This window comes from Granulicella arctica (genome assembly GCF_025685605.1).
In the GTDB taxonomy this organism is placed as follows: Bacteria; Acidobacteriota; Terriglobia; order Terriglobales; family Acidobacteriaceae; genus Edaphobacter; species Edaphobacter arcticus.
In genome coordinates, this window is record NZ_JAGTUT010000001.1 from 3,912,833 (window position 1) to 4,143,518 (window position 230,686).

At 58.8% G+C, this 230,686-nt stretch carries 161 protein-coding genes, 2 tRNA genes and 2 pseudogenes (2 of these 165 cut by a window edge); 105 read left to right on the forward strand and 60 right to left on the reverse strand.

Annotated features, from left to right (window positions below):
- Positions 1–1,174, reverse strand: partial view of a RecQ family ATP-dependent DNA helicase gene (locus OHL20_RS16750; RefSeq protein ID WP_263384321.1) — the 5' portion only. Its footprint begins 1,229 nt before the window's first position; the window shows 1,174 of its 2,403 coding nt (coding positions 1–1,174); its start codon is at positions 1,172–1,174; its stop codon lies beyond the left edge, outside the window.
- Between the two features lie 209 nt (positions 1,175–1,383).
- On the opposite strand from OHL20_RS16750, the gene OHL20_RS16755 reads away from it, so the two are divergent.
- Positions 1,384–2,502 (forward strand): VWA domain-containing protein, encoded by a 1,119-nt coding sequence (locus tag OHL20_RS16755; protein WP_263384322.1) that lies wholly within the window; start codon positions 1,384–1,386, stop codon positions 2,500–2,502.
- A gap of 7 nt (positions 2,503–2,509) precedes the next feature.
- On the opposite strand, the gene OHL20_RS16760 is transcribed toward OHL20_RS16755, so the two are convergent.
- From OHL20_RS16760 to OHL20_RS16795, 8 genes are all read right to left on the reverse strand, one after another.
- Positions 2,510–4,087, reverse strand: a complete 1,578-nt coding sequence (locus OHL20_RS16760; protein WP_263384323.1) for a tannase/feruloyl esterase family alpha/beta hydrolase — start codon at positions 4,085–4,087, stop codon at positions 2,510–2,512.
- Positions 4,088–4,509: 422 nt separating this feature from the next.
- Positions 4,510–6,774, reverse strand: a complete 2,265-nt coding sequence (locus tag OHL20_RS16765; RefSeq protein WP_263384324.1) for a xanthine dehydrogenase family protein molybdopterin-binding subunit — start codon at positions 6,772–6,774, stop codon at positions 4,510–4,512.
- On the reverse strand, positions 6,771–7,784 hold the full coding sequence (locus OHL20_RS16770; protein ID WP_263384325.1) for an FAD binding domain-containing protein: 1,014 nt from the start codon (positions 7,782–7,784) through the stop codon (positions 6,771–6,773). The genes OHL20_RS16765 and OHL20_RS16770 overlap by 4 nt, the downstream gene beginning before the upstream one ends.
- The gene (locus OHL20_RS16775; protein ID WP_263384326.1) at positions 7,781–8,473 is read right to left on the reverse strand and encodes a 2Fe-2S iron-sulfur cluster-binding protein; all 693 of its coding nucleotides are present in this window, start codon (positions 8,471–8,473) and stop codon (positions 7,781–7,783) included. Before OHL20_RS16775 ends, OHL20_RS16770 begins: the two co-directional genes overlap by 4 nt.
- Positions 8,474–8,673: 200 nt before the next feature.
- Positions 8,674–9,780, reverse strand: coding sequence for a phosphatidylinositol-specific phospholipase C1-like protein (locus OHL20_RS16780; RefSeq protein WP_263384327.1), 1,107 nt, complete (start codon positions 9,778–9,780; stop codon positions 8,674–8,676).
- Positions 9,781–9,791: 11 nt separating this feature from the next.
- Complete coding sequence (locus tag OHL20_RS16785; RefSeq protein ID WP_263384328.1) at positions 9,792–10,715, reverse strand: metallophosphoesterase family protein; 924 nt, start codon at positions 10,713–10,715, stop codon at positions 9,792–9,794.
- 72 nt (positions 10,716–10,787) lie between these two features.
- Entirely contained in the window at positions 10,788–14,333 is a 3,546-nt protein-coding gene (locus OHL20_RS16790; RefSeq protein WP_263384329.1) for a TonB-dependent receptor, read from the reverse strand.
- Between the two features lie 222 nt (positions 14,334–14,555).
- On the reverse strand, positions 14,556–18,029 hold the full coding sequence (locus tag OHL20_RS16795) for a TonB-dependent receptor (protein WP_263384330.1): 3,474 nt from the start codon (positions 18,027–18,029) through the stop codon (positions 14,556–14,558).
- Between the two features lie 199 nt (positions 18,030–18,228).
- Here OHL20_RS16795 and OHL20_RS16800 point away from each other — a divergent pair, with 199 nt between their 5' ends.
- The 13 genes from OHL20_RS16800 (at position 18,229) to OHL20_RS16860 (ending at position 40,607) form a co-directional block, all read left to right on the forward strand.
- Positions 18,229–19,461: a DUF5009 domain-containing protein gene (locus tag OHL20_RS16800; RefSeq protein WP_263384331.1), complete on the forward strand. Its 1,233-nt coding sequence runs from the start codon at positions 18,229–18,231 to the stop codon at positions 19,459–19,461.
- Between the two features lie 213 nt (positions 19,462–19,674).
- Positions 19,675–20,883, forward strand: coding sequence for an ROK family protein (locus tag OHL20_RS16805; RefSeq protein WP_263384332.1), 1,209 nt, complete (start codon positions 19,675–19,677; stop codon positions 20,881–20,883).
- A gap of 339 nt (positions 20,884–21,222) precedes the next feature.
- Complete coding sequence (locus OHL20_RS16810) at positions 21,223–24,501, forward strand: TonB-dependent receptor (RefSeq protein ID WP_263384333.1); 3,279 nt, start codon at positions 21,223–21,225, stop codon at positions 24,499–24,501.
- A gap of 727 nt (positions 24,502–25,228) precedes the next feature.
- The gene (locus OHL20_RS16815) at positions 25,229–26,230 is read left to right on the forward strand and encodes a hypothetical protein (protein ID WP_263384334.1); all 1,002 of its coding nucleotides are present in this window, start codon (positions 25,229–25,231) and stop codon (positions 26,228–26,230) included.
- 55 nt (positions 26,231–26,285) lie between these two features.
- Entirely contained in the window at positions 26,286–27,716 is a 1,431-nt protein-coding gene (locus OHL20_RS16820; RefSeq protein ID WP_263384335.1) for a hypothetical protein, read from the forward strand.
- Between the two features lie 82 nt (positions 27,717–27,798).
- A complete protein-coding gene (locus tag OHL20_RS16825) occupies positions 27,799–28,257 on the forward strand; it encodes a hypothetical protein (protein WP_263384336.1) in 459 nt (152 codons plus the stop codon).
- 18 nt (positions 28,258–28,275) lie between these two features.
- Positions 28,276–29,766, forward strand: a complete 1,491-nt coding sequence (locus tag OHL20_RS16830) for a hypothetical protein (RefSeq protein ID WP_263384337.1) — start codon at positions 28,276–28,278, stop codon at positions 29,764–29,766.
- 44 nt (positions 29,767–29,810) lie between these two features.
- Positions 29,811–33,194, forward strand: a complete 3,384-nt coding sequence (locus OHL20_RS16835; RefSeq protein WP_263384338.1) for a hypothetical protein — start codon at positions 29,811–29,813, stop codon at positions 33,192–33,194.
- Between the two features lie 391 nt (positions 33,195–33,585).
- Positions 33,586–34,560 (forward strand): hypothetical protein, encoded by a 975-nt coding sequence (locus OHL20_RS16840; RefSeq protein WP_263384339.1) that lies wholly within the window; start codon positions 33,586–33,588, stop codon positions 34,558–34,560.
- A gap of 244 nt (positions 34,561–34,804) precedes the next feature.
- Positions 34,805–37,414, forward strand: coding sequence for an Hsp70 family protein (locus OHL20_RS16845; protein ID WP_263384340.1), 2,610 nt, complete (start codon positions 34,805–34,807; stop codon positions 37,412–37,414).
- On the forward strand, positions 37,404–38,168 hold the full coding sequence (locus OHL20_RS16850) for a hypothetical protein (protein ID WP_263384341.1): 765 nt from the start codon (positions 37,404–37,406) through the stop codon (positions 38,166–38,168). The genes OHL20_RS16845 and OHL20_RS16850 overlap by 11 nt, the downstream gene beginning before the upstream one ends.
- 151 nt (positions 38,169–38,319) lie before the next feature.
- Positions 38,320–39,588, forward strand: coding sequence for a S1C family serine protease (locus OHL20_RS16855; RefSeq protein ID WP_263384342.1), 1,269 nt, complete (start codon positions 38,320–38,322; stop codon positions 39,586–39,588).
- Positions 39,589–39,629: 41 nt separating this feature from the next.
- Positions 39,630–40,607 (forward strand): DUF1036 domain-containing protein, encoded by a 978-nt coding sequence (locus OHL20_RS16860; RefSeq protein WP_263384343.1) that lies wholly within the window; start codon positions 39,630–39,632, stop codon positions 40,605–40,607.
- Between the two features lie 58 nt (positions 40,608–40,665).
- Here OHL20_RS16860 and OHL20_RS16865 read toward each other — a convergent pair whose 3' ends face one another.
- From OHL20_RS16865 to OHL20_RS16895, 7 genes are all read right to left on the reverse strand, one after another.
- Entirely contained in the window at positions 40,666–42,822 is a 2,157-nt protein-coding gene (locus tag OHL20_RS16865; protein WP_263384344.1) for a glycoside hydrolase family 3 C-terminal domain-containing protein, read from the reverse strand.
- 26 nt (positions 42,823–42,848) lie between these two features.
- Positions 42,849–43,724 carry an NAD(P)-dependent oxidoreductase gene (locus OHL20_RS16870; protein WP_263384345.1) on the reverse strand — a complete coding sequence of 292 codons (876 nt, stop codon included), beginning with the start codon at positions 43,722–43,724 and terminating at the stop codon, positions 42,849–42,851.
- Between the two features lie 23 nt (positions 43,725–43,747).
- Positions 43,748–44,767 carry an AraD1 family protein gene (gene araD1, locus OHL20_RS16875; protein ID WP_263384346.1) on the reverse strand — a complete coding sequence of 340 codons (1,020 nt, stop codon included), beginning with the start codon at positions 44,765–44,767 and terminating at the stop codon, positions 43,748–43,750.
- A gap of 90 nt (positions 44,768–44,857) precedes the next feature.
- Entirely contained in the window at positions 44,858–46,030 is a 1,173-nt protein-coding gene (locus tag OHL20_RS16880) for an L-rhamnonate dehydratase (RefSeq protein WP_263384347.1), read from the reverse strand.
- Entirely contained in the window at positions 46,027–47,313 is a 1,287-nt protein-coding gene (locus tag OHL20_RS16885) for an MFS transporter (RefSeq protein ID WP_263384348.1), read from the reverse strand. The genes OHL20_RS16880 and OHL20_RS16885 overlap by 4 nt, the downstream gene beginning before the upstream one ends.
- A gap of 22 nt (positions 47,314–47,335) precedes the next feature.
- A complete protein-coding gene (locus OHL20_RS16890; RefSeq protein WP_263384349.1) occupies positions 47,336–49,078 on the reverse strand; it encodes a GH39 family glycosyl hydrolase in 1,743 nt (580 codons plus the stop codon).
- A gap of 17 nt (positions 49,079–49,095) precedes the next feature.
- Positions 49,096–52,368 (reverse strand): TonB-dependent receptor, encoded by a 3,273-nt coding sequence (locus OHL20_RS16895; RefSeq protein WP_263384350.1) that lies wholly within the window; start codon positions 52,366–52,368, stop codon positions 49,096–49,098.
- Positions 52,369–52,638: 270 nt separating this feature from the next.
- On the opposite strand from OHL20_RS16895, the gene OHL20_RS16900 reads away from it, so the two are divergent.
- Positions 52,639–53,484, forward strand: a complete 846-nt coding sequence (locus OHL20_RS16900) for a FadR/GntR family transcriptional regulator (protein ID WP_263384351.1) — start codon at positions 52,639–52,641, stop codon at positions 53,482–53,484.
- Between the two features lie 59 nt (positions 53,485–53,543).
- On the opposite strand, the gene OHL20_RS16905 is transcribed toward OHL20_RS16900, so the two are convergent.
- Together OHL20_RS16905 and OHL20_RS16910 are read right to left on the reverse strand one after the other, a co-directional pair.
- Positions 53,544–54,503 (reverse strand): alpha/beta fold hydrolase, encoded by a 960-nt coding sequence (locus tag OHL20_RS16905; RefSeq protein WP_263384352.1) that lies wholly within the window; start codon positions 54,501–54,503, stop codon positions 53,544–53,546.
- A gap of 75 nt (positions 54,504–54,578) precedes the next feature.
- The gene (locus OHL20_RS16910; RefSeq protein WP_263384353.1) at positions 54,579–56,015 is read right to left on the reverse strand and encodes a glycoside hydrolase family 125 protein; all 1,437 of its coding nucleotides are present in this window, start codon (positions 56,013–56,015) and stop codon (positions 54,579–54,581) included.
- A 171-nt stretch (positions 56,016–56,186) separates the two neighbouring features.
- Between OHL20_RS16910 and OHL20_RS16915 the strand changes: the two genes are divergently transcribed.
- A complete protein-coding gene (locus OHL20_RS16915; RefSeq protein ID WP_263384354.1) occupies positions 56,187–58,532 on the forward strand; it encodes a GH92 family glycosyl hydrolase in 2,346 nt (781 codons plus the stop codon).
- A 21-nt stretch (positions 58,533–58,553) separates the two neighbouring features.
- Here OHL20_RS16915 and OHL20_RS16920 read toward each other — a convergent pair whose 3' ends face one another.
- Genes OHL20_RS16920 through OHL20_RS16930 form a run of 3 tightly spaced genes read right to left on the reverse strand, consistent with a single transcriptional unit; the run spans position 58,554 to position 62,662 of the window.
- Entirely contained in the window at positions 58,554–59,894 is a 1,341-nt protein-coding gene (locus tag OHL20_RS16920; protein ID WP_263384355.1) for a (Fe-S)-binding protein, read from the reverse strand.
- A gap of 1 nt (position 59,895) precedes the next feature.
- A complete protein-coding gene (locus tag OHL20_RS16925; RefSeq protein ID WP_263384356.1) occupies positions 59,896–61,107 on the reverse strand; it encodes an FAD-binding oxidoreductase in 1,212 nt (403 codons plus the stop codon).
- 7 nt (positions 61,108–61,114) lie between these two features.
- The gene (locus OHL20_RS16930; RefSeq protein ID WP_263384357.1) at positions 61,115–62,662 is read right to left on the reverse strand and encodes an FAD-linked oxidase C-terminal domain-containing protein; all 1,548 of its coding nucleotides are present in this window, start codon (positions 62,660–62,662) and stop codon (positions 61,115–61,117) included.
- 73 nt (positions 62,663–62,735) lie between these two features.
- Between OHL20_RS16930 and OHL20_RS16935 the strand changes: the two genes are divergently transcribed.
- Positions 62,736–64,730 (forward strand): amidohydrolase family protein, encoded by a 1,995-nt coding sequence (locus tag OHL20_RS16935; RefSeq protein WP_263384358.1) that lies wholly within the window; start codon positions 62,736–62,738, stop codon positions 64,728–64,730.
- Positions 64,731–64,971: 241 nt separating this feature from the next.
- Here the strand turns inward: OHL20_RS16935 and OHL20_RS16940 are convergent, their stop codons facing one another.
- The gene (locus OHL20_RS16940) at positions 64,972–67,287 is read right to left on the reverse strand and encodes a Tex family protein (protein WP_263384359.1); all 2,316 of its coding nucleotides are present in this window, start codon (positions 67,285–67,287) and stop codon (positions 64,972–64,974) included.
- 211 nt (positions 67,288–67,498) lie between these two features.
- Here OHL20_RS16940 and OHL20_RS16945 point away from each other — a divergent pair, with 211 nt between their 5' ends.
- The 6 genes from OHL20_RS16945 to OHL20_RS16970 all read left to right on the forward strand — a co-directional run bounded on the left by OHL20_RS16945 (position 67,499) and on the right by OHL20_RS16970 (position 74,306).
- Positions 67,499–68,191: a hypothetical protein gene (locus OHL20_RS16945; RefSeq protein WP_263384360.1), complete on the forward strand. Its 693-nt coding sequence runs from the start codon at positions 67,499–67,501 to the stop codon at positions 68,189–68,191.
- Between the two features lie 252 nt (positions 68,192–68,443).
- Complete coding sequence (locus OHL20_RS16950; RefSeq protein WP_263384361.1) at positions 68,444–69,325, forward strand: ThuA domain-containing protein; 882 nt, start codon at positions 68,444–68,446, stop codon at positions 69,323–69,325.
- 32 nt (positions 69,326–69,357) lie between these two features.
- Positions 69,358–70,530, forward strand: a complete 1,173-nt coding sequence (locus tag OHL20_RS16955; protein WP_263384362.1) for a Gfo/Idh/MocA family protein — start codon at positions 69,358–69,360, stop codon at positions 70,528–70,530.
- 33 nt (positions 70,531–70,563) lie between these two features.
- Positions 70,564–71,523 (forward strand): sugar phosphate isomerase/epimerase family protein, encoded by a 960-nt coding sequence (locus OHL20_RS16960; protein WP_263384363.1) that lies wholly within the window; start codon positions 70,564–70,566, stop codon positions 71,521–71,523.
- A 41-nt stretch (positions 71,524–71,564) separates the two neighbouring features.
- The gene (locus tag OHL20_RS16965) at positions 71,565–72,665 is read left to right on the forward strand and encodes a c-type cytochrome (protein WP_263384364.1); all 1,101 of its coding nucleotides are present in this window, start codon (positions 71,565–71,567) and stop codon (positions 72,663–72,665) included.
- Between the two features lie 42 nt (positions 72,666–72,707).
- On the forward strand, positions 72,708–74,306 hold the full coding sequence (locus tag OHL20_RS16970; protein ID WP_263384365.1) for an acido-empty-quinoprotein group A: 1,599 nt from the start codon (positions 72,708–72,710) through the stop codon (positions 74,304–74,306).
- Positions 74,307–74,366: 60 nt separating this feature from the next.
- Here OHL20_RS16970 and OHL20_RS16975 read toward each other — a convergent pair whose 3' ends face one another.
- The 5 genes from OHL20_RS16975 to OHL20_RS16995 all read right to left on the reverse strand — a co-directional run bounded on the left by OHL20_RS16975 (position 74,367) and on the right by OHL20_RS16995 (position 83,080).
- Entirely contained in the window at positions 74,367–75,620 is a 1,254-nt protein-coding gene (locus OHL20_RS16975) for a nitrate/nitrite transporter (RefSeq protein ID WP_263384366.1), read from the reverse strand.
- A 110-nt stretch (positions 75,621–75,730) separates the two neighbouring features.
- On the reverse strand, positions 75,731–77,896 hold the full coding sequence (locus tag OHL20_RS16980) for a molybdopterin oxidoreductase family protein (protein WP_263384367.1): 2,166 nt from the start codon (positions 77,894–77,896) through the stop codon (positions 75,731–75,733).
- On the reverse strand, positions 77,893–79,497 hold the full coding sequence (locus OHL20_RS16985; protein ID WP_263384368.1) for a DmsC/YnfH family molybdoenzyme membrane anchor subunit: 1,605 nt from the start codon (positions 79,495–79,497) through the stop codon (positions 77,893–77,895). Before OHL20_RS16985 ends, OHL20_RS16980 begins: the two co-directional genes overlap by 4 nt.
- Positions 79,498–79,535: 38 nt before the next feature.
- Positions 79,536–81,293, reverse strand: a complete 1,758-nt coding sequence (locus OHL20_RS16990; protein WP_263384369.1) for a sulfite reductase subunit alpha — start codon at positions 81,291–81,293, stop codon at positions 79,536–79,538.
- On the reverse strand, positions 81,290–83,080 hold the full coding sequence (locus OHL20_RS16995; protein ID WP_263384370.1) for a NirA family protein: 1,791 nt from the start codon (positions 83,078–83,080) through the stop codon (positions 81,290–81,292). Before OHL20_RS16995 ends, OHL20_RS16990 begins: the two co-directional genes overlap by 4 nt.
- Positions 83,081–83,602: 522 nt before the next feature.
- Between OHL20_RS16995 and OHL20_RS17000 the strand changes: the two genes are divergently transcribed.
- Positions 83,603–85,099, forward strand: a complete 1,497-nt coding sequence (locus OHL20_RS17000) for an alginate export family protein (protein WP_263384371.1) — start codon at positions 83,603–83,605, stop codon at positions 85,097–85,099.
- A gap of 176 nt (positions 85,100–85,275) precedes the next feature.
- A complete protein-coding gene (locus tag OHL20_RS17005) occupies positions 85,276–86,958 on the forward strand; it encodes a uroporphyrinogen-III synthase (RefSeq protein ID WP_263384372.1) in 1,683 nt (560 codons plus the stop codon).
- Here OHL20_RS17005 and OHL20_RS17010 read toward each other — a convergent pair.
- The 5 genes from OHL20_RS17010 to OHL20_RS17030 all read right to left on the reverse strand — a co-directional run bounded on the left by OHL20_RS17010 (position 86,955) and on the right by OHL20_RS17030 (position 94,546).
- Positions 86,955–88,838: a S9 family peptidase gene (locus OHL20_RS17010; protein ID WP_263384373.1), complete on the reverse strand. Its 1,884-nt coding sequence runs from the start codon at positions 88,836–88,838 to the stop codon at positions 86,955–86,957. The two genes, OHL20_RS17005 and OHL20_RS17010, sit on opposite strands and share 4 nt — an antisense overlap.
- Positions 88,727–89,224, reverse strand: a complete 498-nt coding sequence (locus OHL20_RS17015) for a carboxypeptidase-like regulatory domain-containing protein (protein ID WP_263384374.1) — start codon at positions 89,222–89,224, stop codon at positions 88,727–88,729. The genes OHL20_RS17010 and OHL20_RS17015 overlap by 112 nt, the downstream gene beginning before the upstream one ends.
- Positions 89,225–89,624: 400 nt before the next feature.
- Positions 89,625–91,808 carry an outer membrane protein assembly factor BamB family protein gene (locus tag OHL20_RS17020; RefSeq protein WP_263384375.1) on the reverse strand — a complete coding sequence of 728 codons (2,184 nt, stop codon included), beginning with the start codon at positions 91,806–91,808 and terminating at the stop codon, positions 89,625–89,627.
- Positions 91,809–91,900: 92 nt separating this feature from the next.
- A complete protein-coding gene (locus OHL20_RS17025) occupies positions 91,901–93,598 on the reverse strand; it encodes an alpha-amylase family protein (protein ID WP_263384376.1) in 1,698 nt (565 codons plus the stop codon).
- Positions 93,599–93,673: 75 nt separating this feature from the next.
- Positions 93,674–94,546: an alpha/beta hydrolase gene (locus OHL20_RS17030; RefSeq protein ID WP_263384377.1), complete on the reverse strand. Its 873-nt coding sequence runs from the start codon at positions 94,544–94,546 to the stop codon at positions 93,674–93,676.
- 58 nt (positions 94,547–94,604) lie between these two features.
- Here OHL20_RS17030 and OHL20_RS17035 point away from each other — a divergent pair, with 58 nt between their 5' ends.
- The 8 genes from OHL20_RS17035 (at position 94,605) to OHL20_RS17070 (ending at position 102,147) form a co-directional block, all read left to right on the forward strand.
- Entirely contained in the window at positions 94,605–95,315 is a 711-nt protein-coding gene (locus OHL20_RS17035; protein WP_263384378.1) for an esterase family protein, read from the forward strand.
- A 43-nt stretch (positions 95,316–95,358) separates the two neighbouring features.
- Positions 95,359–96,390: an ATP-grasp domain-containing protein gene (locus OHL20_RS17040; protein WP_263384379.1), complete on the forward strand. Its 1,032-nt coding sequence runs from the start codon at positions 95,359–95,361 to the stop codon at positions 96,388–96,390.
- A 50-nt stretch (positions 96,391–96,440) separates the two neighbouring features.
- Positions 96,441–97,544, forward strand: coding sequence for a carboxylate-amine ligase (locus OHL20_RS17045; protein ID WP_263384380.1), 1,104 nt, complete (start codon positions 96,441–96,443; stop codon positions 97,542–97,544).
- 73 nt (positions 97,545–97,617) lie between these two features.
- Entirely contained in the window at positions 97,618–98,679 is a 1,062-nt protein-coding gene (locus OHL20_RS17050) for an aminopeptidase (RefSeq protein ID WP_263384381.1), read from the forward strand.
- 26 nt (positions 98,680–98,705) lie between these two features.
- Complete coding sequence (locus OHL20_RS17055; protein WP_263384382.1) at positions 98,706–99,665, forward strand: aldo/keto reductase; 960 nt, start codon at positions 98,706–98,708, stop codon at positions 99,663–99,665.
- A gap of 35 nt (positions 99,666–99,700) precedes the next feature.
- Positions 99,701–100,921: an ATP-grasp domain-containing protein gene (locus OHL20_RS17060; RefSeq protein WP_263384383.1), complete on the forward strand. Its 1,221-nt coding sequence runs from the start codon at positions 99,701–99,703 to the stop codon at positions 100,919–100,921.
- Positions 100,922–101,016: 95 nt separating this feature from the next.
- Positions 101,017–101,367 (forward strand): PilZ domain-containing protein, encoded by a 351-nt coding sequence (locus tag OHL20_RS17065; protein ID WP_263384384.1) that lies wholly within the window; start codon positions 101,017–101,019, stop codon positions 101,365–101,367.
- Positions 101,368–101,370: 3 nt separating this feature from the next.
- Positions 101,371–102,147 carry a response regulator transcription factor gene (locus OHL20_RS17070; protein ID WP_263384385.1) on the forward strand — a complete coding sequence of 259 codons (777 nt, stop codon included), beginning with the start codon at positions 101,371–101,373 and terminating at the stop codon, positions 102,145–102,147.
- A gap of 53 nt (positions 102,148–102,200) precedes the next feature.
- On the opposite strand, the gene OHL20_RS17075 is transcribed toward OHL20_RS17070, so the two are convergent.
- Positions 102,201–102,785 carry a YceI family protein gene (locus tag OHL20_RS17075; protein ID WP_263384386.1) on the reverse strand — a complete coding sequence of 195 codons (585 nt, stop codon included), beginning with the start codon at positions 102,783–102,785 and terminating at the stop codon, positions 102,201–102,203.
- Positions 102,786–103,042: 257 nt separating this feature from the next.
- Between OHL20_RS17075 and OHL20_RS17080 the strand changes: the two genes are divergently transcribed.
- Complete coding sequence (locus OHL20_RS17080; protein ID WP_263384387.1) at positions 103,043–103,807, forward strand: phenylalanine 4-monooxygenase; 765 nt, start codon at positions 103,043–103,045, stop codon at positions 103,805–103,807.
- Between the two features lie 3 nt (positions 103,808–103,810).
- On the opposite strand, the gene cobA is transcribed toward OHL20_RS17080, so the two are convergent.
- From cobA to nagA, 8 genes are all read right to left on the reverse strand, one after another.
- A complete protein-coding gene (cobA, locus tag OHL20_RS17085; protein WP_263384388.1) occupies positions 103,811–104,539 on the reverse strand; it encodes a uroporphyrinogen-III C-methyltransferase in 729 nt (242 codons plus the stop codon).
- Entirely contained in the window at positions 104,536–105,180 is a 645-nt protein-coding gene (locus OHL20_RS17090) for a precorrin-2 dehydrogenase/sirohydrochlorin ferrochelatase family protein (protein WP_263384389.1), read from the reverse strand. The genes cobA and OHL20_RS17090 overlap by 4 nt, the downstream gene beginning before the upstream one ends.
- A gap of 247 nt (positions 105,181–105,427) precedes the next feature.
- Positions 105,428–107,155 carry a precorrin-3B synthase gene (gene cobG / locus OHL20_RS17095; RefSeq protein ID WP_263384390.1) on the reverse strand — a complete coding sequence of 576 codons (1,728 nt, stop codon included), beginning with the start codon at positions 107,153–107,155 and terminating at the stop codon, positions 105,428–105,430.
- 235 nt (positions 107,156–107,390) lie between these two features.
- Entirely contained in the window at positions 107,391–108,704 is a 1,314-nt protein-coding gene (locus OHL20_RS17100; protein ID WP_263384391.1) for a hypothetical protein, read from the reverse strand.
- 368 nt (positions 108,705–109,072) lie between these two features.
- A complete protein-coding gene (gene phoU / locus OHL20_RS17105; RefSeq protein ID WP_263384392.1) occupies positions 109,073–109,747 on the reverse strand; it encodes a phosphate signaling complex protein PhoU in 675 nt (224 codons plus the stop codon).
- A 70-nt stretch (positions 109,748–109,817) separates the two neighbouring features.
- A complete protein-coding gene (locus OHL20_RS17110; RefSeq protein ID WP_317890964.1) occupies positions 109,818–113,954 on the reverse strand; it encodes a sodium:solute symporter family transporter in 4,137 nt (1,378 codons plus the stop codon).
- Positions 113,955–114,116: 162 nt separating this feature from the next.
- On the reverse strand, positions 114,117–115,424 hold the full coding sequence (locus OHL20_RS17115; RefSeq protein WP_263384393.1) for an Hsp70 family protein: 1,308 nt from the start codon (positions 115,422–115,424) through the stop codon (positions 114,117–114,119).
- 7 nt (positions 115,425–115,431) lie between these two features.
- Entirely contained in the window at positions 115,432–116,556 is a 1,125-nt protein-coding gene (nagA, locus tag OHL20_RS17120; RefSeq protein WP_263384394.1) for an N-acetylglucosamine-6-phosphate deacetylase, read from the reverse strand.
- A gap of 164 nt (positions 116,557–116,720) precedes the next feature.
- Here nagA and OHL20_RS17125 point away from each other — a divergent pair, with 164 nt between their 5' ends.
- Positions 116,721–117,548, forward strand: coding sequence for an alpha/beta fold hydrolase (locus OHL20_RS17125; protein WP_263384395.1), 828 nt, complete (start codon positions 116,721–116,723; stop codon positions 117,546–117,548).
- A 585-nt stretch (positions 117,549–118,133) separates the two neighbouring features.
- Here OHL20_RS17125 and OHL20_RS17130 read toward each other — a convergent pair.
- On the reverse strand, positions 118,134–120,200 hold the full coding sequence (locus tag OHL20_RS17130; protein WP_263384396.1) for a beta-N-acetylhexosaminidase: 2,067 nt from the start codon (positions 120,198–120,200) through the stop codon (positions 118,134–118,136).
- A 241-nt stretch (positions 120,201–120,441) separates the two neighbouring features.
- On the opposite strand from OHL20_RS17130, the gene OHL20_RS17135 reads away from it, so the two are divergent.
- Together OHL20_RS17135 and uxaC are read left to right on the forward strand one after the other, a co-directional pair.
- Entirely contained in the window at positions 120,442–122,304 is a 1,863-nt protein-coding gene (locus tag OHL20_RS17135) for a DUF2059 domain-containing protein (RefSeq protein ID WP_263384397.1), read from the forward strand.
- Between the two features lie 124 nt (positions 122,305–122,428).
- Positions 122,429–123,826, forward strand: coding sequence for a glucuronate isomerase (uxaC, locus tag OHL20_RS17140; protein ID WP_263384398.1), 1,398 nt, complete (start codon positions 122,429–122,431; stop codon positions 123,824–123,826).
- On the opposite strand, the gene OHL20_RS17145 is transcribed toward uxaC, so the two are convergent.
- Positions 123,823–124,965 (reverse strand): histidine kinase, encoded by a 1,143-nt coding sequence (locus OHL20_RS17145; RefSeq protein WP_263384399.1) that lies wholly within the window; start codon positions 124,963–124,965, stop codon positions 123,823–123,825. The genes uxaC and OHL20_RS17145 overlap by 4 nt on opposite strands.
- A gap of 33 nt (positions 124,966–124,998) precedes the next feature.
- Here OHL20_RS17145 and OHL20_RS17150 point away from each other — a divergent pair, with 33 nt between their 5' ends.
- A complete protein-coding gene (locus tag OHL20_RS17150) occupies positions 124,999–126,426 on the forward strand; it encodes a sensor histidine kinase (protein ID WP_263384400.1) in 1,428 nt (475 codons plus the stop codon).
- On the opposite strand, the gene OHL20_RS17155 is transcribed toward OHL20_RS17150, so the two are convergent.
- Positions 126,415–129,204, reverse strand: a complete 2,790-nt coding sequence (locus OHL20_RS17155; protein ID WP_263384401.1) for a PIG-L family deacetylase — start codon at positions 129,202–129,204, stop codon at positions 126,415–126,417. The genes OHL20_RS17150 and OHL20_RS17155 overlap by 12 nt on opposite strands.
- On the opposite strand from OHL20_RS17155, the gene OHL20_RS17160 reads away from it, so the two are divergent.
- The 7 genes from OHL20_RS17160 (at position 129,198) to OHL20_RS17190 (ending at position 136,779) form a co-directional block, all read left to right on the forward strand.
- Positions 129,198–130,694, forward strand: a complete 1,497-nt coding sequence (locus OHL20_RS17160) for an APC family permease (protein ID WP_263384402.1) — start codon at positions 129,198–129,200, stop codon at positions 130,692–130,694. The genes OHL20_RS17155 and OHL20_RS17160 overlap by 7 nt on opposite strands.
- Before the next feature lie 65 nt (positions 130,695–130,759).
- A complete protein-coding gene (gene msrP / locus OHL20_RS17165; RefSeq protein ID WP_263384403.1) occupies positions 130,760–131,710 on the forward strand; it encodes a protein-methionine-sulfoxide reductase catalytic subunit MsrP in 951 nt (316 codons plus the stop codon).
- Positions 131,711–131,764: 54 nt separating this feature from the next.
- Positions 131,765–132,475 carry a protein-methionine-sulfoxide reductase heme-binding subunit MsrQ gene (locus OHL20_RS17170; protein WP_263384404.1) on the forward strand — a complete coding sequence of 237 codons (711 nt, stop codon included), beginning with the start codon at positions 131,765–131,767 and terminating at the stop codon, positions 132,473–132,475.
- Between the two features lie 91 nt (positions 132,476–132,566).
- Positions 132,567–134,591: a DUF1800 domain-containing protein gene (locus OHL20_RS17175; RefSeq protein ID WP_263384405.1), complete on the forward strand. Its 2,025-nt coding sequence runs from the start codon at positions 132,567–132,569 to the stop codon at positions 134,589–134,591.
- Between the two features lie 26 nt (positions 134,592–134,617).
- Complete coding sequence (locus OHL20_RS17180; RefSeq protein WP_263384406.1) at positions 134,618–135,325, forward strand: ribonuclease HII; 708 nt, start codon at positions 134,618–134,620, stop codon at positions 135,323–135,325.
- On the forward strand, positions 135,325–136,050 hold the full coding sequence (locus OHL20_RS17185; protein ID WP_263384407.1) for a PIG-L deacetylase family protein: 726 nt from the start codon (positions 135,325–135,327) through the stop codon (positions 136,048–136,050). The genes OHL20_RS17180 and OHL20_RS17185 overlap by 1 nt, the downstream gene beginning before the upstream one ends.
- A gap of 519 nt (positions 136,051–136,569) precedes the next feature.
- The gene (locus OHL20_RS17190) at positions 136,570–136,779 is read left to right on the forward strand and encodes a hypothetical protein (RefSeq protein ID WP_263384408.1); all 210 of its coding nucleotides are present in this window, start codon (positions 136,570–136,572) and stop codon (positions 136,777–136,779) included.
- A 74-nt stretch (positions 136,780–136,853) separates the two neighbouring features.
- Here the strand turns inward: OHL20_RS17190 and OHL20_RS17195 are convergent.
- Together OHL20_RS17195 and OHL20_RS17200 are read right to left on the reverse strand one after the other, a co-directional pair.
- Positions 136,854–136,930, reverse strand: a tRNA-Arg gene (locus OHL20_RS17195).
- 45 nt (positions 136,931–136,975) lie between these two features.
- Complete coding sequence (locus OHL20_RS17200) at positions 136,976–137,251, reverse strand: hypothetical protein (RefSeq protein ID WP_263384409.1); 276 nt, start codon at positions 137,249–137,251, stop codon at positions 136,976–136,978.
- Positions 137,252–137,323: 72 nt separating this feature from the next.
- Between OHL20_RS17200 and OHL20_RS17205 the strand changes: the two genes are divergently transcribed.
- Entirely contained in the window at positions 137,324–137,959 is a 636-nt protein-coding gene (locus tag OHL20_RS17205) for an HAD family hydrolase (RefSeq protein WP_263384410.1), read from the forward strand.
- Positions 137,960–138,027: 68 nt separating this feature from the next.
- Here OHL20_RS17205 and OHL20_RS17210 read toward each other — a convergent pair whose 3' ends face one another.
- Positions 138,028–138,510, reverse strand: coding sequence for a TlpA family protein disulfide reductase (locus OHL20_RS17210; protein WP_263384411.1), 483 nt, complete (start codon positions 138,508–138,510; stop codon positions 138,028–138,030).
- Between the two features lie 31 nt (positions 138,511–138,541).
- Here OHL20_RS17210 and OHL20_RS17215 point away from each other — a divergent pair, with 31 nt between their 5' ends.
- The 5 genes from OHL20_RS17215 (at position 138,542) to truB (ending at position 142,260) form a co-directional block, all read left to right on the forward strand.
- On the forward strand, positions 138,542–139,594 hold the full coding sequence (locus OHL20_RS17215) for a glycosyltransferase (protein WP_263384412.1): 1,053 nt from the start codon (positions 138,542–138,544) through the stop codon (positions 139,592–139,594).
- 43 nt (positions 139,595–139,637) lie between these two features.
- Complete coding sequence (locus OHL20_RS17220; RefSeq protein ID WP_263384413.1) at positions 139,638–140,048, forward strand: 6-pyruvoyl trahydropterin synthase family protein; 411 nt, start codon at positions 139,638–139,640, stop codon at positions 140,046–140,048.
- Positions 140,045–140,482 carry a 6-carboxytetrahydropterin synthase gene (locus tag OHL20_RS17225; RefSeq protein ID WP_263384414.1) on the forward strand — a complete coding sequence of 146 codons (438 nt, stop codon included), beginning with the start codon at positions 140,045–140,047 and terminating at the stop codon, positions 140,480–140,482. The genes OHL20_RS17220 and OHL20_RS17225 overlap by 4 nt, the downstream gene beginning before the upstream one ends.
- A 23-nt stretch (positions 140,483–140,505) precedes the next feature.
- Positions 140,506–141,102, forward strand: a complete 597-nt coding sequence (gene folE / locus OHL20_RS17230) for a GTP cyclohydrolase I FolE (RefSeq protein WP_396272338.1) — start codon at positions 140,506–140,508, stop codon at positions 141,100–141,102.
- A 279-nt stretch (positions 141,103–141,381) separates the two neighbouring features.
- Positions 141,382–142,260 carry a tRNA pseudouridine(55) synthase TruB gene (gene truB / locus OHL20_RS17235; protein ID WP_263384415.1) on the forward strand — a complete coding sequence of 293 codons (879 nt, stop codon included), beginning with the start codon at positions 141,382–141,384 and terminating at the stop codon, positions 142,258–142,260.
- 86 nt (positions 142,261–142,346) lie between these two features.
- On the opposite strand, the gene OHL20_RS17240 is transcribed toward truB, so the two are convergent.
- Positions 142,347–143,057: an arylesterase gene (locus OHL20_RS17240; protein ID WP_263384416.1), complete on the reverse strand. Its 711-nt coding sequence runs from the start codon at positions 143,055–143,057 to the stop codon at positions 142,347–142,349.
- Positions 143,058–143,126: 69 nt separating this feature from the next.
- Between OHL20_RS17240 and OHL20_RS17245 the strand changes: the two genes are divergently transcribed.
- The 9 genes from OHL20_RS17245 to OHL20_RS17285 all read left to right on the forward strand — a co-directional run bounded on the left by OHL20_RS17245 (position 143,127) and on the right by OHL20_RS17285 (position 157,915).
- Positions 143,127–143,849, forward strand: a complete 723-nt coding sequence (locus OHL20_RS17245; protein WP_263385033.1) for an ABC transporter ATP-binding protein — start codon at positions 143,127–143,129, stop codon at positions 143,847–143,849.
- Between the two features lies 1 nt (position 143,850).
- Positions 143,851–146,436, forward strand: a complete 2,586-nt coding sequence (locus tag OHL20_RS17250) for an ABC transporter permease (RefSeq protein WP_263384417.1) — start codon at positions 143,851–143,853, stop codon at positions 146,434–146,436.
- A 170-nt stretch (positions 146,437–146,606) separates the two neighbouring features.
- The gene (locus OHL20_RS17255) at positions 146,607–147,443 is read left to right on the forward strand and encodes a DUF1003 domain-containing protein (protein ID WP_263384418.1); all 837 of its coding nucleotides are present in this window, start codon (positions 146,607–146,609) and stop codon (positions 147,441–147,443) included.
- A gap of 304 nt (positions 147,444–147,747) precedes the next feature.
- On the forward strand, positions 147,748–149,031 hold the full coding sequence (locus OHL20_RS17260) for a TolC family protein (RefSeq protein ID WP_263384419.1): 1,284 nt from the start codon (positions 147,748–147,750) through the stop codon (positions 149,029–149,031).
- 14 nt (positions 149,032–149,045) lie between these two features.
- Complete coding sequence (locus OHL20_RS17265; protein WP_263384420.1) at positions 149,046–150,161, forward strand: efflux RND transporter periplasmic adaptor subunit; 1,116 nt, start codon at positions 149,046–149,048, stop codon at positions 150,159–150,161.
- Positions 150,161–153,346: an efflux RND transporter permease subunit gene (locus OHL20_RS17270; RefSeq protein ID WP_263384421.1), complete on the forward strand. Its 3,186-nt coding sequence runs from the start codon at positions 150,161–150,163 to the stop codon at positions 153,344–153,346. Before OHL20_RS17265 ends, OHL20_RS17270 begins: the two co-directional genes overlap by 1 nt.
- A gap of 127 nt (positions 153,347–153,473) precedes the next feature.
- Positions 153,474–154,643, forward strand: coding sequence for a galactokinase (gene galK, locus OHL20_RS17275; RefSeq protein WP_263384422.1), 1,170 nt, complete (start codon positions 153,474–153,476; stop codon positions 154,641–154,643).
- Positions 154,640–155,695, forward strand: a complete 1,056-nt coding sequence (locus OHL20_RS17280) for a UDP-glucose--hexose-1-phosphate uridylyltransferase (RefSeq protein ID WP_263384423.1) — start codon at positions 154,640–154,642, stop codon at positions 155,693–155,695. The genes galK and OHL20_RS17280 overlap by 4 nt, the downstream gene beginning before the upstream one ends.
- An 87-nt stretch (positions 155,696–155,782) precedes the next feature.
- Positions 155,783–157,915, forward strand: coding sequence for a prolyl oligopeptidase family serine peptidase (locus tag OHL20_RS17285; RefSeq protein ID WP_263384424.1), 2,133 nt, complete (start codon positions 155,783–155,785; stop codon positions 157,913–157,915).
- A gap of 4 nt (positions 157,916–157,919) precedes the next feature.
- Here the strand turns inward: OHL20_RS17285 and OHL20_RS17290 are convergent, their stop codons facing one another.
- On the reverse strand, positions 157,920–159,173 hold the full coding sequence (locus tag OHL20_RS17290) for a Gfo/Idh/MocA family protein (protein ID WP_263384425.1): 1,254 nt from the start codon (positions 159,171–159,173) through the stop codon (positions 157,920–157,922).
- A 106-nt stretch (positions 159,174–159,279) separates the two neighbouring features.
- Positions 159,280–159,783 carry a hypothetical protein gene (locus OHL20_RS17295; RefSeq protein ID WP_263384426.1) on the reverse strand — a complete coding sequence of 168 codons (504 nt, stop codon included), beginning with the start codon at positions 159,781–159,783 and terminating at the stop codon, positions 159,280–159,282.
- A gap of 1,072 nt (positions 159,784–160,855) precedes the next feature.
- On the opposite strand from OHL20_RS17295, the gene OHL20_RS17300 reads away from it, so the two are divergent.
- The 3 genes from OHL20_RS17300 to OHL20_RS17310 all read left to right on the forward strand — a co-directional run bounded on the left by OHL20_RS17300 (position 160,856) and on the right by OHL20_RS17310 (position 162,237).
- Complete coding sequence (locus tag OHL20_RS17300; RefSeq protein ID WP_263384427.1) at positions 160,856–161,269, forward strand: hypothetical protein; 414 nt, start codon at positions 160,856–160,858, stop codon at positions 161,267–161,269.
- A gap of 124 nt (positions 161,270–161,393) precedes the next feature.
- Positions 161,394–161,747, forward strand: coding sequence for an ArsR/SmtB family transcription factor (locus OHL20_RS17305; protein WP_263384428.1), 354 nt, complete (start codon positions 161,394–161,396; stop codon positions 161,745–161,747).
- 13 nt (positions 161,748–161,760) lie between these two features.
- Positions 161,761–162,237 carry an SRPBCC family protein gene (locus OHL20_RS17310; RefSeq protein ID WP_263384429.1) on the forward strand — a complete coding sequence of 159 codons (477 nt, stop codon included), beginning with the start codon at positions 161,761–161,763 and terminating at the stop codon, positions 162,235–162,237.
- A gap of 166 nt (positions 162,238–162,403) precedes the next feature.
- On the opposite strand, the gene OHL20_RS17315 is transcribed toward OHL20_RS17310, so the two are convergent.
- Entirely contained in the window at positions 162,404–163,561 is a 1,158-nt protein-coding gene (locus OHL20_RS17315) for an L-rhamnose/proton symporter RhaT (RefSeq protein WP_263384430.1), read from the reverse strand.
- 114 nt (positions 163,562–163,675) lie between these two features.
- Between OHL20_RS17315 and OHL20_RS17320 the strand changes: the two genes are divergently transcribed.
- The 8 genes from OHL20_RS17320 (at position 163,676) to OHL20_RS17355 (ending at position 175,204) form a co-directional block, all read left to right on the forward strand.
- Positions 163,676–164,407 (forward strand): (Fe-S)-binding protein, encoded by a 732-nt coding sequence (locus OHL20_RS17320; protein WP_263385034.1) that lies wholly within the window; start codon positions 163,676–163,678, stop codon positions 164,405–164,407.
- A 7-nt stretch (positions 164,408–164,414) separates the two neighbouring features.
- Positions 164,415–166,676, forward strand: coding sequence for a hypothetical protein (locus tag OHL20_RS17325; RefSeq protein ID WP_263384431.1), 2,262 nt, complete (start codon positions 164,415–164,417; stop codon positions 166,674–166,676).
- A 34-nt stretch (positions 166,677–166,710) separates the two neighbouring features.
- The gene (locus tag OHL20_RS17330; protein ID WP_263384432.1) at positions 166,711–168,144 is read left to right on the forward strand and encodes a LutB/LldF family L-lactate oxidation iron-sulfur protein; all 1,434 of its coding nucleotides are present in this window, start codon (positions 166,711–166,713) and stop codon (positions 168,142–168,144) included.
- Entirely contained in the window at positions 168,137–168,793 is a 657-nt protein-coding gene (locus OHL20_RS17335; RefSeq protein WP_263384433.1) for a LutC/YkgG family protein, read from the forward strand. The genes OHL20_RS17330 and OHL20_RS17335 overlap by 8 nt, the downstream gene beginning before the upstream one ends.
- A 188-nt stretch (positions 168,794–168,981) precedes the next feature.
- Entirely contained in the window at positions 168,982–170,169 is a 1,188-nt protein-coding gene (locus OHL20_RS17340) for a TIM barrel protein (RefSeq protein ID WP_263384434.1), read from the forward strand.
- Positions 170,170–170,386: 217 nt separating this feature from the next.
- On the forward strand, positions 170,387–171,499 hold the full coding sequence (locus OHL20_RS17345) for a substrate-binding domain-containing protein (protein WP_263384435.1): 1,113 nt from the start codon (positions 170,387–170,389) through the stop codon (positions 171,497–171,499).
- A gap of 97 nt (positions 171,500–171,596) precedes the next feature.
- Complete coding sequence (locus tag OHL20_RS17350) at positions 171,597–173,801, forward strand: bifunctional rhamnulose-1-phosphate aldolase/short-chain dehydrogenase (protein WP_263384436.1); 2,205 nt, start codon at positions 171,597–171,599, stop codon at positions 173,799–173,801.
- On the forward strand, positions 173,798–175,204 hold the full coding sequence (locus OHL20_RS17355; protein WP_263384437.1) for a rhamnulokinase: 1,407 nt from the start codon (positions 173,798–173,800) through the stop codon (positions 175,202–175,204). Before OHL20_RS17350 ends, OHL20_RS17355 begins: the two co-directional genes overlap by 4 nt.
- A gap of 23 nt (positions 175,205–175,227) precedes the next feature.
- Here the strand turns inward: OHL20_RS17355 and OHL20_RS17360 are convergent, their stop codons facing one another.
- Positions 175,228–178,065 carry a UPF0182 family membrane protein gene (locus tag OHL20_RS17360; RefSeq protein ID WP_263384438.1) on the reverse strand — a complete coding sequence of 946 codons (2,838 nt, stop codon included), beginning with the start codon at positions 178,063–178,065 and terminating at the stop codon, positions 175,228–175,230.
- A gap of 89 nt (positions 178,066–178,154) precedes the next feature.
- Between OHL20_RS17360 and OHL20_RS17365 the strand changes: the two genes are divergently transcribed.
- The 4 genes from OHL20_RS17365 to OHL20_RS17380 all read left to right on the forward strand — a co-directional run bounded on the left by OHL20_RS17365 (position 178,155) and on the right by OHL20_RS17380 (position 188,444).
- The gene (locus OHL20_RS17365) at positions 178,155–179,903 is read left to right on the forward strand and encodes a hypothetical protein (protein ID WP_263384439.1); all 1,749 of its coding nucleotides are present in this window, start codon (positions 178,155–178,157) and stop codon (positions 179,901–179,903) included.
- A gap of 180 nt (positions 179,904–180,083) precedes the next feature.
- The gene (locus OHL20_RS17370; RefSeq protein WP_263385035.1) at positions 180,084–182,960 is read left to right on the forward strand and encodes a glycosyl hydrolase; all 2,877 of its coding nucleotides are present in this window, start codon (positions 180,084–180,086) and stop codon (positions 182,958–182,960) included.
- 351 nt (positions 182,961–183,311) lie between these two features.
- Positions 183,312–186,953 carry a TonB-dependent receptor gene (locus tag OHL20_RS17375; protein ID WP_263384440.1) on the forward strand — a complete coding sequence of 1,214 codons (3,642 nt, stop codon included), beginning with the start codon at positions 183,312–183,314 and terminating at the stop codon, positions 186,951–186,953.
- Positions 186,954–186,995: 42 nt separating this feature from the next.
- The gene (locus OHL20_RS17380) at positions 186,996–188,444 is read left to right on the forward strand and encodes a sulfatase-like hydrolase/transferase (protein WP_263384441.1); all 1,449 of its coding nucleotides are present in this window, start codon (positions 186,996–186,998) and stop codon (positions 188,442–188,444) included.
- 22 nt (positions 188,445–188,466) lie between these two features.
- On the opposite strand, the gene OHL20_RS17385 is transcribed toward OHL20_RS17380, so the two are convergent.
- The 3 genes from OHL20_RS17385 to OHL20_RS17395 all read right to left on the reverse strand — a co-directional run bounded on the left by OHL20_RS17385 (position 188,467) and on the right by OHL20_RS17395 (position 192,134).
- Positions 188,467–189,468: a formylglycine-generating enzyme family protein gene (locus OHL20_RS17385; protein WP_263384442.1), complete on the reverse strand. Its 1,002-nt coding sequence runs from the start codon at positions 189,466–189,468 to the stop codon at positions 188,467–188,469.
- A 98-nt stretch (positions 189,469–189,566) separates the two neighbouring features.
- Positions 189,567–191,438, reverse strand: coding sequence for a M61 family metallopeptidase (locus OHL20_RS17390; protein WP_263384443.1), 1,872 nt, complete (start codon positions 191,436–191,438; stop codon positions 189,567–189,569).
- 63 nt (positions 191,439–191,501) lie between these two features.
- On the reverse strand, positions 191,502–192,134 hold the full coding sequence (locus tag OHL20_RS17395; protein WP_263384444.1) for a hypothetical protein: 633 nt from the start codon (positions 192,132–192,134) through the stop codon (positions 191,502–191,504).
- A gap of 448 nt (positions 192,135–192,582) precedes the next feature.
- On the opposite strand from OHL20_RS17395, the gene OHL20_RS17400 reads away from it, so the two are divergent.
- From OHL20_RS17400 to OHL20_RS17415, 4 genes are all read left to right on the forward strand, one after another.
- Positions 192,583–195,762 carry a TonB-dependent receptor gene (locus OHL20_RS17400; protein WP_263384445.1) on the forward strand — a complete coding sequence of 1,060 codons (3,180 nt, stop codon included), beginning with the start codon at positions 192,583–192,585 and terminating at the stop codon, positions 195,760–195,762.
- Positions 195,763–195,804: 42 nt separating this feature from the next.
- Positions 195,805–197,064: a spinster family MFS transporter gene (locus tag OHL20_RS17405; protein WP_263384446.1), complete on the forward strand. Its 1,260-nt coding sequence runs from the start codon at positions 195,805–195,807 to the stop codon at positions 197,062–197,064.
- Positions 197,061–198,233 (forward strand): glycosyltransferase, encoded by a 1,173-nt coding sequence (locus OHL20_RS17410; protein ID WP_263384447.1) that lies wholly within the window; start codon positions 197,061–197,063, stop codon positions 198,231–198,233. Before OHL20_RS17405 ends, OHL20_RS17410 begins: the two co-directional genes overlap by 4 nt.
- Before the next feature lie 150 nt (positions 198,234–198,383).
- Positions 198,384–199,763, forward strand: coding sequence for a metallophosphoesterase family protein (locus OHL20_RS17415; protein WP_263384448.1), 1,380 nt, complete (start codon positions 198,384–198,386; stop codon positions 199,761–199,763).
- A gap of 37 nt (positions 199,764–199,800) precedes the next feature.
- On the opposite strand, the gene ispG is transcribed toward OHL20_RS17415, so the two are convergent.
- A complete protein-coding gene (gene ispG / locus OHL20_RS17420) occupies positions 199,801–201,033 on the reverse strand; it encodes a flavodoxin-dependent (E)-4-hydroxy-3-methylbut-2-enyl-diphosphate synthase (protein WP_263384449.1) in 1,233 nt (410 codons plus the stop codon).
- Positions 201,034–201,107: 74 nt separating this feature from the next.
- On the opposite strand from ispG, the gene OHL20_RS17425 reads away from it, so the two are divergent.
- The 6 genes from OHL20_RS17425 to OHL20_RS17450 all read left to right on the forward strand — a co-directional run bounded on the left by OHL20_RS17425 (position 201,108) and on the right by OHL20_RS17450 (position 209,478).
- A tRNA-Arg gene (locus OHL20_RS17425) sits at positions 201,108–201,184 on the forward strand.
- A gap of 399 nt (positions 201,185–201,583) precedes the next feature.
- Positions 201,584–204,463, forward strand: coding sequence for a glycoside hydrolase family 76 protein (locus OHL20_RS17430; protein WP_263384450.1), 2,880 nt, complete (start codon positions 201,584–201,586; stop codon positions 204,461–204,463).
- Between the two features lie 496 nt (positions 204,464–204,959).
- A complete protein-coding gene (locus OHL20_RS17435; RefSeq protein WP_263384451.1) occupies positions 204,960–205,955 on the forward strand; it encodes a 3-keto-disaccharide hydrolase in 996 nt (331 codons plus the stop codon).
- A gap of 424 nt (positions 205,956–206,379) precedes the next feature.
- Positions 206,380–207,135, forward strand: a complete 756-nt coding sequence (locus OHL20_RS17440; protein WP_263384452.1) for a gluconate 2-dehydrogenase subunit 3 family protein — start codon at positions 206,380–206,382, stop codon at positions 207,133–207,135.
- Between the two features lie 31 nt (positions 207,136–207,166).
- Entirely contained in the window at positions 207,167–208,738 is a 1,572-nt protein-coding gene (locus OHL20_RS17445; RefSeq protein WP_263384453.1) for a GMC oxidoreductase, read from the forward strand.
- Between the two features lie 56 nt (positions 208,739–208,794).
- On the forward strand, positions 208,795–209,478 hold the full coding sequence (locus OHL20_RS17450; protein ID WP_263384454.1) for a cytochrome c3 family protein: 684 nt from the start codon (positions 208,795–208,797) through the stop codon (positions 209,476–209,478).
- Between the two features lie 211 nt (positions 209,479–209,689).
- On the opposite strand, the gene OHL20_RS17455 is transcribed toward OHL20_RS17450, so the two are convergent.
- Positions 209,690–210,424 carry an SDR family NAD(P)-dependent oxidoreductase gene (locus tag OHL20_RS17455; protein WP_263384455.1) on the reverse strand — a complete coding sequence of 245 codons (735 nt, stop codon included), beginning with the start codon at positions 210,422–210,424 and terminating at the stop codon, positions 209,690–209,692.
- Positions 210,425–210,544: 120 nt separating this feature from the next.
- Here OHL20_RS17455 and OHL20_RS17460 point away from each other — a divergent pair, with 120 nt between their 5' ends.
- Entirely contained in the window at positions 210,545–211,540 is a 996-nt protein-coding gene (locus OHL20_RS17460) for an AraC family transcriptional regulator (protein WP_263384456.1), read from the forward strand.
- 242 nt (positions 211,541–211,782) lie between these two features.
- Here OHL20_RS17460 and OHL20_RS17465 read toward each other — a convergent pair whose 3' ends face one another.
- Positions 211,783–212,715 carry an AraC family transcriptional regulator gene (locus OHL20_RS17465; protein WP_263384457.1) on the reverse strand — a complete coding sequence of 311 codons (933 nt, stop codon included), beginning with the start codon at positions 212,713–212,715 and terminating at the stop codon, positions 211,783–211,785.
- A gap of 155 nt (positions 212,716–212,870) precedes the next feature.
- On the opposite strand from OHL20_RS17465, the gene OHL20_RS17470 reads away from it, so the two are divergent.
- From OHL20_RS17470 to OHL20_RS17495, 6 genes are all read left to right on the forward strand, one after another.
- A complete protein-coding gene (locus tag OHL20_RS17470; protein WP_263384458.1) occupies positions 212,871–213,794 on the forward strand; it encodes an SDR family oxidoreductase in 924 nt (307 codons plus the stop codon).
- Positions 213,795–213,969: 175 nt separating this feature from the next.
- Positions 213,970–214,800 (forward strand): SDR family NAD(P)-dependent oxidoreductase, encoded by an 831-nt coding sequence (locus tag OHL20_RS17475; protein ID WP_263384459.1) that lies wholly within the window; start codon positions 213,970–213,972, stop codon positions 214,798–214,800.
- A gap of 100 nt (positions 214,801–214,900) precedes the next feature.
- Positions 214,901–215,521, forward strand: a complete 621-nt coding sequence (locus tag OHL20_RS17480) for an NAD(P)-dependent oxidoreductase (RefSeq protein WP_263384460.1) — start codon at positions 214,901–214,903, stop codon at positions 215,519–215,521.
- A 103-nt stretch (positions 215,522–215,624) separates the two neighbouring features.
- On the forward strand, positions 215,625–215,972 hold the full coding sequence (locus OHL20_RS17485; protein ID WP_263384461.1) for an EthD domain-containing protein: 348 nt from the start codon (positions 215,625–215,627) through the stop codon (positions 215,970–215,972).
- A gap of 803 nt (positions 215,973–216,775) precedes the next feature.
- Positions 216,776–217,459: a hypothetical protein gene (locus OHL20_RS17490; protein ID WP_263384462.1), complete on the forward strand. Its 684-nt coding sequence runs from the start codon at positions 216,776–216,778 to the stop codon at positions 217,457–217,459.
- A gap of 41 nt (positions 217,460–217,500) precedes the next feature.
- Positions 217,501–218,103, forward strand: coding sequence for an RES family NAD+ phosphorylase (locus OHL20_RS17495; RefSeq protein WP_263384463.1), 603 nt, complete (start codon positions 217,501–217,503; stop codon positions 218,101–218,103).
- An 11-nt stretch (positions 218,104–218,114) separates the two neighbouring features.
- Here OHL20_RS17495 and OHL20_RS17500 read toward each other — a convergent pair whose 3' ends face one another.
- Positions 218,115–218,411: a helix-turn-helix domain-containing protein gene (locus tag OHL20_RS17500; RefSeq protein WP_263384464.1), complete on the reverse strand. Its 297-nt coding sequence runs from the start codon at positions 218,409–218,411 to the stop codon at positions 218,115–218,117.
- Positions 218,412–218,883: 472 nt separating this feature from the next.
- Here OHL20_RS17500 and OHL20_RS17505 point away from each other — a divergent pair, with 472 nt between their 5' ends.
- The 12 genes and pseudogenes from OHL20_RS17505 (at position 218,884) to mobF (ending at position 228,837) form a co-directional block, all read left to right on the forward strand.
- Positions 218,884–219,204 carry a hypothetical protein gene (locus OHL20_RS17505; protein ID WP_263385036.1) on the forward strand — a complete coding sequence of 107 codons (321 nt, stop codon included), beginning with the start codon at positions 218,884–218,886 and terminating at the stop codon, positions 219,202–219,204.
- A 15-nt stretch (positions 219,205–219,219) separates the two neighbouring features.
- Positions 219,220–219,483 (forward strand): VirB3 family type IV secretion system protein, encoded by a 264-nt coding sequence (locus OHL20_RS17510; protein WP_263384465.1) that lies wholly within the window; start codon positions 219,220–219,222, stop codon positions 219,481–219,483.
- Positions 219,464–219,700, forward strand: a pseudogene (locus OHL20_RS17515) (VirB4 family type IV secretion system protein); the annotation flags it as partial. The gene OHL20_RS17510 and the pseudogene OHL20_RS17515, both read left to right, overlap by 20 nt.
- Positions 219,694–220,215: pseudogene (locus tag OHL20_RS17520) on the forward strand (TrbI/VirB10 family protein); the annotation flags it as partial. The pseudogenes OHL20_RS17515 and OHL20_RS17520, both read left to right, overlap by 7 nt.
- Before the next feature lie 26 nt (positions 220,216–220,241).
- A complete protein-coding gene (locus OHL20_RS17525; RefSeq protein WP_263384466.1) occupies positions 220,242–220,472 on the forward strand; it encodes a hypothetical protein in 231 nt (76 codons plus the stop codon).
- A 23-nt stretch (positions 220,473–220,495) separates the two neighbouring features.
- Complete coding sequence (locus OHL20_RS17530) at positions 220,496–221,281, forward strand: hypothetical protein (protein WP_263384467.1); 786 nt, start codon at positions 220,496–220,498, stop codon at positions 221,279–221,281.
- A 12-nt stretch (positions 221,282–221,293) separates the two neighbouring features.
- The gene (locus OHL20_RS17535) at positions 221,294–221,542 is read left to right on the forward strand and encodes a hypothetical protein (RefSeq protein WP_263384468.1); all 249 of its coding nucleotides are present in this window, start codon (positions 221,294–221,296) and stop codon (positions 221,540–221,542) included.
- Between the two features lie 17 nt (positions 221,543–221,559).
- The gene (locus OHL20_RS17540) at positions 221,560–222,477 is read left to right on the forward strand and encodes a type IV secretion system protein (protein ID WP_263384469.1); all 918 of its coding nucleotides are present in this window, start codon (positions 221,560–221,562) and stop codon (positions 222,475–222,477) included.
- Positions 222,478–222,639: 162 nt separating this feature from the next.
- Positions 222,640–223,446: a VirB8/TrbF family protein gene (locus tag OHL20_RS17545; RefSeq protein ID WP_263384470.1), complete on the forward strand. Its 807-nt coding sequence runs from the start codon at positions 222,640–222,642 to the stop codon at positions 223,444–223,446.
- Entirely contained in the window at positions 223,443–224,411 is a 969-nt protein-coding gene (locus OHL20_RS17550; RefSeq protein WP_263384471.1) for a CpaF family protein, read from the forward strand. Before OHL20_RS17545 ends, OHL20_RS17550 begins: the two co-directional genes overlap by 4 nt.
- 731 nt (positions 224,412–225,142) lie before the next feature.
- Positions 225,143–227,341 carry a type IV secretion system DNA-binding domain-containing protein gene (locus OHL20_RS17555; RefSeq protein WP_263384472.1) on the forward strand — a complete coding sequence of 733 codons (2,199 nt, stop codon included), beginning with the start codon at positions 225,143–225,145 and terminating at the stop codon, positions 227,339–227,341.
- 5 nt (positions 227,342–227,346) lie between these two features.
- Positions 227,347–228,837, forward strand: coding sequence for a MobF family relaxase (gene mobF / locus OHL20_RS25010; protein WP_317890965.1), 1,491 nt, complete (start codon positions 227,347–227,349; stop codon positions 228,835–228,837).
- Between the two features lie 260 nt (positions 228,838–229,097).
- Here the strand turns inward: mobF and OHL20_RS17570 are convergent, their stop codons facing one another.
- Positions 229,098–229,853, reverse strand: coding sequence for an SDR family NAD(P)-dependent oxidoreductase (locus OHL20_RS17570; protein ID WP_263384473.1), 756 nt, complete (start codon positions 229,851–229,853; stop codon positions 229,098–229,100).
- Positions 229,854–230,292: 439 nt separating this feature from the next.
- On the opposite strand from OHL20_RS17570, the gene OHL20_RS17575 reads away from it, so the two are divergent.
- On the forward strand, positions 230,293–230,686 hold the 5' portion of the coding sequence (locus tag OHL20_RS17575; protein ID WP_263384474.1) for a TetR/AcrR family transcriptional regulator. 209 nt of this gene lie beyond the right edge of the window; only the first 394 of its 603 coding nucleotides appear in the window; the start codon lies at positions 230,293–230,295; its stop codon lies off the right edge, out of view.

Here is a 230,686-nt window from a genome sequence, read left to right on the forward strand (position 1 = left end):
CGGCACCTTGTGCGGCGAGCTTTTCGGCGGCTTTGTCGAAGGTGGCGGCATCCATCTTGAGGCGCTGCCGGAGCATGTCGGGCATGGTGTAGTCGGGGGTGAGGACGGCGGCTACGCGGGCGAGCTCGGTGGCTGCGGGGTAGTCGCGCTCGAGGAAGAAGTCGTGCATCTTGCGGTCGGCGAAGGAATGGAGGAGAACGGTTCTGCTTGGCTGACCATCTCGACCGGCACGCCCGATCTCCTGGTAGTAGGCCTCGACGGAGGCGGGGAGCGCGATGTGGACTACAGTGCGGACGTCGGCCTTGTCGATGCCCATGCCGAAGGCGATCGTGGCTACGACTACTTCGACCTTGCCTGACTGGAAGCCGCTCTGAACGCGCTCGCGGACGCTGGCTTCGAGGCCTGCGTGGTATGCAGCGGCTTTGCCTCCTAGCATCGAGGCCAGCTCTTCGGCGGATTTGCGCGAGGGAGCGTAGACGATGGCGGGGCGGTTTTCCTGCTTTGTGAGCAACTTGGTTACAAACTCGGTGCGGCGCGGTTTCGACATCTCGACGACCTCGATGTGGAGGTTGTCGCGACGGAAGCCGTGGATGAAGAGTTCGGGCACGTCGAGTTGAAGCTGGGCGACGATGTCGCGCTGGACTGCGGGTGTGGCGGTGGCCGTAAGGGCGATGATGGGGGCGGGTCGGAGCATCGGGAGATGTTCGCCGAGGGTGCGGTAGTCGGGGCGGAAATCGTGTCCCCAGGCGGAGATGCAGTGGGCTTCGTCGATGGCAATGAGGGCCGGCTTCTTCTTGGCAAGCATCTGCGGAAAACCAGGGACGCGCATCCGTTCGGGAGCGATGAAGAGGAACTGGAGGGTGCCGTCGAGGTAGTCGCGGCAGGCCTCACGGGCTTGTTCGCGAGAGAGGCCGGAGTGGATGCGGGCGACGCGGAGGCCGAGGGCGGAGAGCTTGGCTGCCTGATCGTCCATGAGGGCGATGAGCGGGGAGATGACGAGCGCGGTGCCTCCGCGGGCGATGGCGGGGAGCTGGTAGCAGAGGGACTTTCCGGCGCCTGTGGGCATGACGAGGAGGACGTCGCGACCGTTGGTGGCGGCGCGGCAGACGGCCTCCTGGTTGGCGCGGAAGGCGGGGAAGCCGAAGGTCTGGTGGAGGAGGGTCTCGAGGGTCATGCCGCTGGTACAGTTTCGCATGTTCTTCGTGTTGGAGGTGAGTGGCGAGATCGGGACAAACGCGGGTTCGCTGCGGGATAGATAGAACTACGACAAGGACAACCGCAGGTCTTTCGACTTCGCTCAGACATGACAGGTCTTGGGGAGTGGAAGAGGAGGAGCGATCTCGCGCAGTTCGGAGCCGTTAGACTTTAGGGATGAAGTTTGTAATGGGTCTGCTGATGCTTGCGGTTTCGGTTGGGGCGATGGGGCAGGATGTGGAGCCGCAGGGGCCTGTGACAACCTTGTCGGTGCGTTCGAACCTGGTGCTGGTGCCGGCCTCGGTGCGAACGAAGAATGGCGAGCCGGTGTTTACGTTGAAGGCGGACGACTTCTTTGTGACCGATGACGGTGTGGAGCAGAAGGTCCGGCTTGAGGAAGATACCGGGGACCAGCCGCTGGCGCTGGTGGTCGTGGTTGAGATTGGGGACACGCCGGAGAGCAAGTTTGCAGCCTATGCGGACCTGGGTACGCTGCTGGATTCGATTGTGGGCGGAGTTCAGCACAAGGTCGCGGTGGTGGGGTTCGATAGCGATGCCGATGTGATCCAGCCCTTTACTGGCGATCTGGATAAGGTGGGGCACGCGTTGCAGACGATGGGGACGGGGGATGGTGGGGCGTCCACGCTTGATGGGTTGGTGATGGCGGTGGACCTGCTGAAGAAACAGCCGCCGACGTATCGCCGGGCGATTCTGCTGATCTCGGAGACGGTGGATCGCGGGAGCAAGGCGAAGCTGGCTACGGCTCTGCGGGCGGTGAGTGATACCAATACGGTGATCTACAGCCTTGGGTACTCAACGACGCGGGCTACGGTGAAGCATGAGGCGGAGCAGATGGGCGGGTCGAGTGAAGCGGGGCCGCCGCATGGGTGCATGGGGAAGTATCCGGATGTGGATCTTGAGGGAAACCCGCTGCCGCCGCGTGCTGATCTGAAGGGTCAGGGGTCTTCTGAGAACAACAAGGCCATCCAGGCGTATGACTGCCTGAGCACGCTGGCTCCGCCGTTACGACTGGCGAAGGCAGCGGTGTTTGCCGCGCTGAATGCGCTGAAGACGAATGTGCCGGAGGCTGCAGCGAAGATCAGCGGCGGCGAGTACTTCAAGGTCGAGGGCGATAAGCGGCTTCAGAAGGATATGGTGGCTATTTCGAATCGGCTGCCAAATCGTTACTTCCTTAGCTTTACCCCTACGGCTTCGCATCCAGGGCTTCATGCCATTGCGGTGCGGCTGCGCGAGGAGCGGGTTGGGGTGAAGGTGGAGGCTCGGAGTAGTTACTGGGAGAACAATTAGCTGATGTTCACTTTGCTTGGCTGCACGTGAAGCTGGCGGCAGTGTTCGGGTCGCCGGTGCCGTTGTACTTTGCGGATTGTGGGTAGGCGCAGAGGGGGCGGGTGAGGGTTGGGGGGCTGGTGCCGGGGGCGGCTTCGTAGTGGGTGGCGATGAGGGTTTCGGGTGGGGTGGAGGTTTGGACCCACTGCTCGAGGGCTAGGCTGATGTCGTGCTGCGGGTCGTCGGGGGTGGCGGAGGGGAACCAGCCGAACTGGCCAAATGAGGTCGCGCCGGGGCCTCCGGCGCAGTGCTGCATGCCAGGCACCATGTAGAGGCGGGTTGAGGCGTTGGCTTCGGGGGTTGCGGCGGTCATCTGGGTGACGTAGTCGATGGTGCCCGTGGCGGGGATCGCTGGGTCGTTCCAGCCGTGATAGAGGATGAGTTTGCCGCCGCGCGTGAAGAACGGTGTGAGGTTGGGGTCGGTGGCGTTGATGGCGGGTGCGCCGAGTTGCTGCGCCTTCTGGTAGGCGGCGTCTACGGTGACGGCTTTGAAGTCCCATGCCGGGTCGCTGTAGACCATGTTTGCGAAGAAGCCCTGGCCGTAGGAGAAGATGCCTGCCTGTCCAAGGGCTTTGCCGGTGATCCAGTCTGTCCAGCCGCCGGGTCCCGTCTCCGCGCCGGGGAGGTAGCCGGGCTCGATGGGCGAGCCATCTGCTGCGTGGGCTCCGGCATAGAGGGCTTGCAGGGTTTTGATCTGGGGACGGGTGAGGCAGGCGTTACCGTTGGCCTTCTTACAGAGGAGTTTGTTCGGGTCGAAGTGGCAGGTGCGGGGGTCGTTGAGGATGCCGTCTTTGAGGCCGTCGTTAGCGTCGCAGGCGTTAAGGACGGCGGCGCTGATGGCGGGGAGTTTCTCGGCGGGAATGTAGCTGGCGGGAGTAAGGGTGAAGGCTTTGGCGGAGGCGAGGGAGTTGGTGAGCAGGGCGGTCCAGTTGTAGGCGGGCGCTCCGGCGATGATGCCGTCGTAGTCGGCGGGGAAGCGCTGGGCTTCCATGAGGGCTTCGCGACCGCCGTCGGAGCAGGCGGCGAAGAAGGTGTGTTTGGCGGGTGTGCCGTAGAAGGATTGCAGGATGGCCTGCGAGGTGACGGTCATCTCGTGGATGGCGCGGTAGCCGAAGTCGATGACCTTCTCGGGATGGTGGAGGGCCCATGTGGCGTCGGTCGCGGAGCCGGTGTGGCCGGTGTCGGTGGCTGCGGTGGCGTAGCCCTGGTTGGCGGCGCGGGCGAGGCCGTTGCGGTCGATGGCTCCGGCGAAGCCTCCGTTGCCCTGACCCCGGAAGAGGCCGTTCCAGGTGAGGGGGAGCCAGATTTCCATCCTGATATCGGAATCGGCGGATGGTGTGAGCTGAGCGGTGACTCGGCAGAAGGGTGGAACGACCTTCGCGGCGGCTGGTATGTCGCCAGGGAGAGCCTGAGCTGGATCGATCGGTTCGGCGGTCAGGATCCTGGTGTTGGGAATGGTGAGGTGCAGGAGATTCGTGCAAGCTTCGGGTTTCTGGGCCTGGGCTGCGGCGGTGAGGATAGCGAAGGCGATAAGAAGCTTGTGCACGGCGAGTCTCCCGGTTGGTCTGTCATGGAGATTATCCGCTATAGCAGACGATTCTCTTCGAGTCGCCGTGTCCTATGGACTTCTTTTCAGTTTGAGTGTGGACTTTAAGTGTCTTGTTTGCTTCTACTTAGGTCCTGAGGTCTAGCTAAAGTACTCAATCGATTGCGGTTATGCGCAAAGTACTCATTCTAAACGGGTAACCATGCGGCATGACAAAGCCCCAGCTTCTGGCCGGGGCTCTATTACGCCTATTACTAGTATATCGGATCAGGTGGAACTAACCGGCCAACTTTTTTGACTTACTTTGAGAGGTAAGTTGCTCTTGTGAGGCAGGTTATGGGTTGCGGTACCAAGGGTGGGCTTGACAGATCTTTCGAAGACCGCGAAGCCTGAGTGACTTCGCGACCCCCTGTGGTTGGAAGTTATGCGTTCATGATCTTGTCTGGAGTGATGGGGAAGTCGCGGACTCGCTTGCCGGTGGCGTGGTAGATGGCGTTTGCTACGGCAGCAGCGGCTCCAGTGATGCCGATCTCGCCTACGCCGCGTGCGCCGAGTGGGCTGAACTTGGCGTCGGGGATGCCGACCACAGTGACGTCGATGGTGCCGATGTCGGCGTTGACGGGGACGTGATATTCGGCGAGGTTTTCGTTGACGGTGCGGCCGTAGATGGGGTCAATATGCGTCTCCTCGTGGAGGGCTGTGCTGATGCCCCAGACGATACCGCCGACCAGTTGATGGGTGCCGGTCTTCTGGTTCATGAGGATGCCGATGTCGTAGCAGGCTACGACGCGGCGGACCTTGACCATGTGGGTGTCCTTATCAACAGCCACTTCGACGAAGACGGCTCCGAAGGACTGCGGGGTATAGGCAGTCTTGTCTTCGACTGCCTCTGCGCTGCCCATGGCTTCTACCGGCTTGCCGCCGTTGCGGGTGAGGATCGCTTGAATGCTTTCGGATTTGTCGGGTGCGGCCTTGGCGAAGAGCTTGCCATCTTTGACATCCATCTCACCAGCGTTGATGCCATGAAGAGGGGACTGCGTATCGGCCTTGGCGAGTTCGCCCAGCTTCAGTTTGGCCTGCATGGCGGCTGCCTGGATGGCAGGACCGATGCTGGCGGCGGATTGTGAACCTCCGGAGACGGGCGCTTTGGGGAGGGTGGAGTCACCTAGTTCGGCGGTAATTTGCTTGGGGTCGAGACCGAGGTAGTGGGCGGCGGTGTCGGCCATGATGGTGTAGGTTCCGGTGCCGAGATCCTGCGAGCCGACGCCTACGTAGCCGCGACCGTCTGGCAGGTACTTGCATATCGCCATGGCCGCGGAACGATTGGCTCCGTACGTGGCGGTGGCCATACCCCAGCCGATTAGATTGTTGCCTTCGGGGGTAGCGGCTACCTGGTTGGGGCGTTTGGACCAGCCGAACTGGTCGGCGGCTTTGGTGTAGGCCTCGCGGAGATGCTTGCTGGTGAAGGGGCGATCTTTGCCGGGGTCACGCTCCGCGTAGTTGGCGAGGCGGAGGTCGAGGGGGTCCATCTTGAGCTTCCACGCCAACTCGTCCAGGGCGCACTCGAGCGCTGCTGTGCCGGTGGCTTCGCCGGGGGCTCGCTGGAAGGTGGCTACGCCGAGGTTAACGTCGACGAGACGATGGCTGGTGACGTTCGACTCGCTGTTGTAGAGGAGACGGGTCTGCATTGCGGATGGCTCGGTGAAGTCCTCCATGACGGAGGTGTGCATGATGACCTTGTGCTCGATGGCGGTAAGTTTACCGTCTGGCATGGCGCCGAGCCTGATCGTCTGGATGGTGGTGGGGCGGGCACCGACGGGTCCGAACATCTGGGTGCGGTCCATCGAGAGCTTGACGGGGCGATTGACCACCTTCGCGGCCATGGCACAGAGGATGACGTGTGACCAGGTGGAGCCTTTGCTGCCGAAGCCTCCGCCGGTGTATGGGCACTGGACGTGGACGTTGTCGAGGGGGATGCCGAGGTTCTTGGCGAGCGCCATCTTGACGCCGGTAATGTATTGCGTGGAGTCGTAGACGTGGAGTTTATCGCCTTCCCAGGAGGCGATGGTGGCGTGGGGCTCCATGGGGTTGTGATTCTGAATAGGCGTGGTGTAGGTGGTGTCGACCTTGACGGCTGCCTTGGCGAGACCGGCTTGCAGGTTGCCACGGGTCTCATCCGCAGGCTCGCGACCGGGCTGCTTGGGGGGGCGAGCTTCCGAGAGACGACCCTTGAAGTCAAGCTTGGCGGGCTGCTGTTTGTAGGTGATCTTGAGGAGGCTGGCGGCGTAGCGGGCGCGGTCGAGGGTCTCGGCGACGACGACGGCGATTGGTTGACCGTTATACCAAACGTCAGGCTCCTGAAGCGTGGTGATGTGGCGGCTGGCGGGTGGGTTGGTCTTGGCCTTTGGAAGCTTCGGTGCGTTGAAGGGGGTCAGGATGGCAAGGACACCGGGGGCTTTGGCGGCTGCGGCCTGATCGATTGCGGTGATGCTGCCGTTGGGGATGGTGCTCTGGACGATCCATGCGTAGGCAGGATTCTTTACGGTGAACTCCGCGGCGTACTTTGCCTTGCCGGTGACCTTGGCGCGGCCATCGTAGCGCTCGGTGAGTTGCTTTGTGTTGGGCTTGGGTTCTTCCTCCTGCAACAACGCTGTGTCGAGGATTTCTTCTATTCCTGGTGTGATCATGCCTGGACTCCTTGCGCGGCGACGGTGAGGGCGCGGATGATGCTCTGTTTGGCTAGCTCGACTTTGAAAGCATTGTGCTCGTAGCCTTTGGCTCCGGTGAGCGCGATATCGGCGACCTTCTTGAAGGCCTCGGGTCCGGGTGTTGCGCCGGTGAGGGACTTTTCGGCTTCGATGGAGCGCCAGGGCTTGTGGGCTACACCGCCGAGAGCAAGACCGGCGGACTTGATGGTGCTGCCATTCATCTCAAGGCCTGCGGCTACGGACACGAGGGCGAAGGCGTAGCTGTTGCGGTCGCGCGCCTTGAGGTAGTGCGAGTTTTTCGCGAACTTTGCAGGGGGTAGCTCGACAGAGAGGATGAGTTCGTCGGGCTTGAGGTTGGTGTCGAGTTGTGGCGTGTTGCCGGGGAGGCGGTGGAAGTCGGCGAAAGGGATGCTCCGCTTGCCTTTTGGACCCTGTACATGGACCGTTGCGCCGAGTGCGGCCATGGCTACGTTCATGTCCGAGGGATTGGTGGCGATGCAGGTCTCGGGGCTGGTTGCGCCGTGGTCGCTCTGGCCGAGGATGGCGTGGATGCGATTGAAACCGTTGATCGCTGCACAGCCGCTGCCCGGCTTGCGCTTATTGCAGGCGGGAAAGGCGACGTCGGTGAAGTAGTAGCAGCGCGTTCGCTGGAGGAGGTTGCCGCCGGTGGTGGCCATGTTGCGGAGTTGCGGGGAGGCTCCGCTGAGAAGGGCTTCGGAGAGCAGGGGGTAGTTGGTCTTGACGAGTTCGTGATTGGCCAGATCGCTGTTGCGAACGAGGGCGCCGATGAGCAGGCCGCCTGTTGGGGTAGCGGCAACCTGGGCAAGGTCGAGATGGGTTATGTCGATGAGCAGGGAAGGGTGCTCGACTTCATCCTTCATGAGGTCGATGAGATTGGTGCCGCCACCGAGGAATTTGGCTCCGGGAGCGGTTACAGCGTGGATGGCTGCGTCGGGCGCGGTGGCGCGCTGATAGGCGAAGGGATTCATGCTTGCACTCCTGCCGCGGCACGGACGGCGGCGACAATGTTGGGGTAGGCTCCGCAGCGGCAGATGTTACCGCTCATGCGCTCGCGAATTTCGTCGTCAGTAAGCGAGGGGTTGCTGGTCTTGCCGGTCTCGAAGCTGACGCGGCTGAGTTCGCCCTTCTTCTGCTCGTCGAGGAGCGCGACGGCGGAGCAGATCTGGCCGGGGGTGCAGTAGCCGCACTGGAAGCCATCGTGCTCGAGGAAGGCAGCCTGGACCGGGTGGAGGGTGTCGTCCTGGGCGAGGCCTTCGATGGTGGTGATCTTTGCTCCGGCGGCAGCGGCGGCGAGGGTGAGGCAGGAGTTGACGCGGCGACCGTCGAGGAGGACGGTGCAGGCTCCGCATTGTCCGTGGTCGCAGCCCTTTTTGCTTCCAGTGAGATCGAGATGCTCGCGGAGGGCGTCGAGGAGGCTGGTGCGGGTGTCGAGCGAGATGGTGTGCGGTGTGCCGTTGATGTCGAGGATGAGGTCGGCCATCTGGGGCGCTACGGTGTGTGGTGTCTCGGCTATTGCAAGCTCAGGAAGGCCAACTGTGGCCGCTGCTGAGAGCACGCCGGCTGCTTGTACAAAGGTGCGTCGGGAGAACGTATCGGACGCGGGTGCTTTTGTTTCTTCGAGTTCGCTTTCGGGTTCAGACAACAGGGGGATGCTCATGCGTATTTCCTCTGTGAAACAGCTTTGCGTTGTGGGAGGGACAGATCACTCTGAGTGAGTAGACGCATGTGCGCTGGCAGGAGATGTACCTCGGTGTAGCGTCAGGGGGTAAGCGTGTGATGGTATGAAATTTCGCGAGCCTGCACGATGAAAAGGCCCCACGAGGGGCCTTTCGATCGCTGCAATTGCTGGAGGCCGAACTAATTCGCAGATTGCTGCTTGAGGATGCAGTCTTGCGGTGCGTTGATGGGGTTGCATCGAGCGACTTCGCTGTTGGGAAGGGCGACCGAGAAATGGCCGGCCCAGCGTGCGGGCTCGTTGGCAGGGTAGTCGGTTGAGAGCATCTGGGCACCGCTGGCCATCATGGCGTCGCGCTGGGTGGTGTCGTTGGTGCGCGCCTGCTTGGTGTCGGCATCCGTGCGAGCGCGGATGAGGTAGCCCTGGCGGACGAGCGCGGTGATGTCTGCTGCGGGGCCTTCGTTGCGTTCGATGAATGCGGCGTCGGGTTGGCCGGGTTGCGCGTTGGTGAACAGGACGCGGCCGCGCAAGGAGGGGTGACCGGCGAGATAGAGCGGACCTACGGCGCGCTGGTCGAGGAGGAAGACGACCTTGCCGCGGGCGCTGTCAAGTGTGGGCCAGGCATGGGCGAGGACGGCTTCGTTGAGCGTTTGATGGCTGCCGCGAACGTTGTCAGGGGTGATGAGTTCCGTGGCTGGGAAGACGGAGCGAATCTCGGCGTCGAGGGCATCGAAGGTGGCGGCGGTGAAGGGCTCGGGGACGGTGAGCTTTGCGTTTTTTGGGGTGCCCTCTTTGGTCTCGACAAGGATGAAGATGGGGATGTGGTCGGGGTGTGCGTGAGACCAGGTGCGGACCTGCTCGAGGCATGCGATGAAGGGCTGGCAGGTGCTGCGGTAGTCGACATCCTGGACGTGCATGACCTTGAGGCCGGGCTTGAGCATGAGGCCGTTCGGGTCGGGATCGGGGTCGGCTGGCAGGTTCATGGCGGCGGCCATGCCAGGGCCGGCGGGGTGTGCGTAGCGGCCACCCTTGGTGTCGGCGAAGATATCAAGCTCAATCTGACGCACGCCTGCGTCAAACTGCACGGGCAGCGGCGGATGCTGGTAGTCGAGGCCAAGGAAGGAATCGGCATACTTCGCCTGCCATACTTTGCTTTCGTTGGGCGAGATGCCCGCGTGGTAGCTGTTGTGGGTGCCGATGACCTGGATCTGATTGAGGCGGAGTACAGCGTCAGGTGCCTGGGCGGAGGCTGCGGTGAGGAGGGCGAGGGTCGCGACGGCGAGGCGCATGGAGTCCTTGTCTAGCTGCGGTACGGCTTGCTGTAGTGAGTGGACCAGTCGACGAGGTCTTCGTTCATGAAGCGATAGGCGCCGGATCGGCGGTTGACCTCGAGGAGCATGTACGCGTTGGGGTCGTAGCGGGTGGCGGCCATGCCAATGTGCTGGGGACCGTATGTGTGGGCGAAGTCGAGCCATTTGTGGACGTGGCCGGAGACGACGAGCTGGATGGTGTCCTTGTGGCGGCGAAGGATTGGCTGAAGGCCGAAGTCGCTGAACTCGGTGGCCTGGGTCATCATCAGGGGGTAGTGAACGAAGACGTAGGTGGGCTTGTGCTGGTTGAGCTGATCTTCGAACCAGTGCAGCTGCTCTTCGCCGAAGGAGCCGAGGCCTGGGTTGAAGTCCTTGGCAGCGTTGTCCTGGGTGCTGCCGAGGAAGTTGTTGAGGTGCACGAACTTGACGTCTTTATAGTCAAACGCATAGTAGGGTTTGGTGTTGAACTTGGCCGCGAAGAGCCGATGGCTCATCTCGCGGGGAACTTTTCTCACATCGTAGTCGTGGTTGCCAAAGCCAATGTGGACAGGGGCTTTGAAGCCGTCCGTGATGACCTTCGCGTTATCCAGCCGGGTGCGATTCTTGAAGTAGAAGTCGTAGTCTGTCGAGGGATAGTTATGGAAGTAGTCGCCGATGAGGAAGACCTGTTCGATCTGCGGGGTGAGGGAGTTGATGAGATCGCGGGCCGAGGTGAGGCGTGGGGTCGTCAGGAGGATGGACTCGTTATCTTCAACGCCGTTCTCACTGCCTTTGACGTAGAAGTCGTCGATGATGTGCGGGTCTGCGATGAGCGCGATGTAGAAGATGTCAGGCGAGTGCTGGGCATGCTGAGCCCAGAGTGAGCGCGTGAGTAAGGATGCGGTGGCGAGCGTGGTGAAGGTGCGGCGGTCCATGGGGCTCCTTGTATGGAGAAAGGACGAGGGCGCCACCCGATGAGCAGCGCCCCTGTTTCTTACGGTTCCAGTTTAGAAGATGATCTTGCCGGCGAACTGGAGGACACGGGCGGGGAAGGTGCTTGCCGCGGTGACAACACCGAAGCTGGTTGAGGTGGGGCTGAAGGTGGTGCTTGCCGGGAGGGCGTAGTTGACCTTGTTGAGGACGTTGAAGGCTTCGGCGCGGAAGTCGAAGTGGATGCCGTCACGATAGATGGCGAACTGTTTGTGGAGGCCGAGGTCGAGCTGGTAGAAGGGGTCGAAGCGGACTGAGTTTCTTCCGGCGCTTCCATACTCCTGGTTCGAGGTAGGGAGAGAGAAAGCGGCGAGATTGAAGGCGTTCAGACCCTGGTTGCCGGCAGTCTTGGTGCGCTGGGACTTGGGCAGAACAGCGTTGTTGGCGATCTGATTGGGGCGCTGGTTAAGGATGGTGGAGCCAGACTGGAAGCTGTTCGGAGAATAGATTACGTTGACGGGCTGGCCGGAGTTGGCATCGTTGATGACGGTGAGTTGCCAGCCGCCGAGGGCCTCTTGAAGAGCAAGAGGAGCCGTTGCGCCGAAGCTGCGGCCTTTGCCGTAGGGGAGATCATAGACGACGGAGAGGGTGTCGTTCAGTGGTTGATTGTAGCCAGAGACGCCGCGCTCGCCGAGAGAGTTCTGGAGGTTGATGCGTGAATTATCGCCGCCGCTGGTATCGAGGTGACCGCTTGCGTTGTCGATGGCTCGTGAGTAGGTGAAGGAGTTGAGGATGTAGAGACCGTGACCGGTGCGGTGCTCAAACTTTGTCTGCAGGCCGTTGTAGGAGAGGAAGCCCTGCGGCAGGGTCTCTTCGATGGTGGTGAAGCTCTGGACGGGTCGACGCTGCGCGAGTGTGAGGCATCCGCTGGTGACGGTCGTGTTGCAGGTTGCGGTGACGGCGTTGGGTACGGACTGGTTGTAGTCGCCGAGGACCTGGAGCTTGACGCCGTGCTCTCCTACATAGGCGATCTCGAGGGTGCTCGAGGGACCTAGCTCACGCTGAACGGTGAGATGGAAGCTCTGGACGTAGCCGGTGGGGAGATTCCTGGGGATGTAGCGCGCCTGGGTGTTGAGGTTGCTTTTCGCGGTGACGTTGGCCGGGCTGGTGAAGCCGGTAGGGTAACCCTGCGAGGAGGTGCGGAAGCAGGGGTTGGGGTTCGCCGGTGAGTAAGGTGCAGAAACCTGGGCGGAGGTGCAGACGGCCTGGAGGGCCTGGCTTCCCGTGACAGCGGGGTCTGCGTTGATAGGAGCCTGCACGATATTGGTGTTGACCACGTTGGGGAGATTGTAGACGAGGAGGTTCTCGCCGCCTTCGCGGTTGAATTGAGCAAAGCCCAGGCCGTAGCCGGCACGGACGACGGTCTTGTTGTCGATGGAGTAGGCGAGACCGACGCGTGGGGCGAAGTCAAGCTTGGGCATGTTGACGAGAGCGCGGTTGTAGAGTGAACCGGGCGACGCCGTAATGAGGGAGTTGGTGGTGGGGTCGAAGTTTGCGAGGAGATTGCTGGACTCCCATTGGGGAGTGACGAGCTCGTAGCGAAGTCCGGCGTTGAGGGTGAGTTTGGACGAGACGCGGATGTCGTCCTGAAAGTAGAAGTAGTGCATGCGCTGGTTGAGATGAGCGATCTGGAGATTATTGAGCTGATAGCTATCCCGTGCTCCGAAGAGGAAGTCGGAGAGGGAGACGGCCTCGCGGGTTCCTGTGTCTGCGCCTGAGAGAGCGGCGGAGGTGTTGACGTTGGTCGTGTTGTTGACGGTAGTGCCGTTGAAGCTGAATCCACCGTTGTAGGTGTCCTGACCGTAGACGGGATTGAAGTCGTTATCGGTCGTATAGATCGCCTGGTACTCATAACCGATCTTGTAGGTGCTTCGGCCGTGAATGTAGGTGAGGTTGAGCTTGGGGTTATAGAGGTAAGGGTTCTGGAACTGAGGGTTCGAACCGAGATTGCCGAACTGTGAGTAGAGATTGACGCTTTGTACATTGAGGCTGCGGACTGCGAGCGGACTTGTGGGAAGGCCGGGGATGCCGGTCTCCAGCGAGGGAAGATTCGCGCCATAGGGGCTCTTGCCGCCGTCGGTGCGGGTGAAGGCAAAGCGGGCGTCCAAAATCATGTTCTGGGTAAAGGTATGGGTGATGCCATCAGCGATCTGCTGATTGAAGATGCTGACGTAGCCGTTGCTGTTTCCACCTGCTGGACCCTGAATGTTGGGCGGCGAGAAGATGTTGCCCTCGTGCTGAGAGTAGCGGACGAAGGCGGTGGTTTTATTGCCGAAGACGCCGTCGACGCGGACGTCGCCCTTGTCGTCCTTGATGGTGTCGGAGGGAAGGGAGGCGTAGTTGTTGGCAAGCGGGCTGCCGGGAACGTTGGGTGCGGGGAGTGCGGCGAGGATGCCCTTCGCAAAGCTGGAGACGGAGGGATCGTTGAAGGGGACGACGCCATTAGCGTAGATCTGGCCGGTGATGGGATTGCGAATGGAGACGCCAGCACCGGAGTCGGCTCCCGAGGCAGCGCGCAGGAAGGTATAGCCGCCATTGCTCTTGGCGAGGGCGCTGGTGCCGTTCTGGTTGGCGGTCGGGACGGTGGCCTGCAGGAGGGCATGAACGATCTGGCGCGTGCCTTCGTAGTCACCGAAGAAGAAAAATTTGTCTTTCTTGATGGGGCCGCCGAGAGTGGCGCCAAACTGATTGCGGATAAGGATGGGCTTCTGTGGTGCGCCGGTGAGGGTGTTGGTCGGCGGGGTGAAGGGTCCGATGGCGTTGAAGACGGTGTTGCGGATGTAGTCGTAGGCCTTACCGTGGAAGGCGTTTGAGCCGGAGCGGATGGAGACGTTGACGACTGCGCCGGCAGATCGGCCGTACTCGGCGGAGTAATTGTCGGTCTGAACCTTGAACTCGGAGATGGCATCAGGGGATGGCGGGATGGCCTGATTGGAGAAGCCCTGGTTTGAGGTGCCATAGGCATTGTTGTCTACGCCGTCGAGGAGAAAGTTGTTGAACTCGGAGCGCTGGCCGTTGACGTTGAAGCTGGCGTCGCGGCTTGAGTCGGAGCCGCTTTCAAGCGCGTTCCGGCGGACGCCGGGGACGAGGGCCGCCAGATCGGCGTAGGCGCGCCCATTGAGTGGAAGGTTCTCGACCTCGCGGGTGCCGATGACCTGACCGCGTTCGGAAGAGTCTGTCTCAAGGATGGCAGCGGCGGAGGAGACGGTGACGACGTCGGTCGTGGAGCCGATTTTGACCGCGACGTCGACGCGCTGATGGGCATTGACCTGGACGGTAAAGGGCTCGGTCTTGCTGGCATCGAAGCCGGAGGCGGTAACCTGGACGTCGTACTGGCCGATCTTGACGTCGGTGAATTGATATGCGCCCTGGTCGTTGGTCTGGACGGTTTTCTGGTCCTTGGTCTGCTCGTTGACGAGAGTGACTTTGGCGTTGGGTACGAAGGCCCCGGAGGCGTCACGGACGTAGCCGAGGACAACGGCGGTTTCAAACTGAGCGTGCAGAAAGAGGGGCGCGGCGCAGATGAGGGCCGCTACAGAAATCTTACAAAGAATGTGTTTCACTGGTTCTCCAAAGGGATTGCCGTTCAGGAATGTGCTGATCGCAATGCAGGCGTTGCGAAACATTGGGGTAAGTCTCCACGGTAGTGCAGGTTTATGTATGCCAGATTGCAGTCAGGTTACAGTTCTGCACTGTGGCGCGAGCGGGGGCGTCCTCTGGAGCGACCAGATGTCCTTCGACCCTGCCTGGAGATTAACGCGGAACTGCTGGAAGGATGCACTGGGTCAGAAGGATATTTTGACGCCTGCCTGCAGAACTCGCGCTCCTCCCACACCGTTTACGTTGCCTACCCCGCTGCCGAGTGTTCCGGTGATCTTGCCGAGATTTGATCCAAGCGTAGAATTCGGCAGACCGAATGCGGGAGTGTTGGTCATGTTGAATGCATCGAAGCGCGCTTCCAGCGCCGACTCGCGAAAGATGGGGAAGCTCTTGAAGAGTGACAGGTTATCCGAGAAGTAGCCCGGGCCACGGAACTGGTTGCGCTGGGTATTCCCGATGGCACACGGGACTGGATTTGCAGCGGAGTAGGCAACGCACGCTGCTGGCGCTGCGAATGAAGAGGGATCGAACCAGGTTGTGTTGGCTGCCCCACTTACGCTGTGGTTTACGCGATACGGATTGACTTGATTGACGGTCTGAGTGGTGCCTGGTGTGGCGCTCGTTGTCGTGATGGTGAAGGGTAGACCGGACAATGCTGAGATGATCGCTGACGTCCTCCAACCGCCTAATACGTAGGAGGAGATTCCGGAATTAAAGTGTTGGTGGCCCCTTCCGGCTGGCAACTCGTAAGTGATGGTCTGCTCGTAGTTCAAGGTTCTGTCGAAGTCCGCAAGGTTATAGTTGCGACGAATGTTGCCGCTGTAAAAGAGCAGATTGCCATCCTGAGCACCAGTCTGATAGTTCTGCGCCTTGCCCCACGTGACAGCAGAAGCGAAGGCGATTCCTTTGGAGAAGCGGCGCTTCAGTTCAATCTGCAACGATTGATAGTTCGTCGAGAAGCCCTGAAAGAACTGGGTGACTGCAGCGGTCTTGCCGAAGGCTATGTTGAGAGGATCGTAGGCAGCACTCTGTCCGTAGACGGTTGGTTGGTTGATGTTCTGTGCGACATCGATCCGCGTGCCGTGGTTGGCAACATAGGCGATCTGGAGGGACATATCGAGTGGAAGAGCCTGCTGTATCGCCGCGTTCCAAGAGGAGACAGACGCGTTTTTAAAGTTGAGGGGAATGTAAAGGTTAGCCAGCCCGATCGTGCCGTTCGCGGCGCTTTCGGTGATCGTTCCGTTCGCTCCGAAGACGGCCGTTGGCGTTGCCGGTATGCCTGTGGAGTAATTGACGACACCTCCGGCGGGGTTTAGAGCAGCTCCGTATGTCGGTGTGTTCGTGTAGAAGGTGCTTGTCTTAATGGGGTAGTTATAGGCATAGGTGTTATCTACAAAAGGAACATAGCTTACGCCAAAACCGGCGCGTACGACTGTCGCATCGGTGACGCGGTAGGAGGCTCCGAGCCGGGGAGCGAAGTTCTTATAATCCGTCTGCATGCCGAGGTTGGACGGGTTGCCGTTCAGGCCGGCTACGACCAACTGATTGTTGGATGGGTTGTAGTTGACGAAGCCGCCTGCCTTGCGCGGTGTTGCGGGCGGATAGAGTTCGTAGCGCAGTCCAATATCGAGGGTCAGCTTGGGGGTGGCCTGCCACTTGTCGGAGGCAAAGAAGAACAGCCATGTCTGACGGTACGCGGGAAAGGTGCTGTTTGTATCCTGACCAACCTGGTTGGGAACGCCGAATAACACGCTGGCAATATCGTTGGCTTGCCCGGTGACCGAGCCATTGAATGCTGTGGCACCTGGGGCTGAGGTCTGGTTTTCGCTGAAGTAGTATTGGCCCGCCGCCGCGTTGTTATTGCCCTGCAGAAGGTCGTCGCGAACGCGGCGGATGTCTGCACCTCCCTTGAGGGTGTGGTTGCCTAGGATCTTGGTCCAATTATTTGCAAAGTCAATATTAGATTCCGCGCGAAGCCAAGGCAGGGATGCCGAATAACCAATGAGAGGGGACGAGAAATTATTGACCGAAAATGCGACCTGCCCGCTGCTGGTGATGACGTTGTTGGTGCCGTTTGGGCCGTTGCCGGGGATACCCAGCGTTCTGGCATCATTGGTTCCGTAGTCTGTCTGTTGCGCCGAGTTGCGCAGGTGAGCGATGCCGACGCGAGCTTCGGTCAACAGGGTAGGCGAGAAGACATGCCCGTAGTTGAAACCTGTGCTGTACGCCGTCGCGATGCCGGTCGCTTCAAATCCTCCGCCAGCCGGTCCGCCGAGGAACGAACCAAACAGAGGTGCCTGATACGTGTCCGTTTTCTGATGGCTAAAGCGTCCGCTCAGATGATCTTTGGCCGTGATCGTGTAGTCCGACTTGATGTCGTAGCTGATGGAATCCTTGCTGAAGGGTGAGTTTTGCGAGAAGTTGTTGGTTGTCTTACCGGCGATGTAGGCAGCAGATGCCAGATTTTGTTTGGGATCTCTTGCTACTGTGTCGAGCGCCTGTAGAACAGTGAGCCCGACCTTGGTGATGCCGGGGTTGGTGAGTGGAATGAGATTGCCGCTGAAGGGAGTACGCCCAGTGCCGCAGGCTGGTGCCGTGCCGCCACTCGTGCAATTGGTTGTGTTTCCGGTGTTGGGATCGTAGACCTGTCCGGAATAACCGCTGAGGTTCAGGTTTCCATTGACTACGTTGTAGAACGGAATGTTGGCGTTGACGGTCGAGGCTTCATGATCGGAGACGCGAAGAAAGTCACCGAAGAAGAACAATTTGTTCTTGAGAACGGGTCCACCAATCGAGCCACCTGTGTAGTTATAGACCAGGCGACCATTGGGGCCGGTGGCAAAGAAGTTACGTGCGTTGACGCCGTTGTTCTCCATGTTCTGGAAGACCGATCCATGGAACGAGTTGGTGCCGGACTTGAGCGTCACGTTGACGACGGTACCGACGGCGCGGCCAAACTCTGCTTCAAAGTTGTTCGTCGTTATGTCAACATTTCCGATAGCAGCGGCCGGCGGGACGAGGATGATGTGGATGCCCGTCCGCTGATCGTCGTCAATACCTTCAATCTGATACAGGTTGACATAAGAAGACTGTCCATTGGCGTTCACGGAAAGGTCGTTGTTGGCGTTGTAGAACTGCGAGTTGTTGAAGACGACCGGTGCCATTCCAGGCACTGTGTTTAGCAGCGATTGGAAGTTGTTACCACTGCTCAGAGGAAGGTCGGCGATCTGTCGCTGCTCTATGGTGGTGGAGATGTCGGCACGATCTGTCTGGAGAAGGGGCGGGGCGGTTGTGACGAGTACTGTCTCGGTGGTGCTGCCCGTGGTGAGGCTTACGTCGAGGCGTGTCGTCGTATTCGTGAGGAGCGTGATATTCTCGCGCGCCTCTTTCTTGAAGCCCGGAGCAACGATGGTGATGGTATAGGTGCCCGGGGGAAGATTCGGCTCGGTAAAATTGCCGCTCTCGTTTGTGACTGAGTTGTGTACCGAGCTTTGGCCTGTAAGTACGATCGTGACGGCAGCATTGGCGACACTCGCTCCCGTGGGGTCGGTTACCGAGCCGACAATGGTACCGCTGACTGCCTGGGCCAGGAGAAAGCCCGTGACGAAAAAGAGAGAGGCCCCTAAGGCAAATTTCAAGTACAAGTGATACAGACGCATGAGACCCTCCGGAACGGCGACGAGTAAAGCTAAGTACATTGAGCAAGAGCAACCTACTCGCATTGAGGTATCCCGGTCAATCGTCAGAATGAGATGAGGCGAGGTTACGTTCAGGGGCTCCTCTCGGAATTCATCACACGTCTTGCTCGGACCATCAACAAGCAGTCTCAATAATCAGAACAGAACGGAAGATGATTTCATGACCAATGGCGAACCGGCGTTGTCGACAGGGATAGCGGGTCAAACGACCAGTACAAGAGTGGCGTCGATCGACGTCTTCCGCGGTCTGACGATGGCGGTCATGATCTTCGTCAATGCGTTGAGCAGTGTGAAGGGCATGCCCTGGTGGACTGAGCACGCGCCCGGGAATGTCGACGTCATGACCTACGTCGACATGGTCTTTCCGTTTTTCCTCTTCATTCTGGGAGTGTCGATGCCCATTGCTGTCACGCAGCGCTTGAAGCGTAATCCCTCTGAGCCGCAGCTTTGGGCTCACATCCTGCTTCGCTCGCTCAGCCTCATCGTTCTCGGTTACGTTATCGCCAATGCGGAGAAGGCAGATATGAGGCTTATGCCACTCAGCGGAGGTCTTTGGGCGTTTCTGGCTCTACTCAGTGCGTCTCTCTACCTCAATGTCTATCCCAAGTCGGAGCGATTTACGAGACTATTCGTTGTGCTGAAGTATGCCGGTCTGATCGGATTAGTTATCCTGCTCGGCCTCTTCCGTCGCTTGTCCCATGGTCATGCAGCGTGGCTGGATCCGTCTTACCCTGAGATCCTCGGCCTTATCGGTTTCTCCTACGTTGCGAGCTCTATCCTTTACGTTCCGACGCGGCGGTGGCCATGGGCCGCTGTTGCATGGTTTACGATCATGATCACCTTCTGTTCGCTTTCAGCCGCTAAGGTTATTGCGTTCCCGGGCAGGCTGCCGCTATACCTGTGGCCGTTCGGCAATGGAGCCATGCCGGCCATCATCATGGCAGGTGTGGTCACATCGTCCATTTTCCTCCAAGCAGCGTCGGAAAAGAAGACACGTCGCGCCATGTTGACCGGCGGCGGCTTTGCTCTTACTCTGCTGCTTCTCGGCTTGCTTCTTACGCCGCTCGGCATCTCAAAGATTCGTGCGACGCCTACATGGTGTCTTTATAGCGCGGGCGCGGCTGTGCTGCTCTTTACCGTCCTCTACTGGCTCTGTGATGTACGGGGAAAGACAGCCTGGGCCGACTTCGTTCGGCCTGCAGGCGCAAACACACTACTTACATATCTGCTCCCTGATCTCTGGTACTTTATCTTTCTTGCTTTGGGCTTTGCCTATTTGGATACGCACCTGAACGCGGGGCTGCCTGGTGTCTTGAAGACAGTCTGCTTCACCGCGCTCATGCTCTGGTTCGCGCGATTACTGACGCGCGCAAAGATTCGGTTACAGATTTAGAGGACCGACTACCTGTAATCTCCTGAATCATTTCGCAACTTGAGGCTATGCGCAACAAGGGCTCATCCAAAGTGCGAGCAATGATGAACGACGGCGTAGCCCCAGTACGGTTTCACTCTAATTTTGTATGATGCAGACACACTACCGCATCGAGTTTTTTGAACCACCTGAACGCTTCAGCAAACAGCTTTATACCGAGGTGGACTAAATAGCATGGCAAGATCATCCATTCCCGTGGGTCGACCATCCGTGCTGCGTCATGCTAATGCCTTGCATGTGCTCAGGCTTCTGCGGGAGTGCCGCGCCTGCTCCCGAGCGGATTTAGTGAGAAGCTCCAGCCTGAGCGCGCCTACCATCACCAATGTAGTGAACGATCTCCTCTCCGCCAATCTTATTGAGCCACTGGGTGGTGGCGAATCGAGCGGCGGCCGTCCACCGGACATGATTCGGTTCAAGGCGGAGCGAGGCTGTGCCCTTGCCATCGATATAACCGCATCATTCATCTCTCTTCTACTGACCGATCTGGATGGGGAAGAGATCATTCTCGATAGCATCTCGCTTCTCGGACGTCGGACGACGCCCGCAGCAATCTGTTCCCTCATCAGCACTAAGGTAAACGCTCTACTCCGCAGAGAGAACAAAAAAACGGGCGACGTGTTGGTAGCTGTCGTTGGCGTACCATCCATCACGAATGTTGATGAAGGGATAGTCCTGTCGATCAGCACACTTGAAAACTGGCGTTCTGTCCCACTCGGAAAGATGTTGACGAAGGCGCTACGGTGTCGGGTAATCATCGAAAACGATACCAACCTTGCAGCTCTTGGTGAGCGCTATAAGGGAGCTGCACAGGGAGAAGAAAACTTCATCCTCATCAGCATCGGTCCGTCTATGGGTTCCGGCATTATTCTCAACGGGGAACTTCATCATGGTTCGCAATGGTCAGCGGGTGAAATAGGGTATCTGCGCCTGCCGAACGTCTCGAAGAGCTATCCCGCGATCCATTCGTTTGGAGAACTTGAGACCCTGGTCAGCGAGCAGGGAATCGTAGAAAGCTGGGAGAGAGCAACTCGTCGAAGGTTATCGCAGAAGACTGTGCGAGCACTCGATGCCGTAGCAATTTTTGAGCTTGCGGCCGGCGGTGACGCGCAAGCAAAGAAGGTCATCCAGGCTCGTGCTGGGATGGTCGCCGATATTATCGTGAACATATCCCTCATCCTGAACCCTGGCCTGATCCTGCTCGGGGGAACACTAGGCAGTCATCCATTGCTGCTGAAGCTTGTGCGTGAGCGACTAAGAGAGAGTGAGTTCGGCATTATGAAAATCGGCCAAAGTGTCCTGGGCAGTTCCGCGACGCTCTGGGGGGGGGTTGCGCTTGCCCTTGAGGTCATCCCATCTGTTCTGCTGCCGAAGCCTGTTCACTGAGTGTTCAAGTTTTATCGGACGCAAGATGGCGTAAGAGGCGGCGTGATGCTGGTAAGTTCTGTACGAAGCCGCTTCGTCGTCAATGGATTTGCCAGGGATCCTACTAAAAACTGAGCTGACATAGAACGTTTACTGAAGCTCTTGCACACTGTTTGCGCGCTTTTTTAACATACCTTTCTCGAGAAATGCGCAACGAGCAGCCCGAGGTGTTCAAAATTCATCTTGTGTTCTTTCGCTTCTGTCTGTATTTTTCTCACTAACAATCTTTCTAAACTTAGCTTAGTAACTTCCGCTTTGAACGAACGCCACTGCGGTCGAAGCGATTGGTATGGAGGCAATATGAGCAAACGTCATCTGTTTCGAGCTTGTCTAGCTGTTCTTTGCCTGAGTCTGTTTGCTACTCTCAACTCGCCACTCTGGGCCCAGACGATTACCGGTGCCGTCACTGGTTCTGTAACCGATGCGACAGGTGCCGTCATACCGGGAGCGTCAGTTGTCGCTACCAATGTGGACACTGGTGTCGCTACCTCCACGCAGAGCAATCAGAGTGGCATATACACCATTCGTTTTCTCCAGATAGGACGCTACCGGGTGAATGTTGCTGCGCCGGGTTTCGGGAAGCAGTCCACCAGTAACTTCGCCCTTGAGGTGGCCCAGGAGGCGCGCATCGACATCAAGCTGTCGATTGAATCCGCCAACCAGACTGTCGAAGTGACCAATACCGCGCCCATTCTCAATAGCGAGAACCCGACGACGGGCGACACCATCACTGCACAGCAAGCAACGGAGCTTCCACTCCAGGCTCGTAACTTTTCTTCGCTGACTACGCTTGTTGCTGGTGCTGTCGCGCCCAATCCCACCGCCCAGAATAACGTTGGTCGCAGCGGCTATAACGGTGGTTTCTTCGTGAATGGCAATCGGGAACAATCGAATAATTACACGTTGGACGGTGCCGACATCAACGAGGCCATCGACAACTACATTGGCTACAGCCCCAATGTCGACGCCATTGGCGAACTCAAGATCATCACGGGCAACGCCACCGCCGAATACGGTAACGCAAACGGTGGCCAGGTTGTTATGGTCACGAAGAGCGGCACGAACGCCCTGCACGGAAATGCCTTCTGGTTCCTCGAGAACACCAACCTGAATGCCAATAGTTGGACCAACAAGCACACTCCAGACCCTGCCGACTTTGGTGCTGTTCCTTCGCTTGACCGCAGCATCTTTGGCGGTACGCTCGGCGGTCCGATCATCCGTGACCGGCTCTTTTTCTTCGTGGACTATCAGGGAGCGCGCCAGCACAACAACACCACTGAGTTCCGCTCGGTTGCTACTGCAGCCATGCGCGCCGGCTTTGCTCCAACGCTAAAGACCACAGTGCAGATCTCCAACCCCGCCGCGGCTTATCTCTTCGCTCATCCGGAACTGTACCCGCTGCCGAATGTGCCGACCACGGATCCTAATGGGATCGTCCGTAACTATCGTGGAAACAATGCTCAGGCAACGAAGAACGATCAAGGCGACTTCAAAATCGACGCTAAGATCACCGCTCGCGATAGTATTTCGGGGCGCTTCTCACTTGGCCGCGAATACGACGGATATAGCAAGGTCACGCTGCCCACGGATATCCCATCGAATAACTCCGATCCCTACACAGGCTTCATTACGAACTGGACGCACGTCTTCTCCTCCAGTGTTGTCAACGAGGCCCGAGCAGGTTGGGGCCGCACGCGCTACACCAATCTCGCAGCTGACGTAGCCGGCCAACTTGGCCTAACAGGTAACCAGAAGCTTGGCATTCCTGGAACACAGGTCGCACCTGGCATATCCACCCTCGATGTCTCCGTGTCGAACGTCGATTCGATCGGTGGTGGTGCAGGCGGATATGCTGGCGTTCAGTCCGACAGCATTGTTAATGCGTTTACCTACGGTGACAACGTGAGTTGGTCGCTTAATCGTCACTCGCTCAAGTTCGGTGCACAGGCGATCCGGTATCAGGCTAACCGTAACTACTCTGGCAACGATGGCGCTCTTGGCTTCTTCAAGTACACGGGGCAGGCGACCGGAGATGCATGGGCGGACTTTCTTGAGAACGATGCATTCAACTTCGGCCAAGGATCCTATGCCGACGAGTGGGGCCAGCGCCAATGGCGCGACGCCGTCTTCTTTCAGGACGACTGGAAGCTAAGCTCTAACCTCACCATCAACCTCGGTATCCGCTGGGAGTGGGATCAGCCTCTTTACGAAGTCAATAACAAAGAGGCGAACATTAATCTGGTCACAGGAGCTATTCAATTCGCAGGGGTGAACGGGAACAGCCGAGGCCTTTACAACAACTTTTGGAACGGCTATATGCCTCGTGTTGGCTTTGCTTACAGTCCTCCTGACTTAGGTGGCCGCTTCGTCGTACGCGGTGGCTACGGCATCACCAACTTCCTTGAAGGTACAGGAGCCAACCTCCGCCTTACCCTCAATCCACCCTTCTTTACAGATTCCTCTGGACAGTCCGACGGCCTGACCTACTACAAAACGCAGAATGGTTTTCCTCGTCCTACGAACACCTCCACCTACTCGGGCAATGTCCGCGCATGGGATCCTCACCTCAAGCCCGCACTCATCCAGCAATTCAACCTCACCACAGAGACCCAGCTTAACAACTCTACGTCGCTCGTCATCGCCTACCTCGGCCAGGCCGGAAATCACCTCGTGGATCCACGCGAAGCAAACCAGAAGCTCTGCCCGACCTGTCCTCTGCCGGTCTCTACGCTCCCAGGCCTGTCTGCCGTCTCGCAAGTTAGCCTTACCGAGTCGGAGTCAATGATGAACTACAACGCCCTCCAGATTACTGGGCGTCATCGTCTCAGCCATGGACTTGAATTTCTCACCAATTACACCTGGAGCAAATCCCTCACCAACAATCTGGGCTACTACGGTGCTGGTGGTGGCGCGGCGGCCTCGCAGAGCGCTTACTGGCAGAACTCCTATAACGGTGGTCAGGATTATGGCCCCGCTTTCTTCGACGCCACCCACATCTTCTCCTTCTCTGGTTACTACGATCTACCTTTTGGTCGCGGCCATACCTTTGGGGCAAACATGAATCGCGCGCTCGACGAAGTTGTAGGCGGATGGAAGCTCGGTGCTGTAGCCAGCCTCCACACTGGTCTTCCTATTACGACGATGTCGACCGAGTTCTACGCTGTTAACCAACGTACCGATCGCGCAAACAACTACCGCAAACTCGTCATTCGCAATCGCACCGTCGACAAGTGGTTCGGCTCCGACCCTTCTGCGACTCCCTGTCTCAATGGTGCAAACGCCAGCGCGAATGACAACGGCACCTGCGCTTATGGAGAAGAGACCAATACGGGACTCGGCACTGCAGCCGTCGGCTCTGAGCGGGCTCCTGGCTACAAGGATCTCGATATGGCGGCCAGCAAGGCCTTTACGATTGTTGGAGAAAAGCAGCTCGCCTTCCGCGCTGACTTCTTCAATATCCTTAACACTGCAAGTCTGGCCCCTCCTAGTAATAACGTTTCCGCCCCTAACTTCGGACAGATTACCAGCACCGTCTCCACCGAGCGTCAGATCCAGTTAGCACTCAAACTGACCTTCTGATTCGAAGGCACGAACTATTTCATTCAGCAGCACAGGAGCTACTACAGCCCCTGTGCTGTCTTTTTTCACTTGAACTTAATTAAACGTGGTGGCCTGATAGTAGCGATGTGAACCTTCGGGATCGATCCCGAATAGAAGTCTCATTGCTGCAAATGTCTGTATCACAGGAAGAGACTATCTACTAAATGTGTGGTGTGTCCGCTGTGACTAGACGCACGGATACGCTGTAAAGGTAGATCAAAAATTGAGCATACCTGTGGTTACCGAGGTATAGGGTCAATTTATTAACCTAAAAATTTATTGACCTTGCATGAGGTTGCCCCTATTATTTGCCAACGATTAATTCAGCTAATTGTTGTGCTTTGGAAGGGGTTCCTTGGGCCCGGCAAATCTCTGTCCTTATGTGGGGTGCACGAGCGCGGTAGCGTACGCTGGCGAAGCGTCTTCGTGTGTCTGTGAGCTTCGTCTTCCCCTTTCGACCTGCCTTGCATGCGGAATGCAAAACCGTCTCGGGGCATTGTTTTGCAGGCGATGCAGGGCGCAATCAAGTCATGGCGAATTGAATCTGCCAGACTTGGATAAGGTTGATCCGCACTTCACAGTGTTACCGGGAGATTTTCGTCGCGGGCCTTTATTCCTGCATAGTTCGTTATATGCCGTTAGTACGGACGGAACACTGCAGGGCATTTCGTTGAGGGACAATGCGGCGGTCCGGACGCTGGGCAGGATGGATCCTGCATCAGCCTTCAATCAGTCCGTGATGGTGAAAGTGCTACCCAAAGGCAGCACGCAGCCGGGTTGGACCTATGTTGGGATTAGTCCGCAAAAGGTGGAGGCAATTTCCCTAGTCACTGGAGAGGGGAAGGTGCTCTACGAAGTGACCGTCGGCGGAGAGATTGCAGTGAACTCAGTGAGTTCCGGGACGCGATTTCGCGGTGTTGCTGCGACTGGACACCTCTTCTTATTTGCGGAACGTGCAGGAGCAGATCAGATATCCCTTGTTGTATGCGGATTTTCAGGGAAGCTTCCCATCGAACGACCGATGACCATCGATGGCACAGTAGTGATGGGGCCGGTGTTGTCGGATGAGTTGGTGGCTCTCTGCAGTCCCCAAGCGGTCGGTATCTACGACCTGAGAAATAAGAAGTCAGTACAGATGCAGCTTCCTTCCAGCTTTGAGCCACTGCTTGTCCGGAAGCAAGGCGGTCTCCATCTTCCGTTGGGTAGCATTCCGTTGAGTGCGGTGCGCGGGGCAGCTGGCCTTGAGGCATGGATTGGGGGCGAAGAGTATGGCATTCCGGGATTTCTAATTGCTGAGGTCGAACTCAAGCGGTGGCGGTTTGAGCGGACGCCCCGAGAGGCTACGGTATCGAACAATCTTGACGGTACGCTCTGCGTTGCTGCAGAAGATGAGATCCGGATACTGGGCACAAAGAAGTGGAAGAGCGACAAGGTGAGTCTACAAGCTGGAATGCCTGCGACGGTCACTGAAGAATTCCTGCTCGCTTTCGAGGAAAGCGGTCGGTTGGGACGCCATCACCTGTCCCTCTCTAAGAGAGGTCGGGGAACCGTTGGCTCGCTTACTTTTGAGGATCCGGAATGCCGGGGTGAGACGATCTGCGGGACCTCTGTTAGTAGCAGCAGCGTGGGCGTAGCGTATCTTTTGCCCGGCATTGATAAAGGATTGAAGGTAGCTCACTGGGATCTCGAACAAACCACTCAGGCGTGACCTACCTAGGCGTTCGCAACTATAAGAATAAGGTTTGGGAGATGTTGACCTAGATATGTCGAATGAGCGGGGACAAAGCGGTGTTGTTATTGTGCTGGGTGGGATCGTACTGCTCATTGCGGGATTGGTCTATGTGTTAACGCACAAGACGCAGGCAGTGCCCCCGATCCCGAATCCGGATCCAGATCCGCCGAAGGCCTCGGACTCAACTACGATCAACTTTTATCTTGACGGATCAGGTTCCATCAAGCACTTTCTCACTACAACGGTTGATGCAGATGGGCACCCATTGAAGAACTACATGAAGGAGTTACTCGATAAGGCGGGAACGACGCTGTCGAATCCTCCGAGTGAGGTGGGATGGAAGGGCAAGGTCAACTTCCTGAAGTTCGGGACCAAGATAGATCCGATTCCTGATAACGATCCGCACACCATGAGTTTGCACCCGGAAGACTTTAATGCTGGAAATACTTCGATAGAGGTTCCTATTCTCGACCAGCGTCAAGGTGAGGAAGTCGAGCGGAACCCAGAGGTGAAAATCATCGTCACCGATCTTTACGAAAACGGCGGACGAATTGAATTTCCAGCCAAGGCTTTGGCCTCCAACTATCTTTCGAGCGAGAAAGATCCCAATGGACGCAACGCTGTCGACATTCTTGCGGTGCGAAATCCTTTTGATGGACAGGTGCAAGATCTGCCGGGGTCGGCGAAGGGAGCAGTTATAAGGAATGCAGCCAATACCATGCCGTTCTATGTCATTGTGGCAGGGCCGACGGCGGATGTGCGCCATGTGATGAGCGTGCTGCTGTCCGGAACCGGGCTGGCGGATGCGAAGAAGAACGATAGCGCTACGGAGTTTCTTTTTACCCGGACGCCGCTACCTCACAGAACTGACGAGATGAAACTTGGCGGATCAGGGCACTTTTCAGGCGGAGACTTCCCAGGCCGCAAGATTCCTCTCATTAGCCTGCAGTCGGGCACGATGGAGATGCGGTGGGACAACTCCGTAAAGCCCTCAGAGGGAGCTGTGAATCTTTATGGCAGACAGGACAATCAGCAGTTGCGAACTACTGTCCTTATGCCGCCAGTTAATACCCCAGGTGGGAGCAGCGACTCTCCTGCGTGGGTTGAACTTCCCGATGGTTCGAACGCGATCGATGACTGCACTCCGGCTGACCTTCTGTGCAAGAGTATCGACCGCTCAAAGCTGCCCAAAGAACCCCGCACATACATCCTGCGGTTTGATCGGGTCGTGAAGGAGCGAACGACCGCTCTTGATCCCGACTCGCCGGACCTGCACAAGTGGAATATTGAAGAAGCAGACGCCGAGGTGATAAGTCATACCCCGCCGAACAAGAATCCTCACTTCGAAAATATGCGTGGCCTGACGCCGGACCTGTCGAAGTTTCTCAACGCACTTGAGGGACAGATGTTTCGTTCGCCGGTTCCGGTGACAAGTTACTACGTTTATCTTCAGGCCAACTAATAAGAGCACTGCAACAACGCGCAACCGAAGGTGCAGTAACTAGTCTAAACGCAAAAAATTCACAGAGGCAGGCAAAGTACGTATGGATAATAAATCGGCAATTCGGGTCGTAGGAATTCTATTGGTCTATGCGGTCTTTGCGCTCGTGGCCAAGGTGCTCGATCCAGGTTGGATTTTGCCGAGAGTTACGAACATCGGCGTCATCATGTTAGTGCTGCAAAGTAACGCACTGATGGTTGTTGCTGTTGCGTTCGTATGCTCGCTCATCTGGTTCATTGCGGGTGAATGGGCTATTCAGGCATGGGCCCCGGTACGGACCTGGTATTTGACCTGGGTTCTTCTCTTCATTGTCGTAGTGGCTGCGGCGATCTACTACGCGTTTCAGGGTCCCGTCATGGGCTCGCTGGAGCGGGTTAACTCTAACGTGCTTGGCTGTTATCTTGCCGTTGGGTTACTACCGTTTTATCTTAGCTCGCTCTTGTTTACATCAACGAATAGAAGGTATGTGATCTGGCCTTCTAGGCACGTCGTGAAGTGGTAATGCGATGAGGAGAATACGGTGAGTTATTTCGTAATTGGTGTGGGTGGCACGGGTGCGAAGTTGATGCAGACGCTGATTCATCTCAGCGCTGCCGGTCTTTTGCCCGAGCCGTCGCGAGCACTGGACGGTCTACTAGTGGATCCTGACGACGCGAACGGTAATGTGGATGAATGCAATCAGCTCGCGATGTCCTACGCGCGTTGCGAGAAGCTGCAGACGGGAGAGAGTTCGGACATCTTCAGTCGCAGCGTCTCGGTCTCTGGGCCATGGACACCTGTGCGGTCGAAGGAAGTGGACACGCTCGATAAAATCTTTCAGACCACGCAGCGCCAGGTGAGCATGCCCAAAGAGGCGGACTTGCTCGAACTGTTCTTCTCGAAGGAAGAGCGCGAGATGGGTATTCAGCAAGGCTTTCGTGGTCGTCCGGCGATTGGTGCGACTGTGCTTGGCAACTCGGTGAATTTTAGTCAAAAGGCCGATATCTGGTTCAAGTTGCTGGAATCGGCGAAGAACGCGGGTACGTTCGCCAGCGGTGTCCCGGTGTTACTAAGCGGGTCAGTATTTGGAGGATCAGGTGCGGCGGGCGTTCCTACTTTGTTGCAACTCATGAAGAAACCATTCTCGGAGAATGTGCATAACGGAAGGCTGGGCCTAATTCTCTTCCTTCCCTACTTCCAGTTCAAGCAGATCCCAGGAGAGAAGGTGCAAGCCGACCCGCACGCCTTTTCATTGGCGACCAAGGAAGCGCTGAAGTACTACGATGAGCGACACTTCCTCAAGCTATCCAAATCGATCTACGTGCTGGGCGAACAGAATCGTGCGGACATGGCGGTTTCGGCAGTGGGATCCGCTGCGCAGCGGAACGAGCCGCATTTTCTTGAGTTGATAGCCGGCCTGGGTGCCATCCGCTTCTTTGCTGGAGAGCAGTTAGCGACCAAGGAACCCGCTGTCGCAATCGCTGGCCGCGCGTCCGAAGCTACGTTGACCTGGGAAGACCTGCCGACGACGGATGGGCTGAAGATGCTGCAACTCGGCAAGCTGCGCCAGATGATTCTTTTCGCGGTCTCCTTCCGATTGAATTTTTATAACGTAATGACGGAAGAACTGAGCGCGCGAAAGACTAACTTTCCGCTTCTACTCCACTTCGTTGTCAACGAACGACTTCCCAAGGAACTCGCGTTGCAGGAACTTGCCTATGTCAACGAGTATGTCGCTCGTTTTCTCACCTGGTTACTTCGTATTTGTATGCCAAGGGGTGGAAGCTGCAAACCGGCGCTCGTGGATGTCAATGTCTTCGCAGAGATTGACGGCAAGACGAATGAGTGGGTCTTGCGGACGAAATTTCACAAGGAGAAAGACCTCCGGGGTCTCTTCTTGAAGTTTCCCGTACGAAACACTCCGGACCTGGGCGGCATATGGAAGAAGGCAAACAACTATAACGTGAGCGATCCAACTGCGAAGGCGACTGGTCGACTTATACGGGCAATCTACGACTGCTGCGAGCTATAACAGCCCTAAACCGGCCCTTACGGATCTTGAGAGGCGATGGAGCGATGCAGGAATATCTGCCGAAGTTGAAGAGTGGCAATGACAACACGGTGAGCTTGCCATCCGAGCCTGGTGTCTGGGATGAGAAGCAAGGCTACAACCGTATGGGTGCACTGGCGAAGGCGATCGATGTTCCGCCTGGAGGGAGTGCGGTTCATTCCGTGCCTGACCCCTGGGCTCGTGTGCTTCTCTTCGCGCGCGCTCTCTACAGCAAAGATCACACGCTGCATCCTCAGGTGCTGGGCGAGTGGCGTGGCTTACTTGGTCTACTTGGCCTCCGCGAACGAATGGGCATGGAGGGTCTTACCGCCTACGAAGTAGACCTCACGTCCTCGGAGAGGCCGGACTTATTTTCGAGTGTTCTGAGTCGTGTTCTGCCAGACGACGGCGACGAGTTGCGGAAGGGAGATTCCTGGTCGCAAGTTTACGTTCTTAAATACAGCATCTCTGGCGCGGAGGGCAGCGGAAACGCATTCGCCATGACCTCACCAACCACCCTGGTAGCCACCGGTGCTTACTATTCAAACGCCATGACAGAGGCTGAAGTTCCCTGGTTTCTGATGGAGCCGAGTTCAGGGCGAAAGATGCTCACCGATCCAACCTATGTGCTCTCTACCGAGGAGAGGCGTGCACTTGCAGAGTGGGTGCTCCTTGTTCGCGCTGCAATCGGCGACACGGAGACGCCAAGCTGCGGAAAGGTTCTAACGGCACTCAAAGAGTTTGCCGACGATCTCGACGCGGGGGCGCGTCTGGTGGATGAAGATAAAGCGCTCTCGCAACGCAGGCTGGGCCTGAACTCTGGTATAGCCAATGTTCTAGAACGCCCGATGAAGCCAGCGGAGACTCACCTTTCCCATCTGGTCATCGAAACTGCTGCTGTAACAAACGGCATCCGTTATGTGCTCATCGAACCGGATATTGCGAAGAGCTTCCGCAAGGACCCGAAAGAAGTGGTCGTGCATCGCGGAATCACACTAGCCACTCAGAAGAGTCGTATCCCAGAAGCGCAGACAGGTGTTAAGGGGGCGCTCGAGCCGAACGTGCTCTGGCTTACGCCTGAATTTTTCTTCCAGAAGTTTCTGATCTACGACGATCCAGGCAGGCCAAGCAGTTCGGCAACAAGTTCGAGTGTCTCTAATCCCTTTCCCGGATGCAGGAAGGTGGTGCCCGTAGGGCCTGCCGATCCACGAAGGATTCTTTTACCTTTGAACGAAGAGATTACCGACCTTTTTACTGCGGATTATCTTGCAGCGAACTTTTCTGTCGAGTGGAAGAACAATAAGGAGACGGTATGTCGCCTGCGTTTGAAGCTGAAGAGCGTCTCCCTTCCTGATGAGAAGGGAAATGCCCGCGAGGAAGAAACGCGTGAGTTCGAGATAAGTAAGACCTATACGGGTCTGCAACTCATCAAGCTTACGACGCTGCCAGCCGTAGGAGTGTGGCCAAACGTCCGTAGTTTACCCGCAGTTGCGGCAAAAGGAAGTCCCTGGCTGCGTTACTATCTTTTCGAGTCGTGGCGTGGAACGACGAAGATAGATGACTTTGTCGTCAGACCGTTGAGGAGCGCCGGGGCAGAACTGCGGAAGAATGAATCGGGCGCGGACATCTTCCAGGTCCATGCTCTGAAGGCGTATCCCGACTTCCTCACCTGCGAGATGGGGCCGCGTGATGTGGACGGCTACGAGGTGCGGCCCAAAGCCCTCATGATCCTGAACGAGCCCGATGTGAAGATGCCGCAGGGCAACCGCCGTGCCGCACTCGGAATCGATTTCGGAACCACCGGAACAAGTATCTATTGGGCGTGGGCGGAGTCCTCCTCAGTCCCGCAGCAGATGGAGTTCAAGGACCGTATGCTGCGTGTGACTGAGTACGACAGCAGCCAATTCGCCAATCTAACCCGAGAGTTGATGTTGCCCGCACAGGACTGGTCCACTGGAAAAATTCTGAGTGTCTACCAGGTCTTCAGCAATCCCGCGCCGGTCGAGGTGCTGGACGGTCATGTCCTGTTCGCGAACGATGCAAGCCCGGGAACATTTATCACCGGGAACCAGAACGGGGTGCGGTCGGACCTGAAGTGGGGCGATGCGCGGCAGAGCGAGGCCGCTGATGGCTTCCTCACCCAACTATGCTTTGAATCCCTCTTGGAACTTGTGCTGGAGGGCGCAGAGTCGGTCGACATCCGTTACTCGTATCCCACCGCATTCTCCGTTGAGGATAAGGCGAGGTTTATTGGTATCTGGTCACGAGTGATCGCACGTGTGCGCAAAGCGGTGGGGATCCATCTCTCAAACAATCAGGAGGAGAAAGAAAATCGCGAGGCCGTTGCTGCTACACGCTTCTTTACCCAGAGCAAATTGGAGCTATCGTTTTCCCGCGGCGCGCTCACAATGGACATCGGCGGTGGCACAACCGACGTCGCGCTCTGGAGCAACGACAAGGAAAACAATGCTTCGTTGATGGCGCATCTTTCGGTGAAGTTTGCCGGCCGCGACATTTTTCTTGAGGCTGTCCGCAACAAGCCCGAGGTGTTAAAGATCCTTGACCCAACCTTGTCGATTAACTTGCCTGACCGCGTCAAGAACCTCGACGCGTACAACGCGCAGCTTGATGCCTTGATATCCTCACGTGGCGATAAGATGCTCGATGGCCTGCCTGGAAATGAGGAAGATCCGGTAGTCAAGGAACTGCTCAGCATCATGACCGCTGGACTCTGCGGCATTGGCTTCTACACTGGATTGCTGACTGGGCGGCTGGCGCAGGTAGGAGTGTATGTCCCGCAGGAGCGCCTTCCGTTATTTGTCGGTGGCAATGGTTCCCGTCTGCTCGAATGGTGTGCCATCAAGTACTTCAAGCCGGAGATGACCTTCTACAAGAAGCTGGCTGCATCCGTTCTTGCGGGCTGCCGTGTAGGAGCACCCGAAGTGACTGCAAAGGTTGAGATCACCCTTAGTCCCAAGCCCAAGGAGGAGGTGGCCTACGGACTTGTAGCGTATGGTCACGGCAGTGAAAACGAACTCCAGATCAGTGAGGACTATACGAATCCGATGGCGGGGGAGAGCTTCGAGATTCGAGGAGCTCCGAATGGTTTATGGAGTGAAACTCCCACGGCCGCCAGCGTTCGTGCCAAGGCAGTGAAGGTCGACCCCACGATGCCAACCTTCAGATTGTTCCTGACGTCGGCAGGGATCAGGGTTTCCAACCGGACGCTTACGCGCGTTGCGGATCGGATTAATGATCAACTGGCCACGATGGGCACAGAAGCCGCCAAATTGCAGGGCGCGGATGCAGACCAGCATGCACTTGACCCCTTGAGAAAGGAGCCGATCTTCATTATGGCCGTGAAGGCTCTGCTGCATCTGCCGATCGGTGAGTGGGAGCGTAATGAGTAGCGGATTCCGAGCAACGTGCCGAACCTGGATTTGCGTCGCTGCTACGATGGCTTGCCTTCTTGGCTGCTCTACGGCGGGAAAGCAGTCATCGGGTGATGGCACAGCGACTCCAGCGCCACGCAGCGAATCGTCGGCTCAATCCGCTCCAGCGCAGGGCACTCCGAAGACAGCGCCAATTGAGCCAGCCACGCCAGTCACACAAGAACAGCCAAACTCTTCCTCGAACCGTACACAAGTGCAACAGGGAGCTCAGGCGGTAGCCCATGGGCCGGCTACCATCACATCAGATGGAACCAATACCCCTCCGGACACGGCCAAAGTCACGGAGCTCGAAAACAAACTTAAGACGGATGAAGGGCAGCTAAATCTCTTATCGCCAGCGCAAAAGAAATTGCTTGAGCAGGGCAGGCCGATTCCTGATGTACCTGCGACTCCTACAGGCCTGCTTCAATATCTCCCGTGGGTGATCCCGATCGCCTCTACTACCCTGTCGCTGCTGGCGATCCTTTATGTCTTCGAGACCAAAAAAAATGTCGATAAAGATTTTCTCAATTCAAAGTGGTTAGTTGACAGTCTGACCCAAAGTCTTAAGGAGGTCGAAGATGACCTGATATCGCGTACCCCCATTGAGGAGACGAAGGACTTCAGAAACGGGGAGGGGCGCGGGGCGGGGAAAGGACGAAGTTCATCCTTTAATGTTCCTCAGGTGATAAGTCACAGCAAGCCCGCAGTTAGTCGCGCAGTAGCGCGCCCGGAAGACGATTCAGCTGCGTTCCGTCCGAAAGGCTACAGCAACGAAGTGGTTAGGAACTCTATCGCCAACCCCGTCGTCCTGCGCGCTGCTGCGCCATCCGAGAGCCCGGAACAAACGAGCGGCGTCTTGGGCGATGATCGGAGTCAGCCTGACGAGCGGCCGACAAGTGTCCTACACGTTGAAGCGGTTGGGCCACAAGTAAGTGTCCGCGAGCCTTTGCCTGATCCACGGAAGTCAACTGGTGAAATTGTCGCTGACTACAACAAGGCGCGCACCATGGGTGACGACGCCGGAGAGTGGTTCAAGAGTAACTATGAGTGGGTCGGGCTCTCCTGCAAGAACTCCAACGAACGACTGCTCGACCCGAACGTAGTCCTCCTGTTCCAGGAAGAATCGCGCGGAAGTTTCTTAGGCATCTCCTGCAAAGGCGAGATGCGCCTGGTGCCAGCGCTCGACAAAGAGCTTGAAGTATCAAGCAGCTTCTTAATGGATGTCTTCGACTATCCACCGCAGATAACCGGGCGGTTGGAACTTCGCAGGGCTGCGACGATCGAGAAGAACGGCGGTCTCTGGGAATTGAAACAAAGTGGGGAGATCGCGCTTGAGCGATGACGCGCGTCTTCTCTTTAGCAGGCCGGATGCTGGCGGGAGGATAGTCGCGGCGGTGTCTCGCGATTCAGAGATAGCTTTTACTGCCAGGACGGCATTCTCCGGTGCCTCGGGCATAGCAGGAGGCAACGGCCATTCTCGGGGGCAACCGGCATCAGATTTAGAGCGGCTGTGCAGCGAGTGTTCTGCATGGAAGTGCCGCGGGGACGACGCATGGTGTGGAAACTGTGGTTCGCCCTGCGCCCAGTTGGCGCTGACGGTCGTACCGCCGGTCATGCAGATCGGGAATGTTGCCCCGCCGGTAAGCATCCTGATACATAACCGCAGCTGCGCAGAGCTTCGCATCGACCGATGGGAGACGCCCAGCTGGATTGTGCTTGGCGACGGTCCTAAAGTGCTTGCGCCGGGTGAGGTATCGAAGTTCGGCGCAAAGGCGAACACGATCTCTCTTCGACAATCGAACACCGGACCTGTTGCGGTACATACCAACGCAGGTGCGGCGATGATGCTCGTCATCGCGATGGAGGAGAGGCCATCGATTGTCTGTGTTCCAGCCGAACTCGAAGTGTGGAGGGTGCCTGACGGGGAGATGCCGGCGATTCCCGTAAAGCTGGCACCCACGGCAGGATTTCTGCGCGTACGTGGTGTTCGTTCCGGTGGCTCTTCCGGTCTGGAGGTGCTGAGCCGTCTTGACGATACGTTCATGGCCTCAGAGGGCGATGGAGTTGCGATCACACTTCGGGCCCTTGTCGATCGCTTCCAACATCAACCGTCGGCGTCGCTGCTTGTAGAGTTCGACGGTCCACACGGCGTTGCTGAAGTAGAGGTATCGGTCAAGGTGGCTGTGCGCAATCCTCCGGAGATTTGCTGGGACGGCGAGCACCATTCACCTGCCGAGGTCTACCAGAGCACGGCACAGCGTCTGGAGTTTGTGCTGGCGAACCGCAGCCCGGGTGGACGGGACGGGGGTGCCAGAAACGGGCGTGTTCAGATCAAGAGCGTCATTCTCGAACCGTTAGAGCAACTCAACATTTCTATCCGTCTGGTGAGCCGTATGCCGCTTACGCTGCGTGGCGGAGAGAGCGGCACCGTCGTCTTTGAGGTCAATCTCAGTGAGGCTCCGGTAAGGTCGAATTCTCCCTTGCAGTTCAGACTGCGTGCCCAGGCCAACGGACCTGCGCTGGACAAACCTGTAAGCGTCTTCGTGCGCGCGCTTCCGCAGTACGACGGCATCTTAGCAATCGATTTCGGATCGAGTAATACGTGCTGTGCCGTTATTGAGACGGGTCGTGAATCGGAACGATTGAAGCTTGACGGCTCCAGCGTTGCATCGCCTACGATTGTGCGTTATCTGGACCTCGCAGGTGCAGAGCCCGAGGTGGAGATCGGGACCCGCGTGCAGGAGCTGGTCAGCAAGGATGAACAGGTTGCTGCGAGCGCAATCGATGGCTTAAAGCAGCGCCTTGGCGATGAGCGGCAGCGCCTTCCGGTGCGTCCATCAAAGTCCACTGATTGGACCACGCGCACGGCGACCCAAGCCGCCTCTGACTATCTTCGCGAGGTGCGCCGGATGGTTGAGTTGAACAAGACGACTGTGTTTGGAGACTTTATCCTGACCCACCCGGCCGTCTGCTCCCTCAGGCAATACCGCAACCTGCACCGCGCCCTTATGTGGGGCTTTGGCGCCGGGGCGCGGGAGGTTCGCTTTCTACAGGAGCCAATCGCCGCCCTCGTTCCGTTCATGGCAAAACAGGCTCGCAACGGCGAGCTCGCGGCTTACACTGTCGCCTCCTTCGACCTTGGCGGGGGAACTACAGACATTGCTGCAGTGCGCGTTGAGTACGTTCCGCTTCCCGGAGGCAGACTGGAGATACGGCCGCAAATCCGCTACAGCCGCGGCATCCGCTTCGGCGGAGAAGATCTTACGAAGTCGCTGGTGAGTGAATTGGAGACACGACTAAACCGTTTGATTTCGCAGAGCGAGCCGTGCGCTGTGCTCGTGCGAGAGGGAACCCAGGGTGCGTCGACCGAAGATGTACTGCTGAACGGCTACAAGCTGCGACAAGCAGCGGACACATTTAAAGTGAGTTTGAGCGATGAAGGCAAGCGAGAAGAACCCGCACGACTGATCATGCGCATGATGGCCCCGGGCGGTCTTGTTGCGAAGGATTTTGACCGAGGGTTCTCCGACCTTAATGCAGCTGGCGACACTGATCTGGAAACACTGTTTCTCGACGATGTGCGACGCAGAGTAAAGGATGCCGCAAAGCTGCTTCACGCGGCTTCGATACGCGCCGGACATCTGGACGTCATCCAGGTCTCCGGCAAGACCGCCTATCTTCCTGTGGTGTTGGAGACGATCGCTCTGGAGTTTCGCGACAGCAAGGTTGTTCGTGCCGACGATCCCAAGGAGTGCGTTGTCACCGGCGCTTGCCTTTCGCGCTCCATGGGCCGCGGGGCCGCGGTCCGGCTTGTGCTGCCAGATGCAGCCAGACGGACAACATCAAGCATCGGCATGTACGACGCGACGACGTCTAAGTTTTCTATTGTGCTTCCCGTCGATGCAGGGATTCCGAACGAGGGTCTGACGGGCGAAGTGCCAAATGGCTGGTTTGGTTTTGAGAGGGTGGTGATCTGGGAAAACCTGGGTATCGATGACGACGAACTCCGCAATGGCGGAAGCGCCCTGCTCAGCAAACTGGGAACCTGGGTTCCCGATCGACCGGAGCCGGGTGCTGACTCGGAAGGCTGGACGCTACGGCTTGTGCTCAGGAATTTTACGCTCAGCGTAATGGCCATCGGACCTGAAGCTGAGATCGTAACGTTTACGCGGCTGGGAGAGGCAGATGAATTTTAAGGAGATCATGACGGCCAACCTATTGTTATTGGTCCCGCCGCTACTCGCGTTCGTGACGCTGGTATTGGCATACATGGTTGTTTCGGAGATGCAGAAGTCGGCGACTCTAATTCTGGATGAGGCCGAGTCGCTCAAAGGAAGGTTGAAAGGCCTTCGCCGGAATGTTGCAAAGCTGCCGTCCCTGCCAATTGCCTCTAACGTCGTTGAAGAGCATGATCCTGTTCCAGACCCGCTCACTCCTGCTGCGCCGGTCGAACTGAGTCCGCTGGAGACTTTGAGAGGCAAAGGTTTCGATTGGCTCAACAGATTTGATGCAGGTTTGCAGACTTGCGCCTCAAGGACCGGCCTTTCGGTGAGCCAACTGACGACGGAGGTTTGGCAGCCGGCTCGCATCGCGGCCTGGCTCAACGAGGCACAAAGCGAGCGTGCCCTCCTCGACGTGAACGCCGAGACAATCAGGCTTGCGGTTGAAATTGTTAAGGTGCTCGTCTCGAAGAGCGATCACGACCTTGATGCTGAGCGCAGTGATGGGCAGCTTCAACGCGCAATCGACTCGCTGGCAAGCTTGGCAGTCGTCAGGATATTTCGTCCCGAGATCGGTGAGCCGGTGGACAAGGTCTTTCATATCAGCCTGGGCGTTGGCGGGCGAGCAGGCGAGCACTCTCGCGGGACTGTTGCGAGCGTTCGTGCCCGCGGTCTGCTTGATGCACGCAATGCAGTCATCGCTCGGGCCGAGATTCGAGAATTCGACTAGCAGCCTAGCTCACTGCAAGACGCAAAGTTTCCTCGCGCTAAGGTTCAAAGGAACGGAGGGCATGGTGAAAATTCCGTATGCATGGTGTGTCCTCACAACGGCGCTTTGCCTGAGTTCTTGTGCGAGGCGGTTCGAGGAGTCAAGTGAGCATTTGTCTCCACAGCAGATTGCGAACCGCGCCAAGCCGGCAACTGTGGAGGTCATCGCTGTCTTCGATACGCATGGCACGGTGCCGCGTGCGGAGTTGAATGTGGACCGCCTCAAACTGGAGCTCGAACATCAGAGAGGGTTCTTCGATAACCAGCATGATCTTGCCGTGAAGGTCTTTGATATTTTGTTGAGCGATCCGGGAAGCTATTTTCGTGAAGGTGAAAAGGTTGAGTTTAATAAAGAGGTCGCCTCCCTAGGCAGTGGCTTCATTGTGACTCCCAATGGCCACGTGCTTACCAATGCACACGTTGTAAAGCCGGATTCGGACGACCTTAAGACAGCGGTCCAGGAGTCGTTACTGGCACTGGTGAAAGGCGATACAGAATCTGTCCAGAAGTCCTTCAGCGAAGTAACCGGCGGACAGATCGACGACGAGCGGCTGGAGCACCTGATTAAGGCGCTCGCTGAGTTCTACGTCAGGAACATGGATCTTGAGAACAAGGAGAAGGTAGGTATTCTCATGCCATCCGAGCCGGGGAACAGCTCCGCGCCGAATGAGCCTGTTCGCTGCGAGATACTTAAGGTAGGTGAGCCGACCCCGGGCAGGGACGTCGCGGTCCTAAAGATCGAGGGGTCTGACCTGCCGACTCTGCCACTCGCACCAGCTGGTGGTGAGGGTATCCAAACTGGATCAGACCTGCTTGTCGATGGTTACCCCGGCGATGTGGCATTGAATACGTCCTATACATTCCGCAGCCGGCTCCAGCCTTCGCTGACTCGAGGACTCGTAAGTGGCACCAAGGAGATGGCCGACGGCTGGCAGGTCATTCAGACCGATGCCTCCGTAAACCATGGCAACAGCGGCGGCCCGGCAATGAACGACTTAGGCGAAGTGGTCGGTCTGGCGACCTTCAAAGAAAAAGACACTCAAGGTATCAACTTCGCGATCTCGATCGATGTGGCTCGCCAGTTTCTTGACTCGCTCAACATCAAGCCGGAGCAGAGCACCTTCAGCCGCGACTATAACCGAGCCTTGATGGAGTACGACCGCCCTGGTCATGGCGATGCTCTCGCGCAGTTTTCAGATCTGCACAATCGCTACGCAGAGGTTGGAACGGTTTCGGAGTTCGTAAGGCAGCTAAGCCGGGAGAACGCCGCGAGCGGCGGCGGCCTCCAGCGCTCTGGAGGGTTTCCAGTAGGGCTGGTGTTGATTGGTGTCGTCATCCTCGCGGGGGTTTTAGTTCTGGTGATCGCCACGGGCCGCCGGTAGCGGGGTGCTCCGCTCAAGCTTAGATATCGAAAGGACGAATTATGCAGGCACGCATCTATCGCTTCGAAATCATCCGCGCCATGGTAAACGGCGTCTACGTGGCTCACGACACAGCCAACGACTCGGGTGTAACACTCTACGAATGGACGCCCGCAACCGCGGACCGCGACGCCGCGAAGCTCCGTCTCTCTGAGATACAGGACCAGGTTCATGGAGAGGTCTTCAGTGCCGATGCCAGCCTCTATCTCAGTGTGGCGTCGCCGGCAGATGCCGAAGATGCGTTGAAGACGCTGCAACTGCATAACCTGTTCGTGGGCATCGAGTCCGGTCGAACATCTTCGCAAGCACCGGAGACGGACCTTGATGGTCCGCCAATCGTTATACCGAAGGTAGCTGTGGCACCACCACCGCTACCTTCGCGTCCTGAGTCGTCAGAGGTCGTTCGGAGCTCGTCGCGAACTATCTGGGTTTCTGTTCTGGTCGTGATTATCTGTTCGATCATCGCCCTTTTGATCGGCGATTCCATCGGAGAAAGCAGCGCCTCTGCAGCGGCCTCGCGCACAAACAGCGAAGCTTCGCGCCAGGCTTCGCAGGAGCTGTCTTCGGCTCAATCTCAGAATGGCGAGCTTAGCGGCAAGCTTTCGACGACGCAGGGAGAGCTCAAGAGGTTTGAAGGTGTTGAGATTCTGCGCATGACAAACAAGACCCCATCAAGCGTACATGTCGCCGTTATGTACAAAGACTGGGCGGGTGTTTGGGTGCTTGCCGGATGGCAGACGATTGCACCAAATGCAACGGCAGTGGTTGCGTCCTCACCAAACGGCATCTTTTACTACTCAGCTTTCAGTGGCGATTCGCTGGTGTGGGAGGGCAAGAATGACTCCGAGGCCTACCACCTCACAAAGAACGGTAACTTCGTTTATTACCCCTTTCTGCAGACACCACAATCGGACTGGGAGCTTACAAAGATGGTCAGGGTAAACGGTGGAGACCTCGACCTCACCGTATCGAAGCTGTGAGTAGTCTCTTGCTTGGCTTCGGCCTAATCCCTGACTGCGGCAGCCTCTCCCCAGCGAGCTACTTCTTTGCAACCTGTAGGTGGGCGCGCAGGCGGATGTCGTCTGAGGAGGCACCTATAAGGAGATCGAAGCTGCCGGGTTCGACGAGTAAGCTTCTTGAGTGAACGTCAAAGTAGGCGAGTTGCGAGATGGGCAGCTTGAACTCTATATGCTTCATCTCCCCGGGCTGTAACGTGACGCGTTGAAAGGCTCGAAGGCTCTTGATGGGTTGGACGACCGCGCTTCGCTGCTGATGGGTGTAGAACTGGGCTACGTCCGCACCGGCTCGCTCGCCGACGTTTTTGAGGTCGAAGGAGACCTGGACCTCTCCTGTTGGCGTTGTGGTAGCGGTGGAGAGTTTGAGGTCGCTGTAGTCGAAGTGAGTGTAGCTGAGGCCGTGACCAAAGGGGTAGAGCGGCACACCTTTGAAGTAGAGGTAGGTGTAGCCCTTGGAGACATCGTACTCATTTTGTGGGGGAACACCGTCGAGGCTGGCGTAAACGGTATAGGGGAGATGGCCGCCGGGATTGTCGTCGCCGAAGAGGGCGCGGGCGACGGCGGTGCCTCCAGCCTCACCGGGGTACCAGGCGTCGAGGATAGCGGGCAGGTGATCCTGGGCCCAGGTGACGGCGAGGGGGCCGGCATTCATCAGCACGAGAACTGTCTTCGGGTTGGCGGCGTAGACGGCTTCGAGGAGCTGCTCCTGCGCGCCGGGGAGGTTGAGGTCGCGGCGGTCGCGCCCTTCGGCTTCGACGTGCAGGTTGGTGCCGAGGAAGAGGATGGCTACGTCGGACTTGCGGGCGAGGTCGGCTGCGCGGGCTATGGCGGCGGGGTCGAGGGCTTCGGTGAAGCCTGCTCCTTTTTCGTAGTCAACCTTGACGGCGGAGCCGAGGAGATCGCGGAGTCCGGCGAGCGGGCCTACCTTGCGGGCGGGGGTGCCGTAGTAGTTGCCGGTCTCGTAGTCGGTGTCGCCTGCGGGACCGATGACGGCGATGGAGTGGATGGCATCGCGTTTGAGAGGTAGGAAGCTGGAGCGGTTGCTGAGGAGAGTGATTGACTCTTCGGCGGTTTTGAGGGCAAGGGCGAGGTGCTCGGGGGAGCGGACGACGTCCATCGAGATCTTGTTGTAGGGGCTATTGGCAGCGGGATCGAAGGCCCCGAGGCGGAAGCCCACGCGGAGGACGCGGGTGAGCGCCTCGTCCACATCAGCGGTGGAGAGCAGGCCGCGCTGGACGGCGAGAGGGATGTTGGTCTGGAACTCGGTGTCGTCGGAGTCGTTGCCAGCCTTGATGGCGAGTGCGGTGGCTTCGACGGGATCTTCGGTGGCGCGCTGGCCGGTCTCGTTCGACCCGGTGCGGCTGCCGCTGAGGAGGGCGACTGCGCCTAGGTCGTCGGTGACGAAGCCGTCGAAGCCCCACTGCTTGCGGAGGGTGTCGGTGAGCAGGAGGTGGTTGATCGCGTCGGGCGTTCCGTTGATGGCGTTGTAAGAGGACATGACTGACTGCGCGTGAGCCTCGGTGATAGCAGCCTTCCAGTGGGGCAGCCAGTACTCCATGAGGTTGCGCTCGTCGACCTCGGCGGAGAGGTGCTGGCGGCCTGTTTCGACATTGTTGACAGCGAAGTGCTTGACGGTGGCGGCGACCTTGAGGTGGTTGATGTCGTCACCCTGCAGGCCCTTGACGTAGGCGACAGCCATGCGTCCGGTGAGGAAGGGATCTTCGCTGAAGACCTCCTGGATGCGGCCCCAGCGCGGGTCGCGGCTAATGTTGATGACGGGCGAGCGGTAGACGAGCCCGTGTTTCGAACGCGGGCCATCCGCCCTGGCGTTGTAGAGCGCGCGCGCCTCATCGGACATGGCGCCAGTGATGGTATGGACAAGGTCAGGATCCCAGGTCGCGCCCATCGCGATGGCGGCAGGGAAGAGCGTGGTGGGCTGCTTAGACCAGACGCCGTGGAGGGTCTGGTTCCAGCCACCCCACATAGGCACGTTGAGGCGCGGGATGCCGGTATTGAGGTGATTGAGCTGCGAGGCTTTCTCCTCGATCGTCATGCGGCCGATGAGGTCGGAGATGCGCTGTTCGATCGGTTTGGAGGGATCGAGGTAGGCCGGAGTGGCTTGTGCAGCGAGGGTTGCGGAGGATGCGAGGAGAGCAAATACGACGAGAACAGATTTCATGGAGAGCTCTTTCGGCGGTGTTCGTCTTAATTCTTGTTGCGGAGAGGCTCGACTACGGAGGACATATCTTTGTCGGCGTAGCCATTGGCCATTGCTGCTTCAAAGAGCGTGTGGGCGTTGGTTGCTGTGGTGAGGTCGACGCCGAGGGCTGCGGCTGCGTCGTGAGCGTATTGAAGATCTTTGGCCATCAGCTTCATGACGAAGTTGACGGTGTAGTCGCGGCTGGTCATGCGGGCGGAGATGCCGCCGAGGAGGGGACTGCCGGGTGCTCCAGCCTTCAAGATGGTGAGAGCTTTCTCGACGTCGAGACCGCTGCGCTCCAGCCACGCAAGACCTTCGGCAAGCGAGGCGACCTGCACGCCGCAGAGGAAGTTGTTGACGAGTTTGATCTTTACGCCGGAGCCTGAGGGACCGAGATGGATGATCTCCTTGCTCATGGATTGGAGGACCGGCGTGGCTTTGGCTAGCGCTTCAGCGGACCCGCCTACGAGGAAGGTGAGTTGAGCAGCCTCGGCCTGGGGGCGGCTGCCGGTGACGGGTGCGTCGAGGAGCGAGAGGCCGCGCGTGGTGGCGGCTTGATCGAGTTCGGCGATCCAGGCGGGGCTTACTGTGCTGGCGTCGATGAGGATTGCGCCGGGTTGCGCGGCGGCGAGTGCGCCATTTTCGCCGAGCCAGGCATCGCGGGAAGCAGCATCGTCGGCAAGCATGGCGATGATGATCTCGGCTTCTGCGGCGGCTTGCGCGGGAGTGTCCGCGACCGTTGCGCCCTGGGCGGCGAAGGGTTCGGCTTTGGATTTGGTGCGGTTATAGATGGTGAGGGGAAAGCCTGCCTTGAGCAGGTTTGCGGCCATGCCGGAGCCCATGGTGCCGAGGCCGAGCAATGCTACTGATTTGGTTGCCATGGTGTACTCCTTTTGCGGCTATGCTAGGCGAGGGAACGAACCTGCACGGTAGCGGTTGACCTTGCTTCTTCGTGGATGGGGTTGCGGAGTGCGCGGCCGAAGCCTTCGAAGCGGACCTCGGCAATGTCGCCCTCCCGGAGGACGATGCCTGAGCCGAAGGAGAGTGCGTCGGCTCCAAAGAAATGGACGTGGACGTTGCCGGGCTGGCGATGGCCTGAGAACTTGAAGTGATGGTGCTCTAGGTTGGCGAGGCTGTGGCACATGTTGGCTTCGCCAGTCGCGATCTTCTTCTGCCAGAGTGTGTTGCCGTCGCGTTCTATTTTTACCTCGCCATGGATATCGTTGAAGTCGGCTCCGATGACGAGTTCGGGACCAAGGCTACAGGCGCGGAGCTTCGATCCGGCGAGGTTGAGGTAGTTGCGCTGCTCGAATTTATGGTCGGAGAACTCGTTGCCCGTGGTGATGCCGATTCGATAGGGTTTGCCGTCATCGGCGATGAGGTAGACGCCGGCGAGCTCGGCCTCTTCGCCGCCATCTTCGGCGTGGAAGGGGATTTCGAGGGCCTCGAAGGGTGCGCGGAGAACAGAGGCGTCGCCCTTGTAGAACCACTCCGGTGCGATGCCTGCTTCGTTGGGAGCTGGACGGCCAGCGTCGAGGCCCCACTGGAACATTCGCATGCTGTCGGTGATGGGGGTGTCTGTCTTCTCAGATTGATCGGCGAGGTGCATGGCCTGTCGTTCGCGGGCGCTGCCGAGATGGGTGAGGCCAGTGCCGGCGACGAGGATGCGCGAAGGTGCGCCGGGAACGTCGATGGGCGAGAGAAGCCGCCAGGGGGAGCGGCCTTCGTAGACTTCGTCGTAGGAGAGCGCTTCGCCGGTGGCCAGGGATTCGGCGAAGGTCGAGAGGGTGAGTGAGGCTCGCAGGCAGTGCTGCGCGAGCTCGTAGATGGAGGTGACGCCGATGAGGCAGAGGAGCTTTGGCTCTGCGACGAGGGCTACGCGGCGGGTGGTGCCGTCGGTGATCTGAACTAGATGTGCGGGCATTGGTTCCTCAAGAGTTGTTCTGCCGGACGGGCTCCCTGCGGGGGAGGCGGTCACTTCGTGACTTGTAATTGCTTCGCGTATGTAAGAGCTTTAGCCGGTCACTTTGAATTGCTTGAGAGATTCTTCGTTGATGGTTAGGCCTAGTCCGGGAACGGTATCGTCCAGATCGATGTAGCCATCGGTTGGGACTGGTTCGCCGTTGAAGATGTACCAGAAGAGCTCGTTGCCGACCTCGACGTCGACCTGCGGGAAGAACTCGGCGATCGGGGAGTTGAGGCTGGCCATCACGACATGATAGTTGTGCATCTGGCCTGCGTGCGGAACGACGGGGACCTGGAAGGATTCAGCGAGCGCAGTGATCTTGCGGGCCTGGCTGATGCCGCCTACGCGGTTGGTGTCGAACTGGATGTAGTCAAGCGCGTTGGCCTCGAGCAGGGCGCGAAAACCAAAGGTGGTGAACTCGTGCTCACCGCCCGCGATCGGGATGCGGCCATAGCGCTTCAATTCCTGGTAGCCGCGCGTGTCGTCCGGGATGACGGGTTCTTCGAGCCAGCGCAGGTGGAAGGGTTCAAGGAGCGGGAGCATGCGTTTGGCGTAGTCGAGCGTCCAGCCCATGTAGGCGTCGACCATGAGGTCCACCCCGTCGCCGATAACCTCCCGCACGGTTCGGACGAGTTCGATGTTCTTCTGCATCCCGGCTGCGCCATCGATGGGTCCCCAGCCAAAGCGGAGCTTCATGGCGGTGTAGCCGGCGCTCTTGTAGTTCTGCGCTTCGACGCGGAGTTCGTCGAGCGGCATGGCGTAGAGGCGGCTGGCGTAGACGGGGATGCGCTCCTTGGTGCGGCCGCCGAGCAGGCGATAGACAGGCTGTTTGGCGTCTTTGCCGAGGATGTCCCAGAGGGCGATGTCGACGGCGGAGATGGCGGTCATCGCGACGCCCTTGCGCCCGAAGGCCATGGTGCGGCGGTACATCTGCTGCCAGAGATATTCGGTGTCCCAAGGGTCTGCGCCGATCAGCGCGGGCTTGAGATAAGTATCGATCAGGAGCTTGGTGACGAGCGGCGAGAGTGCCGCGTTGCCGATGCCGACGAGGCCTGTGTCGGTGAAGATCTCGACGACGACCCAGCCGTGGAAGGCGAAGTTGCCCATTGACGCATCGCCGAAGGTGACGAGATCCATAGGGTTAGTGCAGAAGTGGGGCGGCAGCGGGGTGGTTTTACCCTCCCACTGGACGACGCGCGTGCGCACTTCGGTGATCTTCATGCGGTGCTCTCTATCTCCATGAGGTCATGGGGTCGAAGGGGTTGAATTTTGCCAGCGAAGAGCAGGATGGCGAGAAAACCGATGAGGTGAAAGGTGCCGACCAGGACGAAGAGCGTTCCGTAGCCGAAGCCGTGGCCGAGCAGGTAGCCGGCGACGATGCCGAAGATGGCTCCCCCGATGGCTCCACCGAAGCCGACCAGTCCGGAGACGGTGCCGACAGCGGAAAGTGGGAAGATGTCTGCGGGGACGGTCATGATGAGACCGGACCACGACTGCTGGCAGAAGAAGGCGACGCTAAAGAGAAGAATCGCCCACTGCACCGGTACGAGCGATACGAGCATAACAACGGGCATAAAAACAGCGCTGAGGCCGAGGGCAATCTTGCGAGCCTTGTCGAGCGAGTAGCCCCTGCGGAGGAGTCGGCTCGAAAAGAGACCACCAAGGAGGCTGCCGACTCCTGAGGCGGCGTACGGAATCCAGGCGTAGTAGCTGACGTGCTTGATGTCGAAGCCGCGCGCGTCGTACAGGTATTTGGGCAGCCAGAAGAGAAGGAAATACCACGCAGAGTCACTCATAAACTTCGCAAAGACAAGCGCCTGCACGCTGTGGATGCTGATGATCTCGCGGAAGGTAAGCTGTTGAGCGAGGAGTCGGGCGTCGAGGGTGTTTGAAGAAAGGGTGAGCGAGTTGCTGCGATAGGTCAGCAACCACCAGGCGACCCAGGCCAGGCCTGCCGCACCTGCGGAGACGAAGACGGCGCGCCACCCACTGTGGAGCAGGATGAAGCCAATGAGCGGTGGAGCGAGGACGGAGCCGAGTGCGGTACCGGCGTTGATAAAGCCTACGGCGGTGGAGCGCTGCTCGGGTGGTATCCACTCGGCGACGACGCGGATGGCGGCAGGGAAGGCACCGCCCTCGCCCATGCCGAGCAGGAAGCGGGCGATGAGCAGGAGCATGAAGCCGGAGGCGAAGCCATGCAGCGCACAGGCGACCGACCACCAAAGCATGATGAGCATGAAGCCTCTGCGTGTGCCGAGGCGATCGAGCAGGCGCCCACCGATGGCGTAGAGCGCTGCATAGGCCAGGAGGAACGAGGTCTGAAGGTAGGAGAACTGCTGGTTCGAAATGGGGATGTTGCGCTGGATGGAGGAGATGGCGACGGGCAAGGTTTGCCGGTCGAAGTAGCTGATGGTGATGGCGGCGGTGACGAGCGCGACGGCGTACCAGCCCATGCGCTCGCCGTCGTATCGTTCTGCGGATCGTCCTTGCCTGAACAGGGGCATTAGCCTCTCACCACAATCTCGCTTACCACTTCAAGTGCAGGAGCGAAGTGCCCTGTCGCGGCATGTCGGTCGTGACTTTGACCTGGCCATTGACGACGTCCAGCCAATCTGGAGACGTGAGGAGTTGCAGGTGCCCCGCCGATTGGAGGTCTGCATACTGCTGTGTCGTTGGTTTTTGCGGAGAACCCATGGCCTTCCAAATCGTGTAGGAATTGCTGTGCGTATCGTCGAGACGATAGTGCTCCAGTAGAACGCGATGGACGCCCGAAGGGATGCCGCCGATGGTGATGGTCGTGGGCACAGCTTCCGCTGGCCCATCCACGTCGTGATAGTTCCAGACGAGCACGGCTGCCTCGCGCTCAGCCTTGGTGGCGAAGGCGTCTACATCGGAGGCCTGCCGAACACCGGTGCTAAGGAGCGTGTCGAGCGGGACCTTGCCGGTGCTGGTGGTGCTGACGCGATTGCCGGACATGAGTGCGAACATGCGGAAGACGTTGAGGACGGGTTTGTCGACGCCGTTCGTGGCGAGGGATCGGAAACCTTCAAAGTAGTCTTTATCTTCAAACTCGAAAGACCAGCTCAGCATGGAGATAAGGTTGACGGCATGGCGATCCTGCAGCTCGAAGAGGCCCTTGAAGGCTGCCGCGGTATAAGCGGGATAGAGAGTGCCATTGCGGTAGTTATTCGCGGGGTTGACCTTCGAGGAGCAGGCGGCGCAGCCTTCCGGATCGGCCTCGCTGATGATGATGGGCAGGCTCTTGAATTTGGGGAAGGTGGCGATGAGCTCGAAGCCCTTGTCGGCGTCGGTAAGCTCACGCTTGATGCCCATGGTGACCTTGCCGTCGGCGATGGTGGGAAAGCCTTTGGCGTGGAAGGAGATGAAGTCCATGGGGATTGACTTACCGTTCGCTGCGCTCTTACCGGAGTTTACGTGCTCGAGGAAGTTATGCAGGAAGGTGCGAGCCTTCTCGTTGCCTGGGCTTGTCGTGGCGGGCCCGCCTACTTTTGCTCCGGGGAGCGCCGCACGGACACCGGCAACCGCGTAGTCGTAGAGCTTCCAATAAGCTTCAGGTGTGGTGTGCCAGTAGTCGATGTCGGGTTCGTTCCAGACTTCGAAGTACCACTGCAGGACCTGATCCTTGCCGTAACGTTCGACGAGGTGGGCGGTTACGACGCGGGCGAGTTCGCCCCACTTCGCGTAGTCCTTTGGCGGGTTGTTGGACTTGCCGGAGATGGCGTTCTTGGGATAGTGAACCTGGTAGGGCTCGTGACGATCGGGAAGATCGGCGGCGAGGTCCTTTGGCATGAAGCCAAGCTCGACCATGGGGCGCACACCGGCAGCTTTATAGGCATCGAAGATGCCGTCAAGAATTTTGAAGTCATAGACCGGCGTCCCGTTCACATCTTCGGTGTAGACGTTGGTGGAGCTGAACTTGAGCTCAGCTTTGCCATCGCCCGAAGTGAGCAGGTGATGCACACGAATGTAGACAGGAACCGGGCTCAGGTCATGCAACTCCTTCAGTAGCTCCGTACCGTGACGCATCGTTGTGTAGTTGCCTTCGTCATAGCCAAACCAGCTGTAGATCGGCTTATACGGTCCGACCGTCTTTGCGAGATCGACCTGAATGGCAACTGGCGGCTGGGTCGAAGCCGGTGCGGGCTGGGGCACGACGCCCTGTGCCAGCACCGCGCCCGTGGCGAGCGCCTGCAGAGTCATGCCACTTGCTACGAGCGTTCGCGTCAACCAAACAGAAGCCTGGGTCATCGTGCTGCCTTTCGTGGTTAAAAGTTGTACTTGAGAGCGAACTGGATATCGCGTGACGGAACTGAGGTGCTGGTGACCTGGCCACCGGCGGTTGCGTCAACAGTGGCGTTGGGCGCGTTGAAGCTAGTGGTGTTGGAGATGTTGAAGAACTCGGCGCGGAAGGACATGACGCTCTCGTGGGGAAGGTTGAAGTTCTTGAAGATGGATGCGTCGTACTGACGATACATGTCGGAGCGGAGGCTGTTGGCAAGCACGTTGCCGTAGGTATAAAGCGGCGCGTTGACGTAGCGCGTTTTATCGAACCAGTTGGCGATGGACCGCTGGAAGGTAGGTGAGCCGCCCGCAGGATTGAGGATGGGCCGCTGGCTGCCGACACCAGTGTTAGCGCGGTCGCCAGAGATCACCGGAGTGTACGGTACACCGCTGCGGAGAACGACGATGGTCTGGAGTTGCCAGCCACCAAGAACGCTGTCCACAGCTTTGTTGGTGGTGCCGAGGAATTGACGACCGCGACCGACAGGGAGTTGGTAGCTGCCACTCATGGCGAGGTTCTGCGGAGTGTCGTAGGGCGAAAGCGCGTACTCGTAGCCGGTGTTTCCACCGATTGAGGGCGATTGGTTGAACTGAAAGAACTTCGAATAGGTATAGGCAACAAGTGCGGTGAGCCCGTAGCCGGTGCGGTGCTCAAGCTTGGCTTGCAGCGAGTTGTAGTTGGTCGAAGTATCCTGCGTGTTGTAGGTGATCGTGCCCCACGGCTGATAGGGTCGGCGACCCTGGATAGCACCCGGTCCGGGGGTTGGATCGTTGAAGTCATTGGTGCCATTCAGGTCCACACCGTGATTGCCGACATAGCCAACTTCGAGTACGTCATTATTGGTGAGTTGCTGCTGGACGCCGAGGCTGTAGTGCTCGTTATAGCCAACGTTGAGGTGAGTCTTGCTGGGGACAAGGGTTGGGTTGGCCTGTGCGGAACCGAGTGCTGTGCCGAGGAAGAAGTTAGATAGCGTCCTTGTCGGCACGACGTTTTGAGTCTGGTTGACGGTCTCTGCGAGACGGAAGGGAAGCATGTCCAGGTTCACGCGACCGCTTGAGCCCTCAGGTTCATAAAACATGCCGAAACCACCGCGGATGACCGTCTTTTTCGCGGCAGAGTAGGCAATCCCGAACCGCGGACCGAACTGATGCTTATCCGTATAGGTGATATTGATGGGCAGGCCGGCCTGGCTGCTGGTCTGGATGTACTGTCCAAAAAACTGGAAGGCGGCTGGCGCTGCATACTGCGAGGTCAGGTCGGGCACGGTGCCCGTACCGGAGACGATGATGGGCTTCGCCTGTGTTGGATCGAAGGTGCCGATCTGGCCCTTGTAACCAGCCATCCAGGGCGAATATTCGTAGCGAAGACCGGCGTTGATGGTGAGCCGAGAGCTGAGTCGGATGTCATCCTGAACGAAGAACTGCTTGTAGGTCTGCTGGCCACCAAAGTTGTTCGCCGGGTAAGCGCGTGCGATGGACGATGGATAGCCAAGAAGGAAATCAGCATAGGCATCCCCAGATGCATTGCCGTTGAAGTTGAACTGTCCCGCGTAGGTTTCGCTGTCATAGCCGAGCCACTGATAGTAGCGGATCAGTGTTCCAAACTTGATGGAGTGTTTGCCTTTGAGGATGGTGAAGTTTTCGGTTCCTTCTGCCGCCTTGCGGTCCTGCGACTTGGGACGCTGGTCGAAGGCTGAGCCCTGAAGAGAGGTGTAACCGCTCCAGGCGTAGTCGGGGAACGACCCGCCGGAGCCCGGACGAAGTTGTGGGGTGAAGCCAGCGACGCCGAACTGGCCGTTGAAGTCCGGCCCCTGCAGGAAGGCGCTGAGGCGGACGTGGCTGGGAAGAAAGTGGACCCTGGCCTCATTGACCTTGTTCGCACCAAGGTTGGTGATTACGCCAACAGCAATGTCCTGACCAATCGAGGTGAGCGAGGCGGTGCCGAGGCTTGGGGACGAGTTTGGATCGACTTCGCGGTTGGTGACGTAGATCCATCGGGCGAAGAGGCGATTGCTGGCGTTGATAGTGTGGTCGAGGCGAACGGTGTACTGGTTGAAGTCGATAGCTTGCGAGGGAGCGTAGCTGAAGGTTCCTGTCGTCGTGTTGGGAGCGGGATTGAAGTTCTGGATAGCGAGCGCGGCAGAGGACAACCGACCCGCCGGGATGGTGTTGTTGGCGAACGGTGTGCGCACCACGACACCACCAACGGTCCTGGTGAGGAGCGGGTCGTAGATAGTCTTTGAGCCAAAGTTTCCTGCGCGCTGTGCGTTGCTGGCGACGATGCTGTTGAAGACCTCGCCCTGGCGCAAACGCTGACCTTCGTAGTCGAAGAAGAAGAAGCTCTTATCGCGACCGTTGTACAGATGCGGGATGACGAGTGGGCCGCCGACATCGCCGCCGAATTGGTTCCGCTTCAGAATCTGGCGGGTCAGTGCGAAGAAGTTGCGAGCATCGAGCTTGTCATTCCGAATGAACTCGAAGATGCCACCGTGAAGCTGGTTAGTACCGCTCTTGACGGTCGCGTTGAAGAAGGCACCACCGCGGTTGTATTCGGCGGAGTAGGGACTCTGTTGTACCGAGAACTCCTGCAGCGCGTCGATCGAGGTTTGGATGAAGGTGCCTCCCTGGTGCTGTTCGCTGACATCAACGCCGTCGAGCAGAAAGGAGGTGGCACTACCGCGAATGCCGCTGATCGTGTTGCCGTCGACGACCTCGGGCCTGATGGCAAGCGAGTTTCCCGTTGGCGCGAGCAGTGCGGCACCGGGGGTCAACTCGGCCAGTCGGTAGAAGCCACGGCCGTTCAGCGGCAGACCAGTAAGTTGCTGGTTGGTGATGACCTGGCCCACGGTCGCCGAGTCAGTGGTGAGGAGCGGAGTTGTTGTGGTGACTTCGACGGTGACGTTCGACGAACCGACCGCAAGCTTGAGGTCCTCCCGTACGATCTGGCCAACCTGCACTTCGATCTTCGAGGTGGTGGTGGTCTCGAAGCCGGGTGCCGTCACGCTGAGCGTGTAGATTCCTGCCTGGACCGGTGTAACGACAAAGTTGCCGCTGTTGTCGGTGGTAGCCGTTTGCACAATATTGGTTCCATTGTTCGTGATTTTGACGATGGCTCCGACGATGGTTGAGTCCTGCGGGTCGGCGATGCGGCCCACGAAACGACCCTGTTCGACCTGCGCAGCGGCGGTGCAGGCGATCAGCAGCGTGCCGGCCAATGAGGACATTCCTAGAATCCGAAAGAAGTTTTGGCTCATCATGTGTTTCCTGGTACCCGCTTCCAAAATGACTGGTCTTTCTAAGCGGGTACAAAGGTAGTACCGGTGTGTCGTTCTGTCAAATCGTGGAGTTTGGCTACGTTCAGTGTTCCTATATACAGGTAAATTACGCCATGGGCGATCGAGTCTGATCGCCGGAGCATTGATTGCAATACAGAGTATAGGTACTACCTTTGCACAAAACCCGGGGTGGATTGCTTTGACTTTCACTTACCTTCAACGCACTATGGAAGCATGAATGGGCGGCGCACGATGCATCTCGCAGGATCCTCCGAGCATGTCCTGCATGACAAAGATGATGTGACGCACCTGCTCATCCTCCGTTTCCAACAGATGCTTGCGGACGGCATCCTGACGCCAGGGTGCAAGCTTCCTCCAGAGCGTGAACTGGCAGGCCACTTTAACGTGGCTCGGTCGTCCCTGCGCCAGGCGCTGAAAGTCCTGCAGATCATGGGCGTGATTACACAAAAGGTTGGCGATGGTAGTTATCTCAACCGAGACGCATCCTCGGTGCTGGCAGTCCCGATGGAGTTTCTGTTTCTGCTGGACGATACATCGGTGCAGGAGCTTACCGAGCTTCGCTTACTGATGGAGCCGGCAATCGCGGGCAAGGCTGCGGAGCGCGCAACATCCGCTGACATTGCATTGCTACGAAAATCTATCGCAGACCTCGAAAGCAGCGAGCGGGATCGCGTCAAGCTTGTGGCGTCGGACCTGCTCTTTCATCGCACGATCTTTCAGGCCTCGGGCAATCGTCTGACGACCCGCCTGTTTCAGACGATTCATCGAGCTATGCTGAATATGATCATGGTGACCTCGCAGCTCGTCGACTTAGAGCACACTCTGGCATTCCATAAGCCGATCCTGATTGCGATCGAGCAGCGCGACGCGGAAGAAGCATCCCGGCTAATGGCTGCCCACCTCATCGACGCTAATAACCTGTTGGCGCAGAGTCGCGAGCAGGACAAGTCACGGATTCTACGAGACCACATGGCGGCGAACACGCTTGATCTCAAGAAAAAGCCGAAGACTTCAGTGAAGGCGCTGCACCCACGTGGCGCCCGAAGACGGGCGACTCGCGGAGCCGAGACCACCTGAATCAGGCGCATCCGGCCGCGTGAGCGTCTTCGCTAAGTCCGTGAGGACGTTTCCCAGGCTTATATGCCTGCGGTCTCAAGAAAGTGACGCATGGCAGCGGCGACCTCCTCGACATGGGTCTCAAGCGCGAAGTGACCCGTATCCAGAAACTGGACGGTCGCGTTCGAATTGTCGCGCGTAAACGCCTTGGCACCAGCGGGGATGAAGAACGGATCGTGCTCTCCCCATATGGCGAGTAGCGGCGGTTTGGCGGTGCGAAAGTACTGCTGGAAGGCTGGGTAGAGCTTCACGTTGTTCGCGTAGTCGAGGAAGAGATCGAGCTGAATATCCATATTCCCTGGACGAGCGATCATTGCCGAGTCAAGCGTGTAGCTCTCGGGTCCGATCCTCTCGGGGTGAGGTACGCCTTCGGTGTACTGGTAGCGAATGCCCTCTGGGTTCAATGCCTGGTGAACGACTTCGCGGTGCGCTGCCGTGGGTTCGCGCCAATACTGCTGGATCGGGGCCCACGCATCGCCGAGGCCCTCTTCGTAGGCGTTGCCATTCTGCGAAACGATGGCGGTGACCCGTTCGGGATGGGCCATGGCGAGGCGGAAGCCGGTTGGCGCGCCGTAGTCGAATACATAGAGCGCGTATCGCTGCAGATGCAAGGCTTCGGTGAAGGCAAGCACAGTGCGTGCGAGGGCGTCAAAGGTGTATGTATAGCGTCGATCCGCAGGCACTTCGGTGAAGCCGAAACCGGGGAGGTCGGGCGCAATGACGTGATAGCGATCGGCGAGGCGCGGGATCAACTCGCGGTACTGAAAGGACGATGTTGGAAACCCGTGGAGGAGAAGGACGACCGGTGCACTGGGATCGCCGGCCTCGCGATAGAAGACGGTCACACCGTCGGCCTGAATGCGGTGGATGGCTGTCTGAGGCATAGACCGTCTCTCCGAATGGGATGGTGTAGCAGATGCGGGAGCTACGCCGGCAAGGGTGAGCAACCCACCCTGCGTCAGAAAATTACGACGGTCCATCGTGCGCTCCTCTCCTTGGCGTGCCCGAGGGCAGGCAGGCCAGTGCTTGCTTCAGGGTACGCCAACAGGCTGAATTTATTCATGCAGCAGCTCCGGACGCGTTGCGGCCAGATGGCCGACGAGTTCGCCAAAGAGCGTGTTGGCCCAGGCGAACCACGTTCGCGTAAACCGCTTCGGGTCATCCTTGAAGTAGCTTTCGTGCATGAAGCCGCTGCCTGCGGACGAGGCCTTCAGCATCACCAGGGAGCGGCGGATCTCAGTGTCGGAGGTGCTGGTGAGTGCATAAATGATCTGCGCCATCGGCCAGATCATATCTTTGCCCTCGTGGGGACCACCGATACCTTCGCCAGCAGCGCCGTGGAAGAACCACGGATTCTGCTCACTCCAGACGAAACTTCTAGTCCGTGCGTATAACGCTGCATCGGGGGAACTGGCGATGTATGGAAGACCGAGGAGGCTTGGAACATTGGCGTCGTCCATAAGGAGCTGGCTGCCGAAGCCGTCGACCTCGTAAGCCCAGATGGTCCCTGCCTTTGTGGGAGCGATGGCGTATTGACGGAGGGCTTGTTCGACCTCTGCAGCCAGGGTCTGGGCATCGTTGGCGAGTGCTTCGTCATGCAGGATGGCATGTGCCATCTCAGCGAGGTGTCGGAGCGAGGTGACGGCAAAAAGATTTGCCGGCACGAGGAACGGGAAGATACACGCGTCGTCGGACGGGCGGAAGCCGGAGGCGATTAAACCAACGGGCTTTACGGGATTGCCGTAGCCGACGGACGGAAGCGTCTCGGTCGCGACGTCTGAGACGCGCTGAAAACGGTAAGGACCCTCGCCGTGCTTGCGTTGCTGGACCCGCATGGTTGCAACGATCAGGGTCACGGCCTGCCGCCAGCGCGCGTCGAAGGGCTTCACGTCTCCAGTCTGTTTCCAATAGCCGTGTGCGAGCCGAATGGGGTAGCAGAGCGAATCCAACTCCCACTTGCGCTCGCCTACCCCCTGCTTCATGTCAGTCTTATCCTTGCGGCTTCCTTCGAGGGCGGGTGCGGAGAGATCAGCCATAAAGGCATTGGCGTAGGGATCGATGAGGATGCAGCGGGCCTGGCGGCGGATGACGCCTTCGAGCAGCGCCCGCAGTGCGGGATCTTTCGAGGCGAACGGCAAGTAAGGCCAGACCTGCGCGGAGGAGTCCCGCAGCCACATGGCGGCGATGTCGCCTGTAATCACGGCGGTATCGGGCTTTCCTTCGAAGGTGCCGGGCTCGACTGTCGTGTCGAGCGTGTTCGGATAGCAATTGGCGAAGAGCATAGCGAGTTCAGGATCGGCGACGCGCTTCGACGTTTGCGTGATGAACTCCTCGACCGCTGCGGAATGGAACTTGCGGTCGGCGGCAACTGGCCGCTGCGAGGTCGTCATGTTGCCAGTCTGCTCGGCAAGGGCGAGGCTGGGCCAGAGGGAGCGGGCTGCCAGTCCAAGTGAGACCTGTCCGGCCGATTTCATCAGGGAACGTCGCGTCATTGCGTCATGCATCGTCAGGGTCCTTAATCCGCTCGTCAGGCCGTTTCCGCCCGGAGCTTGCTCAATCTGGTAGAAAGCGTTCAAACTAGGGAGCGTTGCTTATTGCGCTCCCCACTGGTAACGTTTCCAGTCTAAGGGATAGCTACGACCCGATGTATTGGAGCAGGATAAATGCCGATCTCTCGCAGGAATTTTCTCAATGGTGCTGCTGCAGCTTATGCCGCCGTCAGCCTTCCCACTACCGCTCTGGCTGGTGTCGCCAAGACGCTGCCGGGTGACGATCCCCTCCGCTGGGTCGATCCGCGAATTGGCACAGGCGGTCACGGCCACTGTTATCCGGGCGCAAGTGTGCCATTCGGAGCGGTCCAGCTCAGCCCCGATACCTACACGGAGGGATGGGACTGGTGCTCCGGCTACCACGTCTCGGATACATCGATCATGGGTTTCAGCCACACACACCTCAGCGGTACGGGCTGCGGCGACCTTCTAGACTTCCTCGTCATGGCAGGCACCGGTCCCGCGAAGATCGTTCCCGGCACCCGCGAGAACCCTGATGCGGGCTATCGGTCGCGCTTCGATCACAAGGATGAGCTGGTCGAACCTGGCTACTACTCCGTGCTGCTGAAGGATCACGGCATCAAGGCGGAATTGACTGCGACGGAGCGCACAGGCCTCCATCGCTACACCTTTCCAGCGAGCGATGAGGCATATCTCATCCTCGACCTGCAGCATGGCTATGATGGCGGTGGCACACCCAACGTGATGTCCTCTGAACTCGTCAAGGTCTTTGGAGATACGCTCAGCGGCGGTCGTCGCACACGTGCCTGGGGCTCGGGGCGTCACGCCTATTTCACCCTTCAGGTGTCGAAGCAGCCGACGAGCATCGTCTTCTATCAGGACGATAAGGAAGTGCCAGCGCCGACGGGTCCGCTTACCGGCACCAATCTGAAGTGCGTGCTGCACTTCAAGACGAAGGCGAAAGAAGTCATCCTTGTACGGACCGGCATCTCTGGCGTCAGCGCCGAAGCGGCGGGCGCGAACCTCAAGGCCGAGCAGCCAGGTTGGAATTTCGATCAGACGCGCAAGCAGGCTCTCGAGAAGTGGCGTATGCAAATCGGCAAGATCCATGTCACGACGGCAAATGAAGACCACAAGCGAGTCTTCTACACCGCGCTCTACCATCTCTCGCTCGGACCGACGCTGTTTGACGATGCCGACGGCCACTATCGCGGCATGGACGGCGAGATCCACCAGCTTCCAGCAGGGCAGCATAACTACACGACTTTCTCTCTGTGGGATACCTACCGTGCGGCTCACCCGACCTACACCTTGATCGAGCCAGAGCGTGTGCCGCAGTTCGTAAATACCTTGATGCGCATGGCTACTGAAAGTCCGAAGGGGATGGCTGTTTGGCCCTTGCAGGGAACTGAAACGGGCACAATGACCGGCTACCACTCGGCCGCCGTCATCTCTGAAGCGATCAATAAGGGCTTCCCCGGAATCGATACCGAGAAAGCCTACGAGCTCATGATGAAGCGGGCGATGGTGGACAAGTATCGAGGCCTGCCGTACTACCGCTCGATGGGCTACATTCCGGCTGATAAGGAAGACGAGTCCGTCTCGAAGACCTTCGAATACTGCTACGACGATTGGGCCATCGCGCACGTTGCGAAGAAGCTCGGCAAGTCGGACGACGCTGCCATGCTCACCAAGCGCTCGACCAACTATAAGAACTACTTCGATAGCTCGATTGGCTTTATGCGTCCGAAGTTCGCTGATGGCTCATGGGCAGGATCGTCGGAGGGCCACGGTCTCACGGCCTTCAATCCGATCGATATGGGCCATGACGACAAATTCCGCGACTACACGGAATCGAATGCGTGGCAGACGACCTTCGCCGTACAGCACGATCCTGCCGGTCTGATCCAGCTCTTCGGCGGACGTCCGCAGTTTCTTGCAAAGCTCGATGAGTTGTTCACCACTCCCTCGACACTGCCAGCCGATGCACCGCCTGATATTGCCGGTCTGGTCGGCCAGTATGCCCATGGCAATGAGCCCTCACATCACATCGCCTATCTCTATGTCTACGCTGGCGAGCCGCATAAGACACAGGCGCGCGTGCGCAGTCTGATGGAGACGATGTACTCGCCTAATCCGGACGGCATGCAGGGCAATGAAGATGTCGGGCAGATGTCGGCGTGGTTCGTGTTGAGTGCGCTTGGCTTCTATCCGGTCGACGCGGTCAGCGGCAACTACATCATCGGCTCGCCACTCTTCGAGCATGCAAGTGTTGCGCTGGGTGGCGGAAAGACGTTGGAGATCGAAGTTCGCCGCAAGGACCCTGCGCATCAGTACGTTCAATCCTTCGCGCTCAATGGTGCACCGCAGCAGCGCACATGGTTCAATCACAGCGACATCGCGAAGGGTGGCAAGATCGTCCTTGAGATGGGACCTCAGCCGAACCTTACCCTCGGCGCTGATCCTGCAAGCGCACCACCTTCGCTGACTCTCGCCTAACGGGAACTCTCCTGCAGCAAATCATCGCTGCAGGAGAGTAGCCGCTGGAATGTTGCGAATGGAGGCGTCAAGCAGCTCGACCATGTGGAAGGTCGGCATCGTGTTGAGTCCGCGCCGCTGCAGTCCACTCATTAACTGAATCAGGCAGCCGGGATTAGCCGAGATGACTGCCTCGGCTTTGGTCGCCAGCAAGTTCTCAACCTTGCGATCGCCAAGTTCGGTAGCAGCTTCGGGCTGCAGCAGGTTGTAGACTCCGGCGGAGCCACAGCAGATATTGGCGTCCTGCACCTCAACAACTTGCAGGTCTGGAATGCCCGCGAGCAGTTGCCGGGGCTGCTCGAAGATGGCCTGTGCATGACGAAGATGGCAGGCATCGTGATACGCCACCCGCATCGCGAGAGGGTGGCGCGCAGCCTGTGTAGGCAGGTCCGCAAGGATCTCCGAGATGTCGAGGCATTTGCTGCTGAAGGACGCCGCGCGTGCGGACCATGCAGGATCGTCGCGAAGGAGATAGCCATACTCCTTCATGGTGGAGCCGCAGCCCGCGGCGTTGATCACGATCGTGTCGACATTCTCTCTCTCGAAGGTGGCAATCATCGCGCGTGCGAGGTTGCAGGCATCTTCCTCCAGACCGGAGTGAACCATGAGCGCACCACAGCACTGCTGCGCCGAGGGAATGACGATCTCGCAACCCTCTGCCGCAAGCACTCGCGCTGTTGCTTCATTGACGTGCTGAAAGAAGACCTGCTGGACACATCCCGTGAGCATGCCGACGCGTCGACGAGGCTTCGCCGCAGGCTGAACGCTTCGAGGAAGATGCCGAAAGAGAGTCGTCGGCACACGCGGAAGCAGCGCCTCCATGTTGGCTAGCTTGCGCGGAAGCAGCCGCAGAAGACCGCTCGCCCGGACGAGCTTCTGCAGCCCGGTGCGCTGATAGACCAGCATCGGCAGCGCGATAAGTCGAAGTCGGCCAGCGTAAGGAAACGTCGCAAAGAGCAGCTTGCGGAAGAGTCGGTCTGATGGAGTGCGTGGTACATTGCGTTCGATCTGCGCGCGGGTATCTTCGATCAGCTTGTCGTACTGCACGCCAGAGGGACAGGCTGTCATGCAGGCCATGCAACCGAGGCAGTTATCCATATGCTGCCGAAAGCGCTGATCGAGCGGCGCAGTTCCCTGCGTCGATTTCTTCATCATGTAGATGCGGCCGCGCGGCGAGTCCATCTCCTCGCCCCATAGCGCGTAGGTCGGGCAAGCTGGCAGGCAGAACCCACAGTGAACGCAGTCGTCGATAAGCGCGGGCGACGGCGGATGATGCGCGTCGAAGTTCGAAGGTTTAGGCTCGGTGAGCGTTACCAGATTCACGTTAGATCCCACCTAAAAAGCAGCCAGGGTTGAGGGTGCGTTGCGGGTCAAAGCGTTCTTTCAGCCGCTGCATGACAGGAAAGGAATCCGGAAGTGGTCCCCATCGGTCAAGGTTGCTGGATAAAGGCTGGCTGAGAACCGTGAGAGATCCGCCGCTTACTGCAAGTTGTTCCCGCAGGGAGGGAATCTTCTCCGACGCTGAAGCAGGAAGCATCGCCATCATGATGCCGGTGGCTTGGGTGATGGCGCTTCCAGCGAGTCCGCTGATCACTCCGGAGAAGCGAGCGATCTCAGTGGGCAACATCGTCGCTTTGATCGTGAAGGTATCCTGTTGATCGAAGAGCAAGGCTCGGCGTTGCCAGATGTCTGCGGCAGCCGCAACGATACGAAGCTGTTTCTCATGAGCGATCGCTTCGAGCAGCAGTCTATGTTCGTCAAGGGTCTGCGGTAGAGAAGCAAGCTCGATATCCAGATGGAAAATTCCTTCGTGCGTTCGCAACTGGAGCGCATGCAAACTCAGGTGCGAGTCCACCAAATGCAGCATCAACTCTCCCAAAGGTTCCACAGTCTGCGAGGAGACCGTAAAGCTCTCGCGCGCAGTCGGCAGAGAGTGCAGCCGAAAGTTGATCTCCGTAATGAAGCCAAGTGTGCCAAACGCCCCGGTCATTAGCTTATGCAGATCGTATCCAGCGACGTTCTTCACGACCTTGCCGCCAGTTCTTGCAACTGTCCCATCCGCCAGAACGATGGTCATGCCGATAACAAGGTCGCGCAGGCTGCCGTACTTGAGACGCAACGCCCCGGATTCATTCGTCGCAACGATGCCACCGATCGTCGCCTGCTCGGGCCATAGCGGATCGAGCGCAACGAACTGGCCATGTGCAGCGAGTGTCAGTTGCATTGCAGCCCAGGTGCAGCCTGTCTGTACGCTGCACGTCATATCCTGCCACGTATGATCGAGCACCGCGTTCAGCCGCGAGGTGCGAAGCACGATGCCTGAGCGGGGAGCATCCGACCAGGCCGACTTTGTGCCGCTGCCCATCGGATGAACTACGATCCCTTCTGAGTTCGCAAGCCGCAGCACGGCTGCAATCTCCTCAGTGTTCGCAGGCGAGAGGTAGAGCTTGCCATCTCGCTCAAAGGCGTGGTCCAGCCCAACGATCGATGCGAAATCTTCAAGTGGAACCGCCGGTTTTGAGGTCTGTTCGATCATGAGGGAGCTAGAAGTACTGCGCTACTCCCGCTGTCTCGAGTGGGTGCGGATGGTAAGGTCCGGACTTCTCCCCGCACAGCTTTGTGCGCGGGAAGAGCTTGTCTGGGTTTGCAATATTCTGGGGATCGAAGGCCATGCGGACAAGCTGCATCGTCGCAAGGTCGGGCTCGGAGTACATATAGCCCATCGCCTCCTGCTTCTCCTTGCCAACACCATGCTCTCCTGTAATCGATCCGCCGTGATCGACACACAGGTGGAGAATCCGAATGGAGAGGTCGACAGCGACCTCTTCCTGTCCAGGAATGGCTGCGTTGTAGAGCACGATCGGATGCAGGTTGCCGTCGCCCGCATGGAAGACATTCGATACCTGCAGGCCCGTTGCCTCGGCCATCCTGCCGATTGCCTCGAGCACGACGGGCAGCTTGGTCCGCGGGATCACACCATCCTGCACGATGTAGTTCGGCGCGATGCGGCCCGCAGCGGCGAAGGCTGCTTTGCGACCCTTCCACACCAGCATCCGCTCGCGTTCGCTCTGCGCCAGGCGATCTTCCCAGGCACCATTGACCTTGCAGATCGCGCGGATCTGGTCCATCTGGATTGTCACCTCAGTCGCTGAGCCATCGACCTCCACCAGCAGCAGAGCCTCAGCATCGGGATAGTTGGGATGCACAGAAGCTTCCGCGGCGCGGATGGAGAGGCGATCCATGATCTCCATCGCCGCAGGCAGAATCGCCGCGGCGATGATGTCCGACACAGACTGTGCAGCAGCGGAGATGGTGTCGAAGGCGGCGAGGAGCACCTGAACGGTTTCAGGCTTCTTCACAATGCGTAGCGTGATCGCGGTAACGACCCCGAGAGTTCCTTCCGACCCTACGAAGACACCGGCGAGATCGTAGCCGGGCGCGTCGAGCGTCGATCCGCCAAAGTGGGCGAGTTCGCCTGTGGGCATCACGACCTCAAGTCCGAGGACGTGCGTTGTGGTGAAGCCGTACTTCAGGCAGTGCGCTCCGCCGGCGTTTTCGGCTACATTGCCGCCGATCGTGCAGACGGTCTGGGAGGAGGGATCGGGCGCGTAGAAGTACCCTTGTGCAGCGACGCGCTGGGAGACGTGGCTGTTGATCACACCTGGCTCAACCGTCACGCGCTGGTTCGGGATGTCGATGTCGAGGATGCGCGTCATGCGGGCAAAGCCGATCACGATGCCTAAGCCATCCGGCAGCGCACCGCCCGAGAGCCCCGTACCTGCTCCGCGCGCTACAAAGGGAATTGTGTGACGGTCGCAGACGCGGATGACGGCCTGAACCTCGGCGGTCGAACGTGGCAGCACAACGGCTGCGGGGACTGTCCTTAGCGCGGCAAGGCCATCGCACTCATAGGTCTGGAGTTGATTCTGCTCGACGATCAGACCTCCAGGTCCAACGGCTGCGGCGAGTTCGGCGAGGATGGCGGCTGAGAGCATGGAAGCCTTCTGGTCTGGAACGATCAACAAGATACGACTCTGTTTTACGTTCCCTGAGGTGCATTCGTCAAAGGTCTGACCATTGGGTGGCGGCATTCGGCTTCCTGCGCACGCGATGGTAGTCTCCGGGAAGGCTCTGGTTACGAAGTTGAGAGGCGCTAAACCCACGATGACAGCACGCGTTCTACCGTTAGCCTTATCCATGCTCTGCGCTGGAGCGGGAAGCATTTGGGCACAGCAGAAGCCTCTCGTCGTTGAACATGGCATCTACAGCGTTCACCTGCTGCTCCACGCGATTGGGACTGAGGAGTACGCGGTCACCGAGAGCGGTCGTGGCGATCTGACGATGACTGCACAGGTGAACACCGCAGATCGGGGCACGAAGCGCGGAAGCATCACGACACTTCAGATAGACCACACGTTTACGCCGATCAGGCTGGAGCAGCGTAGTGAGCCTGAAGCTGCTGGAACGAGTTCATCGACCGTGATCTCGGGAACTAAGGCAACGATGCAGGAGGGAGCGTTGAGCCGCACAATCCAGCGGCCAGGCGTGGCCTTTGCGGGCTTTGGGACGATGCCTGCTTCGCTCCAGATGATGATGATGCGTTATTGGACGCGGCACGGAAAGCCTGCGCGTCTGTCGATCCTGCGGGCTAGTGCGGATGCGCTTCCGCTTGAGATCAGGATGGTTGGACACGACGTCTTTCAGTCGCGGCACAAGATGGTGCGGCTGACTCGTTACACCGTTGCGAACCTGGTGTTTGGGCGCGAGGTGTTGTGGATGAACGACAGCGGTCGTCTCGCTGCCGTGATGACCTTTGCAGGCGGTTTGCCGCAAGAGCTTGTGCTGGACGAGTACGAGCCTGCGATGGGTGAGCTGGTGCACAGCGGCGTTCGGCAGGAGATGCTCGATCTGGCGGATCTCGGACGGCAAGTTCCGGCTGAGGCGCAGGGAAACTATGCGATTGTCGGCGCTCGGCTGATCGATGGGACGGGAAGTGCGGCGATCGAGAACGCTACAGTCGTGATTCGGGAGGGACGGATTGCGGCTGCTGGACATGTCGAGGTTCCGGCGGGAATGCGGGTGATTCACGCGGAGGGCAAGTCGCTGCTTCCGGGGCTTTGGGAGATGCACACGCATTATTCGGGCGTGGAGTTTGGACCGGCTTTGCTGGCTGCTGGCGTGACGACGGCGCGGGATTGTGGCGGCGAACGAGAGTTCCTGACGCAGGTTCGGCAGAGGATTGATACCGATCATGCGCTCGGGCCGAAGCTGCTGCTCGCTGGTCTGATCGATAGCGGAGGACCGCTTGCGTTCGGGAATGTGGATGTAAATACGCCTGCTGAAGGCGTCGCTGCGGTCGATGCGTATGCAGATGAGCGGTTCGACCAGATCAAGGTCTATACGCAGATCAAGCCGCAGGTGCTGATTGCCATTGACGATGAGGCGCACAAGCGCGGGATGACTGTGACTGGACATGTTCCTGCGGCGATTGACACGTTTGCTGCGATTGCTGAAGGAATGGACCAGATCAATCACCTGCAGTTTGTCTGGCGGGCGATGCTTGCTCCGGGAACGACCGGACCTGTCGATGTGCAGTCCGCGCGGGCGAAGGAGTTGGTGGCGCTGCTGAAGAAGCATGAGATCGTGGTCGATCCGACGGATAGCTGGAGCGAAATGGCTGGACATCCGAAGAACGTGGATGTGGCGAGCTTTGAGCCGGGGATCAATGCGGCTCCATTTACGCTCGCCTCGAAGTATCGCGCTTTGGGAGTTCCTGCTGAGGATGAGGCCAAGTTTCGGGAGCGGATGGCGACGAATGCTTCTGTGATCGAGGCGCTCTATGAAGCTGGTGTTCCGATTGTTGCGGGAACTGATACTGGATTGATCGGTTATGGACTCGATCGTGAGCTGGAGCTTTATGTGCAGGCTGGAATGACACCGATGGCGGCGATTCAGACGGCAACTTTGGGTGCGGCGAAGGCGATGCGGATGGAGAAGGAATCAGGGAGTGTTGAGGTCGGGAAGCGGGCTGATCTGGTGTTGGTTGAGGGCAATCCTTTGACAAATATCAGTGACCTGCGGCGTGTCGTGAGTGTTGTGAAGGATGGGCGACTTTACGATAGCAAGCGGCTGGCGCGGACGGTTGGGTTTTCGCGATAGATGAGGTACCCCTACCCCCCGTACCTGAAGTACCAAAGTCTTCAAAACAGGTGGGTTAGTGGGTACCTGGGTACGTGGTCCCTGCACGCCGTATGGACGGAACACCCCTGATCCGTGCCTCGTTCTGTCAAGTTTCTGCCGGACGAAACAGGCTGAGGTGCAGACTTTGTACGCTCCCACCCTTCCGCGATGGGGCTGCGGAAGGATGGGGCACCCGGGCTTTCGTGGTGAGGGCGAAAGGTTAGGAGACCTTCCAGCGGGAGCCGAGGATGGCTAATTTCTCCTCCATCGTCGGTTGCGAGGCTGCCTGTTTTGGAGCGGCTGAAGGGCGTTGCGGTGGCCGTTGAGGCGGGCCTTGTTGGGTGGGGGTTCTGGGTGTGGGCGGTTTCTGGCCCCCGGCCATCAGGGCCTTCATGGAGAGGGCGATGCGCTTGGTTTTGAAGTCTGCGGTGAGGACTTTTACCTTGACGATCTGACCGGCTTTGACGGCTTCCGAAGGGTCTTTGATATAGCGGTTGGAGAGTTCGCTGATGTGAACTAAACCGTCCTGATGGACGCCGATATCGACGAAGGCTCCGAACTTGGTGACGTTGGTGACGACGCCTTCGAGGATCATGTCCGGTTGCACGTCGGCGAACTCGCGAACCTGCTCGTTGAAGCTGGGCGCAACGAACTGGTCACGCGGGTCGCGACCGGGCTTGCGCAGTTCTTCGAGGATGTCCTTGACCGTAAAGGCTCCGACGGCGAACTGTTTCGTGTCGAGGCCGGTGAGAAGTTGCGGGCTGTCAATCAGGCTGGCGACCGGCGTTTTGAGCGACGTAGCAATCTGCTCGACCACGGCGTAGGACTCGGGGTGGACGGCGGTGCGATCGAGCGGGTTGTCGCCATCGCGGATGCGCAGGAAACCAGCAGCCTGCTCGAAGGTCTTCGCACCAATCCCCGGAACCTTGTTGAGCTGGGAGCGCGAGCGGAACTTTCCGTGCTCGTCCCGGTAGGTGACGATGTTGAGGGCGACGCGCTCAGTGACGCCTGCAACGTAGCGGAGCAGCGTCCACGAGGAGGTATTGAGGTCGACGCCGACGCGGTTGACGCAGCTCTCGATGGTGGTTTCGAGGGACTGCTGGAGCTGACGCTGGTCGACATCATGCTGGTACTGACCGACGCCGATGGACTTCGGGTCAACCTTGACGAGTTCGGAGAGCGGGTCCTGTAGACGGCGGGCAATCGAGATGGCTCCGCGGACGGTGAGGTCGAGGTCGGGAAACTCCTGCCGGGCGATATCCGAGGCGGAGTAGATGCTCGCTCCCGATTCGCTGACGGTGACAGAGAAGATGGTGTCGAGGTGGTGCTCGCGGAGGGTGTCGCGGACGAAGGCATCGGTCTCGCGGGAGGCGGTGCCGTTGCCGATGGCGATCGCGCGGACGTTGTGGGTGGCGATGAGGGCGACGAGGCGTTCGCCTGCTCCCGAGGCGGCGTTCTTCGAGGTGTGGAGATAGAGGACCTCGTGGGCGAGGAACTTGCCGGTCTCGTCCACAACGGCGACCTTGCAGCCGGTGCGCAAGCCGGGATCGATGCCGAGCACCGAGATCGGCCCCGCTGGAGCTGCGAGCAGGAGGTTCTGGAGGTTGTCGCGGAAGACCTGAATGGCGTCGGTGTCGGAGCGCTTCTTTAGTTCGATCCGGATCTCGCCTTGTATGGACGGGTTGAGGAGGCGCTTCCACGAGTCGTCAACGGCTAGTTCGAGCTGTGCTGTCCAGTCGCCTTCGTTGCGGAGGATGCGGGAGCGAAGAAGTCCCGTAGCACGGAGCGGCTCAAGCTCGATGAGGAAGTAGAGGATCGCCTCGGTCTCGCCGCGCCGGACGGCAAGCATGCGGTGCGAGGGAATAGTCTTCACCGGCTCGCGATAGTCGTAGTACATCTTGAACTTGTCCTGCTCATCGACGCCGTCGAGGGTCTTGCGGCTGACGATGATGCCTTCCTCGAACATCAGTTGACGGGTGACCTTGCGGAGGTCGGCGTCCTCGCTGATCATCTCGGCGACGATGTGGCGTGCTCCTTCAAGCGCGTCGTCCACAGAGAGGACCTCGCGCTCGGCGCTAACGAAGGTCGGGGCGAACTCGGCGAGAGACTGCGTAGTGGGCTGCTGGTTCCAGAGGTAGAGCGCGAGGGGCTCGAGGCCCTTGTCGCGGGCGATGGTGGCTTTGGTGCGGCGCTTTGGACGGAAGGGAAGATAAAGGTCTTCCAGTTCGGACTTGTCGAAGGTGGCCTCGATGCGGGCCTTGAGCTCGTCGGTAAGCTTGCCCTGTTCGAGGATGGAGGCGAGGATGGTCTCGCGGCGGGAGACGAGATCGCGGAAGTAGGCAAGTTTCTCTTCAATGTCGCGAATCTGGACCTCGTCCAGGTTGCCGGTCGCCTCCTTGCGGTAACGGGCGATGAAAGGCACAGTTCCGCCCTCGTTGAGCAGTGCGATTACCGCCAGAAGCGAGTGCAAGGGGATGTTGAGCGACTTCGTAATCTGAAGCAGGATTTCGGGGGTAAGGGTCTTGAGGTCAGCCATAGGTGCTGCCTCCATCGTATCGGGGATGGGTTAGGAAAACTGGCCAGTAACAGCACCGTGGTGACCAGGGGGCAGTATTCGGTCAGATTTACTTGCGTTAAAGGCGAAGAGGTCGCAAGATACCCGAGTAGTCCTGGCACGTCTGCTTTGTGCCGTCCGCACGGTTCCCGCCGGGTTGGATATATTGCGAATCACCGGAGGGCCACTGATCTTGCGATTCCTATCCTCAACGCTCCTGCTCGCTGTGGCATTCAGCCCCAGCGCGGCATTCGCCCTACAGGCGGCTGCGGCCAACCCCCAGACCGCGGGTGCACCGGCGACAGCGCCCGTCTCGACCGCTCCACAATCGGATATGCCTTCGGTGATCCTGCAGCCCTCACTGAACGGTATTCTGCAGGCTCTAACGCAGTTGCACACGGAGAAATGGAAGGCGCCACTGCCGGTACGCGACGAGACGGATGGCAATATCCGTTCAGTCCGCCATGATCTCGATACGGTATTGCCCCCGCTGCTCGGCGCTGCGGACGGGGCACACGAATCCGTTTCACAGACGTTGCCGGTGCTCCAGAATATTACGGCGCTCTACGACGTGCTGCTGCGCGTGGCGGGTGTCGCGAAGATGTCGGCTCCGAAGCCTCAGAGTGTATCGCTCGACCAGGCGATGGCAACTCTTGACGATGCGCGGCGCGCGCTCGCGGCACACATCCAGGATTCTGCGTTGGCTGAGGAGAAAAAGGTAAGCGATTTGCAGGCTGCGCTTCGTGCAGTGCCTCCGCCAGTGGTTGCAGCGGCACCGCCTGCGCCTCCTCCGGCACCGCCCGTAGAGAAGAAGCGGGTGCCGAAGAAGAAGCCAAAGCCAGTACCTGCAGCGACTCCCGCTTCCGCTGCTCCTACGACACCGTAGACGTTTGCGGGCACGAAGTACCTCGTGGCAGGGTTGTGTCGAAAAGCCTCTGAAGTATTGCTTTTGGGGCAGGCGATTGCGCGTCCTGAGATTAGCCGCTAGACTTCTTCGGACAAACGTTTGTTACGTTCGTTGAGCTGAAACGTTTTTGTAGTTTCGGTATCGTGCTGACAATCGAGCCTTTTTTGAAGTACCCCGGGGCGAGTGGTCTCGGGGAAAACGTCTTCAGCAACCCAAGTTCGGAGAACTCACGTGCGCGCTTCTCGGATGTTTTCTTTTTCGGTGGTCCTGCTGGTTGCAGGGTCGTTTCTTCATGCACAAGGTGCACCGGCTACGATGCCTCCGCCAGCACCGCACATGAAGCCTACCCACCTGAAGCATGTACTGGTGATCGGACAGACGAAGGGTTTTGAACACGATTCGGTGTCGACGGTGATGGCCTCTATCTACAACATGGGCAAAGAGAGCGGCCTATGGGACACGATGATCCGGACGGATACGGAGTTGCTGACGAAGAAGGACTTCGGGAAGAACAATACCAAGAATCTCAACTACTTCGATGTGCTGATCTTTGCGAGCACGACCGGCGAATTGGACATGGATGCGGCCCAGAAGGCGGATACGATTGCCTTTGTGAAGGAAGACGGCAAGGGATTTGTCGGCATCCACGCGGCGCTCGATACGAACTATAAGTGGCCTGAGTATGGCGACATGATTGGCGGCTACTTCGACCAGCACCCCTGGATGACCTTCAACGCGCCCATTGTGACCGAAGATCCTGACTTTCCGGCTGTCCGCCACTTTCCCAAGGCGTTTGTGAAGTACGACGAGATCTACCAGCCGAAGGACTTTTCGCGTGACAAGGTGAACGTGCTGCTGAGCCTTGATCCGACGAAGCTGGATTACACGAATAATCCCCGGGTTCACCGGATGGACCATGACTTCCCGGTGGCGTGGTCGAAGATGTATGGCAAGGGTCGCGTCTTCTACTCGACACTCGGTCATACTGAAGAGGCGTGGGATGACCCGGATATCAAGAAGATGTACTTCGAAGCGATCAAGTGGGCGCTCGGCATGACGGATGGCAGCACGGCGTCGCATGCTCGTCCTGCGGCATTCGCCAACGCGAAATAGAGTTAGACAGGTATCGGGAGTAAGCAAGGCTGATGAAGAAGATTGGAATGGGTTTGATCGGGCCGGGCTTCGTTGCAGCGCATCACATCGATGCGGTTCGGCGGCTGGGTGATGTCGAGGTGGTGGCGATTGCGGGCTCGTCGCAGGAGTCCGCCGACCGCAAGGCCAGGGAGTATAAGGTTGACCGGGCCTATGGCGATTTTCATGCGCTAATCGCTGATCCGGATATCCAGGTGATCCACAATACGACGCCGAACTACCTGCACCTGCCGGTGACGATGGCGGCGATCGCGGCGGGAAAGCATGTGATCTCGGACAAGCCGCTGGCGATCAATTCGCGGGATGGCCGGACGATGCGCGATGCGGCTGTGGCGGCGAAGATCGGCCATGTCGTGACGTTCAACTATCGTGGGAACCCGCTGGTGCAGCAGGCGCGAGGGATGGTAAGCCGCGGTGAGGCAGGTGGCGTGAGCTTTGTGCACGGCCACTATTTGCAGGACTGGTTGACCGATCCGAATGTCTACTCGTGGCGGTCGGACCCGGCGAAGGGTGGTGTCAGTTCGGCGCTGGGCGACATCGGTTCGCATTGGTGCGATCTCGCGGAGCATATGTCCGGCCAGAGGATCGTGTCGGTGCTGGCGGACCTGACGACGGTGATCCCGGTGCGCTACTCGGCTGGTGCTTCGGCGCAGGCCTTCTCGGGAGACAGTAGCGGCGAGCGAACTGCTGTCGAAGTGCACGCGGAGGATCTTGCCAGTGTGCTGCTTCGCTTCGACGGCGGGGCAAAGGGTTCTTTCTCGGTTGGGCAGGTGTTGCCGGGTCATAAGAACGACCTGCAACTTGAAGTGAACGGAAGAACCTGCTCGCTGAAGTGGAAGCAGGAGGAGCAGAATGAGCTTTGGATCGGTCACCACAACAAGCCGAACGCGATGATGGCGAAGGACCCGTCGCTGGTTTCGCCTGAGGTATTGCGGTATGTTCATCTGCCGGGCGGTCATCAGGAGTCGTGGGCGGACGCGTTTCTGAACGTAATGCGGGATGCGTATGAGTGGATCGGCGACGGTGCCGCTCCGGCGAGCAAGCCTTCGATGCTGCCGACCTTCGACGACGGATACCGTTCGACCTGTATCGTTGAAGCCATGCTGCAAAGCCACGCCGAGGGCGGAGTCTGGAAGAGCGTGGAGTACGTGGCGAGCCAGGCGTAGCATGCCGGTGATACAAAGAGGAATGGAGATCGCATGAGGCTTGGAGTATTTACAGCGCTGCTCGCGCAGATGCCCTTGAAGGACGTTCTCGCGAAGCTGAAGGCGCTAGACATTACGACGGTGGAACTGGGAACGGGGAACTATCCCGGTAACGCACATTGCAAGCTATCGATGCTTGATAACCCGGCTGAGTTGAAGGAGTTCAAGCAGAAGCTCGACGATGCGGGCGTAAGCATCAGTGCGCTGAGCTGTCATGGGAATTCACTGCACCCGGACGCGACGCAGGCCAAGCAGGCGCAAGAGACGAACCAGAAGACGATCCTGTTGGCAGAGAAGCTTGGCGTGTCGGTAGTAGTGGACTTCTCGGGTTGTCCCGGCGATTCGCCCAACGCGAAGGCTCCGAACTGGGTGACGTGCCCGTGGCCGCCAGAGTATCTGGATGTGCTGGCGTGGCAGTGGGACAAGGTGGTGACGCCGTACTGGTTGGAGCGGGGCAAACTGGCCGCTGATCATGGTGTGAAGGTGGCGATCGAGATGCATCCCGGCTTCGTTGTCTACAGCCCGGAGACGATGCTTCGGCTGCGGGCGATTGCGGGTGACTCAGTCGGCTGCAACTATGACCCGAGCCACATGTTCTGGCAGGGAATTGACCCCATCGCGGCAGTTCGAGTTCTTGGCGATGCGATCTTCCATGTCCACGCGAAGGATACGCAGATGTACCCGGCGAACCTGGCTCGTACGGGCGTGCTCGATACAAAGCCTTATACCGATGAGCGCCACCGCGGGTGGATCTTTCGGACCTGTGGCTACGGCCACGGAGCGGAGTGGTGGAAGGAGTTCGTCTCCACGCTGCGCATGTTCGGATACGACGACGTGCTCTCCATAGAGCACGAGGACAGCTTGCTCTCCCCGGAAGAGGGGCTTACCAAGGCTGCACAGTTTCTGAACGACGTTGTGATCAAGGAAGCACCCGCGGCGGCATGGTGGGTGTAGCAAATAGATCGAGCAAGAGAATTTAAGGGTGTGGGTACGCGATGAAAAGACTTCGGATTGCGGTATTTGTAGCAGCGGCGTTTGGGATGGCGACGTACTCCAGCAAGCTGACGCCGATATATGCGGCCTCAAACGGCGAGCAGGCGGGGGCTACGCAGGCTGCGGCGGTTGAGGGTGCGAACTCGGTCGGCGCCAAGGCTTACGCGAGTCATTGCTCCATGTGTCACGGTCAACAGCGTGAGGGGATGGCGCCCATATTCCCTTCGCTCGTCGGTGTGGGCCGCAGGCTTACGGATGAGCAGATCCTCGGGATTGTCCATAATGGCCGCGGCAAGATGCCTGCACAACCGGCGCTCGAGGCCGAAGAGGTCAATGCGATCATTCGCTTTCTGAAAACGGACGATTTGTCCGGCGCCAAGGCGGCAACGAGTAGCGCGAGCGACCTGAAGGCGGTCCACACGGCGGCGCTTACTGGTCCGGGTAATTCAATCTTCCAACAGAACTGCGCTTTCTGTCATGGTCGCGATGCGGGCGGCGGCGAGGCTGGGCCGGACCTGACGCGATCGAAGCTGGTTGCATCGGACGTGAACGGCGACAAGATCTCTGATGTGGTGCGGAACGGCCGCATTGAGAAGAAGATGCCGGCCTTCAAATTCTCCAATGATGAGTTGGCCAGCGTAGTCGAGTACATCCACGCGCAGGCGGACAAGGCCAAGTCGCAGAAGCCGGGCAGCCGCAAGGGTGTCGATGTGTCCGACCTGCAGACGGGCAATGCTGAAGCTGGAAAGAAGTATTTCACCAGCGCAGGCTGTGTGAAGTGCCACTCTGAGACCGGGGACATGGCGGGTGTCGCTACGCGCTTTCAGGGACTGCAACTCGAAGAGCGCATGCTCTATCCGCGTGATGCAAAGAGCACCGTGGCTGTGACGCTACCGTCGGGGGAGAAGGTCTCAGGCACGCTGGCATATCAGGATGAGTTCACGGTTGGCCTGAAGGGCAGCGATGGTGTGTATCACTCGTGGAACGTGAACAACGTGAAGTTTACGGTGGACTCACCTGTGGACGCACACGTTGAGCAGTTTCCGAAGTACACGGACGGCGACATCCACAACCTGATGGCTTATCTGCAGACGCTAAAGTAGCAGCGTAGGCCCTGGACGCAGCTTCTGAAAGGCTCGGATCGAATGATGAAGTTGTTGAGAGATGTACTGCTGTCTACCTTGGGTGCGTCGCTGCTGCTTGCTTCTGTATCGTCTGTGGCCGCGGCGCAGAGTTTGAGTGCGGCGGAGTTGACGAATCCTCCGGCGGATAGCTGGCCCGGATATCACGGCGACTACTCCGGCAAACGGCATAGTCCACTGACGCAGATCAATCCGCAGAATGTCGGCACGCTTGGACTCGCGTGGGCCTTTCAGACGAATCAGTCCAACCAGATCAAGTCAACGCCGATCCTGGTCGATGGGGTGCTGTACTTTACGGTGCCGGACAATATCTGGGCGGTCGATGCGCGGTCGGGACACATGCTTTGGAAGTACACCTATCCGCCGAACGATGGTTTGCATATCGGGCATCGCGGCGTCGGGATGTACAAGGGCTGGCTCTACTTCCTGACACCCGACGGACACCTTGTCTCGCTCAATGCGAAGGACGGGACGGTTCGCTGGAACGTGGTCGTGGCGGATGTGAAGAAGGGCTATTGGACGACGATGGCTCCGCTGGTGGTGAAGGATCACGTGATCGTTGGTGTCTCGGGCGACTTCGACAATCTGACGGGCTATCTTCAGTCGATCGATCCGGAGACCGGGAAGCTGCAGTGGCAGTGGAACTCGACGCCTCCTGTTGGAACGCCGAACAGCACGACCGGCGGCATGACGTGGATGACCGGGACGTATGATCCGTCGCTGAATTTGATCTATTGGGGTACGGGTAATCCGACGCCGGTGCTGCAGGGAAAGAGCAGACCGGGCGATGACCTTTATACGTGCAGCATTGTGGCGCTTGATCCGGACACGGGTAAGCTGACGTGGGCCTTCCAGGTGTCACCGCACGATACCCACGACTGGGATGCGGTGGAGACGCCGGTGCTCGTCGATGGGATGTTCAAGGGACAGCAGAAGAAGATGCTGATGCAGACCTCGCGCAATGGCTACTTCTTCGTGCTCGACAGGACCAACGGAAAGAGCCTGCTGACGACGCCGTTCGGCCCGGTTAACTGGTCGCTCGGCGTGGACAAAGAAGGGCGGCCGATCCCGAATCCTAAGAAGGAGCCCGCTCCTGATGGTCGCATTATCGCTCCGGATGAAGGCGGCATGACAAACTATCGGTCGCCGAGCTTCGACCCGAAGACGGGTCTGTTCGTGGTCGATGCGCACCCGAGCTGGAGCATCTATTTCGCCAAGGAGGCCGATGGCCAGTACGGCTGGGCCGGGGCGGATTACGGGCTGTGGGGCAAGGGTGTGATCGAGGCGATTGACTACCAGACGGGCAAGATCCGCTGGAGCCATGATGTTGGTAAGGGTGGATCGGGCGCGGGCGTGCTGACGACGGAGTCCGGACTGACCTTCACGGGTGACGCCTCCGGTAGCGTGCTGGCGTTGGATACTTCAAACGGGAACACGCTGTGGCATGCGGGTACGGGTTCGCCGATGCAGAGTTCCCCGATTACGTACGAGTTGGATGGACGGCAATATACGGTGACCAGCAGTGGCGGTGTGGTATTTGCCTGGGCGCTGCCTGAGGCGACGCACTCGTCGGCGCCGCAAGCGGGTATGGGCACGAAGTAGGCGTAGCAGTAAAAGGTCGGCAGTCCCGTGCCTGGGCTGCCGACCTTTTTGCTTAAGTAATCAGTCTGCCGCGAAGGTTGCGGCTTCCTGCAAGCTGTGGACGGGAGTGACGATGCGCGCCCGGCCACCGGGTCCTACCCAGGTCTTGATCCAACTGCGGGATACCAGCCTGAGCATGAGAAGGATCGCAAATGCTAGTCCGGCGTAGCACGTGAAGCCAATCGCGTAGGAGCCGGTGTGCTGTTTGGACTGGCTGAGGGCGAGGGGAAGGATGGAGCCACCGAGTGCGCCGATTTCGCCGATCATGCCGCCAGCGACGGCGGTGGTGAGGGGCCAGCGGAGGGGGACCATCTGGAAGGTGGCACCGTTGCCGGCGCCGAGGGCGGCGAAGCACAGCATGAAGAAGGCAGTTGTGATGGTGAGGGAAGGTGCAGTTGTGAGGCCAAAGAGACCGGCGATGGCAATCAGGAATACGACGGAAAGAGTAGTGATGCCGCCGATGCGATCGGCGAACCAGCCGCCGATGACGCGGGTGAGACTGCCGGTGAGGGTAGCAAAGACGGTGTAGGTGCCGGCCTGGACCTTGGTCATGTGGAACTGGCTGACGTAGAAGGTGGGCAGGAAGGTGGCGAGGCCGATGAAGCCGCCAAAGGTGATGATGTAGACGAGATTGAAGTACCAGCCATCTTTCTCGACGAGGCATTTGAGGTGGCCGGCGAGGGTCTGGTGTTCGATGTCCGGTGGTTCTTTCGCGAAGAAGATCATGGTGGAGAGCGGGAGAAGCATCATGCAGGCAGCGAAGCCATAGACGTGCTGCCAGCCGAAGTGCATGGCGAGGCGAGGGGCGAAGAGGGCGGCGAGGGCGGTGCCGCTGTTGCCTGCGCCGGCGATCCCCATAGCGAGACCCTTATGTTCCCGAGGGAACCATCCGGAGCCGAGCGAGAGCGCGACGCCGAAGCTGGCACCGGCCATGCCAAGCAGGACGCCCATGGCGAGGACGTTGTGGAAGGTATGGACGAAGAAGAAGCCGTAGAGCAGGGCAATGATGATGGCCGACATTTCGACGATGGCGGCATTCTTGCGGCCGATGTACTGCGAGATGACGCCGAGGGGGAAGCGCATGAGCGCGCCAGCCATGGTGGGGACGGCGATCATCAGGCCCGTCTGCGCGGGGCTGAGGCGGAAGGCTTCGGTGATGAACGGCCCCATTGCGCCGTTGAGCACCCAGATGGCAAAGCTGAAGTCGAAGTAGAGAAAGGCGGCGAGAAGTGTCGGCGGATGCCCGGACTTCAGAAAGAGTTTATAGCTAGCCATGCGAAGGTCCTCCGAGGATGAAGTGTTTTCTGGTGCTTCTGGTCCGAGAGCATCGTCGTGGATGTTCTTCTGGTGCGGCTTCCGGCAGACACGGCCGGAGAAACTTAGGTTTACTTCGCGGTGCTGCGTTCGACGCGAACTGCGCATTGCTTGAAGTTGGGCTCGCGGGAGATGGGGTCGAAAGCGCCGAGGGTGACGAGATTCGAATTCGACTCGGCGAAGTGGAATGGCATGAAGACCTGGCCCGGTGCGACGATTGCGGTGATCCGCAGTTCAAGGTGGGTGACTTTGCTTCGCCGCGAGACAACGGTGACGCGGTCGTGGGGGCTCAGCTTCAGGCGTGTTGCGTCGACGGGATTCATCTCCAGCCACGCGTTCGGCACCATGCGGTTGAGCATCTCGACCTGTGCAGTCTTGGTACGCGTGTGCCAGTGCTCGACGGTGCGGCCGGTGTTGAGGATGAAGTCGTACTCAGCGTTCGGCTGCTCTGAGAAGGGCTCGCACGGAACCTTGAGGAGTTTGGCACGGCCATCTTCCGTGGGAAAGATGCCGTCCTGGTAGAGCCGATCGCCGCCCCACTGCATGCCACCCTTCGCTTCGAGGTCGGCCCAGGTGAACTGGCTGTAGTCGCACATGCGGCCGGCGGAGATCCGCTGCCACTCGCGATAGGCATCGTGTGTTGAAGTCCATCCCGGGTAGAGCTTGTTGCGCACACCCAGCCGCTCGGCGATATCAAGGAAAATGTCGAAGTCGGATCGAGCCTCGCCGGGCGGGGCGACGATGGGATTGACCTTGCTAATGCGTCGCTCGGAGTTGGTGTAGGTCCCCTCCTTTTCGCCCCAGATGGCGGCGGGTAGAACGAGGTCGGCGTAGTCGCTTGTCGGCGTAGGAAAGAAGCCGTCTTGAACGACGACGAACTTCACGCTGCGCAGCGCCTGCTCCAGCAAGAGAAAGTTCGGGAAGGAGACGACGGGATTGGTGGCGATGAACCAGAGCGCCTTGATCTTGCCGGAGACCGCGCCCTCGATAATGTCGGGGTAGGCCATGCCGCGAGCCTGTGGGATCGTGTCGACATCGATGTTCCAAAGCGCTGCCAATTCTTCGCGGTCGGCGGCGTTGTCGTACTTGCGGTAGCCGGGCAGCGACGAGGTGAAGCCGGTCTCGCGTGTGCCCATGGCGTTGCACTGGCCGGTGATCGAGAAGGGCGACGCACCGACGCGGCCGATGTTCCCGGTGATCAACGCAAGGTTGTTGATGGCGGCGACGGTGACTGCGCCCTGCGTGGAGTGGTTGACGCCCATGGTCCAGCCGATAAATCCAGCCTTTGCGTTGCCGTATAGTCGGGCGACCTTTTCGATCTGCTCGATGCGCAGGCCGGTAACGGTCGAGACGTGCTCGGGTGTGAAGTCGGTGACGAAGCTTGCAAACTCTTCGAATCCAGTGGTGTGCTGCTGGATGTAGTTGTGGTCGATAAGGCCGTCGCGAATGAGGATGTGCGCGATGCCGTTGATGAGCGCGATGTCGCCACGCGGCTTGATGGCGAGGTGGATGTCGGCCATCATGGCAGTTTTGGTGACGCGGGGATCGACGACGATAAGCGTGCGAGTCTTGTCGCGCTCAAGGCGATTGCAGAGGATGGGATGGTTATCGGCGATGTTCGCGCCGACGAGGATGATCACGTCGGCGTGCTCGAGATCGGCGTAGCTGCCGGGTGGTCCGTCGCTGCCGAAGGAGAGCTTATACCCGGAGACGGCACTGGCCATGCAGAGCGTGGTGTTGCCATCATTGTTCGCAGTGCGGAAGCCTAGCTGGACCAGCTTGCCGAGGGTGTAGCACTCCTCCGTCAGCAACTGGCCGGTGCGGATGACGCCGAGCGAGGAGAGTCCGTGCTCTGCCTGGATTGCGCCGATGCGCTCAACCATGGTGCTCAGCGCTTCGTCCCAGGAGACGGGGACGAGCTTGCCCTCCTTGCGCAGCATTGGCTGCTTCGCTCTGCCGGGTGAGGCGAGGATGTGGTGTTCGCTCAGGCCCTTCGGACAGAGCTTGCCGCGATTGACAGGATGCTCCGGGTTACCGCGCGCGGCGACAGCCTTGCCATCCTTCACGCCGATCAACATGCCGCAGCCAACGGAGCAGTAGCCGCAGGTCGTCTTCACCCAGGTATCGGCTACGCGCGATGCAGAGATGTGGCCATAGCGATCGTCGTCCGCATAGGCGTACTTCGCCTGTGCGGTGTCGATGCCGGCGAGCTTACGCAGTTTGGTGAGAAGGCTCATGCGTGCCTCGTGCGTACAAAGGTGAGCGCCATGTTGAGCGGCACCACAGAGACAAAGAAAAGATAGCGCGCGAGCAGGATGCCGGTGAATCCACACCCGAGGGCTGCTGCGGAGTGACCGGCTACCGCGAACCCGATGCTGAGCACGATGAGCAGACAGGAGGCAAAGCTGTGCATCCGTAGAGCGTTGCTTGAGAGGAGCGAGAAAGAGGCTCGTGACTCAAAGGTCTTTGAGCCGCGAAGCCGTACGACACGCACAATCTGATTGACGAGCCATGCTGAACCTGACAGCAGAATCAACCGCACTGCTTGTGCTGCTGTGCTGAACAGCATTGGACTCTCCTGCAAGAACGTAGGCGTCATCGCGGGGAGACTCATGCCTTGCAGCGCGTAAGCCAGAAGTGCTCCAAGCAGAACGGCTGTCAGCATGAAGTCGATCGGGGTGTGGCGCATGTTCCACGAAGGGCGTGCCTGTACAAGGTAGATCGAGGCGCTAGCGATTGTTCCTGCTAATCCAAAGAGAGCTGCCGACCAGTCAATCGCCGTGAGCAGCATGGCCGGAACGGCGAAGTGTAGGGCAGTCGCGGCCGTGCAGAGAGCGGCTGCGGACATCGCGCCGAAGAACAGCGTGAAGAGCAGGACCTCGCGGCTCAGCCAGGAGCGTCGCCACATCTTCAAGGCGCGCCATGCGTAGGCGGGTCGTCCAAGGTGGAGTGTGGAGATGGTCAGCGCGATCGACGTGATGACCAGAAGCAGTGTGAGGCGGATGGTGTCGAGGCCGTGCCACAGCATCAGCACCCAGAGCGAACCTGCGACGGCCTGCATCAGGGTGGTCATGACGACGAGCGAAAGGTGTGCGTGTTCGAGCGGGATCTGGCCACCGTCGACGCGCTCGAGGTTGGTGCCGCTGTTCTCCGGCAGAGTGATGCGCGTGGTCGAGATGGTCTGGCTTGCTGCGGGCATGCCGGGGCTGTCGGCTGAAGAGTAGTTGTCGCGCCACGCAGCCATGTTGACGATCTCGATCTCGATTGCACCCTCGGGGCAGGCGTTGACGCATGCGGGTTCGAGGCTGTCTTCAAGCCGTCCTTTGCACATGTCACACTTGCCGACGACGCCGCGCTCCGGATTGAACTGTGGGACGCTGTATGGGCAGTTCCAGACACAATACTGGCAGCCGATACAAGCATCGGCAGAGTGGACGACGATGCCGGTGACGGGATCTTTCTTGTACGCATCAACGGGGCAGCCGCGGAGGCAGTCGGCATCGAGGCAGTGATTGCAGCCCATCGAAAGATAGTGCCGCTGCGTATCCGGATACGAGCCGCCTTCAAGTTCGCCGATGCGTCGCCAGAGGATGTCGGCGGGATTGCCGTTCTGCTCGTTGCAGGCGACCTCGCAGGAGCGACAGCCAATGCACTTCGTCATATCGAAGTGGAAGCGGTACTGCTCGCCCTCCGTGAGCGCACGCCCTGGCAGCAGGGAAGTGGCCGTGACGACCTCCGCCTGATCCGTGGCGCTGGTGATGACCAGGCCCTCTTCCGTGATGCGCACGAGCGCCGGACTCTGACCATCGATAGCCCGTACGTGAAGAGGTAACGCCAAAGGGAAGCTCGCTTTCAGTAAGGTGGTTCGTTGAGTTTCTAGTAGACGTCGCGGTGGTAGCGTTTGCTGTCGTGGAGGTTCTGCACGTAGTCCTTTGCAGCTTCTGTGTCGCGTCCGCCGTGCTGCTCGATTACGGTGTGCAGAGCGAGGTCGACATCCTTCGCCATGCGCGCTGCATCGCCGCAGACGTAGACGCTCGCACCCTCTTCAAGCCATGCGAAGAGCTCCGCACCGGATTCCACCATGCGATCCTGCACATAAATCTTGTGCGCCTGATCGCGGGAGAAGGCGGTGTCGAGCCGGGTGAGCAGACCGCCTGTCGTCATCTGCTCCAACTCTTCGCGGTAGAGGAAGTCGGTGGCGGCGCTGCGCTCGCCGAAGAAGAGCCAATTGCGGCCTGTCGCGTTCGTGGCACAACGCTCATGCAGAAAGGCGCGGAACGGGGCGATGCCGGTGCCCGGTCCAATCATGATGATGGGCGCAGTGTTGTCCGATGGCAGGCGAAACTTCTTATTCTGCTGGATGTACACCGGCAGGCGGCTACCCACCTCGGCACGGTCAGCAAACATGGTTGAGCAGACGCCGCCGCGCTCGCGGTTGTGCGAGCGATAGCGAACAACGGCAACCGTTGCGTGAACCTCTCCGGCATGCGCTTTGGGGCTGGAGGAGATTGAGTAAAGCCGTGGCGCAAGCTTCGGCAGAAGATCCGCGAGCCGCTGCGCACTTGTGAGGACACCAGGGTATTCGTGGAGCAGATCGATCAGGCCGCGGTCGTAGAGGTATTGATCCAGATGCGTCTGTTGTTCTGGTTTGAGCAGCGCGAGCAGGCGGTCGCAGCTTCCATCTTTACCGTAGGCATCGACGAGCTTCCGGCTAAGTCGCGTGATCTGAAGGCGCGTGCCAAGGGCCTCGGAGATCGTGCAGTTGCCGACCTTCGGCAACTCGACGACCTCTTCGCCGCTCAATCCAACGAACGTCAGAATCTCGTGGACCAGTGACGGCTCATTCGCTGGAAGTACAGCGAGTGCATCCCCTGCCTCGTATGTCAGGTCAGAGTCTCGCAGGGAGAAAGCAAGATGCAGCGTCTGCTTGCTGGACACGTCGCAGGTGAGTGCGCGCTTCTCCAGTAGCTCTGCGGCGAACGGATGGTCGCGATGATAGAGGCTGGTGGCGACGGCCATCGGCGCAGCGCTTGCGGTAGTGGATGCAACGGACGCTACAGTTGCCTGGACGAGCCGTTGCAGGAGATCTGCCTTCCATACTTCGAACGTTTCATCGACTTCTACATCACACAGAACGGTGGGGGCGAGCTGGCTTGCACCTAGCTTCGCAAGCTGTTGGTCGAGATCAACGCCGAACTTGCAGAAGTGCTCGTAGTGGCTGTCGCCGAGGGCGAGGACGGAGTAGTTTAACCTGTCGAGGCGTGGTGCTGTGTCGCCGCATAGCAGATCGAAGAAGCTTCGCGCGGGATCAGGCGGATCACCCTCACCATAGGTGCTCACCAGCATCAGCGCGCACTCCTCCGTCGCGAGGGCTGATGGCGCATATCCTTCGAGTGACGTAACGCGGGCGACGTGGCCCTTTAGCTTCAGCTCCTTGGCGATCTTCTTTGCGAGGCGCTCGCTGGTGCCTGTCTGAGAGGCATAGAGGACGGCCACATCGCGACTGACTGTTGTTGCGGCGGCGGCGGGTGCGGCTTCTGCGGTCGAGTAGAGGCCTGCCAGGAAGCCGTTGAGCCATGCGCGCTGCGCGGGTGCAAAGGGAGCGGAATCCGGGATGAAGGGAACGATGCTCATAGACTGTCGACCTCCGCGAAGCTACGTAGGTCCTCGATGGAGTGCCGCCGCGAGAATGCAAGGAACGTCTCATCGGCAGAGGTGCGCTGCTGGTCGAATGCTGTGAACAAGCGCTCCATGATGGGCGGCAGCTCTGTAAACCGGATCGCTGGGATCAACTCCCGTGCCAGCCCTTGATCCTGATCGGAGCCGCCACCGAGGCTTACCTGGTAGCCCTCTTCGCCGCCGATCTTGACGCCGAGCAGGCCGATGTCGCCGATGTAGTGCTGCGCGCAGGAGTGTGGACAGCCGGTGACGTGAAGGTTGACCGGCTGCGTCAGAGAGAAGCGCTCGTCAAGATGCTTCGCAAGGGCAACGGCATGTGTCTTGGTGTCGGTCGCGGCGAAGCGGCATCCCTTGTTGCCCGTACATGCCACGGTTCCCGAAAGAACAGCCCCCGCCGTGAAGTTCAGCCCAGCGGCGAGCAGTGCCTGTTGCGCCTCTTCAAGCCGGTCCGCAGGGATGTTGGGAATGATGAGATTCTGCCACACCGTGAGCCGCAGTTCGCCGGAGCCGAATCGCTCGGCGATCTCTGCGACCGCGATCATCTGCGCGACCGGAAGTTGCCCCACCGGCACCGACACGCCGATGTACGAAAGGCCATCCTGAGCCTGCGGGTGGATGCCGATGTGCCCGGCCCGATCGATTGGGTTACGCGGCACGCAGGCGGACTCCGGAATCCGCAGCAGCGGAAATGCAAGCCGCTTCTCCGTCTCTTCGAGGAACTTGTCGACGCCCCAACGGTCGACGAGGTACTTCAGCCGTGCCTTCTTGCGGTCGGTGCGGTCGCCATTTTCTGCGAAGACGCGGATCATGGCGGCGGCTACGGCGACGGCCTCATGCGGCTGCAGGATAACCCCACAGTCGGACGCGAACTGGCGATGCCCGGTGATCCCGCAGAGCACGATGCGGAAGTAGATTCCCGGAGGAGCCGAGCTTCCTTCGGCGATGCGGACAGCTATGAAGCCGATGTCGTTCGTGTCCGCTACAACGCTGATCGCTCCGCCGCTGTCGAAGGCTACGTTGAACTTTCGCGGAAGGCCGAACAGGTCGCGTGAATTGAGAATGTAGTGGGCCAGCGCGTCTGCATAGGGGCGCGCGTCCAGCAATTCGTGTGGGTCGAGCCCGGTGATCGGCGAGGCTGTGATGTTGCGGATGTTGTCGGCACCGGAGCCACGCGAGCTCATCCCAAGCGCCTGCACCTTATTGAGCACGCGGACGATATCGCGCGGCTGGAACTCGCGGATCTGCAGGTTTGCCCGGGTCGTGATGTCGGTGCGACCGGAGCCCCAATCGGCGGCCATCTGCGCCAGGCCGCGCATCTGTGCGGCGGTCATGACGGCGCTTGGAACGCGCAGCCGAAGCATGAACGAGTCCTGAGCGGGTGCTACATAGAAGAGGCCGTGGAACTTGAAGCGGAAGAGATCGTCCGGTGCAGGTGCTTTGTCTTCCTTGGCGTGCTCGAGCAGTTTGTCCCAGATATCGAGCGGATTTTCCTCGTACTTCCAGGTCTCCTCGCGGCAGAGATCGTCGACGGCGGTTCCGTGGAAGTGAGCCGCCTCGTTTGCTGCGCCCGAGGTCGCATCGGCCGTGATCAGGCCCTGTTCGGTCCTGCCGACGAACGGGATGCGCTGGGTGACGCCAGCAAAGAAGCCTTCGAGATATTGTTTCTGCTCGAGCGTGAATGTTTCACCCGCAGCAGGGTTCCAGCCGCCTTGACCTGCAAGGGATGCGATCTGCGATGACATGCTCATGCTCCTCCAGATAACAATCTGGGAATGGCTGCGATGGGTCAGGATCTTCGTCGTCAGATATGGTTGCAGATCGTTTGAATCAACGGGCGCAGTATATCCGTGGCGAATCCTAAGTCTCAGAGCTCGTCGAGGAGCGTGGAAATAATGCGGATCGTACAGGACGTTCGTCAGGCGAGACGGCGTGGTCTCAACCGGAGCCGGCGCTCACAAGGTCTTCGTAGCTAATCTGGCACCGGGTCTCGTGATCATAACCAGAGCCGCCTCTCAGCGCAAGCGGGAAGTGCGGTCTCACGGAGACATATCCAACTTTAGGTCGATCCGCGTGACTTTGGCGTTGTGTTACATTTCCCTAAATAAGCCTAGCGACTGCCGTGACCCCGTGATGCGTCGCGATTTTACGTCGACACCGTGTGTGTGTTTCTGGCCCCAACTCGCTTCGCTCGCTTTCGTCGTTGCGCACCCATCGCGCAGTGCATCAGGGATAACTTCTACTTACAAAAGAACTATGGAGTGTGTATGTCTTACCGAAAATCGAGTGTTTGTGCCTTGCTCACTGCCACTGCCTTATCTGGATCAGCGTGGTCGCAACAGGCAACACCAGCAGCCACGGGCACCGCACCGGTCTCCATCTCGGTGATGGATCGCTCGCGCACAGACGCAATCAGCTTCTACGCAGACCAGCCGTACACCACGACTTATCCGTATGTGGAACAATTGCTTCGCATCAGCGTCGCCCAGAAGATCAAGCACTTCGACTGGATGGCTGAGGTTTCCGAAGCCAACGTTTTCGACGTGCCGAACACCTCGGTCGACCCGGTGACTGCGCGTGGCCAGCTCTTTCTCGGCGCCACCTACTACGCGGCGAACAGCAACAATACGCTGCCAGTCGCGGCGTCCTTCAAGCAGGGGTTCGTACGCTTTCATGGGAAGGGGGCGGACACGACGTTGCGTGCAGGCCGGTTTGAATTCTTCGACGGGCAGGAGACCCAGCCCAAGAATCAGACGCTCGCGTGGCTACAGACGAATCGCGTGGCACAGCGACTCGTTGGCAACTTTGGATTTTCGAATGCGCAACGTAGCTTCGATGGCATCGACGGCCATTACGGCAAAGGCACGTGGGACATTACGGCTATGGCCGGCCGTGCGGATCAGGGCGTCTTCAACATGAATGCGAATCCCGAACTCAACGTCGATCTGCAGTATCTCGCGTTCACCAAGTCCGAACTGAAGCAGCACTTCATCTGGCGTCTCTTCGCGATCGACTATCACGACGGGCGTACCGGAGTCGTGAAGACCGACAACCGCGCACTTGCTGTTCGCACAGCCGATCACAAGAACATCCGCGTCGGTTCGTACGGTGCCGACTTCCTCACGACCATCCCTGCTGGTCCGGGCAGCGTGGACGTTGTCTTCTGGGGCGTACTGCAGAATGGTAACTGGGGTACCCTGAATCAGCACTCTGGCGCGGTTGCAGTCGAGGCTGGTTATCGCCTCAACAACACCGCCACCAAGCCGTGGCTGCGCGGAGGCTTCTTCCGGGGTACCGGCGATCACAACGCAACGGACGATCAGCACAATACCTTCTTCCAGGTCCTGCCGACGCCTCGCGCTTATGCCCGCTTTCCCTTCTTCAACCTCATGAACAGCAGCGATCAGTTCGTGCAGATTGTCGACAACCCTGCTAAGAAGCTTGAGGTTCGCTCCGATCTACACTTCCTGCAACTCACCTCGGGTACCGACCTCTGGTACCAGGGCGGTGGTGCATACGATAGCAAGGTATTCGGCTTCACGGGACGTCCGGGTAATGGACACAACAGCTTTGCCACCCTCTACGACATCAGCTCCGACTACCAGCTCACACCGTCACTCGCCGTAAACATGTACTACGCTCATTCATTCGGCAAGTCGGTGGTGGCGTCGAACTATCCTGCGGGACACGCGTCGAACTTTGGCTATCTCGAACTCGTCTATCGCTGGGGCGTCAAGCAGCGTGCTCCAGTTACCAAAAACTGAGGAGTAGATTTGATCGTACGCAGACATCCGTCACGTAGCCGTGGCGGATGTCTACTTAACGCTACAATTGGCACCATAAGCCCGATATTGATTGCTTCGGAACCGCTCAAACCGGCAAAAACTGCCGGTGTCAGAGTCAGGTAGAAGTGTATCTAGAGAGCTACATGGTGTAGAGCATGGCGCATGCAAGCTTCGATGGACTACGAGTTTTATCGCTTGAGTCACGTCGTGCAAAAGAAGTCGAGAAGCTGATCCGCACCTACGGGGGCGAACCCTTCGTGGTGCCAGCGATGCGCGAGGTCAAACTGGAATCGAACGTTCAGGCGCTCGAGTTCGCAGAGCGGCTCATCCGCGGCGAGATCGACGTTGTCATCTTCCTGACAGGTGTTGGCGTACGGGCTCTCCTCGAGATCGTCGAGACAAAGTTCGAGCGCGAGACGTTCCTTGCAGCTCTCCGCAGGGTAAAGATTGTTACTCGCGGATCGAAGCCCGAGGCGGCGCTGCGCGAGTTGAAGATCCAGTCGGTAGCAAGTGCGCAAGAGCCCAGCACCTGGCACGAATTGCTCGAAGCGATGGAGCGCTACTTCGGCGCAACGCTCCAAACACAGCGTGTGGCCCTGCAGGAGTATGGCGCTTCAAACCCGGAACTGCTTGCGGAGTTGACGGAGCGCACTGCCTCCGTCATCAAGGTGCCGGTTTATCAGTGGGCCTTGCCGCTTGACTTGCAGCCATTGCGGGAGTGTATCCAGGAACTTGCTCATGGCAAGGTGGACATCATTCTCTTCACGACGGCGGTGCAGATTATTCACCTGATGATCGTGGCACAGCAGACGAACGCCGTCGCGGACCTGATGCGCGGGCTGCGTTCGGTCGTCGTCGTCTCTGTAGGGCCGACGACCACGGCTGAACTACTGCACTACGGCATTACGCCGGACTTCGAACCCTCCCGCCCGAAGATGGGCTTCCTGATCAACGAGGCCGCTCAATACTCTGCGCAAACGTTGCGACAGAAGCGTGAGCGGGCTGCTTCGATCGGCTTCGATCTGCTTCCTGAAGAGCTGCCTACAGAGCATCTACCGACAACGCCCGCGAGCATTCCACGGCCTCCGCGCTCAGTTCGCAAGGTGGCTGAATCGACGCCAACGATGGCAGGCTTCACCGACGGACTCAACTCATTCGAATTTCTACACGAGATATCGAGTCGCATCGCTGCTGCTGACCCGCTTCATACGGTGCTTGATCGTATCGTCGATTTTGTGGCGACGATGATTCCGTGTGACTCCTGTTTCATCTACGTGCTTGAGGACGAGAAGCTTGTTCTGCGTGCTTCGCGCAATCCTCACGCCGATCTGGTAGACCGGCTCGACGTCAAGCTGGGGCAGGGAATTACCGGTTGGGTGGCGCAGCATCGTGAGCCGGTGGCGATTGCTTCGAAGGCCTCAGATGATCCTCGTTTTACGCCGTTCAAAAATGTTCCAGAGGATGCCTTCGAGGCGATGCTGTGTACGCCGGTTCTCTGCGCTACGCGCGTCGTTGGCGTCATCAACCTGCAGCACCGGCTGTCGTATAGCCATAGCGAGGTCGAGGTTCGACTTCTCTCGATGATCGGCTTTCTTGTTGGCGCGGAGATTGAACGAGCGCGGTTGGAGACTGAGAATTCGCAGCTTTCGGACCGCCTTGAGACGCGCAAGGCTGTCGATCGTGCCAAGGGTGTCCTGCAGCGGGATCTCAATCTTTCCGAGGATGAGGCCTATCGGCTGATGCAGCGCGAAAGTCGGCAGCGGCGCCGGTCGATGCGGGAGATCGCCGACGCCATTCTGCTTAGCGATGACATGAAGAAGAGTCGAGCGTCGGCCTAGTTCGTGTCCGGATGCAGGTACTGCTTCAAAAAGGCTAACTGACGTTCATAGGCGTCCTGACGGTGATCGCGCTGCTGGAAGCCATGTCCCTCGTGCGGGTAAGTTGTGTAGAGATACGTCTTGTTTGCAGCCTTGAGCGCGGCTACGAAGTTGATCGACTCCTGCGGTGGGACCTGCGGATCTTCCTCGCCGTGAAGGATTAGCAATGGTGTCTTGATCACGGCTACATCGGGTAGGATGTTTGCCTTGCGATAGACCGCAGGCTTCTCCGCTGGCGGGCCACCCATCTTCGTCTCCCAACGGATCTTCGAGTTGCGATTTGTATATTGCAGAAAAAGCGCGCGATCGACTACGCCAAACATCTCGATAGCAGCGGCGAAGGTGTCGGGTAGCTTTGTCACCGCATTGGCTACGACGGTTCCACCATGGCTGCCGCCACCGATGGCGACTCGTCGCGGATCGGTTAGTCCGGCATCGACAAGGTACTGCACGGACGCGCCGATGTCGTCGATCTCACCGCCGCCGGAGTCCTCCACGTTACTGTTGCGGAAGCGCTCGCCGTAGCCAGTACCACCGCGAAAGTTGGGTTCGAAGACCAGGTAGCCCTCCTGCGCGAGGAAGAGTGACCATGGGGAGAGACTCAGTAGGTTTTCAGCCTCTGGCCCACCATGAGCCCAGATGACCGTTGGGTACTTTGTGCCAGATCGGTAGCCCAGAGGCTTGTACAGGATGCCGGTGAGCGGCAGGCCCGCTTTGCCCTTGAAATGCGCTACTTCGGGCACGATGCCAAGCTCTGCGAACTTAGACGAAGGAAGCGGTTCGAGCGGCTTTGCTTCTCCTCGCCCGTCCGCATCGGCGACGTAGCCTGCAGGTGGGTGCAGCGCATCGCCATGCGAGAAGTAGATCCGCTTGCTATCAGGCGACCACTGTGGCGCACTCTCGATCCCGTGCAGTGCGGTCAGTCGGCGCGCTGGGCCACCCGCAGCAGCCATGATCCAGAGATGCCGCTCCTCGGCGGCGTCGCGGTTCGAGGTGAAGACGATCCAACGTCCGTCTGGCGAGTAGACGGGGCTCTCGTCTTCCCCTGTGCCTGTCGTGAGCGGCTTAGGCTTGCCGCCCGTCGCCGGAACCTGCCAGAGCTTGTCCCAGCCGGAGTCCTGCAGCACGACGACGAGCGTCCTGCTATCGGGAGCCCACGCTGCGGTGTTGACGGCCCAGGCTCCGCCGGGATCATTCTTCGCCGTGTAGAGATCGAGCGCTGGTCCTGCGGCAGAGCCTGTTTTTGTGTCGAAGCGGAGTGACTTCAGCTTGCCGGAGAAGAACGCGCGGGATCGTTCCGTGTAGGAGATGTGTGTCCCGTCGGGGGACCACGCAGGTGCAGGGTCGAAGCGGTCGGAGGATACTGCATCGCCACCGTCCGGAGTCTTGTCGCCGATCACATCTGCGCCCTTGTAGATCTCGGTTGCAGCGAGCAGCTTCTCCTGCGTGCCATCGGTGTTTACGACGTAAAGCTCGTTGAAGCCATGCCGCCCCGACTCGTAGAGGATCCATCGACCATCCGGACTCCAGAGTGGATGATGGTCGGTGGCACCACGCGGGTCGCCGGCACCGGCAGGGTCGTGCGTCAGGCGGATGGGTTTTTCCCCGTCGATCACTACGGTCCAAACATCGCCTTCGCTGATGAAGGCAAGATGCTTGCCATCTGCGGACCAGCGCAGCTCCGATGCGCCAGCAGGCGCGCTCGCGACGACATGCTCTGCTCCACCTGTTACTGGGCGGAGAGCAATCTGTCCGCGTTCCTGTACGGCAAAGTTGAGGCCGTCCGGGGACAGGATGCCACCGCCGCCGCGACCTCCGCCGCTTGAGAGAAGGTCATCCATCGTGAGGTGGGGGACCTGGGCAAACAGCAGCGTTGCTGGACAGCCTGAACGCCGAGCGCAAGATTGATCGATTCTTCCTGTCCGACGAGCAGGACCAGGCGAACCGAGGTTGCTGCAAGGCCGGAGCTCTCGGCAGTGATCGTGTAGTCACCCGGCTTGAGAAACGGAAAGCGATAGTCACCACTGGCGCCGGTCTTCGCAGTGCGGACTGTGTCGGTCTCCGCCTGGGTGATCCGGACGGTAGCATCTGCGATCGGGGCACCCGAGGAGTCGGTCACGGTGCCGACGATCGTGGCGCTGGTCAACGTCTGCCCATGCATCGACGGAACAAGCAGGACAAGCAGGCAGAGCAAGAAGGACATCATGGCTCGGTGTCGCAGATTCATTTAAGTTTCCTAATCGTCTGTTGGAGTTACATGCACCTGGAGGTGCAATGCGGCCCATAGCTTTGAGACTTTGAAGCATTTGCCTGGTGTTGAAACCGTTGCGGGGACCATGACGACGCGACTTCAGATGAAGTTCTATCGTGGAGACGGAGACAGTTCGCTCAGTGCAACAGGTCAGCTATCGATTGTGTAGGTAGTCCGAGGCCCGAGTACTACGCGCAACATCGACAGGGACAGGTCTCGCACAACGAGACGCTGGATACCTGGAGGAAGCACAACAGTAGGCAAGGTGACATGAGTGAAATGTAACACAGACCGGAAGCGCGCAAAGCATGGCTGAATCGATTTTGGCGGGTGATCCTGCTCGATTTTTATGTGCGCTAAGTAGAACTACGGGTGTTCAAGGCAGCGCAAATGCTATGTATCTTCCGCCTGACGATGACTTAGGATCACGGCCACCACCGGCAGCTATGACGACGTACTGTTTGCCGTCGACCATGTAGGTTGCAGGCGTTGCGAGGCCGGCGAGCGGTAGCTCGAACTGCCAGAGGAGCTTGCCGGTCTCGCTGTCGTAGGCATGCATCTTTCGGTCGTAGATCGTGGCACCGATAAACAGCAAGCCACCCGCTGTGACCACTGGGCCGCCGTAATTTTCAGAGCCTGTGTTCTTCATACCCGAAGCAGCTAACTCCGGATATTCACCGAAGGGAATCTTCCAGAGATACTTGCCGGTATTTAGATCGATCGCGTTGAGCGTTCCCCACGGTGGCGAGATGGCGGGATATCCGTCCTGATCCAGAAATTTGCGATAACCGGTGAACTCGTAGGACTGACCGTTCGCAGCGTTGGCTGAGGCAAGTTCTACCTTGTCGCTCTTCGCTCCGGGAGCAGAGGATGGCCCGTGCTTAACATATTCCAGTAGCGCCGTGAGGGCTTCGTCGTTGAGGCTCGTAAAGGCTGGCATCCTCCCCTTGCCCTGTCGCACGGTGCTGGAGATTTCACTATCCGAGAGGCGCTGCCCGACGCCGACCAGCGAAGGGAAGGCTGGTGGTGCGCCTTCACGGTTGACGCCGTGGCAAACGACACAGAGAGAACGATAGGTCGTCTCGCCCGCTGACGCGCTGCCTTTGTTCTCTACAAGTCCACCGGTCCAGGCCATCTCGTTAGTGTTGACGTAGATCACACCGGTGCGCGGATCGACAGCGGAGCCACCCCATTCTGCACCCCCGTCGAATCCTGGAAAGACGATCGTCTGCTTACCCACGCTTAGCGGAACGAACTGCCCTTCACTGCGCATGGTTTGGAACTTATCTAACGCAAACTGATGAGCCGCCGGGGTACGTTCGGTAAGCATCTGGTTGGTCAGGATCTGGCGTCCGAGCGGCTCTGGGTGAGTGGGTCGTGGCTGCGTCGGGGAGGTCTTCTCGCCGGGAACGTTTGATTCCGGTACCGGCCGCTCTTCGATGGGGAAGAGGGGTTTGCCGGTCACTCGATCGAAGAGGTAGAGGTAGCCCTGCTTCGTAGTCTGGGCCAGCGCATCGACGCGCTGGCCATCATGCTGGACGGTGAGGAGCGACGGAGGTGAAGGAAAGTCGCGATCCCAGATATCGTGATGGACGCCCTGAAAGTGCCATAGACGCTTGCCCGTAGCTGCATCGAGAGCAAGCAAAGTATTGGCAAATAAATCATCGCCGATGCGGTCGCCGCCATAGAAGTCCGAGACCGAAGAGCCAGTGGGTGCATAGACGATGCCTCGGTTTACATCGACGGCCATGCCAGCCCAGTTGTTGGCTGCGCCCGAGGTGAGATACGCCTTTTCAGGCCAGGTCTCATAGCCGAACTCTCCGGGATGAGGAATGGTGTGGAAGGCCCACTGAAGCGCTCCGGTGCGGACGTCGAAGGCGCGAATATCTCCGGGGGGTGAGGGAAGTGTCTCCGGATTACGGCCGCCGACGATGATGAGGTTTTTGTAGATCACGCCGGGGGTGGTCAGCACGATGGACTGCTCCCGATAGTCCCCGCGCAGATTCTTGCGAAGGTCGATGCGACCGTGCTCACCGAACGAATCGATCGGCTTACCGGTGGCGGGGTCGAGGGCATAGAGAAAGTTCATCACGCCGGCGAAAAGACGTGTCTCCGCACCTTGTTTCCAGAAGGTCAGGCCCCTGCCGGGCTGCGTTCCTTTTACACCGCTATCGTAGGTCCAGACTGTTTTGCCGGTAGCCGCGTTGAGGGCGATGATCTTCTGCGTTGGAGTGTAGGCGTAAAGCATTCTTCCCACGATGAGTGGACTCGTCTGCAGGCCGCCGACCTCGTTGCTGTCGAAGCTCCACGCGACCTGCAGTTTGCTGACGTTGTTCTTATTAATCTGCGTGAGGCTGGAGTAGTGATCGTTCTCAGGTTGCCCACCGTATACCGGCCAGTCTGTCGTCTGCTGGGGCGTCGCGGTCTGGGCTGGCTTCGTGTGCTCCGCGGCGTATACGGCCTCACGAGTCGCGACCAGCACCGAGGGGATGACGAAGAGGGTGGCAAGACTTGCCAGGGTGCGGAGTTTTTTGGTGCCTTGCGCGATCTTCCGTGTCATCAGGTCTTGAATTTCAACAGCTACTGACGTGATCGTCAATCACCGTGCTTTCGGCGGTCGGGTTCTAAGCGCTCGTTAGCTGCAACAAGTAGTTAGAGAGGGAAAGGACTGGCGCCTTCCGTGGATAGCCAGTCATATCGTTGATGGTCAGCTTTGACGGTCCAGTCAGAGGGCGTTCGATTCGATATCCAGTCGGCGGGTACGCTCGCTTCGGATGACGAGGCGCATAGGCTAAAGGCTGCGCGTATCGCCTCCTTCTGTTCGTTGCCGATTGAACCTGGCTCAGGGGATATAAGAAGCACCGATCCGCTGGCCGCTACAGCACGGAGCCATTGCGCCGTAAGACTCCACGGTATGTCGGCGGTGATCGGGACACAGTCCGCGTCGGTAGCGAAAAAGATGCCATTCTGCGGCAGGCGGAAGGCGAGAGTGTTTACGCCCATGCGCCGCGTGCGTTCCCAGTCGCGCCCACTTACATCGTCTCCGGTGCGCTGGCCGTCGAAGATGCCAGCGGAGAGATGGCCGACGGTATTGCAGCCAATGACGATGCGGTCTTCTCCGGCGGCCGTGCGGATGTCCTTGTAGAGTGCGGAGATGATCTCCGCACTCGTCCTGGATCGATCTTGAAAGCTCCAGCCGTCAACGGCAGGCGAAGCCCCCATCTCATTGCCCCACTGGCCTAGAAGCTCGTAGGTCGTGAAGTCGTGCTTGATGAGGTCATATCCCCACGCCCGAGCCTCACGTACGACGCTGAGCACAGCATCGAGGGCTTCCGGAACTGTCGGATCGAAGGCCAGATCTGTGGACCTGCCCGCGTGCCTGCCGTATCGAGCTACAGGCAAAAGCAACGATGCTCTCGTAGATGCAGCGGCACGTAGAGGTCGAACCCAGACTCCCGGACTGACGTTTCGACTGCGAATATCGTCGGCAAGCTTCCGCATATCAGGAAACCGTTTCAGATCCTGATAGCCATCATCCACCACGGTAAAGGGGCGAACCGGACCTGCAGGTGACAGTTCGCGGATAAGGTCAGCGTCGCGCAGAATGCCCTCGGCGGTGTTCTTCCCATACGCGTAGTACCAGTCGTTACTTCCATAGATGGCCTTCAGCGGGTGTTGACCACGGTGCGACGGTAGAACGATCTTTCCTGCTATCGTGCGACAGAGCTTTCGCGTGGCTTGAAACGCACTCTCTCCCGCCTGGCTCTCGTACGTGACGAGGGTCGCGAGACTGACCTGGCGATCGCCAAGATGAACGCCGTTGCCCCCATTGCGTGTATCCAGCCAGAGTGAAATTCCATTCGTATCCACCTGCCAGAAGACGAACGCTGCCGCACCAACCTCCACGCCGAAACCGATGGTCGTCGCGCCGTCATGTACGAGGCAGTACCAGGGCAGGCTGCGCTCCGGCAGTATGCCCGACCATGCAAGCTCACCGTAACTGCGCTCCCACGCGTCTCCCAGGATCAGAAGCCGGTCGTTCAGGGTGAGATTCCAGCGCAGGTGGATTCTGCGTACGGCGACGGCGGGTGCAGCCAGCCGTACTGATCCCTTCTCGTGACCCGGATCATAGGTGACATCGACTCCAGCACCCGACCAGTTCGTCCCGCTTCGCTGCAGCGCATGAGCGGTGTCTGTGGCGTCCCCAAGAAACACGCGAGCACTATCCGGCTGACGCAGCAGGTCGATATTCAGGGGCTGACCCGTGCTACGCGGAGAGGCAAGTGTAGTCGCTGAATAGGTGGAGAGGAGGGCACCGGCACTCTGCAGCAGCTTCCGTCGATTGATCAAGAGGAACACTTCCAGACGTAAGGATATCTACGTTACGAAGAGTATCCCGAGTCTCGAACTTGCGCATCCCGCACGTTACGTCCCGGGAAACAGAAACCGCAGTACCGAGTTGAATCTCTGCGCCCACGCGGCCTCGTCGTGCACGGCACCCTCAGCCTCCATGAAGGCGAGGTCGAAGCCCGGTTTCCATCCAAGGCGAACCAGTAGGCGATAGAGCAGGTCGGTGTCGCGAACATGCCGGGCTCCCTCCGCTGTCCCCATATCGAGCCAGATCCTCAGCGCAGGCCTGGGATGTGCTTGATTGACGAAGCTGAGAATGCTGCGATGATCCCACCACACCGAGGGAGACATTACCGCTAGTTTCCCGAAGACGTCGGGCTTTTCCAATCCTAGAAACAAGGAGATAAGGCCGCCGAGCGATGAGCCTCCAAGCCCCGTATCGTGTGCCTCCGTCTTGGTCCGATAGCTTCGATCGATGAATGGCTTCAACTCGTCGCAGAGCAGTCTGCCGTACGCTCGGCCTTCGCCGCCGCCCATCTTGAAATCGCGTGTCGGGGTGTACTCTGCCATGCGGCGTACGCCGGTATTCGCGATGCCGACGAGGATGACCGGTTCGATCTCGCCTGCGGCAGTGAGGCGGTCAGCGGTCGTCTGCGCCTCCCAGGTGCGCCCGGCTACGTAGGAGGTACGCCCATCGAAGAGATTCTGCCCGTCATGGAGGTAGAAGACCGGAAAGCGTCGATCGGGTTCGGCTGCATACTGCTCAGGCAGATAGACGAGGACCATCCGGTGGTCTGGGTCCGGCAAAATCTCAGAATGAAACTGGTAGCTCTCAAGCCTGGGAATGGTCGAGTCATCATCCGGTACCCGGATTGGATTCTCAGACCAGAGAGGACGATCCGCTAGAATTGCGGGCTTGATTGGAGCCGATTTCGGGCGAAAGGTCAATGCGAAAGATGTTGCTCCATTACGCTAGGATTACATCAAGGGTAGCAGAGGGGGAATCGTGAAGCGCGAATGGCACAAATGGTATTCCCCACGCCTCGGGCGGGATATGGAGCTTCTGGTCTTCGGCCATGCTGGCTTGCCGACCATCGTTTTCCCTACATCCTGTGGTCGTTTTTACGAATTTGAAGATCGCGGTATGGTGCATGCGGTAGCCGAACAGATCGAACGCGGTGAGATCCAGCTAATCTGCGTTGACTCCGTCGACGCTGAAAGCTGGTACAACCGGAACGTCGGTGCACGCTGGCGCATCGCACGCCACGTACAGTACGAGAGCTACATCATGGACGAGGTGGTACCCCTGGTCAGGGCGTTAGGGAACTGGGGACAGCTTGCCTCCCTTGGAGCGAGTTTCGGTGGGTACCATGCGGCCAACATCGCCCTTCGGCACCCTGACGTCTTCAAGGCGTTCCTCGCCATGGGAGCAGCCTTCGACCTCTCCAACTTCCTCGGTGGCTACTACGATAACGACTGCTACTTCAACATTCCTCCGCACTACCTTCCTAACGCGAGCGACTCCTGGTATCTGGATCGTTACCGGCACAACACCTACATTCTGGCCACAGGCGAGCACGATATATGCCGCGGACAGACCGAAAATATGGCCCAATTGATGCGATCCAAAGGTATTCCTGTCCGCCTCGATGTCTGGGGAGAGGGGTCGCTTCACGATTGGCCCGAATGGATGAAGATGATTCGGGTCTACCTATAATCCTTAAACAATCATTGGTTCACTCTTTTTATATGGAGTTTGCATGAAGAAGATTGGTGTTCTGTTCGGCATGGAGAATACATTTCCGGGAGCGTTGGTCGAGAAGATCAACTCCATGGAAGTTGACGGCATCACTGCCGAGTTCGTACAGGTTGGCGGCGTCAAGGAGGCCGTCCCCTCGGGCTATACCGTGATCGTCGACCGCATCTCGCATGACATGCCTTTCTATCGTTCCTTTCTGAAAAATGCTGTACTCACTGGGACGCAGGTGATCAACAACCCGTTCTGGTGGTCGGCGGATGACAAGTTCTTCAACTACGCCCTTGCCTCAAAGCTTGGCGTGGCCGTGCCGAAGACGGTTCTGCTGCCGCACAAGATGTTTCCGCCGGAGATCAACGAGCGTTCCGTGCGCAACCTCGAGTACCCGCTGAAGTGGGACGAGATCTTCGACTACATCGGATTCCCAGCCTTCCTCAAGCCGCATGATGGTGGCGGCTGGCGCGATGTCTTCCACGTGGGCAACCCTCAGGAGTTTTTCCATGCGTACGATCAGACGCGTGATCTCTGCATGACCCTCCAGGCAGCCGTGAACTTCAAAGAGTACTTCCGCTGCTACGTAGTCGGCCAGGAAGAGGTACGGATTATGCCGTACGATCCGCGCCGGCCGCACCACGAGCGCTATCTCCTCGACGCGCCTGAGTACGACAAGAAGCTGCTGAAGCGGGTCGAGCAGGACGCCCTCACGCTCTGCCGCGCCCTGGGATACGACCTGAATACAGTCGAATTCGCGGTAGAAGACGGCATCCCGTACGCCATCGACTTCATGAATCCGGCACCGGATGCGGACCTGCACTCCGTCGGACGCGAAAGCTTCGACTGGATTGTGGATCGTGTCGCGAAGTTGGCGGTGAAGAAGGCTCAAGCCTCCGAGAGCTTTCAGCCGCAGCTGAACTGGGCAGGCTTTCTTGCTCCGCCGGTAATAAAAGCGGCCACTGCAAAGACACCTGCGCGCAAGGCCGCAAAGAAAGTCGTAGCTAAGACTGCAAAGAAGGCTGCTACAAAGGAGACCGAGTAAAAGCTTCAACCGGAGTAGGATGCTTCAAAACGCAACACAGAGGAGTACGAATGCGGCCTACGTTCACGCTCGGCATTGAAGAGGAATATCAAACCATCGATCCGGAGACCCGCGATCTTCGCTCGCATATTGCTACAGAGATGCTCGCAAAGGGAAAGCTCCGCCTTGAGGAACGGGTCAAGGCGGAGATGCACCAGTCCGTCATCGAGGTAGGGACCCGTGTCTGCCTGAACATTCAGGATGCGCAGGAAGACCTCTTCGATCTGCGCAGAAACATGATCCGCCTTGCGGAGGAGCATGGCCTAGTCCTTGTCGCCGGAGCCACGCATCCCTTCGCCGATTGGCGTGTGCAGGAGATCTATCCTGACCCTCGTTACTTCCAGGTCGTCGAAGATCTCCAACTCGTAGCCCGTGCCAACCTCATCTTCGGCCTCCACGTCCATGTCGGCATTGAAGATCGCGAGGCAGCAATTCGCATCATGAACTCGCTGCGATACTTTCTGCCGCACATCCTTGCCCTCTCGACCAATTCGCCCTTCTGGCTTGGTATGGATACCGGCTACAAGAGCTACCGTGCCAAGGTCTTCGAGAACTTTCCTCGCACCAATTTGCCCGACAGCTTTGCGAGCTACTCCGAGTTCGAGAGCTACGTAAACCTGCTCGTCAAGACGAACAGCATCGACAACGCTAAGAAGATCTGGTGGGACATCCGGCCGCACCCTTTCTTCAGCACCGTAGAAGTGCGCATCTGTGACATCCCGATGCGGGCGAAAGAGACGATCGCCATCGCGGCGCTCATCCAGGCGACGGCTTGCAAGCTCTACAAACTGCATGAGCGCAACATTGACTTCCGCCAGTATTCCCGCGCCCTGCTGATGGAAAATAAGTTTCGGGCGGTGCGCTACGGTCTCGACGGCAAGCTGATCGACTTCGGCAAGCAGGAAGAGGTTCCAGCGCGCGAGCTCATCCTCGAGTACCTTGCCTTCGTGGATGACGTGCTTGACGAACTCGGCAGTCGTGAGGAGATTGGCTATATTCACACCATGCTGGAGCAGGGTTCAGGTGCCGATCGCCAACTCAGGGTCTTCCGTGAGACGAACAGCTTGAAAAGTGTGGTCGATTTTATGGCGAGCGAGACCAAAGCCGATCTGTAGCGCATCTGTTAAGTAACAGGGATTGAGGATTTTGATGACCATAGATGTCGCAACAGGGACCCGAGATGAAGCGATGAGCACACAACAGGACTTGCAGGGAGCTGAGAGACTTCGCTCCGTACCGTTTCCCGAAGGCTTTATCCCCGGGGCAAGAAACGCGGTAAGTACCTGCCTCCGCATCCAGCCGGACGAAAAGGTAACCCTGATTACGGATGAAAGCTGCCTGGTCATCGCCGCCTCCCTCGGCAGCGAACTCGACAAACTAGGGTGCACCTGGAACGCCTTTGTTCTCGAATCCGAGGCCTCCCGGCCCCTGAACGGGATGCCTGCATCGGTCCTCGAGGACATGGAGACGTCTCAGGTCAGCATCTTCGCGGTCGTCGTTCAGCCGAATGAGCTGCACAGCCGCATGCAGATGACGGATGTCGTCAACCGGCGCCGCATGCGCCACGCCCATATGGTCAACATCACGGCCGAGATCATGATGCAGGGCATGCGGGCAGATTTCCTTGCTATCGATCGCCTCAGCCAGGCGGTCCTCGACAAGGTTCGCGCCGCAACGTATGTGCGCGCCACAACAGACGCGGGCACGGACATCCACGCAACGCTGTCTCCGGATTACAAGTGGTTCAAGACCTCCGGCATCATCAGTACGGAAAAGTGGGGTAATCTGCCCGGCGGCGAGTGCTTCACGGCTCCAGGCGAGGTGAACGGGGTCTTCGTAGTCGACGGGGTCGTTGGCGACTTCCTCTGCGCCCGGTACGGCATCCTGCGCGAAACGCCGCTGACCATCAACATCGAAGGAAACCGCATCACCAAAATAGCGTGTGCCAACAAGGACCTCGAACGGGAGTTCTGGGCCTACACCCACACCGATGAGAACTCGGATCGCGTCGGCGAGTTCGCAATTGGTACGAACATCGGTGTCGAACGCGTCATCGGCAACATCCTGCAGGATGAGAAGTTTCCCGGCGTGCACATCGCGTTTGGCGATCCCTACGGCGCTCACACTGGAGCCCAATGGAAGTCTTCCACCCACATCGACGTTGTAGGCCTGGGCTTCAACATCTGGCTTGGTGACGCTGATGGCGAAGAGCAGATAATGCGCAACGGCGAGTTTTTGATTGAGGCTTGAACGGGCCGGGTGACGTCTAACCAGCTATGACGAAACTGGCAACGAAGAAGCTCGGCAACTCGGATCTGAACATCACGCGTATAGGCTTCGGTGCCTGGGCCATCGGCGGCGGCGACTGGTCGTTTGCGTGGGGTCCGCAGGACGACTCTGAATCGGTAAAGGCGATCCAGCGCGCCCTCGAACTGGGAGTGAATTGGATCGACACGGCTGCCGTCTACGGCCTGGGCCACTCCGAAGAGATCGTCGCGAAGGCCGTTGCAGGAGCTTCGGCAAAGCCCTACATCTTCACAAAATGCGGCATGATCTGGAACGACAAGCGCGAGATCGATCGCAGCCTTAAGCAGATCAAACGTGAGGCAGAGGATAGCCTGCGTCGCCTGAAGGTAGACGTCATCGACCTCTACCAGATTCACTGGCCTGTTCCCGATGAAGAGGTAGAAGAGGGTTGGACCGCCATGGCTGAGCTGCAGCGCGAGGGCAAGGTGCGCTGGATTGGCGCATCCAACTTCAGCGTTGCACAGCTGGAACGAGCTTTGAAGATTGCTCCAGTCACCTCATTGCAGCCGCCCTACTCCATGATCAACAGGGCTGTGGAGGCAGAAATTCTCCCCTTCTGTTTGCAGCACGACATCGGCGTCATCAACTACTCGCCCATGCACTCCGGCCTGCTCACCGGCGCGATGACCAAAGAACGTGTAGCTAATTTGCCCGCAAACGACTTCCGGAGGAATGCAAAGAACTACCAGGAACCGCAACTCTCCCGCAACCTCGAGTTGGCGGCACTCCTCACGACGATTGGCGCAAGGCACAACGTCAACGCTGGCGTCATCGCCATTGCCTGCACACTCAAGAACGCTGCAGTCACCGCGGCAATCGTCGGTGGTCGCAGCGCTTCCCAGGTCGATGGCGTCATCCCGGCTGCAAGCTTTGAGCTCTCAGACCAGGAGTTCGCCGAGGTGCAGAAATTTCTTGCCGATAACTTCTAGCTCTTAGCAGGTTCTCGCGATAAACTTACAGGCACATGCTGGAGCCTTTTCGATCCGACTTTAACTCCCGGTTTACTCCCGAGAAGTACCAGTCGTTGCTCCGACGACTCGACAACTCGACGAGATCGACGATCGGCTTCCGTATATGTGAAACACCATGCTTTCTTCCGAAGGCACTTATCGACGAGCTTGGAGCGATCGGTGCTTCGCTGACGCATCAACTCGTAGGTAATCCGGAGTACATGGCGGCGTCAGCCGGAGCAGTCCCGGATCAGTATCGAGTGCCGAACGAGTCACCTCACCCGCACTTTATGACAGCGGATTTTGGGCTGACTCACGACGCTAGTGGAGAAATTACCCCGAAGCTCGTCGAGCTGCAAGCGTTCCCCTCAATTTTTGGGTACCAAAGTGTTGCATGCGAAGCCTACATAGATACTTATGGGCTCAGCAAAAACTTGGATTGGCTCCAAAGTAGTATCAGCGAAGTGCATTACTGGAACCTTCTTCGCACCGTTATCCTCGGTCGTCATCAGCCGGAGAATGTCATTCTTGCCGAGATCGAACCTGAAAGCCAGAAGACACTCCCTGATTTTCATGTCTACGAAGACAAACTCGGCATCGCGACGGTAGACATCGCAACCTTGAAAAAAGAGGGAAGGCGGCTCTTCTACCAGAAGAATCGTAACTCCGGCCCCTGGATTCCTGTCCATCGAATCTTCAATCGAGCCATCGTCGACGAACTGGTGCGAAAGCACGTACAACTCAACTTCGATTACCGAGATGATCTGGACGTCGAATGGGCCGGCCATCCGAATTGGTACTTTCGGATCAGCAAATTCTCTCTACCTTTTCTTGACCACCCTTCCGTTCCCAGGACGATCTTTTTGAATGACTGGTTTGATCGAGGCCCTGCGTCACTGCCTTTAGACCGTAACAACATCATTCTGAAGCCCTTATACTCATTCGCGGGGCGTGGGATACAGTTTGCACCGACGGATGAGGATCTTGCCTCAATACCCGTGTCGGAGCGCTCACTTTATCTTCTTCAGGAGCGGATTCGGTTTGACCCCGTGATCGACACGCCTTTTGGGATGACCCAGGCGGAGATTCGCATCATGTACCTCTGGCCCGATGGTGGCGAGTTGCAGCCGACCATCAATCTTGTCCGAATGGGCCGAGGGCTGATGATGGGGGTTGATCATAATAAAGATCAGCAATGGGTCGGAGGTTCCGCTGGACTTTTCCTCGCAACGTGACTATCGTGTCTTTTTAGACAAATATGGCTTATGATTATGTTGACTCAGATAGACTAAAGTCATCAATCAGCTCCTCCTGATATGAGAGAGAAAGTATGACAGAGTTGAATCAGGTAAACGGAAGCGGATCGGCAAGACCGCTAAGGCAAAATCCAGTTCGGTCTGCGGTGCGTTTTCCTATGAGACTGCCGCTCACGATTCAGACCGAAATCGGAGTCTTCAGGGCAACCACTGAGAATGTTTCGGCAAACGGTCTTCTCTTTACGTGTGATCACCTGCCTAAACTAAACTCTGAAATTGAATTTACGATTACGATGCCTGCCGCCATTATGGGGTCGGATAACGACGTCTCGATTCACTGCATCGGTCGCATCATTAGACATGAGCAGGATGGTGCAGAAAAAAAGGCTGCTGTTGTCATCGACGAGTATTTCCTAAGGGCGTAACATATGGGCGTTGAAGTTGAGAACGAACAGTTCGGAGAGCGAGCCGAAGAGGCTACCAATCCTGTTGGGATTCGGGTCATTCTGGCCGACTCCCAGGCGATCTATCGCGTAGGCATGCGAAAGGTCTTCGCGCTAGAGGATGACATCCGCGTCGTGGCGCAAGCCGAAACGCTGACCAATCTCTATGCCGCGATGCAGCGCTATCCTACAGATGTCGTTGTACTTGAGGGACAACTGATCGCAGGAACAGCGGATGCTATTCCCGAGCTCGTGCGGCGGTCCCCCGACACGAAGTTGATCGTGCAGGTCGTTGAGACGGATGAAGCGAACACCGTTGAGCTGTACCGCCGTGGTGTCCGCGGAGTCGTTCCACGCTCCATCACTCCAGATTTGCTGATCAAATGTGTTCGGAAGATTGCTGCCGGCGAAACCTGGATCGACAACCAGTCCATTAGCTGGGTAATTGATGCCTATCGTTCTCAGGCATCCACCCTCACCAACCCACGTGTGCAGCCGAAGCTCTCCAAAAAGGAGCTAGCGATCATCAGTTGCATCACGCGAGGCATGAGAAACAAAGAAATCGCTTACCAGATCGGCACGACCGAACAGGTGATCAAGAACTACCTGCGCAAGGTCTACGATAAGCTCGGCGTCTCCGACCGGCTGGAGCTCGCGCTCTACTGCCTGCATCATCAGCTACTTAAGAAGTACATGCAGGATACCGAGACAGTTCCCGTCATTCCGGAAGAGCAGATTGCTTCAGCGAGAGCTAAGGTCTAGTTTTCAGATCGATGGATCAGGCCTTGCTACCCGGCCTGATCCATCGCTAAATCCTACTGCTTGTCAATCTCAACATCGATTGTGAACTTCACTTCATCGCCTAAGGTAGGTGAGGTGTACTTCTGTCCGAAGTTGAAATCGCTGCGCTTGATCATCCCGCTGGCCGAAAAACCGCTGACAATCTTGCCGCCCATACCCTTCTGCGGTGGCGCAGGTCCATCCACATCGAGCGTGACGCTCTTCGTGACGCCGCCAAGCGTAAGATCTCCAATCATCTGAAGCTTGTCCCCGTTCTTCGTGATCGACGAAGATTTGAATGTGATGGTGGGATTCTTTTCTACATCGAAAAAGTCTGGCGACTTGAGATGTTTGTCACGGGCCTCAGTGCTCGTATTGACGGTAGCAGTAGCGAGCGTGGCCTCGATCTTGGACTTCGTGATGTCCTTTTCGTCGAGAATCACTGTGCCCTTTGTTCCGCTGATGGAGCCGCGTACCGTGCTGACGCCGAGATGGCGAATCTGGAAATCGGCCTGGGAGTGAGCAGGGTCAATGGCCCATGTTGAGGTTTGTGCCTTGGCAATTGGTGCAAACATCATCGTTGCGGCGAAGGTGAGAGCCAGTACTTGCTTGATCTTCATCGTTCATCGTCCTTTTTTTCTGGCGTTCCCAGAGCGGTTCAGCACCTACGGTAACGTTGTAGCGTATTCAGGATCGATACGCCATGGTTTCTCATCCCAAAATCGAGTAAGAACAGAGCTGGCCCGGGGCAGGTCTAATGGATGCGCCAGTCTGGACCGTAGACGCAAAATCAGCATCTACGTCGTCCAGACGAGCGCGATTTCCCAGGTCGCCTGCAAATATCGTAACGTTAGCCAGTGACAAGGATAAAAATAAAGTGACGACTAGCGCCTTACCGCTCATTAAGCCTGTGAAGCTGAACGCCGCAAAGCCCTTTCTGATCAAGCAGGATTGGACGGAGTACACGCCAGAACAACATTCCGTGTGGGCGGAGCTTGTCACGCGCCGCATGCCCCAACTTCAGAAGCATGCTTGCCAGGAGTATCTGGACGGCTTCGAGCAGATCGGGCTGCGCGAGGATCAACTGCCTGATCTAGCGGCTGTCAGCGCTCGTCTGGCTCCGCGAACAGGCTGGCAGTCCGCACCGGTAAGCGGGTTTCTCCCGGCCGACGCCTTCTTCGAGATGTTGGCTGCCCGGATGTTTCCAACGACGACCTGGCTGCGTTCGCGCGAGTCGATGGAGTACACGCCGGAGCCGGATATCTTCCACGATGTCTTCGGCCATGTTCCCATGCATGCGCATCCCGTATTTGCGGACTTCCTGCAACACTACGGCGCCGCTTGTCAGGGCCTGACCGATCCGCGTGACCTTGAGCGGATGGGGCGCCTGTTCTGGTTCACGGTAGAGTTCGGCGTCATCCGGCAGAATAACGAAATCAAAGTGTATGGAAGCGGTCTCATCAGCTCCCATGGCGAATGTTCTCGCGTGCTCGCTGGTGGATGCGAGATCAGGGACTTCGAACTTGACGCTGTGTTGAACCAGGAGTTTCAGACGAGCGCCATGCAGCCGGTGCTCTTCGCGGTTGAGTCGTTTGAGCAGATCTATGAGGCCACGAAGCAGGCCGAAGCTCGCCTGGGCTGACGATCAGGGCAGCTTGATAGCCCGGCCAATGAGGAGCACAACGGGCGCAGGGCCAATTGCTGCCACGTGCAGATCACCGAGCGTCGTTGCGCAGACATGCTGAAGCGGCGTGCTCGCTTTGCTGACGGCGACGCAAGGCGTCTCTTGCGGAATACCGGAGGCGATCAGGTCGGAGGCGAGCGCTCCAAAGTTGCGGCCGGGCATGTAGATGACGAGGGTTGCGTCGTCCGGGAATGCGCCGCTCCAGCTTGGCGAAAGTTCAACCTTTCCTTCGGCGTGATGCGCAGTGGCTAGGATCAGCTTTGAGGCACTGGCGCGGTCGGTAAGCGGAATTTGCAGGTCGGCTGCAACGGCGAAGGCAACCGAGATTCCAGGAACAATTTCCACCGGTATCCCGGCTTCGCGAAGCGCGGCGAGCTCTTCGCCAGCGCGGCCAAAGACGAGCGGATCGCCGGATTTGAGGCGAAGAACAGAGCGATCGGCCTGCGCATGTTCAAGCATGAGACCGTGAATGCCGGCTTGCGTGATGCGAGGCTGTCCGCAGCGTTTGCCGACAGCGATGATCTCGGCGGTGGGGCTCGCGAGGGCGAGAACGTCCTCCGAGACGAGGTCGTCGGGAAGAATCACATCGGCCGTGCGGAGCAGGTCAGCAGCGCGAAGGGTGAGCAGATCGGGATTACCGGGACCCGCGCCGACGAGGTAAACGTGGCCGGGTTGTGCTCCTGAGTTCAAGCTTTTTCCTCTGTGGGGAGCGGATTCGTTTTGGCATGCTCCCGAGCGAGCACACGCGATGGGCAGCCGTCATAGCCGCAGACTTCCCGAGCGGCCAGCTGATGGAGGATCAGTTTTCGCTCGTCATTGAGCGGTTCGGCTTGGGTAACCTCGCGGCGAAGATTACCGAGGTCGTTGAGCCAGTCGCCGGTGTCGAGCGGAAGCTGGACGTTGATCTCCTTGCGCAGGCGCTGCGCGAAGGCAGGGCTTGCGCCGGCAGTCGAGATGGCAATCTGCAGGTCGCCCCGACGGACGACGGAAGGGAAGTAGAAGTCGCAGAACGGTGGATCGTCGACCGCGTTGCAGATGATGTTCTTTGCCTGCGCTTCCAGGTAAACGGCGCGGTTGACGGCTGGAACATTGGTCGCGGTGACGACCAGAAAGTAATTATGAACGTCGCCCGTCTCAAACTCGCGCTGATGCCACTCGATCTCGCCTGCCTCGGCCATATCGATGATGCGCTGGCTTGCTTGCGGGGCGATGACGGTGACCTTTCCGTTGGCCGCTCGAAGCGATTCGATCTTTGATTCGGCCAGGTTTCCTGCGCCAACGACGAGGCAGGGACGCGCGGTCAATTTGAGGAAGATCGGGAATAGATCCATGATGTTTTGATCTTACGAGTTCGAAGAGCACCGCGAAAGCGGACGTAGCTTGATCGTGCGGCCTGCTGAATTGGCCGGCAGATTACCGACCTAACTCCCTTGTTCTGAATACTTTTGTCATAAGCCACGCCTTTTGAATACTTCAGCTTGACCCGAGGACCTAAATGTTGCACGCAAAGGGCTTAGCCGACTTGGCGGAATGGAAATATCGGGCGCAAAAGCAGTAAGCTCTCGCCCCTTAGGCCCATTAGGCGTCGACTGCGTGGCCACCGCCCGCCGGAGCCATGTCGCGCTCCACCGGGGTGATCGGCTCGCCCGCCAGTTGGGTGCGAAGCGTAGCATCGTCCGTTCGGGCGAAGTAGGCGCGAAGATCCTCTTCCGGAGCGCGCTGGGCGAGATAGCCGCGCAGCATCCGCTCAATCGCAGCGGGCACGTCCTCGGCAGCAGCACGATAACCGAGGGGGCGTGCTGCGCCGGCGTACTTGCCGACGGCTCCGCCCACGCAGAAGTAGAAAGCATCCGTGATGACGCCGTTATGCTTGAGCTTCTTGCCCTCGAGGCCGATGTCGGCGATCCAGTGCTGGCCACAGGAGTTGGTGCAGCCAGTGACGTGGAGCTTGATCTGCTGATCGAACCCCGGAAGACGGTCTTCCATCTCGGAGACGAGCCACTTGCTGAATGCCTTCGTCTCCGCAATGGCGAGCTTACAGAATTCGGTGCCGGTGCACGCGATGGCTCCGCGCCAGAAGGGAGAGACCTCCACGTGGAGGTCGATCTGCTTGAGCGCTTCGATCAGAGCGATCGTCTTGTCATTAGGAACGTTGACGATGAGGATGTTCTGCATGATCGTGGTCCGGAGTTCGCCAGACCCGTACTCGTCGGCAAGGTCGGCAAGCTGTTCAAGCTGCTCGCCGGTAAGACGGCCGCGGAGCACGGAGGCTCCAACGGAGGAGAGTCCATCCTGCCGCTGCCGGGTCACGCCGATGTGGTCACGGTAGATATCGTCCGGGATGATGTCCTGATCGGCCGGGCTGGGGTCCAGCCTGTAGCCGAGCTTCTCTTCAAGTGCGGCGAGGAAGGATTCAGCGGTCCAGCCATGACGCATGAAGAGATATTTCAGCCGGGCGCGCGTGCGGTTCTCGCGCAACTCCTGCTGCTCCCGGAAGATCTCAGCCGTCGCCGTGGTGACGGCGAGAGCCTGGTCCTGCCGGATAAACGCAGGGATCCGGACGGCCATGTGAGGCTCGGTCGAGAGGCCGCCGCCGACGCGGAGGGTGTAGCCGACTTCGTCGCCACGCTTGATCGCCGTGAGACCAACGTCGTTAATCTCCGGATAGGAGCACCAGAGAGGGCACCCGGTCACGGAGACCTTGAACTTGCGGGGAAGGTTGTAGAAGGCCGGGTTCGCGGTGAGATGGTGCGCAATCTCGACGGCGAGGGGACTTGCGTCGACGAGTTCGTGTCCGTCGATACCAGCGAGGGGGCAGCCGGTGACGTTGCGGACGACATCGCCGCAGGCGCCTTTGGGGGAGAGGCCGATCTCGGTGAGCTGGTCGATGACGTCAACAAGCGACTCGATCGTCAGCCAATGGAGCTGAATGTTTTGACGGGTGGTGATGTCCGAGAGGTTACGGGCGTGCTTGCGGGTGATGCCGCCGATGACGCGAAGCTGGTGCGAGGTAAGGATGCCATTCGGCAGTCCGATGCGCATCATGAAATATTCGGTGGCCTTACCCTCGCCGCCTACGCCGCCAGTGGCTCCAATGCCGTCGCCCTGTGTGTAGACACCCCACCACTTAAAGTAGAGGCCCGTCCACTCGGGCAATACGGAGTCGCGGCCCTCGCGGGCGAACTGGCGGACCTCGTCCCAGGCATCCCACGGATTCTTGGCGAGTTTGAGGCGTTCGGAACGCTGGGCCTTGGTTTCCTTGACTACTTTGGCGGGCACTTCCGGGCTGGCGGCTGCTTCAGACATGGAGCTGGTTCCTTGAGGTACGGGACTTGAGGAGACAGAAAAGCCCACTCGAGAGTGGGCTGCTGGTGGAGTGGGATTCCTGTGGCCGGGGCTTATTGCGTCCGGGCAGAGTCGCCATACCACTGCAGCGCCGTTGTACGGCAACAGAGACGACAGGGTAGAGCGCGTTCGAGACCAGCAACAATCATCTACTTCAGGCTACGCGGCTGGGTGAGACCCGTCAAGGAATGGTGGCCTAGTCGTCGGCTGCCATCAGCAGGGACTGCCTTTCCTCGGGCACTTTATTGACGGAGGCAATCTTGTCCTCCTGCTCATCAATCGCCGCCTGGACGCGGGTGATCGACTTGCGGAGGTAGTGGCGATTCTTGTGCTCCTGTGTCTGGAGGTCCATGCTCCAGCCCTGGGAGATCGTTCGCAGGTTGACGACGCGTTGAAACTGGGCACTGGCAGCAAGCGCCATGAGGGTGAAGTTGACCGAGGTTTCAGTGCTCGCGCCGGTGCCAAGACCAAGGGCGAGGTTCGAGGCGAGCGTAATCGAGGTAGGTCCGAAGAGGCTCGCGCTGATCCCTGCGTTGAACGTCGCCCCTGCACCGATGGAGACGTTCGCGGTGCCGGAGGCGGAGCAGAGCTCCTCCCCCTCGTAGAGCATGGAGCACTTACCGGTGGCGGAGGCCTGGATGCCCGCGAACGCTCCAGCGGCGACCGAGGCGGCGAGTGTTGTGGCGGAGATATTGAGTGAGGCAGAGGCATTGGCGCTGGCCCCGGCGAAGAAAGTGCCGTTACCTTCGAGCTTTGCGCCGAGCGGCCCGATGGTCCACGTGGAATCTGCAGTCACCTCGAAGTTCATACCGCAGGCGAGAGCGACAGCAGCGTTCGCCTGCACGCCAGCCTTCGTGAGAGAGGCTTTGACCGAGCCATTACCCCACCCGCCCGCCTTGAGTTCGCTTTCCAACTTCGAGATGCCCTGTAAGTAGGTGCGATCGAACTCGAAGGCAATAGAGGCCTTACCCTTCATGCCGGCGAGGAAGTCGAACTGGGCGTTGAGGCTGCTGTTCGAGAGGGAACTGGAGTGGGTGAGCTCGGCGGTGCGGCGAATCTCATGCTCCGTGATGTACTCCGTCCGGTTGAGAGCGCCTGGAAGCACCGCTTCAACCGTGCTCTTGAGGAGTTCGAAAAACGCCGGACCTTCCTGGGCCTTACCCTCCTGATCCCATTGGTTGAGCTTGTAGAGGACGTCCTGAAGGTCGGACTTGCGGTCCTCCATCATCTCCACGGCATCCTGACGCGCGATCTTGCGGGTGCCTGCTTTCGCGTTCATCTTCGTGGTCTGCGCCTCGACCAGCGTCTGCGGCCAGGGAGTGCGATAGATCGTGGCGTAGAGCGATCGAATCTCCTGCTTATTCGCGTCTGCGGCGACGACATAATACTGAGCGACCTTGGAATCCCGGGTTCCCTTGCTGAAGGTCCAACCCTTCCAAAGGGTGAACTTTTTGGTGAGGTACTCGTTGACAGCTTTACCGCGGCCATTAATCAGCAGGTCACTATTCACGCCACCGCCTTGTGATCGGATTCTTGAACTGGAGTAACCCTAGAAGTCGAGGTTACTAAAGTCAAGGCAGCTTCGTTGAATATTCGACGTCGCGGAATCAGGATCGGGGCGCAGACAAACAGAGACGGGGTCATACGGATTGAAGCAAAATGACGCTGCCGTACATCAAAATTCCATGAAAACGAACACTTCAAAATCCGAGGACAACGCCGGGAAGAGGAGTCCAGAGGAGCCAACACCTCTCCTCTTTTACTTCATGCTCGGGTTTATCATCGTGTCGCTTGCGGTATTCCTTGTGCTCAGCCCTGTGCACCTTGGATCAAGGAGTGGTGAGGCAGCCACCCCCGCTGCCCAGCACTGATGACGATCTAATCAGCCTCGGCGAGAGACATCTTGTGCCGTACGTCCGAGCCGCGAATCCAGAAGATGACATCTTCGGCGATGTTGGTAGCATGATCGGCTGCGCGTTCTAAATTGCGCGAGATGATGATGGCGTTGAGGCTCTGCTCGCTGACATGCGGATGCTGCTGCATCACCTCGACCAGTTCGGCCTGAACGGTTCGGTTGATCGCGTCGACCTCATCGTCAAGCGTGAGGACGGACTCAGCCAGCTTCGCATCGGCCTCTAGCAGAGCCTGGATGGCGCTGCGGATCATCACGCCGACTTTTTCACCCATGTTGGCGATGTCGATCGGAAGCGAGATCTGCGGTCGATCGTGGAGCATCTCGGCGCGCTGCGCGATGTTCGTCGCCTGGTCGCCAATGCGTTCGAGGTCGCCGTTGATCTTGATCACGGAGAGGATGAAGCGCAGGTCGATCGCCATGGGCTGCTCTTTGGCAAGAAGATCGTAGGCCATCTCGTCGACAGAGCGCTCGGCGGAGTTGATGGCCGCTTCTATTTCGCGGACGTGGCTGCAGAGACCGAGGTCCCCATTGAGATAGGCTTCGAGTGCGAACTCCAGGGCCTGCTGCGAGAGAGCGGCCATGGCGAGGAGTTTGTCTTTGAGAGCGACGAGCTGTTGCTGAAAGTTGATGCGGGGCACGGCGTCTCCTCTTGCTCTATTGTGACGCAGTTGGACCGGGGAACATGAACGGGAAGTTACAAGGGTTCCCTTAATGGTACAGGAGATAGGGCTGGCGGCGCTGGCGAAAGGCTGCGAGACTGTCGGCCCAGGCGGCGGCGATGCTCCGTGGGTCCTGCCCGGCCTGTAGACCCTGCATGGTAGAGGCACTGCCAATAATGGTGTTAGCCCTGGCAAGGTTGAACTTCTCTGGATAGAGATGATTGACCGCAGAGAGAAGTTCGAGGCCCAACGTAGAGACCTGCAGGAGGGCACGGTCCGTCGTCGTGAGGTGAACGGCTGGAATGGTCTGGCCGTGGTACGGATAGTGATTGCTGTCCTCGGCGATGGTGATGGTTGTAGCGGTGAAGCTCACGCCGGGGAAGTTGCGAGCTTTCAAATAGGTGACCAGCTCGGCAGCGTTGATGTACGGAGCACCGATCTGCTCAAACGGTGTCGCCATGCCACGGCCCACGGAGAGGTTGGTGCTCTCGAGGAACGACACCCCGGGATAGATGACGGCGGCGGCTTCGCTGCGGAGGTTTGGGCTTGGGCTCACCCAGGGCAGGCCTGTCTGGTCGTAGTACTGAGCACGGCTCCAATGCTGCATGGGGATGACGGTAAGGTTGGCATTGAGGTGCTTCTCGCCATTGACGTAGCGGGCGAGTTCGCCAAGGGTGAGGCCATGCAGAGCCGGAACCTGCATGTAGTTGAGGTAGATGCCCGGTGTGGGCGGGTCGGAGACGGGGCCCTGCACCTTGTCGTCGCCGATAAGGGTAGGACGGTCGAGGACGATCAGTTCCAAAGGATGACCTGCCGCCTTCTCGGCCGCGGCAGCTTCAACGAAGTACGCCGCCACGGTCTCATAGGTGTAGTAGCGAACACCCGCGTCCTGCAGGTCGATGACGACGGCGTCCAGACCCTTCAGGTCGTCATGTTTGGGACGGCGATCCGCCTCGTGCGCTCCATAGAGCGTGCGGATGGGAAGATGGCTGGCAGCGTCAGTCTCCTGGCCGATGGTCATCGAATCTTTGAGACCGGAGATGCCATGCTCGGGAGAGAAGAGCGTGGTAAGTTCGATGGGCGCGGGAGCATGGAGGAGGACGTCGATGGTGCGCTGGCCGTGCGCATCAAGGCCGGACTGGTTCGTGAGCAGACCCAGTTTCAAGTGGCCACCGTGACGTGCGGCGAGGTCAGTGAGGGCCGTGAAGTGGCTCGATTCGAGGACGTCGATGCCGGTGAGGGTTTGTTCATGTGTAGACGGCGCGAAGGTTGAGACCCCAGTTGCCTTATTTAGTCCGAGAGCAATGGCGGCAGCGGTGGCTACCTGGCCGCGCAGGGCGCTGATCGAGCCTGCGCCGCGAGGGTGGTTCGCGTTCGCGAGGAGAACAACATAGGTGTCGCTGGCTGGATCCATCCAGAGCGAGGTGCCGGTGAAGCCAGTGTGACCGAAGCTGCCGATGGGGAAGATGGCTCCGCGTGGGCGGGAGTAGGCGGTGTTGATGTCCCAGCCGAAGCCACGCGTAGCGATGCCCTTGGTGGGAACGCCGTCAGGGGTGAAGACGGTGACGCCTGACTCAGCCGTGCTGGGTTGCTCGGGCGTGGTCATCAGCTTGAGCGTGGCCTGGCTGACTGGAAAGGGGCCGGTGTTGCGGGTCAGCTTATCGAGCAGCGCCTGGGCGTAAAGGCCGATGTCGGAGGCGGTCGAGAAGACGCCAGCCTGCCCGGCGACTCCGCCCATGCGACGTGTCGTCGGGTCGTGGACGGTGCCGCGCAGCAGGTGATCGAAGTCGGGGTTGGCGGCAGGATCGGCCTTCAACTCGTCATCATGGGCCGTAGGCGCGGTGTTGGGGATGATGTGGATCGGCGTCCATGTGCCTGCGAAGCACTTCAGGCGGATGGCGTCGCCATTGATGGTGGGCGAGATCTCGGTCGCTGCGCCGAAGACGATGCGTGGTCCGCAGGTCTTGTCGAACGGATGGTAGCTGGTCGAGAGCATGCCAAGCGGCAGGAAGATGTGCTCTGTAGCGTACGCGTCGAGGGTCTGGCCCGACAGCTTTTCGACCAGCGCGCCGAGGGTGATGTAGTTGATGTCGGAGTAGACGAAGCGGGTCCCGGGTGGGCTGTCAAGGGGTGATGCAAGGGCGCGGCGGATGCCTTCTGCCTTGTCCGGTGCGGCCAGTCCCCACGGGTCCTTGAGGTCCACATCAGGCGGCAGTCCGGAGTAGTGGGTCAGCAACTCGCGAATCGTCACGCTCTGTTTGCCATTGGCTGCAAAGGCCGGAAGATACTTCGCTACGGGATCGTCAAAGCTGAGCTTATGTGCCTCGTACAGTTGCATGATCGCCGTGGCGGTTGATAGGCATTTTGAAAGCGAGGCCATGTCGAAGAGCGTGTCTTCCGTCATGGGTTCGGCGGTAAGTTCGCCGTGTACCCCGGGCTCTCCGGCGACCTTGCGATTACCGTAGGCCTGCTTGAAGACGACGCTGTTGTTATGGCCAATCTCGACCACAGCTCCAGGTAATTTTTTGGCGGCTATAGCTTCGTTCAGGAGAGTAGTGATGGGGGTGAAGTCCGGAGCGGGGGATTGAGCTTCAAGACGCACGTTCCCAGCTGGAATCACAGAAAGAAGGGCAAGCACAACGACTGCCGCTACAGGCCTGCGGGGAGCGCGGAAGATAAGGCTGGCAAGCGAGCCGACGGCGAAGGTAATAAGGGCTCCAAGGAAGACATACCAGGTGAAGGCAATGTGCGGAATGGTGATCGGGCCGAGCGTCATGGGAAAGCTGCCCTGCCAGAGATACAGGTTGAAAGCGAATCCTACGATCATGCCGCAGATTGCTCCTTTCTCAGTCACAAATTTCGTGAGGGTACCAAGCAGGAAGACACCAAGCAGCGCTCCGTAGGCTACCGAGGCAATGGAAAGGGCGATCTCAACAACATGGCCCTTGCCCCCCGCGTGGACGCTATAGACCGCGATGGCGAAGAGAATGAACGCCCAGACAACGGTCGAGGCCTTGGAGATGAGCGTCCGTTGGCGCTCGTCCGTCGCGGACTCCGGAGAAGGCTGCAACTCCAGCCCCCGCTTCCCACGCCGCTTCCAGGGGAGATAGAAATCGACAACCGTCGCCGATGAAAGCGAGTTGAGCGCAGCGGACAGGTTAGACATGGCGGCAGCCAGGATTGCGGCGATCAGCAGTCCGGCGGTCCCGATAGGCATCTCGGCGACGATGAAGGTCGGAAAAATGCGGTCGGCTGAGGCGAAGGTCTGCGGATGAAGGCCGTAGAAGACATACAGGCCAGCCCCAATCAGTAGGAACAGGGTGAACTGGAAGAAGATCACCACGCCTGAGGAGAGTAGCGCCAGGCGGGACTCGCGGAGGTTCTTGGCGGCAAGCATCCGCTGGACCATTAGCTGATCGGTGCCGTGACTGGCCATCGTGAGGAAGGTTCCGCCGAGAGCCCCGGCCCAGAAGGTATAGGACTGGGTGAGGTTGAGGGCGAAGTTGAAGAGATGGAACTTGCCCGCGGCCCCGGCGACCTCGTGGATGTGCTGCCAACCCCCGGGGACATGGGTGCCAAGGCTGATAATCGCGACGAGTGTTCCGCCCACATAGATAGCCATCTGGACGACATCGGTCCAGATGACGGCGGCCATGCCTCCCTCGAAGGTATAGAGGAGGGTTAAAGCCGAAATGATGGCGATCGAAAGTACGTCGCGTGTGCCGATGGCGATGCCCACAACGATCGAGACAGCGAAGACCCGAACGCCCTCTGCCGCCGCCCGCGTCAGGAGAAATAGTCCAGCAGTGACCTTATGAAGCGTGTGGCCAAATCGTTGGTAGATCAGTTGATAAGCCGTAAGCATGCGGCCCTCGAAGTAGCGCGGCAGAAAGAGCGCGGCCACCACGATGCGGCCGATCATGTATCCCAACACGACTTGCAGGAAGCCGAAGTTCCCGGCAAACGCTACACCTGGAATCGAGATGATCGTAAGGGTGCTCGTCTCGGCGGAGACGATCGAGAGTGCGATCGCCCACCAGGGTATCGCGTTGTCGGCGAGGAAATAGTTGCGAAGAGACTTATCCTTGCCGGACTTACGGAAGCGAAGCCCGAAGAGCGTGATGCCGATCAGGTACACGACAATGAGACCGAGGTCGAAGGTATGGAGGCGGGGCGGGATCGTCAATCGTTCTCTCCGGCGTGTGGTTGAGTCATGATAGCGGGTTCTTCTCCCGGGAGGCTCTCGTATCAGGCTGCATATGAAGACCTCGGTGCTGTTGGGATCGACCTACCCTAAGCCATTCCTTCTCCATGTCAACCTGGAGATCGGCGCGGAATGCCCGGTGAGCTACGAAACCTCAGCGGCTCGGAGGGCCAGGCCCTGGGCAACGGAGGTGAACTCATTGCCAGTCAGGACCCGTGCCGGGCTAAAGCGGCTCTCAAAGATGCGGCGAACTGCAGGGACGAAGCTGGTGCCGCCGGTGAGGAAGACACGATCGACCTTGCTCGGATCCACGTGACTCGAGGCGAGGAGGGTATCGACGCAGTCCTCGATTGAGGCAAGTTCGTCTTCGATCCAGCTCTCAAAGTCGGTTCGCTCAACCTCAGCGACGATGTCCATGCTTCCATCGCGAAAGCGGAAGGTAGCCGTTTCGTTATGAGAGAGCTCAACCTTGAGGCGCTGCACAGCCTGGTGGAGTTGGTAGCCGAGGTCCTCATCGATCAGCGTGATCAGCGCGGCAATCTTCTCCGGCTCCTGCGCACGAAGGCGCGCCGACTTGAGAATCTCGGTGACATTGCGCGTCTTCAGGAACGAGAGATAGTGCCACCGCTCAAGGTTCGCGTAGATCCACGCGGGCGCGGCAGGAATGATGTTGGCGGGCCGGTCAGCCGCCTGCGCAAAAGTGCGCTCGAAGCTGTTTGAGCCGAGGGCGGGGGAGACCAGCTTCCGGACAATGCGCGCGTCGAACGCATCACCAGCGAGACCGAGGCCGGAGTTGCCAAGGATGGTGCGCTTGCGTCCAAGGCTCGATGGCCCCACCTCCAGCAGGGAGAAGTCACTTGTGCCGCCGCCGAAGTCGCCAATGAGGATGAGTTCGTCCTTGGCCAGCGTGGATTCATAGGCATAAGCGGCCGCGAGCGGTTCAAGCTCAAAGGTGACCTCTTCAAAACCGGCCTGGGTGAAGGCAGCGCGAAGACGATCGGTAGCGAAAGTATCATCTTCCGCGGTCTCGGCCCCTACAAAACGAACGGGCCTGCCAACAGTCGCACTGCGGATCGGCTGGCCAAGATGCTCCTCGGCGCGGAGGCGCAGGTCCGTGAGGATGCGCGAGACGAGATCTTCAATGGCATAGCGCTTGCCGAAGACCTCGGTCCCGGTGAGCGAACGGCTGGGCAAATACGACTTCAGCGACTGGATCAGGCGCCCCTTTGCCTCGGCCTCGATGTAGTGCTCGATGGCGGCTGGTCCCGTAAAGCTTTTCACGCCGGTGCGCCCTGCCTGTCGAAGCTGCTCAAGATACAGAACGGAGCGAAAAGAGTGCGTCGTGCCGGTGAGCGTCGGAAAGGAGACAAGGTCGACCGTACTCGATCCAGTCGCGATGGCGACCGAGCTGTTGGTCGTACCGAAGTCAATGCCGATCGAAGGTGGGCGCACGGTCAGGTTAGACGACCCGCCGGCCGTTGAGTATCGTCGCGTGCAGCGTTCCGTCCGGGTTATAGCGGTTGAAGTTCGCAGGCTGACCGGGAGCAATGGCCATCTGGGCTTCGAGGCCCAGCATACGAGCCGGATTCGTCGAAGCCAGGTCAGTCACCTCCGCAAAAGCTGCACCGGTGAAGCTCGCGAAGTTTGCGACAGCACGGTCCATGGTCAGGACCGACCCGGCGAGGACACCATTCGCCATGCAGCGACCATCCGCGACCTCGACCTCGAAGCCGCCCAGCATGTAGGTGCCGTCCGGCATGCCGGTGGCAGACATACCATCCGTGACGAGGATCGCGCGGCTCGCACCCTTGGCCTTGTAAAAGAGGCGGACAAGCTCGGGCGCGACGTGGATGCCATCGCAGATCAGCTCGGCAAAGAGTGTGGGATCGTCAAGGACAACGCCAAGAATGCCGGGCTCGCGATGATCGAGCGGGCGCATGGCGTTGAAGGTATGGGTCGCCGAAGTAGCTCCTGCTGCGATGGCCGCATGCGTCTCGGCGGCAGTTGCGTTCGAGTGGCCGAGGCTCACCTTCACGCCCTTTGCAGTAGCGTGGCGGATAAGGTCGAGAGCCCCGGGAATCTCCGGCGCAAGAGTAATAAGGCGTATCGTTCCGCGGGCGGCCTGCTGAAAACGGTCGAACAGTTCGATAGTGGGCGGAACGATGTGCTCGGGCGGATGGACGCCGCGCTTTGCATGCGAGACGAAAGGGCCTTCGAGGTGGATGCCAAGGGGCGTTGCACCTTCGTGGCTGGGTAATTCAACTTGGGTGGCGATGCCTTCGAGGGCACGTAGTGTGGCGTCGATACCAGCGGTCACAGTGGTTGCGAGATAGTGACCGACGCCTCGAGCGGCCAGAAAGCTGCCAATGCGAGCGAACGCTTCCGGTGTCCCTTCCATCACATCGTGGTTGACCGCACCGTGGATGTGAATGTCGAAGAAGGTCGGGGTGAGGATCGTGTCGTCGGTGCTCGCGGCTGCCGATTCGACCGACTGAATGCGGCCATCATCGTCGAGAGTGATGACAGGATTGATCCAGGTTTGTGCCTGGGTGTGCAGACGCGCGGCGGTGATCGTTTGAGGCATCAACTCAAGTGTAAGGGAAGCCGGTTATGTCGACGGGAAGCTCCAACGTTTGCTGGCCTTAAACGTTCGTTCACGAGGCAAAAGTAGTGTGCTGCCGAATGCCTGCAGAGGAGCAATCGAGGGACAAAGACCTGCATCAGAACGTCGTGAAAGAGAGGTTGTGCATGCCCTATATACAGGCGAAGGACGGAACAGAGCTCTACTACTATGACTGGGGAACGGGTACGCCGGTCGTTTTGATTCACGGCTGGCCGCTGACCTCGGCAAGTTGGGAGTACCAGGCGCGTGTACTGGCCGAGAACGGCCATCGTGTCATTGCGTATGACCGGCGCGGGTTTGGGCGAAGCGGATGGCCATTCAGCGGATACGACTACAACACCCTGGCGGCTGATCTCAGCACCCTCATGGAGACCCTCGATCTGCACGATGCCGCGCTGGTCGGCTTCTCGATGGGCGGAGGTGAGGTCGCGCGCTATCTCGGAACGTACGGTTCCGCGCGCGTGTCTAAAGCAGTACTGATCTCAGCTGTAACCCCCTACCTCCTGAAGACGGACAGCAATCCGGAGGGCGTCGACGCCAGCGTCTTCGAGGACATCATCGAAAATCTGAAGAAGGATCGCGCGGTGTTTCTCGATCAGTTCATTCCAAAGTTCTACGGCCGTACGCTGATCCACCATACGGTCTCAGAACCGCTCATCGAGTTCACGAAGTCGATGGCCCTGACGGCCTCACCCAAGGCGACGATCGATCTCGTCAAAGCGTGGAGCGGAACGGACTTCCGCAACGATCTCGCAACAATCACCATCCCTACACTGGTGATCCACGGCACCGGCGACTCGACGGTCCCGATTGATGTAGCCGGAAGGCGAGCAGCCGCGATGATCAAAGGTGCAACCCTGCTGGAGTATGACGGAGAGCCTCACGGGCTGACCGCGACCGTACCCGATCGGCTCAATGCGGACCTGTTACGCTTTCTGGCTCGTCAGGGCTAAGCGGAGAGGGTCAGCAGATACGTCCAGGGTATCTGCTGACCGGACCGTTGGTACGCGCCACATTCTTGCTTGGTTACGCTTCTCGTCTGGCTGGGGCCGCAGGTGTTTGGGTTGCCGGGCCTCTTCGAGCGCCACGTTTGATATGGATACTTTCATTGGTCAGACCCGTCTCGGTGCGATGGATCCGTTCAATCTTAAGCAGCTTCTCTGCGAGGGCGAGTTGGTCCGTACTTTGATTGTGAGCAGGATCAACTGCCTCACTCAGACCGGACGTTAGCTGATTCCTAAGGTGGCCGTCACGAAATAGAGTTTGCAAGCGAAGTGCTTCGGGAATGCAATTCTGCATAATACCTCCGGGCCCAAAACTTCAGAAGTAGATGTTTCTGACAAAACGTCGGGAGTGAAGCAATGCATGAATCAGAAGGTCGTTCGCTATCTACTAAGTTGGACAGCATAGAGCGGCTATAAAGTTGCCGCATTTGCAGACTTTAGTTTGAACCGAAGTTATTAGCAAGATAGTTTTGCTGGTAAACCAATTACCCCCAGATCTGATTATTGACGTAATCAACTATGAAATCGATTTCCTTACCGTGCGACAGCCGGAATGCCAAGATCAGCGGCAGCGGGAATGTTCTGACTATTGCTCCATTGACGCTGTGCAGCACGTACTTTATCGATTCTCTGCAGCCAGAGTTGAATCGTAATGTCGTACCGTTCCAGATTGTTGCGAAGAAAGTAGGGACGGTTACTTTTTAGCCACGCGGCCTCGTAGAGATCGCGAATAAGCGAGTAACCGTTGCGCAAGTCCTGCAGCTTGCCGTTGACGGCGTTGATATTACCTAGTTCGCGTCCTACGTCCGCCCGGTCATCCTTATTCTTCGAACCTTGCAGGGCATAGGCATGCGCGTAGCTGGCGGCGATCTCATCTGAAATCTGGAACTTGAGCCCAATCAGATCCATGCGGCGCGCACCCAGATCGAGGGCGTCGAGCGCATCCTGCTCGCGCAGGTTCGGGTTGGCATTGCGAGCTTCAGCGACGAGGGTTATGGCACGTTCTGCATGCAGCCGGATCTCAGGGAGGAGCGACCGGATCTGCCCCGCCTCGCGTTGACCATCAAAGGACCAGGGATCGATCCAGAAGACGAGGTCGGAGCCATCGGTCTTGAGCGGAGAGTCATGCAGAAGCTGGTGAGCGACCATCAGTTCCTTCTGCGCTGCGTCGATCTTGCCCGTAGCGTCGCCGTGAAAGACCTCGCCATAGCTGGCCTGAAAGCCGGGAATGGACGCCTCGCCCTTGTGCCATGCCGCCTCAGCCCCGAAGAGGATGCCGTACCAGTTGTTGTTAGCGAGCGCCTCACCGTCGTCGTCCCAGATGGTGTTGAGCGCACCGGTTATCCCAAGCTGCTGACCCTGCGCGGTAAACTGCTGAATATTAGCAAAAGCGTTGTTCCAGTTCGGGTAGACGCGCGACCAGTTATTGATGCCGGTCCCGACCCAGGTCTCCATCCCTGCGTTGGTGAAGGGCGTGATGAAGCGGGCAAACCCTTTAGGCTGTGGGTTGTACTCCCACGAGACCGCGATGGTGGCCTGCTTGAACGAGGCGGGAAGCTGCTTGACCAGGTCAGGATCGTGCATAGCGATATCGCCCCAGAAGAGCAGCTTTCGGTGCAACGGCTGAAGGTCGGCAACGATCTTCTGCATGGTATCGAGGTAGACCTTGCCGAGGCCATCCCGATCCACCGCAGCCTTGGTCTGCCCCTTGCCCAACTCCACAGTCTCGTCCGCTCCGAGATGCAGAAACGGGCCGGGATACACGGCGGCAAGCTCGGTGAACATGTCATGGGTCAGCTTCATGGCCTCGGGCTGGCTGGGCGCGAGAACCTGTCCGTGTGGGGTCTCCGAGAGCGGAGCATACTGCTCCCAGTTCAGCAGGTAGTGAAGGTGCCCAAACGCCTCCTGCTCGGGGATGATGGTGACGTGATAGTGAGCGGCGTACGCGACGAGTTCGCGCGCCTGCGCCTGGGTGACGGTGCCACCGGGCGGCCCCATCAGGGGGTGACCGATGTACTGCATCGTGTGTTCGAAGTAGGGCGAATAGATGTTGACCTTGTAGGCGGCCAGGACACGAATCTGCTTCTTCTGAAAGTCGAGCGTGGGGACGGGGCCGCGGGAGAGGTCGTCGTCGAGGCCGCGATAGCGAAGGGCGGGCCAGTCGCGGATGGCGGCTGTATGCAGAACCGCCTGCGAGCCGGAGCCTTCGATCAGCTGCTTGACGGTCTGCGCGCCGTAGAAGACACCTTCTGCGGTAGCAGCGGCAACCGTCAGGGTGCTTCCTGCGGCGGAGATGGTGTAGCCCTCGGGCTTCATCTCAGCGGTAAAGTTTGCCGGGGTGCGGCGGGTCAGTTCGATGGAGAAGCCGCCGGAGGTGCCAATGCCGCGCTGCTTCAGGGTGTCGGCGAGGTCGTCAGCAGCGAACTGGTCATCGGCGTCGCAGGAGGCGCAGAGGATGCGAACGCCTCGCGTGAGCGGCTGGTCGGCCTGCACGCGAACCTCGCGGGGCATAGGGATCAGCTTGAGACTTTGACCGGACATGGATGCAGCGGTGAGAACGAGAATGCCGACGAGGGAAACACCTGAGCGATGACGAAGCATGATTCACGGTAAATGACAGCAGGTCAGAAAGGAATGCCGGGGACGGGACGCATCCGATGCGCCGTCGGATTCAGTCGGCAAACCGAACTGTTAACTTCCCGTGAATCTTCTCGAAATTCGCACTCTGTTAATGGCCTCCTGCAACGATCAGTCTCAAAGAGCAAGGGAAAGCGGGCGATTCAGGCGAACTGCCTGAGCCTCGCAGGTGTGTGTCCCTTGCCTTCTTATCTTGAGAGGTTCCATGACGAAGCAATTGAAGGCAGCCGTGGCAATGATGCTGATCGTAGGATCGACATCGTTCCCGGCGCAGACGACCGCAAGTGCGCCAAAGACAGCAAAGACGCATAAACGCGTCGTGAAGAAGGCAGTCGAGTCTGCAACAGAGCGCCAGATCCGAGAGCTCCGGGAGCAGATGCAGAACCAGCAGGCACAGATCGACGCATTGAAGCAGATGAACGCGGATAAGGATGCGAAGCTCGCTTCGGCAGCACAGGACGCGCAGGCAGCAAATACAGCAGCCGCGACGGCCACGGCCCAGGTACAGAGTGTTAGCTCGAGCGTCCAGGCAAACAGCGACCAGGTAACGGCGCTCAACTCCACCGTCAGCGATCTGAAGGCTTCGAACTCCGGCCTGGCACAGACCATCAGCGACACCAAGAAGGATCTCACCGACAAGATCGAATCGCCGCTTGCCCTGCACTACAAGGGTGTGACGATTACACCAGTTGCCTTCTTCGCCCTCGAAAGCGTCTTCCGCACACGTTCGATGAACTCGGACATCAACACGCCGTTCAACGCCACACCGTACCAGGGTGCAGGCGAGGCGCACACGAGCGAGTTCAACTTCTCCGGTCGTCAGAGCCGCATCGGCGCCCTGTTCACAGGCAATGCCGGTGCATTCCGGTTGAACGGCTACGTCGAAGCTGACTTCCTGTCGGCTGGTGCCTCGAGCAACGAGAACCAGAGCAACAGCTACACGCTGCGTCAGCGCCAGATCTTCGGTCAGGCCGCGACAGAAAAGGGCTTCACAGTCACCGGCGGTCAGATGTGGTCGCTCGTAACGGAGACCAAGGTCGGCACGGACAACCGTACGGAGAATCTGCCGATGACGGTCGATCCTCAGTACCATGTCGGTTTCAGCTGGGCTCGTCAGCCAGCACTCCGCCTCCAGCAGAAGATCGGTGGCCTGACGGCTGCTGTCTCCCTCGAAGAGGCGCAGACGATCTACTCTGCTTCCAACCAGAACGCCAACTTCTTCCTCGGTGGCGGCGGCGCGGGCGGCGGTCTTCTCAATCTCACGGCGAACTATACGAACGATATCGCTCCTGATGTCATCGTGAAGTTTGCTTACGACACGAAGCGTTATGGCCACTACGAAGTCGGCGGCCTGACGCGCTTCTTCCGCGATCGTTACTACCCGAACCAGACGCTGACGGTTCCGTCGGCAGCTGGTGGGTTGAACGACACAAAGGTTGGCGGCGGCTTCATCGCAAACGCCCGCTTCCCGGTAACGAAGTATGCAGATATCGGCATCCACACGCTCGGCGGTACAGGCGTCGGTCGCTACGGTACCTCGACGCTGCCTGACGTAACCGTCCACCCGGATGGCACGCTGGCTCCAATCAAGGCATACCAGGGACTCTTCTCGGTCGAGCTACATCCCATGAAGAAGCTTGATGTCTTCGGTTACGCCGGTGGTGAGTATGCACAGCGCACGGTATACCTCAGCACGGTTGGCGCAGATGCCGGCAAGCTGGTCGGCTACGCTCCTCTCTCCGGTTCGAACGCTGGTTGCAACACGGAGACCCTGCCGACGAGCACAGGCAACGGTCTCGCCGGCGCGGCTCCCTACAACCCGGGAACTCCGGCTAACTGCGCAGGCGTAACGCGCGCAGTGATCGCTGGAACCGCCGGATTCACCTACCGGGTCTACAGCAGCCCACGCTACGGCCGCCTGCAGTACCAGGGCGTCTACACCTACCTGACGCGTGAGGCATGGTCTGGTTTGACGAGCGGAACCTTCGGCTCGGCAACCGCAACCTACGGCTCACCAAAGGCCACCAACAACATGATCTTTACCGGCATGCGTTACTACATCCCGTAAACAGATCCTGCTTGACCAGAGGGGCATCCATCACGGGTGCCCCTTTTCCTTGTCCTGCACGCAGGATGAGGCCACTTTGGTAGGCTGCTTGGGACAGTATTTGTAGATATCAAGGTGAGTGAGAATGTTAGACAGTAATCGGCTTTTTCCTGCAGAGGGTGCGGCTCGCGCAGTCGCGGTCAAGCTTTACGACGTAGTCCGGGATCTCCCGATCATCAGTCCGCATGGACACACCGACGCGCGATGGTTCGCCGAAAATCAGCCCTTCAGCAATCCCGCAGCGCTCTTCATCCAGCCCGATCACTACATCTTTCGGATGCTGTACTCGCAGGGCATCTCGCTTCAGTCGCTGGGGATTCCAGACGCAGCAGGGAACTATGACGCCGACCCACGCGAGATCTGGCGCATCGTCGCAAAGAACTACTTTCTCTTCCGAGGCACCCCAACGCGGCTCTGGCTGGACTACGTCTTCCAGTACCTCTTCGGCCTGACCGAGCGACTCGGACCCGACAACGCCGACGAGTACTATGACCTCATCGACCGCCGCCTGAAGACGCCGGAGTTTCTGCCTCGCTCCTTATACGATCAGTTCCGCATCGAGGTGCTCGCCACCACGGACTCGCCCCTCGACACGCTGGCCGCTCATAGCGCGATCCGCGATTCAGGATGGGCCGGACGGGTCATCCCCACGTTCCGGCCGGATGCCGTAATTGATATCGAGTTTGCGGGCTTCAAGGAAAATTTAAAAAAGCTCGGCGAGATCGCAGACGAGGATGTCTCCAGTTGGCAGGGTTACCTCAGCGCGTTGCGGACGAGACGCGCTTTCTTTCGAAGCCTCGGCGCCACAGCCACAGACCACGGGCATCTGACGGCGCGCACCGCCGATCTAAGCCTGCGCGAGGCAGAAGATCTCTACGCAAAGATCTACAGCGGCACAGCAGACGCAGCAGATGCAGAGCTGTTCCAGGCGCAGATGCTCACCGAGATGGCTGGCATGAGCGTCGAGGATGGGATGACGATGCAGCTTCATCCCGGCTCCGTGCGCAACCATAATAAGGCGCTCTACGAGCAGTTCGGACGAGACAAGGGCGCAGACATTCCAGCGCCCACCGAATATGTACGCGGGCTGCGGCCATTGCTCAACAAATTCGGCAATGACTCACGCCTCACGTTCATCCTCTTCACATTGGATGAGACCGTCTACTCGCGCGAACTCGCGCCGCTCGCCGGTCATTATCCCGCGCTGAGGTTAGGGCCACCTTGGTGGTTTCAGGATTCTCCAGAAGGCATGATGCGCTTCCGCGAGCAGGCAACGGAGACAGCCGGTTTTTACAACACAGTCGGCTTCAACGACGACACCCGGGCCTTCCTGTCGATCCCCGCCCGGCACGATGTAGCCCGGCGCATCGACTGCGCGTTCCTCGGAAGACTCGTCGCCGAGCATCGCCTCGATGAGGACGAGGCCTTCCAGGTCGTACAGGATCTCACCGTCAACCTCGTGCGCAAGGCCTACAAGCTTTAGCGCGGAGTCTCCTGCGTAATGATGTGCAGATCGACATGGGGAGCTTCCGAGGTAAAGCGCTGGATCGCCAGAAAGTAGAGATACTTTTTCAGCCCGGTCAGAGCCGAGCGTCCGAAGAAGACCTGCGTCAAACGGTGCTCCAGCGCAAACGCCGCAGCAGCAGACGCAACGCTGCTGCCTTTGAGGCTGACGACCTTGGCGCCCAGGTTGGTAGCGAACTTGATATTCGTATCGAGCGTGCGCCTGCAATCTGCGGAGTCATCCTTGGCGCTCTCGACGTGTAAAACATAAAACTCCGCATTGAGAGCCTGCGAGAGGCGCGCCCCGCGAGCGATCAGGTCCCGAGAAGCAGGATTGGCGCTGATGCACACCCCGACCTTCTCGGCGACGGTCCAGTGCGAGCCGAGGTGCTTGCGCTTCACATAATCTTCTAGCGTCTGGTCGACAGCCCGCGTGACCCGCTGCAAAGCCATCTCGCGAAGCGCAATGAGATTGCCCCGCCGAAAGAAATTCGAAAGAGATCGTTCCACCCGCTCCGACGGATAGATATCTCCGCGCCGCATGCGGGTCACCAGCGCTTCCGGCGTAAGGTCGCTGATGACAATCTCGTCGGCCCGATCCAGCACCCAGTCGGGCACCGTCTCGCGAACCGTGATGCCGGTAAGGCTCTGCACTCGCGGCGTAAGGCTCTCGATGTGCTGGATGTTGATCGTCGAAAGCACATCGATCCCCGCATCGAGAAGCAGAAAAACGTCATCGTAGCGCTTGGGCGTACGGCTGCCCTCAATGTTTGTGTGAGCAAGTTCGTCGATCAGGGCGACGACCGGCCTGCGCTCAAGAATCGCCTCAACATCCATCTCCTGGAACAGCGTCCCCTTATAGTCAATGCTCTTCTGCGGAACCAGTTCCAGCTTCTGTGCGAGTTCGGCAGTCCCGGCGCGGCCATGCGTCTCCACGGTGCCGATGACGACATCCTCCCCTCGGCCCTTGCGCCGGATACCTTCACTCAGCATGCTGAAGGTCTTTCCGACGCCCGGCGCATACCCCAGGAAGATCTTCAGGCGACCTCGCGGCACGTCCGGTTCACTCGCCGCAAGCCAGTCCTCGGGAGACTTTCTCGGGATGGTCGGCGTCGACATGATCGTAGAATTCTCCTTGTGAATACACAGCGCATGGTAATCCTGTCACGCTGGTCGGCGGCGATGGCAGCCCTTGGGGGAATTGTATCTATCTACCATCGCTGGCTTCACGTCAATCCGACCACGGTGGCGTTGACGCTACTGCTCTTCATCCTGCTTCTGGCGGCGAAATGGGGTCTGCGGTACGCAGTTGGCGTGTCGCTGGTCGCCACTGTCAGCTACAACTACTTCTTTCTCCCGCCGGTAGGGACATTCACGATCTCGGACCCGCAGAACTGGCTCGCCCTCTTCGCCTTCCTTGTGACGGCAGTGACCGCAAGCCGCCTGTCCGCGCGAATTCGTGAGGAAGAACATGAAGCGCAGGTGAGGCGTCGAGAGGTCGAGATCCTCTTCCATCTCAGCCGCGAACTGCTGCAGACCGACAAGGTCACCGAGCTGATCAACTCCGTGCCCAGCTCCATTGCGCTGGTCTCAGACGCTTCCGGCGTCCTGCTCTACCTCAGCGATGGAGACCGCCTGTACCGTGCGGGCGACGTCGGCCCGCGCATCGAGCTTCCGATGTTGCAGGAGCTGATGTTGATCTCGGTTCCGCGGAAGCTCGACGAAGGACGCGCCGTGGCGGTCTCTTTGCGCGCAGGAGTCAAGCCGCGAGGCGTGCTGATCGTGGCTGGCCTCTCCCTCTCCGACGGAACGCTCGATGCGCTCGCAGGTCTGGTGTCCATCGCAATCGACCGCGCTCAGGCGCTCGAAGATGTGACACGCGTCGAGGCCGCGAAGGAGAACGAGCGGCTGCGCAACGTCATGCTCGACTCGATCACCCATGAATTACGCACCCCCCTGGGCTCCATCAAGACCGCGATCACGACGCTGTTGTCCTCCGATGTCAACGCGGAGGATCGGCAGAAGCTGCTGCTAAGTGTCGACGAGGAAAGTGGTCGGCTGAACCATCTCGTGGCGCAATCGGTAGAGATGACGCAACTGGACAGCCGCGAGATCCAGATGCAGTTCGTGCCATCAACCATGGAGCAGCTCATCGCAACCACTCTAGCGCCACACGACGGAACGACACTGCACCAGCGGGTCCGTGTGGATCTTCCGAAAGACCTGCCGAAGGTCCTCGCCGACCCTGCATGGATCGCGAAGGTGCTCCAAAACCTGCTCGACAACGCCTGTAAATTCTCTGCTGCCGCAACGCCCATTACCCTCAGTGCGGAGGCGCGGGAGGGCGTCGTCGCCATAAGCGTAGCGGACAGCGGAATCGGCATCGACTCGCAGGATCAGGCCATGATCTTCGACAAGTTCTACCGCGCCCAATCCCCCAGCCAGCGTGTACCCGGCACAGGGATGGGCCTGTCGATCTGCCGCGCAATTGTTGAGTCCCATGGCGGATCGATCAGCGTGGTCAGTCAGCCCGGACGCGGCTCAGTCTTCACCTTCACGCTGCCGCTGTCACCTGCCTGAGGCCGCCGGATTCTTGCCGAGGCTAAGCATGTTGGCAAAGAGGCGATAGGCCCCGGGAACACCTTCAGGAAGCTGACGGTAAAGCGCATACGCAACGTAGATGTACGCGCCCTTACCGGTCCGCGCGTACAACAGGCCCCCTTCCTGCGGCGCCTGTTCGGGGTCGTGCGTCTCCGTCAAAGGAAGGTAGTGCGAGTCCCAGCTGGCGGCAAACCCATGGCCGCGCTCAGCCACCCAATGGTCGAAGTCCGCAGAGGTGATGTGGTTCGGCCACGCAAGCAGGGGATTATCCGGGTGAAGCAAGGTAACCGGCTGTGCCTCTTCCACAACGTTGTGGGCCGAGTCGCCCGGCACAGTGATCGGGAATGGAGCCTCGGCATCTCCATAGTGTGCCGTCATGTATTGAACGATCACCACGCCGCCCTCACGCGCATACTCCAGCAGAGGCTTTGAGCCTGCACCTTCGAGATAGGATTGCGCAGCATAAGCCCTTACTCCCAGCACGATGGCGTCGTACTGCTTCAGCTTCTCAGGAGTAACATCTTTCGCGCTAAGGATCGCAGGAGTGATGCCCAGGTACGGTAGATACATCGAGACCATGTCTCCCGTGCCCGGCAGATAAGCAATCTTCAAGCCCGGTGCAGTCTTCACATCGACAGCAGTCGCACGATAGGCGGCTGCCGTGTAGTCATTGGTCAACGTAAGGCCCCGATAGCCTACGGACCGGTACCCTTCGGCATAGTCGTGATGGTCCTGCGTCACCACGGCGATGAAGGTGGAGCGCTGCTTCGTGAGCCTGGCCGCATCAATCGTGAATGAGGCCGCCAGTGGCAGGGCAGTCCGCGTCGATGGCAGCTCCTTGGTTTCGATAGCCTCCCCGCGACCCTTCGCCCCGTTCTGCAGAAATAACGTGACCTTGTTCGCAGAAGCTGAAAACGGCGTACTGTCCATCAGCGCTTTCACCTCAAACGTCTTCTCGCCGCGGGGAATGATGCCGATCGTCGGCGACACAGAGACGGAAGCCGGAGGCACGGCTAACGCCGCCTGGACCGGCGCTGACGAACCTGGGCTAGCGACAACCGCCTTCATCTCGAGGCGCGTGCCCTCATCTTCAAAATATTGCGAAACAATAAGCGGCGGAGGTGTCGCAGGCGCATTGCGAAGCTTCCAATCGGACAGATCATAGAAGGGCTGCTCGATATTCGGGCGTGAGAAATAGGGCCGCGTAGCCGGAAATCCTGACAACGCCTTAATCTCCCGCTGCAAAAGCAGTTCGGGGTGAGAGGAGAGTGGAGGCTCATGTGTCGCAGGACTGTTCTCGGACAACACAACAAGCCCTTGGTCGCCTCGGTTCGAGAGCTTCATCGCGATTCGAGCCGAAGTCGACGTGGTCAGCAAGGGACTACTCGCCTGCTCCAACGTCGCCGTCATCGAAACGCCATGCGCCAGCAGCAGAGCGTCGTTCACCTGCACTCGCTTGATCCGCAGCTCATGAAGAAGATTGTGCCGCTGCCCTTCAGGTATGCCAGAAGCCTTGGAGTAAGCCAGCACGATCGTGTCAATCGCCTTCAGCGCCCGCCGCAGTGCCGGAATCGTAGCCTCCGGATGCTCTGCGGCGAAGGTCTTCTGTGCCTCAGCCAATTGCGTATCAATTTTAGTAAGCTCCTCGCGAAGCGAAGCAGGAGCACTCGGTGCCAGAGTCGCAATACCCGGCAGTGTCGTATCAACGCCGTCAAACAGCGATTGCTCGTTGACAGCATGGCCTCCGCCCTTGCCGACGCGGCTGCCCATCAACGTATAACCAGCGTCAAACGCTCCCGCAGGAGCAAGGCGCACACCGTTCCCGATCTGCGTCTTCTGCAGGGCGAGTCCCTTCCGGGCAAACTGCACATAGCTGTCTCCATCCATGCCGAGAGCAGTCGACTTCTCTCCCTCGTGAACCTCGACGGTCGCAACCGGCTCCGCAGTCGTGTCCACGCCAGTGACGTAGTTGTGGAAGCGAGTCGGGATCGTCTTACCGGTCGCATAGTCGAACATGCCGTCAGGCGTGACGCGGGAGAAGGGAACCCGGGCATACACCTTCAGTGGAGCCCACGGTAGCAGCCCCTCGGCGATCATCTCGGGAAAGACCTTCGGATCGGCAGCAGCATTAAAAACCTCCTGGCAGATCTCCCCGGATACCTGGTGATGGCCGTGACCATCCGTAGGGCCGCCGACAAACACGCTGGCAAGCACAAGCGGTCGGTAGAGCCGGACGGCCCGCACCGCGTCGTAGAGCACACGATCGTGCGTCCACTTGGCCAGCGTCTCTTCCTTCGTCTTCGAAAAACCAAAATCGACCTCAGTCCCGAACATCTGGTCAACGCCAAAGTAGCGATCGGCAGCCAGCAACTCCTGCGTCCGAATCAGCCCGAGCGCGTCATCGAAGTCCGCCGACATCAGGTTCTGTCCGCCCTCGCCGCGCGTCAGCGTCAGCATCGCCACTCGCGCACCCTGGCCACGGGATTCGTACGTAAGCAGACCGCCATCCTCATCGTCGGGGTGGGCAACGATCAGCATCATGCTGGCGCGGGTCCGAAGTTTCAACAGCAGTTGCTGCAGCGCGGGCGCACCATGATTGATCGGCAGCGTATCCGCAAGCGACGGAGCCGCGACGCGTTCTCCTGCAAGATTGGCCGGATCGTTCAGCGTCTGTGCGGCGCTACCAAGGGGTGCAAGCAGGAGAACCACAGCGAAGATGCACGGCGACGGAGCCCAGCGAAAACGGAAATTTGCCATTTCAGTTAATCTCTCACATCAGCCGCTACACTCAACCCATCGCCTCTGTGGACTCCAACTCGCCGACTCTCTCGCGCACCCTGACCCTCCGTGGCGCCGTAGCCCTCAACATGCTCGACATGATCGGCGTCGGCCCCTTCATCACCCTGCCGCTCATCCTCGCAGCCATGGGCGGCCCCCAGGCCATGCTGGGCTGGATCTTCGGAGCGCTGCTGGCGCTCTGCGACGGTCTCGTCTGGGCAGAACTCGGAGCCGCCATGCCCCACGCCGGTGGCTCCTACGAGTTCCTCCGGCGAATCTACCCCGGCGGCACCGGAAAATTTCTCGCCTTCCTCTTCATCTTCCAACTCACCTTCAGCGCACCCCTCTCCGTAGCCTCCGGCTGCATCGGCCTGAGCCAATACGCGACCTACCTCTTCCCGTCGCTCGCGGCTCACACCGTCACCCACAGCCTGCAGCTTGCGGGATACAGCGCCGCGATCTCCGTCGGCCCAGCCACACTCGTGGCCATCGTGACCGTGCTGCTGGCGGTCTTTCTCCTCTACCGAAAGCTGGCAGGCATCCAGCGCCTCTCCCTCCTGATGAGCGGGATCGTCCTCCTGACCATTGCATGGATTCTCGTCGCAGGTCTGACCCACGCCCACTGGCATCAGGCATTTACCTTTCCAGCCGGAGCGTTCACACTCAGCCCAGCCTTCTTCACCGGTCTCGGCTCGGCCATGCTCATCGCCACCTACGACTACTGGGGCTACTACAACGTCACATTCCTGGGCGGAGAGGTAAAAGACCCGGCCCGCACCATCCCCCGCGCCATCCTGATCTCGATCGTCTGCGTCGCCGGTATCTACCTGCTGATGAACGTGACGATCCTCGCCGTCCTGCCCTGGCAGCCGCTGCTCGGCGTACAGAATCTCGACGCTCGCCGAGCCATCATCTCCCTCTTCATGGAGACAGCCTACGGACCGCACCTCGGCCCCGCACTCGGAAAACTGGCAGCCGTGCTGGTGATGCTGACCGCCTTCGCAAGCGTCTTCTCCCTGCTGCTTGGCTACTCCCGAATCCCCTATGCGGCGGCCCGCGATGGCAACTACTTCCGCCCGTTTGGCCGGCTTCATCCCACCAAGCATTTCCCGCATGTCTCCCTGCTCACCCTGGGCGCTGCAGCCATCGTCTTCTGCTTTTTCTCGCTCAAAGACGTCATCGCCGCGCTGGTCGTTCTCCGCATCCTGCTTCAATTCTTGATGCAGCACGTCGGCGTGCTCTATCTCCGCCGCAGTCAGCCCGATCTAAAGCGGCCGTTTCGGCTCTGGCTCTACCCGCTGCCACCATTGGCCGCCCTCGCAGGATTCCTGTTTATCCTCATCTCACGCCCTAACTTCGAGCGCGAACTCCTCTTTGCGGCGTTTTTGATGCTGGTAGGAACTTTGATCTATTTCCTTCGCAGCAGGCTACGCCGATCCGATTTGTCCCATCCACGGCATTCTCTGTAACGTCTAAGTAACTAGTGGCGTCCTATGTTGCGAGACGGTCCAACGTCGCCGAAAGAAGGAAGTACATGCTCATTCGCAAATCCGAAGCTATCCGTTCGTCCGAGATCACACCGGAGACCGCCTTCTACGATCGCCGCAGGTTCATGACAGGCGCGGCGGCCCTTGGCGCAGGAGCCATCGCAACCGGTGTCTTCAACCCGGCCCACGCCTTCGCGCAGGATAAGCTGACCACCGTCGACAGCAAGTACACCGTGACCGAGCAGCAGACTCCCATGATCAAGGCCACCCACTACAACAACTTCTACGAATATGGGACGGACAAGACCGACCCGGCGAAGAACGCCCACACCCTCCACACCCGCCCCTGGACCGTCCAGGTAACAGGCATGGTGAAAAAGCCCCAGACCATCAACATCGACGACCTGATCAACTACCGTCCCCTTGAGTCGCGCGTCTACCGGCATCGTTGCGTCGAGGCGTGGTCGATGGTCATCCCGTGGGACGGCTACTCCCTGTCCGAGTTCATCAACTTCGTTGAGCCGCTGCCAAGCGCAAAGTATGTCCAGTTCTTCTCGCTGGTCGACAAGAAGCAGATGCCCGAGCTTCCCGGTGGCTACGACTGGCCCTACTCCGAAGGTCTGCGCATGGATGAGGCCATGAATCCGCTCTGCCTCCTGACCTTCGGCTGCTACGGCGAGGTGCTGCCCAACCAGAACGGTGCGCCGATCCGCGTAGTCACGCCATGGAAGTACGGCTTCAAGAACGGCAAGTCCATCGTGCGCTTCCACTTCACCGACAAGCAGCCCAAGACGACGTGGAGTCAGATCAACTCCAGCGAGTACGGCTTCTACTCCAACGTCAACCCGTCGGTAGACCACCCTCGCTGGTCGCAGGCCCACGAGCGCCGCATCGACGCCAGCCCGTTCCCGCACTCCGTAGCCACCATGCCCTTCAACGGCTATGCGGATCAGGTGGCAAGCCTCTACACCGGCATGGACCTCCGCAGGAACTTCTAAGACCCGCGTCTCTCTGCTCTTGTCGCAGAGAGGCCCACGCTACACTGAGCTTCCATGCCCACTCGCCTCATCCCCTACGTCAAGGTCCTCGTCCACCTGCTCTGCCTGACGCCGCTGGCGCTCCTCCTGCTGCGCTTCAAGCATGACGACCTCGGCGCCGACCCGGTCCAGACGATCACCCATTTCACAGGCAACTGGGCGCTCTACCTCCTGCTGATCTCGCTCGCTGTAACGCCCGTCCGCAGGCTGCACACGAAGCTCTCGAACCTGATCCGCTTTCGCCGCATGCTTGGCCTGTATGCGTTCTTCTACGCAACGCTGCACCTCGCTACCTACGTCTTCCTCTTCTCGGGATACGATCTCCCCACAGCGCTCGCCGGACTCAAGGCCGGCCATCCCGGCGAACTGGTCACCCAGTTCAAGCTCGTCTGGCCGACCATGTGGGACGACATCCTCAAGCGACGCTTCGTCCAGATCGGCTTCGCAGCGTGGGTCATCCTGCTCGCCCTCGCCATAACCTCCCCACAGTTCATGCTCCGCGCCATGGGCGGCAAAAACTGGCAGCGCCTCCACCGGCTCGTCTACATCGCTGCGATCTTTGCCGTCATCCACTTCTGGTGGCTCGTCAAGGCAGGCGTTCGCGAGCCATGGAAAGACACGCTCGCACTCGCACTGCTGTTCCTGGCGAGGCTCGTCTACATCGCCATCAAACGACGTTCCAAAGCTCAAGCTACGAAGGTTGGAACGACAACGCAGCCTGCATAGTCCCTCTTGCGAGCGAGTATGCTTGAGCTAAGCCGGTTATACGGTCGCAACTTTCCAGACGTACCCTCGTTTATCTGGACTAGAGGCACTTATGCGTACGCTTGCTCTCGTCTTCGCTGTCACGCTGGCCCTCCCCCTCTCCGCGCAGACTGTTCCGACCCATGCGAAGAGCAAGCTGAAGCTGCCTGTCCCGGCAAAAAACGCTCCGTTAGTGCCCCTCACCGACCGAGAGCGCACCGTACAGATGCTCAACCGCTTCAGCTTCGGCGCACGACCGGGCGAACTCGAGCGTGTCCAGGCGATGGGCGTTGATAACTGGTTCGAGCAACAACTTAGTCCCGGAGCCATCACCGATCCCGCCTCCGACAAACGGCTCAACGACTTTCCCACCCTCCGCATGTCCGCCGAGCAGATCCTGACCACCTTCCCCGACCGCGGCTACATCGAGCAGGTCGTCCAGGGCAAGCGGCCTATGCCCACCGACCCCCTCCTCGCGGCCATGTACGAGGTACAGGTCTACAAATACAACCAGCAGCAGGTCGCCAAAAAGCAACAGGCCACAGCCCCGGTTCCCGAGCCATCGGACGCCGAAAAAGCGAAGCAGAAGGCTGACGGCCAGGCAATCGCCGCGCGCATCGCCGGCGAACTGTTCGCCCTCCCGAAGGCGCAGCGGATGGTCGCGCTGACGAAGATGCCGGTCGACGACCGCATCGCCTTCACCACCTACGTCGGCGGCGACCAGAAGAACCTCCTCCTCGCCGAATTCACGCCTCGCGAACGCGAGATCTTCCTGGGCATGGCTGCCAACGTCAACGCCGCAGGGCAAGCCGCGCAGGAGCTCGCCCAGGCCAAATTCGTTCGTGCCATCCTGAGCGAGCGACAGCTGCTCGAGGTCATGACCGACTTCTGGTTCAACCACTTCAACGTCTTCATCGGCAAGGATTCGGACCAGTGGTACACCACGTCCTACGAGCGGGACGTCATCCGCAAGAACGCCCTCGGCAAGTTCCGCGACCTTCTGCTGGCGACGGCGACCAGTCCCGCGATGATGGTCTACCTCGACAACTACCAGTCCATCGGCCCAAACTCCCTCGCCAACGGAGTTGACCCGGCAAAGCCCAACGCCAGGAAGGGAAACAAGGGCCTCAACGAGAACTACGGCCGCGAGGTCATGGAGCTCCACACCGTGGGCGTGGCAGGCGGCTACACCCAGGCCGACGTCACCGCTCTCGCGTCGATCCTTACCGGCTGGGGAGTAGACCGCGCCAACCAGGGCGGTCCGTTCCTCTTCGATCCAAAGCGGCATGAGCCCGGCGCGAAGGTCTGGTACGGCACCACCATCCCCGACACCGCTCCGCAGGATGGCATGAAGCAGGGAATCGCCGCGCTGAGTGCGCTCGCCGCCAGGCCGCAGACCGCCCACTTCATCAGCAATCTCATCGCCCAGCGTTTTGTGGCGGACGAACCCCCGCCAGCCCTCGTCGACCGCATGACGGCGACCTTCCTCTCCTCCGACGGCGACATCAAGGCGGTGCTGCGAACGCTCGTGCAGTCGCCCGAGTTCAACTCGAAGAAGTACTTCCGCAACAAGGTAAAGACCCCCATGGAGTTCCTCGCCTCGGCCTTCCGCACCACGGCCACCGAGCCCAGCAACCCGCAGGCGCTCGTCAACACCATCAAGAGCATGGGCATGCCGCTCTACTACGCCCTGCCGCCGACCGGCTACTACATCACGGCGGATCAGTGGATGAACACCGGCGCGCTCGTCGACCGCCTGAACTTCGCCTACCAGCTCACGAACAACAAGTTCTACAACCAGAAGTTCGACTCGGCGCATGTCCTGGCGCTCGGCCTGATGTCCCAGCCCGCCGTCGCTGGGGATGCAACGCCACGGTTCACCAAGGCCCTCGCCACGGCTCCCGCTGCCCCCGAGGGCGGATCGGACGTAGCACTGCGGGTTCTGGAGGCGACCCTGGTTGGTGGCGAGGTCTCCGCGCAGACCAACCAGCTCATTCACAAGCAGCTCGCCGAACAGGCCCCGAACGCCAACCCAAGCGACACGCTGAACCTGCTCACCGCGCTCGTGATGGGTTCGCCCGAGTTCCAGCTGCGATAAGCTAATGGCAGGACGATAAGCTGGCAATGAAGGCTGCACAACGAACGGTCAAGACGGTAACCGCTGCCACGGCGAAGCAGCGCATGCTAAAGCAGCTCATCTGCAGCGACGCTCCCGAGCAGGCATTGCGGTATCGCGGCTTTCGACAGATCGCTGGCGTCGACGAGGTCGGTCGCGGCGCGCTCCTCGGTCCCGTCGTCGCAGCTGCCGTCATTCTTCCAGAGTGCATGGACGCGCTGGCTGAGGCTGGCCTGAAAGATTCCAAACAGCTCCCGCGCGAGGATCGCGAGCGTCTCGATCTCCACGTTCGCGACATGGCCCTTGCCGTAGCCGTGGCCGAGGTCGATGCCGAGACCATCGACCGCATCAACATCTATCAGGCCACCCGGCTTGCAATGCGCCTCGCCGTCGAGGCGTTGACGCTGGTTCCGGATCATCTACTGATCGACGCCATGCGACTCGATCATCGGTGCGCCCAGACAAAGCTCTTCTACGGTGACGCGCTCAGCCTCTCCATCGCCGCCGCCTCGGTCGTCGCCAAGGTGCATCGTGATGCCCTCATGCGGGAGCTTGACAGCGTTCATCCGATGTACGGCCTGGCCTCGCACAAGGGCTATGCAACGCCCGTGCATCGCCGCGCGTTGAAGGAGTTTGGACCATGCGTGCTGCATCGCCGCAGCTTCGCGCCGTGTGGTGGCACAATCGAGCTTACATTCGTGGAGATGGGTGACTGATGAGCTTGAAGATGATGTGTGTCGTAGCGCACCCGGACGATGAGTGTTTTGCCTTCGGTGGTGCGCTGGCGCTGGCAGCGGAGCGTGGTATCGAAACCTACGTCATCTGCCTTACCGACGGACAGGCCGCCACGAACCGAGGTGAGGCTGTATCGGGTGAAGAGCTCGGCAAGATGCGGCGCGACGAGTTTGCTGCCTCCTGCAAGGTGCTCGGCGTCAGGCATCACGAGCTTCTCGACTACCAGGACGCCCGCCTTGAGTTCGCCGACTTCTCTCGTGCGGCCGGACGTCTCGTAGAGCGGATGCGGCGCTTTCAGCCGGATGTCGTGCTGACCTTCGGCGGCGATGGCGCGCTCAACACCCACGCCGATCACATGATGGTCTCAAGCCTCACCACCGCGGCCTTCCACTGGGCCGGACGTGAGAAGCGTTACCCCGATCTTGCAAAAGTATTCCAGCCGACGCGCCTCTTCTATCTCAGCACGAACTTCTTCCTGCCCGATCGTCAGGCACCGCTGCCGATTCCGTGGTCGGTCAAGCTCGATATCGAAAGTGTCCGTTCGAAAAAAACGGACGCCTTTCGTGTGCACACATCGCAGGCGCCGCTCATGGAACGCACGAAGTCCCTCTTCGATACCTATGGCGGTGAGGAGTACTACGCTCTCGTAGCCACCGCAGAGTCGCAGCCCGCCCGCCTGTCGGTCGATCTATTCGAAGGGTTGTAGATAGCGCTTCGAAGGGTGCCAAAGCCGACCTCCGAACAGATCGATCCGGCGCATGCACGGCCGTCGCTGGGTTGCGTGCACTTCAGCGACGGCGACGCCCGCGGACGTTTTGATTCGTTTTCGTCTGTCGTTCGATCACCTGTATCCAGCTTCGGCGATGTGCATGCCGCACAAGCATGCCCCGGCTCTCTAGGTAGGCAACCCCCTCAGCCACGAGGTCAGCCTCAATATCGTTCGGTGCGATCGCTGTGTCCCACCACGGGTGCTCTTCTCCTAAGCTCTTCGCACTCAGACAATTCCGTCTGATCAAGCTGTAGGCAGATCGGCGATTTGTTACCGTCATCAGATCATTTCTCCCATCGGTTTTAGAAGATCGTTACTGCCTTGTACTTAAGTAACGCCTATGATGGTTCCCTGGATGCGATTCATCTCCAATTTAGTTACATAATTTTTGTGGAAACTAAATCCAAACTTCAACGTCTCGCGTAACGGCTACAACATCTACAGGTGAGGCCAACCATGGCGGCTTTCGGTGAGCGGGCGATTGCGTATGCAGAGCATGTGGCAGACGGTCTGCTGATTGTCTTCGTCGACGGAGAGTCTGCCGTCTATACGGCGAGTTTCCTGCGCGAAAACCTCCCCGAAATGAAGAAGACAGACCCGATACGCCGTCTGCCGACACTCATCTCTAACCCTCATCGGCACATTAACCGATCAGGTGATTCCTAAGCGGGCCAACGTGCTTTTCGGGCGAACGCTCGCCTTCAGTACGCCAGGAAGGATGAATTGCTTGGGGGAAGAACTGGTGCGCCCGGAAGGATTCGAACCTCCGACCCTTTGGTTCGAAGCCAAATGCTCTATCCAGCTGAGCTACGGGCGCGGTTGCTGATTCAGCGTACCTAAAACTTCGCCTCAGGGCAATGTCTTAGACTGCGGGTGCAGGCTCCGCAGGTGGTGGCGGCGGTGCCGGTGGAGCAAACATCGCCATCGTCTCGACGATGTCCAGACCCGCTCGACGCAGCAGCTGATGGATCACAGGCTCGGTCAAACGAGACGCGTCATACTCAATTCGGATCGTCTTCGATGCCTCGTCAAAGTCGAGCTTGCGAACGCCATAGATCTCGCGCAGGTTTGCAATGGCAAGCGTCGCCGCCTCGGATGGAGGAACACCGTAGCGATAGAGAACGTCCAGCTGAGTCATGCTGTGATCATAACAGCGGTCCATACGGTCCACGCTTCTATGGCTATCGAGCAGGATCGTTAGAATAGACCCATGACGACAGGTACGGAGAAGACTGCTGGCTTGAAAGCTTTAGTTGCGGGCGAGTTCGACGCCTTGATCTTTGACTGTGACGGTACCCTGGTCGAAACCGCCGGAGCCCACCTCGGCGCTCTGCGGGTCGGGCTTAAACACTACGGCCTCACCATGACCGACGAGTTCTACTATCCACGAGCCGGTCTCACTCCGAAGGCCCTCTTCGACGACTTCGAGCGCGAGGTAGTCGGCAATCCCATCCCGCGCAAGGAGGTCCTCGACCACTACAGCGTCTCCTTTCAGGACGGCCTGCATCTCCTTCAGGAGGTCTCCGTCGTGGCCGAGATCGCCCGAGCCTGGAAGGGCAAGGTCCCCCTGGCAGTCGGCTCCAATGGTCGCAAGGCCAACGTAGAGTCGACCCTCGGCGCAACCGGCCTCCTGCCCCTCTTCGACTTCATCGTGGTCGCCTCCGACGTAGCAGCAGGGAAGCCCGCCCCCGATATCTTCCTCGAAGCCGCTCGCAGAATGGCCGTCTCCCCAAATCGCTGCATCGTCTTCGAAGACTCCGACGAAGGCCTCGAAGCCGCCAAATCCGCCGGCATGGAAGGCATAGATATCCGTCTCGCCTACCGCCCCGCCTGGCGCAAGGACTAGGTGCCCCACCCAAACCCTGTCATCCTGAGCGAAGTCGAAGGACCTGCGTCTGCACTCGCCCGGCCCCATCAAAGCCTCGAAAGATACCCGATAATCTCCGGACTGGTCCAGTTCTGTGCATTCACAAACTTCCGCCGCAAAATCCCCTGCCGGTCAATGATGTACGTCTCAGGAATCTGCTGCGTCCCGTAGATTGCATTCACCTTCGCATCCGGATCGCGAACCGTCGTCACATGCACGTTGTTCTTCACCAGAAATCGCCGATACACGTCATCATCCTGATCCATGCTCACCGCTACGACCTTCACGTTCGGTAGCTGCTGCTGCATCGCCAGCAGGCTCGGAAGCTCCTCGACACACGGAACGCACCACGAAGCCCAAAGGTTCAGCACCACCACCTGGCCACGAAGCTTGCTCAGGTCAACCGCCGTAACGCCATCGGACATCGTAAACTGCGGGGCAGGCTTACCGATGTTTCCCGGATGACTCCCCCGTTCACATCCCGTCATCAGTACACTTCCCAGAACTACTGCTGTCCACACTCTGCGCACGGTTCGCTCCTGCTTCCTATAATACGAAGCTGTGACTATTGAGACGGAAGAATCGGTGATGGAACTGAGCGTGATCATTCCCGCTCGCAATGAAGCGCATCTGCTGCCCGAGTGTTTAGCCTCGCTCCTCGCCCAGAGCGAACCCGGTTTCCTGCTCGGCCGCGAATGGGAGATCCTCGTCGTCGACGACGATTCGACCGACGATACCCGGGCCGCCGCCGAAGCCGCAGGTGTCACCGTCCTCACCGCGCCACCGCTCGATCTCAGCCCGCAAGGCGGCTTTACCGGCAAGAACAACGCCTGCTGGACCGGAGCACAAACCGCTTCCGGCGCCTGGCTTCTCTTCACCGACGCCGATACCATCCACGAAGCAGGCGACCTCGGCCGAGCCCTCCGCGAAGCCGAACGCCACAAAGCCGCATTGCTCTCCTACTCGCCGCGCCAGGTCGTCACCGGATTCTGGCAGCGCGCCGTCATGCCGCTCGTCTTCTCAGAGCTTGCAAGCGTCTACTCCTCCAAACTTGTCAACGATCCCGGCAGCCGCCTCGCCGCCGCCAACGGCCAGTTCCTGCTCGTCGAGCGCGACGCCTACTTCTCCGTTGGCGGACACCGCGCCGTCGGCCCAAGCGTTCTCGAAGATGTCGCCCTCGCCCGCAACATCAAGCGCGGCCCGCGCGTTATCCGCTTCCGCTACGCGCCCGAAGCGCTCTCCTCCCGCATGTACCGCACCACGGCCGAGATGATCGAAGGCTGGACCAAGAACCTCGCCCTCCTCATGCCGTCGCCCATCGCCCTCGCCTTCTGGCGAGTCCTGGACTTCCTCCTCTTCTTCGGCCTGCCCATCCTCGCCTTCCTCGTCCCGCAGAAGTTCCCCTACCAGGGCTTCGTCTTCTTCCTCCTCTGGGTTCGAACCGCCTTCCGCTTCTACAACCGCGTCATGCGCGCCCACTTCTCCGCGCCCGACACCATCCTGTCCATCCTCGGCATCCCGTTCTTCTGCTTCCTACTCCTCCAAAGCGTCCTCCATCACCGCGTCAACAAGACCGTCACCTGGAAGGGACGAAGCTACAGAACTGGCTCGTGAGTGAATCCCCAACGCCCGAAACGCCGTCTAACATCGAGAACCTATGATCCTGCTCACCCGCAAAGCCGAATTCTCCTCCGCCCATTACTACTGGAACGACGCCTGGTCCGCCGAGGAGAATCTCCGCGTCTTCGGTAAGTGCTCCAACCGGAACGGACACGGTCATAACTACACCCTCGAAGTAACCGTCGCAGGCGAGATCGACCCAACCTCCGGCTTCGTAGTCGACCTCAAGGAGCTCAAAACCATCCTCGAGCGCGAGGTCGTCAGCGTCTACGACCATCGCCACCTCAACCTCGAAGTTCCCGAGTTCAAGACCACTATCCCGACCACCGAAAACATCGCCCTCGCGATCTGGAATCGCCTCGACGGCAAGATCCCCAACGCCCGTCTTCATCGCGTGCGCGTCTACGAAATGGCCGACCTCTTCGCCGACTACTACGGTGAGCGATGAAAGCCTACCTCTCACGGCGCTACCGCTTCAGCGCCAGCCATCGCCTCAACAGCGACAGCTACTCAGCCGAGCAGAATCTTGCCGTCTTCGGCAAATGCAATAACCCGCACGGCCACGGCCACAACTACATCGTCGAAGTCACCTTCGGCGGGCAGGTTGACCCAGTCACCGGCATGGTCTGCGACCTCGGTGCCCTCGACACCTTCGCGCACCAGCACCTTACCTCCATCTTCGACCTCGTCAACCTGAACACGCTCGATCACTTCAAAACGATGGTCCCCTCGACCGAGAACCTCGCCATCGTCGTCCATCGCATCTTCAGCGACTTCACCGGCGCAACGCTCACCAACGTTCACGTCGAAGAGACAGGCAACAACTCGTTCGACTACCCCGGCGAGATTGGCCCAACGACAGCAAGCACCGCCGCAGCATGAAGCACACGAAAGAAGGCACCATCATGGCAAGCCCAACCGCACTCGAACCAACCGCATTAGCAGACATCTCCACGCAGGAGATCTATCGCGAACTCCTCTCCCGCATCGGCGAAGACCCCGATCGCGACGGTCTGCAGAAGACCCCCGAGCGCATGGAAAAATCCATGGCCTTCCTCACTCGCGGCTACCAGCAGAACGTAGCCGATGTCCTGCACGAAGCGCTCTTCGACGTCGACTACGACGAGATGGTCATCGTCAAAGACATCGAGTTCTACTGCATGTGCGAACACCACCTGCTGCCCTTCTTTGGAAAGGCCCACGTCGCCTACGTCCCGCACGGCAAGGTCATCGGCCTCAGCAAGATCCCTCGCCTCGTCGACGTCTTCGCCCGTCGCCTCCAGGTTCAGGAGCGCCTCACCCGCCAGATCGGCGAGGCCATCACCAACGCCATCCACCCGCAAGGGGTCGCCGTCATCCTCGAGGCCTCACACCTCTGCATGATGATGCGCGGCGTAGAAAAACAGCACTCCGCCACCGTCACCTCCGCCATGCTCGGCGTCTTCAAAACCCAACTCCAAACCCGCAACGAATTCCTCTCTCTCGTCCGCCGCCAAAGCTGATCCACCACCATTGCCTGTCGTTCCCGAAGGGAATCCGCGTTCACTCGTACCCTCCCCAAAACCCTGTCACCCTGAGCGAAGTCGAAGGACCTGCGGTTGCCCTGGCCTCCGTCTGTCCTGGCCCGGATCACATTCGTCCCATCCCCCTCATCTGCAATAAGCCGTAGCACCTGCACTCAATCCGCGTTCCTCCGCGACAATCCGCGGTAAGCCTCGGTCGTAGATCGGGGTCAATCGCACGGATCGGTGTTAAGCCGCCAGGCCTTGTAGTCTGGAGAGATGAACGGTCTCATCGTGCTCGACAAACCCTCGGGCATCACCTCGCATGATTGCGTCTCCCTCGTCCGCCGAATCACCGGCGAGTCGTCCATCGGCCACCTCGGCACACTCGATCCCATGGCGACCGGCGTCCTCCCGCTGCTCCTCGGCAAGTACACCCGCCTGGCCCAGTTCTTTGGACAGGCTGAGAAGCAGTACACCGGCACCATCCGCTTCGGCTACGCAACCGACAGCTTCGACGCCGACGGCAAGCCCGCGGCCGAACCGCAACCCCTCACGCTCTCCCTAGCAGAGTTGCAGGAGTTAGCGACGAAGTTCCACGGCCCCATGGACCAGATGCCCCCCATCTTCTCCGCCAAAAAGATCAACGGCGTCCCCGCACACAAACTCGCCCGCGCAGGCGTCGACGTTCCCGTCAAACCAGCCCGCATCGTCATCCACAACTTTGAGCTTCTCTCCCTTACCGGCGACACCGCCGAGTTCGCCATGACCGTCAGCGCCGGAGGCTACGTCCGCTCCGTAGCGCATGAGCTAGGCGCATTAGCCGGCTGCGGCGCGCACCTCTCCTCGCTCCGCCGCACCCGCGCAGGCGTCTTCTCCCTCGATCAGGCCATCACCACCGAAGCCCTCAAAGCATTAGCAGGAGACCCCGCAGCCATCGAGCGAAGCCTGCCCCATCCCCGCACCCTGCTCCCCGAGATGCCCTCCGTCACCGTCGATGAGCAGACAGCAGGACGCATCCGCAACGGCATGCAGATCAACCTCGCAGAGTTTTCGGATGTACCCCTGGTCAAGGTCTTCACCTCCCCAACCGAGATGATGGCCATCGCCAAACGAGTAGCCGGAACCCTCATGCAACCCATCGTCGTCATGAACTAAAGGCAAAGACATAACACAGATAAAAGCAGGGACGACACGGATTAAGAGCAGGACGTACCTCCCTGTGATCCGTATTAAGCCTCTCGTTATTTGCTCAGCAGCGGCTCAACGACCGGCAGCAGATTCCGCGCAACGATCTCATTCCCCTTGGCCGTAGCGTGCGTTCGATCCGCCTGCATCATGCCATCCACGCCAAACACCCCCTGCAGCAGAAACGGGTACACCGGAACCTGGTACTTCTTAGCCAGCAGCGGATAGGTCGCCGTGAACTGGTTCACATAGTCGGGTCCATAGTCCGGCGGCAGCGTGATGCCCGCGACCGCAAGCCTGGCCCCGGATGCCTTCAGGGTTGAGACGATCCGATCAAGATTGGCGCGCATATCCTTCACCGGCAGACCGCGCAGCCCGTCGTTCCCGCCGAACTCCACCACGATCACCGCAGCCTTCAGCGCGACGATCTCCGGCAGCCGCGAGACGCCATCCTTCGACGTAGCCCCGCTCACGCCCTCGTTTACCACCCGGTAGTGATACCCCTTCGCGTCAAGGTCAGCCTGCAGATAGTCGGGGTAGCTCTGCCCCGGATCGGTCCCATAGCCAGCCGTAAGCGAATCGCCGAAGCAGACCAGCAGGGGACGAGCATCATTCGGAGCAACTGGAGCTGTCTTCGAGGTGCTGACCGCAGGCTGCGAACTCGGGGCGGCCGGGGTCTCTGTTGACGGGCTCGACGTATCCTTGGAATGGCAACCGATGAGGAGTACGAAAGCCGCTAGAATAGTGCTGTAGACAGACCTCTGCATGCTTCAAATCTAACAAAGACGTTCTGCCGCTGGCAGAAGGAGACCCCACTGGTGAGTACCGCTGCTGGAATGATCTCGGTCAAGGGCCTCCGTAAATCGATTCGCAACGGCACCGGTGCTGCTGCTCGTACAACAGACATCCTCAAGGGAATCGACTTCGACATTCCCGCCGGGCAGTTCGCCGCCATCATGGGCTCCTCCGGATCGGGCAAGTCCACCCTGCTGGGCCTGCTGGCCGGGCTTGACATGCCCAGCGCGGGCGATGTCTTCCTCAATGGAGTAGCCATCAGCTACCTTCCCGAAGACAAGCTGGCACAAGTGCGCGGTCGCACCATCGGCTTCGTCTTCCAGTCCTACCAGCTCATCCCCACCCTCACCGCGCTCGAAAACGTCCTGCTGCCGCACGAGCTTAACGCCGACAAATCAGAGGCAGCCGAGGGTCTGCCCCGCGCCCGCCAGCTCCTCGCCAGCGTCGGCCTGGGAGATCGCCTCGACCACTACCCGGTCCAGCTCTCCGGTGGCGAGCAGCAGCGTGTAGCCCTCGCCCGCGCCTTCATCCTGCGCCCCCCCATCGTGCTCGCGGATGAGCCGACCGGCAACCTCGACACCGTCAACGGCGCCCACGTCCTCGAACTTCTCCTCAACCTGAACCGCACACAGGCCACAACCCTCGTCCTCGTAACCCACGATCCCGTGCTCGCGGGCTATGCCGATCGCCGCATTACCCTGCGCGACGGCTCGATCCTCTCCGACGAGATGAACGAGGCCGCCATTCCTGAGGCGGTTCTCTAGCATGGCCAATCAGCTCTCCTGGGTCTCAGCCGCCAAGATCGCATCGCGCGAGATGCGAGCGTCGCGCGGAAAGTTCTTCTTCGTTGTTCTCTCCGTCGCCATCGGAGTGGCCGCGCTCACCGGTGTCCGCGGCTTCAGCACCTCCTTCCGCGGCACGCTGCTTTCTCGCGCCCGAAGCATCATGGCCGCCGACCTTTCAGCCCGCATGTTCGGCCAGCCCACGCCGAAAGAGCAGGCAGGCCTCGACGCCATCTCCTCACAGGGCGTCATCATGACCCCCGTCACCGAACTCCTCTCCATGGCCAGCGCCGAGAAGACGATGGACCCGCTCCTCATCTCGCTCAAGGCCGTCGATCCCGCGCGCTACCCCTTCTACGGGGCCGTCGAGCTACAACCCGCAGGTAAGCTCAGCGACGTCCTCAAGCCCGACACCGTTGTGGTCGCCGATGACCTGCTGATCCGCCTCCACCTCCACATCGGCGACTCCATCAAGATCGGCGGCAAGCTCTTCCGCATCGCCTCCGTCGTCACCAACGAACCCGACCGGCTCTCCAGCAACTTCGCCGCCGGACCGCGCGTCCTGATGACCCGCGAAGGCCTCGACGCCACAGGCCTCCTCGCTCCCGGCAGCCACGCCGGGCAGCGCTATCTCTTCAAAGTCCCAGCCCCCCGCAACGGCAGCCCCATCTCCGAGCGTGGCGTTGCCACCCTGAAGACAAAGCTCGAAGCCCTCCTGCCCGAGTCCCAGGTCTCCGACTATCGCGAGACCAATCCCGCCCTCACGCAGGGGCTTGACCGCGCCACCAGCCTGCTCTCCCTCATGAGCCTCGTAGCCCTTGTGCTCGGAGCCGTCGGCGTCGCCATGGCCATGCGCGCCCACCTGCAGCAGCGGCTGGACACCATCGCGATCATGAAGTCGCTCGGCGCAAGCTCCGGGCAGATCATCAAGATCTACCTGCTCCAAACCCTCTTACTCGGAGTCTTGGGCGGGCTCGTCGGCGTCGGCCTCGGTGTCGCCGTACAACTTGTCCTGCCCGTGCTGCTGGCAAAGCTGATCGCCGTCGATACGCAGCTCCACGTACAGCTCAGCGCCGTCCTGACCGGCCTCGCCGCAGGCATCCTCACCACGCTGCTCTTCACCCTGCCGCCGCTGCTCGACGTGCGTGGCGTCCGCCCCATCCTCATCCTGCGCCGCGCCGTAGAAGAGAATAACGACCCGCTCGTTCGCGGCTTCCTCCGCAAGATCCAGAAGAACCTCGCCCAGATCGGCGCAGCCGTTCTCATCCTCGCTGGGCTGGCACTGATCGCCACCACCCTGTCCGACTCGATCGTGGTCGGCAGAGTCTTCTCAATCGGCCTCGTCGTCGTGCTCGCCGTCCTGCTCGCGGCCTCAAGCGTCGTGCTCTGGACGCTGCGCCAGTTCCTCAGCCGCACCCGCCTGCACCTGCCCTCCTCGCTTCGGCATGGACTGGCGAACCTCTATCGCCCCGGCAATCCCTCAGCAGCCCTGCTCGCCGCCCTCGGCATGGGCGTCATGCAGATCATGACCGTCTACCTCGTCCAGCAGGCCGTCGTCAGCGAGCTTCATGTCTCCTCCGCGCCCAACCTGCCCAACGTCTTCATGGTCGATATCACCAACGAAGAGATCGACGGCGTCCGCAAGTTCCTCCAGGCACAGCCGCTCGTCCGGCCCGATATGGAGATGCTGCCCGTCGTCACCTCGCGCATCCTTGCCGTGAACGGCGTTCCCGCAGCCGACCTCAAGCTGAAGAACTTCCCCAAGCGCATGCTCCAGTCGATCAGTCTCACATGGTCCGACACCATGCCGCCCGGCACCACCATCATCGAGGGGCAATGGTGGGCGGCCAACGAACAATCGCCCCAGGTCGCCATCGGTGTTCGCCAGTCCGAGCGGCTCCGCGCTCCTCTCGGCTCGACCATCACCTTCGCCGCAGGCGACCGTCAGTTCACCGCGAAGGTGGGCGCACTCATCAAGTCCGACGGCCAGCACGCCTACTCCCGTGCGGAGTTCATCCTGCCCCGTGCCGCCCTCGCGGGATTGCCGACCGTCTGGTACGGCGGCATCCATGTCGACCCCGAGCACGTAGGCGAAGTCCAGCGCGCTCTCTACAAGGCTTATCCAAGCGTCACCGTCATCAACGTCGCACAGGTGCTCGAAACCGTCCGATCCGTCGTCATCCAGATCACCTACGTGATCCAGTTCCTCGCAGCGTTCAGCATCTTCGCAGGCGTCGTCATCCTCGCCAGCAGCATCGCCGGAACACGCTACCGTCGCATCCGCGAGGTCGTCGTCCTCAAGACGCTTGGCGCCACCCGCGCCCGTATCGCGACGATCTTCTCCATAGAATTCGCAGTCCTCGGCCTCGTCGCCGGCTTCGTCGGCATCCTCTTCGCGAACATCATCGCCGCCGCCCTCCTCAACAAACTCACCGTGGCCTACCGCTTCGAGTGGACCTGGGCCCTCGCCACCCTGCTCGGCACAGCCCTCCTCACCGTCGCCACAGGCTGGGTAGCCGGCCACCGCATCCTCGGCCAGAAGCCGCTGGAAGTCCTGCGCGAAGAGTAGGGAAGTACCTGGCACCGATCAACGACAAGGCACGGTACCTAATCGGTGTCATCCGCACTGATCGGTGTTCGGCCTTTACAGGTGCTCATTGAGATACCGCATTAACCTGCCGTCCTCAAACTCCCCTTAGAATAGGTCGTCGGACTTCCACCACGAACGAGGTACATCCCATGGCATGTGATCCCGAAGAACTGCGCCACGTCCCCCTATTTGCCTTGCTTGATGATGACGAGATGGCCATCCTCGCCGCGCAGGTAGAGCTACGCCTGTTTGCCCCGAGGCAGCGCATCTATAAAGTCGGTGATAGTGGCAAGAATGCTTACATCATGATGTCCGGCATCGTCCGCATCACCACCGTCGATGAGGACCAGCAGGAGGTCCTGCTCGACGAGCCCGGCCACGCCGATTTCTTCGGCTTTGCCTCCATGCTCGACGAGACCCCTCACCACACCAACGCCATTGCCATCGAGGAGACCCGTTGCATCGAGGTCGACCGCAACGATATCACCATCCTGCTTGAGCGCAAGCCGATGGCCGGCATGGACCTCCTCACCGCGCTCGGTCGCCAGCAACATGCCATGCAGCAGATCGTCCGCCTCCGCGCACAGCGCAACGCCAACGACCTCATCGATGAGGAATCCACCTTCGGCGAGCACATCGCCGACGCAGTCGCCCGCTTTGGGGGCTCGTGGACGTTCATCATCTCCTTCGGCATCGTGCTCAGCGTGTACACCGCGATCAACGTCATCCTGCGCGGCAAAGCATGGGACCCCTACCCCTTCATCCTGCTCAACCTCTTCCTGTCGATGCTCGCCTCCATCCAGGCGCCCGTCATCATGATGAGCCAGAATCGGCAGGACACGAAAGACCGACTCCGCAGCGAGTTGGACTATGACGTTAACCGTCGCGCAGAGTCCGAGATTCAGGCGCTCTCCAGCAAGATCAACCTGCTCAGCGACAAGCTTGGCGATGTGGACGATATGCTGCGGGAACAGGCCCGGCCCTGAAGCTTTCCTGCATGGCTCAACGTCTCAAGAAAGAACCGTCTTTGCTATCATGGGGCCAGTCTCAATTTGCCGTTTTTAGCGCTTCTCAATTGCTGGTGGGCCAATCTCTACGCGCAACAAACGTTGGAATACGGTGTTAAGAAGTAGTACGGGGTACATCAAATTCTTTTTGCAAACGTCCTTATGCAGTCTTTATGCGTTCCATGCAATTCTGAAGACATCTCGTCGGGACTACAGATTCTGCAGCCTCGCACAGTACGTTTCGGGGGATGGTTTGCTTCGTAAGCTTCATCGATTAGGATTTTTGAGCCTGCTGTTCGTGTGCCCGGCGACCTCCACGTTACTCGCGGGGCAGGCACCCGTCAGTGCCGCAGCACAGGCCGCCTCTCAGCCGTCGACCGCAGGCCCAGCCTTTAGCTGGCAGCAGATACAGGACCGCTTCCAGCAGTCCAATCCAACGCTCCGGGCAGGAGCGATCGGGATCGACGAATCGCGCGCACAGGAGATTACGGCGCACCTTCGCCCGAATCCGACCCTCACCCTTTTTGCCGACCAGTTCACCCTCTTCCACTCCCCGCTGCAGCCCGTGGCGAACCTCTACCCGGACGTCACCTTCAACTATCTCCACGAGCGCGACCACAAGCGCGAACTTCGAACCGACAGCGCCAAAGCCGGAACCGAGATCAGCACCTCCAACCAGGCTGACCTGCTGCGAAACCTCAACTACGCGCTCCGTGCCGCCTTCGTCCAGGTGCTGCAGTCCAAGGCCATCCAGGCGCTCACGAAAGAGAACCTCGGCTACTACGACCACGTCCTCCAGGTCAGCCGCGACCGCTTCCACGCCGGAGATATCGCCCAGGTCGACCTCGACCGCCTCGAGCTTGGCCGCGTTCAGTATGAAGCTGACTTCGAGGCCGCCGACGTCAACCTCCGCACCTCGAAGATTCAGCTTCTTCAGCTCCTGAACGACCGCACCCCGGTCGACACCTTCGATGTAACCGGCCCGTTCGCCTTCCAGGATGCGCTGCAGCCGCTTGAGACCTATCATCAGACGGCCCTGATGGTTCGCCCCGACCTCCGCGCCGCAACGCAGGTCGTTGATAAGGCCCGCATCGATCACCGCCTCGCCATCGCGAACGGTTCGACCGATCCCACCTTTGGCGTTGACGCCGCACATCAGCCCAATCCGCTCAACAGCTACGTCGGCCTCAGCGTCACCTTCCCGCTCCGCATCTTCGACCGCAACCAGGGTGAAAAGCAGCGCACCCTGCTCGACATCGACCTCCAGCAGCGTCAGCTTGATGCTGCGACCGCGCAGGTCTTCGCGGATGTCGACTCCTCCTATGCCACCGTCGACAGCCAGCTTCACCTGCTCCGGCCTTATAAGGATAAATACCTGAACCTCGCCGTCTCCGCGCGCGACACCATCTCGTTCTCCTACCAGCATGGCGGCGCATCGCTGCTCGATTTCCTCCAGGCTGAGAACGACTATCGCGGCATCCAGCTTGGCTACTTGAACCTGGTGGGTGCGTACCTCACCGCCGCTGCACAGATGAACCAGGCCGTCGGCCGAGAGGTACTCCAGTGAACACGAAGAGCGTAATGACCGCTGCCGCCGCGGCCTTGATTCTGCTGACCGGATGCGATGCCAAGAAGTCTGATCCGAAGGACGAAGCGCCGCCGCCGACCACCATCGTCTCCGCCACCAGCGTCAACAACGTCAAGGTCGACCACCCCGAACAGTTTCCCCTCGCCACCGTTCAGACCCAGATGGCGGCCTCGTCGATGAGCGTCACAGGCCAGGTGCAGCCGGATGTCACCAAGGTGATCCCCGTCATCTCGCTCGCATCAGGCCGCATCGTCGCCATCTACGCGCATATCGGCGACCTCGTCCACAAGGGCCAGCGCCTCTTCACCGTCCAGAGCAACGACATCGAACAGGCCTACTCGGACTACCGCAAGGCCGTTGCCGACGAGAAGCTGGCGAAGGTTCAGCTCGATCGCGCCAAGCTCCTCTACTCGAAGGGTGCCATCTCGCAGAGCGCGCTTGAGATCGCCCAGGACACCGAAGACAAAGCCGTAGTCGATGTCGAAGCCGCGAAGGAGCACCTCAAGGTTCTCGGCGCTACCGACCTCAATCAGCCATCGGGCGCGATCAACGTTTACTCGCCCGCGACCGGCGTCATCATCGAGCAAAATATAACCCAGGCCTCCGGCGTCAAGACGCTCGACAACTCACCGAACCTCTTCACGATCGCGAATATCGAAGACGTCTGGATTGTCTGCGACGTCTACGAGAACAACCTCGCCAACCTTTCCACAGGCCAGACGGCGACCATCCACTTCAACGCCTTTCCCGACAAGGATGTGACCGGCCGCATCAGCGAGATCGATCCCATCCTCGACCCCACCATTCGTACCGCGAAGGTGCGTGTGCAGGTTCGCAACCCCGGCTACATGAAGATCGGCATGTTCGTCACCGCAACCTTCCGCAGCCAGAAGCAGGAAGCACATCTTGTCGTTCCAGCTACCGCCATCGTCCATCTGCACGATCAGGACTTCGTCTATTCCTCCGGCGGCGGTGGCACCTTCACCCGCATCGCCGTCACCAGCGGCGATATGTTGCCGGGCGGCATGCAGGTCGTCAAATCGGGCCTCAGCCAGGGCCAGCAGGTTGCCGTCAACGCGCTTGAACTGCAGAGCACGGTGACGCAGTAATGAGTTTTATTGTCGATTTTGCGCTGAAGAACCGATGGCTGGTGCTCGCCCTTGCGGTGCTTCTATTTGGCTGGGGAATCATCTCGTTCCGCAATCTTCCCGTCGAAGCCTATCCGGACGTCGCGAACAACTACGTCCAGATCATTACGCAATGGCCGGGCAGGGCAGCGGAGGAGGTCGAGCAGCAGGTCACGATTCCGATCGAGATCCAGATGAACGGCATCCCGCACATGTCGCATCTGCGGTCCACCTCGCTCGCCGGTCTGTCGAGCGTAACGATGGTCTTCGATGACGAATCGACCAACGACTGGAACCGCGAGAAGGTGCTGGAGCGCGTCAACGGCGTCAACCTGCCAGCCGGACTGCAGCCGCAGATCGGCACGGACTGGAGCCCCGTCGGCCAGATCTACTGGTACACCCTCACCAGCACCAATCCCGCCTACGACAACATGGCGCTGAAGTCGCTCGAGGACTGGACCCTCGAAAAGCAATTCAAGTCCGTTACCGGCGTCGTCGACGTCTCGAGCTTTGGCGGCATCACGCGCGAGTACCAGGTCCGCATCGACCCCGACAAGCTCGTCTCCTACGGCCTCACCATCGCGCAGATCGAGCAGGCCCTCACGGCGAATAACGTCAACGCCGGCGGCAGCTTTATCGAGGAAGGCCAGCAGGAGATCAACGTCCGTGCCGTAGGTCTCTTCACCAGCATCGACGACATCGCCAACACGCTCGTCAAGACCGTCAACGGCACCGCAATTCGCATCAAGGACATTGCCACGGTCCAGCAGGGCTCGAAGATCCGCCTCGGGCAGATCGGCAAGGCCATCCGCCGCCAGGATGGCGTCATCGTCGATGATGGCGACGTCGTCGAAGGCATCGTGCTGCTGCAGAAGGGTGCCAACTCCGACGAAGTTCTCGACGGCATCCACGCCAAGGTCGCCGAGCTGAACGGCACCCCCGCCGAGCCCGCGAAGGATGGTAAACCTGCCGTCGCCGCTGTACCCGGCCTTCTGCCGCCCGGCGTAAAGGTCGTTCCATTTCTCGACCGCGACGACCTCGTGCATCTCACGACGCACACCGTACTTCACAATCTCACCGAGGGCATCGTCCTCGTGATGATCATCCTCTTCCTCTTCCTCGGCAACGTGCGCGGCGCGATCATCGTCGCCATCACGATTCCGTTCTCGCTGCTCTTCGCCTCGATCTGTCTCGACCTGCGCCACATTCCCGCGAACCTGCTCTCGCTCGGCGCACTTGACTTCGGCATGGTCGTCGACGGCGCCGTCGTGATGGTCGAAAATATCGTCCGTCACATGAACCGCAAGGACAACGGCTCGCGCACCACCATCGAGATCGTCCAGGAGGCCGCGCACGAGGTCCAGCGCCCGGTCTTCTACGCCATCGGCATCATCGTCACCGCGTACCTGCCCATCTTCACGCTGCAGCAGGTGGAAGGCAGACTCTTCCGCCCCATGGCGTGGACGGTAGCCTTCGCGCTGCTCGGTGCGCTCGTCTTCTCCATGTTCCTCGCGCCCGTACTCTCGAGCATCCTCTTCAAGAACGGTGCGAAAGAGTGGCATAACCCGGTCATGAACTTCCTGACCAAGCACTACCGCTCCGCCGCGCTCTGGGCCGTCGAGTCGCGCTGGATCGTCATCGGCGCGACCCTCGCGGGCCTTGCCGTTGCTGTGATCCTGACCGAGGGGGGCGCCATCGGTTCGGAGTTCCTGCCGCACCTCGATGAAGGCGCGGTCTGGGTTCGCGGAACCCTAGCACCCTCGACTGGTCCCACCGAGGGCATCCGCGTCATGAACGATGCGCGCCCCGTTCTCGCCTCCTTCCCCGAGGTCAAGGACGTGATCAGCCAGGTAGGCCGGCCCGACGACGGCGTCGACACCACCGGCTTCTTCGACACCGAATACTTCGTCGATCTCAAGCAGAAGAAGGACTGGCGGCCCATCTTCAACCAGAATAAGGAAGAGTTGATCGCCGCCATGGACCGCGAGTTGGAGAAGCGTCCCGGCGTTCTGTGGAACTTCTCCCAGCCCATCTCGGACAACATGGAAGAGGCGGTCAGCGGCGTGAAAGGTGAACTCGCCGTCAAGATCTACGGCGACGACCTGAAGCTGCTCGAGCAGAAGGGCGACGAGATCGTCGGCGTGATGAGCAAGATCAAAGGCATCCAGGATCTCGGCCTCTTCCGCGTCATCGGTCAGCCGAACCTGAACTTCATCGTCGACCGCCCCGCCGCCGCCCGCTACGGCATCAACGTCACCGACGTGCAGGATGCTGTAGAGACCGCAGTCGGCGGCAACGCGGTCACCAAGCTGCTGCAGGGTGAAGCTCGCTACGACGTCGTCGCCCGCTATCAGCAGAACTATCGCAACAGCGCCGAGGCCATCGAGAATGTCCGCCTCGTCTCTCCCTCCGGCGAACGGGTCTCCCTCGCCCAGCTCACCAAGCCCACGGTCGTCGACGGAGCCTCAGAGATCTACCGCGAGGGTAACTCGCGCTACGTCGCCATCAAGTACAGCGTTCGCGGACGAGACCTCGGCGGTGCCGTCGAAGAGGCGATCGCCAAGGTCACCGCGCAGGTGAAGCTGCCGCCCGGCTACAAGCTCGACTGGGCAGGCGAGTACGCCAGCCAGAAGCGCTCTGCCAAGCGCCTCGCCATCGTCGTGCCGATCACGATCATGCTCATCTTCTTTATTCTTTACATGATGTTCGGTTCGTTCAAATGGGCCATGCTCATCATGGCGAACATCGTCATCGCCCCGATCGGCGGAACGCTCGCCCTCTTCGTCACCCACACCAACTTCAGCGTCTCCTCGGGTGTGGGCTTCCTCGCGCTCTTCGGCGTCTCCGTCCAGACCGGCGTCATCATGCTCGAATACATCAACCAGATGCGCGTCCGCGGGCACTCCATCGAAGAATCCGCCGTCGAAGGCGCCGTCCTCCGCCTGCGTCCGATCATGATGACGATGCTCGTCGCAACCCTCGGCCTCCTGCCCGCCGCCACCTCCCACGGCATCGGCTCCGACTCGCAGCGGCCCTTCGCAGTCGTCATCGTCGGCGGCCTCATCTCCGACCTCATCATCAGCCTCTTCCTGCTCCCGACTCTCTACGTGTGGATGGCAGGACCGAGCGATGTCCTCCCGAAGCCCGAGATGGAGTTCGACGCGTAGCGCCCCGCGGCGGTTCGCGATGATCCAGCTATCTTCCTTGCTATGTATTCGGATACATTGATGGATGTCTACAGAGTTGGCGCGCACCTACAGGCGACCAGCCACAGTGATCATGAGGAGAAGTATCGTGGATGACGCTCGCATGCTCCGTGCACATCGGGAGCATTTTGGACAGGATGGTCGTGCAAGTTCGGCGCCGGGACGGGTCAACCTTATCGGCGAACATACCGACTATACCGGCGGCCTCGTCATGCCCATGGCCATCGACTTTCAGACCGTGGCGGTCGTCAGCTCGCGGCAGGATGACCGTGCCGTCTTCTACTCCACGAACTTTGACGAGGAGGTCAGCCTCGAGATCACCTCGCAGCAGCGTGCTCCAAAAGATCATTGGAGTGACTATCCCGCTGGCGTCCTGTGGTGTCTCGCGCAGGCGGGCATCAAGGTCGGCGGCTTCGACATGAGTCTTGAGGGCGACGTGCCGCTTGGTGCCGGACTAAGCTCCTCCGCTTCGGTCGAGGTGGCAACCGCCATGGCGCTTCTGCGACACGCCGGGGCGACCCTCCCGCTCGAAGAGATCGCTACCCTCTGCCGCCGTGCCGAGAATGAATACGTCGGCGCTAAGAGCGGCATCATGGACCAGTTCGTCGTTACCGGCGGCCAGGCTGAGCGCGCCATGCTGCTCGATTGCCGTTCGCTCGCCTACGAACTTTTGCCGCTCCCCCCATCGGTCAAGATCGTCATCTGCAACTCGATGGTCAAGCATGCCGTCGCTACAGGGGAGTACGGCGACCGTCGCGACGAGGTGGAGTCCGGTCAGGCCGTTATCGTGCGCGAGCGCCCCGGGGTGACCATGCTGCGCGATGCCACCATCGACGACCTGAACGCCTGTCGCTCGCTCATGACCGAGGCAAGCTTTCTGCGCTGCCGTCACATCATCACCGAGAACTCGCGCGTGCTCGAAGCCCGCGAGGCCCTGCTACAAGGGAACATGGCTGCGTTTGGCCAGTTGATGGCCCAGGCCCACGCCAGCTTCCGCGACGACTTTGGAGCGAGCTGCGCCGAGGTCGACACCCTCGTTGAAATTGCGGTCCGCCAGCCCGAGTGCTTCGGCGCACGCATCACCGGTGGCGGCTTCGGCGGCTGTACCGTCAACGTCGTCCGCGCTGCCGACGTAGGGCGCTTCGTCGAAACCGTCCGCCGCGAGTACGCCGCCGCAACAGACATCACCGCCGACTGCTTTGTCTCAAAAGCCTGCGACGGTGCCATCGCGCTGCTGGCACATGAGGCCGCACAATGAATTCACCCGCACTTCAGAATCCATTAGCCCAGCAGAATCCCCATCGCCGCTACAACCCGCTCAAGCAGGAGTGGGTCCTCGTCTCCCCGAATCGTACGCAGCGCCCGTGGCAGGGACAGACCGAAGATGCAGCCGCACCCGCCGGTCTGCAGTACGATCCGACCTGCTATCTCTGTCCCGGCAACATGCGGGCGGGTGGCGCGCGCACGGACGTGTACACCAGCACCTACGTCTTCGAGAACGATTACGCCGCGCTTAAGCTCGACGCGCCGCAGTTCCATGACGATGCCAACGGCAAAGGACTCCTGATCGCCGAGGGTGAGAGCGGCGTCTGCCGGGTCATCTGCTTCTCGCCGCGCCACGACCTTACGCTGGCGAAGATGTCCGTGGCGGAGATCCGCGCCGTCGTCGATGTATGGGCGACGCAGTACGCAGAACTCGGTGCACGCGACGACATCCACTACGTCCAGGTCTTCGAGAATCGTGGCGCGATGATGGGCGCAAGCAACCCGCATCCGCACGGCCAGATCTGGGCCAGCCGTTCGATCCCCAACGAGATCGCCGCCGAACTCGCCGGGCAGAAGGCCTACCTCGCGCAACACGGAACCAACCTCCTCGTGGCCTATGCCGAGATGGAACTTGCCGCGGGCGAGCGCATCGTTGCGCAGAATGACAGCTTCCTTGCCGTGGTCCCGTTCTGGGCTGTCTGGCCGTTTGAGGTGATGGTTTTACCGAAGCGACACCTCGTGGACGTTGCCTCTTTCACGGACGCGGAGCGCACCGACTTCGCCGCAATCCTGCGCGACGTCACCTCCACCTACGACCAGGTCTTCCAGACCTCGTTCCCTTATTCGATGGGCCTTCATCCACAGCCGTTCGACGGGCAGGATCATCCGGAGTGGCAGTTCCACGCGCATTTCTACCCACCGCTCCTCCGATCTGCCAGCATTCGAAAGTTCATGGTCGGCTACGAACTGCTCGGTTCGCCTCAGCGGGATATTACGCCCGAAAGCGCGGCGGAGACCCTGCGGCAGGCTGCAACCCGGCGATAGCCTGTGCTGTACAGGCTTGGTGGCTATGCCGTAAGCTTGCGCCAAGCCTTCAACCTACCTGTCTGTCTCCGGGAGCTTTGCCCCTCTATGTGTATGCCTTGCCTTTCCGTTCGAAGCCTCCTGATCTTTTCCATCCTCGCCTCGCCACTTGCCTCAGGCTTTGCTCAGTCGATGGTCGAGCAGCCTGACAAATACCAGTGGCTCGAAGACGTCTCCGGCGAAAAGTCGACGGCCTGGGTGAAGGCTGAGAACGACCGCTCGGCAAAGGTTCTGGAGGCGGACCCACGCTATGCCGGGCTGGAAGCGACCGCGCTCAAGGTGCTCGAATCGCCCGATCGCCTTGCCATGCCCGCGTTCCGTGAGGGCATGATCTACAACACCTGGCAGGATGCGCAGCATGTACGCGGTATTCTGCGGCGGACGACGCTTGAAGACTACAAGGCTGCGCAGCCGCACTGGCAGACGGTGATTGACTACGATGCTCTCGCCAAGATCGACAATGAAAAGTGGGTGCAGCGCGGCTTGAACTGCCTCTATCCCGGCGCAGGGCTTTGCATGGCAGGGCTTTCAGCCGGTGGTGAGGACGCGGACACATTGCGTGAGTTCGATCTCAAAGCCGGAGCGACCGGCGGCTTTGTGCAGGGTGGTTTTGTGCTGCCGAAGTCCAAGCAGAGTGTCACGTGGGTCGACAAGGACACGCTGCTGGTAGCGCGCGACTGGGGTGCAGGCTCGATGACGAAGTCGGGCTATCCCTTCGTCGTCAAGCTCTGGAGGCGTGGTCAGCCGATCGACCAGGCGAAAGAGGTCTATCGCGGTACCGAGGCCGACGTGAGCGCCGGGGCCGAGTCGCTCCATGACGCGCAGGGCGATTCGCTGATCCTGATGCGGCGCGGCATCAACTTCTTCGAGAACGAGATCTCACTGTGGACGCCCGACGGTGTGAAGCGGCTTGGCCTGCCGGGTAAGGTCGAGATCAACGACGTGCTGAGTGGACGGCTGATCGTCACGCTGAACGAGAATTGGAAGCCGGAGGGCGGAAGCACCACCTTCGCGCAGGGCTCTGTGTTGTCGATGGAGTTGGCTGCGGTGAAGAAGGACCCGCTCCACCTGAAGCCTGTCGTGATCTTCCAACCAACAGCGCAGGAGTTCGCGCAGGAGGTGACGACGACGAAGGGTCGGCTCATCCTGACGACGCTTGAGCATGTGCAGGGGCGAGCATACGTCTACTCCGTCGATGGTGCGGGATGGACGCGGACGAAGCTGGCGGTTCCCGATAATGTGAGTGTCGATATCGGAACGGCAGACACTTCGGATGACAAGTTCTTCCTGCGGCTGTCGGGATTCCTTACGCCTTCGTCGCTGGTGCTTGGCGACGGCGCGAACGCTTCGCTAACGCAGATCAAGACGCTGCCGCCGCAGTTCGATGCGTCGAACGTGACCGTCGAGCAGTTCGAGGCGACCTCAAAGGATGGGACGAAGGTGCCCTACTTCCTCGTCCACAAGAAGGATCTCAAGCTCGACGGATCGAACCCGACGCTGATGGGTGCGTATGGCGGATTCCAGGTTTCGGAGACGCCGCAGTACTCCGGCATCATTGGCAACCTATGGCTGGCTCGCGGTGGCGTGTATGTGCTGGCGAACATTCGTGGCGGCGGCGAGTTTGGCCCGGCCTGGCACGAGGCTGGATTGAAGACGCATCGCCAACGCATCTACGACGACTTCGCGTCGGTCGCGCAGGATCTGGTGACGCGCAAGATCACGACGCCGCGCCGCATGGGCATCGTCGGCGGCTCGAACGGTGGGCTGCTGATGGGCGTCGAGTTTACGCAGCACCCCGAGATGTGGAATGCCGTTGTGATCCAGGTGCCGCTGCTCGATATGCTCCGCTTCGAGCAGATTGCTGCGGGAGCCTCGTGGGTCGGCGAGTATGGGACGGTGACCATCCCCGAAGAGCGAAAGTTCCTCGCGTCGATCTCGCCGTATAACCAGCTACAGCCCAACGTGAACTACCCTGAACCGCTCATCTTTACGACGACCAAGGACGATCGCGTCGGCCCCGTCCACGCGCGGAAGTTTGCGGCGCGGCTGGAGGAGTTCCACAAGCCATTCTTCTATGACGAGATCGTGGAAGGCGGACATGGTGCCGGTGCGAACCTGAAGGAGCAGGCAGCGACGTGGGCTACGCAGTACACGTATCTGACGCGGAAGCTGATGGACTGACCACTTAGGACTCCATCGGATCGGGGCCTCGCGTCGGTTTTGCAGGTGGAGACAGCTTGACGGAGTTGCCGGTTTTGGCTGACTTGTAGATGGCGTCGGTGATGCGCTGGTCCTGCAGACCTTCTTCGCCGGGGGTGTGGGGCTGAAGGTTTTGCTGGACGCAGACGCTCATGTGATCCATCTCCTGCGCGAACTGGTCGACGGATTCGATCATGGGCTCGATGGTGACGTTCTGCGCGTCTTCGAGCTTTGCGGTACGGAGCTTCAGGCCGCTGTAGCCAAAGGCCGGGTTCAGTTCGGCCCATGCCTTTTCGCCTTCCATGCGCAGGAACTGAGAGCGGTGCGCGCCGTAGCCGGTACTGCATGAGGCGATGAGGCCGCTTGGAAACTTGAGGGTGAAGGAGCAGGTCTCTTCGACCTCGGTGAAGCGGGGATCGTCCTTTGGCTGATAGGTGGTGCCCCAGACCTCGGTCGGCTCTTCGCCTGAGATGAAGCGTGCGGCGTTGAGGCAGTAGACGCCAACGTCGGGGAGGCAGCCGCCGCCAGCGAGCGCGAGCTTCTGACGCCACTGGCCGGGGTCACCCTGGTTCTGGGCGTTGGTGGCTACGAAGCTCTTCAGCGCGCCGAGCTTACCCTCCTTCACCATCTTCACAATGGCGCGGTTCATCGGCTCGTACTGCTGCCGGTAGGCGATCATCAGCTTGACGTTCGCCTGGTTACAGGCAGAGATCATGCGCTCGCAGTCGCGTACATTGGTCGACATCGGCTTCTCGCAGAGGATGTGTTTGCCTGCCTTCGCGCCGCGCACCACAAAGTCGGCGTGCATGCTGTTCGGCAGCACGATGTAGATGACCTGGACCTCGGGATTCTTCGCGAGTTCATCGTAGCTTTCGTAGCTGTAGATGGAAGCCTCCTTGATGCCGTACTGCGCGGCGATCCTGGTAGCTTTGACCTTGTCGCCGCTGACGAGGGCGACTGCTTTGGAATACTTGCTGGCGCCAAAGGCTGGCAGGATCTCCTTGAGGGCGAGATCGCCGAGGCCGACGATGGCGTAGCCGACACGCTGCGAGTACGGCTCCGTAGGGCTGGGTGACTTCTCGGGGCCTTCGGTCGGGACGTTGTGGAGCGGCGGAAGCTGGACCGCATCCTGCGCGTTGGGCTTCTGCCGGGCTGGGTTTCCCTGACCAGGGAGCGCGCCGGTGGCGAGGGTGGCGGAGGCAATCTTCAGGAAGCTGCGGCGAGTTTGAGCGGTGGCCATTTCGCTTCGGATGCCCTCCCGATTTGCGTAGATGCCCTCTGGATTCGGGCGCAGCTCTCCCCTTGTAGTGTGGCGAAGCTTTTGAAGTAAGGGATGTCGTCAGGCTTTAGCGGCTGGCCCTCCGGATCGCGTCCATCCTCTCGCGTGTGGAGCGCGGGAGACGGTCGTTCGGGTGGTACTGCGGTGTGAGGCTTCGGTGCGCAGGCGTCAGGATCGAAACTTCAGCGCTGGGCGCTGGTCTCTCCTCTACGGGTGCGGGGAGGGCGGGAACCGGCAAAGGCAGGTTCCCTTCGGGAATGACAACCAGAAGGGCAGAGGCTTTGGCTTCCTTCGCCTCTTTCTCGCAGGCTGCGATGAGCCGCGTGGCGAGGCTCATGCTGCGCAGCAGGAGGTTGGCGCGCTTCGTGTCGAGCTGGTTCAGTCCCATGGCTACGGCAACCTGGCTCAGCGCCAGCAGGATCGACGAGCGACTGGTGAAGGGCGGCAGGCTGAGGACAAAGTTCGTCTGCGCCGCCTCGCGGTCGTGGTGGAAGCAGAGCGGCTGGCCGGAGAGAGCAGGGGACTGGCAGGTCTTGCCGGTAGGCATCAGGTGCTGGCAGAGAGGCGTCATGGGAGGCTCCTTAAATGAAGACGGGATGCTCGATCGTGACGCTCGAAAACACGTCAAAATCTTGCATCCGCTGGGTTTAGGTGGCGTTGTATGCTGCTTTGCGTGCTGCTTAACGAGGAAAGCTCCGGCGAAGTGCCGAAGCTTTTTACTCCCTATTATTAGAATACCAAGTTGACCCTAACTAACCGGCCAACTTTCTTTTGCTATATTCTCCGCGTCTTTACTGGCGATTTCGTATTTCGAGCCTCGCCGGGGCTTGACAAGCCTGTTTGTGGATGTTTTTTGATGAAATGGCTGTAAGTGGTTCATTGTACGGCAGATAGGATGGCCTTTTTCAAAGGCCGGTACCCAATTTTCCGATAACACCGACTTTTCGGGAGCGACGATCTCCGGCCAGTGTCAACGGTTCCACAGTTCCTCGAATGTTGACGGGATTACGTAGATTGTAAGCACCCCGGGTTCTGGGGCTTGTCTCTTCGAACTGCATAGGTTGGGCGCCACCACTCCCGTTGACAGGATTACATCTAGGTCGAAGTCGGCAGCTGCTTCCATTGATCCGTCGCTAGCAGCGTACCGGCAATCCCGATGAACGAAGTCAACAACGACAGTTACACGACGCGGATTAGCTCCGGATACATCAACATGAGCATCATTCCAGAAGGCTGTCTTCCTTTGATTTTCCGCCCTATGCTGAATATCCACCTTCCCAACATAAACATAAGGCGACGCAAGCCAGATCGGAAGGCCCGTCTTGCCGTTTCTTACCTTCACAAGGATTTGCTCGCGCTCAGACCCGCCGGTATGTGCTGCTTGAAATGCGCCTACTGGAGTGCTGCCCGCGTTGAATAGCAGCAATGCAAAAGGAAGTACACCGCGTATCACTGAGCCGAGCGACATCATAAAGAGAAGCTATCAGCTGCAGCTTGAACATCGTGTGGAACAGTGACAGGTAAACGCTATTTCGCTGAAAACGGCGTTTGCGGAGACAACAAATTGAACTTGCCGAAAACACCGACTTTGCGGAAGTCAGCCGTGTAAGCTCGTTCCAATCGATATGCGCATCCGAAACCTCTTGATTCTCTTCGTATCCGTAGCTGGTGCACAGGCCCAGCAAGAAACTCGCTATGCCTTACTCCCAAGCAGTGCCGCCAACAGCATCTTTGCGGTTCAAACAGCTTGGAGTCCGACCAAGGCAGACCTTGCTAACGCTGAGGCGGGCATAACGCAGATCGCTTTGCTGAAGGCTGAAGGTTGGAGTTACGCGATCCATATCGAGCATCCAGAGCGGTACTTCAGGCAATATGTCCCGGCACATCGCGCCGGAAAAAACATCTTGTACGTCAATGCGTTTTGCGATGAGAAACCACCGGCCTATTGGCGCAAGCGGCTAATGATCGTGGCGGATGGGGCGACTTGCTACTGGCAGGCTTTCTACGATCCCACTACGAAGACGTACTCGCACCTCACGATCAACGCCAGAGCGTAGCGGCAACTGCTTCGCTCCTGCAAAACGGCGTTTTCGTCAACTACGTGTTTAAGTTGCTGAAACGTGACTAGCAATCAAGAACAGCAAAATTCATGGTTGACATTGCCCGATAATTCACTACCATATGGTTGTGGATAGGTTAGGTACAACATTTGCGGCTTTGTCTGATCCGACTCGTCGCGCGATGATCGAGCGACTCTCACGCGGGCCTGCCTCTGTGCATGGACTGACGGAATCGTTCGTACTCTCACAGCAGATGATTTCGAAACATATTGCCTGCCTGGTGAGGGCTCGGATCGTGATGAAGGCGAAACGTGGACGCGAGAGTGTGTGCACGCTCAGGCCAGAGGCGATCAAGACAGTCAGCGACTGGGCGATCAGCTATCGCCAATTCTGGGAAGAGAGTTTCGACAAGCTGGATGTGGTTGTGAATCAAATGAAAAAAATGGAGGAAAGTGATGCTAAAAAACACGGGTAACGAGATAGAGCAGATGGTTATAACGAGAGTTTTTGATGCTCCACGCGAACTGGTTTGGAAGGCGTGGACCGACCCGAAGTACGTGATGCAGTGGTGGGGGCCGAAGGGTTTTACGGCGCCTTATTGCGAGATGGATTTTCGCGTAGGAGGAAAGTTTCTCTGTTGCATGCGATCGCCGGATGGGCAGGAGTTCTGGAATGGCGGTGAGTATCACGAGATTGTTCTGCACGAAAAGATCGTTTCCTCCATGTACTTTTCGGACTCGAAGGGAAACAAGGTTGAGCCCGAACACTATGGGATAGAGCATGAGGCCATCGAGGGCGCGCACGATGTGACTCTTTTTGAGGATCTGGGAAACGGCCAGACGAAGCTCACCTTCATCGGCAATGAACCTATGGAAAGCGCGAAAAACAGCGGTCAATTCGAGGGCTGGAACCAGATACTCGATAAGGTTGCCGGGGTTCTTGCGGAGCTGGCGCAGGCGAAGTAAGAAAGCTGAGCGTTGTGCGCGAGATGCGGCTTAGGCTGGCGGCGGAGGCCTGGTTAGATCGGGCTTCTCGTCGCTCGCCTAGCCGCGTTTAATTTGGAATGACAACTCGTGGGGAAAGTTCAAGTGCAACCGCAGGTCCTTCGGCTTCGCTCAGGATGACCCGCCGCTACTGCATGGCTTTGACGTAGTTGCCGTAGCCGATGATGACGGTGGAGGCGATGAGGAGGAAGAGGCCGGTGGCTACGAGGAGTTTGGTGCGAGTGCTGGTGCCCTTCCACTCGCGGAGGACGAGGCCCCAGAGGGTGGCGAAGATGATGATGCTGGCCATGTGGAGCGCCCAGCTGGAGAAGTCGTACTTGCCCATCTTCGTCTGGCCCATGGAGTAGAAGAAGAACTGGAAGTACCAGATGACTCCGGCGAGGATGGCGAGGATGTAGTTGAGGGTGAGGGTGCGCGGGGTGAGGCGCTCGAAGGCGGCGATGTTGCGCGGGTCCCAGTCGATGAGGGTGTCACCGCGGGTGGCGGCGGAGCGCATGGGGTTGGTCCCGGAGGCTCCGGTGAACTGGCCGATGGAGCGGTTCTTGAGGATGAGGATTGCAGACCAGACGAAGTTGGTGAGGAAGCCTCCCCAGAGAACGACGACGAGGACGGGCAGGTTCTGCCAGAGGTCGAGGCGATGGCTGGCGGCAAGTTGTGCCTTGGCGATGCGGGCGATGGGGGCTCCGGCGTCTAGGCCGAAGGCGAAGCAGGAGCTCATGATGCCGGCGAAGATGGCGACGGCGAGGCCCTTGGCGAAGGAGAAGTCTGCCTCCCCGGCTTCGAGTTTTTCTTCGGTGGTGATCTCGCGTTCCTTCGAGACGCCTGCGGCTCCGTTGACGGCGACGGCGAGGATGCAGACGGCTACACCGGCAAGGATGATCTGGCCGGAGGTCTCGTGGGCGATGGCGCCGAGTTGCCCATGAAACAGCGGTGGGAGCAGGGTTCCGAAGGCGGTGCAGAGGCCGAGCGCGATGGCGTAGCCGAGGGCGATGCCGAGGTAGCGGATGGCGAGGCCGAAGGTAAGGCCGCCCATGCCCCAGAGGATTCCCCAGACGAAGGCGTAGACGAGGGCGTTGTGCGGGGCGGCGTGGAGGATGGTGAAGAGGTGGGGAACGAAGATGGAGGCGAGGACGATCGGCGCGATGATCCACGCTGCGAAGCCCTGGATGAGCCAGTAGATCTCCCACGACCAGCGCTTGATGCCGCGAAACGGGATGAAGTTGGTGGCGGAGGCAAAGCCACCGATCCAGTGAAAGATGACGCCGATGAATGGATTGGTTCCCAAGTAGACCCTCTTGCCGGTGCGTGGTGACGCTCTCCTGAGTGTAGTGCGGGTTTGGCTGCTGTGGCGACCTGCTTCGATTGGGCTAAGGTATTGGTAGGGTTTCAGGAGGCTGATCTGCGCGTCTCGCTGTTTATTACTTGTTATAACGACACGCTGTTTCCGGCGACGGGGCAGGCGGTAGTCCGTGTGCTGGAGCGGTTGGGGCATACGGTAGAGTTTCCGGCGGGCCAGACGTGCTGTGGCCAGATGCACTGGAATACGGGCTACCAGGCGGAGGCGCTGCCGTTATTGTCGCGGTTTGTGGCCCAGTTCAAGGGCGCTGAGGCAGTGGTGGTTCCTTCGTCGAGCTGTGTGGCGATGATGCGGGACCACTATCCGAAGATGGCTTTGGAGTTGGACGATGCTCAACTTGAGGCCGACGTGGCGGAGCTGCTGCCGAAGGTGTTTGAGTTTTCGGAGTTCCTGACGAAGCGGCTGGGGCTTGAGGATGTGGGGGCCTACTATCCGCATCGGGTGACGTACCACGCGAGCTGCCATGGGCTGCGGAATCTTGGATTGGGCGATGGTCCGCTGCGGCTGCTGAAGGCGGTGCGGGGGATCGACCTGGTGCCGCTGGCGGGGCTGGAGCAGTGCTGTGGGTTTGGCGGGACCTTCGCGGTGAAGAACGCGGAGGTATCGAGTGCGATGCTGGCGGAGAAGATTACGGCTGTCCTGAATACGAAGGCGGAGGCTTGTACGGCGTGCGACAACTCCTGCCTGATGCATATTGAAGGGGCGCTGCATCGGCAGAGGACCGGGGTGCGGACAGTACATCTGGCGGAGATTCTGGCCGGGGTGGAGGGTTAGGGTGCGGGTGCTTCGACTTGTTTCCCTGCTTGCCTTGTGTGGCGCAGGGTGGATCGGTGTGGCGCAGGGTCAGGGCACGGCACCGGCGCCGGTTCCGGGGAGCTACATGGTCGCCAAGGACTATGTAAACCCGGCTACACCGCCAGAGAAGAACTCGTTTCCTGCGCTCGCTCCGTGGAACTTTGGACATATCGTGACGCATCGCCAGACGTATAGCGACATGCTGAACGGTGGCAATGTGTATTTGCTCTACCAGCACGGCGGCGCTAACTTTCTGGGAAGCGACCTTGGCCTGCCGACCAAGATCGTCGGACACAACATCAATGCCAGCGCGTTTGGTGTGGGACTGAACGCGAACACCGATGTGCAGGGTGGCGGGACCGAATCCATCGATGCGAGTTGCTATGGACATGGGGATTGTATCGGGCTCGAGTCGACGATCTCCGGTACGGGCTCGAGTCGTCCGACGGACGAGGGCACGAAGCTGTTTCGTATGTTTGCGCAGTTCCGCGGCAATAACTGGGGCATCAGCATCCGTTCGATTACGGTGGATGCGATGGGGCAAGCGATCCTGACGCCGATGCTCGACGGAAAGGGGCTTCCGCTCGCCACGGCGGCGCACGACCTGAATGCGTCGATGGAGAATGGCCCGTTGATTATTCCTGCGAAGGCGTATGCGGCGGGTAACGCTACGCTGATCGCGCACTGCCCGGTGGGGACGCCGAATCCGCAGTTCTACATGTGCGTGACCCTCGATAAGGCGGTGCCGTGGGGGCTTTCGCGGATGACAGTGCTCGGAGCGGAACTGGGCGATGGCGGTGGTGTGGGGATTGATCGCTTCGCCAAGGGCCCGGTGTGCGCGGATGTGCCGGTGGGCGATCCGTCGATCTTCAAGGCGGGGCAGGTGTTTACGATCTCGTCGGCGGGCGACAACTTCGAGATGCCGTCTGTGCTGTCGGTTGGGGCGCAGTCGATTCATGCGTGTTTTGAGAAGCCTCATGCCAAGGGCGAGTTGATGACGACCGGTGGCGCGGTGGCCCATGGCCTGAGCTTTCCAGTGGATGACATGCTGCCGCACACGATGCCGGGGGTGAGCAATACGAATGATTCGACGCTGCGGTTAGCGTATCCCGTGGTGGCTTCACTGCCGGGTAACGTGATGATGGTGTGGGTGAATTCTGCATTTGCTCTGGAGTTGAAGACAGCGGCGTTGATGGCGAACAAGCCTCGGCAGGCGGCGGCGTTTACACCGATTCTCGACAGCGCTGGACGGCTTGCCAGTTGGAAGATCGCGAGCTACGGCGACTACCTTGCAGCGAGCGCGGAGACGACGGGACAGGACTATCTACCGCCACCGGCGATTACTTTCAGCGGGCGATGCGCGGTGATGCCGACGGCGCATATGGTTCCGATCAAGGCCAGCAATTCGCAGGTCAATTACCAGCCTGTGACGGACTCGCCCGGCAGCGGATGTGCCACACTGACGGCCACGGTGCAGGCGAGCTATCCGAACCCTGCGGTGCTGTACCCGATGCTGTGGGCGCGGTCGAATCGTGATCCCTTGTTTGTCAACAGTGCGGACTATGAGGCGAAGGGGATCAACGCGTCGACGGACGGCCACATGGAGGCGGGCGGCACGACGCCGGATTTTGCGCCGGGCGACCAGGTGGAGTTCGGACGATGGTGGCAGAATTATGTCGGCAACACGGTCGCTTCTGCGACGCCGATGGGGAAGAGCGGCATCGTCGGCAATGGCTTCGATCTGACCTTTACGAACGTGAACGCGAATTCGCTCCTGATGGTGTCGAACTATACCGATGCAGCGAAGTACTGGGGGAACAAGGCGAATGGCTTTACCCCAGGCCTGCACGGTGAGGGAAGCATGACGCCACCGGCGGGGTTTGCGCTCTTCGGAGCGTATCGGTTTGGGCTGGCGATGCCGGTGCCTCGGGGGCGGTCAGGAATCTTCGACGCGGGCGCGGTGATCTCGGTGAACTGCTACGGGTGGATGCCGTGCAGCCAGGGATCCCATGATGCGTACAACTGGATTCGGGCGGATAGCGATGGCGGCGAGGCCGTGATGCAGTTCGATCCGTTTGCCCACACGCTGCACTTTACGGATAACTCCTCGAAGGCGGTTGGGATGCATATGATCTTCGACAGCATGGAGGTACTGGGACCGGTGAAGCTGAAGGTTCCGGGTACGGGACATACGCTGTGCATCGCGGATGATGGGACGCTAAGCCGGAGTACGGGTCCTTGCCCGTAGACTGAAGTGGCGATAGAGGTGACGGGAGCTTGGGATGAGTGGAGTGGCTTTAGATCCGAGGACGGCGGTTGCGTTTCCGATGGCGGCGCGGGCGGCTATGGGGGATACGCAGCTGCAGAAGAACGTGCGTCATGCGACGGACGTGATCCAGGCGAAGCGGGCGCGCGTTGTAGGCGAGATGCCGGACTGGCAGGAGCTTCGCGAGACGGGCAAGCAGATTCGACAGCACACGATGGAACACCTTGATGTGTATCTCGAGGAGTTCGAGCGCAACTGCACGAAGGCTGGCGGCGTGGTGCATTGGGCGCAGGATGCGGCGGAGGCTCGGCAGATTATTGTCGGGCTGGCGAAGGCTGCGGGTGCGGACGAGGTCATCAAGATCAAGTCCATGACGACGGAGGAGATCGGGTTGAACGCGGCGCTTGAGGCTGCGGGGATTCATCCGTTTGAGACCGATCTGGCGGAGCTGATTATTCAGTTGGGACAGGATCAGCCATCGCATATCGTGGTGCCGGCGTTGCATAAGAATCGGCAGCAGATTCGGGCGATCTTTCAGCGGGAGATGAACCTGCCTGACCTGGGCGAGACGCCGCAGGACCTTGCGGATGCGGCGCGAATGTTTCTGCGGGAGAAGTTTCTGCGGGTGAAGACAGGGGTGAGTGGAGCGAACTTCCTGATCGCGGAGACGGGCGGCGTGTGCGTCGTCGAGAGCGAGGGGAATGGGCGGATGTGCCTGACACTGCCGGAGACGCTGATTACGGTGGCCGGGATCGACAAGGTGGTGCCGCGCTTTCAGGATCTCGAGGTGCTGCTGCAACTGCTGCCGCGGAGTGCTACGGGCGAGCGGATGAATCCGTACAACTCGATCTGGACGGGTGTGGACGCGAGAGACGGGCCAAAGGCCTTTCACGTGGTGCTGCTGGATAATGGGCGGTCTGAGATTCTTGGGGATACGGAGGGTCGCGCGACGCTGAATTGCATTCGGTGTGGGGCGTGCCAGAATGCCTGCCCGGTGTATCGGCAGACGGGCGGGCATGCGTATGGGAGCGTGTATGCGGGGCCGATCGGGGCGATCCTGACGCCGCAGTTGATGCAGATGGAGCACGCGCAGAGTCTGCCGTATGCGTCGAGTTTGTGTGGGGCCTGCTATGAGGTCTGTCCGGTGAAGATCAATATTCCGGAGGTGCTGATCCATCTGCGGAACAAGGTGGTGGAGCAGAACGGGCCGATGAATCCTGAGGCGCTGGCGATGCGCGCGATGGGAATGATCTTCCGGAGTGAGCGGCGGTTTCGAGCGGCGCAGCGGCTGGGGCGAGTGGCTGAGATGCCGCTGGTGCGCAAGGATGGTTTGGGCGAAGGATGGATTGGCTGGCTGCCGGGGCTGCTGGGCGGATGGACGCAGGTGCGGGATCTGCAGGCGATGCCGAAGGAGACGTTTCGGGAGTGGTGGGAGAAGCGTAATGGATAGCCGGGCTGTGGTGTTGAAGAAGATTCGGGCGGCGAAGGGTGGAGCTTCGAGTGAGGCTGCGGCGGGTGCTGCCTGGGCGGCGATTCCGCGAAGGTTTACGCAGGCGGCTACACGGGAGCATGGTGCGGTGCTGGAGCTGCTGATGGATCGGCTGCTGGACTATGACGCGCAGGTTTCGCTGGTTCAACCTGAAGCTGTGCGGGCTACCGTTGCGGGGATGCTGACGGCGCGGGGCGTGCTGCGGATGGTTGTGCCTGTTGGGCTGCCTGACGCAATCCTGCCGCAGGGGTTTGAGTTTGTGGTCGATGCCGGGTTTTCGAATGCGGAGCTTGACGGCTTCGATGGTGTGTTGACGATGGCTAAGGTGGCGATTGCGGAGACGGGTACGGTGGTGCTGCAGAACACGGCGGGGCAGGGTCGGCGAGCGGCAACGCTGGTGCCGGACTATCACCTGTGCGTGGTGCGGGCGGCCGATGTGGTGGAGACGGTTCCAGAGGCGATGGCGCGGCTAGAGGGAACGGCGGCGCTGGCGACTACGTTTGTTTCTGGACCTTCGGCTACGGCGGATATCGAGATGACGCGGATCAAGGGCGTGCATGGTCCGCGGTTTCTGGATGTGGTTCTTGTGGCTGGGGGAGAGGAGGCTTAACACCGATCAATGCGGATGATACCGATCTGCGACGAGGCTACCACGGTTTTCACGGAGGAACACGGATAAAGGCAGTGCAGACGCAAGTTTCTTTCGGGAATGACAGAAAGAGGGGCGAGTGCAATGCACTTTCGGATGTATTTCAATAGGGAGTATATTTCTGCAAGGTTGAATCTGGAGGCTGGACCGTGGCGGAAGCGCAGGATGTGGAGCGGGTTTGGAAGGCGTTGGATGAGTTTCGCATCGAGGTTCCTTCGTGGGGATTCGCCAATACGGGGACGCGGTTTGGAAAGTTTGTGCAGGCTGGAGCGGCTACGAACATCGAGGAGAAGTTTGCCGATGCGGCTGAGGTGAATGCGCTGACGGGTGCGAGTCCTACGGTGGCGCTGCATGTGTTGTGGGACCTGCCGAATGGCCTGGCAGATGTTCCGGCGATCGAGGCGTTGGAGAAGAAGTATTGTGTGACGAGTGGTTCGATCAATCCGAACCTCTTCCAAGAGCAGGAGTATAAGTACGGGTCGATTGCGAATCCCAGTGCGGAGATCAGGGAGAAGGCGCTGGCTCACCTGCTGTGTTCGGTCGCGGTTGGGCGGGCGCTGGGATCGAAGGATGTGTCGCTGTGGATTGCGGATGGGTCGAACTATCCGGGAACGCAGAGCGTTCGCCATCGCATCGAGTGGATGAGCGAGGTGCTGGGGAAGACGCATGCGGCGCTTGGTCCGGAGCAGCGGATGCTGGTGGAGTACAAGCCGTTCGAGCCTGCTTTTTACCACACGGATGTGGCGGACTGGGGCATGGCGCTGGAGCTTGCGCGGCGTGCCGGGCCGCAGGCGAAGGTGCTTGTAGACACGGGGCACCATGCGCTCGGGACAAACATCGAGCAGATTGTGGCGTGGCTGCTGCATACGGGATCGCTGGGCGGGTTCCACTTCAACGACCGGAAGTATGCGGATGATGACCTGACGCTTGGCTCGATCGATCCGTACCAGGTGTTTCGGATCTTCCATGAGATTTTGAGCGCGAGTGATGAAGAGCGTGCCGGTGTGGCCTTCATGATCGACCAGAGCCATAACCTGAAGGGCAAGATGGAGGCGATGGTGCAGACGGTCGTCGCGGCACAGGAGCTGTATGCGAAGGCTGCGCTGGTGGATCGGGCGCGGTTGACGGAGCTGCAGCAGAGTTGTCGGCTGGTCGAGGCGGAGGAGTGCTTTCGCGGAGCCTTCTGGATGGATGTTCGACCGATTGTGCGGGAGTGGCGGGCTGCGCGAGGGCTACCCGTGGATCCGTTGGCGATGCTGTATGAGAGTGGGTATGTGGAGCAGGTGGCGAGGGAGCGTGGGGCTAAGAACGCCGGGAGTGTTTCTAGTTATGCTTGATTCTGTGGCTGGCTGAGGGAAGGCTTAACACCGATCTACGACGGAGGGTACCGCGGATCTTCTTGGATGAGTGCGGATTGAGATGGATAGGGCGGAAGGGCAGGTACGGCGCGGGTTCTCTTTGGGATGGCAGCTAACAGGCGAGGGCAACCGCAGGTCCTTCGACTTCGCTCAGGATGACAGATGTTGTGATGGTGTGGGAGATTGATGCAGGAAGTTGAGCCAGGGGCGTGTTGTGCGGAAGACGACGAAACGGCTTTACCTGATCCCGGTGCTATCGAAGGCGCTGGACATTTTGGAGTTGCTGCAGGCTGAGAATGGGCCGATGACGCTGGAGGTGATCCACCAGCGGACAAAGATTTCGAAGACCACGGTGTACCGTGTGCTGAAGACCTACGTTCATCGGGGATACCTTTCGCAGGCGGGGGATGGGCTGTATCGGTATGTGACGCGGCCGAAGAAGCTGCGGTTCGGGTTTGGCGGGCAGAGCGCGGATATGCCGTTCTCTGTGGCGGTGACGGAGAGCTTGCGGAGCGCGGCGGTGACGGGCGGCGTCGATCTGTTTGTGCTCGATAACTGCTATGACGCGGCGACTGCGGTGAAGAACGCCGAGGAGTTTGTGAGCAATCGCGTGGACCTGGTGATCGAGTTCCAGGTGGAGCATGAGGTCGCTCCTGTGATTGGAGACAAGATCGCGGGCGCGAAGATTCCGCTGATCGCGATTGATATTCCGCATCCGCATGCAACGTACTTTGGCGTGGACAACTATCGGGTGGGGATTGTGGCGGGTGACGTGCTGGCCTCGCATGCGGTGCGGACGTGGGATCGTAAGGTGGATTGGGTCCTGGGGCTTGATCTGCCGGAGGCGGGGCAGTTGGTGCAGAGCCGCATCACAGGAGCGTTCGATGCGGTGCGCGGCGTGATTGCGAACCTGCCGCCGGAGTGTTTCGTGCGACTGGACGGGCGCGGGATGCGGGAGCGCAGCCGGAAGCTGGTCGCGGATTTCCTGGTGCGGCATCCCGAGAGCAAGCGCATCCTGATTGCGGCGGCGACGGATACGAGTGCGCTCGGGGCGCTGGATGCGGTGAAGGAACAGAAGCGCGTCCGGCATGTGGCGATTGTTGGGCAGGACGCGCTGGAAGAGGCTGTAACGGAGATTCGCAAGGAGCGGTCAGCGCTGATTGGATCGGTCTCGCATGAGGCGAGTACGTATGGGCCGCGGTTGATCAGCTTGGGGATGGCGCTGCTGCATGGGCAGACGGTGCCTCCGTACAATTATGTGGAGCATCGGCTGGTGACGCGGGAGACGCTTGCGATGGCGGAGCGGTAGCAACTGCTGAGGCAAATAGTTCCCATTGGAAATAGTTGCTGTATTGATGTTGAGCGTGGAATGATAGTAGGGCTTGATGACAGGAAAGAGGATTGTGATGGCGGAGTCAAAGCTGAAGTTTCTGGAAGACCGGTGGGATGATGCGGTGGCGTCGAAGCTGGATGAGCCGGAGTTGTTGCGGTATCGGTCGAACCTGCTGGGCTCGGATCTGCGGATCACGAACTTTGGTGGTGGGAATACAAGCTCGAAACTGGACCAGGTCGATCCTGTGGACGGGCAGACGAGGAAGGTGTTGTGGGTAAAGGGGAGCGGCGGCGACCTGGGGAGCATCAAGCGGGCGGGGTTCGCGACGCTGTATATGGATAAGCTGCTGTCGCTCGAGAAGGCTTACCAGGGCGTGGATCTGGAAGATGCGATGGTGGAGATGTATCCGCTGGTGACGTTTGCGAATAATCCTACGGCGGCGTCGATCGATACACCGCTGCATGGGTTTTTGCCGTTTGCGCATGTGGACCATCTGCACCCGGACTGGGGGATCGCGCTGGCGGCCTCGGCGAACGGGAAGATCAAGATGGAGGAGTTTAATACGGAGTTTGGGCATAAGCTGGCGTGGCTGCCGTGGCAGCGTCCGGGGTTCGAGCTGGGCATGATGCTTCGCAAGATTGTGGAGGAGACGCCGGGGTGCGATGGCGTGGTGCTGGGTGGGCATGGGCTGTTTACGTGGGGCGATACGCAGCGCGAGAGCTACCTGAATACGATCACGATCATCGATCAGTTGGGGCAGTTTATCGAGCGGCATGGTGGGGTTGCGGGCCATGTGCATTTTGGCGGCGCGACGGTTCAAAGCAGGGAGGACCGGGCGGCGATTGCGCTGGCGGTGATGCCGCATCTGCGTGGCGTGGTGTCGCGGAAGCAGCGGTGGATCGGGAGCTTTACGGATGTGCCGCAGGTAATGGAGTTTGTGAACTCGGGGCATGCGAAGGAGTTGGCGCACCTGGGGACGAGCTGTCCGGACCACTTTATTCGGACGAAGATTCGGCCTATGTTTATCGATTGGAATCCGGCGGGTGATGCGGGTGAGTTGACGGAGTTGATTGAGATGGGGCTCGAGACGTATCGGGCTGAGTACGCGGAGTACTACAAGAGCCATGCGGTGACGGACTCTCCGGCGATGCGCGATGCTAGCCCGACGGTGGTGCTGGTGCCGGGTGTGGGGATGTTCAGCTTTGGGAAGAACAAGACGGAGGCTCGCATCGTTGGTGAGTTTTACATCAATGCGATTGGTGTGATGCAGGGCGCGGGATCGCTTGGTGCGGGGGTGACGTGCCTGGATATTCCGCAGGCTGGACCGGCTGCAGCGGCGGGTGAGTTCAAGACGCATGCGAACTATGTGGCGCTGCCGGCGAGCGAGGCGTTTCGGATTGAGTACTGGAAGCTGGAGGAGGCGAAGATTCGCCGGCAGCCTGCGGAGAAGGAGCTGAGCCGGAGGGTGGCGCTGATCGTCGGCGGGGGCAGTGGCATTGGGCGCGAGGTGGCGCTGATGGCTGCGGAGCGTGGGGCGCATGTGGTGATCGCGGATCGTGACGTGAAGGGCGCGGAGGCCGTAGCGGCGGAGGTGGCGAAGGTCTTCGGTAAGGAGCTGGTGAGCTGGACGAGCATCGACATTCGTGACCGGAAGACGATCAAGGCTGCGCTTGAAGCTACGATAAAGGCGTTCGGTGGGATCGATATTTTGATCAATACGGCGGCGCTGTTTCCTTCGTCTCCGGATGGGGTGATCACGGATGCGCAGTGGGCGCTGACGCTTGAGGTCAACGTGACGGCGAACTACCTGCTGACGGATGAGGCTTCTGGGATCTTCACGGCGCAGGGGCTGGATGCCAGTGTGGTGCTGACGAGTTCGGCGAATGCGGTGGTGGCGAAGCGCGGGAGCGAGGCGTACGACGTAAGTAAGGCGGCGCTGAGCCACCTGGTGCGTGAGCTTGCGGTGTCGATGGCTCCGAAGGTGCGGGTGAATGGAATCAGCCCGGCTACGGTGGTGAAGGGGTCGACGATGTTCCCGCGGGATCGGGTGATCGCTTCGCTGAAGAAGTACAAGCTGCCGTTTGAGGAAGGCTTTACGGATGATGAGTTGCGGGATGTGCTGGCGCAGTTCTATGCGACGCGGACGTTGACGCATCAGCCGATCGATCCTAAGGATTGTGCGCAGGCGATTATGTTCCTCGCGGGTCCGCTGGCTCGATGCACGACGGGCCACTTGATCCCTGTGGATGGAGGGCTGACCGAGGCGTATCTGCGATGATGCCTGCGGACGCTCGTGCTCTGATCGCGGTGGACCTGGGGGCGGAGAGCTGCCGGGTTTCGCTGCTGCGATGGGTGGATGGTACGCCGGTGATCTCGGTGGTGCATCGGTTTGCGAACGCTCCACGGGAGAGCGAGGGCGGGCTGCGGTGGGACCTTGCGATGATCGAGGCGGGGCTTGATGAGGGGCTGCGGCGGTGTGCGGCGATCGCTGTGGAGGGTGTTCGCTCGATCGCGGTGGATGGGTGGGCGGTCGATTATGTGCGGGTGGATGCGGATGGTGTGGCCGTCGGTGATCCGTTTTGCTATCGCGATGAACGCACGCTGGCGGCGGAGGTCGCAGTGCATGAAGGCATTGGCACGGAGCGGCTGCGGGAGCTTACGGGTGTGCAGCTGCTGCGGATCAATACCCTGTATCAACTTCATGCGGACGGTGTCGCGGCTGGGGCGTGGATGAATCTGCCGGAGTATGTTCTTGCTCGATGGGGCGGAGCGAGGGTGGCGGAGTACACGAATGCTACGCATACGCAGATGGTGGATCTGCGTACGAAGGAGTGGTGTGGGGAGATTCTGGCGGCGGCCGGGCTTGATGTCGCGCATGCTCCGCGGATTGTGCCGCCGGGAACTATCGTTGGACAGCTAAGGGGTCCGCTGGCGGAGCATGCTGCGTTGCGGGATGTGGTGCTGATTGCCCCGGCGTGCCACGATACGGCTTCGGCGATTGCGGGGATTCCGGCTACGGGTGATGACTGGGCTTACCTTAGCTCGGGGACGTGGTCGCTGGTGGGTACGCTGGTGAAGGAGCCGCTGAATGGTGCGGCGGTGCAGGCGGATAATTTTACGAATCTGGGTGCTGTCGGGGGGCAGATCTGCTTCCACAAGAACATCAATGGGATGTGGCTGATTCGGCAGTGTATGGAGCAGTGGGCGAGTGCGGGCAAGGTTTGGTCGATTGAGGATTTAGTGGCTGCGGCGGAACGGATGCCTGCTCCTGTGGGGCTGCTGGATGTAGATGAGCCTGCGTTGCTGCTGGCTGGTGGCATGCCAGGGCGGATCAATGCGCAGCGGGTTCGGCTTGGGTTGACGGCGCTTGATGAGGGGGATGCACCGGCGTTTGCGAGCCTGATCTTCCACAGCCTTGCGGCTCGCTATGCGGAGGTGCTGGGGCGAGTGGCGCTGCATAGCGGTAAGGCGTTGAGGCGGCTGTTTGTGGTGGGCGGCGGGAGCCGGAATGAGTTTCTCAATCGGCTGACGGCAGAGGCTACAGGGCTCGAGGTATTGCGTGGTTCGACGGAGAGTTCGACGGTGGGGAACTTTGCGGTGCAGCTTGCGGTGCTGGATGGCGAAGGCGTGAGTGCCGAGGCTGTTTCGCAGTGGGCCGGTGTGTTGGTGGGCTCTTCCTAATACCTCTGAGTGGCCGCGTGTGATCAGTGTGATGTGGCGTTGAGTTTGACCAGGTCGGACTTGAGGGCCTCGAGCTTTTGACCGGCTTCGGCCAGCTTGCCAGCGGCGGTGAGGCGCTGGTAGTCGTCAAAGTTTCTGGTTGCTTCGGCGACGAGAGCGTTGAAGTTCGACGTGGGCTGGTCTGTCTGCTGCGGGGTAGTGGCGGAGGTGCCTGCCGAGGCCTGCGGCTTTTGCTGTGGCTCGGTTGCCGTTAGCGACGAGACATCGCCACCGAAGAGAGAAGAGAGGGCGGCCTGAAAGGTGGTGCCGTAGGCGAGCTTATCCTGAAGGGCAAGGACAACGAGCCGGAGTTCGGGCATGGGACTTTGCTGGGCCTGGAGATAGATGGGCTCGGCGTAGAGCAGTGCGCGACCGGTGGGGATGACCAACAGGTTGCCGCGTAGAACATGGGAGCCCTGCTGGTTCCACAAGGTAAGCTGGCCGGAGAGCTGGGCGTTTTGGTCGATGCGTGCTTCTACCTGTTGCGGCCCGTCGATGAGGCGCGTCTTTGGAAAGTTATAGACGGCTGTGGTTCCGTAGGCTGCGCCGTCGGAGCGGCCCGCGATCCAGCCTATGAGATTGTTGCGGTTGGCCGGGGTAAACGGAAGGATCTGAACGAACTCCTCGGCTGTGCCGCCGGGCAGCTTCATGAGGACATAGTTGGGTTGCATGGGCTGGACGGACTGCTGGCCGTTGGCGTCGCTGGTGGTTTCCGTGGCGACGGTCCAGAGATCCTCGCGATTGAAGAAGACCTCTGGACGGGTCATATGGTAGAGGCCGTAGACCTCTGACTGGAGCTTGAAGAGGGCTTCGGGGTAACGGACATGGCGGCGGAGGTCTTCGGGCAGATGCGAGGCATCGGTGAAGAGGGTGGGGTAGATACGGCGGTAGGCGGCTATGACGGGATCGGTCGTGTCAAAGACGTAGAAGGTCGTGGAGCCGTTGTAGGCGTCGACGACGACCTTGACGCTGTTGCGCATGTAGTTGACGGAGGTATCGCCGAGCGCGTAGTGGGTGGAGTAGGGATAGGTGTCGGAGGTGGTGAAGGCGTCGATGATCCATGAGAGACGGCCGTCGTCTCCAACGACCATGTAGGGATCCTGATCGAAGGTGAGAAAGGGCGCGAGGCGGGCGACGCGGTCGCGAATGTTCCGGTGCATGAGGAGGCGGCTATCGGGGGTGACGTCGTCGGAGAAGGGAAGGGTGCCGAGATCGCCGCGGTCGAAGGCAAGGATGATGCGGCGCAGGAAGCTGCCGATGGCGATGCCACCGGTGCCCTGATAGGAGGTGACATTGTTTGCCTGCCCCTGGGGGTAATCAAACTCCTGCTGGCGGGTCTTGACATAGACGTCAGTGTCGGTGAGTTCGCCGAAGTAGAGTTCGGGTCGCGTTACCTTGAGGCCGGGCACTGTGCTCTGCACGGGCATGTTGCTGAGGAGGAGATTGGGTAGACCTTCGGGCGTGAAGCCGTTGACGGGATTCATGGTGATGCCGTAGCCGTGGGTGTAGATCAGCTTTTCGTTGATCCAGTTACGGCTGCTTACGGGCAGCTTCGTGACGTTGAGTTCGCGGACGGCAAGCATGACCTGACGAAGGTTTCCATCCAGCATGTAGCGGTCGATGTCGATGTCGGGAAAGTCGTAGTAGGTGCGGATCTCCTGAACCTGCCGGAGAGTGTCCTGCAAGGCGCGCCAATCCCAGAGGCGGATGTTCCGGAGCGTGGGCTGATTGTGGCTTGCGTCGGCGGCCTGGATGGTGGCTTCAGCAGGGAACTCACTCTGTGAGAATTTATCAAGACCGTAGGCCTGACGGGTCATCTGGATGTTGTGGGCGATGTACGGCTCTTCGCGGACAAGCTGATTGGGCTTGACGATGAAGCTGGCAACGTACCAACTGACGATGGTGAGGACAGCATAGGAGAGGACGGCGGGAAGAGGGGCGGCTACGATCCATGAGGCGCGGGAGCTTCGTGCGGCGTTGACGGCAGCGATGATTGCCCCAAGGATGAGGGCGATGGCGACGACGAGAAGGCCGCCGGTCATGATGTGGGCGCCGGTGTAGTCGACTCCGTCGAAGAGGGTGTGGTGATCGAGAAGGAGTTCGAAGCGCTCCACGAAGACGATCATGGCGAGTACAAGGAGAAAGAAAGCACCCGTAAGGGAGAGGCCGCGCCATGGCGAGGGTGCCAGGCTGAGGCGTTTCGCACCGAGGGATCGGGAGCCGCTGGTGATGAGCAGGAAGAGCAGCGCAACGGCGCAGGTAGCGATGGCCAGGGTGAGCAGCCAGGTGTTGACGAGTCTCCACGCTGGAAGGGTGAAGAGGAAGAAGTTGAGCGGGCGGGAGAAGACGGGGTCGGTGACTGCGCCTGCTGCGTGTGGAGCGTACCAGAAGAGAGCGAGCGTGGGCCATTGGGCCATCATCGTCAGGCCGGTGAGCAGGGCGATGGCGATGGAGACGACGAGCGAGATGATGCGCAGGGCAGGAGCAACGGAGAGGTTGACGCTCTGGCCGCCGATGATGATCGCGTGGGCGGTGGGGAGATCTGCCTGGTGAGAGCGGCGGATGATGAAGAAGGCGCCATACAGAATGAGGAAGGTGATGATCGAGGAGAACAGGAAGACGGAGGACTCGATGACGAAGGTCTTCCAGAAGGCTGCGCCGTAGCCCAGCGACTCGAACCAGAGAAGATCGACCCAGCCGGCGAGTGCGATGCGGATGACGATCCAAAGGGCGAAGAGGATAACGGCTACGACCAGCAGACGGCGCCCACGATTGGGGCGACCTGGGTTCAGATAGTCCGGCGAGTCAATGTAGTTTGGCAACGATCCTCCGCGCCTACTTGCAGATATAGGGGCGTCTGCGATTCTACAGCCAGGGACTCAGGGATGATGGTGCGCTATTGGGAACTACGGTGGACCTCAGGCCTGGACCTGCGAAGATGGAAGCCATGGTGAAGATGTTCGATGGCATTGCTCGGAAGACGGTTACACGAAGAGATCTTGTAGCGACAGCGCTGAAGACCATGGTGGTTGCTGGAGTGCCCGGCTCTCTTTTTGGACAAGCGCGTGGGGCGGGTGCTTCGATGCGCGCGATTAATATCGTGAATTTCATTCGTGCAGAGGAACCGCGTGAGCCCATGGACCTGTTCCTGCCGGTACGCGAGCAGATGGCTTCGATCAAGGCTCACAGTCTGCCCGCCACGTGGCTTCTGCAGTACGACGCGATGGTGGAGGGGCCCTTTGTCGCGTTCTTGAAGAAGGAGATGCCGGTGGATCATGAGGTCGGGATCTGGTTCGAGATGAATCGCAAAATCTGCGATGACGCAGGGATTGCGTGGCGCGGGAATCCACAGTGGGAGTGGGATTACCATGTGCCGGTGGCCTATGCCATTGGCTATACCCCAGACGAGCGACGCAAGCTGGTAGATACGGCTATGACGACCTTCAGGCGAACCTTTGGCCGTGATGCGAAGTCGATTGCCTCGTGGAATCTGGATGCGATCACGCTGGCACACTTTTCTGACCAGTATGGTGTCGATGCGTTTGGGAATTGCCGCGACCAGTCGGCTACGGACGGGTTTACGACGTGGGGTGCGCCGATTGCGGCGTACTATCCGACTCGCGCGAATGGGTTGAGCCCGGCGCTCTCGAAGGAGAAGCAGATCAACACGCCGGTGTTTCGGATGTTAGGTCAAGACCCGGTCTACTACTACGATGACCTGCTGCGCTATCCGGATACGATGGAGCCGGCGTGGCCATCGGGTCAGTCGGAGATCTTTGTAGATCGCTTTCTGGAGATGATTGCGGAGAGTCCGACGCAGTCCGTTGGCTACGCGCAACTGGGCCAGGAGAATAGTTTTGGCTGGCCTGTTATGGCGAAGGCTTTCGACATGCAGATGGAGAAGCTTGCACAATTTCGAAGCCGCGGAGGCGTGACCATCGAGACGATGGGGGAGAGCGGGCGACGCTTCAAGCGTCTGTTCCATTCGACACCGACGCAGGCGCAGGTGATGCTGAAGGATCCTTTCGGCAGAGACCACCCTGCTGAGCGAACTGCCTGGTATCAGAGTAAGTACTATCGAGCGAATCTTCATTTTCGTGGCGATGAATTTTACCTGCGCGATTTGCACGTCTACGATGATCACTTTGCTGAGCCCTACCTGACGGAACCTGTACGGCAGCATGGGATCGAGCAGCGCATGCTTGCTGTGCTCGACGGGTATCACTGGAGCGATGACAACGTGCGCGCGGGTCGCGCGGGTCTGCGGGCTATGGGTCGGTTTGTGTTGGTTGGTTTGGATCAATCGGTTACGCCGCTGTTGATGGAGGGGCTGCCGACGGTGACGGAGGCTGGGTCGACACTTCAGGCGAACGTGCCACTTCGTGGAGGAGGGACACTGGCGATTTTGTTCCGTGAGAGGACTGTGAGCTTCAGTGTGATGGGTAGAAACGCGGGCCTGCGACTTGGCCTGATCTTTGATTGGGTTGACGAGCACAGTGCGTTTCGGGAGATTTCTGTTGACCGGCTGCGTTATCGTTTTCGCGGCTTCGACTACTCTATTGGGGTGGTGAATGGAAAGCTGGCGCAAACTACGAGCGGAGTGCAGGTGTTGGGACTTGGTAGAAAGGAACTACTTCTCGACTTGGCCCAGATAGCCTGAAGCGCGTCACTGCCGCTTACATCGAGCGTGGATGTGCCAGCGGCAGGCGGGCGGAGGATCACCATTCGCACAGGAGTGTTGATGCGCTTGTAATCGGTCGCCACATAGAACGTCGATCTTCGGCGTCGCAGGGCACAGAGAGATAGTAGCTATATGATTCGAAGAGAATTTGTGAAGTTGATGTCGCTGACGGTGGGTGGATCGCCGTTCGTTCGCCTGGAAGATGTTCGAACAGGCTCTGCAGAACTGCCAGATGTTGGCTATGAGAAGTTAGCCGATGGCTCTATAGATTCGGATGAGCTTTTTGGACTCTTTGAAAAGCCAGCTAATCGATATCGACCTATGGTTCGCTGGTGGTGGAATGGTGACCGGGTTACTGGCGAGGAGGTGCTGCGAGAGCTTGATGTGATGCAAGCGGCGGGTATCGGTGGCGTTGAGATCAACCCGATCCGGTTTCCTGCTGAAGCTGATCCGATGAAGACGACGGCGCTGACGTGGATGAGCGACGAATGGGTCAAGGTTCTGGAGGTAGCGCTGCGCGGCACCAGGGAGCGCGGCATGACCTGCGACATGATCGTCGGCTCTGGCTGGCCTTATGGTGGCGAGTTTCTATCGCGCGAGGATCAGACGCAGATGGTTGCGCTTGGCACCAAGAACCTAACTGGGCCGGGGCGGGTTCGGCTTGCGCGTGCAGAACTGCTGGAGAGTGTAAGCCACAACCTGGTGTCGTCGTACAAGGATAGTCAAAAGGAATTGTTCGGCCTGCGCCTTGTACCTTCGCAGGTGGGCGCAGTGACTGCAGGTGTTGCCGTGGACGATCAACTTCACAAGGAGTTCATCGAACTTGATCTTCCAGCCGGGGAACACGTCCTCTACTTTCTTGTGAAGGTCACCGGCTTCATGGGTGTCATCAATGGAGCACCTGGTGCGACGGGACCAGTGTTGAACCACTATAGCGGTAAGGCAGTGGAACGATATCTTGACAGACTTTCGACGCGGCTTACCGCGAAGATCGGTCCGCTGGGTGAACACTTCAGGGCCTTCTTTACGGACAGCATCGAGTTGGAAGGGGCGAACTGGTGTGACGATATGTTTCCCGAGTTTCGTCGGCGGAGAGGATATGATCTTTCGCCATGGCTGCCGTTTGTGCTGTTCAAGGTCGGCGAGATGGGCAATGCAGTCTCCGAACAATATGGCGCATCGTTCTCCCCTAAATTCAAGGCGAAGACTGCTCTTGTCCGCTATGACTTTGAAACTACCAAGCACGAACTTTTTCAGGAAAGATTTGTTGGTACGTTTGTCAGTTGGTGCACGAGACATGGGGTGAAGTCCAGGATGCAGGCTTATGGTATGGATTGCGATCCGATCACGGCCGGGATGATGCTGGATATTCCAGAGTGTGAGACGTGGATCCGTTCCGAGAAGATTGAGGAGTTTGGAAGTGGCGACTATCGGCGGGGTCGTAGCTACACCATGATTAATAAATTTGTGTCCTCTGCGGCACACCTTGCGGGAAAACAATTAATTAGCTGCGAGGAAATGACTAACACCGACGATCCATTTCATGCTTCCCTGGAACGGATCAAGGTTGCAGGGGATCAGAGCATGCTGTCGGGAGTAACACAGTCTGTGTTGCATGGCTTCAACTACAGTCCGCCAAACGCTGCATTTCCAGGTTGGGTCCGCTATGGTACGTACTTCAGTGAGCGAAATACGTGGTGGCCTTATTTCAAGCTTTGGGCGAACTATAAAGCGCGTCTGTCGGCACTCTTCCAAAATGCTGTGATGCAAGCGGAAATCGCGATCCTTCCACCTATGGCCGACATCGCTTCGCAATATGGGTATCAACGTGACCCTTTTCCAAAGACGGTCGAGCCACACTACCTCTACAAACTCTGGGAGGTTGTTCACCAAAATGGAAGTGGATGCGACTACCTGAATGAAGACGTTATTCAGCGTTCCAATGTAAAGCAGGGAAGGCTTGCATTCGGAGAACGATCGTACAAGGCGATTTTGCTGGTGGATGTTGAATCAATTGATCCTAAGACCCTGAAGGTCCTGAAGGATTTCGTTCAGTCGGGGGGAACACTTGTATTTCTTGATAAGACTCCGAATCGTGCTCCGGGGCTTCTACATAACGATGCGGCCAGTCTTGGCATTCGTAGTGATGTTGAACAGTTGCGATATCGTTATCCAACGCACACTCCTTTGGTCTCAGTCCGCGAAGAAGACATGGTTGGCTGGTATCGGGAAATTCAAAAGCAGTATGCTCTTGCACCCGCTGTGCTTATCGACAAGCCTAAGGACTTTGTGAGCCAGTTGTACTACCGAAGTGGAAACCGAGATATCTTCTTTTTCAGCAACTACGGGCCGGCGGAGGTTCATACGTTCGAGGCTACGTTTGCTCTTAAGGGAAAAACGGCCTGGTTGTGGAATGCGGAGTCCGGCACGCGTGAGCTTTATGCGACAGCGCAATCTCATAACATTCTTAATATCACCTTAGGTCCTTCGGAATCCAAACTGCTCGTTTTTGAACCTTCCTCGTCGGTAATTGATGCTACTGGTTCGGCCATCCCATTACAACGCCTGTCTTCGAGTTCGCTCGTCTCCAACGTGGAGCGGGTTGTAAGTGGTCCGTGGACTATTACGTTCGAACATGTAAACGGCAGAAACATTACGAAGGTCTATCAGGAGCTGCCGGACTTTCTTCAGCGAGATGACCTGAAGTCGTTTGCCGGCACTGTAGTCTACAGGACCTCTTTTCGTGTCGAGAGTTCCGATCGCAGCCTTGTGCTGGACCTCGGGCACCTTCTTCATAGTGTCTCGCAAGTGGAAGTTAATGATCATCCGATGGGCACGCAATGGTATGGGAACCAAAGCTATGACATCACAGCGGCGGTGATACCGGGAGTGAACCAACTGATGATTAGAGTAGTGACCACTTTGGGAAATTATATGAAGACACTGACGGATAACAAGGCAGCGCAAAGCTGGACTGAAAACACGCCCTTCTACGCTATGGGACTTACCATGCCTGTTCGATTGAGGACACCGTAGATCGTAGTGACGATGAGTTTTAGTCGGATCGACCCTTCGTGAGGCCCGTGCAGAAGAGTGGCTGCCGCGTTCCGTATTCCTTTGGCTTGCGATGGGGGATCCGAAGTGCGCTCTTGGCTTGGGAGATCACCTGAGGTATCATTCGGGGATGCGATCTTACTCGGTGCCCGACCGTTCTTCATCCAAAGACCGCTTCCTGCGCTGTTGTTGTCGATAAGCTCTCCGCTTGTCTGATAGCAGCCTTGCCACAATGTGGCGTTACTTCCTTCTAATCTCTACTACGATGCGGTGAACCAGTCATTTTGGCGCAGTTGCGTTGATGATTGCTCGTTGCTGCACGAGGACTCTTCGATGCAGGCTCAGTCCTACACTTCAGAACATGATCGCGGTGGTGCAGTTTCGACGTGGCTTTTTTTTCTAGCTCTTGCGCTTACTCTTCTGCAGCCTTCGTTTTACCCCTTGCTTGCACAGGTTGACACGGGTTCACTTGGTGGCACAGTGATGGATGGGACGGGGGCCGCTATTCCGGATGCGGATCTGCAGCTGCATGAGGAGTTGACTGGCGTAACTACCCGGCTGCGTTCCGGCAATGATGGCAGCTTCAATTTCAGCCCGCTTAAGCTTGGTACGTATGTGCTGACTGTGACGCACAGCGGCTTTAAGCAAAGCGTAACGGATCACCTTGAAGTGACGATACAGTCGCGGCTTGAGGTGAAGCCACACCTCGAAGTGGGATCGGCGGATGAGGTGGTGCAAGTCTCATCGGATACTCCGTTGCTTGAGACACGCTCGTCGTCGGTGCAGCAGCTTGTCGAGGAGCGCACGATCAATGCGCTGCCGCTGAACGGTCGTAATGCCACATTTTTGGCACAGCTTTCGCCCGGTGTAACGTTCGCACAGAATGATAGTCGCAACCTCCAGGCGAGCGGCTCGTTCAGTGCAAACGGCGCTCGTCGCACGCAGAACAATTACCTGCTCGACGGCATGGATGATAATGCCGCTATCGCGGATCTCGTCAATCAGGGGCAGTACGTTGTGCTGCCACCGCCAGATGCGCTGCGCGAGTTTACCGTGCAGACAAGCACGTATTCTGCGGAGTTCGGCCATTCGGCGGGCGCGGTATTGAACGTGAGTACGAAGTCTGGTGACAACAGATTGCATGGCAATATTTGGGAGTATCTGCGTAATGACTCGCTCGACGCGAAAGACTATTTTGTCCTCGCTACTCAGAGGAAGCCGGCGTTCCGTCAGAGTCAGTTCGGCGGCACACTGGGTGGTCCGGTTGTCATCCCGAAGCTATACGACGGGCGCAATCGCACTTTCTTCTTCGGTGATTATCAGGGCAGTCGCGTAGCGCAAGGTAAGACGTACACCAGTACCGTTCCCACGCTTGCAGAGCGAAACAGCGGCTATACGAATCTACAGGATCTTATTACGCTGCAATCGGGGACGCGAAGTGACGCTCTTGGCCGGATCTTTCCCGTAGGTACTATCTTCGATCCATCGACTACGCGCGCATTGACGACGAGCGGCGTGGATACGGTCACCGGATTGCGAGGCAGCGCCGGCAGCTATGTGCGTGATCCGTTTTACGCTGGCCAGTTAGGCGGGGTGAGCAACTTCAACACGCCTGCTAACGTTGCGTTGTTGAATCAGATTCCAGCAGGCCGGCTCGGAGCCAATGCGATCGAGCTCCTGAATCTTTACCCGACGCCTACCGGTTCATCGTTGCAGAACAACTATGTAAGCAGCCCGGCGAATCGCACGACCACCGACAGCTTTGACGTACGCTTCGATGAGACGCTTAATCAGCGCGACTCAGCTTTCGTGCGCTATAGCTTTGTGAATACGACAGAGGTTGTGCCAAGTCCGTTTCCAGGTATCGCGGATGGCTCGGCATCGCGGCCAGGAAACGGCCGCACACAGTCTCAGAACATTGCATTTAGCGAGACCCATGTCATCACACCGAGGCTGGTGAACGAAGCACGTGTGGGGTATAGCCGCGTGCGTGATACACGCCTGCAGCTTAACGCGAATACCTTTGGAATTCCGGCACAGTATGGTATCCCCGGCATTCCGCAGATTGCTGGCAATGGTGGCTTACCGCAGTTCAGCTTTGGGCAGCTTAGTGCTTTGGGAACACCTGGAACGCTGCCCAGCGATAAGTCGAGCAAGGTGCTTCAGTTTACGGAGAACCTGACTATCGATCGGGACCGTCATCAGATACGGACCGGGGTGGAATATCAACATATTGCTTTTCCTACGCTGACCCCGACTACATCGCGTGGTAGTTTCACAAACGATGGGGCCTACACGTCCATTGTTGCAAGTACGGACGCATCGACCGATCGTGCTCAGTTTTTACTGACGCCTTTGCCGGTATCCGGAGGGAGTTTGCAGGGGTTGGGTGGGTCGGATGCAGTATCGGCGTCAAGCTTTTCACCTATCTTCAAACTAGCTCGGCAGTATCTTGGCGCTTATGCTCAGGACAGTTGGAAGGCGACTAGTAATCTGACATTGAACTATGGCGTGCGATGGGAGTTCCTTGGTATTCCTACTGAGAGTGATGGACGTTTTGCAAATTTTGTTCCTGCGCAGACCGGGGATACCAGCGATAATACATCTCGCTTCTACGTCCCTCAATCGCAGGTCAGCAACGTTCCAAGTGCATTTCAATCTTTGCTTGCGCAGGATGGGATCGTCTTTACACCGATGCCGGACAAGGTACTTGGTTATGCCCAGAGAGGAAACTTTGCTCCACGTGTAGGCTTCTCATTTCAAGCGGAACCGAAGCTGGTGATTCGCGGTGGTTATGGGCTGTTCTACCAGGGATATGAAAATCACGGACTTAGTATCAGCCCGTGGGTGAACTATCCATTTCAGGTGACGACGAGTTATACCGCCGGCAGTTCGGTCGCTCCGGTTACTGCCGATAACTCTGTAGGTCCTATTTCGAATGGTCTTCTGAACGTACCTCTCACGGCTGCGGATGCGAGGTTAAACGCGATTGCGCTTTTTGGCGAGCCACGCAATCCGAAGACCACCTATAGCCAGGCCTTCAACCTCCAGGTGCAGTACCAGGTCTCTCCAAGTACCCTCGCGTTTGTTGGCTATGTCGGCAGCGATGGGAAGCATATTATGTCTTCGGTTAGTTCGAACACGGTGAGCTCTATTCTTTCTCCGACGGCAAACGTGAAGACTAACTCGTTCTTTAAAGATTTTGCGGTTGGCGGTAACTATGTGTCACGCGCTGCATCTACGAGCTATAACTCGCTACAGGGCGGCGTGGAGCATCGCTTCACTCACGGCTTCAGCTTGATCGCAAACTTTACTTACTCGAAGTGCCTTGGAACAGCGCGCGACCTGCTGGATAACGACATCGGTGGGTATCGCGCTCCTTATGTCGCAGGATATGGGATCGGTGCCGACTATGCACCATGTGACATCGACACGCGCCGGGTGCTGCATACCAGCGGAAGCTATGAGCTGCCTTTTGGTCGCGGTCGCGCTTATGCCAGTACTGGTATTGCTTCGGCACTCGCCGGTGGGTGGGCTATCAATTGGATATTCTCTGCACAGGATGGACAGCCGTTCTCGGTGGCTTGCACCACGACCACCGCCGCCGGGCTGGGCTGCTACGCGCTTAAGGTTCCGGGGCAGCCGCTCTATAGCGACGGGAACCGGGTTGCACATTTCCTGAACCCCGCCGCATTTGCAAACCCCGCAACGGGAAGCCTTGGCGGCGCTCCCGCTCAGGTAAGTGGTCCTCCTTCGCGTCGGCTGGACTTCTCCCTCTTTCGCCGTTTTGACCTTGGGGAGACGCGCTACTTCGAGTTTCGAGCAGAAAGCTTTAACCTGACGAATACTCCGAACTTTGCGCAGCCTGGCAGCTTGAACTTCACCTCGCCCAACACTTTTTCGTCAATTAGTGCAACTCGCGATAATCCAAATGATCCGCGAGAGCTACAGGCGAGCCTCAAGCTCTTCTTCTAAGCAGCATCGTGATTTAGGAATTAGGAACGGGAGTATCAGAATATGAATCGTAGAGATTTCCTTGTTAAGAGTGGAGCGGCTGCTGCGGCATCTGTGTCGCTTGGTGCTGAGACGCTTGCCCAGCCAGAGACTACCGCGACGGGCACGAGACCTGCCGCAAAGAAACCAAACATTATTCTTTTTTTATCTGACCAGTTTCGGTGGGATTTTGTTGGCGCGAATGGTGCGAACAGTTCGACGAAGACGCCGAACATAGATGCTATGGCGAAGCGTGGCAAGAACTTTACACACGCCGTTACAAATCAGCCGGTATGCGCGCCTGCCCGATCAGTACTGATGACCAGCCGCTATGCGACAGAGACCGGCGTGTGGCGCAATGGCCCTGCACTGGACGAGACACTTCCTACGCTTGCAGGAGAACTGCGCAAGGCGGGCTATACCTCGAATCTGATCGGCAAGTGGCACCTGGCACCTGCTGCCGCGGCAGATGGTGGCGGTCCCGGGTACGTCAAGCCTGAGTATCGAGGTGGATTTCTTGACCTTTGGGAGGGCGCGAATGCCCTCGAACATACTTCCCATCCGTACTATGGTTCGCTCTTTGATGGTGATGGAAAAGAGATCAAGTTTGCAGACCAGTATCGTGTGGATTTTCTAACGGATCGCACGGAGCAGTTCCTGCGACAGAAGCATGACAAGCCGTTCTTCCTGTTCGTCTCTCAACTGGAACCGCATCAACAGAATGACGAGAACCGTATGGTGGGACCGAAGGGTTCGGCGGCGCGGTTTATCAATGCGCATGTGCCGCCAGACCTGCGTGCGTTGCCCGGAGACTGGCATCAGCAGTTGCCGGACTACTACGGCGCTTGCGAGAGCATCGATGCGTCCGTCGGCCGCATCCGCAAGGTGTTGCACGAAACGGGACAGGCTGAGAACACGATCTTTGTCTTTATCAGCGATCACGGTTGCCACTTCATGACGCGAAATCAGGAGTACAAGCGCTCCACGCATAATAGCTCTGTGCGCGTTCCACTGATCATCGACGGGCCAGGGTTCGAAGGCGCGCAAGAGATTCCAGAGCTTACCGGAATTATCAATATCGCGCCGACGTTGCTCGAAGCAGCCGGGGTACCTGTGCCGCCGTCATGGAAGGGCCGGAGTGTCTTGCCTCTGCTGACGGACCCGGCTGCACGCGAGGCTTGGCCGAACAAAGAGTTGATCCAGATCAGCGAGTCGATGACGGCGCGGGCGATCCGTACCAAGGACTGGACCTACTGCATCGCTGACATCTCCGGGGTAAGGCAGGCCGCAAGTCCGTCTTATCTGGAATGGCAGCTCTACGATCAGCGAAACGATCCGCATGAGCTGGTAAACCTTGCGGGCCGGAAAGAGTATCTCGAGACGGCGAAGCAGTTACGTGGCGAGCTCTCGGAGTTGTTGAAGTACGCGGGAGAGGGATCGCCCGAGATCAAGCCTGCGACGCTGTATCCATGAGTGCGGTAAGTTTTAGACCGGACTAAGAACCCGAAAGATTGGTCGAGAGCGCGCAGCGAAAGCCGATGTTTGAGGTGGAGCTGTCAGGTGTCTGTGACGTTCGAGCTGCGACACGGTAGCGATTGCAGTAGGACTTGTGGCACAGAAACGAGCCGCCCTTCATGACGCGTGCGCTGCCGCGCGATGGTCCCTGCGGATCGTTGTTTAGACCGTTGCGGTGGAAATCTGCGCTGAACCAGTCAGCACACCACTCCCATGTATTGCCTGTCATGGAGTACAACTCATAGCCGTTTGATGGAAAGGCATCGACGGGGCAGCTCCCGGCAAAGCCGTCGTCCGCTGTGTCCTGCTTCGGGAACTCGCCCTGCCATATGTTGCAGCGATGTTCCCCGTTGGGACGAAGCTTATCGCCCCATGGGTAGAGCTTCTGCACGAGCCCGCCGCGGGCTGCGTACTCCCACTCGGCTTCCGTCAGCAGGCGCTTGCCCGCCCAGGTGCAGTATGCCTGCGCATCGTTCCAGGAGACATGCACGACAGGATGCCGTAAGCGCTTCGATATGGATGAGCCTGGGCCTTCCGGGGCGACCCATGTGGCTCCGTTGACCTTGCACCACCATGGGGCGGCGGCGACCGTGTCTTCGACGAGTTCCTCAAAGCGCGCCTCGGGGATGTGGGACCAGAAGACAAAGGACCATCCAAAGCTTTCTGCTTCGGTCTTGTAGCCTGTGGCGTCCACAAATTGAGCGAACTCTTCATTCGTAGTTGGATACGAATCGATAAGAAAGGGCGTCAGCGTGACTTCACGAACAGGCCCTTCACCATCCTGAGGAAAGCCTGTTGTTTCCTCTGTCCCCATGAGGAACGAACCGCCACTCAGGTGAACCATGCCAGCGGTACCTGGATTACCTTTCCTGAGTGGAGAGGGAAGCGGAGCTGTAGTTTCGATTTCGGGACGCCGTACCGTCGGGGCACAGCAGCTCTTATTTTGATCCTCGAAACCTTCGCTATCTAAACCCATCGCCATGCTTTCCTGTTGCGCTAAGATGCAGTCCCTTCAGACTAAGCTTCTTCGGTGCCGAGACTAAAGGGACGCATCATTGTTTCTCAAGTGTGCAGCTATTTCTATTTTGCCTTGCTTCCGAGCCATGCGTCTCGGAACTGCTTTTGTTCCGACGAGAGTACGATCTTTGTACTTTCTACCGGTACTAGCTCAAGGTCTGCCGGGTCGACGAGCGTTGTTGTCGCCCGGATCTCCTGGCCCCGTCGGCGAAAGACGATCTCTACGCTGTCTCCTGCTTTATGATCGGCAAATACTTTTGGCAGGTCTTCCGGCGCACTCAGCGAGGTGCCTGCAATGGAGATAATCTCATCATCACGGTCTACTCCTGCGTTATAGGCTGGAGAGCCAATGATCGTAGAGTCTGAGACACGTACGGCGTTGTTCGCCTTCGTCAGGCGCAATCGTCCCAGGGACGGCGGCCCTGTTTGTCGACGCAAGATAAAGCCCGCCTGCAGCAGAAGGGAAGCGTAATCCACCTTTTCTGTTCCTGCTATGAAGCGCTTTACAAAATCAGCGGCGAAGGCCGGGTCTCCGCTGACGGCGGCGAGCTGGGTCTGCACGTCGACGATGGTGTAGGGTTTGCCGACGAGGCCGGGCGACGGCCCGCCTGGCTTGCCATAGTTGCGCCACATCGCGCGCATAAAGTCATCCAGCGTTACGCGGGAGTTGGACCGGGTACGCAGCGTGAGGTCCAGCCCCAGAGCGACGGCGTCGCCGAATGAATAGTACGAGACAAAGTCATTGCTCCAGTATTTGGGGAAGTCGTCGCTGCTGCCGTCCACCAGCGGAGCGAGGCGGCTCATGTCCATCGCCGAGCGATAGCTGCTGCCGGGCGTGTTGAGAACGTAGGTCACATCTCCTGCAAAGCTCTTCAAATCATTTGCCGGAGTGATGCCGCTGCGCAGCATGGCAAGGTTGCCGTAATACTGCGTGAATCCCTCTGCCAGAAACATTTCGCCGGACATGTTGACGTCGCGGAAGTTGAAAGGCTCCAAACCCTCCGGGCGAATGCGTTCTACGTTCCAGTTGTGGAAGTATTCGTGCGCCACGGTGCCCAGGTTCAGCTTGCCACCAGTCATGACCGTGCTGTTGCGATGCTCCATGCCGTCGCGGCCATCCCATGGCAGTGCGTCAGCAAGGAAGGTGTAGTAGCCGGGCTCGTAGTCGGGCATTTCGCCAAACACCGCCTGCTCTTCGCGCACGAGCTTCTGTACCCCGGCAAAGTAGGTATCGAACTCAGCGTCGCTTGCCTGGGAGTGCGCCACGACACGAATGGTCTGTGCCTTTCCCCCGGGGTCCAGCGAAGGCACCTGGAAGGTCCGCATGACGAAGTGGCTCAACTCTGCCGGGCTGTCCATGAGGTACTGCAGATTTGGAGCGGTGAAGGTCTGCTTGTCCGTGGTGGTGTAGAGCTGCGTTGCGATATTCCAGTCGGTGTTCGCGGGCAGCGAGAAGGTTACGCGCACCGGGCGATCGTCGAAGCTTTGCGCCCACATGACAGTCGCCGGGAAGTTGATGTGCGCATGGGTCGTGTCTACGGCTACGAAGGTGCCGTCTACCTTGTCGCCAAATAATTTGTACGTTACATGCACTGTGCCGTCATGCGATGTGACTGTCCACGAACGCGGATCAGGCTTTGTGACTGTAAGCGGCTTGCCGGCGCCATCCGTGAAGTGTTCTTCGAAGACGTTCGCGGCAAACTCAAACGCTGCGTATCGCCCCGGGGAAGAGCGGCTCATCTGCACACGGAACGGCTGCTTTGGAACATCATGGAACGTGGCATCGACCAGCATAACGTGGTGGACCGCATCCGGAAACGATAGCCGGTACTCGGTGGAAGAATGCGCCTGCGCCCCGGCTGAGGCAGCCATTGCAAAGCAGGCAGCAAGGCAGAATGTACGGGAGAGGCGAAGAAGACCGCTTGGATTTTTCACAGTGTGTCGATGATACTTACCGGTCGAGGCTTTCGGAAATATCGGACTATGCCAGCTTGCAAATCACTCCACTGCCTCTACGTTCAAGACCATGTTGATGGCCACGGTCCAGGCTTTCCGGTTGGGGACCTCAAGTTCGGCCAACGAAGAAAATTCGAGTTTGGACGGCAGCGATAGCGTCACTGTTGTGGCGGTTGTAGACGTGATGTATGCCCCTGGCTGAATGCCGATGCCTCCGCAAGCCATACCTACAGTGAGGGCACTGGTCGAAGGCACTTTAAGGATCGCTGTACCTGATTGCGCCGTTGCTGCCAGCGTCTCAACCGGTGAGGACATGGACGGCTGCGGGATAAGTCGAGCTCCGCTCATGACAAGTTTTACCGGCCGGTCCAATACGGCTTTCGTGTAGACGGGATGATCGCCGGGGACGCAGACCTTCAACTCAGTCGGTGTTGTAAGTGACGAGCTCTGAGTTGCGGCTGTTATCGCTGCACCATAGTCGGTTCCACGATGCACAGCATCCGAAGATAGATAAGCCTCGACGCACTTCGAAGGTGGAAGATCAATCGGAGGGGTAGGCGAGGATTTTTCCTGTACAGAGGCGATAGGCTGTGGCGAGGAGCCGCGGACATCGCCGGTAAAGGTGGCCGTCTGCGCTGCAGCAGCGCCGGCCAGCAGCAAAAGCACCAGGACCATACTTCTGATGCTTTTGACGTCGAGTATATGTAGTGCTGCGGTCCTTAAAACTTCTGGCGGCTGGTGATCAAACAGTATCGGCATCACAGGTGGATCATACCGCCCTGATCACCGCCAGCCGCACCGGTCTTGCCCATCCGGTTATCTGTTCACGGTGCAGTGGTATCCCAGGTCGGTCGATTCTCGCGGTCGCAACCGTCAAGGCAGGTAACGCAACTTGCGTGAGGTTGTCGATACCTCCCAGAGGGGCACGTGGCCGGGAGTGAGGACATAGTGTAATCGAGAGAAAGTTTGTCGGCTTTACTTCGCAAAATATCAGAAACAGCATAGAATTCCCTGAACACCATCACCCAAGTTATGCCCGGTCGTAGGAGCTGAGTCCACTTTCCGGTACCGCACCGTCTGGACGAGTGAATGGTGTATTTTGCATTTTCTGTGGAGGCCAATTATGCGCACCTTGCTTCGCATCTTCTCCCTGTTCGTCCTCTTAGTCTCAGGAACCAATCAGCTCTTCGCCCAGGCTACCTCTACTGGCAATATTATCGGGGTTGTTGCCGACTCCACCGGCGCTGCCGTACCCAACGCAACGGTTACCGCCACCAACAAGGGAACCAACTCCAGTCGAACGACGACCAGTAATGATACCGGCCAGTATCGGCTCGACCTCCTTCCCGCAGGTAGCTACGTTGTGAAGGCGGAGGCAAGTGGATTTAGCACCGCGCAGGCCAACGATCTTCAACTTGCCGTTGGGGCGAGCCTGACCGTGAATCTCCCCTTGCAGGCCGGATCGGTCAGTACGTCCATTGAGGTGTCGACAGGAAACCAGCTTCTTGATACCGAGAAGACTGATAGCTCCTCAAACATCACTAATGAGCAGATCAATGACCTGCCGCTGAATGGCCGCGACATTGCGAATCTCGCGATTCTCGCCCCGGGCGTCAAGCAGGTCGACAGCTACGATCCCACCAAGAATCGCTATGCCGTGTACGCGGTGAACGGCTCATCCGGGCGGAACACCAACACTACAGTCAACGGTATCGACAACAAAGATAATACGGTTGGGGGAGCTGTGATGCAGCTACCGCTAGAGGCTGTGCAGGAGTTCAAGATCAGCACGAACCGCTTCTCGGCCGAAAATGGCCGCAGCGAAGGTGCAGCTCTTAACATTATTACGAAGTCTGGAACGAATACGTTTCACGGCGCTCTGTATGGCTTCTTCCGCTCACAGGCGATTCAGACTAACAACGCTATCAGCGAGCAGGGCAATCAGCCCAAGCCAGACTACAGCCGCCAGCAGTATGGCGGAGCTTTTGGTGGTCCCATCCGCAAGAACAAGGACTTTGGATTTTTTGCCTATGAGGGCCTTCGCGAACGCTCGAGCCTTGCTGTTACCGACCAGGCGTTTCAGGAACTTACGTTAGCTATGCCCCTCGGCGCCGTTCCTGCTCATACGATTGCCACTCCTTACGACGAGAAGCGCTATAACGGACGGATTGACCACTTCTTCTCCGACAAGGAGAAGGCCTATATCAGCTATTCCGCGCAGGACAATAAGAGCAACAACGATCAGTCCACCGGCCAAGTCGACACGACCGAAGGCAATTTCACGATCAACGACCTTATTCTTACCAACTTCACACTTAGCTCGATTCTGACGCCGCGAATGATTAACAACTTCACGACGGGATTTCAGTACTGGAATAACCTGATCGATTCGGCTACCCGCACGCCCTACTTCACCTTTCCTGATGGCGTAAGCTTCGGCACCAATCCGAATGTTCCGCAGAAGTCCAGCCAGCACAAGTTTCAGTTCAGGGATGACTTTTCATACACGATCGGCAAGCACACCATCCGCGCCGGGGTCGACTATCTCTACGAGCCCCAGGTGGGCGGTTACTTCGAGAACAATCCGACCCCTGAGTTCGATTTCTTCGCCAGCGCTTCCACGCTGCTCACCAACACGACCTTGTATCCCAATGGCTTTGCTTCGCCGGGAGCCATACAAGCCTCGACTGGTACCTCCGGCGACCCCAGCTTCAATCTGTCGCCCAAGATGGTGGGAGTTTATCTTGAGGATGACTGGCGTGCGAGCGCTCGGTTGCTCCTTAACATCGGCCTCCGGTATGACCGCGATATTGATACCTATGGTCTGGCGAAGCAGGCTAACAGCCGGACCTACCAGGAGGTCGTCGCTGCCTCCAAGGTCAATGTTCCTACTGTTCCGCTTGCGGGTGCCAGTAATCAGTATGGGGTTGGCTATACGCCGAGTCTCTCTTTTCTCGGCGGCAACTATGCTGCCCTTCCGAAGAACGACACACTCGATATCAGCCCTCGTATCGGCTTCTCCTATGACATCAGCGGCAATGGTCGATTTGTTATTCGCGGTGGCTATGGTCTCTACTTCGGTCAGACCTTCGAGAACATTCCGCTCTTCATGATCCAACAGGCCAACGCACAGGTCTTTGCGAACACGTACTCCATTGCCTGCTCGGGACCGACGGATAAGACCTGTTCTTCTGCGAACGTTGTCCCAGGCACGAACATTCTGTTGAGCAATTATCGCTACGGCGTCGATCCGCTCCCGGTCATCCCGCCAGCCGGCCCAAACCTTGCCGCTGGATCGACCGGGCGACTCATGGATCCCAACTACCGCAATCCTTATACGCAGCAGATCAACGCGGGACTCCAGTACGCCGTAACCCCATCCGGAGTGGTTGAAGTCGAGTACGTCCAGGCTCGCGGGATCCATGAAGACAAGACGGTCAACATCAACCCTACTGAGTATTTCAACGGTGGCGTTCGGCCGTTTGCTGCAGCCTTTGGCGCTGCGGGTGTCCCCGTCCTCGGTCGTTTCGGTGTCGAGAAGTCTATTGGTCGCTCTTACTACGATGGTCTCAACGTCAGCTATCGGCAGGCGATGCACCATCATTTCAGCACCGTTCTCAACTACACCTATTCAAAGGCACTGGCCTACCAGGGGAATCCCGCCGCCTTCCGCAATGCTTCCACCAACCCTTTCCTCGGGGAGTTTCGCCAGCCTGATTTCGGCGTCGCACCCAATGATGAGCGGCATCATCTGACTGCGGCTGGAACCGTCAAGCTTCCATTCCGTATCGAGATCTCACCGATCTTCTCGATTGGCTCGGCCCGCGCGCTGAACATCACTGAATCTTCGGCTAATCTCTGGGCAGTCGGCAGTGGCAGCAGCGCTCCGCACGCCGTGATCGCAACTGGCGTTAAGGAAAGCCCTGCAGCTTACCTCGCCTTCCTTAGCACTGCCAATGCGGCGGTCGCTGCCGATACTACGAAGGCTACTACGCTGGCCACCTATTACCGCAACTGCCTCGCAATCGGAAGCTGCCGCGAAATTGCCTACGACTCTTATCACGGCTCCCCGTTTATTCAACTGGACGCGCGGTTTACCAAGACCATTACCATCAAGGATCGCTATAACGTAGCTCTCTTCTTTCAGGGATTCAACCTTACCAACCGGGCCAACTATGGTCCCAACTTCGATGGCAATGTTTCAAACGCCACCTTCCTTCAACCGCTTGGTTTCATCAATCCCAGCAGCACGGTGATACCGCGATCCTTCACTGGTGAGTTCGGAGCGCGCTTCTCTTTCTAGCTCCCAACACGCGAGGTGGTAAGACTGCTATGCTGCCCGTAGATGGCTGAAACCTCTCAATCGAAGCTACCCTTTGTCTCTGTTGCGGGGGCGACGACGGCGCTGGTCCTGCTGACGGCGCTTAACTTCGTCAACTATATCGACCGCTATATTCTGCCGGGTGTGCAGGAGATGGTGAAGCATGAGTTTTCCGCTTCGGATGAGAGGATCGGGGCGCTGACGTTCTGGTTCATGCTGGCCTATGTGCTGGCCTCGCCGGTTACGGGATGGCTGGGGGATCACTTCAGGCGGAAGCCGCTGATTGTGGGTGCGGCGCTATTTTGTAGCGGTATCAACTTCTTTACGGCTACGGTGCATAGCTTTGACGCACTGATGATTCGCCATGCGGCGCTGGGGCTGGGTGAGGCTTGCTTCGGGATCTTCGGGCCGGTGATCCTTGCGGATTTTTATCCAGACGATCAGCGGAACCGGGTGCTGACGATCTTCAACGTGGCGCTGCCGGTGGGAGCGGCGCTGGGATACCTGATCGGCGGTTCCGTGGGCGGACATTATGGGTGGCGGATGCCGTTCTATGTGTCGGCGGTGCCGGGAGTGATCGTGGCGCTGCTGATTCTGTTTTTTATGAAGGAGCCGGAGCGCGGGGCGAGTGAGGGTGGGAAGCCGAAGCTGGAGAAGGGTGTGATTCTTTCGCTGGTGAAGAATCCCGCTTACCTGACGGCGGTGCTTGGGCTGGCGGCGGTGACGTTCTCACTGGGCGGGATCTCGTGGTGGATGCCTTCGTTCCTGCAGCGAGTGGATGGACGGTCGCCGGCTTCGGCTGGATTCCTGATGGGTGCGATCACGGTGGTGACGGGCGTGGTGGGGACGATTGTAGGTGGATGGATTGCGCAGCGGTGGTCGCGTACAAACCATCGGGCGCTGTACCTGGTTCCGGCGTGGAGTGCGCTTTTGGCCGTGCCTCCGGCGTTACTTTGCTTCTTTGGGCCGAAGGCATTGATCTTGCCTATGCTGGCGGCGGCGCAGTTCTTTATCTTTCTGGGGACGGGTCCTTTGAACGCGGCTACTGTGAACTCGGTAGGGCCGGGTATTCGGGCTACAGCGCTGGCGGGTCAGTTATTCCTGATCCATGTGCTGGGGGATGCTCCTTCGCCGCGAATCATTGGACTGGTGAGCGACCACAGCAATCTAAATATGGGGCTTGGGGTGACTCTGATCACGTTTGTGATTGCGGCGGTGCTGCTATTTATAGGAGCGCGGTATGCTCCTCGGCTTCATACGGATGAAGGTGCTGCGGCGTCGTGATCGCTCCGGTGTGGGTCGAGGTTGTCGGTTGGGTGGTGGCGCTGAGTTGGGCCTACAAGTTTGGGGAAGCTACGGTCGGGATGCCGAAGGTCGCCGATCTGCTGGAGGCGCAGTTTGATCAGGTGCCGAGGGGAGAACCTTCTATTGTGGTGGTGGTGCCTGCTCGAAATGAGGCGGCAAAGGTTGCGGCGTGTCTGCGATCCTTGATGGCACAGGACTATGGAAAGCTGACTGTTGTGGCGGTGGATGACCGTTCGACCGATGCTACCGGGGCTTTGATGGATGGCCTGGCGGCGGAGCACCCGGGGAGGCTGCGGGTGCTGCATGTGACGGAGCTTCCGGCGGATTGGCTGGGGAAGACGCATGCGATGGCGATGGCGGCGGAGGAGACGTCGTCCGACTGGCTGCTGTTTACGGACGGGGATGTGCTGTTCCGGGTGGATGCGGTGCGGCGGTCGCTGGCTTACGCGATGGCGAGTGGAGCGGACCATCTAGTGGTTGTGCCGACGACCATTCGCGAGGGGTGGGATGAGGGAATGATGTTGGGATTCTTCCAGACGTTTGGGATGTGGGCGGCGCGGCCATGGAAGATCCCGGACCCGAAGGCTAAGCGGGATGCGATTGGGATTGGTGCCTTCAACATGATGCGTCGGAGTGCTTACGAGGGGGTTGGCGGCTTTGAGGCGCTGCGGATGGAGGTCGTCGAAGATATTGGGATGGGGCGACGGGTGAAGCGAATGGGTTTTGCGCAGCGTATCGCGTTTGGAAGGGGACTGGCGAGCGTCCATTGGGCTCCCGGGGCGCTTGGGCTGGTTAACGTGATGACGAAGAATATCTTCTCGGCGTTCCGGTTCTATGTGTCGCTCTTATTGGTGGCGTGCGGATGGTTGGTGGTGTTCTGCGTGCTGCCGGTGTTTGGACTCCTGGTGCCGGGGTTGCGTATGCCGGCTTTGATTACGCTGGTTGCGATTGCCGGCGTCTATCGGCTGTACGGCAAAACGTCGGGGATTTCGGCCTGGCAGGCTGCGCTTTCACCGGTGGCGGCGAGCCTTTTTGTATACGCTCTACTGCGATCGATGGTGACGACATTGCGGCAGGGTGGGGTGATCTGGCGAGGGACATTTTATCCGCTGAAGACGCTGCGGAAGTATGCGGCTCCGTTGCGGTGAATGCGACAAATCTGCAACGAAGAACCTATCGTTTGCAGCCTTGAAATCTGAGTTGACCGAGTTTGTGAATAGGCATATTTGTACGGGTGCTATACTTCCGCCGTTGCGACGTCGCTGGTTATTCGCTATAGGATTTGAGCGTGAGGGAACATGAATGATGCATTGGACGCGAGCAAGGGTGAATCTCTGACGGTGGCACAACGCGACGCACTGATCGTGCGGCTGCAGGCTGCCTGGAACAATCTTCCTGCCGACAAGCAAGCGGCCTTGAAGCCGATGCTGGACAACGCACATGTGCAGTTGAGCGAGTTAGTGGCGACCGGGAAGCCACCAGCACATAACACCCAGCAGACACTGCGCATGAAGAGCTATTTGACAGGCGATTGGGACGGGCATCTTGCTGCGATTCAGCAGCCGATCAACCAGGCGGTAGCTCAACCGCTTGCAGCACCAGCGGTGGCCATCGCAGCACCAGCGCTGGCGGCGGCAATCGAGGTCTGCGTCGGTCCGGATGGGGAAATTCTTGGCACGGGTAAGTATCAGCAGCTCGACCCACGGTGGGAGTTGGTGGCGGGAACGGTGTGGCTCGAGAACCTGCTGCACAAACATCCTTTTCCGGCCGGGACGCCAGAAATTCTGCCCATGGATGATGATGTGAGCTTCGCGCTGCTGAGCGACTTCGGCACGGGAAACTTCGGGGCAGGGGACTCGCCCAGTACGAAGATTTCAAAGTTCGTTCCGACCCTGAATCCGGACTACACGATTCATCTGGGCGATACCTACTATGCGGGAACAAGCGGAGAAGAGGTGAGTAACCTGATCAACTTCTGGCCGACTGGTTCGAAGGGATCGTTCACCATGAATTCGAATCACGAGATGTACTCGGGCGGTGGACCGTACTTCAACGAGGCTGTGGGAGGACCGACGTTCAACAAGCTGCAATCGCCTTATAGTTTTTTTGCGCTCGAGAACACGCACTGGATTATCGTCGGGCTCGACTCTGCATATTATTCGGATGTTCTGACGCTTTACATGAATGGCACACTGGGCACGGGTAATGCACAGATCGCCTTTCTGCAGGAGATCGCGAAGAAGGGTAAGAAGGTGATTGTGATGACCCATCACAATGGTCTGCCAGAGAGCGGCATACCGGGAGCCGCACCACTTCAATTGTTTACCGAAGTCATGGGCGCATTCGCGGGGCAGGCTCCGCCCGCCTATTGGTACTGGGGACATGCGCACGCCGGGGTGGCGTACACGGCGCTGGCAGAACAGAACGGTATGCTTTGCCGGTGCATCGGCCATGCTGCGCTGCCGTGGGGTCTATCGTCTGACCTACAGGCCGGACAGGCGCAGGGCAAGGTCGAGTGGTTTGAACAATGCAATGCGGGTGACCCGGATAATAATCTGCGGGTGTTCAACGGATTTCTGGGCCTGCAACTGAATGGGCCGGACCTGGTTGAGACGTTTTATGATGAGACCGGTCGGGTGGCGTGGCGTCCCGGAACGGTCGACAAGCGCTGCTCTTAGTGGCTTCTGGGCGAAGCGCTCAACATCACCTCTCGTATTAGACCTCGACGAGGATATGGCCGTAGCGCTTTTGCACGTACTCGTCCAGGATGACCTGAAACTCTTCTACGATGCGGTCGCCTTTGAGGGTCATGGCCAGCTTGCCATCGATATAGACGGGTGCCTTGGGCTCTTCAAAGGTGCCGGGAAGAGAGATGCCAATGTTGGCATGCTTGCTTTCGCCGGGGCCATTGACGATACAGCCCATGACGGCTAGTTTGAGCTCTTCGACGCCGGGATATTGCTTCTTCCACTCGGGCATGGATTCGACGAGATAGGACTGGATGCGTTCTGCCAACTCCTGAAAGTAGGTGGAGGTGGTGCGACCGCAGCCCGGACAGGAGGTGACCTGCGGCATGAAGGAGCGGATATTGAGGGATTGGAGAATCTGCTGTCCGCAGCGGACCTCTTCGGAGCGATCGCCGCCGGGCGTAGGCGTAAGTGAGACACGGATGGTGTCGCCGATACCGGCGAGGAGGAGCGGGGACAGGCCAGCGGTAGAGGCAACAACGCCCTTCATGCCCATGCCTGCTTCGGTGAGGCCGAGGTGAAGGGTGTAGTCGCAACGGCTGGCGAGTTCGGTGTAGACGTCGATGAGGTCGCGAACACCCGAGACTTTGGCTGAGAGGATGATCTGGTCGCGACGGAGGCCGTAGCGTTCGGCGGCAGCGGCGTTGTCGAGAGCGGAGACAACCATGGCTTCCATCATGACGTCGCGAGCTTCGAGCGGCTGCGAGAGCCTTGAGTTCTCATCCATCATCTTGGTGAGGAGAGCCTGATCGAGCGAACCCCAGTTGACACCGATCCGAACGGGCTTCTGATGCTTGACGGCGACCTCAACCATGGTGCGGAAGTTATCGTCATCTTTACGGCCGATAGAGCAGTTGCCGGGATTGATACGATACTTGGCGAGGGACTGAGCACAGTCAGGATACCTGGCGAGGAGCTGATGGCCGTTATAGTGAAAGTCGCCGATGAGGGGTGTGGTCCAACCCTTGGCTGCTAGCTGCTCGACGATGTAGGGGACGGCTTTGGCGGCGTCGTCGTTGTTGACAGTAATGCGGACGAGCTCCGAGCCGGCGCGCGCGAGGGCAGCGACCTGCTGGACGGTGGAGTCAATATCTGCGGTGTCGGTGTTGGTCATGGATTGGACCACGACGGGGTGTCCGAAGCCTGTGAGGACGCCACCGATATTGACCGGGATGGACCGGCGACGATTGATCTGCGGCATAGCGATTCTCCATCTATAAGGGTAACACTGGAGGTAGTGGCGACGAGGATAGGCTGCGATACACTGAGTGCGATGGCCCGGTAGCTCAGTTGCATAGAGCAGCGCACTCCTAACGCGAAGGTCGCAGGTTGGACTCCTGCCCGGGCCACCAATAAATTATTGAGTCACACGATCTGGATGACACGCCCTAGAAGGTTGGGGTCACTCTTGGGTGATCGAACATTGGCCTAATCAGTCGATGGCATGAGACTCGCTCGCCTCTACTTCAGCAAGAAGGGTCGCCGAGATCATGGCCGCCCTTCTCATTGCGTGGTGATTCCACTTTGCGGCTGGAAGCTCCCAGGGCGGTTGTCGCCTAAAGTGAGGTGCCGGGCTGGAAGCTGTGCATTGCATCCCTACAGCTACTCAGAAGATGACATTCGTGGCGAATTTTCAGAACAACCTTCCCATAAGACCAGCGGTGGACGTATGATGCTTTGACTTTGGAAACGTTTCCAGGTTGTTTCAGAGCTTATGTGGGCTGACATGCCATTTTTGCCAGGGAGTCACTATGCCTCGTCTTCTCGCCGGGTCCGTCGTAGCAGCGATGTTGTTGATGTTCAGCTCATTCTTGCCGCGAGCAAACGCGCAAGGATCAGCGCAACCGACACTGGCACAGCAAACTAAGGCTGGCATCGACGAGATGCAACGGCTGTACACGCCTTCGACCGGGCTCTACCAGGGAACAAACTGGTGGCCATCTGCGAACGAACTCACTACGCTGGCCGATTATTCCCTGTTAACCAATTCGACGAGCTACAGCGGCATCTTCGCAAATACGCTCCAGTTGGCGCCCAACCAAAATGCTGGTTTTCTGGACAACTTTTATGACGACGAAGGATGGTGGGCTCTGGCTTGGATCGCCGCTTACGATGTGACCAAGAACCCGCAATACCTCACTACAGCCGGTTCAATCTTCGCCGATATGACGGGCGGCTGGGACTCAACATGTGGCGGCGGTATCTGGTGGAGCAAAGATCGGGCTTACAAGAATGCGATTGCGAATGAGCTCTTTCTGTCGGTAGCGGCTCATCTGGCGAACCGGACCGCGGCAAGCGATCGGGCAGGGTACCTCTCCTGGGCCAACCAGGAGTGGGCCTGGTTTCAAGGTTCGGGGATGATCAACAGCCAGAACTTGATTAATGATGGTCTGACGACTTCTACCTGCACGAACAACGGGCAGACTACGTGGACTTACAACCAGGGGGTTGTGCTGGGTGGTCTTGTTGAGTTGAACCAGGCACAGCCGGCTCCTGTGCTTATGGCGACTGCGAATAGCATTGCCCAGTCTGCCATCAGCCACCTGACGGACAGTAATGGTGTGCTGCATGACGCCGGTGAGCCGAACCTTGGAGCGGACGGTCCACAGTTCAAGGGTGTGTTCCTGCGCAATCTAATGGCACTTACATCGGTGTCCCCGCAGCAACAGTACGCGGACTTTGCACTGACGAACGCCGAAAGCATCTGGTACACCTCGCGAAATGCGAACAATGCGTTCGGACAAGTTTGGACGGGACCGTTCGACGCCGTCTATACCGCCAGTCAAGGCTCAGCGGTGGACGCTTTCGTCGCTGCGCTAGCCGCATCGCAAAACCCGAGCTTGAATACACTTCCCGACTTTACCCTGACTGCATCTCCCGCTTCGTTTAACCTCGTGCCCGGGGGGGCGGCAGTGGCTACGGTGATGCTTACGCCGGAGAACGGCTTTGCAAACACAGTGGAACTGAGAGCCTCCGTTGTTCAGGCACCGGCCGGAGTGACGGCCTCGATTGCAAGCTCAACACTGACCGGTAGCGGGCAGACGACACTAAACATCGATACAACAGGGCAGACACCTGGAGGCACACTGGTGGTTGCGGTGACCGGCACCAGTGGCGGACTGATCCACACTGCCTATGTGCAGCTCCTCTTGCCGGATTTCGTCCTTAGTACCACGGCTTCGATACTCTACCTGAATCAGGGTGGAAGCACGAGCACGGCGGTTGCGGTGAATGCTATTAATGGATTTGCAAGCCAGGTTGCTCTCTCGGTAGCGGGCGTTCCACCGCTTGTCAGCGCGAGATTTTCTCCACCGGCGGCTACCGGGACCAGCAAGTTGATACTCGCTGCCAGCGTGACCGCTCCGACCACAAGCGGGGCACAGATCACGGTCTCCGGTACCTCGGGTAGCACCTCGCACACGGCTGCATCACTCCCCGTAGCAATCAGCGCAGGACTTGGAGAGTGCGGGCTTGGCGATATCGTGAACCTTTCAAGCAGCTACAACCTCACGGCGATTCGTTCGGATGGTGCCGCCTTTACTGACGGCGGCATCGATAGTTTGGGGGACGCTCTATCCGGGGAGGTGCTGACACGAAACCGTGTGCTGAACGGGATCCACTTTCACATGGGTGAAGCCAATGTTCCGAATGCGGTTTACGGAGCCGGGCAGGTGATCGCTCTGCCCCACCGAAGGTATCAAACACTTCAGCTACTGGGTACTGGTATTCAAGGCACTCAGATGAATCAAGTTGTCACCATAACCTATACCGACGGCTCAACTTCGCAACTACTTGCCAGCTTCAGCGACTGGTTCAGTCCGTCGGTAAATGTCAACGAGGAAGAAGCTATTGCGATGCCGTACCGTAACACGAGCAGCGGCACTGCTGACGATCGTCAGTTCAATGTGTACGGCTACACCCTGTTGCTCGACAGTAGCAAGCCTGTGAAAAGCATGACGCTGCCGTTAAATCGTAATGTCGTAGTGTTGGCGGCAACCTTATCTGAACTACCGTTGGGCAAAGAGGTGAACCTGTCCAGCGTCTACAACGCTACAGGCATCACCACAGACGGAACGTCCACACCGTCGAATGGCGGGGTGGATGGAGAGGGCTATACGTTTTCAGCAAACGCGCTCAACGATCTGGGAGCAGGAGAAGAGATCGTGGTTGGTCCGTCTCGGTTTCACTTAGCGGCCGGCAATGTATCGGATGTGATGTACGCCGCCGGGCAGACTGTAACCCTCCCTGCGGGCGTCTACACTGAGCTAAAACTATTAGGAACAGGAGTGCAGGGGAATCAAGCCGATCAGGCGTTCATCGTGCACTATGATGATGGCTCATCTGAGACAGTCCATCAGAGCTTCAGCGACTGGTTCTCAGTGTCCGGAAATTCGAATGAATCGGTCGCAGTCAAGTTGGCATACCGTAATGGTAGCAACGGGATGGCGGCCGGCGGTCCATTAAACCTCTACCTCTATACGTTCAAGCTTTCTCCGTTCAAGCCGATCAAGAGCATTACGCTTCCAGTCAACAGGAATGTCGTCGTGTTCTCCGTAACGCTGGTTCCGCTTTCAGCTGTGGACCTGGAGACAGTGATTTGTCCCGTGTTGGATAACTTTTCCGGCTGGTAGAGACTTCGCCGTAAATCGGTTTTCTTCGGTGAGACATGCTGATCGGCCCATCTTGTAGCGTCAGGATACTGACTATCGAGCAAGCGGGCAGTCAGCTGTATCCGGCTCTGGAGCGATGAGGGCGGAGCTTGCAAGTGGTGGCAACTACAACGTTGATGCACAATCACTCAAAGGAAAGATCTCTGGCAAAATAACCAAAGCCTTCCGCGCACAAAAAATCAACACGGTCTCAAAGCGAAGATTGGAACTGGCGGTCGCCCTATCGATTCTCGTTCCTGAAAGATCGAAATTAACTAAGTGGTTCTTCGCGAAGGGAACACAAAGACGAGTGAACCGAAACCAAGCTTGTCTCGGGCGGAAGTCCGCACCGCGAAGGAGAGCATGTGTCTGAGATGCCTTCAGCCCTTTGCGACCCTTTAGACTCGAACGAGACGATCCCAACTCCTTTGCGTAGAATCAATAACGTTTAGTAGTGACCCCAAAGAGAGTAGGTAAAATGCCCGGAAAGAAAGACGTTTCATTCAACCGCGTAATGACGAAGATTCTGTTTATAGCTATGGCAGCGACCACGCTTGCCTCGACTGTCATCGCGCAAGACACCAAAGCGTTTCTTGGCCGCTGGGACATGACTGTTACTCCAGTCACTGGTAAATCTTATCCGCAGTGGATCGAGCTTACTGAGAGCGGCGGCAAAATTGAAGGTCGCGTTCAGCCGAGAGGTGGTGCATGGCATCTGATCACAGACGCCACTATGGATTCGGGCAAACTGATCGTGACTGTGGGAGAAGCGGCTCCCGGTGAAGCCGTTCGCTGGGAGCTCACATCTCCCGACGCAGGCAAGCTAACCGGCGTCGAGAAGCGCGGTGGCGTCGACGGCCCGATGCTCGCTGGCGTGAAGGCACCTCTACTGGATCGGTCCATGCCGAAGAAGTGGACGAAACCGGCGCCCCTTTTCGACGGCAAAGATCTCAAGGGTTGGGAGCCGATAGGTAACGTTGAGAACAACAAATGGGTGGCTCGCGATGGCGAATTGGTGAATGACAATCCAGAGGTGCCCGGTCAACGAGGACACGGTGCTGCCAACATCATGACGACAGAGAAGTTCCAGGACTTCAAGCTGCATATTGAAGTGAACTGTCCGGAAGGCGGCAATAGCGGCATCTATCTGCGCGGTCGCTACGAGCTACAGGTAGGCACAGAGGGCGGAAAGCTGCCATCGCACGAGATGGGCGCGATCTACAGTTACTTTCCGCCACCAGAGGGTGCAGAAAATAATCTCGGAAAGTGGACGACCTTCGACGTGACCTTCGTCGGCAGACGTGTGACGGTCTTGCGTGATGGCAGGATGTATCACGACAATGTCGAGATTCCTGGCCCGACCGGAGGCGCTCTTGACAGCAATGAGGCCGAGCCCGGGCCGTTCTATCTGCAGGGGGATCACCACGGGGTCATCATGTATCGCAACATTACCATCTCGGTGCCGAAAGGGTAAGGTTCACTAGGGTTACGCATCTGCCGGCTGCTTGTTCGTGTTGCGAGTCATGCAACCCGTGAGGCAGCCGGTCGCACTTTCACGAGGCATCTAAGAGCTTTGATCAAGATTTAGGGACAGGCGAATCGGCTGGAATTTGTGAGCAGCCTTCAGCACTGTCGCCGCCATGATCTCCCAATCAACTATCGATCCTTCCCCAGGCTCTCGCAACGTTGAAGAGTTGTTCCCTGTGCGTGTTGTATGGTGCACACCTGAGGCATCCGGCAACGGTGCCGAGGTTTAGTATTCTCCCGCTGCGCAGCTTCGTAGAAAGCGATATCTCGCATTGCCGCTCACTTCAAATCTCAGGCTCTTCACATTGAAGTTAGACATTTTGCGCTGGCGACAATTGACTACCCGCGTTGTTAGCCCGTACGATTCACCCATGAAACGGCGCGACTTTGTAAAGGGCCTTGCTATGGCAACGGCAACGGCAAGTACAGCTCTAGGGCAGCAGCAGCCTGCTCCCCAGGCTCAGAATCCACCTCCAGCCACCAGCACGGTGGATCAAGGAACGATGGCGGTGCAGCCCTCTGCAGCGTCCAGCCCGAAGGCGGTTTCTCGCATGCAGCGAGATTCGCAGGTCCGCACGCCAACCATTCCTGTCTCGCAGCCCGATGCAGTGGCCATGACCGAGGCGCGTTATTTCACGCCGGTGCGCTTCGCCTCCCTGGTGCGTCTGTGTGAATTGCTGATGCCGGCAAACGACGACTATCCCAGCAGCATCAAGGCGGGAACACCAGAGTTCCTGGATTTCTATATCGGCGCATCGCCGGTCGAGCACCAGGTCATGTACAACACTGGCCTCGACCGTTTGAACGCCGACTGCATGAAGCAGTGCAGCCTGCCGTTTGCAAAGGCTGACGCGAAGCAGGCTGACGCTGTGATCCGCCCATTCCTGAAAGGCTGGATGAATGATCATCCGCCCACCGAAGTTCATTTCCGCTTCGTCAGTCTGGCGCATCGTGATATCCGCACGTCGACGATCAACTCGCCTGCATGGGCAACGGCAGCCGAGGCAGTAGGAGAGCGCACGCCAGGCGTCGGACTTTACTGGCATCCCATCGATCCTGGCATTCAGACATGGGTAAGTCATGGCATGGCGCAGGCTACTCCCACCCCGAAACTGAAGCACTCCTAAGACACTCCCAGGCGAAGAAAGCAGAGTAAGCATGGCGCAGAAGAAGGTTGACGTTCTCATCATCGGGTCAGGACACACAGGCGGCATGGCCGCGAAGATCCTCACCGAAAAAGGTATCGCCTGCACCATGCTGGATGCGGGTCCTATGCTCAACTTCGAGAGAGACCGCGAGTTGAAGCCCGTGCACGAGCTACCGTTTCGTGGCTTCGACGCACCGGGCCGACTCCCTCACGTGTATCAGGCCAGCGAGTTCAACTCGAACATGTGGGTCGACGAGAAGGTTATCCCGTACTACCATCCACCGGATCAGCCATACAACTGGGTCCGTGTCCGCAGTGTGGGCGGCCGTTCACCATTCTGGGGACGTCAGTCCTTTCGCCATAGCGACTTTGAATTCAAGTGCAAAGACCATGACGGCTTTGGAGAAAACTGGCCGATCTCTCTGAACGATCTACTCCCGTACTACCCACGCGTTGAGGATATCTTCCGCGTAACGGGCCACACGGACGGTCTGCCGCAGTATCCTGACGGCAAGTTTATCGAAGACAAGTCTCCCTGGTCCGGGGCCATGCAGCGGTTCGTCGACGCCGGCAAGAAGCAGGGCGTGCCGGTTACTAAGGCGCGTTCCGCTCTGGGCAAAGACGGCATGGCTGCGTCGCTCAACCTGGTCGTCCCCGATGCAGTCGCTACTGGCAAACTCACCACCATCCCCAACGCAGTCGTAACGCAGATCACGGTTGATAAGAACACGGGCCTGGCGGACGGCGTCCTCTTCGTCGATCGTCACTCGCATCGCGAGATGGTGCTCAAGGCACGTGTAGTGATCGTTGCTGCGGGTACGCTTGAGACGACCCGCCTGCTGATGATCTCGAATATCTGCAACTCCAGCGGAGCGCTTGGTCATTACCTCACGGATCAGATCTATGGGGCGGGAATCATCTGCTCGGTTCCAGAGGCGCGTGACGGCAAAGGTGGCCATGGCCTCATGGGAGGAGGCGCCCTGATCCCACGCTTCCGCAATCTGGAGACCAAAAGCAACGGCTTTCTTCGCGGCTATGCGGTCAACGTCTCCACGAATAGCGGACCGTTCGATCCACGTGCGTTGCCTTTCTATGGCAAGGAACTCGACCAGAAGCTGCAGACCTACAACGGGAGCGGTTTTTCGACGAACATCATGGGCGAGACGCTTGGACACTACGAGAATCACGTCACGCTCAACAAGCAGGTGGTGGATGCCTGGGGTATGCCCACGCTGAACATCTACACCAAGTACACCAGCAACGAAACGAACATGACCAAGGACTATATCGACACCATGTCTGCGATGGCAGAAGCAGCCGGGTTCGATATCCTGGTGAAGAATCATGAGTTCAACCCGCCCGGGTACTCCATTCATGAGCAGGGAACCGCGCGCATGAGCGATGATCCGAAAAAGGGTGTCGTGAACAAGTGGAATCAAAGCCACGACATGAAAAATCTGTTCATCACCGACGCCAGTGTCTTTGTGAGTGCGGGGTGGCAGAACCCCACGATCACCATGTGTGCACTCGCGATGCGGGCGTCGGATTATCTTGCAGAAGAGATGCGCAAAGGAAACGTCTGACATTGGCCGCGTACTTAGCTCTAAACGAAACTCGTTTTATGCGGAAGGATTATCGCTTGCGGAAGCTGCTCTTCATGTGTGTCGTACTATCCGCCCTGAGTGTGCTCATTCACGCGCAGGACGCCAGTTCTTCGGCTTCGAAGCCAGCCCCACAGGCCACTGGCGTCGCTCCGGTACAGCCCATTGCCTTTGACCACAAGCTTCACGCCGAGACCGCGAAGATGACCTGCAACGACTGTCACGCGGAGCGCGGCAATGGTTCGACGGTTGCTATGCCCCAGGCGCCAAAATGCATGACGTGTCATGCTTCCGTCGCCACCGATAAGCCTGACATTCAACGGCTTGCCGCGGCTGCCAAGAACGAGGAACCCATCGCCTGGACCCGAGTTTATCGCGTTCCGTCGTTTGTGACCTTTAGCCACAAGACCCACGCAGGCAGCACATGCGAGGAGTGCCACGGGCCGGTAGCTCAGCGAACCGCGATCTCGCTCGAAAAGGACACCCACATGGGCACGTGTATCGCCTGTCACGCGGCGAAACAGGCACCCACAGGTTGCGACACGTGTCACGGCATCATGTCGAAGAATGGCAAAATGCCCTTTGATGTGGATGGCCCTGCGCTTGCCCGTCTTCAACTCGCAGGACGGAAGCCAGCTATTGCGGAACTGCTATTGAGTGGTACTGGTTCGAAGCGGCCGTTCGATGCTCTCGCTGGTTTCCTGTACGCGCCCGCCCTGTAGCGGAGCGGGTCTGTTGCACTAGATGAGTGTGAAGCTTTGATCAGTCTTGGGCGTGCTTTGATAGCTTGATGGCACAATGCCTCGTCATTCAAGAGCAGATTCGCATCCTTTGATTCGATCCTGCCGTTATTGCTTACGAGAAGCTGACTTTGCTTATCTATCGGATCTCGGTGAGTGCATCCAATCGTGCACTCACTGAGATCCTCTGATATCAGATGGCCGAGGTGCCGCCGTCGACATACAACTCCACCCCATTCACGAAGCTCGAATCGTCTGAAGCAAGGAACAGCGCGACCGTCGCAATTTCCTCAGGACCACCCATCTTTCCCCGCGGGACCAGGGATTCGAAATACCGCTTCGTTTCCTCGTCGAAGAGTTGCTCCTGAATGGGTGTGGCGATCTGCCCGGGGCTGAGCACGTTCACCCGGATTTTCCGGCCCTTCAGTTCGTTGAGCCACCCGCGTGCGAATGCGAGCAACGTCGCCTTACTCGCCGCATACACGCTAAAACCAGGGAAACCTTTGATCGAAGCAATTGACCCGTTCATGAAGATCGACCCGCCATCGTTGAACAGCGGCAACGCCTTCTGAACCGTAAACAGCGTGCCGCGCGCATTCAAGCCAAAGGCCGTATCGAAGTGCTGTTCGGTAATTTCGCCCAATGGTACGGCTTCGCCCGTGCCAGCGCTCGCGTACAGGATGTCGATTTTGCCCCGTACCCGCTTGACCGTATCGAACAGGCGGTCGAGGTCGTCAAGATTGGACACGTCGCCGCGAACGCCGGTCACGTTCCGGCCAATCAGATTGACGGCCTCATCGAGCGCCTCCTGCCTCCGGCCCGTGATGAAAACGTAGGCGCCTTCTTCAACGAATCGCATGGCGCTCGCCAGCGCCATGCCGCTCGATCCACCCGTGATGACTGCAACTTTTCCTTCAAGCTTTCCCATAATTACTCCCTTCATAGATGTGTCGCATTCGGTACAGTAGAGTAGAGTTCTTTGAAGGTGGACGAGAACTGCTCAAGAGTCCTAATATTTTGTCTATTCGTCCAAACGAAGGAGATTAAGTTGGACCCGATAACAGATGTCTTCAGAACGATGCACGTAACAGCTTTCGGTCTGCACAGGCTCGAAGCCACAGCCCCATGGGGAGTAAGACAGGAAAAGCAGACCGAAGAGAAAGGCACGCCTTCAGACAAAAAGATGTCACCCACGGATTTGGCGCACTTCGCCATGCTTTCGCGCGGCAACTGCTGGCTGAGTGTGGAAGGGATTCCGGAGCCGATTCCCCTCACCGGTGGTGATTGCTTTTTGCTGGCCCGGGGGACGTCGATTGTTTTGCGCGACAACCCGCGAACACGTCCGAGGTGGAGTTTCCGCGAGATCGGGGCCGAAGCCAAGGGTAATGTCGCTCATCATGGAGGGGGCGGCGCGCCGACGACAATTGTCTGCGGATCCATGAGTTTCGATCGCGCCAGCCTGAAGCCGATCACTCAGCTATTGCCGAGGTTCATTCTGATCAAGGCGGAGCAGGCACGCACGCTTGCTCTTCACGGCACAATGCAAGCGCTGGCATCAGAAATGGCAGAACAGGCACCAGGATCTGAAACAGTTGCGAATCGGCTAGCTGAGGTCTTGTTTATCCAAATGCTCCGGGCGCATATCGCATCGGGACCGGAACGCAACAAAGGATGGCTTCGTGCGGTCTTCGATCCTCAAACAGGCGCTGCTCTGAGTGCCATTCACGACAATATGAATGCACCTTGGACGGTCGAATCCCTGGCCGGAGCGGCGGGCATGTCTCGCTCCGCGTTCGCAGCACGTTTCAAGGAACTGCTCGGACAAACCCCGCTGGAATATGTGACGGAGTGGCGGATGCAGAAGGCGATGCAGTTACTACAGCAGCGTGACAAAAAGCTCATCGACGTCGCTCGGTTAGTCGGTTACGAGTCTGACGCTGCGTTTAGTAAGGCGTTTAAGCGAGTTGTGGGGGCCAACCCTGGTGAATACCTCAAACATGGTTTTAAAGGCTACGGTAATACCGGAATGGCGGAAGGTTTCTGAGCGGAAATTCTGGTTTTGACGGCAGCCCAGGTGCCATGGAAGTGTGCTCTTTCACTGAAATGGGTGCCAGGCGCCTCGCATTTAGGAACGGGAGACAACGGACCCAAGATCGACCGAAGCATATCGGCATACCGCGCGAAGGCCAACCGGACTTACTGTCCAAAGATCACGGTTGAGACCGCCCCGCGTTTCGCGCGTCAAACTAACAGCTTTTGATAACAGCTCATTCTAGGAATGACGTACTAAACCGAAGCTTGGCTGACGCGTGCGTTGGCACGGTAGCGCGCGGGAGCCTCGCCAACAAGCCGTTTGAACGCATTGCTGAATGCGCTTTCCGAGGCATATCCGAGCGAGTAGCCGAGTGATGAAATCGCGTTGTCGCCATCGCGTAATGCGCGCTCGGCCAGGCGCATCCGCCACTGCGCCAGGTACGCGAGCGGAGCGGCGCCGGCGGTTGTCTTGAAGTGAGACGCAAACGAGGCACGCGACATGCCGCATTCATGAGCGAGTTCATCTAGTCCCCAGGCCCGGGCGGGTTCGCCATGAAGCAATCGGAGCGCAGGTGCCAGGCGTTGATTGCCCATCAATCGCAACCAGCCCGGCGGGAGCGTTGCGCCCGAATCCAGATGGGCACGAAGAATCTGAATGAACATCAAGTGGGCGAGCTGTGCCGATGCGCTTGCGACGCCTGGCGATCCCTCCGTTCGCTCTCGCACGAGCTGTGCGAGCAGGCATTCCAGGATCATCGCGTGCGTTGATCCATGTGGAATGTGAATCGATGGCGGCAATGAGTCGAGAAGCCCCACCCCGAGCTTTGCATCAAGTTCCACCTTTCCACCAATCATCAAGAAATCGTCGCCGTCGCCATGGTGCAGTCTTCCTTCAGTGCCTGACGTAAGCACGTCTTGAAAATCGACCGGTGTCGCGTCCAAATCAGTCGCCAATACCGCCGGTTCAGACGCAGAGCGCAAAAGGAAGTCCCCGGCCTTGAGGTGCAGAGGCGCCTCAGCCGTTTTCGTCACACACCAGCATTCGCCTCGTGCAATGCCCCAGAAATTAATGAGATCGGAAGCAGGGAAGCGAATCGACCATGCGCCTCCCGCGACCAAAGTGCCAGAAACGACCGACTTGGCACGGAGTAGGTTGAGGACATCGGAGAAGGGATCGCTACTCATTATGACAATTGTACGGGAACTATTGGATTTTCGAGCAATTATTTCGGACTAATACGCATTCAAAGTCTTACATGGATGGTTTATCTTCAACCATATGTTCGCGGCGTCTGTCGTCAGGAAAACACTTTTAGAAGTCAACACAAAGGAAGATAAACATGACAACTTGGACGACTAGCAGTATTCCCGATCAATCCGGCAAGCTGGCAATCATCACCGGCGCGACGGGCGGTCTTGGACTTGAGACGGCGCTCGGATTGGTTGGCGCGGGGGCTGAAGTCATCCTGGCCGGGCGTAATCCCACGAAGGGGCACAATGCGGAAGCATTGATCCGCCAGAAATATAGGAGCGCCAAGGTGCGGTTCGAGCTCGCCGACATGGCCAGCTTGAAATCCATTGAACAGTTCGTCGACCGTATGCTTGCTGCGGGTCGCCCGATCGACATCCTGGTCAACAACGCAGGCATCATGGCCCCGCATGATCGCGGAACCACGGCGGACGGATTCGAGCTGCAGCTCGGGACGAACTATCTGTCTCACTTCGCGCTGACCGCAAGACTTCTCCCGCTTTTGAGCGCGGCGAAAGCACGCGTCATTCAACTGTCCAGCTTCGGACACCGGACCGGCACGATCCAGCTCGACGATCTCAATTACGAGCAAGGATACAAAGCTTTCCCGGTATATTCGCAGTCCAAGCTCGCCATGCTGATGTTTGCGCTGGAGCTTGACCGACGTAGTAATGCGAACGGCTGGGGCATGACCAGCGTCGCTGCCCATCCGGGTTTCGCTCGTACGGATTTGTTTGCCAACGGTCCAGCCCCCGACGCCAACATTGTCTTCCGAGCGATCATTCCCGTCGCGAAATTGATCATGGGCCAATCGGCGGCCGCGGGTGCACTGCCGACGCTGATGGCGGCCACAATGCCCGGAGTGAAGGGTGGGCAATATTTTGGACCACAGGGCTTCAAAGAATTCAAGGGACGGCCGGGGCTTGGGAAAATCGAGTCGCAGGCGCTGGACGCCGGTGTCGCTTCGAAGCTCTGGACTCTATCCGAGGGTCTGACGGGCGTTAGCTTCCGGTAAAGGACTCGATCAGTAACTCAGCGTTACTGAAGCTCAACTGCTTGCTGTGTGCTCAGATCGTGCGCACCACTCGTTACGCAAGCGTTTTTAGCTCCTGCTGTTTTAGGAACTACTCAACTCAAACATCCACGTTCATCGAAACCACACCGATTTCTATCGGGGAAGGAATTACAAAATGTCATCATCAAAAGTTTGGTTCATTACTGGTGCAGCGCGAGGTTTTGGCCGTCTTTGGGCAGAGGCAGCTCTAAAGCGCGGCGATAAAGTGGTCGCCACGGCACGGAAGACAAGCGATCTCGATGAGCTCGTCAAGACGTATGGGGATGCCGTACTCGCCCTGCCGCTCGATGTAACGGACCGCGATGCCGTCTTCGCAACGGTCAAGCAAGCCGCTGCTCATTTCGAGCGCCTGGACGTCATCCTGAGCAACGCTGGTTACGGCTACTTCGGCGCGATCGAGGAGTTGGTGCCTGAGCAGGTAAGAGCCAACTTTGAAACCAATGTGTTTGGGACGCTCTGGGTCATTCAGGCAGCGCTTCCAATCTTGCGGGCGCAGGGCAGCGGTCACATCATCACGGTGTCGAGCATCGGCGGAATCATGTCCTTCCCGACCGGTGGAAGCTATAACGGCACGAAATTTGCCATCGAGGCCATCTCGGAAGCCTTGGCGGGCGAAGTGGCTCCTTTCGGAATCAAAGTCACAATCCTGGAACCTGGTTCGTATTCCACCGGCTTCCGTTCATCAGCCCAAGCCCCTCCAGCCATCGAAGCCTATGACCGTGTGAAGCAGCACGTTCGTTCAGCGTTCAAGCCCGAGGAAGTTGGTGACCCGGGGGCAACGGCCGCCGCTGTCTTCGAAGTCGTGGACGCGGAGCAGCCGCCACTCCGACTTGTGCTCGGTTCCACTACGATCGCGAAGTTCAAGGGCGTCTACGCGGGTCGTGTGAGCAACTGGGAGAAGTGGGAAGCCGTATCAAACGCGGCGCAAGGCGAAAAGCCCTCCTAAACATCGCCGAACAAATGAGATGCGACAGAGAGCCGTTCACCAGCGCACGGCTCTCTGTAAGTAAAGACCTGTCTAGGTCTGTTCGACGTGGAGGTTCTACATGAAGGTCCTTGTGCTTGGAGCAAACGGTAGGACGGGTGCACTAGTTGTGGCACACGCGATTGCGAACGACCATGAGGTGAGCGTGCTGGTGCGCCGCGTCGGTCGGTCTTATGGCCCCGGCGTTTGTGTCATTGAGGGAGATGCACTAAATCAGAAGGACGTGTTGCGCGCGATGGAACGTCAAGACGCTGTAGTGGAGTGCATAGGAGGAATGGCCCCATGGCAACATCAGACGTTAGAGCGCGACGTGATGCGAAACATCGTGGCCGCGATGAAACAGTCAGGAACTCGTCGGCTACTGGTGGTGTCCGCGCTCGGCGTTGCAGAGAGTAGGAAGCAGTGCCTTTGGTGGTATCGATGGCTGGTTGTGCCGACGTTCTTACGTGGAATCACCAGAGATAAGAAGGATATGGAAGCTATTGTGCGCCAGAGTGGACTGGACTGGGTGATTGCGCGCGCTCCGATCCTCACGGATAAAGCCGAGACAGGAAGGATAAAGGTGCTGAAGAAGAGCGAGAAGGGACGCGCGATCACACGAGTGGACCTCGCGGCTTGGCTGGTGGAGCAACTCGAAATCAGAATTTATATCGGACAGGCTGTGGCGATGGTGAACTACTAGACAGCCTGCCTTGGACTTGGGAAGTGTCGTTAGACCTCACTCGCAGACGTAAACGGGCGCGCTGCAGTCAATTTGAAGCCCACCACAAGAAAAGAGAATGACCATGATTAAGATGAACCTCTTCCTTACAAGGCGCGCAGATATCACTCGCGAGCAGTTCAGCGAGTATTGGGAGCAGAAGCATTGGCCGCTTCTTGAGGCGATCCCGGAGGTCAAACAGTTCGCAAAGCGTTACGTTCAGCAGCACAATATCGGACAAGTACCCCTGGGTGTGACGGCTGCTCCATATGACGGCGTCTCTGAAGTTTGGTTCGACTCCATCGAAGACCTCCGCAAAGTGGTTGGAACCGAGGCGTGGCGGAATATCGTGCAGAAGGACAATTTGGAATTCCTCGATCCGTCCAAGACCGTGTTTATGTTCTCCGAGGAAAAGATTAATTGGCAGTCGTAACCTGTTTGCTTAACCCGACCGAGCTCGAATGTCGAGGACACTTCATCATCCGGCTCAAATACCATGCAGCCTGCACCTTAAACGCTAGTGTTTTAGATACCGTAAATGTATGGTCCGTCGCACGACTGCAAGGGAAAGTTTGGTCGAGAGACAAGTCTGCGCAAATGTATTCGGCCTTTAGGTGGAGATGGATATCTCCTGGCCGTGATGAGTTGCGCACGTGTCTGTCCTTCTAAGTCGGTCGGTTGCTCTTTCGAGACAATTATCGCCATACCTACCGTTCATGGCTGGACAGGACCTCGGCACCTATCGGGGTACAGCAAAAACTGATGCGCCATGCCCAGGATTCGACGACGATGAACGTGTAGGAGACGCCTTGATGACGGCCAAGCGTTAGGTCAACAGCAAGGTGTTGAAAACGGCATTGAGGAGCACTTAGGCCCATGCAAAAAAAAGCCAACCACACTCAACACTCCCATAGCGATTTGGCGACCGCTGCTAAATGGGCTTGTCTGGGGTTGACGGTTTCGCTAATTGGTTGCGGGGGTAGGATTTGAACCTACGACCTTTGGGTTATGAGTGACCGAGCACTTGCGTATGTTGTTGAATTTCCTAGTACAAATGGCGACTCGGAAGTATGGAAAAGTACGCATCGGACAGCTTATTGGGAGTCTATTGGGAGCGCGTTTCAGATGTTGGGTTTTTCACCCAACTGTCACAGGATTTGAACGCGGCATCAAGGTGGGAGCGCGATACAGGTTATGATAAATAGTGATAATCTATATCGCGTAGGAGGAAGCATCATGCCCTCTAGTGCTCTCACCAATCCGGCTCGGCATCAGCATTGGGACGTTCAGGAAGGCGAAGCGCAGGAGATCGCGCCTCGGCTGAAGAATATTGCGGCACGCGCGCTCGTGTTCGTCTCCAGTGGTAAGGACGACGACCTGCGCACCAAAGCAAGGTTCGATACCCTCCGGCAGGCATCTGAACTGATCGATTTGCTCTTGGACGCGAAACAGGAAGACCGCTGGAAGGCGCTCGTCGAGGCTCTGACCCCGGATGTTCCCCTCAGCCCGAGCCGGCTCATCGAAGCCGGCATGTTTGCGCAAGCCATTCAGGGCATCGTCGAGAGCAAGGATTTTGCCAGGGCTGCCGACATCGCCGACGCCGCACATTTCAGCAAGACCAATCCAAGTTCCCAGCCGAATCGCTGGAAGAAAGCCGGGTTGATCTTCGCGGTTCCATATAAAGGCGCTGACCTCTACCCGATCTATGCGTTGGAGTTCAAGGAGGGCGCGCGTCCTCTTCCGGTCATGGAGAAGGTTCTGAGCATCCTTGCCGACAAGGATGATTGGCAGAAGGCGTTCTGGTTCGGGAGCGTGAACTCCTACCTTCATAACAAAATGCCAAAAGACCTCCTCAAGTCGAGACCTCAGGAAGTCCTGCGAGCCGCTGAGATCGAGGCTGCAGGCATTCAGCATGGGTAGGAGCGGTTATCAAGACTCCGACTGGCAAACTCGACGCAACCATGCTTTCCTGGGGGAAGGGTGAGACCGTCTACCGCGTTCACTCGGATGCGTATGGCGCCGTGGAGTTCAACCCTTCGTCCACTGGAAATGCCAGATTCAGCCCGCTTGCTGACACCGCAGGACCGGTTATTCCCACTCTTTATGCGGGTACGACTCTGGATTGCGCGTTGATGGAGACCGTCTTCCACGATGTGCCTTTTGTTGCCGGGCCGAAGATGTGGTCCAAGGCGACCCATGTGGCTGGGAAAGTGTGGTCGCAACTGACCCTCAGCCGAGGCCTAGCCCTAATCGACCTGTCGGCCGTCCCTTTGCGTAAGCTCGGGATCTCTCGAAAAGACCTGATCGAGTGCGATGGATCTCAGTATCCGGAAACTCGCGCGTGGGCCCGGGCATTGCACGATCAATATCCGGACGCCGAAGGTCTCACCTGGACATCTCGCCAAGCCGATCCCGCGCGAGCTCTCGTCCTGTTTGAAGACCGTCTCAAAGGGCATGTATTGAACCCGAGCGGTTCGCCAACACCGCTACTCCTCTCGGATGGCAGTGCGACGCCAGAAATCCTTATACTCGCGCAACGGCTGGGCGTACTATTGACGCCGTAGTCGAGTGCCAGCTATTCGGTATCAAGGAAGTATTGCGGGTTCTTTCCATAAAGATCAGCGAGCAGAATGAGTTCCATCACATCCAGGCGTCGATCGCCGGACTCAGTCTTCGATATCCACGAATGAAACATGCCAAGGCGCTCGGCCACGTCTCTCTGCGTAAATCCCGCTTCTTCTCTTGCGGTGATCAGCTTTGCCAAAAAGCCGTTGTAACGCGCCTGGTACGGCACTGTCCTCGCCTTGCGAGACTTCCGAGTTTCACCCTCCGCAGGCTGGACCATTCCCCTAGTGTGGGTAGGCGCTTGCATCGTTTCCTAATAGGAAACAAAATAGATGTACGAGGTGTAGAGAATGCGTTCTCCAATCATCGAGTGTCCAGAAGTCGTAGGTAAGACAATAAGCTCCCTCAAACTCCATGCAACGGACTGTAACAGTGTCGAGATCATGATCGACTTCACGGACGGAACGTCCTTTTCCAGCGAATACGAAAGCTGCGCGGCCCACAAAGCGACACTAATTCGGACCGGTGTAGGGGCACCAGAAGTGCTCAAGACCTATACCGATTGAGTGAAGTTATTCCTCCACGGAATAGCGGACATACGAATAGTTATTGGACTCTAGCGGACGACTGAATTTAGGTTTGCGCCATGCTGATGAACGCGATCAGCGGAGGTGCAAATGGCTAATCGTCCCCCTACTCTCCGATCGGATCGAAGCTCCGTTCGGTTGCCCTTTCGACTCACCAATGCGACTGCTTCGCCGTCGTCGTTCGCCGGTTCAATGCGCTCACTCAAAGCAACGGTACCCCGTCTGCTTCGTGCGCTCGTTCCCGTCTTTTTCACGCTCACAATTGCAAGCGCAGCCCACGCACAAGGCACGATGGATTTCTCAGGAGCGCAAACGCTCATGGGAACGTTTAAGACCTTCGCAGTTTATGCCGGTGCTGTCATCTGTTTCGGCGGACTGATTTTCGCTGGAATCCGCATGATGTCTGGGCGGTTTCAGGATGCCATTCCAGGGCTCTTCGGCGCATTGTTCGGCGCCGGAGTTCTCGGTTGGGGAGCTGGCTGGATCGGATCCTTAACTGGGCAGTCGATGTAGGAGGTGACATCGACCATGACCAAGCGGGGAGAGCCGTTACCAATCAATCAAGCGCTGAATCGACCGAGAGCCAAGCTTGGTCTCGATCTTACAGCATGGATGGCGATCGTATTCGTCTGCGTAACGGTTTTCCTCGTTGGTTTTCGCTTGTTGGCGATGTTGGCCTTCCCGACGCTTGCGGTCGGCGCATGGCTCATCGTCCGTAAACACCCGAAGATGTTCCAACTGTGGGGCCTGAGCCTCAACCAGAAGAGCTACTATGACCCGCGTAAACGCTGAGCAGCTCAAACATACTCCGTGGTTCGCCAAGGCCGGAGCCGCGTGCAGCATCGTTCCGATTGCGCGCTTTGTCGGGCCAAACATCTTCGCCCTCAAGGGGGGCGGTTACGGCTGCCTGTTCGCCCTCACCGGCATCGACGAAGAGGGCCTGACCGACCAGGAGCTTGAGTCGCGCATGCGATCCATCGAAGGCTCGTTGCGCGGCTTGCCGGAGGGTTGAGTGGCCCGATTCTGGTCATGCTCACCACCGACTACTACTCACATGACCATCAGCAGCTTCTCATGCCCCAAGGCACACGCTTAATCGGTACGGTGCAGAGCGTCGGCAATGCGCAGCAGCGCAAGATGTTCGTTACCTTCCATCGCGCCGTTTGTCCGGATGGGTTCTCCCTTGACTTCGATAAGTACATCGGCCTTGACCCATTAGGCACCACTGGCCTCGCCACCAAAGTAGACCACGGCTACTTGATGGCGTTTGGCGCGGCGGCTGCCGTGGGCGGTTTAGGGGGCTTGGCACAGATCGGTAATAACGGCAGCGTGCTTACGGCGTCCTCTCAGATACGCAGCGGGATCTCCGAGCAGTCGGCCGCTGAGGGCGAGCAGGTATTGAACCACTTCCTGAATCGCCTACCTGTCATCACGCTCAAGGAAGGTTCCCGTGCCCGCGTATACGTTGGGCGCGACATCCTCATCCCGTCCTACGCGGAACATCGCGTCGATCCCACCATGTAAATGCTCTTGTGAGAGAGGAAAAACGCATGACCACACTCACGATTACAAGACGCAACAGGCTCATTCTCTCAGTCAGTGCATCCATGCTGGCTCTCGCTCTTCTCGTCTCGCCGGTCGGACGTAACTCTGTCGCCAGCACACTCGATTGTTTTGTCCAGACCGTTGACGCCGTGACGGAGTTTCCATGCAAGATCGTGACCGACATCCGTCACTTTTCCCTGGACAGGTTGGACCCTACCTGCCCGCAGTGCTTCTAGCTTTTTCACCCAAAGGAGGGTGTATGAAACTCGTGATGACCAAACGCAACAAGTATCTTCTTACCGGCGGTCTGCTCTTGTTGACCGCGACACCTAGCTTCGCTCTCTTCGGGATCGGCGACATCGTCTTCGACCCGACCAGCTACGCCAGCCTTGTGTCCCAGCTCACGACCCTGGAGTCGCAGTACAAGATGCTCCAGAACAACATCACGCACTTCTCCGTCAAGCAACAGTGGCAGACCACCTTGAATGCCATGAAGAACGCCAACGTCGCGAATATGTTTGGCGAGACGAGCGGTATGAGCATCGCGCTGAATACGAACTCGCCCAGCGCATCGTCCACGGCGTGGACAGCCGGAACGATCAAGGTCAGCGGGAACACTACCACCTACCTGCAAGGACAGACGCCGGGTAGTGCCCAGCTTTCACAACTAGCCATGATCGAGGCGTCGGACTCCATCTCCCCCGATTGCCTTACCGCAGTCGGCCAGTACAGGGGCGCGAGGACACAGAACGTCACCGCAAACAACACGCTCGCCTCGCAGCAGCTCGACATCAGTAATGGCACGAACACAGAGGTCGAACAACTCAATCTCCTGAATGCAGCGGAAGCCCAGAAGATGTCCGAGATGCAATCGCAAGGTGTCTTGCAGGCTTGCCTTGCTTCCCAGATGACCGTCACGAACATGCAGCAGCGGAACGCTGCTGCGCAAGACCTGAACACCGCTGCCTTTGTTCAGCAGCAACGCTCGACCAGTAACGTGAGCGCGGCGAACGAGAGTAATACCTGGCAGACCTATCTTCCTTGACTTGGAGACGCGATGCTGAAAGCGATCAACACCAAGATACTCATTGCAATTCTTGCGGCGCTGACCGCCATCGGCAGCGCCGTGATTTACCAGAGCCATGAGGCTCACAAGGCCGCCGCCATCCTTCAGCAGCAACAGCACGATGCCGAGGAGCGCGAGCGGCAGGATGAAGCGTTTCGCAAGAAGGTAGAGCAGGACAAAAAACGGCATAATTCTGCCGCTGGTAACGAAGGCAAGACCTGGAAGACCTATATCCCCTGATTTCACCGGAGACCGATATGAGCATCGCCGTTCTCGCACAAGCACTGCCGTCCGCATCGTCGGGCATGGACTGGCTCTACCAGTTCACCAATAACCTGACCAACCTCACGACGCAGAATGGCGGCGCGTTGACCCAATTCGGTTGGACGGAGCTGAGCTGCATCTCTCTCTTCACCCTTGTGAACATGGTCATCAACTGGAACACCAGCACGATGACGTTCCGGCTGCATCACCATCCCGTGCGTGCGGGCGACCTTACCCATTTCCTGCTCAAGCTCATCGTGTGCAGCTTGCTGCTGAACTATTGGGTGAATCCGTTTCCCGGTGCCAGCTTCGGCATCAATCACTTCTTCAGCTACATCGCACAGGCGATGGTCGCGGCGTTCGATCAGCATTCTTTGGATCAGCTTTTGCAGCTTCTGAAGACGGCTGGCGATGGAACATCCATGCCGTCTTTGACCGCGCCGGTTCAGATCCTTTGCTATGTGCTTGTCCAGATCATGCTCGGACTCGCTTCCGCCATTCTGTTTGTCATCAATTGCAGCGCCTTCATCCTCTACGGTGTGACGGCGCTCTTTGGTCCTGTCTTTGTGCCGTTGCTCATGACACAGACCTTCAAAGCAAAGTTCTTCCACTTCCTTGATGTGCTCATCAGCTTCGCTATGATTCGCGCCGTTGCAGCCGCCTTCATCTACGTGTGGGCCGGATTCATGAACGGGTTTCTGCAGCAGACCTTCAACGGCAACTATTCGATGGATATGTGGATCGCTAATCTGATCCCTTGCTTAATGGTCTTCGTCGCTTTCATCATTAATATGCTGTTCATTCCGAGCATGACCCAGGCCATCTTTGGCGGTGCGGCTGGGTTGGTTTCTTCGGCTCAGAATGCTGCGGGTGGCGGGGCGATGCTACTCGCAAAATTGGGAGGTGGCTAGTGAGGAATTGGTTTTGGATTCTCATGCTAAGCGATGGCAAGTTGCGGTGGCCTCGTTGGTTCTCCACCTTGTTGGTCATTATTTTCATCGGTGCTCTCGCAGCCGGGTTGATCTACGCCATCGTTGTCTTCCATGCAGTCGAAGAAAGGAGTCACGATCCCCATGTCCACACACACAGCACCCGTTGAAAGCGCGCTCACACCGGAGCAAGCCCTGCTCACGGACCACATCGGGAATGAGGTCTATGCCTCCCACTATGCGGAGCGCAAAGCCTACCGTCTCGTCATTGGTTGCGGAACAGTAGTGCTACTTGGTTCGATGTGGCTTAACTTCTCACTCGCCCATCGTCCAACTGCGAATCGCTACATCCGCATCGATGAGATGGGCCGCGCCCAAGCAATCCAATACACCGACCTCAACTACAGCCCCCGCGAGGGCGAAGTACGGACGTACCTCACCGATTGGGCCAACTACCGCTACACCATTGGCCGGGACACCATCGCGAAGAAGTACCCGCTCAACTACTACTTCCTGTCGCAGACGCTCGCCTCGCAGTTGATGACGGCTGACAATGCAAATCATCTTGTCTCACAGGTGGTGGCAGGACAAATTGAGACAAGCGACGTGCAGGTCAAGAACGTCACCATCACGTCGATGTCAGACGAGACCGTTCAGGGTACTCGGATCGCCCGTGGAACAGCTCTTGTTGCCATCGACAGGTTCTACTCTGCCCAGAACTCGCGCGAGCCCCGGACGGAGCATTGGATGCTGAGTATCACCTATTATTTGAACCCCAAGCAGGTGAGCGACCAGGCCCGCATCTTCCCGCAGTTCGAGACGATCAACCCGCTTGGATTGACCATCACGGAGTTCCACGAGAACCGGCTCTCCGTCGATCCAATCGCTCCTGGAACCAATGGAGCGTTGCCGGCACTTCCGGCAACGCCAGCGGCAGGAGCGACGCGATGAGCTACCACCTGATTCTCCCGTTCTTTCCTGAGGAGCTACGAGCGCTGCTCCTAGACCCGTCCATCTCCGACTTGATGATTAACGGCACCACCGGCGTCTACGCGGATCGGAACGGCGTCATCGAACATATCCCTCTGGCAACGCCCTACACGAACGATCGCCTTCAGGCGGCGATTGAACGCGTAGCTCGAATCCTTGGGCAGGACCTCACGTCCCAGAATCCGATCCTCAATACACGCTTGCCGGACGGCTCGCGTGTGGCAGTGGTAGGCGCTCCATCTTCGATCAATGGACCGACGTTAACCATCCGCAAATTCAACCGCTGGTATACCTCCGATGAGCTAATCGCCGCCGGCAGCTTGCCGGAGTCGGTTCGCGACAAAGTAATCGGCTTTATCAATGAACGAAAGAACGGCATTATCAGCGGTGGAACCAGCTCGGGGAAGACGACCTTAATGAAGGCGCTGCTTGACCACGTTCCCCAGCATGAACGTCTGGTGGTCATCGAGCAGCCCGCCGAGTTGAAAGTGAACCACGCCAACGCCGTCCGCTGGGAGGCTGTTGAGGCGATTCCGGGCCAGGTTGCCATCACCCCGAGCCAGCTTCTCGCCGCCGCTCTGCGTCATCGGCCAGACCGCATCATTATGGGCGAGATCCGCAATGAGTGCGGCTACGACCTGCTGCAGGCCATGAATACGGGGCATGGCGGGACGCTCTCGACGATTCATGCCAAGTCGGCGTGGGACGCTTTGAATCGGCTCTCAAATCTCGCCCTGAGTGCCAGAGCGAATCTCAACCACGCATTCATCCGCTCCGAGACGGCGGAGGCCATCGACTTCGTTCTGTACTGCGAGCGCGATGCCGTGGGCCGTCGCCGGGTGCGCGAGCTGATTACCGTGAACGGATACACCCACGCGGATCAGAGCTTCCAGACGGAGGACATCTATCGTGCTTCCGCCGCCTGAGCATCAGGCATACAGCTAGAGAACCCAACCCGAATCGAGGTCACTTCGATGTACCGTCATGCTGCCAAATCGGCTGCACAGCCCAACTCGTCTCGAAAAGCGCCCAGCGTGGCATTCCGGCATAGCCGAGAACGCAACGGAGGGTGCTCTGAGCCGGCCTTCTACGGAGCCTTTGTGGCGATGAGAGGGGCTGCGGTTTGGGCGAACATTCGTCGCCGGGGGCGAGAGTTTGACTTCGGTGCATCGGGGAGCCTTCCGCCTCGTATCCCGTCCTCTGCTCGGGTTCACGCTTCGGGGCCAAACCGGCGCCCTGCGGCTCGGCGTCGTTCTGCTTCGACTACGTCGCCCCTACGGGGTCTCGGTTCCTCCCAAAAGAAGTTTGAGAGCCGCGGCAAAGAGCTCTACCCGAGGCCGAGTACACGAAAATCCACGCGGAAGTGCAGAAGGTGAAGCGCCGAATTGCCCGCGAGCTCACGGAGCAAACAGAGCGGTTGAATACCGCAAAGGAGAACTAGTCTATGGCATCGTCCTGGGGCAGAAAAGAAACCCTCATCACACCGCCGACCGTGCCGGTGTACACCTTCACAGCCTTTGGAGTTGCGCTCATGTGCCTCTGCTTTTTCGCATGGCAGAGGGTCGCGTTTTCCATGCCGATCATGCAGCGAAGCTACTTCACGGAGTACGTCCGCGCAGCCGTTGGAACGGCCTTCCATCAGGCCGGCGAGTACCGGATGTTCTATCTCGAAGGAGCGAAAAGGCGGCAGCCGCGCCTTGCCCTGCCGGTTGATTTCGAGGATGGCCAAACGACGCTTCCGAACGGGAAGACCGTACCCGTCCAGCTCACTTTGCTGCCGCAGGCACAAGGCTATCGATCGTTCGGGCGGAGCCTTCCGCAGAAGTTCCAGGACGCCTCGCTATACCATTGGCTTCGCTTCACCTTTTTCAAAGGCGACAGCGTTCCGCGCCTGTTTCTCCCCAGCTACATCGAGGCCGGAGTACTGCTCGCCATCATGCTCTGGTTTGCCGTGCCGGCCGATATCAAGCGGCTCAAAGTTTTGAAGTATGGCCGCGTGCTCCGTGGTCCCGAGATGATGAGCCCACGCGAATTCCACCGCGCCGTAATGCGCGAGTTCTGGCGTCATCCTTTAGGCGAGTTCCGTGCGTGGAGAGCCAGCAAGAAGGGCGGCAACCAGGCCCATCTGGGGCTCGGATTTAAGACCACGGAGATGACCGGGCTGATGCGGATTCCTCCCGGCAAAGAGTCCCAGCACTTTCAGATGATGGGCGACACCGGTGCAGGTAAGACGACCCTCATCATGCAGCTACTTCGGCAGATTAGGGACCGTGGCGACGTGGCCATTGTGTATGACCCGGCCTCGGAGTTCGTGCAGCGGTTCTACGACGAAAAACGCGGCGACATTATTCTCAATCCGCTCGACGCGAGATGCCCGTTCTGGTCGCCTGCCATGGAGATCGAGAGCAATCAGGAAGCCACGACTATCTCCGAATCGCTGTACCAGCCATCGGGCGGCAGTTCCAACAGCTCGAACAAGGAGTTTTTCTACCGGACGCCTGCTCAGATCTTCGCCCACCTGCTTCGCGAAGGCCCGACGCCGCACACGCTGGCGCAATGGATGGCGGATGAAAGTTTCCTGCAAAAGAAGGTCAAGGGAACGGAGATGGCGTTCTATATCGACCGCAAAGCTGGCCCTCAGGCGGCGGGTGTTCTGGCCAGTCTCGGCCTGGTCGCGCAGAGCCTCCGTCTGCTGCCGAGGAAGGAAGAAACCACGTCGATTTGGAACGCAACGGATTGGGCCAAAAATCGCGAGGGCTGGATCTTTATCACCTCCAAGAAGTCTCAGCGCGAGGTGCTGCGTCCACTTATCTCGCTATGGATCGACATCCTCGTAATGCGCTTGATGGAGATTCCCAAACCGGGGCAAAAGCAGGTCTGGTTTGTGATCGACGAGCTGGCCAGTCTGCAGAAGCTGCCCCAGCTCCACAGCGCCATGACAGAGAGCCGGAAGTCAAAAAATCCGCTCGTGGTCGGTTTCCAGGGGCGTGCGCAACTGGAGGACATCTACGGCAAAATCGCCGAGGTCATGTTGAGCCAGCCCGCCACCAAAATTTTCATGAAAACCACGGAAGGCAAAGCCGCCGAATGGATCTCCGACACGCTTGGCAAGGTTGAGATCGAGCGTCTGAAGGAGACGCACTTCGACGGCTCTCGCGCGGGCAAAAACTACACCATCGACAGGCAAATTGAGCCTCTGGTCATGGCCTCTGAAATCTCCGGTTTGGACGACCGCCGCGCGTATCTCAAACTTGGCAATCGGATCGCCCGCTTCGACTTCGACTATCACGGCCTGCCGACCGTGACGGATGCGTTTATTCCTCGCGAAAACATCGACGACAAGCTGAAGTTCGATCGCCGCACCCTAGAGCCGCTGACACCGGCGGCATGCTCGGCTCCGGCTGAACCTTTGACGCAACCAGAGACGCCGGCCCAGCCCAGACCCGAAGCCAACGACTCACAGGAACCCAAGCAGAAAGGAGGTGCGCAGTACCGGCGCGCCCTCACGCTGGCCTGGGATGGACCCGACGAGAATTCCAAGACGCAGCCCATCGCGCAGCCGGTAGCGCAGCTCAGCGGCATCGCTGCCATCGCTGCCGAGTTTCTTCAGGAGTTGCAACAGTTCCGCGAGTCGCTGGAGGCGCAGGGCCGCGACTTCTCGGAAGACGAGTTGAAGGCGGTCAAAGAGGGGTGGGACGATATCGTCAAGCGGGACGAAGAGCAACCGGAGCAGACCACTTCCGACCCGATCATGCTCACGGATTTGGACCCGTATCTGATTCCGCTGCACGATCCTCAGCACCATACCCATATCCAGGCTTACGACGATGAGCAATTCAGCCTCTCTCTGGAGTAGCCCCGATGCTGACGATTTCGAAGGCACTTAATGCCTCGCAGGCGGGCACGTATCACACTAAGGATTTCGTATCCGAGACGCAGAGCTACTACGCCAAAGACGACGTCCTGCTGGGCGAGTGGCAGGGCGAGTTGGCAGGCAGGTTCGGCCTCTCGGGAACCGTCAGCAAAGCCGACTTCATGGCTCTCGCCAATGGTCAGAATCCGCGAACCGGCGAGCAGATGGTGAAGCATCGCATCGCAGGCGAACAGACCAACCCGGATGGTTCCATCACGAAGGCGGTGGAGCACCGCGCCGGTTGGGACGCTACCTTTTCCGCGCCCAAATCCGTGTCCCTGACAGCCCTTGTGGGCGGCGATGAGAGCGTGCGCCTGGCTCATCGGGAGGCGGTGACCGCCGCGCTCTCGGAGCTGGAGCAGTACACGCAAGCACGAATCGGCGGCAACAACCCCGCCGAGCAGACCGGGCGATTTGTCGCGGCTAAGTTCGAGCACGATATCGACGACCGAATCGCCGAACTCAATACGCAGCGTTATTCACTGACGCAAAACAGAAAGAGGATTTTATCCTCCTTAGAAAATGACCAAATTCTTTTCAGCCCCGATGAGGCCGAGCGACTGTTCAAGGAAGCTGGAGTTTTCTTTAAGGATCAGATCAAGAAGGATTTTCAGCAGCTCATCTCATTTAACCGAGCGATAAGCGACGAACGACGGGTATATCTGCAAGAAGAGCGTACCGAGGTCGAAGCAGAGCTGAAGAAGATTGGTGCCGAACTGAACACTCTTGGAAAGCGCAGGTCGGAGAACCTCGCATTTTTGAGCGCGACCGACGCTTTCGATAAGTACAAACAATTCTCCGATGAAATGGTCACGCTGAGAGCGGATATAACCTCGCTTGAAAGACAGCGAGGCTTCCTACATCGACTTCAACAGCTTCGAACTGAAATTCGTACCATCGTCGATGAAAGGGCTGTCATCCAATCTCAGATCGAGGCTGACGTCGAACAGCAGAATACGGATAAATCGAGCTTGTTCTCTAGTATTCGCGTACATTTGAGCGATATTGTCGAAGAGGTCATTAACAGAAAAGCACTGCTCAGCGTCTCCCCAAATGGTCAAGGGCACTTGGAATTTGAAGCTGACATCCTTGATGAAGCGGGAAACATGACGAGTGCCGATCTCGGACATACCTATAGGAAGCTGCTCTGCATCGCCTTTGATATGGCTCTCCTTCGCGCTCGGCTTGACGAAAAGTTCCCTCGTTTTGTCTATCACGATGGGGTGTTCGAGTCCTTGGATGATCGCAAGAAAGAAAAACTCTTAACCGTCATTCGAGAGTACGCTGAGCTAGGCCTGCAGCCAACAATCACACTGATTGATTCCGACCTTCCGCCCAGAAGCGAGAAAGAGGGATCTGTGTTCGCAGACGCTGAAATCGTATTGACTCTTCATGACGAAGGTGAAAGTGGACGCCTCTTCAAAATGCGCGCCTGGTAGTCAAGGTCTGAATGCGAGTCCCGCGCTAAGAGCTTTGCCGAGCGGGATCTCCGAAGACATTCATCGCGAGAGATACGGCGGGGGAGTCGCCCATTTGACGGACCACATATTGGTTGGCCTTGAATGTTGCTTCAGCTACGGAGTGACCCGATTCCCAATACTCAAGAAATGCAGGAACCCGCGTTGCGGGGCTGTACGCATGGAACCAATTGGGCCGGAAGGCGAAGATTGTCGCCGAGCCGAGAGTAACCCAATCTGCTTTACTGCAGGCCGCCCGAGGCCTGTATCATCTGCCCCGTCACCCAGCGTGATTTGTCTGAGGCAAGAAAGGTCACTACATCTGCAATGTCCTGGGTCGTTCCAGCACGCCCCAGTGGCGTTTGGGAAACAAGGTCTGCAACAAAGGCGGTTTCAGAACTCATTCCCAAAGCACTGACACCTTCGGTCAATACAATTCCGGGGCTTACCGAGTTCACTCGGATATCTTGCCTGCCTAATTCTTTGGCGAGAACACGAGTGATGGAGTCGGAGGCTGCTTTGGTTGCCGTGTACATCACCGTGCCAGGTAGGTTAAGAGTCGTACCTGCGGTGCCGATGTTTATGATGCTTCCGCCTGTCTCACCGAACCGAAGAGATGCTTCTTTGCACATCAGCAGTGTTCCCAGAACATTGGTATCGAACTGCCTCCGGTACTCCGCGTCTTCGATCTCCGCGAGAGGGCCAAAGGTATACACTCCTGCGTTATTTACGAGGATGTCGACTCTGTTGAAATGCTCGATCGTTTCGTCAAAGATCCGCCTTACGTCAGAGGTGCTACTTACCGATCCCCGCACGGCGGTCGCCCTTCCGCCCGCGGCCATGATTTCGGAGACAGTCTTAGCTGCACCTGCTTCATCCGACACATAATTCACGATTGTCGACGCACCTTCCGCCGCGAGCGCCTTAGCGATAGCCGAACCGAAGCCTTTGGAACTTCCAGTAACGATAGCGACCCTGCCGTCTAGCCCTTTGTGCATAAGTAGACCTTGTCCCTCTCATCCGCCGACGCGTCCGGCATTCCTTAACCCTACGGATCAGGCTCAAAGGCGTCTTGGCAGATAGCCCTCAGGATTGTTGCAAACAATCGGTAAAGTGATGTAGGTATGCACCGCCTTCAGCAACTTGGGCCAGCGCTCATTTCTCGCGCTTATGCATTACTCATTCCACGTTCAAAAGGATTTCAACCACCTCGTCAATACGACCGGTCGTATGATACAGCCATGTAGTTCCAGAACTTATACCAAGCTCATCCTTGACGATGTGTTCAGACAAAACTCGGCTCTATATGCCAAGCATTCGCCTTGATCGCCACCATATCGTTATCTGGTTGCAATTGAGAAATTCCTGGCGCAGATGATCGAGAAACCTCTCCGAGAGAGTGTTCATCTTGCGTCAACGAAGAAGAAATGAGCGAGCATGACTGTAAAACACAATGAGCAGCGGACGCGGTCGCTCATACTTCAAGCTGCATTCGAGATCGTCTGCATCTATGGATTCGCCGGGGTAACGTTAGGAAATCTGGCAAAACACATTGGAATGTCGAAGAGTGGACTCTTCGCACATTTCAAGTCGATAGAGCAACTTCACCTGGAGCTTATCAAACACATTGGCAATGTGTTTCGTTCGGAAGTTGTGTCTCCAGCTCAAGATGTCGCTGAAGGGCTCCCTCGGTTGGAAGCCACCATCTCGAATTGGTTGATATGGGCCTCTCGGCCGACAGAGTTGGGCGGCGCTCCGCTCTTAGCCAGCTTCTTCGAGTTCGATGACCGTGAGGGTTCGGTTCGAGATTCTCTGTTAGAGGAAGGGAGTG

Coding starts and splice junctions, on each gene's coding strand:
- OHL20_RS16765 (WP_263384324.1), bottom strand. CDS start 6,774: ATGATCACACCAGGAATAGAAGAAATCCTCGACACAGCGTTGTTGCAG.
- folE (WP_396272338.1), top strand. CDS start 140,506: ATGGCAAGCCCAACCGCACTCGAACCAACCGCATTAGCAGACATCTCC.
- OHL20_RS17380 (WP_263384441.1), top strand. CDS start 186,996: ATGAATCGTAGAGATTTCCTTGTTAAGAGTGGAGCGGCTGCTGCGGCA.
- OHL20_RS17040 (WP_263384379.1), top strand. CDS start 95,359: ATGAAGAAGATTGGTGTTCTGTTCGGCATGGAGAATACATTTCCGGGA.
- OHL20_RS17350 (WP_263384436.1), top strand. CDS start 171,597: ATGGCGGAGTCAAAGCTGAAGTTTCTGGAAGACCGGTGGGATGATGCG.
- OHL20_RS17145 (WP_263384399.1), bottom strand. CDS start 124,965: ATGTCGACGCCGACCATCCCGAGAAAGTCTCCCGAGGACTGGCTTGCG.
- OHL20_RS17010 (WP_263384373.1), bottom strand. CDS start 88,838: ATGGATGACCTTCTCTCAAGCGGCGGAGGTCGCGGCGGCGGTGGCATC.
- OHL20_RS17470 (WP_263384458.1), top strand. CDS start 212,871: ATGACAACTTGGACGACTAGCAGTATTCCCGATCAATCCGGCAAGCTG.
- OHL20_RS17355 (WP_263384437.1), top strand. CDS start 173,798: ATGATGCCTGCGGACGCTCGTGCTCTGATCGCGGTGGACCTGGGGGCG.
- OHL20_RS17240 (WP_263384416.1), bottom strand. CDS start 143,057: ATGCAGAGGTCTGTCTACAGCACTATTCTAGCGGCTTTCGTACTCCTC.
- OHL20_RS16885 (WP_263384348.1), bottom strand. CDS start 47,313: ATGCCCCTGTTCAGGCAAGGACGATCCGCAGAACGATACGACGGCGAG.
- OHL20_RS16785 (WP_263384328.1), bottom strand. CDS start 10,715: ATGGACCGCCGCACCTTCACCACGCTCGCCACCGCATCCTTACTCACG.
- truB (WP_263384415.1), top strand. CDS start 141,382: ATGAACGGTCTCATCGTGCTCGACAAACCCTCGGGCATCACCTCGCAT.
- OHL20_RS16900 (WP_263384351.1), top strand. CDS start 52,639: ATGCATCTCGCAGGATCCTCCGAGCATGTCCTGCATGACAAAGATGAT.
- OHL20_RS17245 (WP_263385033.1), top strand. CDS start 143,127: ATGATCTCGGTCAAGGGCCTCCGTAAATCGATTCGCAACGGCACCGGT.
- OHL20_RS17570 (WP_263384473.1), bottom strand. CDS start 229,853: ATGCACAAAGGGCTAGACGGCAGGGTCGCTATCGTTACTGGAAGTTCC.
- OHL20_RS16935 (WP_263384358.1), top strand. CDS start 62,736: ATGACAGCACGCGTTCTACCGTTAGCCTTATCCATGCTCTGCGCTGGA.
- OHL20_RS17225 (WP_263384414.1), top strand. CDS start 140,045: ATGAAAGCCTACCTCTCACGGCGCTACCGCTTCAGCGCCAGCCATCGC.
- OHL20_RS17155 (WP_263384401.1), bottom strand. CDS start 129,204: ATGGCAAATTTCCGTTTTCGCTGGGCTCCGTCGCCGTGCATCTTCGCT.
- OHL20_RS17540 (WP_263384469.1), top strand. CDS start 221,560: ATGAGCATCGCCGTTCTCGCACAAGCACTGCCGTCCGCATCGTCGGGC.
- OHL20_RS17305 (WP_263384428.1), top strand. CDS start 161,394: ATGGTTGTGGATAGGTTAGGTACAACATTTGCGGCTTTGTCTGATCCG.
- OHL20_RS17400 (WP_263384445.1), top strand. CDS start 192,583: ATGCGCACCTTGCTTCGCATCTTCTCCCTGTTCGTCCTCTTAGTCTCA.
- OHL20_RS17180 (WP_263384406.1), top strand. CDS start 134,618: ATGAAGGCTGCACAACGAACGGTCAAGACGGTAACCGCTGCCACGGCG.
- nagA (WP_263384394.1), bottom strand. CDS start 116,556: ATGCCTCAAACGATCACCGCCGCGCGTCTGCACACCCAGGCACAAACC.
- OHL20_RS17440 (WP_263384452.1), top strand. CDS start 206,380: ATGAAACGGCGCGACTTTGTAAAGGGCCTTGCTATGGCAACGGCAACG.
- OHL20_RS17395 (WP_263384444.1), bottom strand. CDS start 192,134: ATGGTCCTGGTGCTTTTGCTGCTGGCCGGCGCTGCTGCAGCGCAGACG.
- OHL20_RS17065 (WP_263384384.1), top strand. CDS start 101,017: ATGACAGAGTTGAATCAGGTAAACGGAAGCGGATCGGCAAGACCGCTA.
- OHL20_RS17000 (WP_263384371.1), top strand. CDS start 83,603: ATGTCTTACCGAAAATCGAGTGTTTGTGCCTTGCTCACTGCCACTGCC.
- OHL20_RS16960 (WP_263384363.1), top strand. CDS start 70,564: ATGAGGCTTGGAGTATTTACAGCGCTGCTCGCGCAGATGCCCTTGAAG.
- OHL20_RS16770 (WP_263384325.1), bottom strand. CDS start 7,784: ATGAATCCCTTCGCCTATCAGCGCGCCACCGCGCCCGACGCAGCCATC.
- OHL20_RS17205 (WP_263384410.1), top strand. CDS start 137,324: ATGACGACAGGTACGGAGAAGACTGCTGGCTTGAAAGCTTTAGTTGCG.
- OHL20_RS16865 (WP_263384344.1), bottom strand. CDS start 42,822: ATGAAATCTGTTCTCGTCGTATTTGCTCTCCTCGCATCCTCCGCAACC.
- OHL20_RS17525 (WP_263384466.1), top strand. CDS start 220,242: ATGACCACACTCACGATTACAAGACGCAACAGGCTCATTCTCTCAGTC.
- uxaC (WP_263384398.1), top strand. CDS start 122,429: ATGTTAGACAGTAATCGGCTTTTTCCTGCAGAGGGTGCGGCTCGCGCA.
- OHL20_RS17335 (WP_263384433.1), top strand. CDS start 168,137: ATGGATAGCCGGGCTGTGGTGTTGAAGAAGATTCGGGCGGCGAAGGGT.
- OHL20_RS16800 (WP_263384331.1), top strand. CDS start 18,229: ATGACCAATGGCGAACCGGCGTTGTCGACAGGGATAGCGGGTCAAACG.
- OHL20_RS17075 (WP_263384386.1), bottom strand. CDS start 102,785: ATGAAGATCAAGCAAGTACTGGCTCTCACCTTCGCCGCAACGATGATG.
- OHL20_RS17125 (WP_263384395.1), top strand. CDS start 116,721: ATGCCCTATATACAGGCGAAGGACGGAACAGAGCTCTACTACTATGAC.
- OHL20_RS17430 (WP_263384450.1), top strand. CDS start 201,584: ATGCCTCGTCTTCTCGCCGGGTCCGTCGTAGCAGCGATGTTGTTGATG.
- OHL20_RS16895 (WP_263384350.1), bottom strand. CDS start 52,368: ATGATGAGCCAAAACTTCTTTCGGATTCTAGGAATGTCCTCATTGGCC.
- OHL20_RS16780 (WP_263384327.1), bottom strand. CDS start 9,780: ATGCGCCTCGCCGTCGCGACCCTCGCCCTCCTCACCGCAGCCTCCGCC.
- OHL20_RS16930 (WP_263384357.1), bottom strand. CDS start 62,662: ATGCCGCCACCCAATGGTCAGACCTTTGACGAATGCACCTCAGGGAAC.
- OHL20_RS17060 (WP_263384383.1), top strand. CDS start 99,701: ATGCTGGAGCCTTTTCGATCCGACTTTAACTCCCGGTTTACTCCCGAG.
- cobG (WP_263384390.1), bottom strand. CDS start 107,155: ATGTCTGAAGCAGCCGCCAGCCCGGAAGTGCCCGCCAAAGTAGTCAAG.
- OHL20_RS17150 (WP_263384400.1), top strand. CDS start 124,999: ATGGTAATCCTGTCACGCTGGTCGGCGGCGATGGCAGCCCTTGGGGGA.
- OHL20_RS16860 (WP_263384343.1), top strand. CDS start 39,630: ATGCAGGCACGCATCTATCGCTTCGAAATCATCCGCGCCATGGTAAAC.
- OHL20_RS16870 (WP_263384345.1), bottom strand. CDS start 43,724: ATGGCAACCAAATCAGTAGCATTGCTCGGCCTCGGCACCATGGGCTCC.
- OHL20_RS17265 (WP_263384420.1), top strand. CDS start 149,046: ATGACCGCTGCCGCCGCGGCCTTGATTCTGCTGACCGGATGCGATGCC.
- OHL20_RS17055 (WP_263384382.1), top strand. CDS start 98,706: ATGACGAAACTGGCAACGAAGAAGCTCGGCAACTCGGATCTGAACATC.
- OHL20_RS16965 (WP_263384364.1), top strand. CDS start 71,565: ATGAAAAGACTTCGGATTGCGGTATTTGTAGCAGCGGCGTTTGGGATG.
- OHL20_RS16805 (WP_263384332.1), top strand. CDS start 19,675: ATGGCAAGATCATCCATTCCCGTGGGTCGACCATCCGTGCTGCGTCAT.
- OHL20_RS16820 (WP_263384335.1), top strand. CDS start 26,286: ATGTCGAATGAGCGGGGACAAAGCGGTGTTGTTATTGTGCTGGGTGGG.
- mobF (WP_317890965.1), top strand. CDS start 227,347: ATGCTGACGATTTCGAAGGCACTTAATGCCTCGCAGGCGGGCACGTAT.
- OHL20_RS17050 (WP_263384381.1), top strand. CDS start 97,618: ATGAGCACACAACAGGACTTGCAGGGAGCTGAGAGACTTCGCTCCGTA.
- OHL20_RS17415 (WP_263384448.1), top strand. CDS start 198,384: ATGAATGATGCATTGGACGCGAGCAAGGGTGAATCTCTGACGGTGGCA.
- OHL20_RS16925 (WP_263384356.1), bottom strand. CDS start 61,107: ATGATCGAACAGACCTCAAAACCGGCGGTTCCACTTGAAGATTTCGCA.
- OHL20_RS16825 (WP_263384336.1), top strand. CDS start 27,799: ATGGATAATAAATCGGCAATTCGGGTCGTAGGAATTCTATTGGTCTAT.
- OHL20_RS16910 (WP_263384353.1), bottom strand. CDS start 56,015: ATGACGCGACGTTCCCTGATGAAATCGGCCGGACAGGTCTCACTTGGA.
- OHL20_RS16880 (WP_263384347.1), bottom strand. CDS start 46,030: ATGAAGATCACCGAAGTGCGCACGCGCGTCGTCCAGTGGGAGGGTAAA.
- OHL20_RS16980 (WP_263384367.1), bottom strand. CDS start 77,896: ATGAGCCTTCTCACCAAACTGCGTAAGCTCGCCGGCATCGACACCGCA.
- ispG (WP_263384449.1), bottom strand. CDS start 201,033: ATGCCGCAGATCAATCGTCGCCGGTCCATCCCGGTCAATATCGGTGGC.
- OHL20_RS17455 (WP_263384455.1), bottom strand. CDS start 210,424: ATGGGAAAGCTTGAAGGAAAAGTTGCAGTCATCACGGGTGGATCGAGC.
- OHL20_RS17530 (WP_263384467.1), top strand. CDS start 220,496: ATGAAACTCGTGATGACCAAACGCAACAAGTATCTTCTTACCGGCGGT.
- OHL20_RS16835 (WP_263384338.1), top strand. CDS start 29,811: ATGCAGGAATATCTGCCGAAGTTGAAGAGTGGCAATGACAACACGGTG.
- OHL20_RS16905 (WP_263384352.1), bottom strand. CDS start 54,503: ATGGACCGTCGTAATTTTCTGACGCAGGGTGGGTTGCTCACCCTTGCC.
- OHL20_RS17500 (WP_263384464.1), bottom strand. CDS start 218,411: ATGCAAGCGCCTACCCACACTAGGGGAATGGTCCAGCCTGCGGAGGGT.
- OHL20_RS16815 (WP_263384334.1), top strand. CDS start 25,229: ATGGATCCTGCATCAGCCTTCAATCAGTCCGTGATGGTGAAAGTGCTA.
- OHL20_RS17445 (WP_263384453.1), top strand. CDS start 207,167: ATGGCGCAGAAGAAGGTTGACGTTCTCATCATCGGGTCAGGACACACA.
- OHL20_RS16970 (WP_263384365.1), top strand. CDS start 72,708: ATGATGAAGTTGTTGAGAGATGTACTGCTGTCTACCTTGGGTGCGTCG.
- OHL20_RS17020 (WP_263384375.1), bottom strand. CDS start 91,808: ATGACACGGAAGATCGCGCAAGGCACCAAAAAACTCCGCACCCTGGCA.
- OHL20_RS17505 (WP_263385036.1), top strand. CDS start 218,884: ATGCGCTCACTCAAAGCAACGGTACCCCGTCTGCTTCGTGCGCTCGTT.
- OHL20_RS17130 (WP_263384396.1), bottom strand. CDS start 120,200: ATGCTTCGTCATCGCTCAGGTGTTTCCCTCGTCGGCATTCTCGTTCTC.
- OHL20_RS17270 (WP_263384421.1), top strand. CDS start 150,161: ATGAGTTTTATTGTCGATTTTGCGCTGAAGAACCGATGGCTGGTGCTC.
- OHL20_RS16915 (WP_263384354.1), top strand. CDS start 56,187: ATGCCGATCTCTCGCAGGAATTTTCTCAATGGTGCTGCTGCAGCTTAT.
- OHL20_RS17370 (WP_263385035.1), top strand. CDS start 180,084: ATGTCGCTGACGGTGGGTGGATCGCCGTTCGTTCGCCTGGAAGATGTT.
- OHL20_RS16775 (WP_263384326.1), bottom strand. CDS start 8,473: ATGAGCATCCCCCTGTTGTCTGAACCCGAAAGCGAACTCGAAGAAACA.
- OHL20_RS16975 (WP_263384366.1), bottom strand. CDS start 75,620: ATGGCTAGCTATAAACTCTTTCTGAAGTCCGGGCATCCGCCGACACTT.
- OHL20_RS17385 (WP_263384442.1), bottom strand. CDS start 189,468: ATGGCGATGGGTTTAGATAGCGAAGGTTTCGAGGATCAAAATAAGAGC.
- OHL20_RS17375 (WP_263384440.1), top strand. CDS start 183,312: ATGCAGGCTCAGTCCTACACTTCAGAACATGATCGCGGTGGTGCAGTT.
- OHL20_RS17005 (WP_263384372.1), top strand. CDS start 85,276: ATGGCGCATGCAAGCTTCGATGGACTACGAGTTTTATCGCTTGAGTCA.
- OHL20_RS17045 (WP_263384380.1), top strand. CDS start 96,441: ATGCGGCCTACGTTCACGCTCGGCATTGAAGAGGAATATCAAACCATC.
- OHL20_RS17545 (WP_263384470.1), top strand. CDS start 222,640: ATGTCCACACACACAGCACCCGTTGAAAGCGCGCTCACACCGGAGCAA.
- OHL20_RS17280 (WP_263384423.1), top strand. CDS start 154,640: ATGAATTCACCCGCACTTCAGAATCCATTAGCCCAGCAGAATCCCCAT.
- OHL20_RS17465 (WP_263384457.1), bottom strand. CDS start 212,715: ATGAGTAGCGATCCCTTCTCCGATGTCCTCAACCTACTCCGTGCCAAG.
- OHL20_RS17310 (WP_263384429.1), top strand. CDS start 161,761: ATGGTTATAACGAGAGTTTTTGATGCTCCACGCGAACTGGTTTGGAAG.
- OHL20_RS17295 (WP_263384426.1), bottom strand. CDS start 159,783: ATGACGCCTCTCTGCCAGCACCTGATGCCTACCGGCAAGACCTGCCAG.
- OHL20_RS17070 (WP_263384385.1), top strand. CDS start 101,371: ATGGGCGTTGAAGTTGAGAACGAACAGTTCGGAGAGCGAGCCGAAGAG.
- OHL20_RS16850 (WP_263384341.1), top strand. CDS start 37,404: ATGAATTTTAAGGAGATCATGACGGCCAACCTATTGTTATTGGTCCCG.
- OHL20_RS17550 (WP_263384471.1), top strand. CDS start 223,443: ATGAGCTACCACCTGATTCTCCCGTTCTTTCCTGAGGAGCTACGAGCG.
- OHL20_RS17405 (WP_263384446.1), top strand. CDS start 195,805: ATGGCTGAAACCTCTCAATCGAAGCTACCCTTTGTCTCTGTTGCGGGG.
- OHL20_RS17190 (WP_263384408.1), top strand. CDS start 136,570: ATGGCGGCTTTCGGTGAGCGGGCGATTGCGTATGCAGAGCATGTGGCA.
- OHL20_RS16755 (WP_263384322.1), top strand. CDS start 1,384: ATGGGTCTGCTGATGCTTGCGGTTTCGGTTGGGGCGATGGGGCAGGAT.
- OHL20_RS17290 (WP_263384425.1), bottom strand. CDS start 159,173: ATGGCCACCGCTCAAACTCGCCGCAGCTTCCTGAAGATTGCCTCCGCC.
- OHL20_RS17475 (WP_263384459.1), top strand. CDS start 213,970: ATGTCATCATCAAAAGTTTGGTTCATTACTGGTGCAGCGCGAGGTTTT.
- OHL20_RS16940 (WP_263384359.1), bottom strand. CDS start 67,287: ATGGCTGACCTCAAGACCCTTACCCCCGAAATCCTGCTTCAGATTACG.
- OHL20_RS16810 (WP_263384333.1), top strand. CDS start 21,223: ATGAGCAAACGTCATCTGTTTCGAGCTTGTCTAGCTGTTCTTTGCCTG.
- OHL20_RS17185 (WP_263384407.1), top strand. CDS start 135,325: ATGAGCTTGAAGATGATGTGTGTCGTAGCGCACCCGGACGATGAGTGT.
- OHL20_RS16795 (WP_263384330.1), bottom strand. CDS start 18,029: ATGCGTCTGTATCACTTGTACTTGAAATTTGCCTTAGGGGCCTCTCTC.
- OHL20_RS17495 (WP_263384463.1), top strand. CDS start 217,501: ATGCTTTCCTGGGGGAAGGGTGAGACCGTCTACCGCGTTCACTCGGAT.
- OHL20_RS17090 (WP_263384389.1), bottom strand. CDS start 105,180: ATGGATCTATTCCCGATCTTCCTCAAATTGACCGCGCGTCCCTGCCTC.
- OHL20_RS17330 (WP_263384432.1), top strand. CDS start 166,711: ATGAGTGGAGTGGCTTTAGATCCGAGGACGGCGGTTGCGTTTCCGATG.
- OHL20_RS17535 (WP_263384468.1), top strand. CDS start 221,294: ATGCTGAAAGCGATCAACACCAAGATACTCATTGCAATTCTTGCGGCG.
- msrP (WP_263384403.1), top strand. CDS start 130,760: ATGCTCATTCGCAAATCCGAAGCTATCCGTTCGTCCGAGATCACACCG.
- OHL20_RS17135 (WP_263384397.1), top strand. CDS start 120,442: ATGACGAAGCAATTGAAGGCAGCCGTGGCAATGATGCTGATCGTAGGA.
- OHL20_RS17175 (WP_263384405.1), top strand. CDS start 132,567: ATGCGTACGCTTGCTCTCGTCTTCGCTGTCACGCTGGCCCTCCCCCTC.
- OHL20_RS16990 (WP_263384369.1), bottom strand. CDS start 81,293: ATGAGCATCGTTCCCTTCATCCCGGATTCCGCTCCCTTTGCACCCGCG.
- OHL20_RS17480 (WP_263384460.1), top strand. CDS start 214,901: ATGAAGGTCCTTGTGCTTGGAGCAAACGGTAGGACGGGTGCACTAGTT.
- OHL20_RS17510 (WP_263384465.1), top strand. CDS start 219,220: ATGACCAAGCGGGGAGAGCCGTTACCAATCAATCAAGCGCTGAATCGA.
- OHL20_RS16995 (WP_263384370.1), bottom strand. CDS start 83,080: ATGTCATCGCAGATCGCATCCCTTGCAGGTCAAGGCGGCTGGAACCCT.
- OHL20_RS17285 (WP_263384424.1), top strand. CDS start 155,783: ATGTGTATGCCTTGCCTTTCCGTTCGAAGCCTCCTGATCTTTTCCATC.
- araD1 (WP_263384346.1), bottom strand. CDS start 44,767: ATGCCCGCACATCTAGTTCAGATCACCGACGGCACCACCCGCCGCGTA.
- OHL20_RS17200 (WP_263384409.1), bottom strand. CDS start 137,251: ATGACTCAGCTGGACGTTCTCTATCGCTACGGTGTTCCTCCATCCGAG.
- OHL20_RS16955 (WP_263384362.1), top strand. CDS start 69,358: ATGAAGAAGATTGGAATGGGTTTGATCGGGCCGGGCTTCGTTGCAGCG.
- OHL20_RS17435 (WP_263384451.1), top strand. CDS start 204,960: ATGCCCGGAAAGAAAGACGTTTCATTCAACCGCGTAATGACGAAGATT.
- OHL20_RS17015 (WP_263384374.1), bottom strand. CDS start 89,224: ATGAATCTGCGACACCGAGCCATGATGTCCTTCTTGCTCTGCCTGCTT.
- OHL20_RS17250 (WP_263384417.1), top strand. CDS start 143,851: ATGGCCAATCAGCTCTCCTGGGTCTCAGCCGCCAAGATCGCATCGCGC.
- OHL20_RS17485 (WP_263384461.1), top strand. CDS start 215,625: ATGATTAAGATGAACCTCTTCCTTACAAGGCGCGCAGATATCACTCGC.
- OHL20_RS17490 (WP_263384462.1), top strand. CDS start 216,776: ATGCCCTCTAGTGCTCTCACCAATCCGGCTCGGCATCAGCATTGGGAC.
- OHL20_RS17170 (WP_263384404.1), top strand. CDS start 131,765: ATGCCCACTCGCCTCATCCCCTACGTCAAGGTCCTCGTCCACCTGCTC.
- OHL20_RS17220 (WP_263384413.1), top strand. CDS start 139,638: ATGATCCTGCTCACCCGCAAAGCCGAATTCTCCTCCGCCCATTACTAC.
- OHL20_RS17555 (WP_263384472.1), top strand. CDS start 225,143: ATGTTCTATCTCGAAGGAGCGAAAAGGCGGCAGCCGCGCCTTGCCCTG.
- OHL20_RS17255 (WP_263384418.1), top strand. CDS start 146,607: ATGGCATGTGATCCCGAAGAACTGCGCCACGTCCCCCTATTTGCCTTG.
- OHL20_RS16890 (WP_263384349.1), bottom strand. CDS start 49,078: ATGACCCAGGCTTCTGTTTGGTTGACGCGAACGCTCGTAGCAAGTGGC.